The organism is Herbiconiux sp. L3-i23, assembly GCF_023734115.1.
Lineage (GTDB): Bacteria > Actinomycetota > Actinomycetes > Actinomycetales > Microbacteriaceae > Naasia.
Genome location: NZ_AP025737.1, coordinates 2,233,477 through 2,461,026 on the forward strand (window position 1 = coordinate 2,233,477; position 227,550 = coordinate 2,461,026).

Sequence of the window (227,550 nt, forward strand, 5' to 3'; positions counted from 1 at the left end):
AGGTGAGCGAGATGAAGGTCACCAGCACGACGGAGACGACCATCGACAGGTTGCGGCGCAGACCCTGCGAGACCTCGGACCAGATCAGGGCGAATCTCATGAGGTCGGTCCCACTTCCTGCGAGCCGGTCGATTCGGGAGCCGCGCCGGGGCGGCGCAGACCGAGGCGGACGGCGAGCGCCAACGGGTCGTCGTGATCGGGTGCCGCCTGCGCTGCAGCGGCCGGCGGCGCCGCTTGGGGCGCAGGAGCGGCGACCGACTCCGGCCTGGAGGCCGGGGTGAGGAGGTGGCGGAGCGGATCCTCGGCCGTTGGTGCGGGCGCCGACGTCTGGGCGGCCGGGTGCGGCGCGGTCGGGGCCGGCTGCGGGGTGGGCGTCGTCTGCGGATGGACGGTGCTCGGAAGCGGAGCGGCTTCGACCGGAGCCGCGGGCGCACTCGGGGTCGCCGGCGCGAGCGGCGCCGCGGTCGCAATCGGAGCACCGAAACGCGGGATCGCCCCGGTGGTGGTGGGCACTGCGAGGGGCGCGGTCATGGGGTGCGCGTCGTAGTCGGGCAGGTCGGCGTACCGGTTGGGGGTTCCTTCGACGACCGTCCGCGGCGAGCTGGGCAGCTCGACGGGTCCCGCCTCTTCTGCGACCGCGGCCGCGAAGGCTGCCGCTCCGGTCACGACGGGCACCGATTGCGTCGCGGGACGTTGGACGGGAATCGAGGTCGTGTAGCCGCCCTCGACCTCGTCGCGGACGATGTTGCCGCCGACGAGCTCGATGACGCGTCGCTTCATCGAGTCGACGATGCCGACGTCGTGGGTGGCCATGACGACGGTCGTGCCGCCCGCGTTGATCAGTTCGAGAACCTGCATGATGCCGGCGCTGGTCGCGGGGTCGAGGTTTCCGGTCGGCTCGTCGGCGAGCAGGATGGCGGGCTTGTTGACCACGGCGCGGGCGATCGCGACGCGCTGCTGCTCGCCGCCCGACAGCTCGTGCGGCAGACGTTCGGCCTTGCCCGCGAGCCCCACCATCTGGAGCACGTCGGGGACGGCCTCCTGGATGAAGCCGCGGGACTTGCCGATGACCTGCAGGGTGAATGCCACGTTCTAATAGACGGTGCGTCCCGGGAGCAGACGGAAGTCCTGGAACACCACGCCGAGCGACCGACGGAAGTAGGGGATCTTGCGGCTCGAGATGCTGCCGAGCCGCTGACCGAGTACGTGGATCTCGCCGGAGGACGGCTTCTCCTCCTTGAGGACGAGCCGCAGGAAGCTGGACTTGCCGCTGCCCGAGGCGCCGACGAGGAAGACGAACTCTCCGGCCTTGATCTCGACGTCGACGCCGTTCAGCGCCGGCTTCGAGTTGCCGGAGTACAGCTTGGTGACGCGATCGAAACGAATCATGGCTGTTCGAGGGTATGCACGAGGTGACGACTACTCCGCAGCGACACCCGAAGTCGAAAGTTATGTATTCGACTTGAAGGTTGTCGCCAGCGGCCCGGAGGGGCTCTACGGTGAGCGCGTGGGATCGGTCCTGTTGGTGCGGCACGCCGAGGCGGATTGGGCGAGCGCCGATGCCGCAGGTCTGGCCGGCCCCGCTCGCGATCTCATCGGTCTCACTCGGGCAGGTGTCCAGCAGGCGCAGGCTCGGGCCGAGCAGCTCGTGGACCTCGGCGCAGAGCGGATCGTGTCCTCGCCCATGACGAGGGCTCTGCAGACGGCGTCGATCATCGCATCGCGGGTGGGGCTCACTCCCGTTGTGGAACACGACCTGCGCGAGTGGGGCCCCGTGGGTGACTCCGGCTGGGATCACGCAGCGATGCGCGCGGCCTGGGCGGACCTCGAGCGCTCAGGCGGCGAGTGGCCGCAGGGCGACCGACGGGACTGGGAGCCGCTCAGCTCGGTCTTCACGCGCGTGACGGCGGTCCTGCACCGCCTCCAGGCGTCGGCGGGACGCACGGTCGTCGTCACTCACGGCGTGGTGATCGCGACGGTGACGGGCGTGGATCCCGGGCTCGGCGAGGCGGTCTCCTACCGGCGGATCGACGGCGTCGCCCATTCCGACCTGCGTCGGCATGCTTAGGCCCGGAAGTCGGGTCATTTTGCGACGTGCCTGGCAGCCCTACGGGGTGTGGTGACCTGAAGCCCTGGTCGCTGGGGAGGCCGCCCGCGGCCGTCGCGAAGCGAAGGACCGTGGCATCGCCGCACTGAGGCGACCTGCGACTCACGTCATTGCGCGACGGGCCTGGCGGCCCTCCGGGGTGTCCGGAGGGTGCCGGTCAGTCGACCGGCTTGGACTTGCGCCAGCGGATGCCCGCGTTGATGAAGCCGTCGAGGTCGCCGTCGAACACGTTCGAGGGGTTGTTGACCTCGTGCTCGGTGCGGAGGTCCTTCACCATCTGGTACGGCGCGAGGACGTAGGAGCGGATCTGGTCGCCCCAGCTCGCCGTGATGTTGCCTGCGAGTTCCTTCTTCTTCGCGTTCTCCTCTTCGCGCTTCAGCAGGAGCAGACGCGACTGCAGCACCCGCAGCGCGGCGGCGCGGTTCTGGATCTGGCTCTTCTCGTTCTGCATCGACACGACCGTGCCGGTGGGGATGTGGGTGATGCGCACCGCCGAGTCGGTCGTGTTGACCGATTGGCCGCCGGGGCCCGACGAGCGGAAGACGTCGACGCGGATGTCGTTCTCGGGGATCTCGATCTCGTCGGTCTCCTCCATCAGCGGGATCACCTCGACGGCCGCGAAGCTCGTCTGGCGCTTGCCCGCCGCGCCGAACGGCGACATGCGGACGAGACGGTGCGTGCCGGCCTCGACGGAGAGGTTGCCGAACGCGTACGGGGCGTCGACCTCGAAGGTCGCCGACTTGATGCCCGCTTCTTCGGCATAGGAGGTGTCCATGACGGTCACCGGATACTTGTGCTGCTCGGCCCAGCGCAGATACATGCGCAGGAGCATCTCGGCGAAGTCGGCGGCGTCCACTCCGCCCGCTCCGGCGCGGATCGTGATGACCGCGGGGCGCGGGTCGTACTCGCCGTTCAGCAGGGTCTGGACCTCGAGCTCGCCCATCAGCTTCTGCAGGCTCGCGAGCTCCGCTTCGGCCTCGACGGCCGTTTCGGCGGCGAGCGCGTCGTCGTCCTCTTCGCTGACCATCTCGAGCAGCACCTCGAGGTCGTCGAGGCGCTGCTCGATCGAGTTCAGTTTCGCCAGCTGCGCCTGCGCGTGGCTGAGGCTGCTGGTGACCTTCTGCGCGGCAGCCGGGTCGTCCCACAGGTCGGGAGCGCCCGCCTGCTCCGAGAGCTCGACGACCCGGGCGCGGAGGGCGTCGACGTCGACGACCGCGCGGATGTCACCGAAAGTGGATCGCAGCTCGGCGATCTGCTGCGAGAAGTCCAATTCAGCCATAACCCGCCAAGACTACCGGCCCGCTCACTCCCCGACCTGACCGCTTTCCCCGGCCGTGCGAACCGGATCAAGGAGAACTCGACCTTCAGTCACGCGTTCATGCGGATCCGAGCCGTTTCCGGACGCGTTCTCCTTGATTCGGTCAGTGCCGAGCTCGTCGAGCGCGGACGTAGGGTGGACAACGTCATGACGAATGGAACGACCGCCTTCCGCTGGCGTTCCATCGCCCTCCCCGCCCTGCTGCCGACGCTGCTGTTCTCGATCGGCGAGGGCGCACTGCTGCCGATCATCCCCGCGCTGGCCTCCGATCTCGGCGCCACCCTCGCGGTCGCCGGATTCATCGCGGCGATGCTGACTCTCGGCGAGCTGTTCGGCGACATCCCGAGCGGCTGGATCGTCGCCAAGATCGGCGAGCGCACCGCGATGCTGTACGCCACGGGCGTCGCCATCGCCGGACTGATTACCAGCGCATTCGCGCCGAACCCGGTCGTCCTGGCGGTCGGAATCCTGCTCATCGGACTCGCGAGCGCCGTGTTCGCGCTCGCCCGCCACGCGTTCATGACGAGTTTCGTGCCTCTGTCCCATCGCGCCCGCGCCCTGTCCACACTCGGCGGCACGCACCGACTCGGACTGCTGATCGGTCCGTTCCTCAGCGTCGCCGCGCTGGCGGCGACCGACTCGAACGCGGCGCCGCTCTGGGTCTTCGTCGTCGCGTGCGGAGTGACCGCGCTCACCCTTCTGCTGCTCCCCGACCCCGAGTCGCTCTTCGGCGCCGCGGTGCGAGCGCGCGAGGCGGGCAGGAAGCAGCTCGATGAAGGCGAGCAGCTGATCCGCGATGAGTCCGTCGGACTGTTCGGCACCCTTTCCCGCCATCGCGCCCTGCTGCTGCGGCTGGGGACGGGCTCGGCGATCATCTCCGCGTTGCGCGCGAGCCGTCAGGTGATCCTGCCGCTGTGGGGTGTGAGCCTCGGGCTCGACGAGGCGCACACCGCGACGATCATCGGCGTCGCCGCCGCCATCGATTTCGCGCTCTTCTACACCGGCGGTCAGATCATGGACCGCTTCGGGCGCCTCTTCACCGCGGTGCCGTCGGTGCTCGGACTCGCGGTCGGGCTGATCGGACTGGCGCTCACCCACGACCTGCCCGCCAGCGAGACATGGTTCGTGGTCTTCGCCGTCTTCCTCTCGATCGCCAACGGCATCGGCTCGGGGATCCTGATGACACTCGGCGCCGACCTCGCCCCGCCGTCGAACCCGGCACCGTTCCTCGGCGCGTGGCGATTCTGCAACGACGCGGGCGGCGCCGTCGCCCCGCTGCTTCTCGCCGGCGTCACCGCGGCGCTGTCGTTGCCCGTCGCCGTCGCCGCAGTCGGCGCCCTCGGCTTCGTCGGCGCAGGAGCCCTGCTGCGCTACGTGCCCCGCTACTCCTCCCACCGCTGAACCACAGGGCCACGCTCCCCTAGGCTCGGGCCGTGATGCAACAGCTCTTCGCGCTCGCCTTCTGCCTCGTGCTGCTCGCGTTGGCCGTCTTCCAGGTGGCGCTGATCGCCGGCGCGCCGCTGGGGCATCTCGCCTGGGGCGGGCGCGACCGGGTGCTGCCTCGAGGCAAGCGCATCGGCAGCGTCATCTCAGTGGTGCTCTACGTGCTCTTCGGCCTCGTCGCCCTCGAACGCGCCGAGATCACGGGACTCGTGCCCGACTCGTTCGACGGTGCCCTCTTCATCGCGATGTGGGTGATCGCCGGCTACCTCGCGGTGGGCATCCTGCTGAACGCGGCATCGCGGAGCAAGCAGGAACGCGCCGTCATGACCCTGACCGCGCTCGTGCTCGCCATCCTCGCCGCGCTCGTCGCCCTCGGCTGAGCCGTCCGGCTTCGGGGGCTGCGGGCGCAACGGAGGCTGTGCTTTCCGGAATTACTGCTGCCATGCTCTGGTTACGACAGCAACAACATGCAGGCGCATAGAGATCGGATCTCGTCATGACGGCACACCAGTTCGGGCTCGACACCTTCGGCGACGCGACCAACCACGACGACGGCACCCCGAAGCCGCTGGCTCAGGTCATCCGCGACGTGGTCGAAGAAGGAGTCCTCGCCGATCAGGTCGGAGTCGACGCGTTCGGCGTCGGCGAGCACCACCGCGAGGACTTCGCCGTCTCGGCGCCCGACGTGGTGCTCACCGCCATCGCCGCCCGAACCGAGAAGATCCTCATCGGCTCCGCGGTCACGGTGCTGAGCTCCGACGACCCGATCCGCGTCTACCAGCGCTTCTCGACCCTCGACGCAGTCTCCAACGGCCGCGCCGAGGTCACGCTCGGCCGCGGATCGTTCACCGAGTCGTTCCCGCTATTCGGCTACTCGCTCTCGCAGTACGAGGAGCTCTTCAGCGAGAAGCTCGACCTCTTCGCCGCCCTGCTGCGCGAGGAGCCCGTCACCTGGGAGGGCGGCTTCCGCGCGCCGCTCGCCGACCAGCGGGTCTACCCGCCCACCGAGTCCGGCCGCCTGAAGACCTGGATCGGCGTCGGCGGCAGCCCCGAGTCCGTCGTCCGCGCCGCGCAGTACGGGTTCCCGCTGCTGCTCGCGATCATCGGTGGCGACCCGAAGCGCTTCGCCCCCTACGTCGACCTCTATTATCGTGCGCTCGACCAGCTCGGGGCCAAGGCGCTGCCGATCGGCGTGCACTCCCCCGGTTTCGTCGCGGAGACCGACGGCGAGGCGGTGCGCCGCTTCCTGCCCGGGTTCAAGGCGAACCGCGACCGGATCGGCGCCGAGCGCGGCTGGCCGCCGATGAGCGTCAACGAGTTCCAGCAGGAGCGTGCCCACGGCTCGCTCTACGTCGGCTCACCCGAGACCGTGGCGCGGAAGATCGCCGACACCGTGAAGGCGCTCGGCGTCGACCGCTTCGACCTCAAGTACAGCGCGGGCACCCTTCCGCACGCCCACGCGATGGAGTCGATCGAGCTCTACGGCACCAAGGTCATCCCCATGGTGAGGGACATGCTCGCCTGACGCGTCGCTCGGTTTTCGCGGCGAGCCGACGATCCGGAGGTCACTCCCGCTGACGCAGAGGTGTCCACCCCACAGAGGTGATGCTCGTGAGAGTCGCGTAGCCCGCGCGGAGAAGAGCCGTGTCGCTCTCCGGGTCGACCGACTCGCCCGGATCGGCGACGGCCAGCCGGAGGTCGCCCTCGAAGGGTTCGGTGATCGTCGTCTGCACGATGCCGAACTCCGACAGGTGCGCCTCACGCAGCTCGGGCACGCGCGCGAGGTTGGGGACGTTGAGGTTGACGACGGCGCCGACCTGCTGCGCCAGTACGACCGGGACGACCTGCTCGACCAGCGCCGCCGCGGTCTCCCAGTGCAGTTCATCGGGGTCGATCCCGACGTCCAGGGATACGGCGAGCCCCCGCGCGTCGTTCACTCCCGCGGTGAGCGCCGCGCCGACCGTGCCCGAATGCAGGATCGCCCGCCCGGCGTTCGCTCCCCGGTTGATGCCCGACAGCACGAGCTCCGGCGTCGTCGTGAACGCCCCGTGGGCGGCGAGGAGGGCGATGAGCGCGGGCGCGGCCTCGACGGCGTAGCAGCGGGAGTCGGGGAGCCCGTCGATCGCACGTTCTTCGAAGTGGATGCGGCCGTCGTCGTGCTGCGCCATGATCGACGCGCTGCTGCCGCTCGACTGCGAAGCCGGAGCGGCCACGATGACCTCCAGCCCGGATCGCACCGCCGCCTGCGCGAGGGCGACGAGGCCGGGCGAGTCGATGCCGTCGTCGTTGGTGATCAGCGCCGTCGTCATCCCCGCACCTTCCCCTCGAACTCCTCGAGTCTGTCGATGCGCACGAGCTTCATCATCGAGCGCACCGCCTCGGGCTGACTCGAGCCCAGACCGTGACGGGTCACGTTCAGCGCTCCCGCCGCCGAGCCGACCTCGAGCGCCTCGTCGATGTCGCCGCCGCGGGCGAGCACCGAGGTCACCCCCGCGGTCAGCGAGTCGCCCGCGCCGCGGGTGTCGACGACCTGCATCTCGGGCATGTGCACTTCACGCACACCGTCGGGCGACGCGACGAGCGTCGATTCGTGCGCCCGGGTGACGATGACGTGCTCGGCGCCGTCATCACGGATCCGCTGCATGGCGGCGACGATGTCGGCACGGTCCTCGCCGTCGAGGCGCCCGCTGTCGCGCAGTTCCGAATCGCTGACCTTGACGAGCAGCAGACCGCCGCCGAGCGCCTCCTCGAGTCGGTCGCCCGATAGATCGGCGATGACGCGGCGGCCGGCCGCACGCAGGTCGGCCGCCAGGCGCCGATAGACCTCGGCCGGGATCTCGTCGTCGCTCGTCGGACCGCTCAGGATGATCGCGTCGCACTCGAGACCGGCGTGCAGGGTGAGCCCGTAGAGCTCGTCGAGTTCATGGCGGGACAGCGGGTCGCCCGCGGCTTCGACGATGCTCTCTCGCTCGCCTTCGCGCCGGTCGTGGACGTAGGCGGCGCCGCGTCCGTCGCGCTCGACTCCGAGGACCTCGATGCCCTCGTCGTCGGCGAGGTGTCGGACCAGCCCGCCGACCTCGCCGGTGAGGACCGCGCAGATGGTCGTCTCGACGCCGAGGCGCTCGAGCATGCGCGCCTGCCAGACGCCCTGCCCGCCGGCGTGCACGTGCACGTCAGGACCGGTGGGGTGATCCTCGATGGTCACAGTGAGAACGGGAGACGGGGCGAAGACGGCGACTCGGGTCACCCGACCAGTCTGGCCCGATGGCACCCCGTTCCCCGTTTCCGTTCAGGGCCCTCTCGGTCGATCGTCAGCGCGGCTCGCTCAGCGGAACACGCTGCGAGCGGTCGCGGTCGCGTCGATCGCGACACCGGTGGGAATCAGCATCGAGACGAACGGCGGATTCCACACGGAGGAGAGCGTCACCGTCGCGGTCATCCCGTCCGTCGATTCCGCCTGCGCAACGGCGACATCGTCGGCGATCCCTGAGCGCGACGCCAGATGCGCGGCGACCGCGTCGCGGACTTCGGCCGACGTCAACCGCGGACGCACCGTCAGTCCGTCGACGCGCACGTCGTCGAGGTCGAAGGATTCGGCGGCGGCGAGTTCCGACTCGTCGGCAAGGTCGAGCAGCCGTTTGCGTTCGAGGTAGAGCGAGCTCGCCGCGGCGAGCAGGAGCGCCACCGCGAGCGCGAGTGCCGCGAAGCCGACGATGAGCGGGAGGGTCGACCCGGTGTCGTCACGGAGTGGTCTGCGGTTCACTGCAGCTCTCCGCGGAACGCCGAAACCCGTTGCACTGCGGTCGCCGTGACGGGGATGTGCAGCGGCAGCGAGGAGTCGAGCGCGGACGGTACGAGCGGCAGGGGGACGTCGAGCGTGACCGTCACCGTGACCACCGAATCGCGCTGAAGACAGTCCGCTGTGGCGGGGACGCAGCTGATCTCCGTGGCGGCCGGGGCGTCGTCGAGTGAGAAGTCGGCCGCGGCGAGGCGCACGATCTCGTCGACCGTCGTGCGCCCCTCCGCTGGCTCGAGGGCCTGGACGTACGCCCGGGCTGAGGCGTGCGCCGCGCCCTCGGCCGCGAACGCCGCGCCCTGCACCATCCCCAACGTGAGTACGAGATAGACGACCGGGACCAGCAGGAGTGCGCCGGCGGTGACGAACTCGAGGGACGCCGATCCCGCGTCGGACCTGAACCCGCAGCGCGGAGGTCGCTCAGTCCGCGAGTCGCTCGAGCGGAGCATGGCCGGTCACCTCCAACGCCCGATCGGGCCCGAGCAGGCCGAACACGGGGAGAGCCGAGCGGACGCGGACCTCGACCATCGAGGCGCCTCCGACGGTCACCTCGCGCGCGCTGACGTCCGCGACGTATCCGTCGCTCACGGCGAGGGTGAGCAACGTGCGTGTGCGCTCGGCGCCCGCGTCGAGCGAACTACCCACGAGACCTGCGTGCCGAGCCCCTTCGACCGCCGCGTCGATCGCGGTGTTCCTCACATGGAGCGCGAGCGCCAATTGGACGACACCCAACGCCAGCGCTGTGAGGAGCACGGCGACCATGGCGAATTCGGCCGGGGCGGATCCGCGGTCGTCGGTCAGCCATCGACGGCGCGGTGCGGACATGGGCGACCTCCTCGCCGCGAGTCTGCCGCGAGGGTCTGCACCGGGTCGGATGTCATCCACAGGCGTAGGACGCAGGATCGATGCGGAGGGCGCGTGCGTGATCCGCGTCCATCGACGACGATGGCCCGGAAGGAGGGCGGCAGATGCTCGAAGCGATCGCAGGTACCGGCCTCGCCGCGGCGGCGGGACTCAACGCGTACATCCCGCTGCTCGCGCTCGGGTTGCTGTCCCGCTTCACCGATCTGGTCGTGCTGCCCGGCGGGTGGTCGTGGCTCGAGAACGAGTGGGCGCTCGGAGTCTGCGGGGTGCTGTTCGTGCTCGAGATCGTCGCGGACAAGATCCCTGCGGTCGATTCGGTGAACGACCTGCTGCAGAGCGTCGTTCGCCCGGCGTCGGGCGGCATCGTCTTCGGCTCGGGAACGTCGGCGCAGACGGCGGCGATCGAGGATCCCGGCACGTTCTTCACCTCGGGCAGCTGGGTGCCGGTCGCGATCGGCGTCGGTGTCGCCCTCGCGGTGCATGTCGTGAAGGCCATCGCGCGAGCCGCCGCCAACACTGTGACGGCCGGCGTCGCTGCTCCGGTGCTGTCAGTGGCGGAGGACATCGCGAGCGTCTTCCTGGTGATCGCCGCGATCGTGCTGCCGGTGCTCGTGATTCTCCTGCTGGCCGGTGTGGTGGTCGGCTTCGTCGTGCTGGTGCGACGCACAGCCGCGCGACGGCGGGCGAAGCGTCGGGCTTCGGCGGCCGCGCAGCCGACGTGACGCGCGACTAGAACGAGATGACCCGGTCGATCGCCTGATCGAAGACGTTACTGAGCGCGGGCGCCGCGACTCCCCAGATGACGATGACGAGGCCTGCCGTCATCAGGGTGATGAGCACCCATCCCGGCACGTCGCCCCGGTCGTCGGCGACGCGGACGCGCAGACGGTCGATAGCGCTGCTGATCAGGCGGGATGTCTTCGTGAAGCTGTGCTCGCTCATCGCCTCAGGATTCCCCGGCGACGCGAAGGGCGGCGGGAGTTCTCCACAGGCCGCGCACCGACGCCGAGATGCCCAGTTCGGCGGGTCTGCGCGCTCGAACACCCGCAGAACCGGGCATCTCGCCGAGCGCGGGCGGCGTCAGCGGCGGGGTGCGTAGGCGCGCCAGAGGATGCGGGCGTGCTGCGCCTTCGCTCGGGCGACGCCGCGCTCGTCTCCGCGTAGGGCGCTCACCCACTCGGCGGCGCGACTGTGCATCGCGTTCATCAGCATCGCGAGGTCGGCGTTTCGGGCGGGCGGCAGTTCGGCGGCGTCGGACGACATCCGTCCGCGCTGCCGCAGCTCATCGTCGAGGTGGCGGATGGTCAGCTCGGCGACGCCGATCGCGTGCCCGTTGATGATCGAGTGCGCCGCTCCTTCGATCTCCCACCGCCGAGAGCCGGCCGCCGCCGCGGTGAGCGCGGAATGGAAGCGGCGGGGCGAAGTGCGGTCGTACTCGCCGCGGATGAAGAGGATCTTCGCCTGCACGAGCCGCACCCGGTCGCGAATGCGGTAGCGGAGCATGTGCGGCAGGACGGTGAGGAAGTACACCGCCCCGCAGAGCATGTACGCCGAAAGCGCGGTCAACGCGAGGTGCAGGGATTCGCGGACCGACGACTGGACGAATCGCACGCCCTGCTTCGCCGCGGTGGCCTCGGCTTCGTTGACGACCGGACTCACCAGTACCGCGTGAGTGAGTTCGGGCCGCCGCACGAGCACCTCGGTCACGACCTGGGTGCCCATCGAGTGGCCGATGAGGATGGCGTCGTCGAGGCCGTAGTGGTCGAGCACGGCCTCGACCTGGTCGGCGAAGAACTCTGGCGTCGGCTGCACGTGCGGACGCGGCATCCCGCCGAACCCCGGCAGGTCGAGCGCGTACACGTCACCGCGCAGTGCCAGGGTCGGCGCAAGGAACTCGAAGTAGGTGGCGGCCACCCCCACCCCGGCGACGAGCACGAACGCACGCGACTGCTCGGAGTCGCTCTTGCTCACCCGCGTGACGCGGGTCGTGTTCTCACCCGACCGGACGTGGTCCACCGTCAGCTGGGTGGGCTGGCTCGCGTCGGTCACCGCTCCAGGATGCCAGGTCACGTCCGAGAAGCCGCAGGGCGCCGGATCAGAAGCCGGTCTGCAGCACCATGAGCCCCGGGAACACGGCGATTGCGATCGTGAACGGCAGGATGAAGAAGACGAGCGGCACCAGCATCGCGACCTCCTTCTTGCCCGCGAGTTCGAGGAGCACACGCTTGGCCTCCTCGCGGCAGTCACCCGCCTGCGCCCGGAGCACCTCGGCCAGCGGTGCGCCGCGATCCAGGGCTGCGACGAGCTGATCGACCGCCCGGGTGAGTGCGGGCACCCCGAGCTCCCCGGACAGCCGGAGCAGTGCGGACGCGAGCGGCGTGCCCGCCGCGACGGCGGCGACGACACCGCGCAGCTCGACGGCGATCTCGCCGGTGCCGACGCGGGCCACTCGGCGGAGGGAGTCGTGGATGCCCTCTCCGGCCGCCAGACTCAGCGACAGGAACTCGAGCATCGTCGGCAGCTCCTGAGTTATTCGGGAGGACCGCCGGCGGACGGCCCGAGCCAGAAGTCGATCGCGGACGACGACGCCCGCGACCGCACCGGTCGCGGGAAGCACGAGGGATGGTCCGAGCGCCACCCCCGCCGACGCCGCGGCGACGGCGAGCAGACCGCCCAGCGCGCCACCGGAAGCGAGCGCGATCAGTTGCTGGGTGCGGTAGCGCTCGACCGTCGTCGCGCTCCCCGAACGGCGCAGTTGCTGCACGAGTCGGGAGCGACCGCCGAGCAGCGAGTCGAGCCCGGCGCGTGCTGCGAGCAGTGCCGGCCGCCAGAAGATCCCGAGCACACCGCTCGGGTCGGACGATCGCCGGGCGAGGATGCGCCGCGCCTCCTGCGAGATGTCGACCAGTTGCGGAGCGAGTCGATCAGCGAGTCGAGGCCGTGACAGGCGCGGCGTCGCGGCGATCAGCATCCAGAGGCCGAGGCCGAGCACGCTGCCGAGCAGCGCCGACCAGCCGAGGCTTCCCGCGCTCACTGGAACCACCGCGCCTCGCGGGGAAGCCGCCCGATCGAGATCATGGCGCGGTAGGCGACCACGGACAGTGCGGCACCGCACACGAGCAGCAGGACACCGGCCGACGTGCTGTAGGCAGCGGCCGCCTCGGGTCTGGTGCACAGCAGAAGCAGCACTATCCACGGGGCGGCGACTCCGAGCCGTGCGGCGTTGTGCACCCACGACTGTCGGGCCTCGAGCTCGGCGCGGACGGCGCCGTCGGCGCGGAGATGCTGCGACAGACCGCGCAGCACGGTCGCGAGCTCGGTGCCGCCGACCTCCCGCGCCATGCGGAGCGTCTCGATGATCCGGTCGGCGACGGGGTCGGCGAGCCGCGACTTAAGCTCGTCGACGCTGACACCGAAGTTACCGGTGGCGCCGTAACTGCGTGCGAACTGCCGGAACGCCGGACGCAGCGGCTCGGGCCCGGTGTCGGCGAGCGCCGCGAGCGCGTCGGGCATGGCGATCCCCGAGCGCACGGCTGCGACGAGGTGGTCGAGGACATCGGGCCACGCCTGACGCCCCGTGGCGATCCGGCGGGTGGTGCGCCATCCGACGACGGTCAGCGGAGCGGCTGCGCCCGCGGCCGCCGCGAGAGCCGCGAAGGCCGCGACACCCGTCACACCGAGGATGGCGGCGCCGGCGACGAGACCCAGCAGGACGGAGACGGCGACGAACGCGGCGGTCGACACCGCCGAGAAGCCGCCCGCGTCGAGCCTGGCGCGCAACCTTCCCGCTCGTACAGGCCGCCGTCGCTTCAGGCCGGCGTCGGGCCAAAGCCACGGCGCGGCGACGAGGAGCAGTCCCGTGCCGAGCACGACGCCGAGGAAGACGCCGACGAACATGCTCACGCGACGCGTCCGAGGATCAGGGCGGGGTCCAGCCCGGCCAGCTCGAACTTTCCGAGCTTCTCGGGGAAGCTGCCGGTCGCCCGCAGCCGGATGCCGTCGTGGACGAAGAGGCTCGATGCTTCGATCACTCCCCCGTCGACCCTCCCGGTCGGGGCGAGGATCTCGACCACCTGACGCCGACCGCCGCGCCGCATCGCGCAGTGCACGACCACATCGACCGTGGAGGCGACGGTCGGGATCACGAACGAGGAGTCGATGTTGCGCCCGGCGAGCAGCGGCAGGGTGCTGAGCTTGACCAGCGCTTCACGGGCGCTTCCCGCGTGGATGCTGCAGGCGCCCGGCACGCCGCTGCTGAGGGCGATCAGCAGATCGAGCGCCTCGGCCTCACGGACCTCGCCGATGACGAGGCGGTCGGGGCGCATGCGCAGCGCCTCCTTCACGAGTCGGCGCAACGTCACCTCACCGGTTCCTTCGAGGCTCGGCTGCCGGCACTGCATCGCGACGACGTCTCGGGCGCGGAGGTCGAGTTCGAAGGTCTCCTCGACGGTGACGATGCGCTCCCCCGGTCGCGCTGCGCCGAGCGCTGCCTGCAGGAGGGTGGTCTTGCCCGCGTGGGTGGCGCCCGAGACGAGGATGTTGCATCCCGCGAGCACGCACATCCGCAGGTATTCGGCCGCCTCGCGGGTCAGCGACCCGCTCTCGACGAGCTGCCCGAGGTCGCGGAGCCCGCGCCCGAACTTGCGGACGTTGACCGCCCAGTGCCGTCGCGTGACGTCGGGGATGACGACGTGCAGCCGGGATCCGTCGGGCAATGACGCGTCGACGAAGGGCGACGAGTGGTCGACGCGGCGACCACTGGAGGCGAGCATCCGCTCGACCACGTCGCGCACGTCGTCATCGGTCATGACGATCGTGGTCAACTCGGCGACCCCGCCGCGGGCCGCGAAGACCCGCGCCGGCCCGTTGATCCAGATCTCCTCGACCTCCGGGTCGTCGAGCAGATGTTGCAGCGCACCGAACCCCGTCAGTTCGGCGAGCACGGCGCGTTCGAGGGCGGCGGGATCGACGGAAGTTCCGCGAAGCGCAGCCCCGTCGCGCTCCTGACCGCGGATCACCTCGTCGCGGATGTACCGCGTCGCGGCCGCCGGATCGAGATGCAGGTCGACGCCGTCGCGGCGCACCCTCTCCCGCACCAGCTCCGTGATCGACTGCACCGCTCCCGCCATGCGCAACAGTCTGCGCACGGCGCCCCACCCGTCGCCGGCGTTCTCCACAGTGCGCGCACACGGGCGTACACTCGCCTGTCGTGAACCGTTCCGTTCCCCGCTCTCAGCCCTCCGGGCGTCAGGAGGTCGTCGGCGTCTCCTCCGCCGACGCGAGATAGCCACTGCTCCCTCCGAGCACTTCCGCGCGCCTGCGCACCCCGGCACCCATCTGCCCGTCGTGGCAGACCGTCGGACCCCGAACGGATACGTCCGCCCGCGACCCTTCGCGGCGGTCCTCACACACGAAAGAGCACTCTCATGCATGCCCTGACCGAGAAGCAGCTGCGATCCTGCTTCGTCAACTCCACCCTCCGCGAGCGCAACGCCATGCCGCTCCCCGACCGCTTCGGCGACCTCGACTGGGACTCCCTCGACTTTTTGGGCTGGCGCGACCCGAAGCAGCCGAACCTCGGCTACGTCGTCGCCGAGGTCGACGGCGAACCCGTCGGCCTCATCCTCCGCAAGGCGGAGGGCGGCAGCCGCACCAGGCCGCAGTGCAACTGGTGCGAAGACGTCACCCTGCCGAACGACGTCCTGTTCTTCAGCGTCAAGCGCGCCGGAGCCGCGGGCCGCAAGGGCGACACCGTCGGCACGCTCGTCTGCGCCGAGTTCGAATGCTCGGCCAACGTCCGGCGTCGGCCGACGCTCGCCTATGTCGGATTCGACGTCGAAGCGGCGAAGCAGCAGCGCATCGACTCGCTGCGCGAGCGGGTGCAGAACTTCGCTCGCTCAGTGATGCGCGACAGCTGACGGGAGGCGCGGTTCAGCGGACCGTTCCGGTGAGCCCCGCCAACCACTTCAGCACCGGCGGGCGCGCGGCGAACCAGCCGGCCGCCATCACGGCGACGGAGGCGGCGAAGATCCAGAATCCGATCCAGCTGTCGTCGTCGCGGTTCGCGTACATGTGGTTGAGGTTGCGCAGGATCCCGGTGGTGAAGACGAGGAACACGTGCGTCGCCGTGAAGACGATGAAGTAGACCATCACCCACACGTGCACCAGGCGGGTCGCCTTCAGCGGGATGGTCTTGTCGAAGCGCCGGAACCGTGCGGCGAGGCCGGGCGAGAGCCGTAGCCCGGTGGCGATCGCGAGCGGTGAGGCGATGAACACGGTGATGAAGTACGTGATCAGCTGGAGGCTGTTGTAGTTCACCCAACCGTCTTCGTGCGGCCAGTCGAACGACACGTACTGCAGGCCCGCCGACACCGCGTTGGGGATGACATCCCAGCTGGTGGGCACGATGCGCACCCACTGGCCGGTCGAGAACAGCAGCACGACGTAGACGACGCCGGTGAGCACCCACACGGCGTCGAGCGACAGGTGGAACCACAGCGGCAGCCCGATTCTTACCGGCTGCCCCTTCGTCTTGAGGCGGCCCGTGTTGTCGCGCTTGTAGAAGTGCGCGGGGCGCTGCTTGCGCCGCAGCTCCAGGCCGGTGCGCACGATGAGCAGCAGCATGAACGCGCTGAGGAAGTGGGTCCACGACACCCAGGCCGGGAAGCCGACGGGCGCCCAGTCTGGCAGCGGGGTGGTGCCCGGGTACTCGGCGATGAAGTCCTGCACGCCGGCCGTCTCGCGCAGCGCTCGGGCCACCCAGACGGCGATCGCGGCGACGACGAGGAATGCGACGACGATGATCGTCCGGGTGAGCCAGGTGCGAGCGGCGGGCGTCAGCCGGCGGGGCGCGTCGGGCGCCCCGGACTCGTTGGACAACAGATGCACTCCACAGGACGTCGGTTCCCTCCAACGCTAGTGGGTGCGCGCGGTGGAGATTCCGAGACATTCCTGATGAGTGATGCTCGGTTCCCTTCCAGGCTGCGGGCGGAGGCTGACATACGTCGCTTGCCGGAGGAGGCGCCATGGCGGTCGTGGTCGACATCAGCATCTCGCTCGACGGGTTCGTCACCGGACCGGACAGCGGAGTGCACGCCGGTCTCGGTGAACGCGGAGAAGCGCTGCACGAATGGGCGATGGCGTCCACGGATCCGGTCGACCGCCTCGTCCTCGAAGAGGCGACCGCGCGCACCGGTGCAGTCGTGATGGGTCGGACGCTGTTCGACGTCGTCGACGCACCCGACGGCTGGAGCGACTCGCTCGGCTACGGCGGACGCCGCGATCAAGCAGCGAGGCCGCCGGTGTTCGTGGTGACCCGTGTCGAGCCGGAGCGCGTGCGACTCGTCGATCTCTTCTCGTTCCGATCGTCGCTCGATGACGCGCTCGATGCGGCGCTCGCAGCGGCCGGAGCGAAAGACGTCGTGGTCATGGGTGGAGGGATGGCGGCGCGCGGCGCGCTCCTCTCGGGTCGCGCGGACGAGCTGGTGCTGCATGTCGCACCCGTGGTGCTCGGTCGTGGGACGCCGCTGTTCGAGCCGGGCATGCCGACGGTGCGGTTGGAGTGGCGGGAGACGAGGACCTCTTCTGCCGCCCAGCATCTGCGTTACCGGGTGGGCACCGTGGAGGAATGGCCGACGGCGTGAAGGACCCGCGCTCTACACTTGCTGTCGCGCGGGAGTGGTGAAATTGGCAGACACGCAGGATTTAGGTTCCTGTGCTTTCGAGCGTGGGGGTTCAAGTCCCCTCTCCCGCACAACACGTCGCACGCCCGCTCGTTGAGGAGGCCCGCCAGGCCGTCGCGAAACGAGGGACCTGGTCGGTTCGCCCCTGCTTTCGAAGCACCCGGGCCGACCGAAAGTGTGTCGCATCGCGACGGCCGTGAACGGCCTCATCAGCGTCCAGACACCCTGCTCGTTGAGGAGGCCCGCCAGGGCCGTCGCGAAACGAGGGACCTCATCGTTTCGCCCGAGCTCGAACACCCGACCGACAGAAGTGTGTCGCATCGCGACGGCCGTAAACGGCCTCCTCAGCGACCGGGGGTGCTCAGCCCTGGGCGAGGAGGGAGACGTCGTTCCACTTCTCCCAGGTCTCGATGCGGCTCGCGTAGTCGGCCTTCGCGGTGGCGAGCGGCGACGAACCGAAGAAGACGCGCAGCGGCGGCTCCTCCGCGTCGACGACCTCGAGGATCGCCTTCGCCGACGCGTTCGGGTCGCCCGGGGTGCCGAGACGCTGCTTGCGTGCCTCGGCGATCTTCTCGCGCGTCTCGTCGTAGGCGGCGAGCGGTGCGGCGTGCTTCGCGCTCGAGCCGCCCCAGTCGGTCGAGAACCCGCCCGGCTCGATGAGCGTGACGTGGATGCCGAACCCGGCGACCTCTTGGGCGAGCGCCTGCGAGAAGCCCTCGAGCGCCCACTTCGACGCGTGGTACGCGCCGATGTTCGGGAATGCCGAGATGCCGCCGATCGACGACACCTGGATGATGTGCCCGCTCCCCTGCTCGCGGAGGAACGGCAACGCCGCCTGCGTGATCCAGAACGCCCCGAACACGTTCGTCTCGATCTGGGCGCGGACCTCGTCCTCGCTGAGCTCCTCGATGAAACCGAACTGACCGTAGCCGGCGTTGTTGACGACGACGTCCAGTCGGCCGAACTTCTCGTGCGCGGCCTTCACCGCGGCGAAGTCGGCGGCGCGGTCGGTGACGTCGAGCCCGATCGGCAGGATCGCGTCTCCGTACTTCTCGACCAGATCGTCGAGCGAACCGGTGTCGCGCGCGGTCGCGGCCACCCTGTCCCCTCGTTCGAGCGCGGCGATCGCCCATTCGCGACCGAAACCACGCGACGTGCCGGTGATGAACCAGACCTTCGACGACATGAGCGTCCTCTCGTAGCGGATAGAGGTAGGGACAGCGCGCGGGGCGCCGCTATTCCGATGGTCAGCGCTCTCGCAGCGAGCACATCCCACACACCGGCCGCCGCTCAGAGCCCCAACGTCGCGAGCAGCGCCAAGTGGTCGCTATCGCCCGCCACCATCGTCTCGTTCGACACGACATCCACCCCAGTGGTGAACACGTGGTCGAGCCGGGTGGCGGGGAACCAGGACGGCCAGGTGAAGCCGAGACCACCGCTCGTCTGGTTGGCCTCGCTCAGCTCCGCTTGCAGCGGCGCGAGCGCACGATCATTCGACGCGGCGTTGAAGTCGCCCACGACGACGACCCTGTCGTTCTCGTCGTTGGGCACCGTCGCGGCGAGCTCCGCCAGCATGGTGTCGCGGTCGGCGTGGTCGTCGAGGCGCGCCGAGCCGGCGTGGATGACGTAGATGCTCACCGGCCCGCTGGGGGTCTCGAGGTCGGCGGCGAGCGCACGGTTCCAGCCGAGGCCGAGTTGCAGCGGCTGGGCGTTCGCGATCGGATAGGTGCTCCACAGGCCAACGGTGCCGACCTGATACGAGTAGCCGTAGTCATCGGACAGCTCGTCGGCGATCGCGTTCCTCGCGCCGTAGTCCATCTCCTGTAGAGCGATCACGTCGGCGCCGGTCGCGGCGAGCTCGGTCGCCGACTCCACCCCCGTCGCCGAGTCGGCCTTGATGTTCTGGCTCGCCACGGTGAGGGTCTCGCCCGACGGTGCCGCCGCAGCGAGCGGCAGCAGAGCGGGCACGAACATGACGCACCACACCACGGCGGGCACCAATACGGCGGCGATCGGGCGCCCGCGACGGGCGAGCAGCGCGAGCACGGCGAGACCGATCACGAGCAGACCGAGCCACGGCAGGATCGAGTCGAGGAGCAGCCCCAGACCCAGCACGTCGGGCACGAGAGCATGCCCCGCGAGCAGCGCCGCGAGCACCAGCGAGCCGACGACCACCACGGCGTTGAGACGGCGCCGCGCGGGCCGCCGCGACGCGGTGACGGGGTCGCGAGGATCGGCGATCCGGGGAGCCGTCGCCGTCACCGGCGTCTCCACGTCAGCTCGAGCATTCCCCGATGCTAAGCACAGACGCAGGTCGACGCGCTGAGAACATTCCTGCGGGGGGCTGAGACGATCTCGGCTAATCTGGGCGGGACGTCCAGTCTCGGTGTCGCGCGCGTCCGGCGCGTCTGCTCACCGCCCGACGCTTGGAGCCTCGTGCCTTTCGTGCCTTCCCTTCACGCCACCGCGTTGATCCCGTGGCTCGACCCCGAGACGATCCTGCAGACGGCGGGACCGTGGGCGGTGCTCGTGGTCTGCGCGATCATCTTCGCCGAGACCGGTCTGCTGATCGGTTTCCTGCTCCCCGGCGACACCCTGCTCATCTTCACCGGCCTCTTCGCGCACACCCCCGGCCTCGGCATGAACGTGTGGCTGGTCGCGCTCGCCATCGGCGTCGCCGCGTTCCTCGGCGGGGAGGTCGGCTATCTGATCGGCCATCGCGTGGGCCCGCGGATCTTCGAACGCAAAGAGAGCGGCCTGTTCAGCATCGAGAACGTCAAACGCACGAACGCGTTCTTCGAGCGCTTCGGCGGGCTCGCCGTGATCCTCGCGCGCTTCGTGCCGATCATCCGCACCTTCGCCCCCATCGCGGCGGGCGTCGGTCACATGAATTACAAGAAGTACACGCTCTACAACCTGATCGGCGCGGTCATCTGGGGCGTCGGACTCACCATGCTCGGCTACCTGCTGAGCTTCATCCCCGTCGTCGGCGACATCGTGCGCGAATACATCGACGTGATCCTCATCGCCGCCGTCGTGCTGACGATCATCCCCACTCTGTTCCACTACTTCCAGACAACCCGCAAGGCGAAGAAGGCCCGCGCCGAGCAGGCCGCACCCGAGACGCTTGTGGTCGACGAGAAGTACTTCGACCAGAAGCCCGACTGATCGTCGGATCTGTCGGCGTCACGCCCCGGTGACGACCAGCCAGATCAGCGTCAGGTTGAGAGTCACGAGCAGCACCGCGGCAACGACCGCGGCGGCGGTCGTCCACCACCGGTTGGCGTAGTCGCCGACGACGCCCCGGCGCGCGGTGAGAGCGATGAGCGGGATCAGCGCGAACGGGATCCCGAACGAGAGCACCACCTGGCTGAGCAGCAGCGCCAGCGTCGGCTCGACACCGATCACGAGGATGATCAGCGCCGGGATGAGCGTGACCGCCCGCCGTGCGAGGAGCGGCACCCGCACGCGCAGCAGTCCGTGCATGATCTCGGACCCGGCGTAGGCGCCCACCGACGACGACGCGAGCCCGGAGGCGAGCAGTCCGACCGCGAAGAGCGTGGCGACCGCGGGCCCGAGACCCGCCGCGATCGCCGCGTACGCTCCCTCGAGGGTGTCGGTGCCCGGCACGCCCTGCAGCGACGCGGCGGCGACGAGCAGGATGACGACGTTCACTCCCCCGGCGACGGCGAGAGCGATGGTCACATCCATCCGCGTCGCCCGCAGCAGCACCGGCACCCTCGAAGCGGGCTCGACACCGGCGAACCGATCGCGGGTCAGCGCGGAGTGCGCGTAGATCGCGTGCGGCATGACCGTGGCACCGAGGATCGACGCGGCGAGCAGCACCGAACCGCTGTCCTCGAAGCGCGGGACGAGTCCGGCGATCGCCTGCGCCGGGTCGGGCGGGCCGATGATAATGCCGGCACAGAAGCCGACCACGATCACGAGCACCAGCCCTGCGACGATGCGTTCGAAACTGCGGGCGCCGCGCCGGTTCTGCACGAGGAGGAGCAGCAGCGAGACCGCGCCGGTGATCACGCCGCCGACGACGAGCGGCAGCCCGAACAGCAGGTTGAGGGCGATCGCGCCGCCGAGGATCTCGGCGATGTCGGTGGCCATGGCGACGAGCTCGGCCTGCACCCAGTAGGCGATCCGCGTGGGCCGCGACTTCATGGAGCCGCCGAGGTTCTCGGGCAGGCTCGCACCCGTGACGATGCCGAGCTTCGCCGATAGGTACTGGATGAGCCATGCCATCACGTTGCCCGCGACGACGACCCAGACGAGCAGGTAGCCGTACTCGGCGCCCGCCGTCATGTTGCTGGCGACGTTGCCCGGGTCGAGGTACGCGACGCCTGCGACGATCGCCGGTCCGAGCAGCGGCAGCAGCCGTGCTGATGCGGGCGGCGCGAGGGTCTTCGTCGACACGGGTCCTCCAGGTTTCGGTACACCGAAACCTTACGCCCGCGCTGTCGTCAGGGCAACGCGATCCAGACGGCCTCGGCGGCCTGTCCGAGGTCGCCGCAGACCACTTCTTCTCCGACGTCGACACCCGCCTGGGTCAGTCGGCGCAACAGCTCGGGATCGCGGTCGCTGATGCGCACCACCACCCCGACGGCGTCCGCCGCGAGCGTGTCGGCGCGGTCCGCTCGCGGGACCGTCACCCGCCCGTCGGCGTCCGGGATGGGGTCGCCGTGCGGATCGGCGACGGGATGTCCGAGCGCGGTGTCCATCGCGTCGAGCAGCCGATCGCTCACCGCATGCTCGAGAACCTCGGCCTCGTCGTGCACCTCGTCCCAGCCGTAGCCGAACTGGCGCACGAGCCACGTCTCGACGAGCCGGTGCCGCCGCACGGTGCGCAGCGCCTGCATCCGCCCTTCGGCGGTCAGGGTGATCGCGCCGTACGGCTCGTGCTCGACGAGGCCGCGCGCCACGAGCTTCTTCACCATCTCCGTCACCGTCGACGGCGCGAGAGCGAGACGAGTCGCCAACTGCGACCCGGTGATCGGCTCGGGCTGCCATTCGGTGTGCGCGTAGACGGCCTTGAGGTAGTCCTCGATCACGGTGGCGGAGGGAGCGGCGGCCATGGACGCGACTCTACGGGAGCGCCGCGACGCGTCAGGCGTGGCGGCCGGCGGCGTGCTCGTGCCCGGCGTGGGTGGCGGGCTCGAGCTGGAACGTCGAGTGCTCGACGTCGAAGTGGTGCGAGAGGCAGGAGGTCAGCGAGTCGAGCAGCTCGTCGGTGCGGCCGCTTTCGAAGATCGACGCGTCGACCACGACATGAGCCGTGAAGACCGGCGCGCCGGTCGTGATCGCCCAGACATGCACGTCGTGGACGTCGACGACACCGTCCGATTCGAGGATGTGGGCGCGGATGTCCGCGACGCTGGTGCCGGTCGGCACCGACTGGTTGAGCACCGACATGACGTCGCGCAGCAGCAGGATCGCGCGGGGCAGGATCATCGCGGCGACGGCGAGCGATGCGATCGCGTCGGCGGAGGCGAACCCGGTGGTGAGGATGACGATGGCGGCGATGATCGCGGCGACCGATCCGAGCATGTCGCCGAGCACTTCGAGGTAGGCGCCACGCACGTTGATCGACTCGACGCGGCCGCCGCGGAGCACCCCGAGGGAAACGGCGTTCACCGCGAGACCGAGCACGGCGATGACGAGCATCGGCAGGGCGAGCACCTCGCCGGGCTCCGGCGAGAGGAGCCGGCTGATGCCTTCGACGGCGACGAGCACCGCGATGCCGAGCAGCACGAGCGAGTTGAGCAGGGCGCCGAACACCTCGGCGCGCCGGTACCCGAAGGTGGAGCGGTCGGTGGCGGGCCGGGCGGCGACGACCGACGCGATCACGGCGACGACGAGGCCGATCGAGTCGGAGAGCATGTGGCCCGCATCGGCGAGCAGGGTCAGCGATCCGGTGATCAGGGCCCCGACGACCTCGGCGATCGCAAAGGTCGCGGTGATCGTGAGCGCGACGATGAGCCGGCGGCGGGTACCCCCGCCCCCGGCAGTGCCGTGGTCGTGTGAATGCATGTCGCTACAACGGTAGGTCGCCGGCGGTCAAGACGCCAGTGATCAGGGCTTCTCGGGAACGAGAACCGCTCTCGCGAGCGGAGCGAAAGATACGCGGCTAGGCGCCGAGCTGCGCCGTCAGCCAGGGCAGGAGGGCGGTGAACGCCTGCGTGCGGTGGCTGATCGCGTCCTTCTCGGCCGGCGACAGCTGGGCGGCCGAGCGGTCCTCGCCGTCGGGACGGAAGACGGGGTCGTACCCGAAGCCGCCGTCGCCGGTGGGAGCGTCGAGCACGACGCCCGGCCATGCCGCGACCTCGACGTGCTCGATCGCGTCGCCGCCCTGCTGCGGGATCACCGCGGCGGCCGCGCAGTCGAACTGCGCCGAGCGATCGGCGATCCCGTCGAGGTTCGCGAGCAGCAGTCGCACGTTGTCGCCCGAGTCGCGGGTGCCCGCGTACCGCGCCGAGTGGATGCCCGGCGCGCCGTCCAGGGCACCGACGCTGATCCCCGAGTCGTCGGCGATGGCGGGCAGACCGGTGTGCGCTGCGGCCGCGCGTGCCTTGATGAGCGCATTGGCGGCGAAGGTGTCGCCGTCCTCGACGGGCTCGGGCCCGTCATAACCGATCAGCTCGATCGACCCGAGCGGCGAGCCGAGGATTCGCCGCAGCTCCTCGACCTTGTGCGCGTTGTGGGTCGCGAGGACGACGCGGATGCCCTCCGTCATGCGGAGACCTCGCCGAGGACCTCCCGCTGGATGGCGGCGAGACGGTTGGTGCCCGACACGGCGAGGTCGAGCAGCGAGTCGAGCTCAGGGCGATCGAACGGCGCGCGCTCGGCGGTGCCCTGCACCTCGACGAACAGGCCCCGACCGGTGGCGACGACGTTCATGTCGGTCTCGGCGCGGACATCCTCGGTGTAGGCGAGGTCGAGCATGGGGTCGCCGTCGATGATGCCGACGGACACCGCGGCGACGCTGTCGATGAGCGGCACCGCCTTCTGGCCGATGAACTTGCGCTCGCGCGCCCACTGCATGGCGTCGGCGAGGGCGACGTAGGCGCCGGTGATCGCCGCCGTGCGGGTACCGCCGTCGGCCTGCAGCACGTCGCAGTCGAGCACGACCGTGTTCTCCCCGAGGGCCTTGAGATCGATGACGGCGCGCAGCGAGCGGCCGATGAGGCGCGAGATCTCGTGCGTGCGTCCGCCGATCTTGCCCTTCACCGACTCGCGGTCGTTGCGGGAGTTGGTGGCGCGCGGCAGCATCGCGTACTCGGCGGTGACCCAGCCGGTGCCTTTGCCGGTCAACCAGCGCGGCACGCCGTTCGTGAACGAGGCGGTGCAGAGCACCTTGGTGCCGCCGAACGAGATCAGCGCCGACCCTTCGGCCTGCGCGCTCCATCCGCGCTCGATCGTGACGTCGCGGAGCTGGTCGTTGGTGCGGCCGTCGATGCGGTTCGCCATGAGGTGTCCTTCGGGGGTCTGAATCGGGGCGGAGGGCGGGATCAGGAGATCGGGTCGTGCGGGAGCGGGATCGCACCGGTGAGGACCGACGAGGCGACCGGCGCCTCGAGCCCCAGGAAGCGGCGGGCGAGGCGCGTGAACTCGTCGGCGCTCTCCCCCGTCGCCTCGTAGACGCGGGTCGGAGGGGATCCCGGCGTGCGTAGCAGGTCGTGCTCGACGAGGCGGCGGTACACGTCGTTCGCGGTCTCGCCTGCGCTCGAGACGAGCGTGACGTCGGGGCCGACGACGAACTGGATGGCCGCCGACATGAGCGGGTAGTGGGTGCAGCCGAGCACGAGGGTGTCGATGTCGGCGTCGGCGAGCGGGGCCAGGTACTCGCGGGCGACGGCGAAGAGCTCATCGCCGGTGGTGACACCCGCCTCCACGAACTCGACGAAGCGGGGGCACGCCGCGCTGAAGAGCCGCAGGTCGGGGGCCGCGGCGAACGCGTCCTCGTAGGCGCGCGAGGTGATCGTGGCGACCGTGCCGATGACCCCGACGCGGTTGTTGCGGGTCTGACGCACCGCAGCGCGGGCCGCCGGCTGGATGACCTCCACCACGGGGATCCCGTGGCCCTCGGTGTAGCGCTCGCGGGCGTCGCGCAGCACCGCGGCCGAGGCGGAGTTGCAGGCGATGACGAGCAGCTTGACGCCCTGGTCGACGAGGTCGTCCATCACGGCGAGCGCGTGACGGCGGACCTCGGCGATGGGCTTCGGGCCGTACGGGCCGTTCGCCGTGTCGCCGACGTAGAGGATCGACTCCCCCGGCAGCTGGTCGATGATGGCGCGCGCCACCGTCAGACCCCCGACTCCGGAGTCGAAGACCCCGATCGGCGCGTCGCTCACGGGGGTCGAGTCTATTCGTCCCGCTCCTTGCGGCGGACCGCCGCGACGATGAGTGCAGAGGCGAAGCCGATCAGGACGAGAGCGACCACGATGGCGGGGATGAGGTCCGTGCCGAGAGGGACGGACTGGGCCACGGTCGCGAGCGCGCGCGATCCGGGCAGGGACGGGTGCATTGCAGGGAGCTCCGGGGTGGAGAGGGGTCGGCGAGTGGGGTGGTTCGCCGAATGCGGTGGGTGGCCGCACGGGTGGGTCCGGCAATCGTATTGTCGGTGCGGCGCGGCTGTCAGTCCCCCGTCAAGGGGACACGGCCCGCAAGGCCCGCGGAAGGGCGCTGATTAGGCTGGGCGCGTGACTGCAAGCACGGCGCTTCTGACCGACCGCTACGAGCTGACCATGCTCGACGCCGCCCTCCACGCGGGGACGCACGAGCGCGAGAGCGTGTTCGAGGTGTTCGGCCGGTCGCTGCCCGGCTCCCGCCGCTACGGCGTGTTCGCCGGCGTCGGCCGCCTGCTCGAAGCGATCGAGCAATTCCGCTTCGGGGACGCCGAGCTGGGGTGGCTGAGCGAGAACGCCGTGGTGAGCCCCGAGGCGCTCGACTACCTCGCCGACTACCGGTTCGGCGGCGACATCCGCGGCTACCGCGAGGGCGAGCTCTACTTCCCCGGTTCACCGCTGCTCGTCGTGCAGGGCTCCTTCGCCGAGGCCGTACTTCTCGAGACCCTCGTGCTCAGCGTCCTCAACTACGACAGCGCCGTCGCCACCGCTGCGGCCCGCATGGTGTCCGCGGCGGGCACCCGGCCGCTCGCCGAGATGGGATCGCGCCGCACCGGCGAATGGTCGGCGGTCGCCGCCGCGCGCGCCGCGTGGATCGCCGGCTTCGCTGCGACATCCAACCTCGAAGCCGGTCGTCGCTGGTCGGTGCCGACGATGGGCACGGCGGCGCACGCGTTCACCCTGCTGCACGACGACGAGGAGCAGGCCTTCCGCGCACAGGTCGACCGGCTCGGCCCCGGCACGACGCTGCTGGTCGACACCTTCGATGTGCCCACCGCGGTGCGCCGCGCCGTCGAGGTGGCGGGCACCGGGCTCGGCGCCGTGCGCATCGACTCCGGCGACCTGCCCATCGTCGTCGCCGAGACCCGCGAGCTGCTCGACTCCCTCGGGGCGACGAACACGAGGATCACGGTCACCAACGACCTCGACGAGTACGGCATCGCCATCCTGTCGGCCTCCCCCGTCGACTCGTACGGGGTCGGCACGTCGGTCGTGACCGGATCGGGGCATCCCGCCGCCGGCATGGTCTACAAACTGGTCGCCCACCGCGATGACACCGGCGCCTGGGTCAACGTCGCCAAGAAGTCGACGTCGAAGGCGAGTGTCGCGGGCAGCAAGCACGCGTTCCGGCGACTCGAGGGCGACACGGCGACGGCCGAGCTCATCCGCATCGATCGCGCCGACGCCCGCGAGCAGGCCGACGCCGCCGACGGCGAGCGGGTGCTGCACGTGCCGCTCGTGAGCCGCGGCATCGCCGATCCGCGCTGGCTCGGCGCCGCGGGCACGGCGGCCGCGCGCGAGCATCACGCCGCGGTCGTGCGGGAGCTCCCCCGCGACGGTCTGCGCCTCAGTCAGGGCGACCCGGCGATCCCGACGCTCTACGTCTGAGCGAGGTCGCCGAGGGCCCGATCAGTCGCGGAGGGACTCGTAGATCTCTTTGCAGGTGGGGCAGATCGGGAACTTCGACGGGTCGCGCCCCGGCACCCACTTCTTGCCGCAGAGCGCGCGGACGGGCTTGCCGGTGACCGCCGATTCGACGATCTTGTCCTTCTTGACGTAGTGCGCGAACTTGTCGTGATCGCCGTCGTCGAGCTGCTCCTTCTCGAGCAGCTCCTGGAGCTCGCGGTCGAGGACGTCGGTGCCGCCGGCGGGTGCGTTTGAGTCGAAGAAGCCCACGCCGCGATTCTACCGGCCGATCGCCCGTCGGCGGCGGGAGTCGGGCAGCGGTGAGTCAGGCGTTCAGGAGCGACGACGCCAGCAGTTCGGGGCCGCGCCGGTTGAAGACGCGCGCGCCGATCCAGAGGCCGAGCAGCAGCGCTCCGACGCCGATGCCGACCCCGGTGACGAGAGCCCACCAGAACCAGCTGCTGCCGAGGAAGTAGCCGGCGATCGCGAAGCCGACCGCGGGGGCCGAGAGCAGCAGCGACGCGAGGAACGACACCGACTGGACGGCCGCCATGGTCGCGCCCGTGTTCTGCGGCTGGCTGAACGCGTTGTCGCCGGGCCGGACGACCGGGTACGGGAATCGTGCCGAGGTGATGCTCGAAAGCCCCATGCCGGAGAACAGCAGCGAGAGGCCGACGCCGATGAGCGCCCCGGTGACAGCCCAGTCGCCGTAGAAGCCGGCGGATACGACAGAGCCGATGAGCACGACGGGCACGCCGATGACGATCGCGGGGAACAGCCGTCCGAGCCGGTCGGCCCAGCCGTGGGTGCCGGAGGCGACGTGCAGCCAGATGGCGGTGTTGTCGTAGGCGACGTCGTTGTGCATCGACCAGCCGAGCAGCAGCGCGAACACGGGCACCGGCATGAGGGCGAGCGCTTGGCCCGGCACTCCGACGACGAGGAGCGGGATCAGCAGGATGAACGGCACGATGGGCACCATGACGAGCGAGACGCGGTAGCGCGGGTCGCGGAGCCAGTACGTCGCGCTGCGCGCCGCAATGGCGCCCCCCGGCTTCGCGGGCAGACGGTCGAACCAGCCGAGTCCGCCGTAGTCCTTGCTGCGCGACTCGCGCTGCGGGGCGACGAGCATGTGGGCGACGAGCCGCTCCCAGGCGAGGTAAAGCAGGGCCGCCGTCGCCAGAGCGATGAGCAGGTGCGCGATCGCGATGCCCCACTGACCCGTCGCCGCGTCGGCCGGGAAGGCCCAGGCGGCCCCGAGCGGAGTCCACGCCAGGGTGTCGGCGATGCGCTGCGCGGTGGCAGGACCGTCGGTTCCCCAGTCGACCTCGGTGAGCACGATGATCGCCGGCGAGATCAGCACCAGCGCGACGAGGGCGACGAGCGCCGTCCACTCCTTCGCGCGACGCGTCGACAGCAGCAGCGCGGCGACCGAGGTGGTGACCCGCGCCGCGAGCACGCAGGTGGCGACGATCAACGGGACGCTGATGAGGGCCAGCACGATCGAGCCGAAATCGCGCGTCCAGGTGACGATCGACGACAGGGCGAGCAGCGCGAGCGCGACCGATGGCACGCCGATGCCCGCCGCGGCGAGGAGGCCGAGCGACAGTGTGCGGTTGTCGAGCCCGTACAGGGTGAAACGTCTCGGGTCGAGCGTGTCGTCGACTCCGAAGACGAGCGGGATGAGCGTGAAGCCGAGCACGATCAGCGATCCGCCGATCACGACGGCGCTGCGGGCGATGTCCGCATCGGCGAGGCGGAGTCCGAACAGGGCGATCACGCCGAGCCCGGCGAGCCCGATCCCGTAGATCAGGCCGATGACGAGACCGACGATCTGCCAGGGGCTCCGCCGGAACGAGTTGCCGAGAAGCCGCAGCTTCAGTCGGAGAAACTGTGCAACCACTCCATGCCCTCTGCAGCTTTGCGCCCACCCGCGAGCTCGACGAAACGGTCTTCGAGGGTGCGCCCGGCGCGGACCTCGTCCATGGTCCCCGACGCGAGCACGTGGCCGCCGACGATGACGGCGACGTGATCGCAGACGCGCTGGATGAAGTCCATCCCGTGGCTGGACAGCACGACCGTGCCGCCGCTCGCCACGTACTTCTGCAGGATCTCGATGAGATTCGCAGCGGACACCGGGTCGACCGATTCGAACGGCTCATCGAGCACCAGCAGCCGCGGAGAGTGGATCATCGCCGCGGCAAGGGCGATCTTCTTCGTCATGCCGGCCGAGTAGTCGGTGACGAGTCGATTGACCGCGTCCTCGATGCCGAAGGCGACGACCAGGTCGGCCGAGCGGGCGGCGACCGTCTCGCGGTCGAGGCCGCGGAGCACGCCCGCGTAGTAGAGCAGCTGGGCGCCGGTCAAGCGGTCGAAGAGGCGCAGCGCGTCGGGCAGGACGCCGATGCTGCGCTTCGCCCGCTCTGCCTCGCGCCACACGTCGATGCCGTGCACCTCGACGGTGCCGGAGTCGGGGCGCAGCAGGCCGGTCGCCATGGACAGCGTGGTGGTCTTGCCCGCACCGTTCGGGCCGACGATGCCGTAGAAGGAGCCGACGGGCACCTCGAGGTCGATGGCGTCGACGGCGACCTTGCTGCCGAAGTGCTTGCTGAGTCCGCGGACGGACAGCGCCGAACCCGTCGAGGATCGCGGGCTGTGCTGATCGGGGCCACCGACGGGGTCCGACTCATCCGCGACGGCGGCCGCAGCGGGCGCCGCTTCGGGGACGGGTTCAGGATCGGGGGTCGCGTCTGGTTCCACGACCGACTCCGGCTCGGGGGCGGACGTCGGCTCGGTAACCGGCTCCGGCTCAGGAGTCGGCTCGGCAACCGGCTCCGGCTTGTCAACCGGCGCGGGTGCGGCAACCGGCTCGGGCTCGGGCTCCGGCTCGAGCTCGGGGGACGCTTCGGGCTCCGCCGCTTCGGCGACCGACTGGTCTGTCGCTCCTACGGTCGTGTCGGACGCTGCGGTGACCGTATCCGGGACGGCCGGTGTCGGAGCGACGGGCTCGACGACCTCGACGATGGCGGGCTCCGAGGCGGCGGCAACGACCGGCGCCTCGACTGCGGGGTCGGCCTTCGCCCCGTCGGCGGCCGCCGATGCGGTCGGCTTGCGGGCGCGCGTCGACTTCGCGCCGTTCGGGGACGACGCCGCGGCCTTCGCGGTGGCGCCGTTGGTGGTGCGGGTCCGCGTGCGCGGGGTCCTCTGCGCCGAGACTTCCTTCTCAGCGGGAGCGTCGGCGCCCTGTGCGGCCGACCCGCCGTTGGAGCCCGGAGTCGCTCGAGGTGTCGCGGGGCGCTTCTTCGCCGCGGCAGTGCTCTCGGTGTCCGCCGCGGCGCGCTGGCGCGGCTGACGCGGCGCCGCCGGCTTCGGAGTCCCGTTCGTCGTCGACTTCGATGCGGTGGCACGAGCGCTCGTCGACGGCTTCCGTGCGGCGGGTTTGCGCGCCGTCGTCGGCTTGGTGGTCGCGGGCGTCGGGTCCTCGGCGGGCGACGCCGTCGAGGATGGCGTCGTAGGCGCCTCGGTCGGCGTCGGCGAGTCGATGTCGTTGCTCTCCGGCGCTGCTGTCACGGCCACAACGTTATCAATCGAGAGGCGCTCGAATCCGAGAACCCGGCGGTACTGCGGCCTTCCGCGAACCTGAGAGGTCACTGTGCGAGTGATCACGATCCCACTACGGCATCGCCGTACCCCTGGGCGCAGCGGATGTACCCCTAGTACAGTTCAGAGTCGCACGACGAAGTGTCACAAAGACTTGCAGACAGTGAATTCCAGGAGAACACACGTGACCACGAAGATCGTCATCCTCGCCGCCGGAATGGGCTCGCGCCTCGGCCGCACCCTCCCCAAGCCTCTCACCGAACTGAGCGACGGCCGCACCATCATGGGCCAGCAGTTCGACAACATCCACCACACCTTCGGCACCGGCGCCGACGTCACCATCGTCGTGGGCTACAAGCTCGAGCACATCATCGAGGCGTTCCCGCAGGCCGACTTCGTCTACAACGAGCAGTACGACCAGACCAACACGTCGAAGAGCCTCCTCCGCGCCCTCCAGGCGTCGGGCAACGGCGGCGTGCTGTGGATGAACGGCGACGTCGTCTTCGACGAGGCCGTGCTCGACCGCTGCCTCCCCCTCATCGCTCGCGACCAGTCGTTCGTGACCGTCAACACCTCGTCGGTCTCCGACGAGGAGGTCAAGTACACGACCACCGCCGAGGGCTACATCAAGGAGCTGTCGAAGACCGTCAAGGGCGGGCTCGGCGAGGCCGTCGGCATCAACTACGTGTCGTCGCGCGACAAGGCGACGCTCATCCGCCAGCTGCAGAAGGTCGGCGCGCAGGACTACTTCGAGCGCGGCATCGAGCTCGCCATCGGGAACGACCGCATGCTGGTCGAGCCCCTCGACATCAGCGACCTCTACGCCGTCGAGATCGACTTCGCCGAAGACCTCGAGCGGGCCAACCTCCACGTCTGACCGGTCGGGCGTTCCGGGCAAGCGAGTCCGTTGCGGCGGGCCCCGCCTGCCGGAACGCACTCGCGCACGCAGCGTCGAGGTCGTCTCGGAAGCACTGACTATTAGAGTCTCCCTGTGACGACGACCGCCTCCCCGAACGCCGTCCGCGTTCGGCCGACCGGGGCGCGGCGTTACCGCCAGATCCTCTGGCTGCTCACCTCGCGCGACCTGCGCGTGCGGTACTCGACGTCGGCACTCGGCTACCTGTGGTCGATCCTCGATCCGCTCGTCATGGCTGGCATCTACTGGTTCGTCTTCACGCAGGTCTTCCAGCGCAGCGTCGGCGAAGACCCCTACATCGTCTTCCTGCTCTCGGCGCTGCTGCCGTGGATGTGGTTCAACGGTGCGGTGAGCGACTCGACGCGCGCGTTCCTGCGCGAGGCGAAACTGGTGCGCTCCACCAAGATCCCACGCACCATCTGGGTGAACCGCTTGGTGCTGTCGAAGGGCATCGAGTTCCTCTTCAGCATCCCGGTGCTCGCGGCGTTCGCGATCTTCGGCGGCGCCGAGCTCACACCGTGGGTCGCCCTCTTCCCGCTGGCGATCCTGCTGCAGGCGATCCTCACCGCGGGCATCGGCCTGATCGTCGCCCCGCTCGTCGTGTTCTTCCGCGACCTCGAGCGGGCGACGAAGCTCGCACTGCGCTTCCTCTTCTACGCCTCCCCCATCATCTACAGCACGACGAACCTGCCGGAGAGCCTGCATTTCTGGGCGGCATTCAACCCGCTCAGCGGCATCTTCGCGATGTACCGCGCGGCGTTCTTCCCCGGTGAGCTCGACTGGTTCCTCATCGTCGTCTCCGCGGTGATGAGCGTGGCGTTCCTGCTGATCGGCCTCCTCGTCTTCCGGCGCAGCGAGCGCTCGGTGCTGAAGGAGATCTGATGAGCACCCCGTCCGTGATCGAGGTCCGCGACGTCGGCATCCGCTACCGCCGCAACCGACGGGCCCGCCGCAGCTTCAAGGATCTGTTCTCCAGCAAATCGCGGCGCTCGCGTCCCGGCGAGTTCTGGGCGCTGCGCGGGGTGTCCTTCGATGTCGCGCCGGGCGAGGCGATCGGTGTCGTCGGCCGCAACGGCCAGGGCAAGTCGACCCTGCTGAAGCTCGTCGCCGAGGTGGTGCTGCCCGACGAGGGCGCCGTGTCGGTGCACGGCGGCGTCGCGCCGCTGATCGAGATCACCGGCGGCTTCGTCGACGACCTCTCGGTACGCGACAACGTCTACCTGACCGCCGGCCTGCACGGCATGACGCGCAGTGAGATCGACGAACGGTTCGACGAGATCATCGCCTTCGCCGAGATCGGCGACTTCCTCGACACCCCCTACAAGCACCTGTCGAGCGGGATGAAGGTGCGCATCGCGTTCGCGGTCATCTCCCGTCTCGAGGAGCCCATCCTGCTGGTCGACGAGGTGCTCGCCGTCGGCGACCGTGCGTTCCGAGAGAAGTGCTACGCGCGCATCGAGGAGCTGCTCGCCGGCGGTCGCACGCTGTTCTTCGTCTCGCACAGTGAACGCGACCTGAGACGGTTCTGCACCCGCGGCCTCTACATCGAGGGTGGACGGGTCGTCTACGACGGCGCCATCGACGAGGTGCTCGACCGATACAACGAGGCGACCTCGTCCTGACGCCCGGCGAACTCCCCGACTCCGCTCCGTAGACTCCGGGGCATGAGTGACGAGTTCGAACGCTCCGACAGCGCGGTGCCTCCCGCGCTCGCGAAGTCCTTCGACCGTCTCATGGCCGTGCAGCGACCGGCGGTGCTCGCGAACATCCGCACGCTGCGTCGCCTCCGGCCCGATGCGACGCCTCAACAGCTGCTGAAGACCCTCGAGCGGCAGTACCTCGCCGCCGTGACGACGAGCGGTGCCGCCGTCGGCGCGAGCGCGGTCATCCCCGGCGTCGGAGTGGGCATGTCGCTGGCCCTCAGCGGCGTCGAGACGGCCGGTTTCCTCGAAGCGAGCGCGCTGTTCGCCCAGTCGGTGGCCGAAGTCCACGGCATCTCGGTGACCGAACCGGATCGCGCGCGCGTGCTCGTCATGGCGCTCATGATGGGCGAAGGTGGACAGAGCCTCGTCAAACAGTTCGCCGGGCAACTAGGCGGACGCTCCCCCGGCCGGTCGGTGTTCTGGGGTGAGCTGGTCACCAGCAACCTCCCGCAGGCGGTGGTCGGGCCGCTCACCGACAGCCTCAAGCGCCACTTCATCAAGTCGTTCATCACCCGTCACGGCACGAGCGTCATCGGCCGGGTCGTACCCTTCGGCATCGGCGCCGCCATCGGCGGCACCGGAAACCACCTGCTGGGTCGACGTGTCGTCCGCAGCGCCCGGGACGCCTTCCCTCCGGCGCCGCTCGAGTTCCGTGCCGAGCTGGCACCGCAGCAGGGCGGCGAGCGCAAGCGCTTCAGCCTGAAGCGCCGGTCGGCGTCGCAGCCGTTCGAGATCGGCGCCGCACGCGAGACGTCGGACCGCGCGGACGCCGACGACGACGCCCACGATCCCGCGAACTGAGACTTCGCGATCGCTCGTGCGCGGCTGTGCGAACGGACGTCGACGCCGCAGTGAACATCGCATAGCGCGCCCGGACGTCGCAGACGGCCGTCGATAGCGTCGAGGCGGGCCCCGGCCCACACCCCCCCGCCCCCTATCGATGGGAAGAACTGCATGCGTTCCGTCACCAAGTACGGCATCGCGGCGACCGGCGTCGCCGCCGCGATCGTCGTCGCCCCGCTGCCCGCCATGGCGGCCGAGGACACCGACTCCTCGACCGGCACCGTCACCGTCACCCGCTTCGACGACCGCTACGCCGACGGCGTCTTCGACCAGTCGAAGACCGCGCGCGACGGCTGGACCGACGTCAAGAACACCAACCTCTCCGCCTGGCTGGTCGCCTCGGACAACAGCCGCCACTACGGCTACACCACCGCCTCGAACGACTACATCTTCGAGAACGTGCCCGTCGGACCCGCAAAGGTCTACCTGTACACGCCGAACAACCCGGCCGGCGAGGTGCTCTTCGACGCCACGGGTGCCGAGAGCGCCGACGACATCGTGCGTCTGCCCTTCGGCAGCGACCAGGGCATGGCCTCGGGAGTCCTCTCCGTCGATGTCGACGCGGACGGCGAGCAGCGTCTCGTCGGAATGTCGGCGCTGCGCGTCGCCGCGGACGTCCGCTTCGCCGACGGGTCGATCGCGACCGGCCTCACCGGCGTCGAGTTCGGCTCCGGCGACGACTGGTACAACGCCTCCGAGTACCAGTTCAACGGCGGATACGGCACCTACGAGGCGTTCGAGAGCTTCGGCTACGTGCGCCACATCCCCGACGAGCTGGGCGTCCGCATCGCCGCGCCGGCGGGGTATCGCGTCGCGTCGGTCACCGCCGACGACTACGTCGCCATCCCGGTGACCCAGCACGACGGCGCTTACTGGATCGACGCCGCCGCCGCCTCCTCCTACTTCGCCGCCCCGAAGTTCACCATCACGCTCGAGGCGGCTCCCGACACCACTCGCCCGGAGGCGACCCTCGTCGCGCCGACCACGGCCGGCCCGGCGAAGACCATCGACCTCAAGGTCGACGCGACCGACGACCGCGGCCTGGGCCGCATCGTCGCGAACATCTACAAGGACGGCACCCTGGTCAAGAGCACCCAGACCGCGGTGAACGGCGCGACGAGCGGATCGCACACCGCGACGGTGACCCTGCCCGACGGCAAGTACACCATCCGCTACAACGCGTCGGACCTCGCCGGCAACGTCTCGCAGACCCGCTCGTTCGACGTCACCGTCGACGGCACCGCCCCCACGGTGACCGTCAAGGACGGCGCGAGCTACACCGTCGGTGACGCGAACGCCTACGGCCTCGTGAGCTTCAAGCTCTACGACGCGGGCAAGATCGACAAGGTCACCATCAACGGCAAGGTCAAGGACCTCACCGACAACGCCTGGTCCGACGTGAACTACGTGAAGCCCGGCACCTTCGGAGCCGTCGAAGGCGCGAACACCCTCGTGGTCTACGACGTCGCCGGCAACACCACCACCCTCCGCTTCACGCTCGACGGGACGGGCCCGCAGGTCACCGTCAAGGAAGGCGTGCGCGCGAGCTACGACGTCGTCGGCTTCAAGCTGTACGACGCCGTGAAGGTCGACAAGGTGAGCATCAACGGTGTCGTCAAGGACCTCAGCAACAGCCAGTGGTCCGATGTCAACGGCGTGAAGCCCGGTGTCTTCGGCGCGGTCAAGGGCGAGAACACCCTCGTCGCCTACGACGTGCTCGGCAACACCACCACCGTGGGGTTCACGCTCAACTGATCGGGGACTGACAACGAAGTGCGCCTCCCGCCGAGCGGGGAGGCGCACTTCGTTCTGCGTGGCCGGTGACGGACGGGGCCGCTCAGTCGTCGTCGTCTCGAGCGTCCGGGTCGTCCAGGTCGCGCCAGGGGCCGTCGCCGCCGTGCAGAGCGGCGTGGGTCTCCCACTCCTCGAGGAGATGCTCGATCGCCGCGTGGAAGCGCGAGGTCGCGACTCCCTGAGTCGTGTCGCCGAAGTAGTGCCGGACCCACTTCGTGAGCCGGGCCTCGGCATCCTCGTCGTGGCGCAGGTCGTCGAGCCGCACGGACACGGTGGCCGCGTCCCGCGCGTCGAGCCACTCCGCGTCGGACAGGTAGCCGCCCTCGTCGATCACGGCCTCGTCGCTCACCGGTCGGGTGACGAGCAGCGGCTTTCCCGAGGCCAGCCGGTCGTAGACCATCGCCGAGATGTCGACGATGGCGAAATCGGCGACGGCGAGCTGCCAGCCGATGTCCGCCCCGGTGTCGTGGACGTGGTGGGCGCCGGCGTCTTCGGCGTTCGCGCGATCGAGGATCTGCACGATCTCGCGGTTCGCCGCGCCGTACGCCGGATCGACGACACCGCTGCGCGGGTGCGGGCGGTAGATGACGCGGTGCCGCCCGGTCGCCACCAGCGAGCGCACGAGTTCGACGCCGTGGCTGGCGACGGAGCCGTACGCGGCCGCGGGGCGGTCGCCCTCCCAGGTCGGGGCGTACAGCACGACGGTGCGATCGTCGGGCACGAACGGCAGGTCGCCCGAATAGTGGTCGGCCTGCGGGCGTCCGATCGGGATGGCCCTCTTGTCGAAGTCGTAGTCCCACAGCACGCGGCCGAGCCGCTCGCGTGCGGCGTCGCCGGCGATGAGGCTGTAGTCGTACGCCTTGAACTGGTTCGTCGTCATGTACATCTTGTCGCTCTCGCCGTGATTGACGAAGACGTGCCAGCGGCGCCCGTACCGCATCATCTGGAAGTTCCGGGCGTTCTGGTTGACGTACAGGATGATCTTGAGCGGCTGCTCGTCGACGACCCGTTCGAGGTCGGCCACGCGGCGCACGAAGGCGACCGGCAGGGGCGACTCGTCGAGGATCGACAGCGCCGCCGAGGCCGACCGGCTGAGGATCAGCACGCGGTGCGTCTTGTCGAGCTCCATCAGCGGCTTGTACCACTGACGGATCTGGTACATGTTCACGCGCCCGTCGGCGAAGTAGACACCGATCTCGTACTCGCCCTTCGGCAGGGGGGCCAGCGCTCGGAGCCGCCGCTGAAGGCGACGCTGGTTGAGCCGCGACGTGACCATCCGTCGGAAGACCTTGACGGCGAGGCGGGCGTCGTTCAGGAGCGGCATTCGACCAGGCTATCCGCTCACCCTCGGCGGGCTCAGACGATCGGGGGGCGCCCCGCAGCGGCCATGCGCAGAACCGTGCGCCAGCGCATGGCGCGGCGGCCGCCGGGGTCGACGCGCCACCCTTCCCGCCAGCCGGCGAACCACGCCGCCCTCCCCTTACCAGACCGGGCGAAGCGCAGCAGCTGGATGAGCAGCCACGACCCGGTGTAGAGCGGGATGAGCGCGACGGGCAGGTTGCGCCGGGCGAGCCACACGCGGTTGCGCGCGGTTAGGCGGTAGAAGTCGTCGTGCCGGGTCGGCTGGATGACGGGGTGGGCGGCCTCGAGATCGCCCGCGTACCAGGCGCGGCGGCCGGTGTCCCACACCCGCCAGGCGAGCTCGATGCCCTCGTGCGCGTACCAGTACGGCGCACCCCAGCCGCCCGTCCGGTCGAACACCGCCCGCGGAAGCAGCACGGCGCCCTCCCACGCGGTCATCATCGTGCTGGGGCGGGAGGGGTCGCCTTTTCGAATGCGCGGAATCCACCGGCGGGGCGTCGTCACCCCGGTCGGGTCGACGACGCGGGGCTGGATCATGCCGATCGTCGGATCGGCGCGGATCTTCGCGACCGCATCGGCGAGGAAGCGCGGCGACGGGAGGCTCGCGTCGTCGTCGAGGAAGAATAACCACTCCCCCGTGACCTCGGGGACTCCCGCGTTGCGTCCGGCGGGGATGCCGAGGTTCTCGGGAAGCGCCAGCGAAGTGACGCTCGCGGGCAGGTCGGCCTCGGCCGGGTCCCACCCGTTGCCGACGACCACGATGTCGGCGTCGACATCGTGCTGGGCCAGGACGCTGTCGATCGCGGCGCGAAGCTCGGCGGGGCGGGTGCCCTGGGTCAGGATGACGACGCCGACGCGCGGGATCGTCGACGGGTCAGGATCGGACACGCTTCGACGCCATGATCGCGACGAAGTGCCCGGCGAGCGCGAGCACCGACAGCGGCAGCAGCAGCCCGATCAGCCAACGGTCGACGACCAGCTCGGCGTCGGCGACGCCGGTCGCCGCGAGGATCAGCCCCAGCACGGCCGCCGCGAACGCCATCATGGTCAGTTCGACCGAGTGGTAGAGGCGGTGGAACGGCACGAAGCGCGCGGCGCGCCGCAGGCGTGCGACGAGGCTCTGCGTGGGAACCGATTCGTGCTTGCGGTCGGCGAGCTTGGTGAGTCCCGCGTTGGCGCGGGCGACGTGCACCATGTCGTTCAGCGCCTTGTTGAGCACGATGACGAGTGCGAGGGCGAATCCGATCGTCGTCCAGAGGAAGTCGTCGGGGCTCTCGAACGGGTAGCCCGCCGCCCGGATGCCGAGGACGATGGGGATCAGCGCCTCGGTCGTGTAGTGGCCGACCTTGTCGAGGAAGACGCCGGCCGGTGACGACTGGCCGCGCCACCGCGCGACCTCGCCGTCGGAGCAGTCGACCAGCATCTGCAGCTGCCCGAGGATCAGGGCGAGCGCCGCCCCCGCGATGCCCGGGATGAGCAGGGCTGCGGCGGTCGACCAGCCGACCAGGATCATGAGGCCGGTCACGCCGTTCGCCGAGATCGACGTGCGCAGCAGCATCCAGGTCAGGTACGGCGAGAGGCGGCGCAGATACAGCGACGCGGTCCAGTGCTCGGCGTTCGCGCGCTGACGCACCTCCGGCGGCTGGGTGACCGCGATCTGCTCAGCGATGGAGGAGGGACGCGTCGACCGCGACGCGCCAGTGGTGGCGTCGGACACGCGTCACCTTCCGGTGTAGGCCTGGATGTTCCGGGTGAGCTTCGCGATACCGAAGAAGAACCCGACGCCCCAGCAGAAATGGATGCAGGGCAAGACTAGGAGAAACCAGAGTGCCGTGCGTAGCCCATGACCGCGCGCGAACACGACGGTCGCCGCGACGTCGAAGAGCACGTAGACCGCGGGGGCGACGAAGCCGATGAGGGCCCACGGCACCGCGCCCATCGCGGCCTGGACGATGCCGGCGATGCCGAGCAGGATCCCGAGGGCGACCCCGATCACCATGACGGGCGGCACGAAGTAACGCAGGCCGTTCGCCGACGGTTCGCGCCGCGCCAGTTCGCCCCGCCACAGGCCGGTGCTGAGGAACTGCCGGGCGAGGCGCCGATAGCTCGAGCGCGGGCGGTACACGACGCGCAGGGCGGGGTTGAACCAGACGACGTCGCCCGCTTTGCGCAGGCGGCGGTTGAGCTCCCAGTCCTGGCCGCGACGGATGTCCTCGTCGAAGAGGCCCGCCGCCTCGAGGCGGTCGCGCTGGAAGACGCCGAGGTAGACCGTCTCGGCCGGCCCCTCTTCTCCCCCGAGGTGCAGCCGGGTGCCGCCGAGCCCGACCGGTGAGCCATACGCGATGGCGACGGCCTGCTCGAACGGCGTGTGACCGCGGGCGTCCATGACGCCGCCCACGTTGGCCGCGCCGGTGCGCTGCAGCGTCTCCACCGCGATGCGGGTGTAGTCGGGCGGCAGCACCGAGTGCGCGTCGACGCGCACCACGATGGGGTTCGACGTGGCCCGGATGGCGATGTTGAGCCCCTCGGGCGTCGTGCCGAGTTCGTTGACCGCCGAGCGGATGCGCGGGTCGGCCGCGCTCATGCGTTCGACGAGTTCGCTGGTGCCGTCGGTGCTCGGACCGAGGGCAAGCATCACGTCGAACGGGCCCTCGTAGTCCTGCCCGACGAGGCTGGCGACGGCGGCCTCGATGTGGTCCGCCTCGTTCAGGACGGGCATGACGTAGGACACGGCCGGGAGGCCGGCCCGGGCAGGGTTCACCGCGTGCTCAGCCATCGTTCCGGAGTGTATCAACGCGGATGACGGCGCGACAGGACGCGACTCGCCACCGGAGCACGGGCCTTCCGCGCCGGACACGGTGACGGCCGGCACCCCACGCGGGGGCGCCGGCCGTCGCCGGGAGGAGCACGCTCAGAGGCTCAGCGTTCCGAGCGTCACGTCGGCCTCGTAGCTCTGACCGTTGCGGACGTAGACGAGCGTCGCGTCGGCGCCGGCGGCCAGGTAGCGGACCTGGGCGGTGAGGTCGGTCGAGGAGGCGATCGCGACCCCGTTGAACTCGGTGACGATGTCGCCGCTGCGCAGTCCGGCTGCCTCGGCGGCGCCGCCGCTCGTGACCTCCTGGATGTAGGCGCCCGCCACTGAGGCGTCGGGGTCGGCGGAGGTGGCGTCGGCGACGCTGGCGCCGAGCAGACCGTGGGTGGCGGATCCGCCCTCGATGATCTCGTCGGCGACGCGCTTGGCGAGGTTCGCGGGGATCGCGAATCCGACGCCGATGCTGCCGGCGCTCGACGAGGACGAGCTGCCCGCGCTCGCGATGGCGACGTTCACGCCGATCAGCTCGCCGTCGGAGTTGAGCAGCGCACCGCCCGAGTTGCCGGGGTTGATGGCGGCGTCGGTCTGGATGACCGGCACCGAGATCGTGCCCGTGCTCTGCTGCTGCTGGCTCTCCTCCTGGCCGGGGATGTCGAAGTTCCAGAAGTCGTACGGTGACTGGCCGCCCTGGTCGGGCGTGGCTTCGTCCTCGGTCGAGTCCGGCACGGCAGACGAGGCGACCGTGATGCTGCGGTTCAGCGAGCTGATGATGCCGTCGGTGACGGTTCCGCTGAGTCCGAGGGGCGCGCCGATCGCGACGGCGGAGTCGCCGACGTTGAGGTCGTCGGAGTCGGCCCACTCCATGGGGGTGAGTCGGCTGGCATCGTCGAGCTTGATGACGGCGAGGTCGACGACGGGGTCGGTGCCCACGATGGTGGCGGTGAAGATGCGGCCGTCGTCCGTGGTGACCGTGACGTCGGCGTCGGCGACGGAGCCGTCGAGGGTGACGACGTGCGTGTTGGTCAGGATGTAGCCGTCTTCGCTGAGGATGATGCCCGAACCGGTGCCGGCGGAGTTGCTGCCGCTGACCGAGATGGTGACGACCGACGGCGAGGCCTTCGCGGCAACCGCGGTCACCTGGGTGGCGTCGTCGGCGCGGTTCACCGTGACGTTCGTCGATCCGCCCGTCTCGCTGACCACGCGGGGGTTCTGCTGACCGACGAGGACGGCGATCCCGGCGCCGGAGGCTCCTCCGAGGAGGGCGCCGACGGCCAGGGCTGCGACGACGGGGACGACGATGCGGTTGCGTCCCGAGCGGCGGCTGCGGCCGTCCTGCTCGCCGGTCGCCCCGGCACCGAACGCCGCGCCCGCGGGGGCGGCCGTGTGGTGGGCGGAGGGGATGTCGTAGATGGAGGCGGCGGGCGCCTGCTGCTGCGGCGCGCCGTACTGCGGCGCCTGCTGCTGCGGTGCCGTGTGCTGCGGTGCCGCATGCTGACCGGCCGGCTGCTGCGGGGCGGAGTTCTGGGGAGCCGCGTTCTGCGGGGCGGCGTTTTGGGGAGCGGCCGGCGGGAACTGCTCAGTCGGCGCCGTGTAAGCGGCGGTCTCGCTCGTGGGAGTCGCCGCGGTCTCGGGCTGGGTGGCCTCGGACTGGGCGGGGCTGGCGGGCGGGGTCACCGACGATGCGTCGGGTGCGGTCGGTGCGGTCTCGGGGTTGGTCGAAGAATGCTGCGCGGGCACGGCGCCGGCGGCGTCGCCCTGCTGCTCGTCACGGGAGTCGTGCTCCGGGTTCTGGGTCATGGTCTTGCTCCTCTCGGTGTGATCAGCATTCCGATGCACACTATGGGGCTCATTGGCTGCACCCTTGGGCCGCCTGGCGCTTTCCTATGAAAGCTCTAGCAGCCGACCATCGTCTGAGAGCGGCATTCGCCGTCAACCAGCACGGTGGAGGCGGTGGTGACGATCAGCGGCGTCGACGGCGCGGCGACGATGAGGGTGCCCTGGACGGTTCCCCACCCCGAACCCTGGAAACGATACTCCGCCGCGTACTCCACCCCGACGCTCACGTCCACCTCTCCCCGCTGGCGGTACACGTGACTGGTGGGCGTCGGTGCGAACCGCTCGACGCCGAGTTCCGCCCACGTGGCGCCCCCGGTCGAGGTGACCCGCGAGGTGCCGTCGCCGTACTCCCAGTGCCAGGCGATCGGCGTGAAGCGGACTTCCGCCGGCGCCCCGAGCAGCTGCCCGGCGACGACGTGGGCGGTCGCGGATCCGACGAAGTTGGCGTGCAGTCCGCGTAGCGCCCACCCGCTCGGCTGACCGCGGAACTGCGGCTGCTGCGGCGTGAAGCTCGCGATGTCCGCGATGGTGAGGGGACGCCACGGGATGTCGGTGCCCGCGAAGGTGACGCTGATGTCGTTGCGGCAGATGACGCCGGTGATCTGCCCCGCGCCGGAGTCGCAGGAGGCCGCGTTCTCGTAGACGAAGGGAAGCTCTGCGCCGCCGCCGGCACCGCCCGCTCCCCCACCGCTACCGGGCACGTTCACCTCGCCGCGGACGTCCACCCCGCCGTTGTTGATGCCCGCAGAGGTGGACGGGGTGCTTCCGCACGCGCCGACCAGTACGTTCCCAGCGTCACAACTCGCAGCGGCCGCCTGGCTCGTTGAGACCAAAGCGGCTGCCACCGACGCGACTGCCGCGATCAACAGAAGTTTGTTCCGCCCCACGCCTGGTTCCTCTCAACTAAGAGCTTTCCGTCGCTGATGGCAAGAGTTGCTTCGAACGGCTGATGGTTGCCCCTCGTATTGGGCGTCACGTCCACCCCGTTTTCGTCGATCAACCTCATCTCGGCGATGTCCAGGCAGACATATAGATGCACCTCGCCAGATACGAGGTCCGACTCGGCAAGTAGGAAGTTGTACGGTTTGGTCGAACCTTGGAGGCTCTGTCCACTGGCACGGATGCCCTCGAATGTCTCGACGTCGGAGGCGGCCGCTTCTCGAGTTGCAAACAGCAAAATCTCCTCCTCTGCCCCCTCATCGTCGTTGGCGAGCAAGTCGATAGATCGCGCGTAACCCTCATAGGTCGCCGTTGCCGCAGCGAGCGCCTCGTCCTCCGATTGGAAGACCGGTGCCGAAGAGGGCAGTGGTGAAACGAGAACGGTGGGATATGCCTCGCATCCGACCAACGCGGTTGCGGTGAGAAATCCGCCGGCCAGAGCCAGGCACACACGCCAACGCGTAGTCATGAGCCCCACGGTAAATGTGGGTGGATAGTCCGGCGAAGATCCATCCACAGGCCGCGGCGGTAGCGTTGTCGCTCGTGACGGTGCACGGATCTTGGGAGCGAGCCGCTCGCGGCGCCCTGCTGCTCGACCCGGACGGGTCGGCGCGGACGACGATCTTCGCCGAGATGAGCGCACTCGCGGCGCGCACCGGGGCGATCAACCTGGGGCAGGGGTTTCCCGACTACCCGGGTCCGGCGGAGGTTCTCGAGGTCGCGCAGCGCGAGATCGCGGCCGGCAACAACCAGTACCCGCCGGGGCGCGGCATCGCGTCGTTGCGCGAGGCGATCAGCGAGCACCAGCGGCGCTTCTACGGGCTCGAGTTCGATGCCGATCGGGAGGTCCTCGTCACGGCGGGGGCGACGGAGGCCTTGGCGGCGACGATCCTCGCCCTCATCGACGACGGCGACGAGGTCGTCACCTTCGAGCCATTCTACGACGAGTACGGCGCCTGCATCGGGCTCGCGCGCGGCGTGCACAAGACGGTGCCGCTGGCGGCGCCGGACTTCCAGCCCGACCTCGACCGACTCCGGGCCACAGTGACGGATAAGACGCGCCTGATCGTGGTGAACACTCCGCACAATCCCACGGGGGCGGTCTTCAGCCGCGAGGTGCTCGAGACCATCGTTGACCTCGCCGAGCGACATGACGCGTACATCGTCACCGACGAGGTGTACGAGCACCTGCACTACGACGGCTCCGTCCACGTGCCGATCGCAACCCTGCCGGGCGCACGCGAGCGCACGATCACGATCTCGTCGGGTGGGAAGACCTTCAACACGACGGGGTGGAAGATCGGCTGGCTCACCGCCCCGGCGCCGCTCGTCGACGCGGTGCTCGCCGTGAAGCAGTTCCTCACGTACGTCAACGGCAGCCCGTTCCAGCCGGCGATCGCGGCGGGACTCTCGCTGCCCGACGAATTCTTCGCCTCGCTCGCCAGCGACCTCGCCGGCAAGCGCGACCTCCTCGCCGGCGGACTCCGCGCCGCCGGGTTCGGGGTGACGCTCCCCCGCGCCGGCTACTTCATCGTCGCCGACGCCCGCCCGCTCGGCTTCACCGACGGCGCCGACCTGTGCCGCCGACTGCCGGAACTAGCGGGCGTCGTAGGCGTGCCGATCTCGGCCTTCTGCCTCCCCGAGAACGCGGACCAGTACTCGCCCCTGGTCCGCTTCGCCTTCTGCAAACGCCTCGACGTCCTGGAAGAAGCCTCCCAACGCTTGGCCTCCCTCACCCCCTGACCCGACACTCCGGGTACACGGATCAGGAGAATGTGCACGGATCAGGAGAAACGGCGCGAATAGTCCTGATCCGTGTGCGAGTTGCCCACTTTCCCGCCGGATCTCCTGATCGGTGCACAAACTCCTGATCCGTGCACCCACGGTTGAGACGGCCGGGTGCGAGGAAACAGGAGCAGGCGGCCGGGGCAGGCGGGGGTGTGCACGGATCAGGATGACGCCCGCGACACGCCGAATCGAGACCCCGATCCAGTCCTGAACGGCGGGCATTCTCCTGATCCGCGCGCAATCTCCTGATCCGTGTACCCACGGGTCGCAATGGGCGGGTGCGGCGGGCGGGCCGGGGTTCCGGTGGGGTGGGTCAGGCGGGTTCGACGCGGTAGCGGCGCAGGTCAAGGGCCGGATTCTTGGCCCGGACCTGGGCGAGGCGCTCCGTCGAGATCCACGCGACCGCGACATCGGTCGCCTCGCCGATCTCGACCATGTGCACGCCCATCGGCCCCACGATGAGACTGTTGCCGACACCCACCGGCGGAGCGTGGTCGGCCGCCGCGACGTAGATCGTGTTCTCGATCGCCCGCGCCGTCACCAGGGTGCGCCAGTGATGCTCCTTCAGCGGACCCCGCACCCATTCCGCAGGGATCAGCACCAGATCGGCCCCGGCATCCACGAGCCGGCGCGTGACCTCGGGGAAGCGCACGTCGTAACAGGTCTGCATACCGACCTTGATGCCGCCCACCTCGAAGATCTCGGGAGCCGCGCTCGGGTCGCCGGGCACCACCCAGTCGCTCTCGCGCTGCCCGAACGCGTCGTACAGGTGCAGCTTGCGGTACCGGGCGACGACGCCCGAGGCGTCGACGGCGACGAGGGTGTTCGAGAACTTGCCGGACGGCTCCATCTTCTCGACGACGCCCGCCACGATCGTCACGGACAGACGCGTGGCGAGGGTGCGCAGCGCCTCCACGAATCGTCCGTCGAGGGTCTGGGCGTTGCGCGCGAAGCTGCCGTCCATCGGATCGGCGAAGTAGGACGAGTACTCGGGGAAGACGACCAGTTGAGCGCCGCGCTCGGCGGCGAGGGTGGCGAGTCCGGTGATCCGGTCGAGATTCTCGACGGCGTCGCGGCCCGGCGCGAACTGCGCCACTGCCACCCCGAGCTGCGCGTCGCTCACCATGGCGTCAGCCTAGCCGCGGAACCGTCTTCGCGGTCAGGCGAATCTTCGCTCCGTGCGTCGGCGGCGTCGGCCGAGAGGCAGGTGCAAACTCGGCTGAGCGCTCTCGGCGACGGTCACGGGCAGAACTGATCGGAGGCGACGCCGGGGTCCGCGGTCGGTCCGGCGGTCGGCGATGCGCCCGGGATCTCGGAGGGGATCGATTCGAGCACCTCACCCTCGAACACCTCGCCCTGCAGTTCGCCGGGAGGCAGTTGGCTGAGGCAGGTCGCGAACGGGTCGGCGAGCTCGATCTTCGCCACCGGAAGGAGGTTCTCATCGACCATCTCGAGTCCCGCGATCGCCGCGGAGACTCCCAACTTGGTCTTTCCGCAGGAGTCGGTCGGCCACGCCGCGCGCACCGCCTGGCCGTCCTCGGCGACGAGCCACAGCTCGGGAACGATCTCGTAGTCGGCGGTGCACGGGCCCGGCCCGACCGCGTCGCTCGGCTCCTCGAGGGCCGTCAGCAGGGGCGGAAGATCGCCGTCGTAACGGGTCTCCCGCACGGCCTGCCATTGCTCGCCATCAATCTCGACGCCGAACTCGCCCGAGCACACGACCGCCTGCACCGCCTCGAAGCCGTCGGGCACCGACCCGGCGGCGGGGGCCGCCTCGTGCTCGCCGTCGACCGCATCGGACTCGTCGAAGCCGAAGTCGGTGAAGTATCGGAGCCCCGACGCGAGGCAGTCGGCCGAGTCGGCCACGACCGCGGGCGCTGCGGGGCCGCCCGGCTCTCCGGGCTGCGCGGGACCGGCGCATCCGGCGAGCGCCACCGCGGCGGCGACCGCGAGAAGGAGTCCGGCGGGCTTCGTTCGGATGCGCATGCTCCGATGCAAACAGGCTCCGGCAACGGATCGGTGACGACTTCGTCACGATTGCCTATCGATGGCGGCGAGCGCCGCAACCCTCGCCGCGCGCCGCACCACAGCCCGCACCACGCGCCGGAAACTTAGACTGGCCTGGACATGCAGTGCTCGTACTACGACGCCGGCCTCTGCCGGTCCTGCACCCTCCTCGAGCAGCCGTACCCCGACCAGCTCGCCGACAAGGACGCCCGCTCCCGTTCGCTGCTCGACGATCCGACGATCGCCTGGCTGCCGCCCGTGGCGAGCGCCCCGTCCGGCTACCGCAACAAGGCGAAGATGGTGGTGGGCGGCACGGTCGATGCCCCGACCCTCGGCATCCTCGATGGCCGTGGCCGCGGAGTCGACCTCAGAGGATGCGCGCTCTGCACCCCCGGCATCCAGGCGGCGATGCCCGCGCTCGCTGCCTTCGTCACCCTGGCGGGCCTCGCCCCCTACGACGTGCCGGCACGGTCGGGCGAACTCAAGTACGTGCTCGTCACCGAGGCCCCGAACGGCGAGCTGATGCTGCGCTTCGTGCTGCGCTCGGAAGCGTCGATCCCCGTGATCCGGGCGAACCTCGACGCCCTCCACCGGGCGCTGCCCCGGGTCGCCGTCGTGACCGCCAACCTCCTCCCCGAGCACAAGGCCGTCGTCGAAGGCGACCGCGAGGTCGTACTCACCACGCGCGACACCCTCACCATGACGCTCGGCGGCATCGACCTGCACCTTCGGCCGCAGAGCTTCTTCCAGACCAACACCGACATCGCCGAGCGGCTCTACGCCCAGGCCCGCGAGTGGGCGGACGAGATCGGCCCGCGGTCGGTGTGGGACCTGTACTGCGGCGTCGGCGGGTTCGCGTTGCATCTCGCCGCGCCCGGACGCAGTGTCATCGGAGTCGAGGCGAGCGTCGAGGCGATCGAGAGCGCTCGCCGCAGTGCCGGCGACCTCGGGCTGACGGAGGTGCGCTTCGAATCCGGCGACGCCACCCGTTTCGCGATGAGCGCGGGCGACGCACCCGACCTCGTCGTCGTAAACCCACCCCGCCGCGGCATCGGCGCCGAACTCGCCGGACACTTCGAACGCTCCGGGCCACGGCACATCGTCTACTCGAGCTGCAACCCCGTGAGCCTCGCGAAGGACCTCGCGATGATGCCCTCCTACGCCGTGCGTCGCGCCCGCGTGCTCGACATGTTCCCGCAGACCTTGCACCTCGAAGTGATCACGCTGCTCGAACGGCGTTAGACGCGCTTGGCGGTGACGGTATGCGACATGCTTCGCACGATGCTGCGCACCCCGTGACACTCTGAAGGGGTGAGCGACTGTCCCGACTCCCACCCGTTCGATCGCCTGACCCGCGAATCGCTCGACACCCCGTGGAGTCGCAAGTGGAGTCTCTCCCCCGGCACCATCGGCGCCTGGGTCGCCGAGATGGACTTCGGCACCGCTCCCGCAGTCAGCGAGGCGCTCACCCGCGCGGTGTCGGACGGCAACCTCGGCTACCTCGCGCCCTCGACCGCCGCCGACCTCGCCGATGCGACCGCCGCGTGGATGGCGGGCGAGTACGGCTGGACCGTGTCACCGGACGACGTGCATTCCGTTTCGGATGTGATGGCGGCATTGCGCGTCGCCGTCGAGGAGTACTCCCCCGCCGGATCGGCCGTGATCGTGCCGACGCCCGCCTACATGCCCTTCCTGACCTACCTGCCGACGCTCGGCCGTGAGGTCGTCGAGGTCCCCGGCCGCGTCGTCGACGGGCGCTGGGAGCACGACCTCGACGCGATCGACCTCGCGTTCGAGCGCGGGGCCTCGACGCTCGTGCTGTGCAGCCCGCACAACCCGACCGGCACGGTGCTCACCCGCTACGAGCTGCTCGCGATCAGCGAGGTCGTCGAGCGGCACGGCGGCCGTGTCTTCGCCGACGAGATCCACGCCCCGCTGCGGTACGACGGCGTCGTCCACGTGCCGTACGCGTCGGTGTCGGCGGCCGCCGCCGCCCACACGATCACGGGTACCAGCGCGTCGAAGGCCTGGAACATCCCTGGTCTCAAGGCCGCCCAACTGATCACTTCGAACGAGGACGATCGCCGTCGGTACGGCCGCTTCGGCTTCGCCGCGGTGCATGGGGCCTCCACCCTCGGAGTGCTGGCGTCGACCGCCGCGTACCGCGAGGGGGCGTCCTGGCTGCGCGACGTCGTCGGCTACCTGCAGGGCAACCGGGACCTGCTCACCGAGCTCGTCGCCCGAGAGCTACCGGGCGTCGGATACGTCGCGCCGCAGGCGACCTACCTGGCGTGGCTCGACTTCGGCGGCGTCGCTCTCGACCGGAGCCCGGCCGACGTCCTCCGGGAACGCGGCGGCGTCACGCTCACCGACGGCGGGCTGTGCGGGCGCGGATCCGAGGGGCACGCCCGCTTCGTGTTCGCGATGCCCCGCCCGCTGCTGGAGGAGAGCGTCGGGGCGATGGCTGCCGCGCTCGTCGCCGCCCGCTAGTCGCATCAGCGGTCATTGAGGAGGCCGTCTACGGCCGTCGCGAAATGACGGAACCACCGAATCGTAAGACCGGCCGACCGGAGAGTGATGTCGCATCGCGACGGCCGTGGACGGCCTCCTCAGCGACCAGACCCGGGTCGCATCGCGACGGCCGTGAACGGCCTTCTCAGCGAGCAGACTCGGGTCGCATCGCGACGGCCGTGAACGGCCTCCTCAGCGACCAGCACGATGCCGAACGGCTCAGGCGCTGAGTCGGTGGTCTGCACGGAGGGTGCGGCGGGCCGCCACTACGCCCGCGCCGATCGCGATGCCGATGACCGCTCCCACCGTGTTCGCTACGAGGTCTCGAGGGTCGGACACCCGGTCGAGCGGGATCTGCAGCGCCTCGATGGCCACCGTGATCGACGCGGCCGCCGCGAACACGGCCACTCCCGCGGCGCGGGCGAAGACCAGGCGCAGCAGCAGGCCGATCGGGACGAACATCACGATGTTCGCCACGAATTCGATCGGACTGCCCGTCGTCCACGTCGACGGGTCGGTCCAGAGGCTCGGCGTGAAGGCTCCGAACCGGGCCTCATCGGTCGGTGTCCGCCACGGCAGCGGCGCCATGGTGAAAAGGGCGACGAGCGCGAGATACCCGACGGTCGCCATGGCGAGAACGGCACGGCCGGCGGTCCCGGATCGTGTCGATCGAGTCATCGGCGTCCTCCTCGCCTCGGTGGTCCCGACGACGATACGGGGCACCGCAGCGCATGGACGCGCCCCATAGGAATCGCATCGGGGCCTCGCAGCCACCGCGGTGCTACAGCGAAACGCGCTCCACAGCGAGAGCGATTCGCTCACGGAGGGTGGGCGTCGGCTCCTTCTTGTCGATGAACTCGGCGTCGGATGCCGGCACACCGACGGGGAGGATGCGCGCCTGGAAAAAGGCGAACAGCGCCCGCAGGTGGTGCTCGACGAGGGCCGCATCGCCCGGCGCTCCGGCCGTCGAGGCGAGCAGCACCGGACGGTCGGTGATGGCATGCTGCCCGACCTGGTCGAAGAAGGTCTTGTACAGACCCGTGTAGGTCGCGCGATAGGCGGGCGACCCGACGATCAGGACATCCGCCGCCTCGACGGCGTCGAGCGCCACCCGCGCGGGCTCGCCGAGTTCGGCTCGCCACACGCCCGCGGCGAGATCCTGACGCAGTGCTGACAGCTCGATCACCTCGACCTCGGCTCCCCCGCCGGCCTTCGCGGCGAGCGCGTCGGCGATCTCGCGCACGAGAACGGTGGTCTTCGACGGCGTTGTGGGGCTGCCGCTCACGGCGACGATCCTGATCGGGCGCTTGTCGGTCACGGTCCGATTCTCCCGGGCACTACACGATCGCCGCATCGGGCGACGTAACACTACTTAGCGTCGGTTCGCGCGGAAGCGTCTGCGGTGCGAACCTACCGGGATGACGAGCACCCCTCCGGACGAGACGGAACCCGCCTTCGCGACCCGACAGGTCCACGCCGGTCAGTCGGTCGAGGGGGCGCACGGCGCCAGGATCACACCGATCTACCTGTCGGCGGGGTTCGCGTTCGACGACTTCGATGAGGCCGCCGACCGGTTCAACGGCGGCGAGGGTTACAGCTACACGCGTCTCGGGAACCCGACGACGACCGCCGTCGAGCGCAAGCTCGCCGCCCTCGAGGGCGGCGTCGAAGCGATCGCGACGAGTAGCGGTCAGGCGGCCGTCAGCCTCGCCCTGCTGGGACTGCTCAAGGCCGGCGACCACTTCCTGTCGTCCCGGAGTATCTACGAGGGGTCGCGCGGGCTGTTCCGCGACGTGTTCCCCCGTTTCGGCATCGAGGTCGACTTCGTCGACGACCAGAACGACCCGCAGGCGTGGCGGCGGCTCTCGAAGCCGACGACCCGGGCGTACTTCGCCGAGACCATCGCGAATCCGCGCAACGAGATCCTCGACATCGAGGCCATCGCGGATGCCGCCCACGAGCAGGGTGTGCCGCTCGTCATCGACAGCACCTTCACAACGCCCTACCTCGCAAGGCCGATCGAGCACGGCGCCGACATCGTGGTGCACTCGACGAGTAAGTTCCTCGCCGGGCACGGCTCCTCGCTCGGCGGCGTCATCGTCGACGGCGGCCGCTTCCCGTGGGCGGACTTCGCGGACGGCTTCCCGCACCTCGCGACGCCGACGGCATCGGGCGAGGCGAGCTTCGTCGATCGCTTCGGCTCCCGGGCCTACGCGGTATTCACCCGCGACGTGCTCGCCTCCCGGCTCGGGCCCACCCCGTCGCCGTTCAACACCTTCCTCTTGCAGCAGGGCATCGAGACGCTCTCGCTGCGGCTCGACCGGCACTCCTCCAACGCGCTCGCTCTCGCCACCTGGCTCGAATCACGTCCCGAGGTCGCGTCGGTCGACTACTCCGGGCTCGAGTCGAGCCCGTACGCCGAGCTGTCGCGCCGCTACCTGCCGCGCGGTGCCGGATCGGTGTTCTCGTTCACCCTGCACGGCGGCGAGCAGGCGGCCCGCATCGTGCACGACAACGTCGCTCTCTTCACCCGCATGACCCACCTCGGCGACGTCCGATCGCTCGTTCTGCACCCGGGCACCACCAGCCACGCGCACGCGACCCCCGCCGAGCTCGCGGCCGCGGGCATCGACCCCGGTCTGCTGCGCATCTCCGTCGGAGTGGAGGACCCGCGCGACCTCATCGCCGATCTCACGCAGGCGCTCGAGAAACTGCCGGCCGGCGAACCGGCCGACCACCACCCCCGCGGCAACCACACCGCCCGCGACCACTCCACGCACCGCGCCGCGGTGACCCAGGTCTGAGGAGACGCCACGATGGCACGACTGCAGCACTTCGGCTGGTTCTTCGCCCGCGGCTTCGGGCCGCAGGGATGGGGTCACCCCTACTGGGAGTGGAACTACGACTGGCGCACCCCCAAGCTCTACCAGCAAGCGGTGCGTGAGCTCGAGCAGGCGGGGCTCGACCTCGTCATCCCCGAGGACGCCATCTCACTCGGCACCGACGAGACTCTCGACCTGCGCATCCGGTCGGCGTACGGCGGCCCCAAGCACGACCCGCTGATGCTCGTGCCCTACCTGCTCGACGCGACGGAGAAGATCGGCTTCGCACCCACAGTCAACGCGGGCGCGACCCCGCCGTACCTCGCGGCGCGCCAATTCGCGACGCTGCAGCATCTGAGCGGCGGACGCGCGGGCATCAACCTCGTGACGGACGTGAAGAGCGCCCGCCACTTCGGTCTCGACGAGCTCTCGCACGACGCCGCCTATGACCGCGCCGAGGAGTGGATCGACGTCGCCCGCAAGCTCTGGCACAGCTGGGACGGCGGCGCGCACGTCGCCGACCGCGCCACCAACCGGTTCGCCGACGCGTCCAAGCTCGATCGGTTCTCGCACGAAGGCGAGTACTTCCGGGTCGACGGGCCTCTGAACGCTGTGCCCTTCGGGCCGGAGGGCGACCCGGTCATCGTCTCCCCTGGAGGCTCCGGACCAGGACTCGCTTTCGCCGGGCGCAACTCCGACGTCCAGCTCGCCCTCGCCCGCCTCACCGTCGAGGACGTCGTCGCCTACCGTCGCAAGATCCACGACGCCGCGATCGCGCAGGGCCGCTCCGCGCAGGACATCAAGGTGCTCTTCGTCTTCAAGCCCGAGATCGTATCGAGCCGCGAAGAGGCCGACCGGATCGTCGCCGCATCGCAGACCCCGTCCGACGAGGTGATCCGCGCGATCCTCGAAGGCCAGTCGAGCGACCTCGAGACCGACCTCACCGTGCTCGACCTCGACAAGCCGGTCGACCCCGCGATCTTCGGCCAGCACGTGTCGCGCGGCACCATCAAGGGACTGCTCGGAAAGCACGAATCGTTCGAGGAGGCGACGCTGCGTCAGCTCGCCGTCGCGAAGGCGCGCAAGGGGCGCATCACCGACGGCAGCGGCTTCGTCGGCACCGCCGACGAGATCGCGGACTTCGTCGAAGCCCTCGGCGACGACGCCGACAACGACGGCTTCATCTTCTCGGGAGACCTGCACCCGGTGACGATCCACCGCACGCTCGACGAACTCGTGCCGATCCTCCGCCGTCGCGGAGTGCTGCGCACCGAGTTCGGCGACGGCGGCCTGCGTGGCAACCTCACCGATTTCTGACGCACAGCTTCGCGTGCACCACGAGTCGTAGAGTCCCGAACTGTCCGTGAACGACGCGACCCGAAGGAGAACGAGATGAGCGTGGCCGACAAGGCGACCGAACTTCAGCGACTGCACCAGGCCCCCGAGATCCTGCGGGTGGTCAATGTGTGGGACGCCGTCACCGCGAAGACAATCGCGGCACTGCCCGAGACCAAGGCGATCGCAACCGCCGGCCACTCCATCGCCGCGATGTACGGATACGAGGACGGCGGCATGCCCCTCGACCTCGCCCTCCAGGGCGCCAAGACGGTCGCCGAGGCGGTGGACCTGCCGGTCACCGCAGACCTCGACGACGGCTACGACGAGCCGGGCGAGACCATCCGCCGCGCGATCGGCTTCGGGATCGTCGGCGCCAACGTCGAAGACCGCCTCCGACCGCTCGCCGAATCGGTCGCGCGCGTCGAACAGATCGTCCGGGCCGCCGAGAGCGAAGGGGTGGCCTTCCAGCTGAACGCCCGCACCGACGCGATCGTCCGTGGCGGGGACAAGCCGCTGGACGACAAGATCGCCGACGCCATCGAGCGGGGTCGCGCCTACCTCGACGCCGGAGCTCCGCTCGTCTTCGTTCCCGGTGCCATCGACCGCGCCGTCGTCGAGCGCCTCGTCGAGGGACTCGGAGCCGGCAACCTTTCGGTTATCGGCCTGCCCGGCGCGCTGACGGCCGCCGAGTACGAGAGCCTCGGCGTGGCCCGCATCTCATACGGGCCGCTGACGCAGCGCGTCGCGCTGCGGGCCCTCCGCGACCTCGCGACCGACCTGTACGCCGATGGGGTCATCCCCGAGGACACGCCCGCCCTCAACTGACGGTCATCGAGTGTAAAGGGGCGCTGGTCGAATGGCCGGCGCCCCTTTTCGCGGTCTCGACTCGGCAGTGCCGCGCGTCCTTTTGCACCATGGCCGCCAGAGTGCAATACTGCACGATGTGATCGATAGTGCAAAAAGCGTCCGAGATCGCCGGATGGCGGCGACCGAGGAACGCCTCACCGCACTCACCCGCGAGATGAGCGCCGAGCACGGCTTCTCGGGCTTCACCGTCGAGGAGCTCTGCGACCGGGCCGACATCTCCCGCCGCACGTTCTTCAACTACTTCGCCTCGAAGGAGGACGCGCTGCTCGGTCGTTCGCTCCGGCGCGATGACTCCGACCTCGTCGACCGATTCGTCGCAGGCGGAGACCCCGACTCCGACGCCCTCTCCCCCACCCTCATCAGCGACTATGCGACCCTCATCGTCGAGCGATTCCTCCGCGCCGAGATCACCCGCGATCACCTGGAGGTCATGAAGGCCGTGTTCGAACGCGAGCCGCGGCTGCTGCAGCGCATGATCGAACGCTCCATCGAGGAGGAGAAGGCCGACGCCGAGCTCATCGAGCGGCGCGAAGGCCTACCGTCCGGCGATCTCCGTGCGGCTGCGGCGGTCCAGATCCTCGGCGCCCTCACTCGTTCGAGCGCCGGCGAATACCTCTCGTCCGACACCGCCGACTTCTTCGAACTCTTCGATCGCAGGCTCTCGGCCGCGCGCGACGTCTTCGCCTCCTGACTTCTTCCGACCCTTCATCACCCTTCTTCGAACGGACCCCATGACCACCACGGAATCCGCGCCCTTCCTGCTCACGAAGCGGCGCATCTGGATCATCTTCAGCGCGCTCATCGCCGGCATGCTGCTCTCGAGCCTCGACCAGACCATCGTCTCGACCGCCATGCCGACGATCGTCGGCGAGCTCGGCGGCGTCGAACACCAGGTGTGGATCACCACCGCCTACCTGCTCGCCACCACCATCGTCATGCCGGTCTACGGCAAGTTCGGTGACGTACTGGGGCGGCGCAACCTGTTCCTCATCGCCATCGCGATCTTCACCCTCGCCTCCATCGGATGCGCGTTCGCGGGCGACTTCTGGAGCTTCGTCGTCTTCCGCGCCATGCAGGGCCTCGGCGGCGGCGGCCTGATGATCCTGTCGCAGGCGATCATCGCCGACATCGTGCCCGCCTCGGAGCGCGGCAAGTACCTCGGACCGCTCGGCGGCATCTTCGGTCTCTCCGCCGTCGGCGGCCCCCTGCTCGGCGGCTTCTTCGTCGACCACCTGACCTGGCAGTGGGCGTTCTACATCAACATCCCGATCGGCATCGCCGCCTTCCTCGTCGCGGTGTTCGCGCTCAAACTGCCGAGCAAGAAGGCGACCCAGCCGATCGACCTCCTCGGCGTCGTCTTCCTCTCCGCCGCCACCACGTCGCTGATCTTCTTCACCGACTTCGGGGGCGACAAGGACTACGGCTGGGACTCGATGGTCACCTGGGGCTGGGGTCTCGGCCTGCTCGTCGCCGCGGCACTGTTCGTCTTCGTCGAGTCGCGCGCGAAGGACCCGATCATCCCGCTGTCGCTGTTCCGCAGCCCGATCTTCGTCAATGCGACCGCGATCGGACTCACCCTCGGCATCGGCATGTTCGCCGCGATCGGCTTCGTCCCGACGTTCCTCCAGATGTCGTCGGGCACCTCGGCGGCCGAGTCGGGCTTGCTGATGCTGCCGATGATGGTCGGACTGCTCGGCACGTCGATCGCGTCCGGCATCCTGATCACCCGCACCGGCAAGTACAAGCTGTTCCCGATCCTCGGCACGCTCATCACCGCCGGCGCGATGATCGCGATGACGACCCTGTCGGCGGACACCCCCGTGTGGCTCATCTGCGTGTACCTGTTCGTCTTCGGCGCGGGGCTCGGCCTCATCATGCAGGTCGTCGTCCTCGTCGTGCAGAACGCAGTCCCGGCCGCGCAGATCGGAACCGCGACGAGCACGAACAACTACTTCCGCGAGGTCGGGGCCGCGCTCGGCACCGCGGTGTTCGGCACGATCTTCACCACCCGCCTCACCGAGAACCTGACCAGCGTGTTCACCGGCGCCGGCGCCTCGGCGGCCGACGCGTCGAACGCGACGGCGACCCTCGACCCGGCGACCCTCAACGCGCTGCCCGACGAGGTGCGCGACGGCATCGTCACCGCGTACGCCGACGCGCTCGCCCCGGTGTTCTGGTACCTGGTGCCGTTCATCGCGGTCGCGTTCCTGCTGTCGTTGTTCCTCAAGCAGATCCCGCTCTCGGACGTGGCCGGCCTGGTCGCCCGCGGCGAGGCGGTCGGCGGCGAGGAGGCCGAGCGCCTCGAGGCCGAGCAGCGCGCCGCGGCGGCGTCGAAGTCCGCCCCGTCGGCGCCCTCGACTGACGCCGAGCGTGAGGACGCCCGCCGCTAACCCCGAGCCGTACCGACGAGGTGCCCAGTTCTGCGGGTGTGAGCGCTCACACACCGACAGAACTGGGCACCTCGTCGTCTCCGCTGCGTCGACTCGCCCGCTTCACCCCGTGTTCTGCGCCCCGGACGGGGTGAAGTGGGCGAGTCAGCCCCAGCTCAGGTGAGTGGCGATCTCTGCGGCGATGTCCTGCAGGGAGCGGCCGTCGGTGGGCACCCGGATGGCACCCTGCACCTGCGCGAGGCGATTCGCCGGTCTCGCGGTGGCTCAGCCGTTCGGCGACGGTGTCGTCGGATGCGTCGAGTACGATCTTGGTCACGTTCGGCTCGCCGCCCATCGCCGCCGCGAGCGTGGCTGCTTCGAGCACGGCGACGGTGTTGACGTAGATGAGCCGCGTGTATCCGCTCTCTCGGTAGTTGGCCCACACGGCGGCGAGGTTGCGTTCGGCCATGCGGGTGGCCCATGGGGTGGGATGCGCGAGGTCGAGGAAGTCGCCGTCGAGGTAGGCGTGCTGCACGTCCCGCTCCACGAGCAGGTCGTGCACCGCGAACCCGACACTCGTCTTCCCGGCCCCGGACCGCCCGGAGACCAACAGCAGCTCCTCGCCCACGGGTCCACGCTACCGACCGGCCGTCGCACGAGCGGAAGGGTCCCCACCGGTCGTCGAGTAGCGACGGAGGAGCGTATCGAGTCCCCCCGCGCAAACGTGCGCGGTGGGCCCAGGGTCGAGTAAGCGAAGCGCATCGAGACCACAGCGCCAACGTCTGGCACGTCTGCTCTCGATGCGCTCGTTCCTCGCTTACTCGAGCCGTCTCGATACGGGCCTGGCGGCCCTACTCGACGACCGGGGCTGCGACACGCGCCCTTCGTATCGCTTCGCGGGGCGGGCGGGGACTTCCTCCGGTCGTTGAGTAGCGACGAAGGAGCGTATCGAAACGGGTCGAGTAAGCGAAGCACATCGAGACAGCGGCACCCACTCGACGACCGGAACAGGATTCCGGCCGTCGAGAGGGCGCTCAGGGTCAGACCGTCGTGGTCGGGGTCTCCGGGGTGTGGTGGCGGCGCTCCAGGGCGGCGCCCTCGACGTCGACGTTCGGGACGATCCGGTCCAGCCACTTCGGCAGCCACCACGCGGAGCGGCCCAGCAGGTGCATGAGCGCCGGCATCAGCAGCAGACGGACGACGAACGCGTCGAGGAGAACACCGAACGCGAGACCGAACCCGATCGAGCGGATGATCGTCGACTCCGAGAACACGAATCCGCCGAACACCGACACCATGATCAGGGCCGCGGCGATGACGACGGCACGTCCCGCCTTGAATCCCTGCATGACCGCCTCGCGCGCGCTCGCACCGTGCACGTACGCCTCGCGCATGCCGGAGGCGAGGAACAGCTGGTAGTCCATCGCGAGTCCGAACAGGATGCCGACGAGGATCACGGGCAGGAAGCTCAGGATCGGCCCGGTGCTGTGCAGCCCGATGATCTCGGCACCCCACCCCCATTGGAACACGGCGACGGTGGCGCCATAGGTCGCGAACAGCGACAACACGAACCCGCCGGTCGCGATCAGCGGCACGAGCAGTGACCGGAACACGACGATCATGATGAGCAGCGACAGACCGACGACGACTGTCAGGTAGAGCGGCAGCACGTTGGCGAGGCTCTCCGAGATGTCGATGTTGATCGCCGCCTGACCGGCGACGCCGAGCTCGATGTCGTCGCCGACGGTCAGCCCGCGCAGGTCGCGCACGAGCTGCTCCGTCGAGACGCTGTTCGGCCCTTCGGCGGGTACGACCTGGAACGCGGCGAGCAGGTTGTCGTCGGAGGTGGCGACCGGCGCGACGGCGACGACATCGCCCTCGTCGTAGATCGCCTGACCGATCTCGGCCTGCAGTGCGAGCAGCTCGTCGTCGTCGGTGCCCTCGGGCAGATCGGCGGTGACGAGGAGAGGACCGTTGGTGCCCTCACCGAACTTCTCGTTCGTGATGGTGAACGCCTGGTACGACGACGACCCCTCGGGCTCGGATCCGCCGTCGGGCAGTCCGAGTCGCATGGACAGCGCGGGGATGGCGACGACGAGCAGGGCGACGACGCTGAGCAGCACGGTCGCGACGGCGCGCACCGTCGGCATCGGACGCACCGCGTCGACGTGCTTGTGCTCGTCGTGGCCGATGCGGGCGCGGGCACGCTTGCTGAGCACACGCTCCCCCGCCATGCCGAGGATCGCGGGGGTCAACGAGATGGCGATGAGGACCGCGATCGCGACGCACGCGGCGCCGACGGTGCCCATCAGGCCGAGGAACGGAACCCCGGTCACGTTGAGCGCGAGCAGTGCGACGACGACGGTAGCTCCGGCGAAGACGACTGCGTTGCCGGCCGTGCCGTTCGCGAGTCCGATCGACTCACGCACCTCGGCCCCGTGAAGGAGCTGCTTGCGGTGCCGGTTGATGATGAACAGCGAGTAGTCGATACCCACAGCGAGACCCAGCATGACTCCGAGCACCGGAGTCACCGAGGCCATCTGCACGACGCCCGAGAAGGCGAGCGAGCCGACCACACCGACGGCGACGCCGACGAGCGCGGTGATGATCGGGAACGAGGCGGCGAGCAGCGATCCGAGCATGACGAGCAGCACGACGGCCGCGACGACCAGGCCAACGGCCTCGCCGACTCCGAAGATCTGCGGGACGCCCTGGGCGATCTCGGTCGAGAAGCCGACCTCGACACCGTCGATCGGCTCGGACTCGAAGTGGTCGATGACGCCCTGCTTCGCATCCTCCGAGAGCTCGAGGCGGGGCTCGGTGAACGATACGTTGACGATGGCGGTCGAGCCGTCGTCGGACACGATCCGGATGTCGGATGCGAGGTCGGCGAGCTGGGCACCGAGCTCGAGCTGAGTCGTCTGCGCTTCGATCTCGGCCCGGCCGCTGTCGATCTGCGCCTGCTGCTCGGTGATGACCGCCCGCTGGGCGTCGAGCGTCTGCTGCTGCGCGTCGAGCTGGGTGGTCGGCAGGCCCGCGCCCTCGAGCTGCGCTCGCGCCGCGTCCAGCTGAGCCTGACCGGCCTCGAGCTGCTGCAGCCCGGCGTCGAGCTGCGTCTGCCCCTGTTCGAGCTGATCGACGGCGGCGGCGATCTGCGCCTGCCCGTCCGTGAGCTGCTGCGTTTGCTCCGCCTGCTGGGCGGCTGCCTCGAAGGGGTCGATGATGTCGGCGACGTCGTCGAGGTCGCGCCCGTCGGCGACGAGGGCGCTGATGGCGGCGCGCTGCTCGTCGGAGAGTTCGGACCCGTCCTCGGTGCTGAAGACGACCGTGCCGGAGGCGCCGCTGAAGTCGGGCAGCTTCTCGGAGAGCTCGTCGGTCACCTCACCGGACGCGGTGCCCGGGATGTCGAAGCTGTTGGTGAGCGACTTGAAGCCGATGAGGAAGCCACCGACCGCGACCGCGAGGACGACGATCCACGCGACGATCACCACCCACGCCCGTTGCGCCGCAAATGTGCCCAACCGGTAGAGCAGTTCCGCCATCTCGTGTCCTCTCGTGGAAGCAAACGGTTAATGATACGCACCGTCTCATCTAGCGAAGATGAACGTAGGATATGAACATGTCCGAGCACCGCCAGGGTCCGGTCCGCAGCGAGGCGGCACGGCGCGCGATCCTCGAAGCGACCGCCCGCCAGTTCGAGGCGAAGGGCTACGACCACCTCACCATGGAGGGCATCGCCGCCGCTGCGGGGGTCGGAAAGCAGACCATCTACCGCTGGTGGCCTTCCCGCGGCGCGCTTGTCGCGGAATGCCTGATCTCAGGCCAGTTGCTGCCCGATCGTTTCGGCTTGCCGGACACCGGGGATCTGCGCGCGGACCTCGTCGCCTGGCTGGGAACGATCTTCGAGTTCGCCGCCGACCCGAGCGGGGAGGCGGTCGTCCGCTCGCTGGTCGCGGCGGCGGCCGAGAACGTCGACGTCGGCCGGCGACTGCACGAGAGCCTCGGCGCCACGCAGTCCCTCGTCGCCCGTCTCCAGTCCGCGGTCGATTCGGGCGAGTTGCGGACGGATGCCCCGCTCCCGGATATCGGCGACGCGTTGGTCGGCGCCATGCTGCTGCGTGCCCTCAGCCGCACGACGGCGGAACCGGGAGTCGCGGAACGCCTGGTCGACGTCGTCCTGGTCGGCCTCATCGCCCCCCGCTGAGCGGTACTGGTCGCTGAGGCGCCGCGAAGCGGCCCACGCGAAGCGACGGGTCGCAGATTCGCCGCTACCTGCACCCTGCAACTCGCGTCATTTCGCGACGGGCCTAGCGGCCCTCCTCAATGACCAGGTGCCCAGTTCTGCGGGTGTCTTGCGGCTGGAACCCGCAGAACTGGGCATCTCAGCGGTCGAGGCTGGCGAGGACTCGGCGGGCTGATTCGCCGAGGCCCCAGCGCTCCGTCAACGCCGCGAACTTCTCGCGGCCCTCGTCGGTCAGGCCGATGGTCGCGTCGAACTCCGGCAGGTCGAGGTCGCGTGCCACCGCCACCACCGCGGGAGCTCGGGTGAGATAGTCGGACGCCGCGCGGATCTTCGCCTTCACTCCCGGGGCCATCGACGACGACGCCCCACCGTCGGCGGCAGCGACGATGCCGTCGAGGTCGCCGTACTGCGCGAGCAGCGTCGCCGCCGTCTTCTCTCCCACCCCGGCGACACCCGGAAGCCCGTCCGAGGTGTCGCCGCGCATCGCGGCGAAATCGGCGTATTGCGCCGCGGAGACGCCGTACTTGGACTTCAGCACGTCATCGGTGACGATCTCGAGCTTGCTCATACCGCGCGCCGTGTAGATGACGCGTACGTCGCGGGAGTCGTCGACGACCTGGAACAGGTCGCGGTCCCCCGTGACCACATCGGTCGGCATCGTCGCCGTGGCGGCGAGCGTGCCGATGATGTCGTCGGCCTCGTACTCGGCCTTGCCGACGATCGGGATGCCGAGCGCCGTGAGCGTCTCGACGATGATCGGCACCTGCACCGTCAGCGGGTCCGGCACGACCTCGATATCCGACCCCGCCTCGACGACCTCGGCGACCCGATGGGTCTTGTAGGTCGGGATCAGGTCGACCCGCCACTGCGGGCGCCAGTCGACATCCCAGCAGGCGACGAGCTCGGTGGCCCGGAACTCGGGCACGAGCTTCGCGATCATGTCGAGCAGCCCGCGCACCGCGTTCACCGGCGTCCCGTCCGGAGCCTTCACCGTGTCGGGCACGCCGTAGAAGGCGCGGAAGTAGAGGGCTGCGGTGTCGAGCAGCATCCGGCGGCCGTCGGTCATTGCACCAGTGTGGCGCAGAAGAGGCGGCGAGCGCTCAAGCCCTTCGTATCGCTTCGCGCGGCGGGCGGTCAGTCGGCGGCGGCGAGTTGGCCGCAGGCGCCGTCGATCTCCTTGCCGCGGGTGTCGCGGAGCGTCGTCGGGATGCCGGCGGCGTTCAGGCGGCGTACGAACTCGTCCTGCACGTGCTCCTCCGACGACGTCCAGATCGACCCCGGCGTCGGGTTCAGCGGGATCGGGTTGACGTGCACCCAGCCGCGACCGCGCGCGTTGAGCTTCTCGGCGAGCAGGTCCGCACGCCAGGCGTGGTCGTTCATGTCCTTGATCAGCGCGTACTCGATCGAGACGCGGCGCCCGGTCTTCTCGAAGTAGTTGCGGGCGGCGTCGAGCGCCTCGTCGACCTTCCACCGGGAGTTCACGGGGATGAGCTCGTCGCGCAGCTCGTCGTCGGGTGCGTGCAGCGACAGCGCGAAGGTGACGGGGATGTCCTCGTCGGCGAGCTTGCGGATCGCCGGCACAAGTCCGACGGTCGACACGGTGATGTGGCGGGCGCTCATGCCGAGCCCCTCGGGCTGCGGAGCGACCATGGTGCGCACCGCGTGCATGACGCGGGCGTAGTTCGCGAGCGGCTCCCCCATGCCCATGAACACGATGTTGCTGACACGGTCGGGTCGTTCGAACTCGGTCGTTGAGCGAGCGGAGCGAGTCGAAACGCGCCGGCCGCCGAGCTCGCCGTTCGCGAGCGCCGCGTTCGCGCGGACGATCTGGTCGATGATCTCGGCCGCCGACAGGTTGCGGGTGAGGCCCGCCTGCCCGGTGGCGCAGAAGGGGCAGTTCATCCCGCAGCCCGCTTGCGACGAGATGCAGAGCGTGATGCGGCCCGGGTAGCGCATCAGCACCGACTCGACGAGGGCGCCATCGTGCAGCTTCCAGAGGAACTTGATCGTGTCGCCCCGGTCGGTCTTCAGGCGTCGCACCTCGGTGAGCAGCGGCGGGAGGAGTCCGGCGATCAGTTCTTCGCGCCCCGCCGCGGGGAGGTCGGTCATCTTCGCGGGGTCGCTCGTGTAGTGCGCGAAGTAGTGGGTGGCGACCTGCTTCGCGCGGAACGCCGGGAGACCGAGCTCGACGAGACGCGCCTTGCGGCCTTCGACGGTGAGGTCGGCGAAGTGGTCGGGCGCCTTGCCGCGCTTCGGCGAGGCGAACTGCAGCAACGGCTTGCCGCTGTCGTCCTTCTGCTGGGTCCACCCCTCGGTGGCCGGGCGCACCTGGCGCGAGGGCATGGGGAGGGACTGCGAAGGCATGGGGTCAAGGGTACGGGCACCGCGCGGGGTGCCGGCGCCTCACGCGATCGAGTCGAGCAGCAGCGTCAGATCATGACGCACGAGGTCGAGCCTCAGGTCGCGGTCGCGGTGGTAGCGACGGTCGAGCTTCATGGGCACGAACTGGAGGAGCCGGTTCTGCAACATCTCGTCCAACGCCGAATCCCGGGACTCGGCGAGGATGCCGCGCAGGTACGCCTCGTCCTGGTGTCGGGCGCGCAGCAGGACGAGCAGGCGGCGGGCGACCGCCTCGCGCAGCCGCAGCGTCGGCACGTCTTTCTTGCGGTAGTCGTCGTGCTTCGTCGCCCAGCCGAGTCGGCGCCCGGCGCGGGTGCGCTCCTGCTGCAGGCGCGCCAGTTCGCGCCGCTTCTCCTCGATCAGGTCGTTGATCTCGGCGCGGAGCGCGTCGAGGAGGACCTGTTCGTCATGGTCGGCGCCGTCGCGGAGGGTGCGCAGGATGATGAGGTTCTTCGCCGACAGCCGAAGGGCCGCCGAGACGAGGAGCATGCCTTCGTCGGCGAGGTCGCGCACCGAGGCCTGGCGTCGTTGGTCGCGTCGGGCGAGCTGCAGGGCGAACCGACGCCGCCAGCTCACTCCTGCGCTCCGAACGGATCGGGGGCGGGGGCGGCAGGCCCGCTGTCGTCGCCGCGCGACGCACGACCGCGCCGAGTACTCGCCCCGGCGGGGCGGCGGGCGGGCAACGACAGACCGCGTCGCGCCAGCCAGGGTGCGGTGGGGCGGTCGGTCTGCTCGAGGTCGAGCTGAGCGAGGATCTGGTCCAGGGCGGTGAGCACGGAGCCGCGCAGCATCCAGAGGCCATGCTGCCCGCGGACATCGACCTCGAAGAGCATGAACTCGGTCAGCACCGCCCGGCTCTCGCGCACCGCTTCGAGGGTGCGCTCGAGAGCGGCGTCGGCCGCGGCGACCCGGCCCCCGCCGAACTCGGCACCGATGAGATCGCCGAAGGCCCGCAGGCCCTGGGCGACGTCGTCGAGCACCACCGCGAACGCGCGACGCAGCTCGATCTCGGCCGGATCAGCCTCGCCCTCGGGACTGGACACCGCGTCGCGTCCGATCATCACGATGACCGCCCGCTCGGCGACGTAGCACCGCTCGAGCCGGTCGAGCGCGGCGCGCAAGCCCGTGTGCACGGTGGGCGCGGCGAGCGCCCGGGGATTGAACCGCCTACTCTCGCGTGCCGCCTCGACAGCGGTGACCGCGTCGCGGGTCTCGTCGCCGATGCTGCCGAGCCACTGCGACCACGCCCCCACCTCTTCGGGGTCGGGTGCGCGGTTGCCGAGCGTGGAGGCGATCTCGTCCATCAGCGCCGCCTGCGACCGCGCCAGTCTGCGCACCGCGTCGCTTGCTTGGGCGTTGGGGATCGCGACGGGCACCAGGAGGGTGAACGCGACGCCGACGAGGGTGCCGATGAGGGTGTTCGCAACGCGTACCTCGGCGGCGACCTCGGGTGACGACACGGCGAGGATCAGCATCGCGCTGATCGGCGCCTCGAGCGTCTGGTCGCCGAGGCGCAGCAGCTTCGCGAGGATCAGCGATGCGGCGATGACGGCAGCGAGACTCCACCAGGACAGGCCGATGTAGCTGGTGACGACGACGGCGACGAGCACCCCGCTCAGCACGGCGCCGACGCGCACCAGCCCCATCTGCAGGGTGCCGACGGTCGACGCCTGCACCACGAGCAGTGCCGTGAGCGGCGCGGTGAGGTCGAGGATGCCGGGATAGAGCCAGTCGGCCACGAGGTACGAGATGACGGCGGCCACGGTGAGGCGCGCGATCTGGGTCGCGTTCGGCCGCAGCACCGATGCCGCCTCGGACCAACTCGTCGGCAGGCCGGGTGAGAACCGCCAGGCGAGGCGACGCAGGCTGCGGAGCAGCGCTGTGATCCGGCCCCATCCCGACGACACCGCTCGCCCTCGCTCCACTCGTTCCCGTTCGACTCGAAAGACTACCGTCGCGTGCTCCGCCGCCCCCGGGGTCCGCCGCGCGACGGACGCGGGATCAGCGTTCGTCTCAGTAGGTTGAGGGGATGACCTCGACGCTTCCGCGCCCGGCCGAGCGGGGCGCGTTCCGCACCGACGCCGCGCTGGCCGCCGGCTTCTTCGTCGCCTACATGCTGAGCTGCGCCCTCTATTCGATGACGGGCATCCTCGGCGATCTCGCGCCCGGATGGACATGGCCGGTGCTCGGCGCGGCCACGACGCTTCCGCTGGCCTGGCGCCGCCGTTACCCGAACGGCGTCGCGCTGGTCGTCGCGGCCGGCTTCATCGTCGGGCAGCTGATCGTCGTGCCCGACCTGATCATCAACAACATCGCCCTCTTCCTCGCCATCTACACGGTCGGGGCGTGGACGGCCGACCGGCGCCGCGCGAACCTGTCCCGCACCCTGATCGTGACAGCGATGGCGGCCTGGCTGTTCATCGCAATGTTCATCTCGGCGACCGATCCCGACTCGCTCGAGGAGTTCGGCTTCGGCGGCGCACTGACGCCGCTCGTCGCGTACTCGCTCATCAACATCCTCATCAACGTCCTCTACTTCGCCGCCGCGTGGATGTTCGGCGAGCGATCGTGGAACGCGGCCCTCGCCTCGGAGCTGCTGAGGGCGCGCACGAGGGAGCTCGAAGAGGAGCGCGAGCTGACCGCCGCGCAGGCGGTCGCACTCGACCGGGTGCGCATCGCCCGCGAACTGCACGATGTCGTCGCGCATCACGTGTCGGTGATGGGAGTGCAGGCCGGCGCCGCGCGGGTGGTGCTCGACTCCGACCCGGTCGCCGCGCGGCGGGCACTCGAGTCGGTCGAGGAGAGCGCCCGTACCGCGATCCAGGAGCTGCGCGGCCTGCTCACCACGCTCCGCTCGCACGACCTCGACGATGACGTCGACACCAGTTCCGCGTCGCTCGACCGCCTCCCCGAGTTGGCCGAGCTGTCGAGCGCGTCGGGGATGCCGACGAGCGTCAATGTCATCGGCGAGCCGCGTCCGCTGCCGGCGGTGACGTCGGTCAACCTCTACCGGATCGCGCAGGAGGCGCTCACCAACGCGCGCCGCCATGGTCCGGTCGGCACCGAGGCCGACGTGCGGCTCCGCTACGAGGACGACGGCGTCGAACTCGAGATCACGAATTCCGGGGCGCGCTCGCTGCGCGCCTTCCGGCCGGGACTCGGCCAGCTCGGCATGCGCGAGCGGGCGACGGCGTCGGGCGGCAGCATCGAGATCGGGCCGCGGGACCGCGGCGGCTGGCTCGTGCGAGTGCGGGTCCCCGATCTGCGCACCGCGGCCGCCCAGCCGGTGCCGGTCCGATGAGCGACGGCGAGCGCCGCATCCGGGTCGCGATCGTCGACGACCAACCGCTCGTGCGGTCCGGATTCCGCATGATCCTCGGCACGATGCCCGACGTCGAGATCGTCGGCGAGGCGGGCACCGGAGCCCAGGCGGTCGCGCTCGCGGCGACGGCGCGCCCCGACGTGATGACCATGGACGTGCAGATGCCCGACATGGACGGCCTCGAGGCGACGAGGCGCATCCTCGGCAGCTCCGAAGCACCCGCGATCATCATGGTCACCACCTTCGACCGCGACGACTATCTCTTCGCCGCGCTCGAGGCGGGAGCGAGCGGCTTCCTTCTGAAGAACGCGTCGCCGGAGCAGCTGGCCGGCGCGGTCCGTGCTGTCGCGTCGGGTGAGGCGCTGCTCTCCCCCGAGGTGACGCGGCGCGTGATCAGCCGCTTCGCGCGCGGCGACGCACCCACGGAAGCGGCCGTCGCCCCGTCCGCGTCCGAACCGGCCCCCACCGCGACGGGCAGCATCACCATCCCCGAGACCGGAGAGACCCTCACCGATCGCGAGGCCGAGGTGCTGCGGTTGATGGCCGATGGGCGCTCGAACGCCGAGATCGGCGCGACCCTCTACATCGGCGAGGCGACCGTCAAGACGCACGTGTCGCGCATCCTGCAGAAGATCGCCGTGCGCGACCGCATCCACGCCGTCGTGTACGCCCACCGGGTGGGTCTCGTCGAATAGCGGCCCGGCCCACCGCCGGCCCGACCGCCGCAGGGCGGATGCCCATCACCCGCAGGGCGGATGTCCGTGCGGATCGCGCTTCCTAGCCTTGAGTACAACGCGACCAGAACAACGCGACCCAAGGAGGCACGATGCTCGAACTGCGAGGCATCACCAAGCGCTTCGGCACGAGACAGGTTCTCGACGATGTGAGCTTCACCGTCCAGCCCGGCAAGCTGACCGGCTTCGTCGGCGGCAACGGAGCAGGAAAGACGACCACGATGCGCATCGCGCTCGGTCTGCTCTCCTCCGACGGCGGCACGGTCGAGTTCGACGGCCGGCCGATCACCGCCGGCGACCGTCGACTGTTCGGCTACATGCCCGAGGAGCGCGGCCTGTACCCGAAGATGCGGGTGCGCGAACAACTCGTCTACCTCGCCCGACTGCGCGGTTTCTCGACGGCGGACGCCGGCGCGAACGCCGATGCGCTGCTCGAGTCGCTCGGACTCACCGAGCGGGCGAATGACAACGTCGAGGCGCTGTCGCTCGGAAACCAGCAGCGCGCGCAGATCGCCGCGGCGCTCGTGCACGACCCGCGCATCCTGATCCTCGATGAGCCGTTCTCGGGTCTCGACCCGCTCGCCGTCGACGTCGTCGTCGGGGTGCTCAAGGAGCGCGCCGATTCGGGGATCCCCGTGCTCTTCTCAAGTCACCAGCTCGACATCGTCGAACGGCTCTGCGACGACCTCGTCATCATCGCGGGCGGCGCCATCCGTGCCGCCGGACCTCGCGAGGAGCTGCGCCGCCAGCACGGCACCACCCGCTACGAGCTGATCTCCGCGGGCGATCTCGGCTGGCTCCGCGCCGAACCCGGTGTCACCGTCACCCAGTTCGACGGCGGGTACGCCCTCTTCGAGGTCGACGACGAGACGAGTGCGCAGCGCATCCTGCAGCGCGCCGTCGAGGGCGGTGCCGTCTCCGCCTTCTCCCCCATCAAGCCCCGGCTGGCCGAGATCTTCCGAGAGGTCGTGCGATGAGCAACCCCCGCAACACCAAGTCCGGCGCGAACCCGGCGAGCACCGTGTGGCTCGTCGCCGAGCGCGAGATCCGAGTGCGCCTGCGCACCAAGTCGTTCGTCATCTCGACCGGCATCCTGCTCGCCATGGTGCTCGCCGCCGTCATCTTCGGAGGCTTCCAGGCACGGCAGGCGGCCGAGGAGGCGGGCCAGGACATCCCGGTCGCCGTCGTCGGCACCGCGGCGGACGCACTGCCCGGCGGAGGCGGCTTCGAGGCGGTCGACGCCGCCGATCAGGCCGCCGCCGAAGAGCTGGTGCGCGACGGCGACGTCGACGCCGCGCTCGTGCCCAGCACCGGTGGGGCGAGCGAGGTCACCATCATCGCCGACGAGGAGGCACCCGCGTCGCTCGTCGCCGCCCTGAGCTCCGCCCCCGAGGTGCAGCTGCTCGACCCCGAAGACCCGAACTACTGGCTCAACTACCTCGTCGCCTACGCCTTCGGTCTCGTCTTCTTCCTCGCGGCACTCACCTTCGGCTCGACCATCGCCACGAGCGTCGTCGAGGAGAAGTCGACCCGTGTGGTCGAGATCCTGATGTCGGCGATCCCGGTGCGAACCCTGCTCGCCGGCAAGGTGCTCGGCAACAGCCTGCTCGCGTTCGGACAGACCGCGGCCACGGTGGCGCTCGCCCTGATCGGCTTGACGGTCACCGACCAGACCGAGCTGCTGTCGCTCCTCGGCGCCCCCGTCGTGTGGTTCGTCGCGTTCTTCGTGATCGGCTTCACCCTCATCGCGGCGCTCTTCGCGGCGACCGGCGCGATGGTGTCGCGTCAGGAGGACATCGGCTCCACGACGACGCCCGTCACGATGCTCGTGATGCTGCCGTTCTTCGCGGTCATCTTCCTGTTCGACAACCAGCTATGGATGACGGTGCTCTCGTACTTCCCGTTCTCCTCGCCGGTGGCGATGCCGGTGCGCCTGTTCCAGGGCACCGCGCTCTGGTGGGAGCCGATCCTCTCGCTCGTGGTCCTCGCCCTGTCGACCTTCGCGGCGATCGTCGTCGGGTCGAAGATCTACGAGAACTCGCTGCTGCGCATGGGTGCCCGCGTCACCCTCCGCGAGGCGCTCAAGGGCTGAGCTGCATCCCATGAACGGTCCGTCCTCCGCAACTTCGGGAGGGCGGGCCGTTCGCAGGTTCCGCCGCGGACGGTCTGATAGCTCTGTCAGCATGCGCCGCCACGACGCCACCGATCTGCCCGACGACTCCTTCCTTCCCGACGACTCCTGGAGCCTGACCCGCTCGGGCTTCGACGAGGAGTCCCGTGACGGGGACGGCTCGCTCTTCGCCGTCTCGAACGGACACCTCGGGTGGCGTGCCACCCTCGACGAGGGCGACCCGTCCGGCACTGCCGGCGTCTACCTCAACGGTTTCTTCGAGCAGTACGAGATGCCGTACGCCGAAGAGGGCTTCGGCTACCCGGAGCACGGGCAGACCGTGCTCGACGCTCCCGACGGCCGGATCATCCGCCTCCTCGCCGATGACGAACCGCTCGACCTGCGCACCGGCACCGTGCACGAGCACGAGCGCCGGCTCGACTTCCGGCGCGGCACCCTCGAACGACGCACCGAATGGACCTCGCCCGCCGGTGCACGCATCCGGGTCGAGTCCACCCGCCTCGTCTCGCTGGCACTGCGGTCGGTGGCGGCGATCCGCTATCGGGTGAGCGCCGTCGACGCCACGGTGCGCATCACGCTGCAGTCGGAGATCGTCGCGAACGGACATCCCTCGCCGCACAGTCCGAACCCCGCGATCTCGGCCGCGCTCGACACGGCGCTCGCGCCACGACTCCACACCCACGATGACGCGCACGCGACGCTCGTCCACCGCACCCGCTCGAGCGCCCTGACGGTGGCGGTGACGATGCGGCACGAGGTCGAGGGACCGTCCGGCACCGGTTCTTCGATGGAGATGGCTCCCGATCTCGCCCGCGAGACGGTGACCACGGTGCTGCGTCCCGGCGACCCGCTCACCGTCGTGAAGTTCGTCGGACACGACTTCGGCGCCGATCCGTCGCCGGAGCGCGCCCGCGATGCGGCGGAGGCGGCCGCAGCGGATGCGGCGCACGTCGGGTGGGACGGGCTGCTCGAGAAGCAACGCGAACTGCTCGACGCGTTCTGGGACGGCGCCGACGTCGAGATCGGAGACCCGGTCTTACAGCAGTCGGTGCGCTTCGCGCTCTTCCAGCTGTTCCAAGCCACCGCCCGCGCCGAAGACCGTCCCGTTCCCGGCAAGGGGCTGACGGGACGCGGCTACGACGGGCACGCCTTCTGGGACGACGACGCGTTCATCGTGCCGGTGCTCGGCTACATCGCCCCGCACTGCGCGAAGTCGAGCCTGCTGTGGCGCCATTCGACGCTCGACCACGCCCGCGCGAGGGCGAAGCAGCTGAGTCTCGCGGGCGCATCGTTCCCGTGGCGCACGATCGACGGCCGTGAGGCGTCCGGATACTGGCCTGCAGCCACGGCGGCGTTCCATGTGAACGCCGACATCGCCGTCGCCATCGCCCACTACGTGCGCACGACCGGTGACCGCGAGTTCGAGCGGAAGATCGCGGTTGAGCTGCTCGTCGAGACCGCGCGGCTGTGGATGGCGCTCGGCCACTACACCGACGATGGCCGGTTTCATCTCGCCGGCCTCACCGGCCCGGATGAGTACTCGGCCGTCGCCGACGACAACGTCTACACGAACGTCATGGCGCAACTGAATCTCGAGGAGGCGGCGCGCGTCGCGCACGAGCATCCGGGTGCCGCGGGCACGCTCGGCGTCGACGAGACCGAGATCGAGTCGTGGCTCCGTGCGGCGGAGGCGATGACGATCCTCTACGACGAGCGGCTCGGGGTGCACCCGCAGGCGTTCGGCTTCACCGAACAGGCGCCCTGGGATTTCGAGGCGATGACGCCCGACAGCTACCCGTTGCAGGCGAACTTCCACTACGTCGAGCTGTATCGCAAGCAGGTCGTCAAGCAGGCCGACCTCGTGCTCGCGCTCTACTTCCGCTCCGAGCTGTTCACTCCTGAGCAGAAGGCCCGCGACTTCGCCTATTACGAGGCGATCACGGTGCGCGACTCGTCGCTCTCGAGCGCGGCGCAGGCGGTTCTCGCCGCCGAGGTCGGCCATCTCGATCTCGCCCTCGACTATGTGCGGGAAGCCGCCCACATCGACCTCGACGACCTGCAGGGCGACACCGGTCAGGGGCTGCACCTCGCCTCGCTCGCCGGGGTGTGGACCTCCCTTGTCGGTGGCTTCGGCGGGATGCGCCACACCCGCGACGGCCTGTCCTTCGCACCGCGCCTCCCGCCGGGGACCGACCATCTGCGCTTCCGACTGCGCGTGCGCGATGCGACCCTGCTCGTCGAGGTCGGCGCCGACGCGGCCTCCTACTCACTGCTCGACGGCGAGCGTTGCGAGTTCACCCACTTCGGAGAGGCCGTCGTCGTGACCGCCGGCAATCCGGTTCAGCTCGACATCCCGGCTCTTCCGCCGGTGGGCGACCCCCCTCGCCAACCGCGGCTCCGCGAGCCGCGGGTCTGACCGTCGAGACGCGCGGGAAGGCCCGATGCGCCAACCGGCACCGGGCCTCCTGCACCGCGCGCGGTCAGTCGACCGGTCGACCCGCGACGAGCTTCGCTCCGGCGATGAAGACGGGCGCGTAGAGGAGCGTGCCGAGCACCGCTCCGAAAGGACCGAGGTTCAACGCCAGAACGACGAACGGCAGCGCCGCCAGCGGGGCGATCCACCAGGAGAGCACGCGGGCGCGAGCCAAGCCGAGAGTGAGAGCGGGGACCGCCAGCAGTGTGCCAACCTGCGCGGTGATCAGCCAGACGAGCGCCGACGACTCCTTCGCCGCGGTGTCCACGGCGACGGCCTGGTCGATGGGCAGCGCGTTCCCGGCGCCGATCAGGAACCAGTCGGAGAGCAGCAGGCCCGACATCTGGATCGCTCCGAAGGCGAGCACGACGGCCGCGATCCTCACCCACACCCGTCCGCGCCGTCCGGTCACGAGGGCGATCGTCGCGAGGGCGCCGAGCGCGAACGCGACCCAGCCGTAGTGGAAGAGGTTGGCGGAGAGGAGGCTGACCGCCGGGTCCGCGGCGAGCGATTCGATGTAACCGGCCTGGCCTGGAGCGGTCTGCGGCGGCGAGGTCAGAGCGCCGCCCATCAGCAGCAGCGGTGCCGCGATCAGGGCGACACCGCCCAGTCGCGCGAGCAGGGTGGGGGCGGACGTTCGCGCGGCGGGAATCGCCGGAGCAGGAGTCTTCACGGCGAAGTCGAAGATGTTGCGGTCCATGGTCGTGGTGCCTTTCGGAAAGAGGAGTGGAAGTGATCTGTTGCTTCGACTCTTCCGACGGCGCGACCCGGGCCGGCAGGGACCGGCATCCCGCGCAGGTCCCGTGAACGTCCCGCGGGTCAGGGGTGGCCGAGGCCGGCGTCGCGGGCGCGGATGATCGCCTCGGCGCGGTCGGCGACCTGCAGTTTCGCGAAGATGTTCGACACGTTGTTGCGCACCGTCTTCGGCGACAGGTAGAGCGTCTGCGCGATCTGGGGGTTCGACCGCCCGGCGGCCAGCAGGTCGAGGATCTCGCGCTCGCGTGCGGTGAGCTGCGGGAAGATCTCCGCGACCTTCTGCGAGGTCGGCGGCGCCGCGAAGTACTCTGCCACCCGGCGGGCGATGGCGGCACCGAAGACCGCCTCGCCGCTCGCGACCGAACGGATGGCGCGCAGGATCTCGTCCTGGCCGGCGCCCTTCAGGAGGTATCCGCGAGCCCCTGCCCGCATCGCGCTGAACACGGTCTCGTCGTCCTCGGACATGGTGAGCACCACGACGCCGATGTGCGGGTTCACCGACACGATCTCGCGGGTCGCGGCGATGCCGTCGAGACGCGGCATCTGCACATCCATGACGACGACGTCGGGCTGTTGGGCGGCGACCACGTCGAGCGCTTCGTTGCCGTCGCCCGCGGTGGCGACCACGTCGACGCCGTCGGTCGACGAGAGCAGAGCCGACAGGCCCTCGCGATAGACGGGGTGGTCGTCGACGAGCACCAGGCGGATCACATCATCGGACACGGGCGATCTCCTCATCGACGTCGGGAGCCGGTGCCGTCGGTTCGGCGGGCAGCGGCAGGCGCGCGCGGACGGTGGTGCCGCCACCCTCGGGGACGGTGATCTCGAGCGATCCGCCGAGCTCGGTCGCCCGCTCGCGCATCGATCGCAGTCCGACGCCGCGCACGGCGTCGTCGTCGATGCCGGTTCCGTCGTCGGTGACGGTGGCGACGAGCGCCGCCGCACCGGCGTCGAGCACCACGGACGCCGAACGGGCACGCGAGTGCCGCGACACGTTGTTGAGCGCCTCGGACACGATCCGGTAGGCGGCGACCTCGACGGCCGCGGGCAGAGAGCGGCCGATCTCGCCCGATACCTCGATCGCGAGCGACGGCCCGCGCAACCGCTCGGCCTGCTGCTCGACCGCGCGACGCAGCCCCAGGTCGTCGAGCGCCGGCGGCCGCAGGTCCTGAACCAGGCGGCGGATTTCGAGGATCACCTCGGCGGAGTCCGCGATCGCCTTGTCGAGGAACTCGACCGATCGCCCCGGGTCCTTGCCGACGAAGTTGCGGGCGGTCTCGAGGCGCAGCTTGACGCCGCCGAGCAGCGGGCCGAGCCCATCGTGCAGTTCGCGTCGGATGCGGGAACGCTCCTCCTCGCGGGCGGAAACGAGGTTCTCGCGGATCGCCTGCAACTCGGCCGACAGCTCGGCGTTGAGCATCGCGGCGGCGGCGAGACGCACCAGATCGCCGAGCAGCTTCTGGTCTCGGGCGCTGAGTCGAGGGCGGCGGCCCGGCTTCATCACGATGCGGCCGATGCGACGCCCGCGGTACTCGAGCGGCAGGTCGACCGTGTCGCGGTGGCGGGTGCCGTGCTCGGCGCGGATGAGGTCGCCGTCGGGGCGTTCCAGTTCGACGGCGACGTAGGTCGAGGCGAACGCGTCGGCGATGGCGTCCGCGACCGCACCCAATTGGGTTGGAGTGTCGAGGCTGTCCTCGAGCTCCCCGGCGAGCGCCGAGACGACGCCGTACGGGTCGCTGCGGCGGCCGTTCACCACGCGGTTGACCACGCCGAACAGACGGTCACGCAGCGGCGCGTAGACGAGGGTGACCAGCACGACGGCGACGAGCATCAGCACGCCGTCGTCGATGACGGCGCCGAGCGTGAGCACGAGTGCCCCGTCGACGGCCACGATCGATCCGACGAGCAGACCGTAGAGCAGCGTCCAGCTGAGCAGCCGGTCGATCTCGTAGAGGCGGTATCGGGCGACGGCGACGACAACCGATGCGGAGACGAGCGCGATCGCGAGGGTGAGGATGCCGTCGCTGATGCCGAGCGGGAACAGCTGCTGCGACGCCATCAGCACGATGAACAGGGCGCCCGCCCAGACGAACCAGCGCAGCTGCGACTTCTCGACCGGGCTCGCCCCGAAGCTTCGGCCGATGGCGACGGCGAGCGCCAGCAGGAGCGACAGGACCGTCGCCGGCACCGCCACGGTGAAGAGGCCGAGCCACATCTCGGTCGGTAGCGGCAGGGTGATCAGCGGGTGGTCGTAGATCGCGGTGGACTGGGTCGCCGCGTCCGGGTCGATGCCGCCCGACGGGGCACGAGCCATCATGGCGGCGCGCGGCGCGAGGATGAACGCGATCGGCATGATGACGGCGAGCACCAGCGCGGTGATGCCGATCCCCCGCCACACCGGCGGTCGCGGCAGCCGGCCGGTCGGGAACAGCACGAGCAGCAGTTGGATCGGCAGGATCAGCACCGAACCGAAGCGCGCGTAGTACCAGAACGCGACGCCGGTGAACGGGGCGTCGCGGTCGTAGAGCCACGAGTAGTTCACGGCCGCGGCGGCGAGGCCATCGACGCACCAGAGCACGCCGAAGACGACGAGGATCGTGGCGATCGGATGCCAGGGAAGGCGCCACAGCAGCAGCGCGCCGGGCAGCACCATCGCGAGGCCGGGCAACGCACCCGACCACCCGGTCGACATGGGAACCGCGGACGGCGCGTAGTCGGCGAGGATGGCGATGTCGAGGGCGATCGCGCCGATGCTCGAGAGGCCGGCGATGACGAGCGCGGCGACCGTCGCGATGCGCGCCGAGGCGGTCGCACGCGGGAAGCGCCGTGTCGATTCGGCCGTCATGCGCATCATGGTGCCAGTGCGGGTGTCCCGCTGTCACGGGACACCGGTCCCGGATCGCACCCCGGTCGCTGAGCCGCCGCAAAAGCGGCCCAGCGATGCGACCCGCCGACGAATCGCGCCCGAGCTTCGACCCGAGTGCGAATCCCGTCACTTCGCGACGGGCCTAGCGGCCCTCCTCACTGACCAGAAGTCAGCCCCTTCGCCCCCGACGCGATACGGGCGGCGGCCCCACACCCTGGTCGCTGAGGAGGGCCGCCAGGCCCGTCGCGATGCGACACGCTTCAGCGCGCGAGCCTCCGTATCGCTTCGCTCAACGAGCGGCGTCATTTCGCGACGGGCCTGGCGGCCCTCCGGGGTGACCAGGAACCGCCGGTCGCTGAGCCGCCGCGAAGCGGCCCAGCGATGCGACCAGCCGACAAATCGCGCTCGGCCGTCGGCGCAAGTACGAGTCCCGTCATTTCGCGACGGGCCTAGCGGCCCTCCTCAATGACCAGAGAGGCCCCTGCGAGATGGTTCCGTGTTGGCTGATAGAAAGCCGGGGCCGCGGGGTTTTCCAGGCGTCTCGCGCTGAAGTGGTGCAATGGCCGACATCGCAGGCACCTCGAACGCCGCCACCGACGCCGACTCGCGCCCGGGCGGCCTCAAACGCGTCATCACCGCTCCGCTGCTGTTCGCCTTCATCGTCGGCGACACCCTGGGCGCCGGCATCTACACCCTCGTCGGCTCGATGGCGAACGACGTGGGCGGAGTGATCTGGCTGCCGCTGCTGATCGCCCTCGTCGTCGCGCTGCTCACCGCCGGCACCTACGCCGAACTGATCACGAAATACCCGCACGCGGGCGGCGCCGCCCGGTACGTCGATCGCGCGTTCGGCATCCCCTACCTGTCGTTCGTCGTCGGATTCCTGATGATGGCCTCCGGCATCACGACCGCCGCCTCGCTCGCGAACGCGTTCGCCGGCGACTATCTGGCGGCGCTGATCGACGTGCCGCCCGTCCCGACCGCGATCGCGTTCATCGCGATCCTGACCCTCATCAACCTGCGCGGCGTGCGCGAGTCGCTCACCGCGAACCTCGTCGCCTCGGTGATCGAGGTCAGCGGACTCGTCATCGTCATCTTCTGCGCCGCCCTCTTCTTCGGCGGCGGAGACGGCGACCCCGCCCGCCTGCTCGAGTTCAACCCGGACGTGGCGCCGTTGCAGGGGGCGTTCGCGGCGTCGGTCATCGCGTTCTTCTCGTTCCTCGGCTTCGAGGCCGCCGCGAACATGGCCGAAGAGGTGAAGAACCCGTCGAAGGCGTACCCGCGGGCTCTCTTCGGCGCTCTGGCGACGGCGGCGGTCGTGTACCTCCTCATCGCCCTCGGCGCCGTCATCACCCTGCCGATCGATGAGCTCGCCCAGTCGTCCGGCCCCCTTCTCGATGTCGTCGAGGCCAGCGGGGCGGCGGTGCCGTCGTGGCTGTTCGGTCTCATCGCCCTCGTCGCCATTGCGAACGGGGCGCTCCTGTTCATGGTGATGGCGAGCCGGGTGGGATACGGGCTCGCCGAATCGGGGCTGCTGCCGTCGGTGTTCGGGCGGGTGCTGCCGAACCGTCGGACCCCGTGGGTGTCGATCGTGTTCGTGGGGGCGCTGACGATCGGGCTCAGCTTCCTCGGCGACGTCAGCACGCTCGCGGAGACCACCGTCCTTCTCCTGCTGCTGGTCTTCCTGTCGGCCAACGTGAGCGTGCTCGTGCTGAAGAAGGACAAGGTCGAGCACGACCACTTCTCGGTTCCGAAGGTGGTGCCCGTGCTCGCCATCATCGCGAGCATCGTGCTGCTCACCCAGCAGACCGGCATCGTCTGGCTCGGGGCCCTCGGCTATCTCGTCGTCGGATCGCTGCTCTTCCTCGCGGCCCGTTTCGGCAAGAAGCGCGAGCGGGTCTGATCCGATCCGCCCAGCACTACTCTGACGCCATGATCGGCCGTTCCTCCGCCCGCCCCGTCCTCGTTCGCGCGGCGGTCGCCGTGGTCGGCACGATGATCGGGCTGCTGCTCCTCGCGTCGGTGCGCGGACTTCCCTCCCTCTGCCCCGCGATCTTCCCGGCGCCGCCGAGCTGCGCTCCCGACGTGCGCGCCCTTCCCGCCGAGATCGGAACGGTCGGCCTGCTGGTGCTGCTGGCTGCCTTCATTGCATCCGCCGGTCTGGCGCTGGTCGGCAGCCGGCCGCTCCGCGGGATCGGCGTCGCGTCCACCCGGATCATCGGCGTCCTTCTCGGCCTCGTCGTGATCGCCTCGATCGTCTGGACCCTCAGTGCATCCGGGTTCGCGGTCGACGTGTCGCTCGCGCCCGCAGTGATCGGGGTCGCGCTCGGCGTCGCACTCGCGGTCGTCTTGAGCAGACCCTTTCAACGCACGGGCGCGATCGCCCGCGCGGGCCTGGAAGACTGAGCAGTCCGTCCCGGTTCCCGCTGAGGAGAGCCGCCCCGACGGACACATCAGAAGTGGAAGGACCTCCGCGATCAACGCCCCGAAAGCCGTCTTCATCGATTTCGACGGCACCTTCGCCGACCACGGCAGCGTGCCGCTCGGTCACGTCGAGGCCGTCCGCCTCGCCCGCGAGAACGGACACCGCGTCTTCCTCTGCACGGGCCGCGCGCGCTCGATGATCAGCCCGAGCGTTCTCGAGATCGGATTCGACGGGCTGGTCGCGTCGGCGGGCGGCTATGTCGAGATCGACGGCGAGGTACTGCACGATCGCCGCTTCCCCGCCGAGCTCGCGGCTCGCACCCTCTCGGTGCTCGACGAGCACGACATCGCCTACGTGCTCGAGGCCTCCGAGGCGATCTACGGACGCGATGGCGTCGACGAGCGACTGCTGTCGATCCTGCCGCCGCGTCGGCAGTCGCAGACGGTCGGCGGCCCCGTCAGCACCGGGATCTTCGACCTGCTCGTCACGCCCGGCGATCTCAGCAACAGGTCGTTCGGCAAGGTCACCTTCTTCGACTCCCCCATTCCATTGCGCCACCTCGCCGAGAAGATCGGCGACGAGATCGACGTGCTCCCGAGCTCGATCATCGGCGTCACCGGCGCGTCCGGTGAGCTGTTCATGAAGGGCATCGACAAGGCCGTCGGAATCGCCACCGTCATCGACCGGCTGGGCGTCGCGCAGGAGGACGTCGTCGCCATCGGCGACAGCTACAACGATCTCGAGATGCTCGCATTCGCGGGTACGGCCGTCGGTATCGAGGGCTCGCCGCCCGAGGTCCTCGACCTCGCCGACCTCGTCGTCCCGCGCCCGGCCGAGGAGGGCGTCGCCGTCGCGTTCCGTGAACTCGGGCTCACCGACGACGAGGTGCCCGCGGAGGCCGCCGCCTCTTAATCGCGTCGGCGTTCGCTGTTGTCTCGCTTTCGCGGAACAATCGATCCATGCGCCCAATTCAGGCCGAGATCGTGGCCGCCCTGAACGTGAAGTCCGACATCGTCCCCGCCGAGGAGGTGGCCGAGCGGGTCGCGTTCCTCGAGGACTATCTGCTGCGCTCCGGCGCGAAAGGCCTCATCCTCGCCATCTCGGGCGGTCAGGACTCGTCGCTCGCCGGCCGGCTCTGCCAGCTCGCCATCGAGTCGCTGCGGAACAAGGGCCACGAGCGCAGCTTCGTCACCGTGCGCATGCCGTACGGCGTGCAGGCCGACGAGGACGACGCCCAGCTGGCGCTGCGTTTCATCGCGGCGGAGCCGGGCGTCACCGTCAACATCAAGCACGGTGTCGATGGCGTCGTCCAGGATGTCGCCGAGGCGACCGGCGAGACGCTAAGCGACTTCGTGAAGGGCAACGTGAAGGCGCGGATGCGGATGGTCGCGCAGTACGCCATCGCCGGCGAGCGCGGCCTGCTCGTCGTCGGCACCGACCACGCCGCCGAGGCGGTCACGGGCTTCTTCACGAAGTACGGCGACGGTGGTGTCGACCTCACCCCGCTCACCGGACTGACGAAGCGGCAGGGTCGTGCTCTGCTCGAGCACCTCGGTGCCCCCGCTCGTCTGTACGAGAAGGCGCCGACCGCCGACCTGCTCGACCACACGCCCGGGCAGACCGACGAGGCGAACCTCGGCATGACGTACCGCGACATCGACACCTACCTGGAAGGCGGCGAGGTCGACGACGCGGTCGCCGAGGCCATTGAAGCGCGGTACCGCGCGACCGAGCACAAGCGGCAGGTGCCGGCGTCGCGGTTCGACGCCTGGTGGCGCGACTGACGCACCGAGATCTACTCCTTCCCCGACGCTTGACCGCGCCGCGAGAAGCGAGCACGATGCGAGGACCGAACGTCACCGTCGACGGAGGTCCTTCATCATGAGCGATCTGAGTCTCGCCAGCCGTGTCGTCGTCGAGATGTCGATGTCTCTCGACGGCTTCGTGGCCCGCACTGACCACAGCACGGACGAGGTGCACGCCTGGTACGACGGCGGCGACGTCGAAGTGCCGATGCCGAACAACGCGCTCACCTTCCACGTCGACGCCGCGAGCGCCCCGATCGTTCGAGCAGCGTTCGATATCGGCGCCAACGTGACGGGACGCAAGACCTTCGACGACGCGGAGGCGTGGGGCGGCGACGACCCGATGGGCATCCCCAGCTTCATCGTCACGCACGAGGTGCCCGCTGAGTGGGCCGACCGCTCGGGCCCCTTCACCTTCGTGACGGGCGGGGTGCAGAGCGCGATCGAGCAGGCGAAGGCCGCCGCGGGCGGCAAGCACGTCGGCGTCGCCGGCGGCGACATCGCCATGCAGTGCCTGCGACTCGGGCTCCTCGACGACCTCTGGATCCACCTCGTCCCCGTTCTGCTGGGCTCGGGCATCCGTCTATTCGACGAGCTCGACGGAGCGCCGGTGAAGCTCGAGCAGGAACGCGTCGTCGCCGGCGTCGGAGTGACGCACCTGTTCTACCGGGTACTCGACCGCCTTCCGCGCTGAGCGCGGACTCGCGCGGTCGGCACCTCAGCTACCGGATCGCAGCTCGTGCGCCCATGGAAGGTCGGCCCCTGCTCTGCCGACGGTGATCGCGGCAGCGTGCGCAGCGGCCTCGGCCATGGCCTCGAGGTCCGCCAGGGTCGCGTCGAGTGAGGGGGTGCTCGTCAGGGACGTGATCAGCGACGCCATGAAGGTGTCGCCAGCGCCGATCGTGTCGACCACTCGACTCCGCACGGCGGCGACCACGGCCGATCCGTAACGCCCGGCGATGATCGCGCCGTCCCCACCCATCGTCATCGCGGCGGCCCGCGGGCCGAGAGCGAGGACGTGCGCCAGGACCTCGCTCGAGTCTCGTCCCGGATACAGCCAATGGGCATCTTCATCGCTCAGCTTGACGACCGTGCACAGTGCCGCCACCGCTTCGAACCGCCTCCGCTCGTCGACCGGGTCGCCGAGCAGAGCGGGCCGGATGTTCGGATCGAAGGTGACTTCGCGCGCGTTCACCCGGCTCAGATATTCGAGCACCTCCTCGCCTCCTGGGGCGAGGAAAGCGGCGATCGAACCGGTGTGCACGACATCGGCCGACGACGGCAGATCCTTCGTGCTCACGTTCCACAGCACGTCGAAGCGGTACTCGGCGCTTCCGCCAGAATCGATAGAGGCCACTGCGGTCGAAGTCCGTGGAGCCTCGAATGACCCCGGGAGCACGGCGACATTCGACTCTCGAAGGTGCGACGCGATCTTCTCACCACGCGTATCGCGGCCCAGATACGTGAGCAGGCTTACGGGTACACCCGCCCTGCCGACCCCCAGGGCGACGTTGGCAGGGCTGCCGCCCACCAGCTCGCGCCGCCCAGACGGGCCGTCCACGATGTCGATCAGCGCCTCGCCGATGACGAGGACCTCGGCGCGAGCCGGCTCCGTGCGGATCACCGGGCCAGAGGGCGAACGACCGCGCCGGACGCGTCGACGGAGTACCGGTCGGCCTTTGATTGGAGTGCGACCCCGAGTACACCTTCGGGGGTCGACACCTCCACTGCCTGCGCGTCGAGGATCAGCCGCACCTCCCCGCCCGTGAACGGCAGCCCCCAACTGCCGGCGGCGGTGCGGACGTCGACCCGCCCCTCCTCCGCAATCAATTGGAGGGCCTCGTCGGAACCGGCTCGCACGATGAGCCGGTCGCCTTCCCGAGCCGCCCACGTCACGTCGCCGGCCAGTCCGGGCAGACCACCGTCGACGACTGCCTCGGTCCGGTACTTCTCGACATCGGGGTGCGGCGTCGCCACGAGAGCATCCCCTCGCAGGCTGAGGAGATGTGGAACGCTGTGCGCGCTGGCCCACCCTGCCTCGAGGTCCGACACGCCTCGCATCCAGAAGGTCAGACAGGGCCGCCCGTCCGCGTCCCGGAAGAACGACGGAGCGTAGTAGCTCGGCCCGAAGGTGAGCTGGCCCCACGACTCGGCGGTGAAGCGACCGTCGGCGTAGCGACCGACTGCGTATCCGGCGTAATAGAGCACGTCATCGTCCCACACGGAAGAGACCATGACGTGGCGCCCATCCACTTCGATGATCTGCGGGCACTCCCACAGCGCACCCATCCAGACCGGGTCGCGGTCGTTCGTCGAGCGCTCCAGCGCGACCCCGTCGTAGGTCCAATCATGCAGATCGGGCGAGGTGTAGGTGAGGGCCATCGCGGTGCCGTCGGGCGCACCGGCGCCGACGAACATGCGCCATCTTTCCCCTTCCTTCACCACGAAAGGATCCCTGTAGGCGACCAGGTCGACGCCCGCGGGGGCGTCGGCGACGAAGTCGCCCTTACGCCACTCGACCCAGTCTTCTTCCGCGGGTTCAGCGATCCGGATGCGACCTGCGCCGAGATCCGGTTCGGAGGTCGAGGTGTAGAGGATGCGGGCGCCCTCTTCGGCGGTAACCAGGGAACCGGTCCAGATGCCGCCGTCGCCGTCCCCGGGGTAGATCGCCACAGGAAGTTCGGTCAACGAAAGGAGGTCGGGTCCCTTCGCGTGGCCCCAGTGACAGTTCGGCGCCCACACCGTGCTGCCGGGGACGTACTGGAAGAAGGAGTGGTATTCGCCGTCCTTCACGGTCGTGCCGTGCGGGTCGTTGATCCAGCCGCTGCGAGCGGTGAAGTGGAACTCCGGTCTCATCGCTCGCTCATCTCGCCGTTGAAGCGGGCTCGTACGTCACGCGCGATGCGAGCGTTTCCGCTCTCCCATTCGTCGATCTGTGCCCGACGCTCGGCGCGCATGGCGTCGCGGAGGGCGACGAACTTCTCCATCCTTTCCGCAGCTGCGGCGCGAGCCGCCTTCTGCTCGTCGTTCAGCTCGGGCAGCGGTGCCTCGATGACCCGATCCATCGGACGCAGCGGCAGGCGCTGCTCGACATCGGGGATGCTCAACTCCGGCGACGGCAGCGTCTGGTACCAGTAGGCCGTCGAGGACCAGTCGTCCGACAGGTGATTTCCGTGTCCGTGCTCGAAGGTCACCTTGATGCGCTTCTCGAATCGGATCGGGTCGACCATGTGGAAGCGGTAGCTGTGGTGGAATCCCGGCACGTTCTCCTCGTGGACCATCGTGCCGTTGAACTGATAGGCGTTGTGCTGCATGCCCCAGGCGTGACCGAAGTAGTCCTCCATGCCGGTTCCATGCAGGCTGGGCGGCCAGGTGTCGTCGTCGATGAAGATCATGTCGTCGCCCTCGCCCCACCAGGAGCCCTGGAAGTGGCGAACCGCGAGGTTGCATCCCACGTAATGGCCGCGGCCCTCGGTCTCGAGCGCGACGTAGTTGTCCTTGCCGTCGAGGTTCGCCACGGTCGTCTCGATGCTGTTCGACTGCAGATCCGGTCCCCAGCCCTGATTCGGCAGCGCGCGACGCCAGTGCGCGTGGAAGTAGACGGTGTCCTCGGGAAGCGGTTCTTTGACCAGCTCGTAGTCGATATAGAAGTACTGGAGGTAGGGGATGTCGTTCTGGTTCTCGACCACGATGCGCGCCCGCTTGCCGAAGGGCATTCGGAAGTAGCTGTTGAACGCGGCCGACCCTCCGAAGGTGTGCAGCTCCGGTTCCTTCGCCGACACGGATAGCGGCAAGGAGTCGTACGACCCGGACAGCGAATTCATAAGGCCGAAGAAGTCTCCGAGCGGCGCGATCACGCTCGGAGTCTCCTGGTCGTCCCAGTACATCTTCAACACGATCTTCCGGTAGTAGTCAGGGTCGACCACTTCCCAGCTGACGCCGAGCGCGTTGTGGATCTCGAGCATGGGAACGCCGACGACGTTCGGGTCGATCTGCCCCGGCCCGGGCTGGATGCGGCACGACTGGGTCATCCAGATGTGGGTGATGAAGCCGGGGCCCTCGATGTCGGCGAGCGTGCGCTCCTCGCCCGGCATGACGATCCAGTTGTCGCGGTTGCGTCCGGTCTGATCGAAGCTCGATGCCCGAGCAGTTCGCGCGGAGCGGGCGATCGTGAGGTCGCCGAGCAAGCCGCCGGGCGTAAGGGAGTCGGTCACCATTGTCCTTCCTTCGGTCCATCGCGACACCGCGAGGACCTTGACGAGCGCATCGAAACGTTTGCGTGCCTGGGAGACTAATCCCCAAGTCGCAACCGACGCAAATGAGCACCGACTTGCCCGAAATTGCGGGGCAGAAGCGCTTCTGGCTAGGCTTTGCGCAAATCGCTCGCCACAGGTGGGCGGGAGGGAGACGGACGATGGCGACCATGGTGGATGTCGCGCGTCACGCGCAGGTGTCGATATCGACGGTGTCGCACGTGCTGAACGGAACTCGCAAGGTCGAACCACACACGCGCAAGCGAGTCATCGACGCGATCGAAGCCACGGGTTACCGTCAAGACGCCCTCGCTCGGGCCATGCGCAGATCACAGACCGACAGCATCGGTCTCGTCGTGTCGGACGCCGGCGAACCCGCCTTTGCCGAGATGGTGCACGGAGTCGAACATGCGGCCGCCGAGAACGGTCTCACCCTCCTCCTCGCCAACTCCGCAGAAGACGCCGACCGCGAAGGCCGCGCCGTCCGCGCACTGCTCAATCGACGCGTCGATGGCGTGATCCTCGCGCGCGCGGCGGCGTCCTCCGATGCCCTCGTCGACGAGCTCGCAAAGGAGAAGACGCCGACGATCCTGCTCGACCGCGTATTCCCCGAACTCGCCCTCGATCAGGTTGGCGCCGACAATCGAGATTCAATGCGCCGGATGGTGCTTCACCTTGCACAGGCAGGCCATCGCCGCTTCTGCCTCGTTGCTGGGGATATGCGAGTTCCGACTCTCCGCGAGCGCCGCGACGGGTTCTTCGACGCGCTGCACGAGATGTCGATTCCGACCGACTCCGGCGGCGTCGAGATCCTCCTCGGAGACGACGCCGCCCTCGGCCGGCGGCTTGACGCAGCACTCAGCCACGACGCACGCCCGACCGCCATCATCGCCAGCAGCACCCCGCTCGCCGCTCTCGCACTGCAGCACCTCAAGGACAACGGGCTCCGCGTGCCGACCGACATCGCTTTCGCGACCTTCGACGGCTTCAACCACCCCGACCTCTTCGAGCCTCGTCTGACGACCATCCGGCAGCCCGCGTTCGATATGGGCGCGAGCGCGGTGCGTCTTCTGGTCGACCGGCTTGCGAACGATCCGGGCAGCCCGCGCACGGTACGGCTGCAGCAGCGCCTGGAGCTGCGCTCGTCGACTGAGGGCTTCGAATTCGCATGAACGGGACTCGACTTGACACCGCCGGACACCCGCTCTAGTTTCAGACAAACGTTTCCCGCAAACGTTTCGATGAATGCTCCGATTAGCTCGACGAGACCGAGCGCCCGATGCATCAGACAACAGCGGCTGGACAGCGACCGCCGCTCATCAAAGGAGATGAAATGCCCTTGAATCACCCCCTCGCCCGAACAATCACTCGCACTGCACTCGGCATCGCATCGGTGGGTGCCGTGACCATCGCGCTCGTCGGCTGCAGCACCGCGAGCGGTGGGGCCGCCAGCGGCGACACCATCACGCTGTCGATGCAGAACCCCGACGTCCAGACCGCCGACCCGGCGACGTGGGCCATCGTCGAGGCCTTCGAAGAGGCCAATCCCGACATCGACGTCCAGGTGACGGGCGAAGCGGTCGCCGAGCACCTGCAGAAGCTCTCGATTGCGGCTCAAAGCGACACGCTCCCCGACATCTTCTGGGTCTACAAGTCGACCGCCGAGGAAATGCTCGAAGCCGACAAGCTGCTCGACCTCGCCCCGATGCTCGACGAGCTCGGCATCACCGAGCGACTGCCCGAGAGCACGGTCACCAACTTCTCATCCGGCGACGTGATCTACGGCGTCCCCTACCAGGGACTGCTGACGGGCCTCTGGTACAACGAGCAGATCCTGGCGGAGAACGGTCTCGAGCTTCCCACCACCTTCGACGAGCTCCTCACCGTGGCAGAGACTCTGAGCGCGAAGGGCATCACCACCATCTCGAACGGCGCCAACCAGTCGTCGTTCAGCGTGTGGAGCTTCCTCGTCGATCTCGAGCGCTTCGGCTTCTCCGAGAAGATCGACGCCATCCTCGACGGCTCCGAGAGCTACAACAACGAGGACTTCTTGCGTCTTTACGAGCACATCGCCGAGCTCCGCGATGCCGGCGCGTTCGCTTCGAACGTCTCCACCCAGACCTACCAGCAGGCGGTCGACCAGTTCACCAGCGGCAACGCGGCGATGCTCGACGCGGGCGTCTGGGCGTCGAGCGCGATCCAGGAATCGGAAGTCGGGCCCAATGCAGGCTTCTGGGTCGGCCCCCAGTTCGATGACGGCGTCGGCGAGCAGAACATCGTCATGAACGTCGCGTCGGCACCATTCGCAGTGAGCGCGAAGGTCGGCGACAACGAGGAGAAGCTCGACGCCGTCACGAAATTCATCGAGTTCTACTACAGCGACGAAGCACAGCAGCTGCTCGTCGACAACGGTCAGCCTCCCGTCACCGACTACACGCCTCAGCTCGACGCTGAGTCCCAGTCGGTGTTGGAGGCGGCGCTCGACGCGTCCGTCGCGAACGGTGTCACCAGCCCCGAGTCGCAGCCCGACCTGTTGGTATCGACGCCCGTCGCCAACGCGATGTACGACAGCATCTACGGCGTCATCCAGAACCAGCTGACGCCCGAGGAGGCGCTGAACCTGGTGCAGACCGCGATCGACGCAGAGTAGGCGGATGGCGGCCTCGGCACTCGCCGGGGCCGCCATCCCCTCGGCCACACATTCAATTCGAAAGTCGGTAGTCCGTGATCTGGATCAGCTCGCGCTGGAAGATCCTCCTGATGCTCGCCCCGGCGCTCATCTTCTTCTCGTTGTTCATCGTCTACCCGGTGCTGTATTCGCTCGGGTTCAGCTTCACCAAGTTCCAGGGCTTCGGCACTCCGGAGTTCATCGGGCTCGACAACTACGCGGCTCTCGGCGCCGATCCTTTCTTCTGGCAGTCGCTGCAGAACACCATCGTCATCCTCGTGGTCAGCATCGCCCTACTGGTGCCCGCTTCGTTCGCGCTGGCACTGCTACTCAGAAGGAAGATCGCGGGCGGAGGCGCGCTGCGTGCCCTCGTGTTCGGGCCGGCGATCATCGCGCCGATCCTCGTCGGCCTCATCTGGGTCTTTATCCTCGACCCCAAGATCGGTTTGTTGAACCGAGTGCTCGGCTTCATGGGAGTCGCTCCCATTCAGTGGATCGGTGGCGACACGCTCACCCCCTACGCGGTCTCGCTCGTGTTCATCTGGAGCAGCATCGGCTTCGCGATGACGATCTTCTATGCCGGTTTGCAGCAGCTCCCCCACGACGTGATGGAGGCCAGCGCCCTCGATGGGGCGAGCGGCTGGCAGCAGCTGCGGTTCGTCACCATCCCGATGATGAAGGAGACTTTCGCCATCGTGACGATCCTCATGATCACCAACGTCTTCAAGATCTTCGAGCTGGTGTTCGTACTCACTGGCGGCGGTCCGGTGCACCGCTCCGAGACTCTCGTCAGCTACATGTACTTCGTCACCTTCACCAATCAGCAGTACGGGCTCGGCATGGCGATCGCCGTGGTCGTCACCCTCCTCGGCGCGGCCGTCTCGATCGGCTACCTCGCGCTTTCCCGCGGACGGAGAACAGCATGACCTCGACCAGCATCGACGCAGAACTGCGACCCCTCTCCGAGGTCGCACAGAAGCCTCCCCGCTCCACTCCGGGACGCCGCCCGCGGAGGACGGTCGCGATCGTCCTCGGGATTCTGGCCTACCTCGTCACGTTCCTCATCGTGCTCCCCCTCTTCTGGATCGTTCTGCTGTCGTTCCAGCCGAGCGGCAACATCCTGGGCAACCCGTTCTCGTTCACCGAGCTCACCTTCGACAACTACATCAACGCGATCGGGTCGCTGCCGCTCGTCCAGATGTACTCGAACACCATCTTCATCGCGCTCGTGTCGGTAACGGTCGGAGCGGCGATCTCGTTCATGGCAGCCTTCGCACTGACCCGGATGATCTTCCGCCGACGCCGGCTGCAGTCCGCACTGCGCTTCTACCTTCTCGCGGGCCTCGCGGTGCCGGTCTACATTCTGCTGTTCCCCGTCTACCGCCTCGACCTCTCACTCGGGGTGTTCGGCACGTACGCGGCGCTGATCCTGCCCTACATCGCGGTCAGCATCCCCTTCAACACCCTGCTGCTGACGGGCTTCCTGCGCGAGTTCCCCAGCGAGATCGAGGAAGCGGCCATCATCGACGGCGCAGGGTTGTGGCGCTTGTGCTGGTCGGTGGTCCTGCCTCTCATGAGGCCGGTCATCGCGACCGTGCTCATCTTCAATGTGGTGTACGTCTTCAACGAGTTTCCGTTCGCATCGATCCTCATCAACAACCCGGACATGAGCACGATCTCGCTCGCCGTCTCGCGGTTCAAGGGGCAGTACACGGTGGATTACGGCGCGATGATGGCGTCCGCCACCCTCGTGCTCCTCCCCCAGCTGATCATCTACGCCCTGTTCCAGCGTCATGTCATCGCCGGTATGACCGTCGGGGCCGTCAAGGGCTGAGCCGAACCCGCAGAGGCGTACGCTCGAGTGAGCCGTCGGGGTGCCGATGAGGCACCGCAGCCGTCGCGCTGCTCGATGGAGGACCCGCGAATGACGTTCCAGAGAACCGCCGAATGGGACGCGTTCGGCCCGTGGATCCTGCCCGTCACGAACGCCGACGATGTGCCACGCGCCTTCCGCGCGCATCCGTTCCGATTCGACGGCGGCGACACCATCGTCAAGGTGCCGCGCAACGTCGCTCGGCGCGATGCCGACCCGACGATGCACCTCTACGACAACGTTCTCACCGTGAACGCCGACGGCCTCGAGGTGCTCACGCGCGACGGCGACAGCTACTCGACCCGGACGATTCCCGCCACATCGATCGCGGCGATCGAGCACGGCAGCGATCTCCTCGACGGCTGGTTCACCGTCTACCCCACCGAGGGTGCTCGGGTCGAGATCCGGGTGAGCGGCGCCGCCGGCGACACGGTGGCCGGGTTGACCGACCGGCTTCTCGACGCCGCGGCCCCTTCGGACACCGACGGGACGCCGTCCGAGGAGCTGCGTCGCGAGGCGCTTCCCGAGCGGGACGTTGCGCTCGTCAACGCCTACCGTCCGATTGCCCGCCGCACGTCGGGCCTCACTGTTTCGGCGGTGTTCAGCGCAGCGGCGGTGGCGTCGACGGAGTCGCTGCTGCGACGGCTGAGGAAGGGGCAGGCGACGAGGTCGGGTGCCGTCATCGCGACGGGCCGGAGCCGGCTCGTCGTCGTCACTCGCCACCACCCCGTCAGCTACGGCCCGAAACCCGATCTGTCGCTTCGACACATCGTCGTGCTGCGATCCGCGCTCACCGGGGCGTCGATCGTCCCGCATCCTTCGGTGCGGGACACCGACCTTCTCGAGCTCGCCGTCGGCGCCGACCGCATAGTGATCGGTCTACCTCGGGATCCGACGAAGATCGATACCCTGCTCGCCGACCTCCCCCTCCTGGCGACCGGAGAGATGGAGCACAGGTGAAGCTCGACCTGACGCAGGCCCTGCGCCGCCCGGATCTTCTCGCGCCAACGGTCGCGGAAGGCCTCGTCGGGCTCGACCGCGCCGACGAAGTCCGGGTCGCCGCGATCGACGGCTCCCTCGCGGACACCGCCGCGTTCTGCGATGCCCACGACGTCGGCCTCGACATCTCGGCGAACTGCGTCGTCGTGGCGGGGCGTCGCGGCGAAGTCACTCGGTTCGCCGCGTGCATGGTGCTCGCGACCACCCGACTCGACGTGAACGGCACGGTCCGGAAGCTGCTCGACGCCCGCAAGGCGAGCTTCGCGCGGATGGACGAGGCGCTCGCCCTCTCCGGGATGGAATACGGCGGGATCACCCCGATCGGCGTCCCCGCCGACTGGGCGCTCTACGTCGACAGCAGGATCCCCCCGCTCGATCAGGTCGTCGTCGGCGCCGGGATCCGCGCGGCGAAGATCGTCCTCCCCGGCTCGGTGCTCCTCGAACTCCCGAACGCGCAGCTCATCGAGGGGCTCGCGGTCGACATCGTGCCTGCCGAGGCGAGCTGACCGGTCGGATCGATCGAACGTCGACCGATCCGACCGGTCGGGTCAGCAAGCGCCTTGTCGAATACCGCTCAGGAGAGGGCGTTCATCCGCTCGAACTCGGCGTCCGTCAGCTCGATCGCCGCACCGGCAACGTTCTCTTCCAGATGCGCGACCGACTTCGTGCCCGGGATGGGCAGCACGACGGGCGACCGACGCAGCAGCCAGGCGAGCGCGAGCTGGCTCGGCGTCGAGCCGTGCTCCTCGGCGATGGAGCTGAGCACGCTGCCCTCGCCCGTCAGCTTGCCGGTGGCCAGTGGGAACCACGGGATGAAGGCGATGCCGTTCGCCTCCGCGTAGTCGAGCACGTCCTCCGACTTGCGGTAGGTGAGGTTGAACAGGTTCTGCACGCTCACGATCTCGGCGACCGTGCGAGCGCGCTCGATCTCCTCGATCGTGACCTCGGAGAGCCCGATGTGGCGAACCTTGCCCTCGTCCTGCAGCTTCTTCATCTCCCCGACCGTGTCCTCGACCGGCACCTCGGGGTCGATGCGGTGCAGCTGCAGCAGGTCGATCCGGTCGACGCCGAGGTTGCGCAGGTTCAGCTCGGTCTGCTGGCGGATGTAGGACGGACGGCCGAGCGGAGTCCACTCGTTCGGACCCTGGCGGGTGTGCCCGACCTTGGTGGCGATGACGAGACCATCGGCGTACGGGTGCAGCGCTTCTCGGATGAAGGCGTCGGTCACATAGGGGCCGTACACGTCGGCGGTGTCGATGAGGTTGATACCGAGCTCGGTGGCGCGGCGGAGCACACGGACGGCGCCCTCGCGGTCGTCCGGCCAACCCCAGACGCCGTCGCCGGTCAGCTGCATGGTGCCGTAGCCGAGACGGTTGACGGTCAGGTCACCACCGATGGTGAAGGTTCCCGAAGCGGATGCGTTCGTGCTCTCAGTCGTAGGCATGGAGAGGGGAACCCGGCGCCTCGGGCCGCTATTCCGGCTGACGCCTAATCGACTACTCCCCAAGTTCCACTGTCAGATACGACGAGCGACCCGGGCACAAATGCGGTCAGACTCGGTCTGATCTAGGCCTACGGCGGGACTCGCGACGGATGCTCCCCTCGATCGATCGTCATCGGCGGCCTGCGTCCACGGAGACACCCATCCCGCTTAGAGGGCGAGGAAGATGAATGCAAGGTCGGCTAGCCAAACGGTCAAACCGGCGACGAACCACCACCGACCCGGCTGCCAGAACAAATCCGCCTTGCCCCATCCGTGCGCCCGGATGTTCTTGACGCCAGCGACCACAACCAGACCAGCGCCTCCAAGAGCGATGACTGAGCCAATCGTCAGCACCACTCCCGGTTCCATGCCGACAGTCTGGCGGACCAGTGGATCGAGGCGCTATTCGCCTTCAAGAAGGCTCGATGTGGCGCTTGAGAGTCCGCATACGGACATCAGCGCACGTGCATCACTGGGCATCCGCCGTCCTGTTCACCCGCATTGGGCAGCGGCGTCCGTGCCGTCCTGGTCGATGATCGGAGCTCCGCGCGTTGTAGCCCTGAGTTGAGCATCCAGTCGGGCACCGATTGGAGAAACCAAGGGTCGACCGCGGCTCCTCGAGTCATATACCGGGTCAGGACAATGACAGAAGGCCCGGAACCATGCGGTTCCGGGCCTTCTTTTTGTTGCGGGGCGCCCCACCGACTACGCCGAACGCCGCTTCGCGTCGTCCGGGGCCCCTCGTCGGCGTGGGCCCGCCTGACTCCTCACGGAATGACGAAGGCCCCGGACTGCGTCCGGGGCCTTCGTCATTTGTTGCGGGGACAGGATTTGAACCTGCGACCTCTGGGTTATGAGCCCAGCGAGCTACCGAGCTGCTCCACCCCGCGGCACGAGAGTAAAGCCTAGCACCCAAATTGGAGGCCGTCGAATCGAGCGGATTCCCCGCTTTCAAGGCACCAGAACGACGAAGCGCGAGCCCCCAGGAGGACTCGCGCTTCGTCAGTCGAACGACTTCGAGACGATCAGCCGCCCGCGGCGATCGCCCGCTCGAGGGCGGCCTGCAGACGGCCGTCGGCCTCTGCGGCGGCCACCAGGTCGTTGGCGGCGTACGCGGCGGCGCGGTCCTGCAGAGCCTGGTTCGCATCGGCGAGAGCCTGACGCAACTCGGCGGAGACCGCGGTGCCGCCGCCGGTACCCGTGTCGGTTCCGGGGTCGGGCGTATCAGCGCCATCGTCGGTGCCCGGAGTCGTCTCCGGCACATCCGTGTCACCCGCGTCGGCACCCGAGTCGCCGCCGAACAGCACATCGAGCGCGGCGTCGAGCGTGTCCTCGAACGCGACCCGGTCGCCGAACGACACCAGCACGCGACGCAGCAGGGGCAGCTGCGTCTCACCGCTCGACTGCACGTACACCGGCTGCACGTAGAGCAGACCGCCACCGACCGGCAGGGTCAGCAGGTTGCCCTGGACCACATCGGATCCACCCTGGCGGAGCAGGTTCAGCTCGTTCGCGACATTCGTGTCGGAGTTGAACGTGTTCTGCACCTGACCGGGGCCGGGGACGGTGTCGTCCTTCGGGAGCTCGAGCAGGGTGAGCTTGCCGTAGTTCGCGGACTTCTCCCCCGCCGTGCCGCCGGCATCCGAGTCGACCGCGAGATAACCGGTCAGAACGCTCTGACCACCGGCGTTGCCCTGACGCGGAATGTACGTCGAATACAGCGAGTACGACGGCGCCTCCGTGCCCGGCACCTGCATGGTCAGGTAGTACGGCGGCTGCAGCACGTCGGTGGTCGACGGCTGAGTCGGGTCTGCCGGCGTGCGCCAGGCGTCGTCCGCCTGGTACCAGGAGCCAGCGTCGGTCACGTGGTACGTGCCGAGGATGGCGCGCTGCACCTTGAACAGGTCCTGCGGGTAGCGGACGTGGCTCATCAGCTCGGCCGACATCTCCGTCATCGGGGTGAGCGTCGTCGGGAACACCTTCTGCCACGATTGGATGACCGGGTCGTTCTCGTCCCAGACGAACAGCTCGACCGAACCGTCGTACGCGTCGACCGTGGCCTTCACCGAGTTGCGGATGTAGTTCACGTCATCCACCGCGTAGCTCGGCGTCGGGGTGAAGCTGTCTGCGATCGCATCGGACAGGCTCTGCACCCGCGAGTACGGGTACGACGAGGCGGTCGTGTACGCGTCGACGACCCACTTGAGGCGCCCGTCGACAACGGTCGGGTAGGCGTCCGAATCGATCGTCAGGTACGGGGCGACCTTCTGCACGCGCTCACGCGGGTCGCGGTCGTAGAGGATCTGCGAGTCGCTGTTCACCGCGTCCGACAGGAAGATCTGCTCGGACTGGAACTTCAGCGCGTAGATCAGCTTGTTGAACCAGTTGCCGACCGAGGGGCCGCCCTCGCCGTCGAAGGTCGTGTAGACCTGCGAGTCCTCGCCGCCGCCCGACGGGTAGTCGAGCTCGATCGGGTCGTCGCTCGCCGGAGCGCCGACGATCGAGTAGGCGGGCGAGTTCTCGCCGAAGTACACGCGGGGCTCGAACTCGCCGAGCTCACCGGTCGACGGGATGTCCGACTCGAGGAAGACCGGCTGGCCGTCCGACGAGCGCTGGTTGCCGAACGCCGCGACCATGCCGTAGCCGTGCGTGTAGACGACGGTGCGGTTGTACCAGGTCTGCGAGTCACCGAGACCCTCCTGGTTGAGCTCGCGCACCGCGACGACCGCGTCGGTCGTCTGACCGTCGAGCTCGTACCGGTCGACGTCGAGGTCGGCGGGGAAGGCGTAGTACTGGCGGAAACGCTGCAGCTGGTTGAACGACGGCGACACGACCGCGGGGTCGAGAATGCGGATGTTCGCCGTCGTCTCGGCATCGGCGCGCAGGGCGCCGGGCTCGGCGTCGGTGGTCGCCTCGTAAGGCACCGTCTCGATGTCGGCGACACCGTATGCCTCGCGGGTCATGTCGATGTTGCGCTGAATGTAGGGGCGCTCGAGCGAGAGCTCGGACGGCTGCACCTGGAAGCGCTGCACGACCCACGGAGCGAGCGAACCGATCACGAGGCTCGACACGATGAGGAGCGCGGTGCCGATCACGGGGAGACGCCAGCGGCCGATGACGGCGGTGACGACGAACAGCACCGCGACGACGAGGGCGATGCCCGCGATGATCTGGCGACCCGGGATGACGGCGTTGACGTCGGTGTAGCTCGCACCGGTGATGAGATCGCCGGCGGTGGAGAGGGTCACGTACTGGTCGAGCCAGATGCTGACCGCCTGCAGCGCCACGTAGATCGCGGCGGTGATGGCGATCTGGATGCGCGCCGCCTTCGCGAACCGCACCTCACGGCCGGCGACGCGGATCGCGCCGTACAGGTACGAGGTGGCGAGCCCGATCAGGCCGGCGACGAGCACGACGGCCGAGGCGAAGCCCACGACGCCGTGGATGAACGGCAGCTCGAACAGATAGAAGGAGATGTCGAGACCGAACTGCGGGTCGGTCTCCCCTGTCGGCGTGCGGTTGAAGTACAGCAGCGCTGTCTGCCAGCGCGTCGCCGCGGACACGCCCGCGAAGAGGCCGATCACGATCGGAACGCCGAAAGTGGCGAGGCGGCGCAGCGGCTCGATGGCCTGCTGGTAGCGGTCGAGCTGGGCGCCAGGACGGGCATACACCGGCCGGAACCGGTAGGCGAAGAAGATGCTGAGGAAGATCGGCACCGCCATCCCCAGGAAGCCGATCACGAAAAGCGCGACGCCCGAGCCCCATTCGGTGAACAGCACCTGTCGGAAACCGAGCTGGTCGTACCAGAGGACGTCGGCGTAAAGGCCGGCGAAGATGAAGAACCCGACGAGCAGCGCGGCCACGATGGCAGCGGTGATTGCGAGAGCAGAGCGATTACGGCGGCGGGGCGCGGCGGCGGCAGAGGTCGTCACGAGCGGCATCCTACCCGCGCGATCAATGAGCGAAGCTTGGGAGCGGTCCGGGAACGGCCTTCGCGGCCGTAGTTCTCTGACAGCTCAATCGCGCGAGCTATACACGCCTCGGCGGAGCGGGATCCGCGGTCAGCCGGCCGTACAGGTCGGCAGCGTCGACGCGTCCCCGCCCGCGGCGACCAGCTCGATGGCGGCGATGGCGTCGTCGAGGTCGCCGACGGCGACCACATCCATGCCGCTCGGCACGTGACCGACGACCTCGTCGCAGTTGTCCTCGGGGGCCAGGAACAGGCTGGCGCCCGCCCTTTCCGCGCCGTACAGCTTCTGCCGGATGCCGCCGATGGGCCCGACGGTCCCCTCGGCGTCGATGGTCCCGGTGCCCGCGATAGAGAGGCCGCCGGTCAGCTGCCCTTCGGTCAGGGTGTCGTAGATGCCGAGCGCGAACATCATGCCGGCGCTCGGCCCGCCGACGTCGGGGAGCTCGATCTCGACGTCGAACGGGAAGGTGTAGTCGACCTGCACCGACACCCCCAGCGCGACGACGCCGTTGTAATCGGCAGGTGTCACCTCCACCGTCATCGGGTCGCCGTCGCGCAGCACGCCGATCTCGGCAGGACCATCCGTTCCGTGCGCTTCGAGTTTCTCGCGGAGGTCGGTGAGGCCGGACACGGGGTCGCCGTCGAGGCTCGTGATCACGTCGCCGGTCTCGAGCACCCCCTCCGCTGGCGAGTCCTGCAGGAAGGCCGCGACCGACACAGTGCGCGGGATGTCGTATCCGAGCTCGGTGAGCGCCGCCGCGATCGCCTCCTGCTGCGAGTTGCGCATCTGGATCTGGCTCTGCTCCCGCTGCTGCTCCGTCGTGGTGCCCGCGGGGTAGACGGCCTCGAGGGGCTGCACCGACCGGCTGGGGTCGAACCAGGACACCGCGACCTCGAAGAGGTTCGCCGGGCGGCTCGGCGACCCGAGCACCGAGACGGTAAGCAGGTCGAGCGACCCCGAGGTGGGGAAGGTTTCGGCGTCGGGAATGCTGATCAGCGGGGTCTCGTCCTCGCCGACCGTCCCCAACGTGTCGTAGACCGGGCCCGGCGTCTCGATGACGTAGGGCGACGGCGCGAAGGCGAGCGCCAGCACGATGACGAGCGACACGGAGACGAGCAGCCAGCCCAGCCAGCTGCGCCGCTCACGACGGGTGTCGGCCCCGTCGTCGGGCTCGTCCGTCGCGACGGGCTCGATCCGGTCGCCGGTGAAGAAGGTCACGCTCTGTCGTCATTTCCGCCGCGGGTGGGCTTGTCATCGGTGCGACCGCTGACCGGTCGTGTTCGCGGCGGGCAGAAGCCCGGGCCGCCGTTACCGCAGTCTTCTCATCACTGCGCGCATTACCGTAGATTCTGCGGCTTCCGGGCTGGATGTGTCCCGCGCGAACCGCTAGAACACCGCGATTAGCCTCCCGCGCCGCGGGCGGAGCCGCGACGAGGCGAGAGGAACCGCCATGGCAGAGCCGTTCGACAGCTCGGCAGGCCGCGAACCCGACGACGAGCTGCGCGAGATGATCCGCAAGCTGCTCTCGGGCGAAGGCGGCATCGACGCGTCCGCGATCGCCGGCGCCGCAGGGCTGCCCTCCGACCCGGCCGCGATGGCGGGGCTCATCGCGCAACTGCAGAACGCGGTGGCCAGCTCGTCGGGCGGCATCAACTGGAAGTTGGCCGCCGATCAGGCGACCACGCTCGCCCGCAGCACGAGCCTCACCCCCACGGATCAGCAGCGCCACGAGTTCGACAGCGCGCTCGGCGTCGCCGGACTCTGGCTCGACGAGGTCACCGAGATCTCCGAACTGCCGACCACTCCCCGCCTCCTCAGCCGAGCCGAGTGGGTCGAGCAGACGATGCCGTTGTGGAGCCAGCTCGCCGAACCGGTCGCGGTCAGCATCACCGACGCCCTCACCGAGATGACCCGCGATCAGCTGCCCGAAGAGATGTCCGGGATGCTGGGCGGTGACGCCGGCGGGCTGCTCCGCGGCGTCGGCGGCACCCTCTTCGCCGTGCAACTCGGTCAGGTCGTCGCGCAGCTCGGCACCGAGGTCGTCTCGGGCGGGGACATCGGCATTCCTCTTCTCGAGGACCGCGCGGCGCTGCTGCCGCAGAACGTGCAGGCCTTCGCCGAGGGCCTCGACATTCCCGCCGATCAGATCGCCCTGTATCTGTCCGTGCGGGAGCTCGCCCACGCGCGACTGTTCCGTCACGCGCGCTGGCTGCGCGCCGGGCTGATCACCTCGATCACCGAGTTCGCGCACGGCATCAGCATCGACCTCGGCTCGTTCGAGGATGCGCTGTCGGATCTCGACCCGACGAACCCGGAGCAGCTGCGCGAGGCGCTGATGTCCGGCCGATTCATTCCGCCTCGCTCGCCCGAGCAGGAGGTCGCGCTCGGACGCCTCGAGACGATGCTCGCGCTCGTCGAGGGCTGGGTCGACGTGGTGACCGCCGCTGCGACCGCCCGCCTTCCAAAGAGCGATGCCGTGGCCGAGACGGTGCGCCGTCGCCGCGCGGCGGGCGGTCCTGCGGAGTCGGCGTTCGCGTCGCTGGTGGGGCTCGAGCTGCGGCCGCGTCGTCTGCGCGAGGCGGCGGCGATGTGGCAGCTCATCGGCGACCGTCTGGGCGCCGAGAAGCGCGATTCGCTGTGGTCGCACCCCGACCTGCTGCCGACGGCCGCCGACATCGACGACCCCGAGGCCCTCATCGCCCGCCTGTCGGCTCCGTCGACGGAATCGGACGACATCGACAAGGCGTTGGAAGACCTCCTGAACGACGAGGGCGACCGCCCCAAGGAATCCTGACCCCACTTACCCCTGCGAGCGCGGTGTGTTGCTGCAAGCGCGGGTGTTTGAACACCCGCGCTCGTAGCAACACACCGCGCTCGCGGGGGTGATGAGAGTCAGGCGGCGGTGAGGCCCGTCAGCTTGCCGCGCTCGGCTCGCGTCAGGGGCGGGATGCTCGCCAGCAGCGTCTTCGTGTAGTCGTGCTGGGGGCGGTCGAAGATCTGCTCCACGTCGCCCGTCTCGACCGCCTCGCCGTGGTACATCACCAGCACCCGGTGGGCGAGGTTGCGCACCACCGAGAGGTCGTGCGAGATGAAGAGGATGCTGAGCCCCAGCCGGTCCTGGATGTCGACGAGCAGATCGACGACCTGCGCCTGGATGGTCACATCGAGCGCAGAGACGGGCTCGTCGCAGACCAGCACGTCGGGGTCGCGCATCAGCGACCGGGCGATACCGATGCGCTGACGCTGGCCACCCGAGAACTGGTGTGGGAAGCGCTCCATCATGTCGGGCTTCAACCCGACGAGCTCGAGCAGCTCGGCCACCCGGTCGCGACGCGACGCGGCCGTGCCGATGCGGGCCACCGCGTGCGGCTCGGCGATGACATCGCGCACCCGCATCCGCGGGTCGAGCGACGTGTAGGGGTCTTGAAAGACCATCTGCACGCCCGCCTGCGCACCGGGACGACGACCGCGGGTGCGGCGCGTGACGTCCTGACCGCGATACATCACGGTGCCCGCATCAGCGCTCTCGAGGCCCACCACCATGCGGGCGAGAGTCGACTTGCCGCTGCCCGACTCCCCCACGATGCCGAGGGTCTCGCCGCGACGCAGCACGAGGTCGACGTTGTCGACGGCGCGGGTGACGGTGCGGTTGAACGCCGAGCCGGTGGTGAAGGTGCGGGCGAGACCGGTGACGGTGAGCACCGGCTCCTCGGCGGCGATCGCCGGCTCGAGCACGCGCGCGGGCTCGGGGTGCGGCGCCGAACCGAGCAGCTTCTGCGTGTACGGCTCCTCGGCGGTCGCGAAGATGCGGTCGGCGTCGCCCTGCTCGACGACGTGCCCGTTGTGCATGACGACGAGACGGTCGGCGACCTCGGTGACCACGCCGATGTCGTGGGTGATGAGGAGGACGCCCATGTCGAGGCGACCGCGCAGGTCGTGCAGCAGACGCAGGATCTGCGCCTGCACCGTCACATCGAGCGCGGTCGTGGGCTCGTCGGCGATGAGGAGCTTCGGCTCGAGCGCGATCGCCATGGCGATGAGGATGCGCTGACGCATGCCGCCGGAGAACTGGTGCGGGTAGTCGTCCACCCGGGTCTGCGGAGAGGCGATGCCGACGAGGTCGAGCAGCTCGATCGCCTTCGCGCGCGCCGCCTTGCGGCCGAGCCCGCGGTGCACGCGGAAGATCTCGCCGATCTGGTCGCCGATCGAGAGCACCGGGTTCAGCGACGACAGCGCGTCCTGCAGCACCATGCTCATCGACTCGCCGCGCAGCTTGCGGCGCTGCTCCTCGGTGAGCGAGAGCAGCGAGACGCCGTCGAGGTCGAGCGTGTCGGCCTTCACGACGGCGGCCTCGTCCTGGATGCCCATGATGGCGCGGGCGGTCACGGTCTTGCCCGAGCCCGACTCGCCGAGGAGGGCCACCAGCTCGCCCGCACGCACGTCGAGGTCGAGCCCCATCACGGTCGGCGTGTAGCCGGACGCGTTCTGGAAGCCGATGTCGAGCCCGCGCACGCTGAGCACGGGCGAGCCGGTGTCCTTCTTGTTCTGCACGAGTCCATTGTGCACGGGATTCCACGCCGGAATGTTTCAGTTGTGAAACATCTCTGCCGAAATCACCCACTGACATTGACTTCAGCGCCGGTCTTGGAGGACTCTCTCCTAAGCGATGCCGATGACGCCTGCTCGAAACGACGCCCGAGGCCGCTGAACGCACTACGAATGGAGAAACCGTGCTCGAACCAGCAGAGCGCTACACCGGCTACACGGCCTACGACTACCTCGAGAAGGGCGTGGACTTCCGCGCCTTCGAATACGCCAAGCAGCTCGGCCGCGTGCCCGAGTACGCCGGTCTCGAGCTGACCACCGAGCAGGCCGAGCGTTCGAAGCGCCTCCTGCAGAACGAGACGGTCATCTCGCTGCACGAGCACGTGCAGGTCTTCCCCGAGGACATGGGCCAGCTGCGCGACCACATCCGCACCGGCCGCGAACCTACCGGCTACGAGGGCCTGTCCCGCTCCGGCCTCACCGCCGTCTTCGACAACGGCATGGACGGCACCTGCTGCATCTCGAGCGACGCAGGCTGGAAGTACCAGGACGTACTGCACGACCTCGGTATGCGCATGGCCGACATCGCCCACCAGGACTACGTCATCAAGGGTGAGAGCATCAAGGACATCGAGTACGCGAAGGAGACGGGTCGCATCGCCCACATCTTCGCCCTCGAGGCCGCGACCCCGATCGAGAACGAACTCGACCGTCTCGACATCCTCTACGGCTTCGGCGTCCGCCAGATGGGCATCGCCTACTCCGAGGCGAACTACCTCGGCAGCGGCCTCAAGGAGCGCGGCGACGGCGGCCTCACCTACTTCGGTGAGCGTGCGGTTGCCCGCATGAACAAGCTCGGCATCGCGATCGACATCTCCCACTCGGGCGACCGCACCTGCCTCGACGTCATCAAGGCATCGACGAAGCCCGTCTTCATCACCCACGCCGGTGCGCGCGGCCTGTGGCCGACCAACCGCATGAAGACCGACGAGACCATCATCGAGACCGCCAAGCGCGGCGGCGTCATCGGCATCGAGGCGGCCCCGCACACCACGCTGTCGCCCGAGCACCCACTGCACTCGCTCGAGTCGGTCATGGACCACTTCAAGTACTGCGTCGACCTGGTCGGCATCGACCACGTCAGCTTCGGCCCCGACACCCTGTACGGCGACCACGTGGGACTCCACCACGCCTTCGCCGCGCAGCTCTCGATCGGCCAGGCTCACGGTCACGTCGACTACGAAGAGGTTCCCTACGTCGACGGCGTCGAGAACCCGACCGAGGCGATGGCGAACATCATCAGCTGGCTGGTCAAGCACGACTACTCCGACGACGAAATCCGCAAGGTCGTCGGTGGCAACACCATGCGGGTCCTTGAGGAGGTTTGGGTCTAATGCGTCACAGAAGAACAGCAATCGCGGGCATGGCTGCAGCAGCCGTGGTCGCCCTGAGCGCCTGCGCCCCGCAGGCACCGGAATCGACGGGAACGGCCGCCCCGGAGGCGGGCACCGACACCCTGACGATCGCCACGACGACCGACGTCGTCAACTACAACCCGCTGATCGGCAACAGCCGCAGCGACTACTGGATCACCAACCTGATGTATCCGCACCTGCTGAGCATCGGCGACGACGGCTCGAAGGAAGCGGCGCTCGCGACCGACTGGGGTTATGTCGACGACACCACCGGGTACTACGAGATCCGCGACGACATGGAGTGGAGCGACGGCGAGGCCCTCGACGCCGAAGACGTCGCCTACACGATGAACGCGGTCAAGCAGGATGCGCCCTCGGGCACGTTCTACGGCCAGATGGCGAACTTCGAGTCGGCCGAGGCGGTCTCCGACACCCGTGTCGAGATCACCCTCACCCAGCCCGACTCGTCGATCGTGGAAGAGATCGGCTTCTGGGGCAACGTCGTCCCGCAGCACGTGTTCGAGCCCGCCGGCTCGGTCGCGGAGTTCGCGAACGACGGATCCGACGGCGGCTGGGTCAGCGCCGGTCCGTTCAAGCTGACGAACGTCCAGGTCGGACAGTCGTACACGCTCGAGCGCATGGAGAACTACCCGCTGGTCGAGGGTGGCACCCCCATCCCCGCCGAGGTCGTCTACCGCGTCTTCCCCGACGTGAACACCGAGATCCTCGCGCTGCAGAGCGGCGAGGTCGACGCCATCGCGAACTCGCTGCCGCCGGCACAGGTCCAGCAGCTGCAGAACACCGAGGGCATCGAGGTCGTCGAGGTCACGGGTCTCGGCTACGCGCACATGACCTACAACATGAACAACCCGGATCTCGCCAAGCTCGAGGTGCGCCAGGCTCTGTCCCAGGCCGCCGACTACGAGGCGATCCGCAACGTCGTGCTGCAGGGTCAGGCCGTCTCGACGGGTTCCAGCCCGCTCATGCCGGTGCTCTCGGACTACTACGACGACTCGATCACCGAGTACGAGTACGACCCCGAGGCCGCGCGCGAGCTGATGGAGGAGGCGGGCTACACCGCCGGCTCCGACGGCATGTTCCCGGTGTCGTTCCGCCTCATCTACTCGTTGCAGGACCCGGTGACGAGCCAGTGGGCTCAGCTGGTGAAGGACGGCGCCGCCGAGGCCGGCATCAACATCGAGCTGCAGGGCACCGAGCGCAACACCTACCTCGCGATGACCAACGAAGGCGACTACGACATCTACGCCGGTAACTTCGCGATCATGGACGACCCGGTGACGAACTTCACCCTGTCGTACCTGCCCGGTGGAGCGATCAACTACACCTACGTCGACGACCCCGAGCTGAACGCTCTCGTCGAGGAGGCCGCGGTCACCTTCGACGAGGACGAGAAGATCGACATCATGCGCGAGGCTGCGGTCATCGTGCGCGACCAGGTCTACGACAACATCATGTACACGCAGAACCTCTACGTGGCGCACAGCTCCGACTGGGCCGGCTTCATCATGAAGCCCAGTGAGCTCCTCTCGATCGTGAACCCCGTTTCGATCGCGAGCGCCTACAAGGTCTCCGAGTAAAGAAGCAAGTAAGGAAGGGCCGCCCGCGTGTCCATCGCTCTGTTCGTTCTCCGACGCCTCGGTAGAGGGGTCTTCACGATCTGGTTCGCCGTGACCGTGACATTCCTCCTGCTGCGGTTGCTGCCGGGAGACCCCGCGCTCGCCGTCGCGAGCCCGAACATGACCGATGAGACCCGGGCGGTCCTTCTCGCTCAGTACGGCCTCGATCAGCCTCTGATCGTGCAGTACGTGCTGTACCTGGGGCAGCTCCTCCAGGGCAACCTGGGCACCTCGTTCACCCAGTCGATCCCCGTGATCGACGTCCTTCTGCAGCGGCTCCCCTGGACCCTGCTGCTCACGATCACGGCGCTCGTCCTGACCGTCGCGATCGGCATCCCGCTCGGTGTCGTCGCCGCCTCGCACAAGAACCGGTTCCTCGACCGCTTCGTGCAGGTGCTCGGCGTCACCGGCCAGTCCCTCTTCGTTCCGAGCGTCGGCATCGTGCTGCTGCTCGTCTTCGGTCTCATGCTCGGCTGGTTCCCCATCGGCGGCGCCTACAGCGACGGGGTCTACGGCGTCGAATGGTACGGATCGGTGCTCTCGCACCTCGTGCTCCCCGCCGTCTCACTGACCCTCATCCAGCTGGGCTCGTACGTGCTCACCATGCGCGGCACTCTCATCGACGCGCTCGGCGACGACTACGTGACCCTCGCGAAGGCGAACGGTCTCCCGTACCGCCGCATCCTCTGGAAGCACGCGCTGCGCAACGCCCTCCTCCCCGCGACCACCCTCATCGGACTCCAGCTCGGCTTCGTCGTCGGCGGCGCCGTGCTCACCGAGACCGTGTTCGCCTACCCGGGCATCGGGCGCGGCATCTACGAGGCCGTCACCCAACTCGACTTCCCCGTCCTGCAGGGCGCGTTCCTGCTGCTCGCCGTGACCGTGGTCGTGGTCAACATGCTGACCGACATCGCCTACGGATTCCTCGACCCGAGAGTGAAGACCTCATGACCGCTCCCCTGCCCGAATCGGAGATCGCCGGACCGATCGTCGAACCGGCCGGCACGGGTGGCCGGCGCGCGAGCCGCGCCACCTGGCACGCGTTCCGCAAGCAGCCGCTCGGCATGATCTCGCTGGTCATCCTCGCCCTGCTCGTGCTGGTCAGCATCTTCGCTCCGCTGCTCGCCGCCTACCCGGCCAGCTACGGCACCGAGGTGCTGAAGCCGCCGAGCCCGACGAACATCTTCGGCACCGACTCGCTCGGCCGCGACGTGTACTCCGAGGTCGTCTACGGAACCCAGCAGTCGGTGCTCGTCGCCGTCGCGGCATCCGCTCTCGCGATCCTCTTCGGCACCCTGCTCGCCGTGATCGGCGCGTACGTGCCGAAGCTCGACACCATCATCAGCGTCATCGTCGACCTCACCCTGTCGCTGCCGGTGCTGCCGCTGATGATCCTCGTCGCCGCCCTCGCCGGGCCCAGCACGACGACGATCATCCTCGTCGTCGCCGCGTTCTCGTGGCCCGAAGTCACCCGCCTGGTGCGCTCGCAGGCGCTGTCGGTGGTCAAGCTCCCCTACATCGACGCCGCCCGACTGATGACCCGCAACCACGCGTGGATCCTCGGCCGGCACGTCATCCCCGCCGTCACCCCGGTGATCGTCGTCTCGGTCGTCGTGACCGCGTCCCGTGCCGTGCTCTCGGCCGCCGGGCTCGCCTTCCTCGGACTCGGCGACCCGACCACCTGGTCGTGGGGCCGCATCCTCTACGAGGCGCAGACCTCGGGCGCCATGGTGTCGGCCTGGTGGCTGACGCTGTTCCCGTCGCTCGCGATCCTCGCCCTGGTGCTGTCCGCGACCCTGCTCTCGATCACCTACAACGACGCGAGGAACCCGCGCAACCATGACCGCTGAGACCGCCACCGCGGCGACGTCCGGATCCGCCGCGTTCAGCCAGCGCCTGCCCGGAGAGGTCTACGAGCGCATTCAGCAGCGCGTCGTCGGCCGGCTCGCCGACGAGGGCCTGCAGGCGATCGTGACCGACGACCCCGAAGACGTCTCATACCTGACCGGCTTCTTCCACCACCCGGGCGAGCGCCCCGTGGCGGTGCTGCAGAAGGACGACGGCACCACGGTGCTGCTGGTGCCGGAGCTGGAGCGTCAGCACGCCGAGGAGCAGAACTCCCGCGCCGAGATCGTCGCGTTCGCCGAGTATCCGGGCATCGAGAACCCGTTCGCTCCCCTCGCCCGCGCCGCCGGTGACCTGCGCGGTCGGGTGGGCGTGACCACTCTCGTCACCCAGCACCGGTTGGCCATGCTGCGCGCCGCATTCCCCGACGTCGAGTGGGTGCCGACCGAGCTCGTCACCCGCGCCCGCTACGTGAAGTTCCCCGAGGAAATCGCCCAGCACCGCGAGGCGGCCCGCATCACCGACGTGATGCTGCAGGCGGGCGTCGACCTCATCACCGAGGCCATCGCGGCGGGCGGCGACCTGCCCTCCGAAGCCGACCTCGCCGGCCACGTCGGCCGCACCGGCACCGGGCTCATGTACCGCGAGCACCGCGACGTCGTCGTCATCTCGTTCATGGCGGGCGGCCTCGTCTACTCGGGTGCGAACTCGGCGATCCCGCACGGCCTGCCCTCCAGCTACCGTCTGCGCGACGGCGATACCTTCATGCTGTCGCTCGGCGCCGCCGTCGGCGGACGCTTCGTCGAAGGCGAGCGCACCTTCGTGCTCGGCGAGCCCACCGCCGACCAGCGCCGCTACCACGACACCATCCGCGACGCGCAGGCCGAAGGGTCGCGCGCGATCGCACCCGGAGTCCGTTGCGCCGACAGCAACGCCCGCTGCCTCGACGTCATCCGCGACGCGGGCCTCGGACAGTACCTGCGCCACCGCCAGGGACACGGCATCGGGCTCGGCATGCACGAGCCGCCGTGGCTCGAGGACGGCGACCCCACGCCGCTCGAGGAAGGGATGATCGTCTCCAACGAACCGGGCATCTACATCCCCGGCCACGCGGGCTACCGCATCAGCGACAGCATGCTCGTCACCGCGACCGGATCCGAGCCGCTCACCTCGTTCCCGCGCTCGCTCGACGACTGCACCATCGCACTCTGACTCTCCACGGCTCCCACGCGATGCCGGCCCGTACCACCGCACCACGCACCACCACTTCGAAAGGAACCACTGATGGCTGAGGACGTCTCCCCCGAATTCGCCAAGGCGACGAGCACCGCGCAGCGGGTCGTCATCAACGGCAACGAGCTCGCCGTCGAGGTGCTCGGCCCCGAGGGCGCACCGGTCATCATCACCCACCACGGCGCACCCGGCCTCGGCTCCCGCGCAGAGCCGCGCGCCAGCTTCGGCCGCCTCGCCGACGAGTACCGCGTCATCGTCTTCGACGCCCGCGGCAGCGGCGAGAGCGAGGGCTCGGGGGTGTTCAGCCACGAGCAGTGGGCGGCCGACATCGACGGCCTCCGCGAGTGGATCGGCGCCGAGAAGATCGCGATGGCCGGCGGCTCGTACGGCGGGTTCATGGCGATGGAGTACGCCACCCGCTACCCCGATCGGGTCAGCGCCATCGTGCTGCGCGACACCTCGGCCGACAACGGCAACGCGCACCTCGCCCGCGAGAACGCCCTCGCCAGCGACCGCGTCACGATCGACATGGAGAAGTTCGACCGCATCGACGAGGGCCGAGTGCGCGACAACGAGGATCTGAAGGACTGCTGGCGCGAGATCCTCCCCCTCTACGACTTCCACTACGACCCCGAAGCGACCGAGCGCAAAGTCCAGGCGACGCCCTACCGCTACGAGGCGCACAACTACGCGTTCTCGGTGAACCTCAAGAACTACGACCTCAAGCCGGTGCTGCCGAACATCACCGTTCCGACACTGATCACGGTGGGCAGGACCGACTGGATCACGCCAGTATCGTGCAGTGAGACGATCGCCGATCTCATCCCGAACTCTCGCCTCGCCATCTTCGAGAAGTCGGGGCACTCCCCGCAGATCGAGGAAGCCGAAGAATGGACGAAGACGGTGCGCGGTTTCCTGCACGAGGTCTACCCGCCGGTAGCGGGCGCCGCGGTGTGAACTCCGCGGCCCTCGATCGGCTCACCGATCTCGACAAGCGCATCGTCGTCGCTCTGCAGCGCGACGGGCGCGCGAGTTGGCGGGCCGTCGCCGACGCGGTGGGCGGCACCGTCACGACCGTCGCCCGCCGCGGCCAGCAGCTGATCGCCGACGGCGTCGTCCGCATCGCGGCGATCCCGGCGCTCGGCGCCGAAGGGCCGTACGACTCGTTCTGGGTGCGCATCAACGCCACCCCGGGACGCCACCTCGAGGTCGCCGCCGAGCTCGCGAAGAACCCCAGCGTGCGTTTCTGCACCCTGGTCACCGGCAGCTACGACGTCATCGCCGAACTCGTGGTGCGGGGTGGGGCGACCCGCTACCCCGAGCTGATCGGCGGGCTGCAGTCGATCGACGGCGTCGCCCGGTGGCGCAGCGACCTCATCATGCACGTCTACAAGGTGAGTCTCGATTGGGGCCGCCAGCTCTACGGCGAGCTCCTCGGCCCGGTGGGCGACGGCGAGCTCGTCACCTCCGCCTCCCTCGAAGATTGCGGCCCGGAGCACTTCGATGCCGCCGACCTCGAGATCCTCGCCGTGCTGCGCGAAGACGGCCGCGAGACCTTCCAGGCGATCGCCGACCGCATCGGCCTCAACGAGTCGAGCGTGCGCCGCCGTTACGAGCGGATGCGCGCCGCCCGCTGCGTCGACGTGCTGACTCTCGTCCCCTCCGCCGCGCTCGGGATGGGCGCCGAGACGATCCTCACCGTGACCGTCGCGCCCGACCGAGTCGACCAGGTCGCCCGCGAACTCGCCCGCTACCCGTTCGTGCGCTATCTCGCGGCCCTGCTCGACGAGAACGCACTCCTCTGCGAGGTCATCGCGCCCTCGGTGCCCGAGCTGTACGCGTTCATCCGCGACTCCCTCGCGCACCTCGACGGCGTCGAGGGCTGGACGGCGAACATGGAGCTGCTGTATCTGAAGCGCGGCTTCATCGAGACGCCGTGGTGGCGCTCCCAGCTGGGCTCGGCGCTCGAACCCGCCTGAGTCCTCGTCCCGCGCCTCGTCGCGGGCACCCTGTGGGTAATTCGAGGCGCTGCGCTCCGACGCGCGACAGCATCGGACTCGTGGTGTTGCGCATCGACCCGAGGGTCGCCCAGGTCTGGAGTTCGCCCTCGACTCTGCGGTTCGGCGCTCAGCGACCTCGGGTCGTCATCGACCCCATCGACCGGTCGCAGGAGATCCTGATCCACGCACTCACCACCGGCACGAGCCGGCTCGCGCTCGACGCCCTCGCCGTGCAGACCGAGGTGTCGGACGCTCGGCTCGAGGAGCTGCTCGACGTCCTCTCCCCCGTTCTCCAGGCCGAACCCGAAGACCTCTCCTTCGGCGTGGCGGTCGAGCGCACCTTGCCGTGGCCCGGCGACTCCGCGGGCATCGACAGCGCGATCGCGCGAGCCGTCGCCGCGGTCGGCGCGTCAGTGGTCACGCGTCAGAACCGTCCGGCCCTCGCCGTCGTGGTGAGCGCGCACCTGGTCGCCCCGCACGTCGCGGGGTATTGGTTGAGCCGCGATGTGCCGCTGCTTCCCGTGGTGCTGGGCGAGGAGACCGTCGACGTGGGGCCGCTCGTGGTGCCTGGAGTGACGGCGTGCCTGCATTGCGTCGGCTGTCACAGGAGCGATGAGGACGCCGCGTGGCCGCTGATCGCAGCCCAACTGCTCGCACCCGAGGTGGCGGAACGGGTCGCCGTCGACCCCGTCGCGGCGCTCGACGCCGCCGCCATGGTCGCACGGGCCGTCAGAGCGGTCCGCCGCGCCGAACCGACGGGCATTGAGGGCATGACCGTCTCCCTGGACGGAGAGGGAGAGGTCAGCCGACGCGCGTGGGCGCCGCATCCTCGATGCTCGTGCCGAGCTCTTCCAGAAAACGTGACCTCGTTCGAGCGACCGCGCGGTGCGGCGCGGTCTGCGCCCAGGAGAGCCGCAGCTGACGTCGCGCGCGGGTGACGCCGACGTAGAGCAGGCGCCGCTCCTCCTCGATCGCCTGCGGCGTCTTCGCGTAGCTGATCGGCAGGTACCCCTCTGTCAGCCCGACGAGGTAGACGGTGTCCCACTCGAGCCCCTTCGCCGAGTGCAGGGTGGCGAGCGTCACCGCGTCGCGGGTCGGTTCGTGCTGGGCCGCCTGCCGCTCGGTCAGCTCATCGACGAACCCGGCGGTGGTGGTGCCGGGCGGGCATTGCTCCGCCATGGTCATGATCGTGTCGAGCGACTCCCACCGGTCGCGGAGCGCACCGCGTGCCTCGGGCGCGTCCTGGGTCCAGCCGAGCGAGCGCAGCACGTCGCTCACCGTCTTGAACAACGGCTCGTTCGACAGCGTGAGAGCCGCGGCCCGCAGCATCATCATCGCCTCCTTGACCTCGCGCAGGTCGAAGAACCGACCGGTTCCGCGGACGGTCGCCGACACTCCCCGCTCGGCGAGAGCGGTCTCGAGGGCGGCGGATTGGGAGTTGATGCGGAACAGCACCGCGATCTCGGACGCCGACTCCCCCGCCTCGATACGGGCGAGGATGTCGTCGGCGACCGACCGCGCCTCGGACAGCTCGTCCGGGTAGGCGGCGATGTCGACCGCGCGCCCCTCGGCGCCCGACCTCGTCGGGGTGAGGGTCAGCGCGCCGGGCCGATCGCGCATCAGGCGGTTCGCGACGGCGAGCACGCCCGGATCGGACCGGTAGTTGCGTTCGAGGCGGATCACCTCGGCGCCCGGATGCTTCTTGCCGAAGTCGAGCAGGTAGTCGGCGTCGGCACCCGCGAAGGTGTAGATGGTCTGACTCGCGTCGCCGACGACGCAGACGTCGCGGCGGTCGCCCAACCACGAGTCGAGGAGCTGCTCCTGCAACGGTGAGACGTCCTGATACTCGTCGACGACGAAGAACCGGTACTGCGCCCGCACCTGCTGGGCGATGCGCTCCTCCTCCTCAATCATCCCGATCGTCGCGAGCAGCACGTCCTCGAAGTCGAGCTGCCTGCGGGAGTCCTTGATCTGCTCGTACGAGCGCTGCACCGCGGTGGCGCGCATGGCGTCAATGCCCTGCGGCAGCGCGCGCTTCTCCGCGGCGTCCTCATAGGCCTCGAGCGAGAGGCCGCTCACCTTGCGCCACTCGATCTCAGCGGCGAGGTCGCGCAGCACCGCCGTGTCGACGGCGACGTGCGCCGCTTCCGCCGCCTGCGCCAGCAGGCGGGCCTTGCTGTCGAGCACCCGCGGCAGCGTGCCGCCGACGGTCTGCGGCCAGAAGTAGCTGAGCTGCGCGAGCGCCGCCGAGTGGAAGGTGCGCGCGCTGACGCCCGCCGCCCCGAGGGTCCGAAGACGGCTGCGCAGTTCCCCCGCCGCCCGCGTGGTGAAGGTGAGCGCCATCACCCGGTTCGGCGGGTACGCGCCGGTCGCGACGCCGTAGGCGATGCGGTGCGTGATCGCCCGAGTCTTGCCGGTACCCGCGCCGGCGAGCAGGCAGACCGGGCCGAGCAGCGAACCGGCGGCGCGACGCTGATCCTCGTCGAGCCCCTCGAGGAGCGCCTCCGGATTCACGGGGCGTCCAGCGGGCCGCCGAACCAGTCCTCGATGATCGACCGCGCGATCGACGAGCGGCTCGGGATGCCGAACGCGCGAGCGCCGTCGCGCATCTCGTCGCGAGTAACCCAGCGGAGTTCGGCGATCTCGACCCCGTCCGGCACCGGCTCGGTCGGCGAGTCGGCGGCGAGCCTCGCACGGAAGCCGACCATCACCGACGCCGGGAACGGCCACGGCTGCGAGCCGAGGTAGACCGGATCGGTGACCCGCAGGCCCGCTTCCTCGAACACCTCCCGCTGCACGGTGGCCTCGAATGACTCCCCCGGCTCGACGAACCCCGCGAGCACCGAGAAGAACGCGCCTCCCCAGCGCCGGTTGGCGCCGAGCAGCAGCCGGTCCTCGTGGTCGACGACGCCGACGATCACCGCGGGATCGGTGCGCGGGAAGATGTGATGCCCCGACGCCTCGTCGACGTGACCCGCAGGGTAACGGACCCACCCCGCGAGCCCGGGCACGGTCGGCTCCCCGGTGCGTGGCGAGAAGCCGTGCGAGTCGTGCCAGTTCGCGATCGCGAGCGCCTCAGTGAACAGGCCCGCGTCGAGGGCGTCGAGGTCGGCGCCGATCAGGCGAAGATCGCCCCAGCGCTCCGGGTCGACATCCACCAAATCGGTGACGTGCGGGGCGAGCACTGCGGCGAGCACCGGTGTGCCGGCCGGGAGGTCGTCGGCGCGATCCGCTCCCTCGGTCACGCGGCCGAGGTAGACGGTGAGGTCCGCCTCGGGAACCGCGGCGCCGGGCAGCAGGGCGAGGCGCGGCGTCGCCGTGTCGGGCTGCAGCAGGGCGCGTCCGCGTGACAGTACGACCACCCGGGTCGCCGCATCCGCGCGCAGGATGTCGAGCGCGTCGGGAGCGACGCGGGTGAGATGGTCGCGATCGATGCCCGAGCGGGACAGCGGAAGATCGTCGAAGAGTCGCCGCTCAGCGGGGTACGCCTCTGCGCCGGACCGGTTCTCGGACGGACTGTCGGACACGCTCTCGGGCACGTCGATCCACCTCCATGCCGGCCGCGGGACACCCGCTGGCCGGGAACGATTCGCCCCCTCGGGCATGTGACTTCCCGCGTGGCACACACGCCCCCGGGAAGAGCCAGACCTACCCTGGACGCTATGGCCAGGTCCCATCTCACTCTAGCCGCGCTCGCGACGTCGGCGGTCCCCGGACTCGACGTCGCGGCGGCCCAGCCGTTCACCTCGGGTCGGCAGGGCGATTTCGACAGCGCGCTGCTCACCGCGCGCGACGGACGGCACTTCCTGGTGCGGGTGGCGAACTCGGAGGTCGCCGCGAAGGCGCAGTCGGCGGAGCTCGCCGCTCTCGGTGCGCTGAGCTCCGGGGTGCGCACCCGCCTGCCGTTCTCGCTGTCCTCGCTGGTCGGGCAGGTTCCGATCAAGCCGCGCGAGGGACGCCCCGGCGGTCGCGCGATCGTGTCGGAGTTCGTCTACGGCCGCCGCACTTCGCTCGACCTGATGCAGCCGACCACGCCGCTGCCCGAATCGGTGGCCCACGCCCTCGCCGCGGTGCATTCGCTGCCGACGAGCGTGATCATCGACGCGGGCCTCCCCGTCGTGACCGCGATGGACAGCTTGCGCTCCGTGGTCGGACTCATGGACCGCGCCGCGTCGACCTCGATGGTGCCCGCCTCGCTGCTGTCGCGGTGGGAGAGCGCCACCGACGACACCGCCCTGTGGCAGTTCCAGCCCACCGTCATCCACGGCGCGATGAGCGCCGATGTGCTTCTGCACGACCAGGACGGCGCGATCTCGGGGGTGATCGGCTGGTCCGATCTCCGAGTCGGCGATCCCGCCCGCGACCTGTCGTGGGCGCTGTCCGCTCCCAGCCCCGACGCGGTCGACACCGTGTTCGCCACCTACTCCGCGGCCCGCCAGGGTGCCGCCGATCGTGAGATCCGTCGCCGCGCGATGCTGTACGCCGAGCTGGAGCTCGCCCGCTGGCTGCTTTACGGCCTTGAGGCGAAGGATCGCGCCATCGTCGAGGACGCCGTGCAGATGCTCGACATCCTCGTCGACAGCGTCCGCGGCGACCAGCAGGGTTCCCTCACTCACGAGACGGGCCCCATCCTCGATGTCGACGAGGTGCGCCAGATGCTCGCGGAACGCCCCCAGGTCGCCGGCCAGTCCGGCCCCCGCGGCACCCTCGCCGAGTAACCCGGGCGCTCCCACCCGCCGGTCGTCGAGTAGGCGCGCCAGCGCCGTATCGAGTCCCCCGCGCAAGCGCGCGCGGTGGGCCCAGGCTCGAGTAAGCGAGGAACGAGCGCACCGAGAGCATGCGCACTGTGGTCTCGATGCGCTTCGCTTACTCGACCCGTCTCGATACGCTCCTTCGTCGCTACTCGACGACCGGGCTAGGGTCCGCCCGCCCCGCGAAGCGATACGAAGGGCATCAGTCGCACCCACTGTGGTCTCGGTGCGCTTCGCTTTACTCGACCCGTCTCGGTACGCTCCTCCGTCGCTACTCGACGACCGGGCTAGGGTCCGCCTCTCACTCGGTCGTCGAGTAGGCGCGCCAGCGCCGTATCGAGACGGCTCGAGTAAGCGAGGAACGAGCGCATCGAGAGCGCAGCGCCGTTGTCCCGAAGCGTCAACCGCCCGGGTGGGTCTCCCTCCAGCGGGTGAGGAGGTCGTCGTAGGACGGGAAGGTGTCCGGGCGGATGACGCGATCGTCGGCGACGAAGTAGAACGCGGCATCGACCTCGGACGGGTCGACGCCCTTCCACTGCGCGAACGCGAGACGGTACAACGCCAACTGGTACGTCTTCTGCTCCAGATCGGCCGCGTCCTTCGGCGGGCGGCCCGTCTTCCAGTCGACGACCTCGTACCGTCCGTCACGGCGGTACACGGCGTCGAGCTTGCAGATCACGATGCGATCGTCGAACGGAAGATGCACCTCGAGCTCGACCGCCTCGGGCGCGAGCCCCGCCCATTCGGACGCCTCGAACGACGCCTGCAGCACCGCGAGCTGCGACCGGTCGAGGTCGCCGTCGGCGAGGTCGATGTCGAGCTCGTCGGCGAAGGCGTCCACCAGGTCACCGGACCCCGCGACGCCGGACCGGTGCTCGACCCACGAGTGGAACAGCGTCCCGAGGCGGGTCTGCCGGTACGGCCGCTGCGGCATCGGTCGTCGGAGCGCCCGTGCGACGCCGTCGGGGTCGGTAACGTGGTCCTTGAACGCCGACGCCGAGATGCGCACCGGCAGTGGCGGCGCCGGAGCGGCACGCAGGGCGTCCCGCTCGGCGAGAAGCAGATCGAGCTGACGAGTCCATCTCGTCGTCGCCGACGGGTCGGCGACGCGGACGGCTTCGGCGGCGGCCTCGACCCGGTCGCGGCGTGCGCCGAGCGGGTCCGTCGGCCACGGCACGTGGTCGGTCATCGCGTCGAGGGGGTTCTCCTCGTTCTCGGGCGCGTCGGGGAGGGCGTCCGCCGCGATCAGACCGGCGTCACGGAGGTCGAGGAGGAACCGGCCAGGCCCCCGCGGTTTGCGCTGCGTGCTCCAGAACGATCCCGTCAGCAGCAGGGCTTCCCGCGCTCGCGTGACCGCCACATAGGCGAGGCGCCGTTGCTCGTCGGCGTCGCGGCGCACCACCTCGTCGGTGTAGCGCTTGTGCGCCTCATCGAAGTCGCGCTGCGTCTCGCACGACGACCAGGCGAGGCTCGGCAGGTCGAGACGGTCGCCGCGGAAGTCGTAGGGCAGCTCGCCGAAGCTCAACCAGCCGCGCTTGCTGCGCGGCGGTGACGGCAGCTCGCCCTCGACCATGCGCGGCACGACGACGAAGTCCCATTCGAGACCCTTCGATCCGTGGATCGTGAGAACCTGCACGGTGCCGGGCTCGGGGTCGGCGGCGCGGGCGCCGAGGTTCTCGCGCTGCTCGGCCAGCTGGAGCCATCCGAGGAACGACCGCAGCGACGCTGCGGGATCGGTCGACACGAAGTCCTCGACGACTTCGAGGAACGAGTCGAGCGCGGCGCGTCCGAGCGTCGCCGACTCGTTCGCGCTCGACTCGATGTCGAGTCCGCTCTGCTCGATGACGAGGGAGACCAGGTCGATGAGGGCGAGCCCGCTGCGTCGGCGCAGCTCGGCGAGTTCCGCGGCGAGCGCGCGCATCCGAATCAGGCCGTCAGGGCTGATCTCCCGCAGCGCGATGTGCCCCTCGGGAGCGATGGCCACGAAGTCGAGCGCGTCGATGAGCGAGACGCCCTCGTCGCCACCGATGGCGTCGCGGAGTGCCTGGCGCACGTCGTCGGCGAGGGGCCGGTGACCGATGTCGCGGCGGGCGAGCCACCCGCCGACGTCGCGCAGCGCCTTCACGTCGCGCACGCCGATGCGGTGCCGGGCTCCGGTGAGAACGCGGATGAGGTACCGACCGGAGGTCGGGTCGTCGAGGGCGTGCAGCACACTCACGAGGTCCGCCACCGCGGGCTCCTCGAGCAGCCCGCCGATGCCGAGCACCCGGTACCGCACACCGCGGGCGGCGAGCGCCTTGGTGAACACGGCGACCTTCTTCAACGAGCGGCAGAGGATCGCCGCCGACGGCAGGGTCCTGTCCCGTCGCGGACGCACGCGGGTCGCCAGCCAGTCGGCGACGCGGGCCGCCTCGTCGAGGACGGTCTCGTCGAAGCCGACGTCGAGGCTCCCCTCGCCCGCGCCCTCTCGGGGGTGCAGTTCGTCGACCTCGACGACCGATGCGGCGGACAGCGGGCGCACGAGCTCGTTCGCGGCGGCCAGCACCCGCGGCGGGTTGCGCCAGCTCGTCGACAGCGCGTAGGAGCCGGTGGGTTCACCGCCGCCGAAGTCCCCGGCGAAACGACCCAGGTTGCTGGCGCTCGCGCCGCGCCAGCCGTAGATCGACTGGTGCGGGTCTCCGACCGCCATCACCGCACCAGGGGCGAACAGCGTCGACAGGAGCCGCGTCTGCACGACGCTCGTGTCCTGATACTCGTCGAGGAGCACGACGGGGAAGCGTTCGCGGTAGGACGCGGCGACCTCGGGCAGGCTCGTGCAGACCTCGAGCGCGAGGGCGACCTGGTCGGAGAACTCGATGAGCCCCCGGCGGATCTTCTCGTCGGAGTAGGTTCGCGCGAGCCGCACCAGCACCGGCAGCGATCCGACCGCGGCGACCGCGTCGGCGACGGACTTGTAGACCGACTTCACCCGGTTGCTGCCGACCGGCAGGTTCGCGAGGGCTTCAAAACGACCGGTCATGCGCAGCAGCTCGTCGTCGACGACCACGTTCTCGGCCATCGCGGCGCTGAGCGCGAGCACCGACTCGGTGATGGTGTCGACCGACTTGCCGAGCGGCAGCAGTTCGGGGTCCTCGGATGCGGCGACGACGCGCCTCGCCAACTGCCAGGCAGCGGCCTCACCGAGCACCGTCGCGTCGGGTTCGCGGCCGATGCCGAGGGCGTGCTCGCGGAAGAGGGAGCTCGCGAATGAGTTGTAGGTGGCGATCGTCGGCGCCTCGAACGCGTCGAACGGCTCGTCGATCAGTCCGCTCGCCGACAGCGCGCGGATGCGCTTGCCGACCCGCTCCGCGAGCTCACCGGCCGCTTTGCGGGTGAAGGTCAGCCCGAGGATGTCGTTCGGTCGGGCCAACGAGTTCGCCAGGAGGTAGACCACTCGCGCGGCCATCGTCTCGGTCTTGCCGCTGCCGGCGCCCGCGACGACGAGGCTCGGCACCAGAGGCGCTTCGATGACCGCCGCCTGCTGGTCGGTGGGTCGCGGCTGTCCGAGGGCGTCGGCGATGGTCGCCGCGTCGAGCACGGGGCTCATGCCGACACCGCCGGGATGAGGTGGATGCGGTACGGGTAGGCGCCGAGCGGGTCGCGGTCGTCGAGACCGTCGACCCCCGGGAACATGGTGCCCGCCATGGTTTCGGCCGCGGCTCGGACGCGCTCGCGGAAGCCCTCGAGCTCATCGGGGGTGAGCGGCTCTTGCCTGCTTTCGCGGAACAGGCGCCCCCTCACACCGGATGCGACGAAGAGGAGCTTCGCGCCGCCGCGAGTGGCACCCTCCGGAAGCCCCTCGATGCCGTCGTGCGCGGCGGCGAGCTGGTAGAGCCCGAGCTGGGCGTGCGTCGCGAGCTCGTCGGCCCGGGGAACCGTCGATCCGGTCTTCAGATCGACGATGACGAGCGTGCCGTCGTTCAGGTGCTCGACCCGGTCGATCTTGCCCGTGACGACGGCCTGACCGAGCTCGAAACTGAACGCGGTCTCGGCTCCGGCGAGGACATGGCCGTCGCGCGCGAACCCGGTCAGGTAGTCGGCGAGTCCCTCGGCTCGCGTGCGCGCCCGCGCACGCTGGTACTCGCCCTCCCACGGGGAGTCGAAGCGGAACTCGTGCCAGCGGGCGTCGATGAGGGCCATGACCGCATCGGCGTGCAGCTCGGCGTCGGGGGTCGTCGAGAGCGTCTCCATCGCGGCGTGAACGAGCGTGCCGAGGTCGGCGTGGAAGCCCGACGGGCTCGCCCCCATGGCATCGACGAACCAGCCGAGCGGCGACTTCTCGATCGTCGACAGCCTGGACGGCGACACCGGAACGCGGGCGTCGGGGTCGCTCAGATCGACGAGCGGAGCGTCGGTGCTGAGGGGGCTCATGCCGTACCACTGCGCGGGGTCTGCGCCGGCGACGCCGTCGGCCGCCAGTCGGGCGAGGGCGGATGCCGCGTCGGAGGCAGGGTCGACGGCGAGCTCGCGTCGCAGCCTGCCGACGAGGCCGCGCAGGGTCAACGGTTCGGCGTCATCGGCGACGGGGACGTCGGGCGGGAGCAGTCGCACCAGCGGTGAGGGCTGCTCGTCGCTGCTCGACACCGTGCTCAGGATCACGAGGCTTCGGGCGCGCGAGACGGCGAGGGCGAACATCCGCAGTTCGTCGTGGAGCACCTGCTTGCGGTCGTCGAGCACCGCGAGGGACACGCCTTCGCTGGCCGGGGCCAGTTGATCGGCGTGCAGCAGCGAGCTGCGCAGACGCAGGTTCGGCCAGACGCCGTCCTGCACCGCGGCGACGCAGACCACCTCGAACTCGGCGCCGACCACCGACGCGGGCGGGCAGACGAACACCGCACCGGTGCGGGCTCGCACCGCAAGGGTGTCTTCCGGCAGATCGGCGGCGAGGAACTCGGCGATGAAGGCTCCGGGCGCGAGTTCCGGCGAGCGTTCGACGAATCGGCGCGCCGCGGCGAACAGGGACACGACGGAGTCGAGGTGATGGTTGGCTTCGTCGGCGAGCACTCCGCTTCCCTCCGCCTGCTTCGCCCACACGGCCGCGAGGCCGCTGCGCTCCCAGACGGCCCACAGGAGTTCCTCGATGCTCGCCCCCGCGGCGTGCTGCTCTCGGACCATGCCGAGCGTCGTCGCGAGCCGGTCGGCGCGCCGCGCCGCCGCCATGTCGATGGTTGCGAAGCGTCCGGGCGACGACATGGCCTCGACCATCAGCTCGTCCGCCGATCGGCTCCCGCCGCCCGAGACCTCCTCGTGGCGCAGCGCGAGCCGCAGCCGCCGGAGCGCGAGCACGTCGATGCCGCCGACGGGGCCGAGCAGCAGCTCCTTGAGCGTCTCGGCCACCTGATCGCCCGACGACTCGGCGTCGATGGCGTTCTGCACGGCGAGCACCAGATGCCGCGGCGCCCACTCTTCGCGCAGTGCCCGTGCCGCGACGCTCGTGCGCGTGGGAACGCCGGCCAGCGACAGCATCCGAGCGAACGACGGAACGAGCCGACCCGATCTCAGCACGACCGCCATCGAGTCCCACGGAACACCCTCGAGCACGTGCAGTTCGCGGAGGCGACGGGCGATGCGGCCAGCCTCCTCGGCCCTGGTGGGCGCGTCGACGCGCAGTAGCGCCGTGTCGCCGGCGGCCTCGCCGATGACGGGTCTCCGATGCGCGGTCGCACCGCTCGATCCGATGCGGCTGGTGATCTCGTGCACGAGGGGCGCCACCGCCCCGCCGACCCGATGCGCCTCAGCGAGGGTGAGGACGGGGGCGGCTACTCCGAGTCGACGACCGAGCGACGTCAGCAGGTCGGCTCGCCCACCCCGGAAGCCGGTGACGGCGACATCGGGATCGCCGAACGCGACGACCGCCGCTCCCGCCTGCGCCCAGGCGGCCAGCATCTCGACGGTGCCCAGAGTGAGCTCCTGCGCGTCGTCGACGAGCACGATGGCGGGCATCCGCACCGCGCTCCCCGCTCGGATGGCGGCGACGGCGTGGGCGATCATCTCGGCGGAGTCGAGCGACGCGCCCCGGTAGGAGTCGATCACCGAGTAGTAGGAGTCGAAGAAGTCGGCCGCGGCCACCCACTCGGGGCGGTCGATCTCGGCCGCGAGAGCCCGCAGCCCGTGAGTGGTGATGTTGCCTTCGTGCATGCGCCCGAGCAGCTCGCGCAGTTCGGTGCGGAACGGCGAGAGCCTGCGGATCTCGGGCGTGAGCGCCGCCGGCCAGGCGGGACCCGCGTCGTCGTCGATGTGGCCCTCGATCAGTTCGGCGAGCACGCGGTCCTGCTCGGCACCGGTCAGCAGTCGCGGGACCTCGTCTCCGCGTCGGGTCGCCTCGGCTCGTACGATCTCGGACGCGACCGATGCCGCCGTGCGGGCGAGCGGCCCGGGCAGCGCGACGCCGAGGCGCACCGCGAGGACGTCACGCAGGGCGGTCGCCGCGGCGCGATTCGGCGCCAGCACCAGTACGTCGGCAGGATCGACCCCGTCGATGAGCACGCGGTGCGCGACCAGTTCGACGAGCGTCCAGGTCTTGCCCGTCCCCGGGCCGCCGAGGACGACGGCACTGCCGTCGACGGCCAGATCGAGAACAGCGCGCTGGGACGCGTCGGCCGGAACGGCATCGATCTCCGGTGGGGCTTCGGAGGGACTCTGCTGCACGCCTGCAACCGTAATCGCGACCTCGGACACCGAGGTCCCATGACCCGCGTGCGCCGTGAGTGAACGCCAGCCGGGACGCCCGTCGCTCTGCCATAGGGTGGAAACGGTCGGGAACGAAGCGCCGAGAGGGCGCCGTCCCGCTGAACCCAACGAGGAAGGTCGCCGTGGAGATCCGCATCGGCATCGTCAACAGCCCGCGCGAGCTCGGATTCGAGACCTCGCAAGCCGCCGCAGAGATCGAGCAGTCCGTCGCGAGCGCTCTCGAGAGCGACGCGAAGTACCTGAAGCTCACCGACGAGGCCGGCAAGCTGTACATCGTGCCGACCGCCTCGCTCGCCTACATCGAGCTCGGCACCGAGAAGACCCGCCGCGTCGGCTTCGTGGCCTGACCATGGAGCTGCTCTTCGTCGCGATCGGCGGGGCGCTCCTCGGCCTCCTCGCCCGGTACACGGTGCCCCTGCGTCAGACCAGCGGCGTCGTGCTGATCCCGGCCGTCGGTGCCGCGACGACGGGCGTCGTCTGGGTGCTCCTCACCTGGGCGGGTCTCGCGTGGGACGCGGGCGTCATCTGGTGGGTCACCCTCGCGGTCGGCGCCGCGACCGTGTACGCGTTCGCGCTGCTGGTCGGCCGCGCCCGCGAGCGTCGTGACCACGCCCGCCTGTCGGAGCTCTCCGGCGGACGCCTGAGCTGAACCGCCTCGGCTGCCTGCCGCGAGCCGACCAGCTGGGGCGACCGGTCAGGCCGTGAGGCCGAGTCGGTCCATGCGCCGCGTGTGCTCGGCCATCAGCTCGGTGAGGATCGGTTCGACCCTGGCCTCCCCGGCGTCGGTGCGCACCGTCTCGGGCAGCGCCGATCGCGCGATCAGGAGGGTGTCGCCGACGATGCGGCGCCCCCACAGCGCGAGGCGCGAGCCGAGACGCGGATCGGCGGCGATCGCCTGCTCCAGGATGCCGGTGATCTCCTCGACCCCGCGCGGACCGCGGAGCACGCGTTCGAGATCCGACCCGTCCGGTTCGAAGCTGGCGACCAGGCGTGCGAAGAAGTCGTCGAGCAGCCCCCCGACGAGGTAGTTCGAGGTGAGCGACTCGTACCAGGTGGTGCCGGCCGTGATCTCGAAGTAGCGGTCGGCCGACTCGGCGAACGGTCGCATCGCCTCGGACGCGTCGACGCCGCGGCGTTCGAGCGCGGCGACGAGGGAACGGTGCTTGGCGAGCAGATGACCGGTCGCCGCCGCGAGGGCGCCCTTGCTGTTGAGGTCGGGCGCCGCTGCCGACGCCGTGGTCAGTGCGGTGAAGAGCCCGAGCTGCAGGTAGGCGGCCTGCGCGAGCACCGCGACGGGGTCGAGAGTCACGTCGCCGAGCGCCACCCGATCGACGGGGAGCTCCTTGGAACGCACCCGCGCTCTCGGAGACTCGGCACCACTGCCTCGTCCGAACCACTTCACGCGCCCAAGCTTATGCAGTCGGCACCTCAGCCGACGATTCCTCGCGGCGGGCGCATCATCCGGGCCGTCACATATCGCGGAAATCCGGCCCGGAGCGGGACTTCCGCTAGAATGGCCGCTGACTCCCGACTCTTTCGGGAGGTGACGCGCCGATGAACTGACGGCGCACATCGCATCCCGCGCACCTCGCGCGCATCCAGACAGGCGCAATTCCTTCGTGACTTTCCGTGATCTCGGGGTCGACGGCGACATCGCCGACGCCCTCGCCACCAAGAACATCCTCGAACCGTTCCCCATCCAGGAGCAGACCATCCCCCTGGGCCTCTCGGGCCAGGACATCATCGGTCAGGCCAAGACGGGCACCGGCAAGACCTTCGGCTTCGGTCTCCCCGTCATCCAACGTCTCGGCCTCGAGCCCGGCCCCGGAGTGCAGGCGCTCATCGTCGTGCCGACCCGCGAGCTCGCCGTCCAGGTGACCGAAGACATGGAGCTCGCCACCTCGAACCGCTCCACCACCGTGGTCTCCATCTACGGCGGCAAGGCGTACGAGGGCCAGATCGAGCAGATCAAGGCGGGCGCGCAGATCGTCGTCGGCACCCCGGGACGCCTCCTCGACCTCGCCGGTCAGCGGCTGCTCTCGCTCGCGAACGTGCGCGAGATGGTGCTCGACGAGGCCGACAAGATGCTCGACCTCGGCTTCCTCGCCGACATCGAGAAGCTGTTCTCGCAGACTCCCGCCACCCGCCACACCATGCTGTTCTCGGCGACCATGCCGGGCCCGATCGTCGCCCTCGCGCGCCGCTTCATGAACCGCCCGGTGCACATCCGTGCCAGCGACCCCGATGAGGGCCTGACGCAGGCGAACATCAAGCACGTCATCTACCGCGCTCACGCTCTCGACAAGGACGAGGTCGTCGCCCGCATCCTGCAGGCCGAGGGCCGCGGCAAGACCGTCATCTTCACCCGCACCAAGCGCGCCGCCGCGAAGCTCGTCGAAGAGCTGAACGACCGCGGCTTCAACGCGGCCGCCGTGCACGGCGACCTCAGCCAGGAGCAGCGCGAGCGCGCCATGGCGGCGTTCAAGGCGGGCAAGAAGGACATCCTGATCGCCACCGACGTCGCCGCCCGCGGCATCGACGTCGACGACGTGACCCACGTCATCAACCACACGATCCCCGACGACCCCGACACCTACCTGCACCGTGCCGGTCGCACCGGCCGCGCAGGCAAGACCGGTATCGCCGTGACCTTCGTCGACTGGGACGACCTGCACAAGTGGGCGCTCATCAACCGCGCGCTCGACTTCGGCCAGCCCGAGCCGACCGAGACCTACTCGTCCTCGCCGCACCTCTACACCGACCTGGGCATCCCCGAGGGCACCCGCGGCCGCCTCGCGTCGGCGCGACCGGTGAGCGCCCCGTCGTCACGCGCGAACGAGTCCTCGTCGTCGTCTTCGGGCGCCGGAGCCGAGGGCGGCGACCGTGCGCGCCGGTCGCGCAGCCGTCGCCGTACGGGTGGCAGCGCGGTGTCGACCGGTGCCGAGACCGGGCACGCCCCGGCGGCCGAGGCGCAGCAGGCGCACGCGGAGCACACCCCGGGTTCGGGAACGCACGACGGCACCGGAGCGCCGCGTCCGCGTCGCCGTCGTCGCCGCGGACCGCGCGCGACGCCTCCCACCGCCTGACCCTTCAACGTCGAGGTGCCCGGTTCTGCGGGTGTTGAACACTCAACACCGACAGATCTGGGCACCTGATTCGTCGTGCTCGCGTTCGCGCAGCGCTGCTCGCTGATGCGCGACGGTCGAGGTGCCCACTTCTGCGGGTGTTCGGCGCCTAGGACCCGCAGAACTGGGCACCTCGGCGTCCGGGGCTAGTCGGGCAGGATCGCGGAGGAGCCCGTCGCCTCGGTGAGGATGCGCTCGACGACGTCGGCGTCGGTGCTGTTCTCGCCCAGACGGTTCGGCTTGCCGGTGCCGTGGTAGTCGCTCGAGCCGGTCACGGCGAGTTCAAAGCGGCGCGCGTAGTCGAGCAGGATCCGCTTCCCCGACTCGCTGTTGTCGCGATGCCGCACCTCGAGACCGAAAAGTCCCGCGTCGACGAGCTCGCGCATCTCGTCCTCGGGCATGACCCGCTCGCGGCTGACCGCGGGATGGGCGAGCACCGGAAGACCGCCCGCCGCGCGCACCAGACGCACGCCCTCGAGCGGATCGGGAGCGTAGTGCGGCTGGTAGTAGCCGGCGCGCCAATGCAGGATGCTCTCGAACGCCTCGCCCCGATCGCGCACATGCCCTCGTGCCACGAGCGCGTCGGCGATGTGCGGCCGCCCGATCGTCGCACCGGGTGACGTCTGCGCGAGCACGTCGTCCCACTCGAGCTCGTAGTCGTGCCCGATGCGCTCGACCATGCGCTCCGCGCGAGTGAGCCGGTCGAGGCGGATGCGCTCCGTCTCGGTGCGAAGCGCGTCGTTCATCGGGTCGAAGAGGTAACCGAGCAGATGGACGCTCGCCCATCCGCGCCGGGTGCTGAGCTCCATGCCGGGGATGAGCGCGATGCCGTTCTCGCGGGCCGCGTGCGCCGCCTCCGCCCACCCGGCCGTCGAGTCGTGGTCGGTCAGCGCGACCGCCGCGAGCCCCGCCTCGGCGGCGGAGCGCACGAGCAGGGCGGGCGGCTCGGTGCCGTCGGAGACCGCCGAGTGCGCATGGAGGTCGGCAGGTCCGAGCGCGCGCATCCCCTCATCGTAGATCGACCGGGTCCGAGCATCCGGTGTCGGATCCGATACGAAGGGCGCCGAGCGCCTCACCGCGCGTCATCCATCGCCGAGGACGTCGGCCGTTATGGTGAGCGCGTGGCCCGCCTGCTCGCCGCCGTCCTGGTGGTGGGCGCTGCCGCGATGCTGCTGATCCTGTTCTGGCCGCAGCTGTTCGACCTGCAGCGAGCGCCGCTCGTCGCCCAGGCGGTCACTCTGCGCGGCGGGCTCGCCGCGGGCGCACTCGTGGCAGCGCTGGTGCTCACCGTCCTGGCGCTCATCGCCGTGCCCGCGAGGCGATTCCTGGGGTCGCTCGCGCTGCTGCTGCTCGTCTTCACCGGGGCGAACGTCGTGGTGCTCACCTCGCGTGGCTTCGGCGGCGCCGGCTTCGACATCCGGGGACCCGACGACCTGACCGTGCTGGCCTGGAACACCCTCGGCGACGCCGTTCCCGCCGCTACGATCGCCGACCTCGTGATCGACAATCGGGCGGACATCGTGTCGCTGCCCGAGACGACGGAGGAGGTCGCGAACGAGGTGGCCGCGATCGCACGCGCCTCCGGAGTCCCGCTGACCGTGCACACCGTCGCCTACGACGAGGTCGCGAAGGCGCGCTCCACGTCGCTGCTCATCAGCACGCGACTGGGGCCGTACCTGCTCACCGGCGACGGGACGACCGGGGTGCTGCCGAGCGTCGTCGCGACGTCGACGACCGGCGGACCCACGATCGTCGCCGTGCACGCGGTCGCTCCCCTGCCCTCCGAGATGACGACGTGGCGATCCGACCTCGCGAGTCTCTCCGCCCTCTGCCTCGCCCCGAACACGATCCTCGCGGGCGACTTCAACGCCACCCTCGACGCCTTCGACGGGCTCGGCTCCGACGTGGTCGGCGCGGACGGGCTCGTGGTGAGCCGCGGCGACCTCGGACTCTGCGACGACGCCGCGCAGCAGTGGGGTGCGGGCGCCGTCGGCACCTGGCCGACCGGCGTACCCGCCGCGCTCGGCACTCCGATCGACCACGTGCTCGCGACCACGAACTGGCGGGTCACCGGATTCCGGGTGATCGGCGACCTCGACGGCGCGGGCAGCGACCACCGCCCGGTCCTCGCGCAGCTCTCCCCCGCCGGCTGATCCGCCCGCGGCCGCGACGTGAAGGTCGCGCATGGATCGAGGCGTCGGCCGTCGGGATCCCGTGAGGATTCGGAGCGGTCGCCCCGAACGCGCGTAGGACTGCTCTTCGTGACCCTCACCGAGATCCTTCCGTCGCTGCGACGCAGCATCCCCGATCCGCTCGATTCCGCGGTGTGGCCCGATCACACCATCGCGACGACGACCGACCTTCTCTGCGGCGGCGTCTCGCTCGTGCGCCTCGCCGACCTTTGCGAGACGCCGTGCGTGCACACCGCCGACCGCCGCGTCGCGGGGCCCCGCGCCGACGGACCGCTCAGCCGCGAGCTCTCGGTCGTGGTCGTCACCGTCATCCTCGTCGGCCGTGACCCCGCCGGACACCGCACCCTGCTCGTCGATGCGCTCCTCGACGGCGCCCTTCCGCGGTTCGGGCATGCCCGCCTCATTGGTCGGGCGTCCACCGCGCGGCGGACGCCTGCGGCGCTCCTCCCCCACACCTCCGATGACCGGTGCGGCGATGTCGAGGTCCCGATGCTGCCCGACGATCTCGTCGCGGGCGATCTGCTCGCCCTGCCCTGCCGCGGCGCGCTGCGGCACGGCGACATCGTCGTCGCCGCCCAGGCCGGGACGACGGACACGCCGGGACCCCGCTGCGGGCGATGACGGGAGGAGCGTCCGACTCGCAACCGCGAGACAATGGGGAGATGACGAACGACGCCGAAAGCCCGACCGAGGTCACGACTCCCGAGACCAGCGAGGAGGCGTCCCGCCCGGCGAACTCCAACCGCGCCGCGCCGTGGCCCGCGTCCTTCGCCGGCTACATCGGCAGCGGCTGGGCCGACCGTGTCGACGTCGCCCAGCCCGAGCGCCCCCAGTCGGCGTTCGCGGCCGAGCGTCGACGCCGCCTCTCAGAGGCCTTCCCCGGCCGTCGTCTCGTGATCGCCGCCGGCGACCGCGCAGTGCGCTCGAACGACACCGACTTCCCGTTCCGCGCCGACTCCGCGTTCTCCTGGCTCACCGGCTGGGCCTCCGACGCCGAGCCCGGGTCGCTGCTCGTGCTCGACCCGATCGGCGACGGACACACCGCCACGCTCTACTTCCCGCCCGCGGCGGGACGCGACACCGACGAGTTCTACGCGAATCCCGCCGTCGGCGAGTTCTGGATCGGCGCCCGCCCCACCCTCGAGCAGGTCGCGGCCGACCTCGGCCTCGCCACCGCCGACCTCGCCGGCTTCGAGAGCGGAGCCGACGACCTCGACGCCGCGCACGACGCGATCCTCGCCCGCACCCTCAGCGAGTTCCGCCTCGTCAAGGACTCCTACGAGATCGAGCAGATGCGCATCGCCGTCGAGGCCACCGCGCGCGGATTCGACGACATCGTCGCCGACCTGCCCCGCATCCAACAGCACGCCCGCGGCGAGCGCGTCATCGAGGGCATCTTCAACACCCGCGCCCGCGTCGAGGGCAATTCGGTCGGCTACGAGACCATCGCCGCGTCGGGCCCGCACGCCTGCATCCTGCACTGGACCCGCAACGACGGCCCCGTCGTCGCCGGCGACCTGGTGCTGATCGACGCGGGGGTCGAGCTCGACAGCCTCTACACCGCCGACATCACCCGCACGATCCCCGTCGACGGGCACTTCACCGAGGTGCAGCGGCGCGTCTACGAGGCGGTCCGCGAGTCCGCCGACGCGGCGTTCGCGATCGTCCGCCCCGGCATCCGGTTCGCGGAGGTGCACGACGAGGCCATGAAGGTGATCGCGGCGAAGATCTCGGAGTGGGGCTTCCTCGATGCCTCCGCCGACGAGCTGCTCGACGCCGACGACCAGCGGCATCGCCGCTACATGGTGCACGGCACCAGCCACCACCTGGGCATCGATGTGCACGACTGCGCGAAGGCGCGGCGCGAGCTCTACCGCGAGGGCGTGCTCGAGCCCGGCATGGTGTTCACGATCGAGCCGGGGCTCTACTTCCAGCCCGACGACCTCACCGTGCCCGAGCAGTATCGGGGCATCGGCGTGCGCATCGAGGACGACATCCTCGTCACCGAGGACGGCGCCGAGAACCTCTCGATCGCCATCCCCCGCACGGCCGACGACGTCGAGGCCTGGCTCGCCCGTCGCTGACTCACCCCCGCGAGCGCGGTGTGTTGCTGCGAGTGCGCTTGTATAAACACCCGCGCTGGGAGCAACACACCGCGCTCGCGGGGGTGGCGGACCCTAGAGGGTGGGGGCGGTGCCCAGGAGGTTGCGGGCGCGGCCCGCGCTGTCGGGGTTGACGACCAGGACGTAGCTGCTCGCGAGCACCGTCTGGGTCGAGGTGAAGTCGCGCACCCGCCGGGTGATCGCGTAGCTGCCGATGCCGAACAGCATTCCGAACGCGGCGCCGATCAGCGCCGCCCCGATCGCGGCCGTCAGCGCGCCCGCCGCCTCCGGCGTGAACAGCAGCAGGACGACGCCGAAGAACAGACCGAGCCAGAGTCCCGAGATCGCACCGGCACCGGCGGCGCGCCCCCAGGTCAGCTTGCCGGTGACCCGCTCGACGCTCTTCAGGTCGTTGCCGACGATCGAGACCTCCTTCACCGGGAAGTCCGCCTTCACGAGAGCGTCGACCGCCTGCTGCGCCTCGGCGTAGGTGTCGTAGCTCGCGACCTCCTCGCCCTTCGGCAGCGACGGCTGGAGCGGACGACGGGCGCCCAGGGGTGCGTTCGGCGTGGACATGCCTGACATTCTGCCCGACGCGCGCCGAACCCGACAGGGAGCGGTCCGAGTGAACGCTCTGCGTTCGTCATGCGTCGGCTCGCGCGGTTCGCGACGTCCGTCCGATCCCGGCGAGTAGATTTGACGGTATGAGTGCGGTCAGGATCTTCGTGGCGCGACTGGTCGGCCGCACCGTCTTCGACCCTCAGGGCGACCGGCTCGGCAAAGTCCGCGACCTCGTCGTCGTCTACCGCCGCACCGAGCCGCCGCAGGTCGTGGGGCTCGTCGTCGAGATCCCCGGCAAGCGCCGCGTGTTCCTCTCGATCGGCCGCGTGACGAGCATCAGCTCCGGGCAGATCATCTCCACCGGCCTCATCAACGTCCGCCGCTTCGAGCAGCGCACCAGCGAGGTGCGCATCATCGCCGAGATGCTCGGCCGCCGCGTGGTCCTCACCGACGGCAGCGGCGAGGCCACCATCGAGGACGTCTCGATCGAGGAGTCGGCCCCCGGCGAGTGGGAGGTCGCCCAGCTCTTCGTGCGCAAGCCGAAGACGAGCGCCAGCCCGTTCGCAAAGGGTCAGACGGCGTTCGTCACCTGGAACGAGGTGCGCGAGCGCGCCGCGAAGGGCGAGAACCAGTCCGCGGCGCAGCTGATCGCCACCTACTCGGACATGAAGCCCGCCGACCTCGCGAGCACCCTGCTCGACCTGCCCGACAAGCGCATGGTCGAGGTCGCCCACGAGCTCCCCGACGAGCGTCTCGCCGACGTGCTCGAGGAGATGCCCGAGAGCGAGCAGGTGCGCATCCTCGCCCGGCTCGGCGACGAACGCGCCGCCGACGTCCTCGACGCCATGCAGCCCGACGACGCCGCCGACCTCATCGCGCAGCTGCCCGAGGAGCGCGGTGAGGCGCTGCTCGACCTGATGCAGCCCGAAGAGGCCGATGACGTGCGCAAGCTGCTCGAGTACGCGCCCGACACCGCGGGTGGTCTGATGACCCCCGAGCCGATCATCCTCTCGGCCGACGCGACCGTCGCCGAGGGGCTCGCGCTCATCCGCCGCCACGAGCTCGCCCCCGCCCTCGGCGCCGCGGTGTGCGTGACACTGCCGCCGTACGAGCCGCCGACCGGGCGTTTCCTCGGCATGGTGCACTTCCAGCGGATGCTGCGCTACCCGCCGGCCGAGCGTCTCGGCACGCTCGTCGACCCGTCGCTCGACCCCGTCACCGCCGACGCCCCTGCCTCCGAGGTCACCAGGATCCTCGCGAGCTACAACCTCGTGAGCGTGCCCGTCGTCGACGCGAACAACCGCCTGCTCGGGGTCGTGACGATCGACGACGTGCTCGACCATCTGCTGCCCGACGATTGGCGCGGCGGCAGATCGTCGCGGCAGGTGCGTTCGCGCGCCGCCGCCGCACGCAGAGTCCCGTCCGTCACGACCACGAGGAGGCGCACCGATGGCACGTCCTGAGCAGGCGCCCCGCGCCGATCGCGACTACGCGCTCGACTCCCCCAAGGGCCTCCGCGCGAGCGCCCGCCGCGGCAACCGGATCAGCCGCGACCGATTCGGCCGCTTCACCGAGTTCGTCGCGCGGGCCATGGGCACCCCGGCGTTCCTGCTGTTCCTGTCGCTGTTCGTCATCCTCTGGATGGCGTTCAACAGTTACGCCCCGCAGGGCTGGCGGTTCGACGACGCGGCGATCGGATTCACCGCCCTCACCCTCGTGCTGTCGTTGCAGGCGTCGTACGCGGCGCCGCTGATCCTGCTGGCGCAGAACCGGCAGGACGACCGCGACCGCGTGCAGATCGAGCAGGACCGTCAGCGCGCCGAACGCAACCTCGCCGACACCGAGTACCTCGCACGCGAGGTCGTGGCGCTGCGCCTGCTGGTCCGTGACATGGCGTCGAAGGACTTCATCCGCGCCGAGCTGCGCGCGCTGCTCGAGGAGTTGGACAAGCGCGACGACGCCCTCACCGCGGTCGCCGACGATCCCGCCGACGCCGAGGGTGGCGCACCGGTGCGCCGGGTCGCCGACACCCGACTCGGAGACGCCTGATGAGCATCGACCAGACCGTTCCCGAGGCGCCGCTCGTCACGGCGATCCGCGAGAGGCTGCGCGGGGTCATCGACCCCGAGATCCGCAAGTCGATCGTCGACCTCGGCATGGTCGGCGGCATCGCCGTCGACGACGCCGGCCGCGCCGACGTCGAGGTGCGGCTCACCATCGTCGGCTGCCCCGCCGCCGACCGCATCGAACGCGACGTGCACCAGGCCGTCGCGTCGGTCGACGGGGTCAGCGCGGCGACCGTCGACGTCACCGTGATGACACCGAAGGAGCGCACCGACCTCACGTCGCGGCTCCGTGGCAGCCGGCCCCGCGGTTCGCGGTTCGGGCCCGAATCGTTGACCCGCGTCTTCGCCGTGACCAGCGGCAAGGGCGGCGTCGGCAAGTCGACCCTCACCGCCAACCTGGCGGTCGCGCTCGCCTCGCGCGGCCTCGCCGTCGGGCTGATCGACGCCGACGTCTACGGCTTCTCGATCCCCGGCATCCTGGGCGTCGACCCCGACGCGACGCCGACGAAGGTCGGCGAGCTCATGCTGCCTCCCGTCGCCCATGGGGTGAAGGTCATCTCGATCGGGATGTTCCTCACGCCCGAGCAGCGCGGACAGGCGGTCGCGTGGCGCGGCCCGATGCTGCACCGCACCGTCGCCCAATTCGTCACCGACGTCTTCTTCGGCGACCTCGACGTCCTGCTGCTCGACCTGCCACCGGGCACCGGCGACGTCGCGATCTCCGTCGGCCAGCTGCTTCCGAACGCCGAGGTACTCGTGGTCACGACCCCGCAGAACGCGGCGGCGGATGTGGCAGAACGCTCGGGCACCGTCGCGCGCCAGACCGGCCAGAAGGTCGTCGGCGTCATCGAGAACATGGCGGGGCTGCCTCAGCCCGACGGCTCGATCCTCGAGCTCTTCGGCAGCGGCGGCGGCGCCGAGACGGCACGGCGACTCTCGGCGGGCGGCGAGGACGTTCCCCTGCTCGGTTCGATCCCGCTGAGCGTCGACCTCCGCACCGGCGGCGACACCGGACGGCCGATCGTCCTCACCGATCCGGAGGATCCGGCGGCGAAGGAGATCCTGCGGATCGCCGACTCGCTCGCGGTCAGGAAGTCGAGCCTCGCGGGCAAGGCGCTGCCGCTGTCACCGCGCTGACGCCGACCCGGCGTCAGCGGTTCGCTCGGCGCGACTCAGACGCGGCGGGTGGGGATGCGACGGTAGCCGTCGCGGGCGGTGACCAGCACGGTCGCAACGGCGCCGGTGGCGGCGAGAAGGCCGAACAGAGCGAGAACGACGGATGCGATCATGACGAGGAACCCTCCACGGTCACCCGGAGATGCCGGGCGTCAGCGCCGTTCGAAAGCCGACGCAATCCATAGTGAACCGCTTCTGTCTGTTTAGGACAATCTCATAGTTCTATGCCGACTCATTAGACGCACTTCACCGTTGTAGAGTCGTGCCATGGACGTGCGACGACTGGAACTGCTGCGCGAGTTGGCCGAACGCGGAAGCGTCGGAGCGGTCGCCACGGCGACGCATCGTACCCCCTCCGCCGTGTCCCAGCAGTTGAAGGTGCTGGAGCGGGAGATCGGCACCGCGCTCACCGAACGGCACGGGCGCGGCATCAAGCTCACCGAGGCGGGCCGCGCCCTCGCGCGCACGGCGACCGACATCGCGGTGGCGATGGAGCGGGCCGAGGCGCTGTGGTCGGAGTACATGGGCACCCCGAGCGGTGTCGTGACGCTCGCGACGTTCCCGACGGCCGGTCAGATGTTCCTCCCCGGACTGCTGCGGCGTGTGGTCGAGCACCCCAACGTCCGACTCGTGGTCGCCGACCACGACCCCACCCTCGAAGGCTTCGCGACGCTCGCCCAGGACTTCGACCTCGTCCTCGCGCACTCGCCGACCGGGCCGCGCGCGTGGCGTGGTAGCGGCCTGCAGGTCACCGAGCTGATGTCCGAGCCCCTCGATATCGCGCTCCCGCCCGGACACCGCCTGCTCGAGAAGGACGTCCTGAAGCCCGCCGACCTCGTCGGCGAGCCGTGGATCGGGGTCCCGCTCGACATGCCGTTCCAACAGGTCCTGATCGAGATCGAAGAGATCACGGGCGAACCCCCGCGCGTGCTCCAGCGTTTCGCGGACACCCGCATCGTCGAAGCGCTCGTCGACGCAGGGCACGGAGTCGCGATCCTCCCCCGGTTCACCGCCGGCTCGACGAAGACCGCCATCGGCACCCGGCCGCTGAAGGGCGTCACCGTCGAGCGCCACATCAGCGTGCTGACCCGCCCCGACCGCGCCGAGCGGCCGTCGGTTCAGCTGATCCTTCGGATGCTCGAGGAGGAGGCGTCGATCATCGCCGCGACCAACGGGCTCATCGCGGCGTCGTCACCGAGGCGATGAGCCGCACCAGCAGCCCTTCGACCTGCTCGGGCGGCAGCGCCTCGACGAGGGCGAGCAGCGGCGCGAGCTGATCGGGCAGCGGCCCGTCGAGCGCCGCGGCGACGTCTCCCCCGAGAGCATCCATCGCGTCCGTCGCATCGACCGCGGGCAGACCGCGCACAGAGTCGGCGGCCTGCACGAGCGCGGCAGTCAACTCGGGGAGCACACTCTCGGTCACCGGGGTGACGGTGAGGTGCGTCGTGGCCGGGAGCCGCTCGCCGCCGTCCTGCGCGAACCCGGGCTGCAGCTGCAGCAGCCAGCCGAGTCGTCGCGCGGCATCGGCGAAGCGGTGCGGGTCGACCCGGCGGCCGGAGGGCACCGAAGGGTCGGCGGCGACCGCGAACAGTGGACCGACCGGAGCGCCGACGACTGTAAGACCGTCGATGCCGTCGATGGTCTCGAGCAGGGCGTCGGTCGCTCGTCGGCTGCGCGCTGCCAGCTCGGCGAAGCCGGCCGCGCCGAGCACCTGGATGATCGCCCAGGCCGCGGCGAGCGCAGCGGCGGACTTCGAGCCCAACATCGTCGCGTTGACGACCGGGTAGCCAGGCCACCGGCTGGTCGCGAAGAACTGCGCGTGATGGGTCGACGCGCTCCGGTGCAGCAGCACGCTCGCGCCCTTGGGTGCGTAGCCGTACTTGTGCAGATCGGCCGACAGGCTAGTGACGCCGGGGACCCGCAGGTCCCACGCGGGCAGGGTGTCGTCGAAGGGCAGCGCGAAGCCGCCGATGCACGCGTCGACGTGGCACCCGATGCCGCGCTCCGCGCAGATCGCCGCCACGTCCCCGATCGGGTCGAGGGCGGCGAAGGGATACGAGGGCGCAGAGATGACGACCAGCGCCGCATCGGGACCGAGCCGCTCGACGACCTGCGCGACCTCGACGCTGCCCGTGCGCGCGGACACGGGCACGAGGTCGAGGTGGAGCCCGAAGTAGTGCGCCGCCTTGTGGAAGGCGGCGTGCACGGTGGTCGGAGCCACGATCCGCGGAGTCCCGACCCCGCCGTTCGCCCGCCACATGTCACGTGCGGTCTTGACCGCGAGCAGGCAGCTCTCGGTGCCGCCGCTCGTGACCGATCCGACGGTGCCCTCGTCGCCGCCGAGGAGCCGACGCGCGAAGTCGATCACCTCGCCCTCGAGCACCGCGACCGACCCGAACGTCGTCGGGTCGAGTCCGTTGACGGGCTGCATCAGCCGAGCCGCCGCCGCGGCGAGCTCGTCGATCTCGGCGAGACCCGAGTCGTAGACGTAGCTCAGCACATGACCGCCGTGCGTCGGGGCGTCGTCGTCGCGCAGGCTCCGCAGCCGGGCGAGCACGCTCGCCGCTGTCGTCTCGAACTGCGTCACAGGGTGCCCTCCGATGCGAGTGATCCCCGCCGCAACCGGTAGCGGCTGAGCGCCAGAAGGCTCAGCCCGATCAGCACCGCGGGGACGATGCTGAAGCTCACCACGATGCCGAAGACCGCCTCCGGCGATTGGACCACGCGCTCGCCCGCGACGCTCTCGACGTAGCCGGAGAGTGCGAGGACCAGCGTGAGGGCGGTGGAGCCGAGAGCCATCCCGGTGGTCTCCCCCGCAGTCCAGACACCGCCGAAGGCGCCGGCCCAGCCGGGACCGCTCGCCATCGCGTCGTCGGCGATCACGTCGGGGAGCATCGCCATCGGCAAGGACTGCATGCCCGCGTACGCGGCGCCGGCGATCGCGACCGGCAGGTAGACCCAGGGCCCCGGCGCCCACGCGAGGGCGAGGAGCGAGAGCGCAGCGACGGCGAAGACGATGCTCGCCAGGGCGAACCCGCGCTCCTTGCCCACGCGGCGAGCGACCGCGCCCCACGCGGGTGCGAACAGCAGCGCCGGGGCGATCAGCGCCACGAACAGGAACGTGACCGCGTCTTCGGAGTCGAGCACCCAGGTGGCCACGTACTGCGCACCGGCGAGCATCATGCCCGTCGCCAGCGCCTGCACGGCGAAGACCGCGAGCAGCGCCCGGAATGGGCGGCTGCGGCGCAGCACCGCGAACGACCGACGGTATCCGTCGACCGTGCGAGGGCGGGTCGCGGCGAGCTGCTTCGGCCCGCGGGGCGCCACTCCCGCGGACGCGAGCATGCCCGCCGCCAGGACGGCGCCCGCCACCACCGCCATCACGAGATAACCACTGCGGGCGTCGCCGCCGAGGCCACGGAGCACGGGCCCGCCCGCACCGAAGAGCAGGATCGCGAAGGTGAGCACCACGACCCTCCAAGTGAGCAGCCGGGTGCGGTCGTCGTAGCCGTGCGCGATCTCGGCGGGGAGCGCGATATAGGGCACCTGGAAGACGCTGAACGCGGTGGCGGTGGCGACGAAGGCGATGAGCACCCACACCGCCGCCGCGTCGGGGCCGAGACCGCCGGGCACGGCGAAGGTCGCGACGAACAGGATCGGGATCGCGAGTCCGCCGGTCACGAGGAAGCGCCTCCGAGAGCCGGTGGCGTGCAGGTCGGCGTCGCTCGCCGTGCCGATGATCGGGTCGATGATCACGTCCCACACCTTTGCGAGGCCGACCACGAGCCCGGCGACGAGCGCCGCGACGCCCAGCGTGTCGGTCAGGTAGTAGACGAGCACGAGACCGGGCAGGGTGCCGAACCCGCCCGTCGCAATCGATCCGATCGAGTAGCGCACGATCGTCGCGCGCGAGAGCCGACGGGTGGAGGAGGGCGCATCATCGACGACCATTGCCGCAGTGTATCGACGCGGCCGGTCCACGCCAGCGCATCCGCGGCGGTGGCGGACGCCGGAGGCCGGAAGGCCCGGAGACCGAACAGCGAGGAGAACGGGAGGCTAAGTCGCTTCGGAGTCGAACGCCGCCGCGGCGGGTCTCGATGTCGTCCCCTCGGACGACGACGATGCCGACGCCGGCGGACGCACCGGACGCGGCGCAGACGGGCTCACCCGCTTGACCGGCGCGGGCGCCTCGTCGGTGAGCGCCTCGCGGATGATCCGGCGCGGGTCGTACTGACGCGGGTCGAGCTTCTTCCAGTCGACCTCGTCGAACTCGGGGCCCATCTCGTCGCGCACGCGGGTCTTCGCACCGTCGGCGAACTGCTTCAGCGAGCGCACCATACGACCGAGCGCCGACGCCGCCTGCGGCAGCCGATCGGGCCCGAGGAGCATGACGGCGAGCACTCCGATGAGGAGGAGCTTCTCGAAAGTCAGCCCGAACACTCCTCAACAATAAGGCCGCCGGACCGGGTGCGGACCGCGACGGCCGTTCCCCAGGAGGAACGCGGCCGCGCCCAATAGGCTGGGGGCGATGTCTGAGAAGGAAGTCAACTGGAAGTACGCCGACGACCTCGTCGTCGAGCCCGAGCCGATCGCCGCCGCGCGCCAGCACGCGCTCGAACTCGGCATCGACGCCGTGTCCCCCGCGGTCGGCGCCCAGCTGGCGCTGCTCAGCGCGGCAGCCAAGGCGACTTCCATCATTGAGATCGGCACCGGGACCGGCGTCTCGGGTCTCTGGCTGCTGTGCGGCGCCCCGAAGGCCACGCTCACCTCGATCGACGCGGACCCCGACCACCATGCCGTCGCCCGCACCGCGTTCACCGAGGCCGGTTACGCGACCGGCCGCGTACGCCTCATCGCCGGTAAGGCGCTCGACGTGCTGCCGCGGATGAACGAGGAGTCGTACGACCTCGTGCTCCTCGACGCCGACCCCGAGAACGTCATCGAATACGTCGAGCACGGCCTGCGTCTCGTGCGTCGCGGCGGCCTCGTGCTCGTCGCCGGTGCGCTCGCCGGCGGCGATGTCGCGAACCCCGCGAAGCGCGGTGCGATCGCCACCGGATTCCGCACCCTGCTCGATGAGGTCGCCTCGTCGAGCGCGGTGCTCAGCGCCCTGTCGCCCGCGGGCGGCGGACTGCTGCAGCTCGTCCGACGCTGAGCGTCTCGCGCTGAGCGATCAGCACTGAGCGATCAGCGCTGAGCGGCCGGCACAGCGCCGGTCCATGCAGGGCCGACTGGTACGAGGCGAATCAGCACAGGTCCGGCCGATACAGGGCGCGGGCACGACGAAACGCCCCGAGGCTTACGCACTCGGAGCGTTTCGAGAAGTCAACGGATCAGGCGGAGACGACGGCGGCGAGCGCGTCGTGCAGCTCCTTCGCCTCGGCGTCGTTCACGGACACCACGAGGCGTCCCCCGCCCTCGAGCGGGACGCGCACGATGATGAGGCGCCCCTCTTTCACGGCCTCCATCGGCCCGTCACCCGTCCTCGGCTTCATTGCGGCCATCGAGTTCCCCTTTCGAAAGGATGTGAGCCATTATCCCGTAGACCGCCGACTTCCGCCAAAACACGGGGTAGCGCGCCGGGGTCAGGGCGTCGACCACCAGTGGGACACCGGCCCCCACGTCGCGTAGAGCCAGGCGAATTGCAGGATGAGGCTCGCGACGACGATCCCCACGCGGTAGATCGGGTTGCGCGGCTCGGCGAGCGCGGCGGCGAACGGGAACATCGGCATCAGCAGCCGGAGCAGGCTCGACTGCGGGAAGAACACGGCGAAGAGGTAGAGCCCGTAGGAAGCGAGCCACAGCCGTAGCTCGATGCCGAGTCGCCGCACCGGCGGGAGGAACAGCGCCCCCGCGAACGCGGTCACCACCGCGACGACAACGAACGGGCCGAGCGTCTCCCCCACCCAGAACGGCGCCGCCTGGAACCAGGGCGCGAACGGCAGGAGGTGCTGATGCCCGATCCACGCCGCCCGCCAGGCCAACTCGGTGTCGGTGTAGGCGGTGATCGATCCGGTCACCGCCCAGGCGATCAGCAACCAGGCGAAACCGGTGATCCCGCTGAACACGGTCACCGCGGCGACCACGATCCGCTCGCGCATCGCGAACTCTTCGCGCTCGCGCCGCACGAACCGGTACAGCCAGTAGAGACCGAGGGCCAGCGCGAGCGCGAGCCCCGTCGGGCGGGTCAAGGCGAGCACCGCGATGGTCGGGAAGAGCAGACCCCAGCGGCGCCGCGCCATCAGGTACAGCGCGAGGGCGAGGAAGAACAGCTGCATCGACTCCGCGTACGCCATCTGCAGCATGAACGACAGCGGAGACACCGCGAAGAGGGTCACCCCGAACAGTGCCGTCCTGTGGCTCTGCCGGAGGCGGAACAGACGGTAGATCGTGACGGCCGCGCCGAAGCCGAACCCCATCGACACCAGCCACGCGGCGACCGGCCAGGCCAGCGTCGTCACCAGCGAGACCGCCGAGACGATCGCCGGGTAGAGCGGCATGAACGCCCACTGGTTCTCGGCGACGTATCCGGACGCGTCGAGGGGCAGCTGGCCCGGGTAGCCGTTCGCGGCGATGTACCAGTACCACTGGCCGTCCCAGATCGCGGAGTACTCGAAGAACCCGGGGTTCGCGCCGGCGCGGGACGCCGGCGTCAGCTGCGGGCGGATGAGCAGCATCGCGATCGTCGTGAACGCGCGCGCGGCGAGATAGACGGCGACGACCTGCAGAAGCGGGTGTCGCGCGGCGACGGCGAGCGGCCCGCCCGCGCGCGGCTCTCGCGGGGCTGAGGTCAGCGGGTCGGAGCCGACAGCCATGCGCGCAGTCCGCGTTCGCAGTCGGTGATCTGCGCGAGCGGCACCCGTTCGTCGTCGGCGTGCGCCTTCAGCGGATCTCCGGGGCCGTAGTTCACCGCGGGGACGCCCAGCCGCGAGAAGCGGGCGACATCGGTCCAGCCGTACTTCGGCATCGGCTCGCCGCCCACCGCGGCGACGAACTGCTGCGCGATCGGCGCATCGAGCCCGGGACGGGCGCCGACGGCGAGGTCGACGATCTCGATCTCGTAGTCGCCGAACAGCTCGTGGATGTGCGCGACCGCGTCCTCGCCCGACTTGCTGGGAGCGAAGCGGTAGTTGATGTGCACCATGCACTCGTCGGGGATGACATTGCCGGCGATTCCGCCCGTGATGCCGACCGCGTTGAGGCCTTCGCGGTAGACGAGACCGTCGACCTCGACCTCCTGCGCCTGATAGGCGGCGAGCGTATCGAGGATGGGCGCCGCCTTGTGGATCGCGTTGTCCCCGACCCACGAGCGCGCCGAGTGGGAGCGGAGTCCGCGAGTGCGGATCTCGGCGCGGAGGTTGCCGTTGCAGCCGCCCTCGATCTCGGACCGCGTCGGCTCGCCGAGGATGGCGAAATCACCGGCGAGCAGGTCGGGGTGCGCCTGCGAGAGCCGGTTGAGCCCGTTCTTGGCCTCGGAGACCTCTTCGTGGTCGTACCAGATCCAGGTGATGTCGACGACGGGGTCGACCAGTTCGGCGGCGAGCTTCAGCTGCACGGCGACGCCCGCCTTCATGTCGACGGTGCCGCGACCCCACAGGTAGTCGACCCCGTCGATGGTCTCGAACCGGGTCGGGACGTTGCCGTTGATCGGCACCGTGTCGATGTGACCGGCGATGACGACGCGCTGATCGCGGCCGAGCGAGGTGCGCGCAACGATCGTGTCGCCGTAGCGGATCACGTCGAGGTGCGGGAACTGCCGCACCGTCGCCTCGATCAGATCGGCGAGGGGGCCCTCGCGGTCGCTCACCGAGTCGATGTCGCAGAGGGCGCGCGTGATGTCGATGGACGAGGCGGACAGATCGATGACGCTCACCCGTCAACCCTACTTAGGAAGCTTCACTACCCTTGATGCGTGACCAAGAACGCGCGTCCCGCCTGGGGCTACGGCCTCGCCACCATCGCCTCCGACGGAACCGTCCTCGACACCTGGTTCCCGGAGCCCGCCCTCGGCGAGCTGCCCGCGGGACGCGACCGGTGGATCGTCCCCGCAGCGATCGCGCAGCACGCGGGAACCGATCCGCGACGCGACGTGCGGATCGAGGCGGTCACCGTCGAGATCGACCTCGATCGTGCGCCCGCATCGACCTCCGACGCCTATCTGCGCCTCCACCTGCTCTCGCACACCCTGGTGCGCCCCAACGACCTCAACCTCGACGGCATCTTCGCGCAGCTGCCGAACGTCGCGTGGACGACCGCGGGGCCCATGCATCCCGACACGGCGGCGACGTCGGTTCCCGCCCTGCGTCGGCACGGCATCCAGGTGCAGGGCATCGACAAGTTCCCGCGCCTCAGCGACTACGTCACTCCCCCGCGCGTGCGCATCGCCGACGCGTCCCGTGTGCGGCTCGGGGCCCACCTCGCCCCCGGCACCGTGGTGATGCACGAGGGCTTCGTGAACTTCAACGCCGGCACGCTCGGCAGCTCGATGGTCGAGGGTCGGATCTCGCAGGGCGTCGTCGTCGGCGACGGGTCCGACATCGGCGGTGGGGCCTCGATCATGGGCACCCTGTCGGGCGGCGGCAAGGATCGCGTCCGCATCGGCGAGCGGGCGCTGCTCGGCGCGAACTCCGGCATCGGCATCTCGATCGGCGACGACACCGTCGTCGAGGCGGGCCTCTACGTGACGGCCGGGACGAAGGTCGTGCTCGCAGGCTCGGCCCCGACGGCGGACGGGTCTGCCCAGGTCGTGAAGGCGCGCGAGCTGTCGGGGGTGCCGAACCTGCTGTTCCGACGCAATTCGCTCACGGGCGCCGTCGAGGCCGTGGCCCGTTCCGGCGAGGGCATCGCGCTCAACGCCGCGCTGCACCTCTAGGCTGCCTGCGGCTGACAGGGTGCCGCCCGCGGTCGCACCGGATGTACACCCCGAGGAAGACCACCAGCGACGCCGCGATGACGGCGACGAACAGCGTCGTCGCGGGTCGGCTCCAGTCGAGCGCTCCCCCGCCGACCACGAGGGCGCCCGCCATGAAGCAGAGGCTGACGATCTCGGCCTGCAGGAGCAGGCGGAACGCACTCCACCGTTCATCGACGACGAGCCACAGGTTCACCATGCCGGGCAGGGTGAGCACGGCGCCGATCACCCGGCCGGTCAGCCGCGTGATCGGCCACGCCCACGTCTCGAGGAAGAGGCCCGGGAATGCGTAGAGTGCGAGCCCGGCGAAGAGCGAGCAGGCACCGACCGCGATGAGCAGCGTGCGAACTCCGACGGGGATGCGCATGTCGACATCGTCGGCCCGTCCGTCGTCGCGACCCCAGTTGCGCAGTCCCGCGACGAGCACCAGCACGGGCGTCACGGCGTAGACGCAGGCCCAGGTGATGAACGAGATGTGGCCGTGGTGGAAGCGGTCGAAGTGCACGACGGTGGCGACGGCGAGCAGGGTGGCGAAGACGAGGACGGCGGGGAACCCGTACTTCACCCGGTGCCAGCCGCGCCCGCGGAGCACGACGAGGAAGTACCAGATGCCGCCGAGGTACGCCGACCCCAGCAGCATGGCGGTGAGCGGCGGGTCGATGGTCCACGCGAAGAGCGCCTCCGTCTCACCGGCGAAGACGTAGAGCAGGACGCTTGCGACGGCCAGGAACGGCAGAACGGCGAGCGCTACGAGCCGCGTGAGCAGGCGGATGTCGTCGTGCGTCGGGGTCTCATCCGTCGTGTTCGCCGCCGCGTTCATGCCCGCTGCGCTTCCGTCGCCGCCGGCTCGGACGGTGGGGGCGATCCGCGTCCGAGGGCGAGGTCGACGGCGTCGTCCGCCGTCATCCGCCGCCCCGCGCTTGAGGCGGCATCGAGGGCGTCGCCGCCACCGTTCTCCCGGATCCGATCGATCAGCACGGTGTGGAACATGAACTCGGCAGGGTTGAAGCTGCCGATCTGCTCGCGCAGCAGCTGGGCGGCGCCGAGCAGACGGCCTGCCCGGTCGATGTCGCCCGTCGCGGCGGCGAGCCCGACGAACGCCTCGAGGCCATAGGCCACGCCCTCCATGTGGTGGGAGCGCACCGAGAGCGCGAGGGCCTGCTCCATGGCGACGCGCGCCTCATCGATCCGTCCCGTCGTGAGCAGCACCCAGGAGCGGTGGTTGACGGCGATCGCGATGCCGAGATCGTCGCCGCCCGCCTCGGCGCACTGCTCCGCCTCCTCGAAGGCTCGATTGGCCTCGGCGATCTCGCCGCGGGCGATCTGCACCCTGCCGAGCGTGACGAGCGCCATCGCCTCGCCCCATTCGTCGCCGGAGCTGTGGAACAGGCTGATCCCGGTTCGCAGGATCTGCTCGGCCGCCAGCGGATCGGGCGGGGTCACCGCCAGCTTCGCGAGCGCCAGCGACACGAGGGCGAGCGCCTCATCGGCGGGCGCGCCCTCCCGGTGGAAGAGCTCGGCCGACTCGGTGAGCCCCGCCTCGATCCAGTCGGCCGGGCGCTGCCAGAAGCTGATCGCGCAACTGAAGTAAAGCGCGATCGCGCGCGTCAACGGTGAGATCGCCTCGGCGGCGAGCATGCGCTCCGCCCAGTCGCGCACCTCGCCGAGGTGCCCGGCGAGCCACCAGTAGCTGTACAGCGCCCACGCCAGGGTGGCGGCGCGGTCGGCGTCCCCGGTGTCGAGCAGGAAGAGCACCGCGGCGCGGAGATTGCCGTGCTCGGCGGCCAGCTCGTCGACGGCGTCGCGCTGGGTGACCCCCTCGAGCCGCGTCTCCATCGCGACGGCGTGGGCGAGGTAGTACGCGGCGTGCCGCGCCCGCACGGCGTCGACCGTCCCGTCCTCGCCGAGGCGCTCGAGCCCGAACTCGCGCACCGTGGACAGCAGCACGAAGTGGGTCCGGTCGCCGTCGTCGACCTGACGCAGCAGGCTCGCGTCGACGAGGGCGCCCAGCTGGGCGAGGACGGCGAGCCCAGCGTCGACGACCGCTTCGGCGGCGGCCAGCGAGAACGGTCCGGCGAACACGCCCAGCGTCTCGAGCGCCTGCCGCTCGGCGGGTTCGAGCAGGGCGACGCTCCAGGCGACGGTGCCGCGCAGTGTCCGCTGGCGCTCGGGCAGGTCGCGTCGTCCGCCGCCCTCGACGCCGAGTGGCGACGCCAGCCGCGACCTCAGCTCCCTCGGGGTCAGCAGGCGGGCCTGCGCGGCCGCCAACTCGATGGCGAGAGGCAGACCGTCGAGCGCACGGACGACGGCGTCGATCTCGCCCATCTCCGCGACTCCCGGTTCGAAGTCGGGTTTCACCGCGCGCGCCCGATCGATGAACAGAGCGACCGCGGGCGACATCGCCGCACCGTCGGGGCGGTCGAGCGCGAGGGGGTGGATCTCGACGTTGCGCTCCCCCGCCACGCGCAGCAGGGTCCGACTGGTGACGAGGACGCGCAGGCCAGGCAGCACCTGGAGCAGTTCCGAGATCGACGCGGCCGCGCCGAGGAGCTGCTCCAGGTTGTCGAGCACCAGAAGCATCCGACGACCGGACAGGGCGAGCACCAGCTTGTCGCGCAGCGGCAGATCGCCGGTGTTGCGGACACCGAGCGCGCCCGCCACGACACTGTCGACGAGGCCCGGATCGGTGACCGCACCGAGCGGCACGAACGCGACGCCGCCGGGGAACTCTGAGCGCAGCGTCCGGGCGACCTCGAGCGCGACCCGGGTCTTGCCGACCCCGCCCGGCCCGGTCAGCGTCACCAGGCGAGCGGGCCCCGTCAGCAGGTCGGCGACGGCGGCGATCTCGCGCTCCCGTCCGATCGTCTCGGTGAGCGGGGCCGGCAGCTCGGGAGCGGAGACGAGAGGCGCGTCGTCGGCGCTCACCTGGCGCAGGCGGCTCTCGTCGAACCTTTCCGCGAGAAGCACCGCCAGGTCGGCGGAGAGCAGCTGCGCCAACTCGTCGTCGCCCGAGAAGTACTTGAACGACGCGCGATCGTCGGAACGCACCCGATCGAGCAAGGCGACGAGGCGCGGCTCGCGCTCGGTCGTCTCCTTGACGTAGATCAGTCGCGGCATCTCCGCCGGCACCAGGTTGTACTCGTCCTCGAGCCCCGACACTTCCTCGCCGGGCGCTACCCACCCGTACTTCTGCCAGTAGATCCCGACGAAGACGTCGCTCTGCTCGAGGTAAGCCCGGTACAGGTCCCGCGGCGGATGCGGGCGCGCGCCCAGCTCGAACATCACGGGGGCGGCGCCCAGGCGTTCGAGCGCCGACCGGGCCGAACGGCGTTCCGCGGCGAGCTCTTTGAGCGTCGAACTGACGAAGACCCGCAACCGCCGATCGGGCGTGCGGATGGCGGTCGCCTGGTGCACGGACCGCCCGTCCATGGCACACAGTGTGGCCTCGTGGGAGCGCCGCGTCCACCGTCCGGGGGCAAAAAGGAGGGGCGTTCCGGGCGCGCCGTGCGAGGGAGTACGCTCCGGCTCATCGACGATCCGACCCTGGTCGATGGGAGGCTCCGATGACATCGGACGCCATGGCCGACACCCGAACGGTCATCATGTTCAGCAGCACCGACGACGCCGTGCGCCGCGCGGTGACGGCAGCGCTCGAGCGCCGGTACGGCGGCGAGTACACCGTGACTGCGCTGCCCGATCTCGACGCGGTCACCGGGGCGGTGGACGAGCTCGCCGACGCCGACGACGGGTCTCGGATCGGGTTGCTGATCGTCGCCGTCGAGGATGCCGACGGCGCGGCGGAGTCCGTGCTGCGGCACGCCCGCGACCGGTTCCCCGGGGTGCGTCGCGCGGTGCTCGTCCCCTGGGGCGGGTGGGCTGATCCGGTGTGGACGGAGCGGGTGCTGACGCTCACCGCGGCGGGGCATGCCGACTACTACCTCGTGCGCCCCACCAGCGAACCGGACGAGGGGTTCCACCGATCCGTCACGGAACTGCTGCAGGAGAGCGCGCGAGCCGACGGGACCGTCTCGAGGACGACCGTCATCGGCGATGACCATGTGCCGCGGACCCACGAGCTGGCCGCACTCGTCGCCGGTGTCGGCGCCCGCCCCAAGGCGGTCTCCCCGTCGTCAGAGGAAGCGGCCGCGCTGCTGCAGGCGGCCGGCACCGCCTACGCGGGCGCCCCGCTCGTCGGGCTGGTGGACGGCCGGCTGCTCGACGACCCGAGCGACGCGGAGCTGATGGACGCGTTCGGCCTCTCGACCCGGCTGCCGGAATGGGACGTCGCCGACGTCGCGATCGTCGGGGCGGGGCCGGCCGGGCTCGCCGCCGCGGTGTACGCCGCCTCCGAGGGGCTTCGCACCGTCGTGATCGAGAGCGGTAGCCTCGGCGGGCAGGCCGGTACGAGTTCCCGCATCCGCAACTACCTCGGCTTCCCCCACGGCGTCTCCGGCGCGGAACTGGCCCAGCGCGCCTACCAGCAGGCGTGGATGTTCGGCGCCCGCTTCGCCCTGGCGCGGCGCGCGTCGGCGCTGACGTGGGAGTCGGACTTCCTCGTCTCAGACCAGACCGGCGACGGGGTGCGCGCCCGCGCCGTCGTGATCGCGTCAGGGGTGACGTACCGGCGGCTCGAGCTCGGCGCCTTGGCTCCGTTCGTCGGCAGCTCGATCTTCTACGGCGCCTCCGCATCGGAGGCGGAACGGCAGGCGGGGAAGTGCGTCCACGTGATCGGCGGCGGCAACTCCGCGGGACAGGCCGCCCTGCACCTGGCGCGGTACGCCCGCCAGGTCACCCTCATCGTCCGCGGCGAGCGTCTCGCCGACAGCATGTCCGCGTATCTCGTCGACGAACTCGCGGCGGCCGGCGTGCATGTCGTCACCCGGGCGCGCGTCGTCGGAGGCGGCGCCGGATCGCGGGAAGGCGGACTCGATCACATCGTCATCGGCCACCGGGTCACCGGTGAGCGGGCCACCGTGCCGAGCGACGCGGTGTTCATCACGATCGGGGCGGCACCGCACACCGGCTGGCTGCCCGACGAGGTGCGCCGTGACCGGTGGGGCTCGGTGATGACGGGCATCGACGCGCTCCGCTCCGCGGGCGACGAGTGGGATCTCCCCCGCGATCCGACGCCGTACGAGTCGAGCGTGCCCGGGGTCTTCGCCGTCGGCGACGTGCGCCGCGGTTCCGTGAAGCGGGTCGCCTCCGCGGTCGGCGAGGGCTCGGTCGTGATCTCGTCGGTGCACGCCTACCTCGCGGAACGCCGCTCCCCGGCCCCCGACCTCGCCCCGGTGTGACGGGAGTCGGCGCTGCGCTCTCGATGCGGCGCTGGCGCGCCTACTCGACGACCGGGTCGGGACTCGTGTTCTTCGTATCGCTGCGCTTAACGAGCGGGGTGCGCACACCGGTCGTCGAGTAAGCGGAGCGCACCGAGACGGGTCGAGTAAGCGAAGCGCACCGAGACCACAGCGCTGCGGTGCGACCGGCGCCCTTCGTATCGCTTCGCCCATCGGGCGGGCCCTACCCCGGTCGTCGAGTAGCGACGAAGGAGCGTACCGAGTCCCCCGCGCAAGCGTGCGCCATGGGCCCAGGGTCGAGTAAGCGAAGCGCATCGAGACCACAGCACTGCGGTGCGACCGGCGCCCTTCGTATCGCTTCGCTCAACGAGCGGGCCCACCCCGGTCGTCGAGTAAGCGAAGCGCATCGAGACGGGTCGGGTAAGCGAAGCGCACCGAGACCATGCCGGTGTGCTCTCGATACGCTCGTCCCTCGCTACTCGAGCCGTTTCGATACGGCGCTGGCGCGCCTACTCAACGACCGGGTCGGGAGTCGTGTTCTTCGTATCGCCGCGCTCAACGGGCGGGGTGCGCACACCGGTCGTCGAGTAAGCGGAGCGCATCGAGACGGGTCGAGTAAGCGGAGCGCATCGAGACCACAGCGCCGACGTCCGGGACTGCGCTCTCGATGCGCTCGTTCCTCGCTTACTCGAGCCTGGGCCCACCGCGCACGCTTGCGCGGGGGACTCGATAGGCGCTGGCGGCCCTACTCGACGACCGGGATTGACGCTGTGCCCTTCGTATCGCTGCGCTCAACGGGCGGGGCCCGCAGGTCAGCGGTTCAGGTGGCGCTCCGGGGGGCCCACGTAGAGCTGCTGGGGACGGCCGATCTTCGTGCCCTTGTCGGCGCCCGCCTCACGCCAGTGCGCGATCCACCCGGGGAGGCGTCCGATCGCGAACAGCACGGTGAACATGCGGCTCGGGAAGCCCATCGCCTTGTAGATGACACCCGTGTAGAAGTCGACGTTCGGGTACAGCTTGCGCTCGATGAAGTAGTCGTCGGCGAGCGCGATCTGCTCAAGCTCCTGCGCGAGGTCGAGCAGCTCGTCGTGGATGCCGAGGGAGGCGAGCACCTCGTCGGCGCTCTCTTTCACGAGTTTCGCGCGCGGGTCGTAACTCTTGTAGACACGGTGGCCGAAGCCCATCAGCCGGACGCCTTCCTCCTTCTTCTTGACCCGCTCGACGAACTTCGCGACACCCTCACCGGAGTCGCGGATCTGGCCGAGCATGCCGAGCACCGCCTCGTTGGCGCCGCCGTGCAGCGGGCCGTACAGGGCGTTGATGCCCGCCGAGATGGAGCTGAACATGTTCGCCTCGGTCGACCCGACGAGACGGACCGTCGAGGTGGAGGCGTTCTGCTCGTGGTCCTCGTGGAGGATCAACAGACGCTCGAGCGCCTTCGAGAGCACCGGGTTCACCTCGTACTCCTCGGCCATGGTGCCGAAGTTGAGGCGCAGGAAGTTGTCGACGAAGCTCAGCGAGTTGTCCGGATAGAGGAAGGCCTGTCCCAGCGTCTTCTTGTGCGCGTACGCGGCGATGACCGGCAGCTTCGCGAGCAGACGGATGGTCGACAGCTCGACCGCCTCGGGGTCGCGGGGGTTCAGCGACCCCTCGTAGTAGGTGGAGAGCGCCGACACCGCCGACGAGAGCACCGACATGGGGTGCGCGGTGTGCGGCAAGGCGGCGAAGAAGCGCTTGAGGTCTTCGTGGAGCAGCGTGTGACGGCGGATGCGCTCGTCGAACTCGGCCAGCTCGCTCTCAGTGGGGAGCTCCCCGTAGATCAGCAGCCACGCGGTCTCGAGGTAGGTCGAGTGCGACGCCAGCTCTTCGATCGGGTACCCGCGGTAGCGGAGGATGCCCTGGTCGCCGTCGATGTAGGTGATCGCCGAGCGGGTCGCCGCGGTGTTGACGAAGCCGGGGTCGAACGAGGTGAGCCCCGTCTGCTTCGTCAGCGTCGACAGGTCGATGCTCGATGCGCCGTCGACGCTGCGGAGGATCGGGAACTCCGCGGTTCCGTCCGGGGTGGTCAGACTGACGGTCTCGGTCTCAGTGCTGCGTCCGTCATCGCCCACGGCGCCTCCTCGGGGATCTGCTCGAGTGAAGTGTCGCCGATGACTGTTGGCTCCCTCGGCGACCGTTACAGCCTAGAACGTCGTCCCGGCAATCGTGACATCGGACAACGCTCGGGCCGTTCGCTTGGCCCTCTCCGCCGAACGGGGCGTCTTATTATTCGCCCTGCGGCGGCAGAGCCGAGACCAGCGCGTGGTCCTTCGGGATCACACCGACCTTCGCGGCGCCGCCCGGCGACCCGAGGTCGTCGAAGAACTCGACATTGGCCTTGTAGTAGTCGGCCCACTGGTCGGGCAGGTCGTCCTCGTAGTAGATCGCCTCGACGGGGCAGACGGGTTCGCACGCACCGCAGTCGACGCACTCGTCGGGGTGGATGTAGAGCATCCGGTCACCCTCGTAGATGCAGTCGACGGGACATTCGTCGATGCAGGCCCGGTCTTTGACGTCGACACAGGGCAGAGCGATCACATAGGTCACGAGAGGTACGTCCTTTCCCGTGTTCAGTATTTCACTGTCGGCGCGCCGTTCCTGACCGGACGCCGTGCCCGGCTCACCAGGCGGCGAGCTGCTCGACCTCGGCGACCTCGGGCTGGGCGATGCGGCGGGTGGCGGCGGGGTCGTCGAGGATGCGGTCGAAGACCAGCTCGGCCGCACCGATGAGCAGCATGTCGAATCCGAGGGCCGACGCCTTGATCTCAACGCCGCGGAAGGCGCCCTGCAGCGACTTCGCCGCGAGGGCGTTGTGCAGATGCTCGGGCGCGGCGGCGAACAGCGAGGCGAGGAATCCGCCGAGCACGATCAGCCTGGTGTTGAGGATGTTGACCGCGTTCGACAGCGCGACGGCGAGCCGATCGAGCTGGACCTCCACCACCCGACGCACCCGCGGGTCGGTGGAGCCGAGGAGCGCGGATTCGAGTTCGTCGGGGCCGGCCTCGTGCAGGTCGAGCACCTCGAGCAGCGCCGACCGGGTCACCTCGGCCTCGAGGGTCCCGCTCATGCCGGCCGAGTCGGTGCCGTCGCCCTGATTGGTGCGGACGTGCCCGAAGGCGCCCGCATAGCCGGAGAAGCCGCTGACGGCCGCTCCCCCCGCGATGATCCCGCCGCTGATGCCGTTGGCGCCACCGTGCAAGTAGATGAGGTCGTCGATCCCCCGGCCCACGCCGAACTGGCGCTCGGCGAGGGAGCCGAGGCGGGCGTCGTTGTCGGCGAGCACCGGGTATCCGGTGATCTCGTGCAGTCGACCGGCGATGGGACGCGCCCAGCTGACGTGCGGGGCGAATGTGACGCTGCCGTCGGGGCCGTGCACCATGCCGGGCACGGCGACGCCGATGCCGGCGACGAGGTAGTCACGGTCGAGTTCCGAGCGCATCCCGTCGATGAAGGCACCCGAGAGCTCCACGGCGTGCTCGGCGCTGCGCGTGGGCGGCAGCGAGTAGCGCACCCGCCGGATCACCTCGCCGCCGAGTGTCACGATGCCGATCGCCACGGCGCCCACCTCGGGGTTGACCGCGATGGCGACGACGCGCTTGTTGGGTGCGACGACCCGGCTCGGGCGCCCCGCCTGCGCGTTGCTGTTGGGCACCCGCTCCTCGACGAGCCCGAGGTCGAGCAGCTCCTTGGTGAGCGCGCCGATCGTCGACTTGTTGAGGCTCATCAGCTGCGCGAGACGAGAGCGGGAGGTCGGTCCGTCGCGGTGGACCGTGCGCAACAGGACCGAGAGGTTGTGTCGGCGGATGTCCTCGTGGGTGCTGCCGTGGGAGTGATCGGCGGCGGTGAACGGGATCAGTGGGGCCACAGAACCCTTCCTTCGTTTGCGGTTCGACCGCGGGTCGGCGCGCCGGGGCCGCGATGGGCGCCCGTGGGCGCGTCGACGGCGACGGTCGTATTCCGTGCCGAGAGTCGCCCCAAAGGGACACATCGGCACGATGCGCAACTTATCACAGCGACGCACGCCGGCGATCGGCCGCGCTGACCCGTGTTTCCGGGCCTCCGAGCCAGGAGTCGGAACCAAGGTCGGGCCATCGGCGACACACCATCCGGATCGATTCCGCCGAATTCGTTGCAGCCGACAACGAACGCGGATACTCTCGCCACAACCGAGGCGACCGCCCCCGACGAAGGAGTTTCCGTGAGCCACCCCGCAACGCAGCCCGAGGATCTGAAGCTCACGGTGCGGAAGTGGGTGGTGCAACTCGAGGACGTGCTCCGCGACGGCGAGAAGGACACCGCGCGTCCCATCCGTCGAGCGGTCATCGCCGCCGTCGTCACCAACCCGTACGCCGGCCGCTGGTCGGAGGACCTGTCCGAACTGATCGACGCCGGCGAAGTGCTCGCCCGCGAGTTCATGACCCGCGCCCAGGACCTCCTCGACGGTCAGGTGCAGGCCTACGGCAAGGGCGGCATCGTCGGTGAGAACGGCGAGATCGAGCACGTCGCCGCGCTCCTCCACCCCAAGTTCGGCGGCCCTACCCGCCAGATCGCGAACGGCGTCTCCATCCTGCCGAGCGTGAAGAAGCACGGCGGTCAGGGTGCCGCCCTCGACATCCCCGTGCATCACAAGGACGCGATGATGATCCGCTCGCACTTCGACTCGATCGAGTTCCGTGTGCCGGACGCGCCCCGCGCCAACGAGATCGTCGTCGCCCTCGCCGTGAGCGACGGCCCCCGGCCGCACCACCGCGTCGGCGGCCTCACCGAGGCCGAGGCCAAGGGCGAAGACGGCCTGCGCTGACCCACCACCCGATACGAACAGAGGAAGCACCGATGCCAGAGCTCGACCCGTTCTCCTCCAAGCTCGCGGACGCCCCGCGACCCGTCATCTCGAACGAGCGGACGGCCGTCATCATGGTCGACCTCGTCAACGACTTCATCGAGCCCGACGGCGCGATGCCGATGCCCGACTCCGAGGCGACCCTCGCGAAGGCCAAGGAGTTGAGCGAGCTCGCCCGCGAGTCGGGCGTGACGGTGATCTGGGTGCGCCCTGGTCACACCGAAGACGCCGACGGGCTGTTCCGCAAGCGCACCCCGCACGGGTTCGCCGACACGCACGGGGCGCAGATCCACGGCACCTTCGACGTGCTGCCGGGCGAGCGGGTGATCACCAAGCGGCGCTACTCGGCCTTCTTCCAGACCGACCTCGACATGTACCTCCGCGAGCACCGGATCGAGCGCGTCATCGTCTGCGGCGTCGCCCTCAACATCTGCGTGCGCTCCACGATCCACGACGCGTTCTTCAACGGCTACGACGTGTGGCTCGCAAGCGACGCCTCACAGGCGACGGGTGACCGCGAGGCCGAGTCGACGATCTACGACGTCAGCACCCACTTCGGCGAGGTGCTCACCGTCGACGAGATCCGCGCGGAGCTGATCCCGTGATCACCGTCGTCCACGGCGCCTCCGCCGTGATCGGCGGCCGCCTCGCGGACCCGGTCGCGAACGGAGACGCCGTCCGCATCGACAACGGCGTGATCGACCGGGTCGGCACGTCCGCCGACCTACTGGCGCTCCCTCACGACGAGACGATCGACGCGGCGGGCGGTGTCGTCATCCCGGGGCTGATCGACCCGCACACCCACCCCGTGCTCGGCGATTTCACTCCGCGGCAGAACACGCTCGGCTGGGTCGGTGCGCACCTGAACGGCGGAGTCACCACCCTGATCTCCGCGGGCGAGACGCACTGGCCGGGTCGTCAGCGCACCCCGATCGGTGCGAAGTCCATCGCGATGGCGGCCGCGCAGAGCTCGCTCGCGTTGCGCCCCGGCGGAGCGAAGCTGCACGGCGGCGCCCTGCTGATCGAACCCGGTCTCACCGAGGCCGACTTCGACGAGATGGAGCGCGCCGGGGTGCGCCTCGTCGGCGAGGTGGGTCTCGGCTCGAGCATCGACCCCCGCGACATCCGCGAATCGATCGAACAAGCCCGATCCCGCGGCTGGGTGATCCCCATGCACGTCGGCGGCGCCTCGGTGCCCGGATCGCACGTCGTCGCCGGCTCGCTCGTCGCCGAGCTGCGCCCCGACGTCGTCTCGCATGCCAACGGCGGACCGACGGCGCGCCCGCTGGCCGAGATCGTGTCGGCCATCGAGTCGACCGACGCCGCCATCGAGGTCGTGCAGGCGGGCAACACCCGCGCGCTCGTCGACATCGTGCGCCACCTCGACTCAGAGGGCCTGCTGCACCGTCTACAGTTCGGCACCGACAGCCCATCGGGCACGGGGATCATGCCGCTCGGCATCCTGCGCTCGATCGCCTACTCGGCCGCGTTCGGCGGTGTCGACCCGGTCAGCGCCCTCTGCTGCGCGACCGGAGAGGTGGCGGCGCGCTACCACCTCGACGTCGGCGTGATCGACGCCGGGCGTCCCGCCGACCTCGTGATCCTCGACGTCCCGCTCGGCGGTCAGGGCTCGACCGCGCTCGACTCGTTCACCGGCGGCGACGTGCCCTCCGTCGCCCTCGTGATGGTCGACGGCGAGGTCGTCGCGTTCCCGAGCCGTATGACTCCTCCCCCCACCAATCGCCCCGTCGTCGCCGCCGCTCACTGACGAGCGACTCCCCATCCCCCGCACGCGACTCCCGCGTGCCCGCACGAAGGAACAGCTCCGCACCCATGACGAAGGTCCTGCTCGACTGCGACACCGGGTGCGACGACACCCTCGCCATCCTCTACGCCGCGCTCCATCCCGACATCGACCTGCTGGGCGTCGGTGGGGTGTGGGGAAACGTCTCGGCCGAGATCGCCGCCCGTAACTCGGCGCACACGTTGGCGATGGTCGGCCGCTCCGACATCCCCGTCGCCCGTGGCGCTTCGGGCCCGATCACCGGCGCCCCGGCGGTCTTCGCCTACCACGTGCACGGCGACGACGGTCAGGGCAACGTCGGGGATCCGAGCTTCGAGCCCGAGCTCGTCGACGAGAGCGCCGCCGAGCAGATCGTGCGGCTCGTGCGTGAGAACCCGGGCGAGGTGGAGCTGATCGCGGTGGGCCCGATGACGAACCTCGCCGTCGCCCTCGCCCTCGATCCGGAGCTGCCGACTCTGGTCCGCGGCGTCACGATCATGGGCGGCGCCGCGATGGCTCCCGGCAACGTCACGCCCGTCGCCGAGGCGAACATCTGGTGCGACCCCGAATCGGCCGCGGCCGTGTTCAACGCCCCGTGGCGTCTGCGGATGGTGGGGCTCGACGTCACCATGCGCACCCTGCTCACCGAGCAGCACCGCAGCCGCCTCCTCGAGAGCGACGGGTCGATCAGCCGATACGTCGGTCGGATGCTCGACTTCTACTTCGGCTTCTTCGCCGCCAACGCCTTCGGCGAGCGCTCCTCGTGCATGCACGACGCCCTGGCGGTCGCGATCGGCGCCGACACCCTCGTGCCGACCCTCGCCCCCACCGTCAACGCGCGGGTCGACACGAGCGACGGCCCCGGCCGGGGCCAGACGATCTGCGACCTCCGCGGCCGCTACATGGGCTTCCCCGAGCAGGAGGGCGCGCACTGCGAGGTCGCCCTCGAGAGCGACCCGCTGTTCGCCGACGAGGTCGTCGAGCTGATCCGCACCGCGGGCGACTCGCTGATCAGCGGGGACGTGTCCGCACGATGACCGCGTCGCCGCACGTGCTTCCCGGGTTGGACGGGCTCCGGGCCGTCGTCGTCGGGGGCGCCTCCGGCATCGGAGCGGCGACGGCGCAGCAGTTGCGGGAGGGCGGCGCCTCCGTCGTCGCCGTCGACCTGTCCGAGCCTGCCGAGATCCGCGCCGACATCACCACCACCGACGGCTGCGACCGCGCCATCGCGGAGGCCGTCGGCATCCTCGGCGGCATCGACGCGCTCGTCATCACCGCGGGCGGCGGGCCCTACCTCGACATCGAGCACACGACCGCCGACGTGTGGCAGCGCACCCTGGCCCTCAATCTCGTCGCCGCGGGGCTGCTCACCGCTGCTGCTCTCCCCCACCTGCGTGAATCGGCGCGCGGCTCCATCACCGTCACCGCCTCGGCGGCGGGGCGGCAGGGCTACGCCCTCTTCACTGCATACTCGTCGGCGAAGGCGGGGCTCGTGCACTGGTCGCGGTCCGCCGCGAGGGAGCTCGGCCCGGACGGGATCCGCGTCAACTGCGTGTCCCCCGGCCCCATCGACACTCCGCTGCTGCGTGCCGGCGGGCCCGCGGGCGTCCCGCCGGAGCAGTGGACGGCGAAGCTCGCGGAGCGCACCGCCCTCGGACGCGTCGGCACCGCCGACGAGGTCGCCGGCGTCATCGCCTTCCTGAGCTCGGACACCGCGTCCTTCGTCACCGGCACCGTCGTGGAGGTCGACGGCGGGGAAACGGCCTGATGGCATCCCGACCCCTGCCGCTCGCCGGGCTGCTCGTCGCCGACTTCTCGCGCGTGCTCGCGGGACCCTACGCGTCGATGGCCCTCGCCGACCTCGGCGCCCGGGTCATCAAGGTCGAGCGCACCGGCGCGGGCGACGACACCCGCGCGTGGTCGCCCCCGCCCTCGGAACGCGGGTCGACCTACTTCGACAGCGTGAACCGGAACAAAGAGTCGCTCGAACTCGACCTCGGCTCGCCGGAGGACCGCGCCGTCGCCCTCGAGCTCGCTCGTCGCGCCGACGTGCTCATCGAGAACTTCAAGCCCGGCACCATGGCGAAGTACGGCCTCGGCTACGAGCGGTTGCGGGAACTCAACCCGCGACTGGTCTACGCGTCGATCTCAGGATTCGGCAGCGGCGCGGGCGCCTCGCTCCCCGGCTACGACTTCCTGGTGCAGGCCGTGGGGGGACTGATGAGCATCTCGGGATCCGCGCACGGCGAGCCGACCAAGGTCGGCGTCGCCCTCGTCGACGTGCTGACCGGCAAGGACGTGCAGGTCGGCGTGCTCGCCGCCCTCGTCGAACGCGGCGTCACCGGCACCGGCGCCTCCTTCGAGGTGAACCTGCTGTCGAGCCTGCAGTCGGCGCTCGTCAACCAGGTGCAGAGCTACCTCGGCGCCGGCGTGGTGCCGGGGCGGATGGGCAACGCGCATCCCTCGATCGTCCCGTACCAGCTCTTCGACTGCCGCGACGGCTCGCTCGCCATCGCCTGCGGCAACGACACCCAATTCGCCGCGCTCTGCCGGGTGCTCGGCGCCGACCGGCTCGCCTCCGACGAGCGCTACCGCACCAACCCCGCGCGCGTGCGCCACCGCGACGACCTCGTGCTCGAGCTCGAGAGCCTGCTGAGCACCGAAACCCCCGCGCGGTGGGCCGAACGGATGACCGCCGCCGGCGTGCCCGCGGGCGCGGTTGCCAGCATCGACGAGTCGATCGCATTCGCGGAGTCGTTGGAGCTAGATCCGACCATTGCTCTGAGCACGGCCGACGGTCGCGACGGCGGCCGCCAGGTCAGGGCCCCGCAACGCTGGCTGCCCGCGCGCACGCCGCGCACCAATGCCCCGCCGACCCTCGGTCAGCACAACGACACGGTCCGATCCTGGCTCGCCGAGCCGTATTCGCGCCCCTCCGCAACGAAAGCCACCGGCACCGACGCCGAAACACAGGAAGACGACCTCCGATGACCGCCTCACCCACCCTCCTCGACATCGACTCGCTCCTCACCGCCGAGGAGATCGAACACCGCGATGAGGTGAGGGCGTTCGTCGAGTCGCGCATCACGCCGCGCATCGCCGGCTGGTACAGCGACGGCGTCTTCCCCGTCGAGATCGTGCCCGAGATGGCGCAGCTGGGTCTGCTCGGGATGCACATCAAGGGCTACGGCTGCGCCGGACGGTCGGCGGTCGATTACGGCCTCGCCGCCATGGAGCTCGAGGCCGGCGACTCGGGTCTTCGCACCTTCGTGAGCGTGCAGGGCTCGCTCGCGATGAGCGCGATCGCGAAGCACGGGTCGGAGGAGCAGAAGCAGAAGTGGCTCCCCGGCATGGCCGCGGGAGAGATCATCGGCTGCTTCGGACTCACCGAACCGGGTGCCGGATCCGACCCGGCGAACATGGCCACCACCGCCCGACTCGAGGGCGGCGAATGGGTGCTGAACGGGTCGAAGCGCTGGATCGGACTCGCCTCCATCGCGCAGGTGGCGGTCATCTGGGCCCGCACTGACCAGGGCGTCCGCGGGTTCATCGTGCCCACTGAGACTCCCGGATTCACGGCGACCCCCATCGAGCAGAAGCTGTCGATGCGCGCCTCCGTGCAGTGCGACATCGACCTCCAGGACGTCCGCCTGCCCGAGGATGCGATGCTGCCGAACGCGCTCGGCCTGCGCGGGCCGTTCGAGTGCCTCAACGAGGCCCGCTACGGCATCATCTGGGGAGCCATGGGAGCCGCGCGCGACAGCTACGAGGTGGCGCTGCGGTACGCGAGTGACCGCTCGGTCTTCGACAAGCCGCTCGCCGCGTTCCAGCTGACCCAGCAGAAGCTGGTCGAGATGGCGCTGAAGGTCGAGAAGGGCACGTTGCTGGCCCTGCACCTCGGGCGCCTGAAGGACGCGGGCAGGCTGCAGCCGCACCAGATCTCGGTCGGCAAGCTCGACAACTGCCGTGAGGCCATCGACGTCTGTCAGTCAGCGCGCACCCTGCTCGGCGGCAACGGCATCACCCTCGACTATTCGCCGTTCCGGCACGCCAACAATCTCGAGAGCGTGCGCACCTACGAGGGCACCGACGAGATCCACCTGCTGACCATCGGACGGGCACTCACCGGGATCGCCGCCTTCCGCTGATCCTCCTCCGGACGCGCGCGGAGCCGCTCGGCTCCGCGCGCGTTCCGCCGTCCCCGAGAGGCCACTGAGCCCTTAACCCGCCGACGCGCGCGCACGCCGGCGGTGCCCCGCATGCCCTCGGCGGACGCCGGGGATCGGCGCTTCATCACGCCGAATTCTGCCCGCAACACAGTTTTTACATCCCAAGCGCGAGAAAGGCGATGAATTCGTTGTGTCGCGCAACGATCGTCGTTACTGTGAACCGCAACGCCCCACACCACCCCCCGGTGCGAGGTTCTCGAAGTAGAGAAATCAGTGGCCCCCGGCCAGCGAGCGAAGGATCCAATGACGTTGATCACCCCTGAATCCGAAAATGCTGGACCGGTCGCTCGAGACGCGGAGTACGTGTTCCGCGCCCAGGGACTGACGAAGACCTTCGGCCACGTCAAGGCCATCACCGACGTGGACCTCGACCTGAAGCGCGGCGAGGTGCTCGCGCTCTTCGGCGACAACGGCGCCGGCAAGTCGACGCTCACCAAGATGCTCTGCGGGGTCTACACCCCCGACGCCGGCGGCGTCGAGATCGACGGCGAGACCGTCGCGATGCGCTCGACCCGCGACGCCGAAGACCACGGCATCACGGTGGTGCACCAGGACCTCGCGCTCGCCCCGCACCTCACCGTGCTCGAGAACATGTTCCTCGGCCACGAGATCAAGGCGAAGGGCATCCTCGGCGGCCTCGGGGTGCTCTCGCGCAAGGCGATGGCCTTGAAGACGAACGTCGCGCTCGAGAAGCTCTCGATCCGCCTCCCCTCGCTCTCGGTCGCCGTGCAGGACCTCTCGGGCGGTCAGCGTCAGGCCGTCGCCGTCGCCCGCGCCAGCATGTGGTCCCGCTCCGGAATCCTGATGGACGAGCCCACCGCGGCGCTCGGCACCATCCAGAGCGACATCGTCTGCCAGCTCATCCGCAACACCGCCGACAGCGGCATGGGCGTCATGGTCATCTCGCACGACATCCCGCGCATCCTCGACATCGCCGACCGGGTCGTCGTCCTGCGACACGGGTCGATCGCACTCAACCAACCCATCGGGAACCTGACCCGCAGCGACGTCGTCGCCGCAATGGTCGGACTCGCCGGTGACCCCGCAGACGAGGAGCTGAACAAGTGAGCACGACGACGGGCACCCGCCCCACCGAGACCGCGACACCGCCGAGGGCGAGCACGTTGAAGCGCCTGCTGACCAACAACACGTTCTGGATCTTCGCCGTCGACATCGTCCTGATCGCCTTCTTCTGGGCGGTCTCGATCGACAACTCGTTCCTCGGGCCGAGCAACGTCCGCAACCTCATGAGCGACAGCGCGACCGCCCTGCTGCTCGGCGTCGCGATTGCGTTCCTGCTGGGCGCCGGAGAGTTCGACATCTCGCTCGGCGCGAACCTGATCCTCGCCTCCGTCGTCGCCGGACTCATCGCCGTCGAGCTCGCCCCCTACGGCCTGTTCGTCATCATCGTCGGCTCGCTCGGCGGTGCCATCGTCACCGGCATGATCATCGGCTTCATCAACGGTGTGATCGTCACCCGATTGCACGTGAATTCACTGATCGCGACGCTCGCGAGCATGGGCATCGTCACCGGCGTCGCCTTCATCGTGTCGAACGGCACCGACGTCACCGGCATCCCGCCGGTGCTGCAGGACAGCGTCGGGCTCAACAACATCCTCGGGATCCCGCTGCCGTTCCTCATCTCGATCCTGGTCTGGGGCCTCGCGTGGGCGGCGCTCAAATACACCCGCTTCGGCCTGCACGTCGTCGCCATGGGGTCGTCTCGAGCCGCCGCCGACAGGGCGGGTCTTCGCACCAAGACGAAGATCACGACCCTGTTCACCATCTGCGGTGGCATCGCGGGCCTCGCCGGCTTCATCGACATCACCCGCTTCGCCGCGACGAACATCGCCGGTCACACCCAGGACTCGCTCTCGGCGATCACGGCGGCCGTCATCGGCGGCACCCTGCTCGCGGGCGGTGTCATCTCAATCGTGGGTCTGCTCGGCGGTGTGATCCTCGCCGTCATCCTCGCCAACGGCCTGATCGTCATCGGCGTCTCGTCGTACTACCAGCTCATCATCGTCGGCGCGATCCTCATCGTCGCCGTCTGGCTCGACCACCTGAAGAAGGGCGAGAAGTCGCTCAAGCTCTTCGCCCGGTGAGCCTCCCCGCATCACCTCCGCACCATCCGCAGCACCGTCAGCCCTTCCCTTCCACCGATTCAAGGAGCACGCAGTGAAGCAACTCAAGTCCCTCCTCACCCGCTCGACGAGGCGCAAGGCGGCCACCGCCGCCATCGCGACCGTCGCCCTCACCGGTCTGCTCGCAGGCTGTTCCTCCGGCAACGCCGGCGGCGACAGCGACGGCGGCGGCGGTGACGGCGACCTCCGGTTCATCTACATCGCCGCCCTCATCAACGACTCGTTCTTCGTCACGCAACGGTGCGGCGCGGAGGCGAAGGCGGAGGAGCTCGGCATCGACCTCGCCTTCCAGGGGCCGACGACGAACGACGCGGCGGCCGAGATCAAGGCGTTCGCTGCGGCGGCCGCCACGAACCCCGACGGCATGATCGTCGCCCCGTTCACCAACGCGGGTTGGGGCGGATCGGTGAAGCCGCTCATGCAGGCGGGCGTGCCGGTCATCGCGACCGGTCAGACCCTCGAGCCGGCCGACGCCATGGCGACCTTCATCACCGACTACCTCGAGGCCGCGAAGCCGCTCGTCGACATCATCGGCGAGCTGACCGGCGGTGAGGGCACGGTCGGCCTGATCGCGACCTCGACCGGTAACAAGACCGACAGCGACCGCTACACCGAGCTGGTGCCGGCGCTCGAGGAGGAGTACCCCGACCTCAAGATCCTCGACCCCGAGTTCGCCGAGAACTCGTCGGCGACCGCCTCGACCGTCGCATCGGCGCTCATCACCGGCAACCCCGACCTCAAGGTCATCTACGCGACCAGCGGCCCGCAGGCCGTGGGTGCCGCGTCGGCGATCAAGGCCGCCGGAGTCGGCGACAGGGTGAAGCTCGTCTCGTTCGACTCGAGCCCCGAGCAGATCGAACTGCTGAAGTCCGGCGAGCTCGCCGCGACCGTCGGTCAGTCGCCGTACGAGTCGGCATCGCTCGCGGTGCAGGCGATCTACGACTACCTGCAGGAGAACGAGGGATCGTCCGACCCGGTGCCGGCGTCCGACAAGATCCTGCCGACCCCGTCGCTGCTGCTGACGCCCGACAACGTCGAAAGCGATGAGGCGGCGACCTACCAGTATCTGACCTCCTGCGACGGCGACTGACCCCTCCTTACATCCATCACTCACCACCGCGACGGGATGACTTCGTGACCAATCAGCAGCGCTTCACCTTCGGCTACCACCTCAACACCTGGGATCTCGGCGGGCTTCCGCTCACCGAGGGCCTCGAGGTGATCCGCCGGAACGGCTTCTCCTACGTGGAGGCGCTGGCGCGTGACGAGCTGTCGAACGATTTCGCCCGTCGCTACATGGGGACCGGCTACCAGCCGGTCCCCATGGGCACCACCGACATCGACTTCCTCAGCCGCATCGAGTACTTCAGCAAGGCGCAGGCCGAGGGGCTGCGGCTCAGCTCCCTCTATGTGAACCGCGAGTTCGTCAACCCGCTCAGCTGGGACGCGGAGCGAGCCACGCTCGACGCGATCCTGCATCTGCTGCACGGCTTCGACTCGCCCGGCGTCGTGCTCGGCGGCGGCCCGCCCGCCCGCGGCGAAGACCACTCCCCCGAGCTGTACCGCCGCTTCGCCGCGGCGCTCGGCGAGATCGGCGAGAAGGCGGCCGGCCTCGGCATGTGGGCGGCCTACCACCCGCACATCGACACCTTCATCGAGACCCGCGAGCAGCTCGACCGGCTGATGAACGAGCTCGACGGGTCGCCCGCCGGCCTCTGCATCGACGTCGCCCACCTGACCCTCGCGGGCAGCGACGCCGTCGCCGCGATCCACGACTACTCATCTGCGCTCAAGTACGTCCACTACAAGGACGTCGCCGACCCGTCGCAGTTCAGCGGCGCGGCGCGCTACGACGCGTTCCGGCCGCTCGGCAAGGGGGTCGTCGACATGGCGTCGGTCACCCGCGAACTGCTCGACGCCGAGTACGACGGCATCGTCATCATCGAACTCGACAGCACCGAGCAGGACGCCGAAGAGGCGTTGCAGGACTCGGTCTCGTACCTCGAGGGCCTCGGTCTCTCGCTCCAGCCCTCCTCCTGATTCTCTCCGAACGGACAGCACCTCTCATGCACGACTTCACGGGTAAGACCGCGCTCATCACCGGAGCGGCGCGTGGCATCGGCCGCTCGATCGCCCTCACTCTCGCCGCGGGCGGCGCGTCGGTGATCGTCACCGATCTCGCCGAGCGGATGGCGGACCTCGATTACGACACGGCCGATATGTCGGCGCTTGACGAGACCGTCGCGCTCGTCGAGGCGGCCGGCGGCTCGGTGATCAAGGCGTACGCCGACGTGCGCGACGTCGCGAGCCTCCGCGCCGCGGTCGCCGCCGGCGTCGAAGCCTTCGGCGGGCTCGACATCGTCGTCGCCAACGCCGGCATCGCCGGGTGGCCGAAGAGCACGTGGGAGGCCTCCGAAGAGGAATGGGACCGCATGATCGGCGTCGTCCTGACGGGCACCTGGAACACCGCCCGCGCCGCGATCCCCGCCATGCTCGAGACCGGCAACGGCGGCTCGATCGTCATCGTCTCCTCGACGGCGGCCTTCCGCCCCGTCGCCACGACCGGGCACTATTCGGCCGCGAAGATCGGTCTTGTCGGCTTGATGAAGAGCCTCGCCCTCGAGCTCGCGCCGTCCTCGATCCGGGTCAACACGCTGCACCCGGGCGGCACCTCGACCGAGATGACGCAGAATCCGGCCGCCGAGCACTGGCAGGCGACCACGCCGGGCGTCGGCGAGACCCTCGAACTGCCGTTGCCCATCCACCGGATGGATCCGGAGGACATCGCGAACGCGGTCGCGTTCCTCGCGAGCAACGAAGCCCGATACGTGACGGGCACCTCGATGGTCGTCGACGGCGGGGCGCTGCTGCGATGACCGACGCTCCTATCCGCGTCGGCATCGTCGGCTGCGGCGAGATCACCCAGCTGATGCATCTGCCGTTCCTCGACGAGTCGCCGAACTTCGTCGTCATCGCCCTGTGCGACCTCTCGGAAGGCACCGCCAAGGGGCTTGCTGCGCGCTACCGGGTGCCGAAGGTCTACACCGACAGCGGTGAGCTCGCCGCCGATCCCGACGTCGATGCGGTGTTCGTCTGCTCGTACGATCACGCCGGGGTCGCGCTGCAGGCGATCGCCGCCGGCAAGCACGTGCTCGTCGAGAAGCCGCTCGCCTTCACTCCCGCCGAGGGACGCGAGGTCGCCGCCGCTGCGGCGAGCGCCGGGGTCGTCGCGATGGTCGGCTACATGAAGCTGTTCGACCCCGGCTTCCGTTCGGGGCTCGACCTCATCGCGGCCGGCGGCCCGGTGCGGCGCAAGCAGATGCATAACCTGGCGGGCCGCTTCGACTCCTACCGCTCCTACTACGACCAGCTGCGGGTGCACGACATCCCGGACGGGGTGCTCGAGCGCTCGAAGCAGGAGGTCGACGAGCGCATCGCCGACCACCTCGGCGAGCACGGCGAGTGGACCGAGCTGTACACGATGCTGCTCATGCTCGGAGCCCACGACCTGGCGGTCATCCGCGAGGCCTTCGGCGAGCCGGTCGGGGTGCCGTTCGCGACCAGCCGTGGGCAGAACGAGCTCACCGCGATCGTCGACTACCCCGACGGGGTGCCGCTGGTCTTCGAGATCGGCGTCGGCACTCGCTACGACTGGTGGGACGAGTGGCTCGCCGTCGACTCCGACACCGCGCAGGTGCGGGTCGATTTCTCGCACCCGTACATCAAGTACTCGACGACCGATGTGGCGCTGCGCGAATCGCGCGACGGCAACGAGTCGCGCGCGACCATCATCCCGCCGGCGCTCGACCCGTTCCGCGTCGAGCTCGCCCACTTCGCCGACGCCATCCGCAACGGCACGCCTGTCCGCTCGACCATCGAGGGCGGGCTACAGGATCTCGAGCTGGCGACGGCGCTGATCACGGCGCTCCCCCCGCGTCCGCCGCGCTCAGGATCGGGCGACGAGGAGTCCTGACATGGCGCTCATCGCTGTCACCGGAGCGGCCGGCTTTCTCGGGCGCCAGGTCGTCGCCGAGCTGACGGCCGGTGGGCACGGGGTCCGTGCCCTCGACAGCGTGCGCGGAGACTTCGAGCCTTCCGTCGATGCACGGACGGTCGACCTGCGGGACGCCGACGCCACCCGCGAGGCGCTCCGCGGGGTCGACGGCATCGTCCATCTGGCCGGCTTCCCGCGCGCGGGCTCCCACTCACCCGACGAGGTGTTCACGACCAACACGGCCATCACCTTCGCGGTGGTGCAGGCGGCCCTCGACCTCGGCGTCCCGACCCTCGCCTACGTCTCGTCGGTGAGCGTGATCGGCTACCCCTTTTTCACGCAGCCGATCGTGCCCGAGTCACTGCCGATCGACGAGTCGGCGACCACCACCCCGCAGGACGCGTACGGGCTGTCGAAGGCCGTCGGCGAGCAGATCATCGACGCGGCCGTGGCGCAGGCGGGCGGCGGCCTCGCCGCCGTGAGCCTGCGGATGCCGTGGCTGCAGAGCCCTGAGTCGTTCTGGCGCGACATCCCCGCTTCGCGCCCTGACGGGTCGGACGCGCGCAACCTCTTCGCCTATCTCGACACCCGCGACGCCGCCTCCGCGATCGCCGCAGTGTTCGACGCTCCGCTCGCGGGACATCTGCGCCTCTTCGTGGCGGCCGCCGACACCTTCGATGAGCGACCGAGCGAGGAAATCGCTCTCGAGTACTTCACCGCGGTGCCGCTTCGGCGCGCGTTGAAGGGCACCGAGTCCTTGATCGACACCGCCCGTGCACGGACCGCGCTGGACTGGGCTCCGCGCTACTCGTGGCGCGAGTACCCGCGCGAGGAGCAGCGGTGAGCGCGGGACGTTTCGACGGACGGGTCGCGCTCGTCACGGGTGCCGCGGGCGCCATCGGTTCGGCGGTTGCCGCCCGGCTCGCCGCCGAGGGCGCGCGGCTGGTCCTCACCGATCTCGACGACGACCGGCTGAGCGCCATCGCCCTCGATCTCCGAGGAGCTCGTACGGATGTCGAGACGGTCGCAGCCGACCTGAGCACCGAGGCAGGAGCGAGATCCGTCATCGAGCGTGGCGAGCGGCGATTCGGTCGCCTCGATGTCGCCGCCCTTATCGCCGGGATCTCAGGGCCCCGCGTCCCCGTGGACGAGCTGCCCGCCGATGCGTGGGATGCGGTGATCGGCGCGAACCTGCGCTCGATGTTCCTCTCGCTGCGGTTCTCCGCCGCCGCGATGATCCGCTCCGGTAGCGGAGGCTCGATCGTCACGATGTCGTCGTCGATGGCGCAGTGGGATGTGCTCGACGGCGGCTCCGCGTATGCGGCGAGCAAGGGCGGGGTCCTCGCCTTCACGAGAGCCAGCGCGTTCGATCTCGCTCCGCACGGCATCCGGGTCAACGCGGTCTGCCCGGGCGTCATCGACACCCAGCTCGGAGTGCCGACGAGCGAGGACGGCGACTTCGTCGCCCCCACCAGCGACCAGTTCGCCCACCGCATCCCGCTGCGCAAGATCGGCGCCACGACCGACGTCGCAGCCGCGGTCGCCTACCTCGCCTCCGACGACGCGGGCCACGTCACCGGCTCGGAGCTCCTGATCGACGGCGGCCAGACGCTGCAGAGCTGGGCCAACTCCCCCCGCGAGGGCTGAGCGCGTGTTAGCAAACGGCAGCGAACTTCTCGGGCCTCGTTCCATCGCCGCTCGCGTTCTCTGGTCACGCCACGCACTCCGTGACGGTGGCGAACGATAGAGCCCCGCCCGCGGGAATCCCTTTGGACGGGTCTGTTGGACAATTCTGGGCGTGGAATCGGCGCCTGGCGCCGCTCGCGGGTCGAACGGATGAGGAGCCCGCGGCTGATACCACTGTGGGATGATTCCACCATGGGGCTGGCACTCGAACTCGTCGCGGAACCTGACGTTTCAGCGCCGCGGAATCAGCTCGAGTTCGATCTCGGGCTCCCGCCGAAGTTGCACACGCGCCGCCCGAAGCGAAGCAACGGCGTCAGTCGGGCGATGCAGTCTGTCGCCGAATTTCACATGTCATTCGACCTGCCCCTGGAGCGCACCCCTCAGCAGCAGGTTGACACGGACCTCGGTGCGCTGCGAGTAGAGCTGCTCCGAGAAGAATTTGAAGAGTTCAAAGACGCCGTCGCCCGTAAGGACGTCGTCGCCGTAGCCGACGCGCTTGGAGACATCGTGTACGTCGCTTACGGTGCAGCGCTCACGTACGGCATCGACCTCGACGCTGTACTCCGCGAAGTGCACCGTGCAAACATGAGCAAGCTGGGACCCGACGGCGAACCGATGCTCCGGGAGGACGGGAAAGTGCTCAAATCGCCGTCGTATGTGGCGCCGGATGTCCGCCGCGTCCTTCTTGATCAGCCGCCGCTCTTTCTCGACTGAACACTTGCAAGGCGTGATCGATTTCGTCGTCTCTGACGCGCTGCACTGTTGGGAGCGATATGGGAGTTGCCGGTGTGCTCGACGCGGTCCCCGATCCGACTCGCCGATGCGTTCCGGTCATGGACGTTGGCTAATCCGAAACATGCACAATTTAGGCCCCGCACTAAACCAGCCGTAATGCGGGCAACCGCACAACTGCGATGGCAAGCCGAGGGGTGGAGTCCGGATTCGGCCTCGGCCACACTGAACGGCTTCGCCGAGATGCCCACGATAGGACTCTCAAGCAGCTCCATGTCGCGCCAGACGGGCACATACAGTTGTGCACGTGCCCTGGTTGGGGGTAAGCCGACCCAACGGTCGATGGGACAGAGTGGTGAAGTCGCCCACCGCCAAATGGGTGCAGCAGGGGGTCCCGGTCGTGGTGCACGCCCTCCCCACCGGAACGCTAGGGGTTCGAGTTGAGTGCAGTACTGTCCGAGTCGGACGACGGTGATGTGCGGGTCGAACCACGCATCGTTGCCCTCAGCGGGCCGGTGGGATCTGGGAAGACAACCCTGGCTCGCAGTCTGGCGTCGAAGTTCAACGCCGTTCACATCCGAACGCAGGACTTGATGGCAGATACGGCAGTGGGCCTAGAAATCGTCCTGGAACCCGAGCGTCGCGCGATGCAGAAGTTCGGCGAACAGCTCGACCGGGACACCGACGGGCAGTGGGTCGCTCACCAGATCGCGAAGTTAGTGGCAGGGGGCCGGGTGCGAGGCGAACTTCTCATCGTTGATGCTGTTCGCACCCTCCAGCAGGTTGACGCGTTGCGGGAAGTCTTTCCCGCAAACGTGACCCACATTCACATGTACGCCCCGGAGGCCGTGCTCACCCAGCGGTACCAGGACCGTCACGACAGTGGCTTCGTCGAACTCAGCAGCTATCAGGACGTTGCCGAAGACCCCACCGAAGCGAACGTCGTCACCCTCACGAATGACGCGGATATCACCATTGACACCCACCGGTGTTCCGCACTCGACGTCCTCGCGCGAGCGACTGCGGCGTTGAATCTCTATCCCTCGCTGGCAGACCGACTGGTCGATGTGTTTATTGGCGGTCAGTACGGTAGCGAAGGGAAGGGCAACGTCGCCTACCACCTTGCGAACGAGTACGACCTTCTAATGCGAGTCGGCGGCCCAAACGCTGGACACAGGGTTCCGACGACGCCGCCGTATACTCACCGGCTGTTGCCTTCTGGCACCCTCGCAAACCGGCGCGCCAAGCTTGTCATTGGACCTGGTGCGACCCTGGACCTAACAGTTCTGATGGGGGAAATCGCGGCCTGTTCCGTCGACCCCGAACGGCTGTCGATCGACCCGCAGGCGATGATTATCGAACCTGAAGACCTTGAGAAGGAAGCCGAGCTGGTCAAAACAATCGCTTCGACCGGAAAAGGTGGAGGCGCGGCCTCGGCACGCCGCATCATGGGGCGGCACGGCGGGGCCAGCCCGAAAGTGCGGCTCGCCAGGGAGGTCACAGAACTCACCCCGTACGTCCGTTCCACCGCAGACATACTCGAGACAGCGTTTCGCGACGGCAAGAAGGTAATGCTTGAGGGAACGCAGGGCACGCTCCTAAGCCTTTTCCACGGCTTCTACCCCTGGGTAACCAGCCGAGACACGACAACCGCCGCATGTCTTTCCGAGGCGGGCATCGGACCGCACCGGCTCCGCAAAGTGGTCATGGTTGTGCGCACCTACCCCATCCGGGTCGGTGACCCTCCGGCATCCGCGGCGACATCAGGTGCAATGGGTGCGGAGATCGACTGGGACGAGATAGCTGAGCGCTCCGGTCTCAACAAAGACGAACTGCGTGCCAACGAGCGAGGATCCGTCAGCGGCAGCGAACGACGGGTCGCGGAATTCGACTGGAACCTCCTGCGTCGGGCGTCCGAACTGAACGGCGCTACCGACATTGCGTTGACCTTCGCCGACTACCTCAGCGCTGACAACCTGCACGCGCGACGTTTCGACCAGCTGACTGACGACACCATTCGGTTCGTCGAGGAAGTGTCTCGGGTCGGCGGCGCACCAGTGTCGTTGATCGCGACAGGGTTCGATAACCGCGCCCTGATTGACCGGAGAGAGTGGTAACCGATGGATCTCGAACATCTCGTGAAGCTGCATCCTCAACTGTTCCATATGGCTGTGGCCGGTAGCTGGCCAGCCATAGCGCAGCATGGGCTCCTCCCGACGCGAACCATCGTGGAGACGTCAGACCTTGGCAAGGAGGAGATGTCGGAGCTGCTCGACCAACGGCGCGCAAAGTCGGTTCGCATCCAGCACCCGCAGCTCGGCGACGTTGTCGTCCGCGACCAGGGTCCGCTCAACTTGACGCACCTGGAGCCGAAACTCATCGATGTGACGGTGCAGGGATGGCTGAACATTCTCAATGACCGGGTTTTCTTCTGGTTGCACCCGGACAAGCTCGCCGGGCTCTTGACAGCGCGCCGGTACCGGAGCAGTGTTCAGGACGTTTTGACGGTGGACACGAGGAGTCTGTTGAAGTCGGCGGTGGAGCGTGTTCGACTCTCGCCCATCAACTCAGGGGCTGCCCTGTATCCGAACGCGACACCCCGTGGTTCGGATACGTTCTTATCGATCGCTGACTACGACTACGCGGCTCGGAAACGTGCCCGGGGTTCGGTGGACGCAATCGTCGAACTCGCGGTCATCGGCGGTGTCCCGGATATCGCGGACCATGTTGTCTCAGTTCGCCGAATGCGGGGATTAGAAGAACTCGGTGAATACTCACTGGGCTGACACGGTCAGTTGACCTGATCCGACCGGGCAGCTGTGGGGCAAAGGCTGGCCTGCTATCGAGAGCTGCGCTCGTCCTCCCCGTCTTACTCCTCGAACTGCGTCGTGATGGCGGCGAGTTCCAGTTGTGCGCGTTCGAGCATCGGACGGGCGCACTCAGAGCAATATGTCGTCGTGTCCATAGGCCCCTCGATGACCACGAGGCACAATTCGCCCTTCATGATCACGTGCTTGTTGCTGCGCCAGCACTTCCGCTTCCGACCGGCCGTTTCGGTGCTGACGTGCTTCAGGACGTTTTTCACTGCAGGCATCTACTTCTCCAATTGTTGAGCGATGCGCTCGTTGAGTTCGTCGCCGATCTCGTCGAGTGACGCGTAGGCGGTCTTGAGTTCGTCGAGCGTCCAGTCCGCGCGAGAGTTAGGTGCCCTGCCCACGAACAAGTTGATCTCGCGGTTTATCAACATCGTGATGGCCCTCGCGTTGTCCACGGGATGGAGCTTCATCGCCTTGGCGATGGTGAACGCGGCGCGCGGTTCGGCAAGGTTGACGAGAACCCGGTTCGCAACGGCCCGCGACCTGGACACAACACGCTCGCGCAGTAACTGGCGCTGGACCTGCGGTTGAACGGCGACTTCTGGTGCCGGCGATTCATCCTTGGTAGACCGGTCCGCGTATCGGGCGCGTAGCTGTTCGGCGGTGATGCCAAGCTCACGGAAGGTGAAACCGCCGGGTCCGGGTTGATTGAGCATCTGCTCGATTACGGCATCCTCAGCAGGATCGATGAATGACTTGTTCACGAAGTGACTGAGCTGCTCGTCAGCAGCCACCGGAACGTCGAACCGATGGACGAATGACTCCTCGTCGACGCCGCGGGTCGACGAGGCGCCGGCCCCGCCATCGCCGCCTGTCCAGCCGCGCACCATCTCCTGGTCGGAGCGGTCGAGTTCTCGGAAGTCGTCCCACTGCTGCTCGTTATTCAGCCCAACGTGAGAGACGACAAACCCTTCGTTGTTTCGGCTGCCGGGGGCATTCTGCTCGACGGTGCGCATGATTCGGCCAACGAACTGGATGTACGGCGATAGGGAACGGTATGGACGGAAGATAGCGGCAACGCTCAATGGCGGGTGGTCGAAGCCCTCTCCGAGCATCTGCACCTGCACGATGACGTCGATCTGGTTGTTCCGCAGCTTCGCCAAGACGGCGGCGACCTTTGCGTTGTCCAGTCCGGAGTGGATGACCTCGGCCTGCAGTCCGGCTTCCTGGAAGATGGCACGCACTTGGTCGGCGTGGTCGATGGACATTGCGGAAGCTGCGATCTGATGCGGGAACCCTGTCGCTGACCGAAGCTGCTGGAGCTTCTCGATCGCCTTCGCTGCGATGTGGCGGTTGCATTCATCGGAGAGCGCGACGCCGCGCCGGAACCAAGCTTCTTCGTTGAGTTCGAGGATCTGTTCCAGCGTGTACGTGTCCTCGCTGCCGTTGCTGGTGAACGTAATCTCCGACGGGTAGGCCGACGCTGAGACGATGTGCTTGATGAAGCCGTTCATCATCGCCAGGGAGAAGGGGTACCGGTAGATGACGTCACCGAGGAGGTCCTTGTTGTCCGCTCGGAACGGTGTTGCCGTCAAGCTGACTACTCGGGCGTTCGGGAACGCGCGGATCACACGCTGCCAGCTCTCCGCCGCGTTGTGGTGCCCTTCGTCGACAATCACGAGGTCGAAGAAGTCTTGAGGAAACTGCGACAGCCAGCGGTCGGCGTTGCTGGCGAGCTGCTGGATGTTCGCAACGACAATGTGACTGTTGATGCAGTCGTCGAGGTTTGCCTTGGGTCCATCCACCAGCGCGGTGAACGGTCCCGCGGTGAAGCTGTCCAGGACACCGGCACGCTTCCAGAAGCATGAGGCGTTGGAGATACTGAGGTCTGCGTACAAACCTTCCCGGATGGTACGGTTCGGCGCAATGACGAGCGTCCGCTGCTGGGACAGGCCGAACGGCAGCAACGCTGCGACACCGGTCTTGCCGCACCCCACTGGCAGTTGAATGATCGCCGGCGAGTTCGACGTGGCGAAGTGCTCCATGGCGGCACGGTGCGCTTCGACCTGCGGTTCCCGCAGACGTGGGTTGCCGTTGATGCTCGGTTCAGCGTCATGGAAGAACCCGGCGACGATGTCCTTCCCGGTCGCGGCTGACCCGTACTCGAGCCGGAAGGGTTCCAGGTCCGCGATGCGGTAGTAGCGGTATTTGCTCCCAGGTCGCCGTACCGCCGCCAGCGTCCCTGCCGCATCCCATCGTCGAAGAGTCGCCGCGGAGACTCCCACGTATACCGCAGCTTGAGCGATCGTCATGTAGTCCTCATAGTTGGCCATACGCCTGAGCCTACCGCAAGTCCGTCAACCTTACTCAACTGTGCCGCCGGCATGTCGCCGCAGGTGATATTGGGCAAGGTTTTCATCAGCGGGCGCCGGTCCTTTGGCGCGGCCGCATAAGAATGGTTGGTAAAGTCCGCGAGGCCGTCGCTCTCGGCTTGCCCGAAGGCAGCTGCATCAAGGAACGCGCCACGGAAGAGCGGGTCATTTTCGGGGGCGGCGGGCGCTCATTTCTTCGGTACTCGTCGCCGCGCGAGTCAATCTGGTCGGCCGGAACCCAGATCAGTGGTCTTGCTGGGTCACCACAACGATCACTGCCTGCATGTAGCCGAGATCTTGCACATACGCTGAAGGAATTCAGCGGGGGTGATGGGCAGTGATGGACAGCGAAAGGGCGCAGAGTGCGCACGAGCGGGTGCTCGCCGAGCTGCGCCGTTCGATCGTCAGCGGTGAGCTGGCCGCGGACAGTCAGCACTCCATCTACGGCCTCGCCGACCGCTTCGGTGTCTCGCGCACGCCCGTCCGCGAGGCGGTGTTGAAGCTCGCCGACGCCGGGATGGTGACGATCGACCGCAATCGGGGCATCCGCATCCGAGGGCTCTCGGTGCGCGACATTCGCGAGATCTTCGACCTGCGTCTGCTGCTCGAAGTCCCCGGTGCCGCGCTCGCTGCCCGCCACGGAGATGCCGGTCTCTCCGAACGGCTCCGCGAGCACCTCGCCCGCATGCGCGATGCCATCACCGGTGACGACCTCGCCGCCTTCGCCCAGCACGACCGCGCTCTGCACACCGAGATCGCCGAGGTGGCCGACAACAGCCGGTTGACCCGTCAGCTCGGCGCACTGCGCGACGCGACCCAGGCGATGGGCGCGTCGACGATGAATCAGACCCGCGGACTCGATCAGATCGAGCGCGAGCACGTCCCCATCATCGACGCCATCGAGCGCGGGGACGAGAAGGCTGCGGCCTCGGCAATGCGCGAGCACCTGGTCGAGACGGCACGCATCCTCATGACCCAGATCGCCGCCGTCACCGGCGAGGAACTCCCCGACCCGTGGCCCCGCGAAGGCTAAACGGTTTAGCTGCCCCGATTCAGGGGCGCACGTAGGAAGTCTTGATCTGGGTGAAGAACTGCCGGGCCGCCGTGCCCTGCTCTCGCGGCCCGAAGCTCGAGCCCTTGCGTCCGCCGAACGACACGTGCGGGTCGACACCCGCCGTGGGCAGGTTCACCATCACCATGCCAGTGTCGGCGCGGCGCTGGAAGTCCGTCGCATGGGACAGCGACGTGGTGCAGATACCCGACACGAGACCGAACTCGCTGTCGTTCGTCACGGCGAGGGCTTCCTCGTAGTCGCCGACGCGGATGACGCCCGCGACCGGTCCGAAGATCTCCTCACGGTTGAACGCCGCCTGCGCGTCGCCGCCCACCACGAGCGCCGGTGAGAGGAAGTGCCCATCGGTCGGGCGCTCGAGCAGCTCGCCGCCGATCACCTCGACGCCCGCGCTGCCGCGGGCGAGGTCGAGGTAGCCGAGGTCGATGTCGAGTTGCGATTGGCTGACCACCGGTCCGATCGTCGTCGCCGTGTCGAGAGCGTTGCCGACGACCTCGCGGCGCATCGCCTCGGCCATGCGGGCGACGAACTCGTCGTGCACGGCGTCCTCGACGACGATCCGCGACGACGCGGTGCAGCGCTGACCCGTCTGGTAGTAGGCGCCGTTCACCGCGCAGTCGACCGCGATGTCGAGATCGGCGTCCGCGAGCACGACGAGCGCGTTCTTTCCGCCCATCTCGAGCTGCACGCGCGCGAGACGGTCGGTCGCTCCCTGGGCGACGCGGCGCCCGACGACCTGCGAGCCGGTGAAGGTGACCGCATCGATGCCCGGGTGCTTCACGAGGGCGTCGCCGACGACGGATCCCGAACCGGTGACGACGTTGAAGACGCCGGGCGGGAAGCCGACCCGGTCGAGGATCTCGGCGAGCGCCAGCGCCATGCCTGACACGATCTCGGCGGGCTTCAGCACGACGGTGTTGCCGAAGGCCAGGGCGGGTGCGGCTTTCCAGGTGGGGATCGCGATCGGGAAGTTCCAGGGCGAGATGATACCCACCACACCGACGGGCTCATACCGGGTGCCGACCTCGACGCCGGGGCGCACCGAGTCCTGCAAATCACCGGTGACCCGCAGGGCCTCGCCGCTGAAGAAGCGGAACAGCTGGCTGGCGCGGATCACCTCGGCGCGTGCATCGCCGATGGCCTTGCCCTCCTCGCGGGCGAGCAGGGTCGCGAGGCGGTCGGCTTCTGCCGCGATGGTCGCCGCGACGCCTTCGAGCAAGTCCGCGCGGCGCTGCGGCGACGCGGTACGCCACCCGGGCGCTGCGGCGTGCGCGGCGGAGACGGCCTCGTCGAGGTGCGCCGCCTCGGCCATCGCGAAGCGGCCGATGACGTCGTCGCGGTCGGACGGGCTCCGGCGCTCGCTCCGGTCACCGGTGCTCACCCAGCGGCCGTCGATGTAGAGGTCTGCCTTATCGCCATCGATAGTGTTCACCACAGTCGCGAGAGTAGCATGCTACTCGATGTCGCAAAGTAGCATGTTAGTCGAGTCGGGTACCGACGCCCTGGCCCAGCTGGCCGCCCGCGGAATCGAGTTCGACGCCTCTCGTCGTCGGCTCGCCGAGTACTCGAGCGACGCCTCCAACTACCGGCTGATCCCCACCGCCGTCGTCTTCCCGAGGCACGCCGACGAAGTCGCCGAACTCGTCGACATCGCCCACCGCACCGGCGTCCCCGTCACGCCGCGCGGCGGCGGCACATCGGTCGCCGGCAACGCGGTCGGACGTGGTCTGGTGCTCGACTTCTCGCGACACATGACGGCGATCCACTCCGTCGACGCCGAGTCGGCGACCGCCGTCGTCGACCCGGGAGTCGTGCAGAGCGATCTGCAGCGCGCCGCTGCCGGCCTTGGGCTGCGCTTCGGACCCGACCCCTCGACCGCTGACCGGTGCACCATCGGCGGCATGATCGGCAACAACGCGTGCGGCCCCCGAACCCTGCGCTTCGGGCGCACGGCCGACAACGTCCGCTCGATCGATCTCGTCGACGGACGCGGTCGACTGCGCACCGCGGGCGCCGGACTGCTCGACTCGTCGCTCGAATCGCTCGTGCGATCGAACCTCGCGACCCTGCGCACCGAGTTCGGCGGATTCTCGCGCCAGGTCTCGGGGTACTCGCTCGAACACCTCCTGCCCGAGAACGGCCGCGACCTCGCCAAGGCGTTCGTCGGCACCGAGGGCACGTGGGGCATCACGACCCGGGCCACGGTGAGCCTCGTTCCTCTGCCCGTCGCCCCGATCCTCGTCGTGCTCGGATACTCGGACATGATCGCCGCCGCGGGCGCGGTACAGCGCCTTCTCCCCCACCGGCCCCTCGCCCTCGAGGGCATGGACTCCCGGCTCGTCGACGCTGTTCGCGCGCTGCGGGGACCGAGCGCGGTGCCCGAACTCCCCCGCGGCGGCGGCTGGCTCTTCGTCGAGATGGACGGGGTCGACGCCCGGGCCGACGCCGCGGCGCTGGTCCGCGACGCCGGCGCACTCGACTCCCGCGTGGTCGACGGCGCCGCCGCCCGTGCGCTCTGGCGGGCGCGCGCCGACGGGGTCGGTCTCGCCGGCCGCACCTCGACCGGACGGCAGGCGTGGCCGGGGGTCGAAGACGCCGCCGTGCCGCCGGAGAACCTCGGCGACTACCTGCGAGAGTTCGACGAGCTGGTCGCGTCGTACGGCATGGAGGGCATGCCCTATGGGCACTTCGGCGACGGCTGCATCCACGTGCGTCTCGACATCCCGCTCGAGCACGATGGGCGCGTGCTCGGCGAGTTCATGCACGACGCCGCACGACTGATCACCCGGCACGGCGGCTCCCTGTCGGGCGAGCACGGCGACGGCCGCGCGCGCAGCGAACTGCTGCCGTACATGTACTCCCCCGACGCCCTCGCGCTGATGGCCGCGGTGAAGCACGAGTTCGACCCCGACGACCTGCTGAACCCCGGCGTCGTCGTCGACCCGGAGCCGCTGACCGCGTCGCTGCGTCGCCCGGCGGCGGGGCCGGTGCCCGTCGCTCTCGGTTTCGCGTTCGCGCACGACGCCGGCGACCTCACGATGGCGGCGCACCGCTGCGTCGGAGTGGGACGCTGCCGAGCCGACACATCCTCGGCCGGCGGGTTCATGTGCCCCTCCTACCAGGCGACGAAGGACGAGAAGGACTCCACCCGCGGCCGCGCTCGGGTGCTGCAGGAGGTGATCAACGGCAGTTTCATCGGCGGCTGGGACTCCCCCGAGCTCGCCGAGTCGCTCGACCTCTGCCTCTCGTGCAAGGCCTGCTCGAACGACTGCCCGGCGGGCGTCGACATGGCGGCGATGAAGTCCGAGGTGCTGCACCGTCGGTTCCGCGGCAAGCTGCGGCCGATCTCGCACTACACGCTCGGCTGGATGCCCCGATGGGCTCGGCTCGCCACGTCATTCTCACGGCCGCTCAACGCGCTGCTGTCGATCCGCCCGCTCGAGCGGCTCGTTCTGCGGGCGGGCGGCATGGACTCGCGGCGGAGCATCCCCCGGTTCGCGACGAAGCGGTTCTCCTCCGCGCACCGGCGTCGCGCCGGCGGGGCGGCGACAGGGACGAAGCGGGTGCTGCTCTGGGCCGACACCTTCTCCGACAACTTCTCACCCGAGATCGGGCACGCGGCCGTCCGCGTCCTCGAAGGCGCAGGCTTCCGGGTGGGTGTCCCGTCCTCGTCCGCGTGCTGCGGCCTGACCTGGATCACCACAGGACAGCTCGACGGGGCCAAGCGCCGACTCTCCGACCTGCTCGACCTGTTCTACCCCGCCGCGGCGGACGGCATCCCGATCGTCGGGCTCGAGCCCTCCTGCACAGCGGTGCTCCGCGGTGACCTCCTCGAACTGCTCCCCGACGACCCCCGCGCACCGGTCGTCGCCGCTGCCGCCACGACCCTCGCCGAGCTGCTGACGGCGACCGACGACTGGGAGGGCCCCGACCTCACCGGCGTCGACGTGCTGGCGCAGCCGCACTGCCACCAGCACTCCGTCATGGGCTTCGACACCGACGCCGCGCTGCTGCGCGGGCTCGGCGCCGAACTCGACGTCATCTCGGGCTGCTGCGGCCTCGCCGGCAACTTCGGCATGGAGAAGGGCCACTACGAGACGTCGGTCGCGGTCGCCGAGAATGCGCTGCTTCCGGCGCTGCGGGCCGCGCCGACCACGACAATCGTTCTTGCCGACGGACTCTCGTGCCGAACGCAGGCGTCGCAACTCGGTGGGCGCAGCCCGATGCACCTCGCCGAGCTCCTCGACCCGCAGCGGTCCGCGGGAGGAGCAGGGCGCGCGGCGAAGGTCGGCTGAGCGTCAGCCGCGATCGTTGCGCACGGGCGGGCGGGGCGCCGGGCGAGCACTGAAGTCCGGCCAGGCGAGCACCACCGCGGCGACGAGGGTCGGCCCGATCGTCCAGACGATGCCCGCCGGGTTGTCGGGCAGGACGACCGACCCGTTGGCGCTCGGCAGGGCGAAGACGCCGATGGCGACGACGACGCCGAGCGCTGCGAGCCCCGAATACCAGCGCGACTCGAAGGCGAGTCGGATGCCGCCGAGCAGACAGATGACGGCCGCGAGCCCGGCGACGAGCCCGATCGGCAGCGGGAAGCCGAATTCGGTGAACGTCAGCTGGTGGCCGAAGGTTCCGATGACCCCGACGACGAGCCCGAGCAGCAGCGCGGCACCCCCTTCGAGGATGCGCGATCCGACGCCGACGCGCGGGCTGTCCGTCTGCTCCGACACCGCATAACTGTACCGCCCGCCGGTCGGGCGTTCCGGGCGAGCGCGCACGTTCCGGCGGGCCATTGCTGCCGCAACGCACCCGCAGAATCCGATATTGCGGGCACAGACGCACGTTCCGGCGGGCGCACAAGCCCGGAACGTGCGTTCTCGCAGCGGCGCTGTGTCGAACCCGCGGGCCTACGCAGGGGTGACGACGTAGACCGCCGTCACGACGCCCTCGGCATCGGTCGAGAAGGTCAGCTGCAGGTTGTAGTTGGTGCCGGTGAACGACCCGAAGGCGCTATCGGCGTCGGCGTTCGACGCGTTGGCGGTGAAGCCGGCACCCTCGAGAGCCGTCTGCGCCTCGGCGAAGCGGTCGACGCTGTCGGGCTGGATCACCACGGTCCACCCGGCGCCGCCACCCGCGGCGCCGCCGACGACGGTTCCGTCAACGAGCGGGATCGATTCAGGAAATCCGTCGGGCACCTGACCGTCGGTCGAGATGTCGACATCACCGCCGACCGCCTCCTCGATGGCCCGATCGACCGCGCCGCCGACGATGTTGTCGAGCGGGGTCCCCGAGCATCCGGCGAGCGCGCCGGTGAGAGCCAGCGCCACCGCGCCGGCGGCGACAGAACGACGGATGCGGACCCGGGACAGCGCGAGGGTGCTCATGGCCACGAGGGTAGTCGACGGACCTCTGCGCCGTGCGGACCCTCACCGGGCAGCCGGTCGACGTATGAGCGGCACCGCGGTCTGATCGACGAGCACCATCGCGTTCGCGAACGACATCTACGCGAGAAGCAGGCCCTTCTTCGGCTGAGACGCAGACATGCCGCCCACCTTTCGGTGGACGGCATGCTGGCGAGCCGGTCGGTTCCGACTTCAGAGACTTCTGCGGACGCTACGCGTTCTGCTTCTTGAGACGCGACGTCGCGCGGGCACGGGCGGTCTGGTCGAGTTCGACCTTCCGGATGCGCACGAACTCGGGGGTCACCTCGACGCACTCGTCGTCGCGGGCGAACTCGAGGCTCTCCTCGAGCGTCAGCCGTCGCGACGGCGTCATCTTCTCGAACGAGTCGGCGGTCGACGAACGCATGTTCGTCAGCTGCTTCTCCTTCGTGATGTTCACGTCCATGTCGTCGGCGCGCGAGTTCTCGCCGATGACCATGCCCTCGTAGACCTCCTGCGTCGGCTCCACGAAGAACGACATGCGCTCCTGCAGGTTCACGATCGCGAACGGGGTGACGACTCCGGCACGGTCGGCGACGATCGACCCGTTGACACGGGTCGTGATCTCGCCGGCCCACGGCTCGTAGCCGTGCGAGATCGCGTTCGCGATACCGGTGCCGCGGGTGATGGTGAGGAACTCGGTGCGGAACCCGATGAGGCCGCGCGACGGGACGATGAACTCCATCCGCACCCACCCGGTGCCGTGGTTGCTCATGCCGTCCATGCGACCCTTGCGTGCGGCGAGCAGCTGGGTGATCGCGCCGAGGAACTCCTCGGGGGCGTCGATCGTGAGGTGCTCGTACGGCTCGTGCAGCTTGCCGTCGATGTGCTTGGTGACGACCTGCGGCTTGCCGACGGTCAGCTCGTAGCCCTCACGACGCATCTGCTCGACGAGGATGGCGAGCGCGAGCTCGCCGCGACCCTGCACCTCCCACGCGTCGGGGCGACCGATGTCGACCAGCTTGATGGAGACGTTGCCGATGAGCTCGCGGTCGAGACGGTCCTTGACCATGCGAGCGGTGAGCTTGTGGCCCTTGACCTTGCCGATGAGCGGCGAGGTGTTCGTGCCGATCGTCATCGAGATGGCCGGGTCGTCGACCGTGATGGTCGGCAGCGGACGCACGTCCTCGGGGTCGGCGATCGTCTCGCCGATGGTGATCTCGGGAATGCCCGCGATCGCGACGATGTCACCGGGACCGGCCGAGTCGACCGGGTAGCGGGTGAGCGCCTTGGTGAGCATCAGCTCGGTGAGGCGGACGTTCGCGACGGAGCCGTCGTGCTTCACCCACGCGACCTGCTGGCCCTTCTTGATGCGGCCGTGGAAGATGCGCAGCAGGGCGAGACGGCCGAGGAACGGCGACGAGTCGAGGTTGGTGACGTGCGCCTGCAGGGGGTGCTCGTCGTCGTAGGTCGGCGCGGGGACGTGCTCGAGGATGGCGGCGAACAGCGGCTCGAGGTCGCCGTTGTCGGGGAGCTCGCCGTTCTCGGGCTTGTTCTGGCTCGCGGCGCCGTTGCGGCCCGAGGCGTAGACGACGGGAACGTCGAGGATCGCGTCAAGGTCGAGGTCGGGGTGCTCGTCGGCCATGTCGCTCGCGAGGCCGAGGAGCAGGTCCTGGCTCTCGGCGACGACCTCGTCGATGCGGGCGTCGGGGCGGTCGGTCTTGTTGACCAGCAGGATGACGGGGAGCTTCGCCTCGAGCGCCTTGCGCAGCACGAAGCGGGTCTGCGGCAGCGGACCCTCGGACGCGTCGACGAGCAGGACGACGCCGTCGACCATCGACAGGCCGCGCTCGACCTCGCCGCCGAAGTCGGCGTGGCCGGGGGTGTCGATGACGTTGATGGTGATGGGGCCGTCGGTGGCGTGCTCGCCGTTGTAGAGGATCGCCGTGTTCTTGGCGAGGATCGTGATGCCCTTCTCACGCTCCAGCTCGTTCGAGTCCATCATCCGGTCTTCGCCCTCGAAGTGGGCGTCGAACGAGTTGGTCTGCTTGAGCATGGCGTCGACCAGGGTGGTCTTGCCGTGGTCGACGTGGGCCACGATGGCGACGTTGCGCAGATCCTTACGCGTGGCAATAGCCATGGAGAAACATCCTTGAGAAGAGGGAGTGGGCCGGAATCGACGTCGTCACGGCCGGAAAGTAGGCGCGGCAGAACGCCGCGACCCCAACATCCTACCGTGCCCGCGCCCGCGACGGGCGAGACCGGCGCGTCCCCTCGACGCTGTGAGCGATCACTCCCCCACGATCCGATATTGCGGGCAGGAACGCACGTTCCGGCGGGCCGCTCTGCCCGGAACGTACGTTCTCGCGCGATCAGGTCTCACGGGTGCGGGAACGTGATCCCCGCGGTGCGCCGTTGCTATCCCGAAGAGGATGCGAGAACGCACGTTCCGGGCACATGTGTGCGCCGGAACGTGCGTTTAAGCCCGCAGTATCGGATCTCAGACGCCGAGCTTGATGCCGGCGCCGGGAATCGCGTCGAGGAGTTCGCGCGTGTACTGCTGCTTCGGGTTGTCGAACACCTCATCGGTGGTCGACTGCTCGACGATGCGCCCCTTCTGCATGACCGCCACGTTGTCGGCGATGACGCGCACGACCGCGAGGTCGTGGGTGATGAAGAGATAGGTCAGGTCGAGCTCGCCCTGGAGGTCGGCGAGCAGCTTCAGGATCTGCGCCTGCACCAGCACGTCGAGCGCCGACACCGCCTCGTCGAGCACCACGATGTCGGGCTTCAGGGCGAGAGCACGCGCGATCGCGACGCGCTGACGCTGACCGCCCGACAGCTCGTTCGGGTAGCGACCGGCGAGGACGCGAGGCAGCGCAACCTGGTCGAGCAGCTCGAACACGCGATCGCGACGGGAGCCCCGATCGCCGACGCCGTGCACGCGCATCGGCTCGGCGATGGTGTTGCCGATGTTGAACAGCGGGTCGAGCGAACCGTACGGGTCTTGGAAGACGGGCTGCATCGAACGGCGCAGCGCCATCAGTTCCTTGCCCTGCAGCTTCTCGGTGCGGCGTCCGTCGATCGAGATCGACCCCGACGTCGCCTTCTCGAGCCCCAGCAGCAGCTTGGCGACCGTCGACTTGCCCGATCCGGACTCGCCGACGAGCGCGGTCGTCGTGCCCTTGGCGACCGAGAAGGTCACCTCGTCGACCGCCGTGAAGTCCTCGGCCTTCAGACCGCCGGTGCGGATCTTGAACACCTTGGTGAGCCCGTCGACGGAGATCGCCGGAGCGGCCTCCCCGTGCTTCTCGAGGTGCTCGACGCGCGTCTCGGCCGCCTCGATCAGGTCGAGGCCCTGCGCCGACGCGTCGACGGCGTGCTCGATGTGGCCGAGCGTCGCCGACGCCGACTGGATGCGGCGGGAGGCGAGGCTCGGCGCCGCGGCGATCAGTCGCTGGGTGTACGGGTGGAGCGGGTTCTGCAGGATCTCGAGCGACGGACCCGCCTCGACGATGCGGCCCTTGTACATGACGATCAGCTTCTCGGCGCGCTCGGCGGCGAGACCCAGGTCGTGCGTGATGAACAGCAGCGCGGTGCCGTCGGTCTCGGTGAGCGTGTCGAGGTGGTCGAGGATGCGCCGCTGCACGGTCACGTCGAGCGCCGAGGTGGGCTCGTCCGCGATCAGCAGCTGCGGCTTCGACGACAGGCCGATGCCGATGAGCACGCGCTGACGCATGCCACCCGAGAACTGGTGCGGGTACTGGCGGAGCCGCTTGCCGGCATCCGGCAGACCCGCGTTCTCGAGCACCTCGATGGCCTTCGCCCGAACAGCGCGGCGGCCCTTCGCGAGACCGTTCGCCTTGATCGTCTCCTCGACCTGGAAGCCGACGCTCCACACCGGGTTCAGGTTCGACATCGGGTCCTGGGGCACGTAGCCGATGCGCTTGCCGCGGATCTCCTCGAGCTCACGGCGCGAGGCCTTCGTCAGGTCGACGCCGTCGAAGAGGATCTCGCCCGCGCTGACGTGGCCGGAGCCGGGCAGCAGGTTGATGATCGCCGCGGCGGTCGTCGACTTGCCCGAACCGGACTCCCCCACGATCGCGACGGTCTCGCCGGCGTCGATCGTGAAGTCGACCCCATTGAGCGCCTTGACGACGCCGCCCTGGGTGCGGAACCCGACCTCGAGGCCCTTGACCTCGAGCAGATGCTTCGACGCGGACGCCGACGCCGACGCGGGAGTGGATGCAGTGCCGCTCATCGGAGGGCCCTCGCCTTCGGGTCGAGCGCGTCGCGCAGCGCCTCGCCGAGCAGGATGAAGCTCAGCACGGTGAGGGTCAGAGCGATCGACGGGTAGATGAGCGTCTGCGGGTCGGTGCGCAGGTCGCGCTGCGCCTGGCTGATCTCGTTGCCCCACGACATGAAGTCCTGCGGCGGCAGACCGACACCGAGGAACGACAGGGTTGCTTCCGCGGTGATCGCCGCGCCGAGCGACAGCGTCGTGACGACGATGACGGGCGCGATCGAGTTCGGCAGCACGTGCTTGAACAGGATGCCGAGCCGCGACAGTCCGGTCGCGGTGGCGGCCATCACGAAGTCGGCGTTCTTCACCCGCAGCACCTCGGAGCGCAGCACGCGCGCCGTGGTGGGCCACGCGAAGACACCGATCGCCAGCGCGATCACCACGATGGTGCGGTTGTCCGAGAACACCGACATGATGACGACGGCGGCGAGGATGTAGGGGATCGAGAAGAAGATGTCGCCCGCGCGCATCAGGACCGTGTCGATGAACCCGCCGAAGAAGCCGGACAGCGCGCAGAACACGATGCCCGTGATGGTGGTCAGCAGGATCACGATGAGGCCCACCGACAACGAGGTCGAGGTGCCGTCAATGATGCGCGAGAAGATGTCGCAGCCCTGCTTGGTGTAGCCGAGCGGCGCGCCCGGGCCGGGACCCGCGAGGCTGTTCGCCAGGTCGCACGCGCGCGGGTTGGTCTGGGTGAACAGGCCGGGGAACAGCGCGACGGTGACGATGAGCAGGATCAGCGCGCCCGAGATCCAGAACATCGCGCGGCGGCGCAGGTCGCGCCAGGCGTCGATCCAGAGGTTGCTGGGCTTCTCGTCGAGATTGACGGCGTCGACCGAGGCGATCGGCGTCTCATCGACTGGCGCGACGTAGTGGTTGGCGGAGCGGGTCGGTGTGCCTGCCCCTGGAGTCTCACTTGACATAGCGGATCCTCGGGTCGAGTACGGCGTAGAGCAGGTCAATCAGGATGTTGACGACCAGGTACAGCAGCACCATGACCGTCACGAAGGACACGACCGTCGGCCGCTCCCCTCGGATGACCGCCTGATAGAGCGTGTTGCCCACGCCGGGAACGTTGAAGATGCCCTCGGTGACGGTCGCGCCGACGATGAGCAGACCGAAGTCCGCGCCGAGCTGCGTGGTCACGGGGATGAGCGAGTTGCGCAGGATGTGCACCGGAACGACGCGGCGGCGCGAGAGGCCCTTGCTGTAGGCGGTGCGCACGAAGTCGGCGTTCGCGGTCTCGATCACCGAGGCACGGGTCAGACGGATCGCCGTCGCAACGACGAACAGCGCCAGCACGATCGCGGGCAGCAGCAGTCGTTGCACCGAAGTGTCGGCGCCGACGGTGGGGCTGAACCATCCGAGCTGCACGGCGAAGAAGAACTGGCCGATGAAGCAGAGCACGAAGATCGGCACCGAGATCAGCAGCAGGCTGACGACCAGCGCGCTCGCGTCGAAGATGCCGCCCTTGCGCAGGCCGCTGATGAGGCCGACCGTGAGAGCGACGACCATCTCGATGAAGATCGCCATGAGCGCGAGCTTCAGCGTCACCGGGAAGGTGCGCGCGAGGATGTCGTTGACCGACTGGCCCGAGAACGAGATGCCGAAGTTGCCGGTCAGGACGTTGCCGAGGTAGTTGAGGTACTGGATGATGAACGGCTCGTTGAGCTTGTACTGCTCTTCGAGTCGTGCCAGCAGCGCCGGGTTCGGCGTCCGGTCGCCGAACAGACCCAGCAGCGGGTTGCCCGGCATGGCGAACACCATGAAGTAGATGAGGAACGTCGTGCCGATGAGCACGGGGATGGCCTGTAGCAGGCGGCGCAGGATGTAGTACGCCACCGCTCAGCCGCGATTCGTTGTGAGAAGCGACATGGGTAAAGAAAATACTCCGTAATCGAAGGGAGTCCGCCCATGGGTGTGGGGCGGCAGCAGTGCTGCCGCCCCACACTTGGCGGTTGTGCTCTGTCGGATCAGCCCTTGGTGATCTCGTAGTAGAGCGGAACCGAGTGCCAGTCGAACTCGACGTTGGACACGCCTTCGCTGTATCCACCGGTCACGTTCGAGTACCACAGCGGGATGGCGGGGAGGTCCTTCAGGAGGACTTCCTGCGCCTGCTGGAACAGGGCGTTCGCCTCGTCGGCGTCAGCCGTCGCGGCTCCCTCGCTGAGCAGCGAGTCGAACTCGGCCGACGAGTAGTCGCCGTCGTTCGAGGACGCGTTGGTCGCGTATAGCGGCCCGAGGAAGTTGTACAGACCCGGGTAGTCGGCCTGCCATCCGGTGCGGAAGGCGGTCTCGGTGGTCTTGCCGGTGATCTGCGTGCGCGCCTCGGCGAACGTGGGGATCGGGTTGCCCGAGGCCTGAATGCCGAGCGTGTTCGAGACACTGTTCGCGACCGCGTCGACCCAGCCCTGGTGGCCGCCGTCGGCGTTGTACGAGATCTGGAACGAACCCTCGAACGGCGAGATGGCGTCGGCCTCGGCCCACAGCTCGACCGCGCGCTCGGGGTTGTACTCCAGGACCTCGGCACCCTCGAGGCTGTCGCTCCAGCCGTCGATGGTCGGCGAGGTGAAGTCGCTGGCCGGGGTGCGGGTGCCGTCGAAGATCACGTCGGTGATCTGCTGGCGGTCGATCGCCATGCTCAGCGCCTGGCGACGCAGCTGGCCCTCTTCGCCGATCCAGTGCGAGAACGCAGCCGGGTTCGCGAACTCGGTCGTGTCGCTCGGGATCGTGAACGACTGGAACACGGCGGCCGGCTGGTTGATGGCACGGTCACCGAGGTCGTCCTCGAACGTCGCGAAGTTCGAGTCGGGGATGGCGTCGAGCACGTCGAGGTTGCCCGCGAGCAGGTCGGCGTAGGCGGCGTCCTGAGTGGCGTAGAAGACGATCGTGAGACCGCCGTTCTGCGGCGCACGGGGGCCGTCGTAGTCGGGGTTGGTGACGAGGTCGATCTGGACGTCGTGCTGCCACGCGTCGTCGCCGTCGAGCATGTACGGGCCGTTGCCGACCGGGTTCTCGCCGAACTCGTCGGTCACGCGGCCGTCGGCGTCGAACGCCGAGTCGGGCAGCGGGTAGAACGCCGAGTAGCCGAGACGCAGCGGGAAGTCCGAGCGCGGCTCGTTGAGGGCGACGGTGAAGGTGTAGTCATCCACCTTCTGGAGGCCGGTGAGGTCGGCGTCCTCGTCGTAGCTGAAGCCCTGGATGTCTTCGAAGAAGTAGGAGTTGAGGCGCTCATTGCTGAGCAGGGCGCCGTCCTTCCAGGCGTTGATGAACGAGTCGGCGTCGACGGGCTCGCCGTTGGTGAACTCGTGGCCCTCTTCGACCGTGATGGTGAAGGTCTGCGAGTCCTCGGTCTCGATGGACGCGGCCATGTCGTTCTCGGGGCTGCCATCGGCGCCGTAGCTGACGAGACCCGCGAAGATCGAGTCGAGGATCTTGCCGCCGCCGACCTCGGTGGTGCCGGTCGGGATCAGCGGGTTCTCGGGCTCGGAGCCGTTCGCGGTGATGATCGCGCTCGTGTCTCCGCTGCCGCCGCTGCTGTCGCCGCCGTCGCCGCTCGCGCAACCCGCGAGAGTCAGGGCGCCGGCCGTGACGAGGGCGAGGCCCCCGAGGCTCAGCTTGCTGAGTTTCACTCTTAATTCCTCCTGTGTGCAGACAGAAGACGCCACGATCCCCTAGGGCACCCTGGCGCCGGATAGAGATACCCTAGGTGGGGTACACAGCGAGCCCAAATCGTTGGCGATATCGTTACAACCTGGAAATCAATTCTGGGATTGCTTGCGTGAACGCAACAAAGTTGCCGAGGAGGGCGGGATCGTGGCCGGACGCGCTGCTGTGCGGGACACCGTGCTGGTCTTCGATGGCGAGTGCAGTTTCTGCTCCTCGTGCGTCGACTGGCTCGAGAAGGTCCTGCCCGTCATGCCGCCCGCCGTCCCCTTCCAGTCCGCGGATCTTTCGGGGTACGGACTGAGTGACGCCGAGGCCCGTGAGCGGGTCTGGCTGATCACTCCAGGCAAGCATTTCGGCGGCGCAGGAGCAGTGTCCGCGTTGCTGCGACACCAGCCCGACGCGAGCCTCCGGTTCGCGGGCTGGCTGCTGCAGATCCCGCCGCTGTCATGGCTCGCGGACGGCGCCTACGCCGTCGTCGCGCGTCTGCGCAACATTTTGCCGGGCGGCACCCCCGCCTCCCGCCGCTGACGAGATCGGATATTGCGGGCATGAACGCACGTTTCGGCGGGAACGCAAGCCCGGAACGTGCGGTCTCACCGCCCGCGTCGGGCGTTCCGGGCGAGAGCGCACGTTCCGGCGGGCCCTCGACGCCGGAACGCACTCGCGACCGACGCCGAATCTGGTGGGAGATCGCGATCGTCCTCGGACTATCGCTTGGCGCCTCGGCCGTGTATTCCCTCGTCGCCATAGTCAACCGGCTGACCCGCGAGGAGTCGCTCGGCTCGCAGACGGCGACGCTCAATCAGAGCCTCAGCGACCGGCCCGTCTTCGACCTCGTCTACCAGCTGCTGTCGATCTTTTTCGACCTGGTGCCGGTCGCCCTCGTCATCTACCTGCTGTGGCTGCCCGGACGCTCGGCCTTCCGCCGCATCGGCTTTGACTTCACCCGGCCGGGTCGCGACGCCGTCTCGGGGCTGGCGCTGGCCGCGATCATCGGGATCCCGGGAATCGGGCTCTACCTCGGCGCCCGCGCGCTCGACATCAACGTCGGCATCAACACGTCAGGGCTCGACGCCTACTGGTGGACGATCCCGGTCCTCGTGCTGTCCGCGTTGCGGGCGGCGCTCAGCGAGGAGCTCACCGTCGTCGGCTACCTCTTCACCCGGCTGCGCGAGATCGGCTGGGGCACCTGGCCGATCATCATCGCGAGTGCTCTGCTCCGCGGCAGCTACCACCTGTACCAAGGCTTCGGCGGGTTCATCGGCAACGCGATCATGGGCGTCGTATTCGGCTGGGTGTATGTGAAGTGGGGGCGCACCGCTCCTCTCGTGGTCGCCCACTTGATCCTCGACGTCGTGTCGTTCCTCGGCCTTCCGCTCGCGGTGGCCTGGTTCCCGGACCTTTTCGGCACCGCCTGACCTTCTGAACCACGGTCGCTGACCGAATGCAGGAGATTTTGCTCCGAGGAGGCCGATTCGGGCCCGATGCAGGCCTTCGGCGTTGGAATCTCCTGAATTTGGTCAGCCCTGCGAGACCCGGCGAACTCCCAGGTCGACACGCCGACACCACCACACGCAACATGCGAGCGTCCGCGCGCGATCCGACCGAGGTGCCCAGTTCTGCGGGGGCTCGCGCCCTGCGACCCGCAGAACTGGGCACCTCGAGCGATGCGTCAGGCGAAGGCCTCCGGGGGCGGGCACGCGCAGACCAGGTTGCGATCGCCGTACGCCTGGTCGATGCGACGCACAGGCGGCCAGTACTTGCCGCGAATGCGCGCCGTCGTGGTCGCCGGGTCCACGCTCGCGCCGGCGAACGGGTAGACCGCGTCCTCCCGCGAGTAGGCGTGCGGCCAGTCGGCGACCGCGATGGCCTGAGCCGTGTGCGGGGCGCCGCGCAGCGGGTTGTCGTCGACATCCCACTCCCCCGACCCGACCCGGTCGGCTTCGGCCTTGATCGCGATCATCGCGTCGACGAACCGGTCGATCTCGGCGAGGTCCTCGCTCTCGGTCGGCTCGACCATGAGGGTGCCGGGCACCGGGAACGACATGGTCGGCGCATGGAATCCGTAGTCGATGAGCCGCTTCGCGACGTCGTCGACGCTCACCCCGGTCGCCGCGGTCAGCGGCCGCAGGTCCAGGATGCACTCGTGGGCCACGAGTCCGTCGTCGCCCTTGTACAGCACCGGGAAGTGGTCGGCGAGCCTCGCCGCGATGTAGTTCGCGGCGAGCACCGCGGCACCGGTCGCGTCGCGCAGGCCGTCGGCCCCCATCATCCGGACGTAGGCCCAACTGATCGGCAGGATCGACGGCGACCCGAACGGCGCGGCCGACACCGGACCCCCGGCGAACTCGGCACCCCCGCGCTGCGAGAACGGGTGCCCTGGCAGGAAGGGCGCGAGGTGCGCCTTCGCGGCGACCGGGCCGACGCCGGGTCCGCCTCCGCCGTGCGGGATGCAGAAGGTCTTGTGCAGGTTGAGGTGCGAGACGTCGCCGCCGAAGTCACCGAACCGCGCGTACCCGAGAAGGGCGTTGAGGTTCGCACCGTCGACGTAGACCTGGCCGCCGGCCTCGTGGACGGCGTCGGTGATGGCCTGGACCTCGTGCTCGTACACGCCGTGCGTCGACGGGTAGGTGATCATGAGCGCCGCGAGCGTGGCGGCGTGCTCCTCGATCTTCGCGCGGAGGTCGTCGAGGTCGACGTTGCCGAGGCTGTCGCACGCGACGACGACGACCTTCATCCCCGCGAGCACCGCGGAGGCGGCGTTCGTGCCGTGCGCGCTCGACGGGATGAGGCAGACGACCCGCTCGAAGTCGCCGCGCGACCGGTGGTAGCCGCGGATGGCGAGGAGCCCCGCGAGTTCGCCTTGGCTGCCGGCGTTGGGCTGCAGCGAGACCGAGTCGTAGCCGGTGACCTCGGCCAACCACCCCTCGAGCTGGCCGATGAGGTCGAGGTAGCCGCGGACGTCCTCGGCGGGAGCGAACGGGTGCAGGCCGGCGAACTCGGGCCAGGTGACGGCCTCCATCTCAGCGGCCGCGTTGAGCTTCATGGTGCACGAGCCGAGCGGGATCATGCCGCGGTCGAGTGCGTAGTCGAGGCTCGCGAGGTAGCGCAGGTACCGCATCATGGATGTCTCGGAATGGTGGGTGTTGAACACCGGATGCGTGAGGAAGCGGCTGGTGCGCACGAGATCCGCGGGCAGCTCGCCGTACGCGGAGACGTTCTCGATCACGTCGACGTCGGGGGCGAAGATCTCGAGCAGCGACACCGCGCCGAGCGAGACCTCGCCCGCGGTGACCTCGTCGAAGCTGACGCCCACGGTGGTGTCGTCGACACGGCGGAGCAGGGTGCCGCGCTCGCGGGCCCGCTCGAGCACCACGTCGGCATCGGGGACGCGCACGAGGAAGGTGTCGAAGAAGTCGCCTTCGACCACTTCGACGCCGGCGGAGCGCAGCGACTTCGCCGCGGCGAACGCGCGGTCGTGCACCGTGCGGGCGATGTGGGTGAGGCCACCGGGGCCGTGGTAGACGGCGTACATGCCGGCCATCACGGCGAGCAGCACCTGCGCCGTGCAGATGTTGCTCGTGGCCTTTTCGCGACGGATGTGCTGCTCGCGCGCCTGCAACGACAGGCGGTAGGCGGGCTGACCGGCAGCGTCCTGGCTGACTCCGACGAGGCGACCGGGAAGCTGGCGTTCGAGGCCGGCGCGCACCGCCATGTATCCGGCGTGCGGTCCTCCGAAGCCCATCGGCACCCCGAAGCGCTGCGACGTGCCGACGGCGACATCCGCGCCGAGCTCGCCGGGCGAGGTCACGAGGGTGAGGGCGAGCAGGTCGGCGGCGACGACCGCGACGGCGCCGGCCTCCTTCGCTGCCGCGATGGTCACGGCGGGGTTCCACAGCCGCCCGGAGGCGCCCGGATACTGCACGAACAGTCCGAAGTACTCGCCGTCGACCGCTGCTCCGCCGGCGAGCGCCGCTTCGACGATCTCGATTCCGACGGCCTCGGCACGGTGCCGCAGCAGCGCGAGCGTCTGCGGGAACACATCCGCGTCGACGACGAACCGCGGAGACTTCGACTTCGACGCCCGGCGCGCGAGAAGCATTCCTTCGACCACAGCGGTGGCCTCGTCGAGCATCGACGCATTGGCGGTCGCGAGGCCGGTCAGGTCGGCGACCATGGTCTGGAAATTGATGAGCGCTTCGAGGCGCCCCTGCGAGATCTCGGGCTGGTACGGCGTGTACGCGGTGTACCAGCTGGGGTTCTCGAGCACGTTGCGCTTGATGACGGCCGGGGTCAGCGTGCCGTAGTAGCCGAGGCCGATCATCGAGCGGCGCACGGTGTTGCGGCCGGCGAGCATCCGCAGCTCGCGCAGCGCCTCGGCTTCGGTGGCGGCGTCGGGGATGGATGACACGAGCGACCGGTCGACACGGATGCCGGCGGGCACGGCCGCGTCCATGAGCGCATCGACGCTCGGGTAGCCGACCGAGTCGAGCATGACGCCCTGCGCGTCGGCTCCGGTGCCGATGTGGCGGCGGGTGAACGCGCCGCCCGCGACGGTGGCGACGGACGGGATGGAGAGGGTGTCCGTCACGCTCACGACTCCGAGGTGAGCGCCTGGTACTCGGCGAGCTCGAGCAGGGCGGGCAGGTCGGAGTATTCGATGCGGACGAGCCAGCCGTCGCCCAGCGGGTCGGAGTTGACGAGCTCGGGCGAGGCTTCCACGGCGTCGTTGACGGCGGCGATCGTGCCGCTGACCGGCGCGTAGAGCTCACCGACCGACTTGGTGGACTCGATTTCGCCGATCACCGCTCCGGCCTCGACCGCGGTGCCCGCAGCGGGGAGGTCGACGTAGACGACGTCGCCGAGCTGTCCTGCCGCGTAGCCGGTGATGCCGACGGTGGCGACGCCGTCTGCCGCCTCGACCCACTCGTGCTCGGACGTGTACTTCAGTTCGCTCTCGCGGGTCATGTGTTGCTCTCTCGCTTGTAGAAGGGAAGGGGGACGACGGTGGCGTCGATGCGCGTGCCGCGCACGTCGATGCCGAGGCTCGTGCCGGTCTCGGCGACCGCGGGGTCGACGAACGCCATGGCGATGGGGTGACCGAGGGTCGGAGACAGCGCACCGCTGGTGACGCGGCCGACGACGGCGCCGTCGCCGTTCAGGACGTCGTATCCGGCGCGTCCCGCGCGCTTGCCCTCGGAGGCGAGGCCGACGAGCACGCGACCGGCGAGCAGCGAGTCCGGCTCAGGGGCGTCGCCGCGGAGGACGGCGTCGCGACCGACGAAGTCGTGCCCGTCGGTGACGACCGCGCGCGCGAGGCCTGCCTGGGCGGGGAGGATGTCGACGCCGAGTTCGTGACCGTAAAGCGGCATGCCCGCCTCGAGTCGCAAAGTGTCGCGGCAGGCGAGACCGGCGGGCACGAGCCCGGCACCGGCGCCCGTCTCGAGCAGCGCATCCCACAGCGAGCGCGCCGCGTCGGGCGCGACGAACAGCTCGAAGCCGTCCTCGCCGGTGTAGCCGGTGCGGGTGATGAGGATCGGCAGGCCCGCGTACACGGCGTTGAGCGCGCGGTAGTAGCGCAGAGCGCCCAGCGCGTCGTCGATGTCCTGCTCCTCACCGGTGAGCCCTTCGACGTTCTGCAGGATCTCCTTCGACTTGGGTCCCTGGATCGCGATGAGGGCGACATCGTCGCTCTCGTCCTCGACCAGCGCGTCGTACCCCTCGGCGCGGTCGCGGAGGACCTCGGCGACGACCTCGCGGTTCGAGGCGTTCGCGACGACCAGGTAGCGGTCGTCTCCGGTGCGGTACACGATCAGGTCGTCGATCACTCCCCCGTCGTCGTCGAGCAGCAGCGTGTACTTCGCCTGCCCGACGGTGAGCGCCGACATCCGACCGCTGAGCGCGGCGTCGAGCGCGTCGGCGGCAGCGGGCCCGAGCACGAAGATCTCGCCCATGTGCGACAGGTCGAACAATCCGGCGGCGGTGCGGACGGCGGCGTGCTCGGCGAGGTCGCCCGAATAGCGCACGGGCATCTGCCAGCCGGCGAAGTCGGTGAAGGTCGCGCCCGCGGCGACGTGGGCGTCGTGCAGCGGGCTCTGTCGCTGGGTGGGAAGGGTGTCGGTCATCGCGGAGTTCTCCAGTCGCATAGGGCGGCGGTGGCGGAACTCCCCCTCTGTCATGGTGCCTGAGAGTTTCGCGCCGAGGGCGCCGCCCTCGAAGAGGACGTGTCCGTCGGGCTTTCACCGTGGGCGGGGCCTCTGGCGCGGTATGACCCTCGCCGACCCACTTTTCAGAGTGGCCTTGTCGATGCGGTACTGCTGACCTGAGAGATTGGCGGGGAGCTTGCTCCTTCGGTGCCGGCGTGCTGCACCACGGATGGTGCCCGGCTCTCCCGCATCGCGTAGCGGCCGATGTTCGATTGTCCGGTCAGCCTAGCGCGACCGATGTTTCGCCCGGGTGACGTCCCCACGATTTTTCAGGTGGCGCACGCGGCACCGACTACTTCGTGTCGGAGTCGTTGTCCGCTGCGGGGCGGCCGAAGTCGCCGCGGCGGCGTCCGAAGACGATCGCGAGCACGACGCCGACGACGGCGAGCGCGCCGATGCCGACGGCCGCGCCGATCAGGATCGCGTCGTCGCTCGGTCCATCCGTGTCGGAGGAGGCCTCACCGCAGGCGGGGGCGTCGGCACCCTCGGCGACATCGGTGCCGTCGAGCGGGTCGTAGGTGAACTCGTAGCTGTCGGAGATCGTGTGGCCGTCGGAGGAGACGACCTGCCAGACGACCTCGTACTGCCCCGCCTCGCCGAGCGCCACGTCGACGCTCGCCGTGTTGTCGACCAGGGTCGGGCATCCGGCCTCGAAGTAGCGGCCATCGCGCGTGACCTGGATGGCGGCGGAGCGCTGGTCCTCGCCGATGCTCAGCAGGGTGCCGCTGTACGACAGCTCGACGGACGAGAGCTCGACGACGGTCTCCCCATCCGCCGGCGTCGCGGACTCGAGGCTGTCGTGCGCCGACGCCGCTCCCGCGGGGGCGAGCGCGAGCAGCACCGCGAGGGCGCCGCCCGACAGGACCCCGAGCACTCCCGCTCGTCGTGTCGTGGCCTGCATGGTGCCCCTTCCGTCCCCCGAAAGCCTACGGGGAGCGGACGGGCGAGACCGTCAGATGCCCGACGTGGAGCTCCACGGCGGCCGGACGGTGCGCAGCAGCGAATAGCTCACGATGTCGGGATTGTGCACCTCGATGGCGTGGAACGCGCGGCGCCCGCCGACGGTCATGCCGAGGATGTCGAAGGTCAGTGCGGGCGCGCCCACGGGCAGGCCCATCTGCTCGGCCCTCTGCTCGTCGAGCACGATCACGCCGGGGGTGGCGACCTCCCACACGATCGGTTCGCCCCAGACCCTTTCGACGAGCGCGAACACCGATCCCGCCGAACCGATGTCGCCGTCCCACCCGTCGGGCACGGCGACGGTGTCCTCGGCGACCATCGCCGGCCGCCCGTCGGCGCTCCAGCGCTTCACGATGCGCACCGGTTCGCCGCCGGTCTCGGTGAGGAGTGCAGCGGCGCCGTCCCCGGCCGGGACGCGTCTCACGTCGAGCACCTCGACGGCCGCCTCATAGCCGAGTCGTTCGAGCAGCTCCGAATGCTCGAGCTGCTCTTCGAGGCGCACGTTCATGCGAAGGGCGACGAGGTCGACCGTGGTCGCCGCGCCTTGGCGTCGCTTCACGATTCCCTGGTTCTCAAGCGCGGCGAGGGCGTTGCGCACCTGTTGCCGTGTCGCGTCGAGGCGGCGGGCCAGTTCGACCTCGCCGGGCAGCGGACTCGCCGTCATAGCGGCTTCGCGCGCGTACCGGAGCACACCGCCCCGCACCCTGTCGTCCTCGCGCCGTGCGCCGCGGATGTCGCTCTGGATCGTCATCGTGCGCTCATCGAAGCACGGATGGAGCCGCGCTCACCAGATCCTCTCGCCTGCGACTCCGAGCGGCGCATCAGACGGCGCGGGATCCGGGGATCGCCGCGAGAAGCTCTCGCGTGTATTCCTCGCGGGGGCTCGCCATCACCTCGGCGGCGGTGCCCGACTCGACGAGCCTGCCGAAGCGCATGACGGCGATGTCGTCGGAGATCTGCCGGATGACGCCGAGGTCGTGCGAGATGAAGAGGTAGCTGAGCGCGAACTCCTTCTGCAGGTCGACGAGCAGCTGCAGGATCTGCTCCTGCACCGACACATCGAGCGCCGAGACCGGCTCGTCGAGCACGAGCAGTTCGGGCCCAAGGGTGAGGGCGCGCGCGATGGCGACGCGCTGCCGCTGACCGCCCGAGAGCTGGCGGGGGCGGCGACCGGCGAGCTCGGGTGCGAGACGCACGGCGTCGAGCACCGCGCGCACCGTCTCGCTGCGCTCCGCGCGCGAGCCGATGCGGAAGGCCGCGAGCGGCTCGGCGACGATGCGTTCCACCGTCATCATCGGGTCGAGCGAGCCGAACGGGTTCTGGTAGACGACCTGGATCTTTCGGCGCAGCTGACGCAGGCCTTCGCCGCGCAGCGTCGTGATGTCGTCTCCGTCGAAGCGGATGGTGCCGGCGTCGGCGTCGACGATGCGGGCCGCGATCCGGGCGGTCGTGGTCTTGCCGGAACCCGATTCCCCCACGATCGAGAAGGTCGACCCGCGGCGCACGCGGAACGACACGTCGTCGACGGCGGCGATCGCGTTCTTCGAGCCGAGTCCGCCGCGCACCGAGAAGGTCTTGGCGAGGTTCTCGATGACGAGGATGTCGGCGGGCTTGCCCGAGTCGTCGCGTTCGGTGAACGCGAGGGTCAGCGCCCGCCGGGCGGCCGGATCGTGCACGGTGACGTCCTGCGGCTGCAGGCGTCCGCTCGTCAGTCCGGGAGCCGCGGCGACCAGCTCGCGGGTGTACGCGTGCTGCGGATTTCCGAGGACCTCGGCGACGGTGCCCTGCTCGACGATCTCGCCCCGCTGCATCACCAGGATGCGGTCCGCGCGATCCGCCGCGACGGCGAGGTCGTGAGTGACGAGCAGCACCGAGGTGCCGTGCTCGCGGGCGAGTCCCTCGAGCCGGTCGAGGACGTGACGCTGAACGGTCACGTCGAGCGCGCTCGTGGGTTCGTCCGCGATGACGAGGCGGGGCTCGCACGACCACGCGATGCCGATGAGCACGCGCTGACGCATGCCGCCCGACAGCTCGTGCGGGTACTGTCCCGCGCGGATCTCGGCGTCGGGGATGCCGACCTCGTCGAGGATCTCGACCGCCCGTTTCGCCGCGGCGGCGCGCTTCATGCCCTTGTGCAGACGCAGCGCTTCGGCGATCTGCTCCCCCACCCGCACGAGCGGATTGAGCGAGCTGCTCGGGTCTTGCGGCACGAAGCCGATCTGGGCGCCGCGGATCTTGCGCAGCGCGCTCTCGGGCAGCTGCACCAGGTCGCGTCCGTCGAAGACGACGGAGCCTCCCACTATGCGGCCCCCCTCGGCCACCTGACGGATGAGCGACTGCGAGATGGTGCTCTTCCCCGAGCCCGATTCGCCGACGATGGCGACCACCGAGCCGGCGGGCACGTCGAAGTCGACGCCCCGAACGGCGAGATTCGTGGTCGCCCCGGTCTCGTACTGGACGCGGAGGTCGCGCACCTGCAGCAGAGCGTTGCTCATCGTTCTCCTCCGATCGCCCGAGCCAGGCGGTTGACGGCGAGCACCACGACGAGGATGACCGCACCGGGCAGCACGCTGAGCCACCATCCGGTCGCCAGGAAGTCGCGCCCGGCCGAGACCAGCGCGCCCCACTCGGGCGCGGGCGGCGGGGCACCGAAGCCGAGGAAGCTGAGGGCCGAGACGGCGAGGATCGCGGTACCGATCTCGAGTGCGGCGAGAGCGATCACGGGCCGGGCGGAGTTCGGGAAGACGTGTCGCACGAGGATCGCGGGCCAGCGGACGCCGAGAGTGCGGGCGGCTTCGACGTACTCCTCGCCCCGGACGCGGACGACCTGCGCCCGGGTGACGCGGGCGAAGGATCCGGCGGCGCCGAGGCCGACACCGAGCGCAACGGGTACCGGCCCGAACCCGAGACCCGCGACGACGATGAGCGCGAGCAGCACGCTCGGCACGGCGATGAGGACGTCGACGATGCGCATGAGCACGAAGTCGAGGCGCCCGCCGATGAAGCCCGACAGCAATCCGACGACGGCACCGGCCACGACTCCGACGAGCACGGCGAGGCCGGCGGTGGCGAGCGAGAGGAAGGCGCCGTGCACGACGCGGGAGTAGAGGTCGCGGCCGAGGTTGTCGGTGCCGAACCAGTGCGCGCCCGACGGCGCCTGCAGCTTGTCGCGCGCGGTGCCTTCGAACGGGTCCTGCGAGGCGAACAGGTGCGGGAAGAACACGGCGACCAGCGCGATGAGCACGATGAGGGCCGAGATCAGGAACCCCGGCTGACGGAGCAGTCTCACGCCTCGACCACCGCCTTGTCGCGGGCGTCCTGCACGGCCCGGCGAGCGGCCTTCGGGCGGGTGCGCGGGTCGATGAGGCCGTAGGAGAGGTCGACGAGCAGGTTCACGACCGAGTAGACGACCGAGACGACGATGACGACTCCGAGCACGACGTTCGCGTCGCGCGCGAGGACCGCGTCGACGACGAGGCGGCCGATGCCGTCTCGCGAGAAGACGCTCTCGACGACGGCGGTGCCGCCCGCCAGGTAGCCGATCAGCAGACCGAGGATCGTGACCGAGGGCAGCAGCGCGTTGCGGAAGACGTGGCGCAGGAAGACGACCCGCTCCGAGAGTCCCTTCGCGACGGCGGTGAAGACGTAGGAGCTGGCGCGTGCCTCGAGGACGGCGGCCGAGAAGACCTGGAAGAAGATGGCGCCGACCGGCAGCGACAGGGTGACGGCCGGAAGGACGACGCTCAACGGATTGCGGCTGCCGGAGGAGGGCAGGATGCCGAGGCCGTAGGCGAAGACGCTGACGAGCACGAGTCCGCTGAAGAACGCGGGCACGGCCACACCGAACGGCGGGATCTGCAGGAGGGTGTTGCGGACCCACTTCCACTTCGCGACGTACGCGAAGTAGGTGATGACGATCGAGACGACGACGCCGAGCGCAAGGGCGAGCAGCGCGACGACCGCCGTGTTGGGCAGCGCCCGGCCGATCATGTCGCCGACGTCCTGCCCGGTCGCGATCGAGACGCCGAGATCACCGCGCAGCGCGGCGAGACCGTTCACGGCGTACCGCTCCCAGAGCGACCCGTCGAGGCCGTACTTCGCGCGGAGTTCGCGCAGCGCCTCGGGGTCGGTGGGGGTGGCGTCGCCGCCCTTCACGGAGAGGGCGGCGATGAGGGGGTCGCCCGGGAGCAGGTTGAGCAGCAGGAAGGTCACCGTGTAGGTGGCCCAGATCACGAACGCGAACTGGAACACCTTGGGGGCGAGGAATGCGAGCGCACTCCTCCACCCGGTGAACGGTCTTCTCACTGCTCTCCCTGCTCCCGAACGTCGCCGACTAGGACGTGGCGCGCACGTCGTAGAGGTTGATGCGCGACGCCGAGTCGAAGGTGATGCCCTCGATCGAGGCGCCCGACGCGTGCAGCTGGATCGTCTCGACGAGCGGCACGAAGTCCGCGTTCTCGATGATCAGGGCCTGCGCCTCGGCGATGAGCTCCATGCGAGCGTCGACGTCGCTCGTGGACGCCTGCTCGGTGAGCAGCGCCTCGAGTTCGGCGTCGTCGATGATGGCCCACTTCGACTTCGCGGCCTGCGAGAACAGGGTGCGCAGCGCATCGGGGTCGGTGCGGGTGAGGCCCGCCGACAGGAAGTCGTAGTCGCCCGAGGCGATGGCGCCGAAGAAGCCGCCCGCGTCGGTGATGTTGATCTGCATGTCGACGCCGATGTCCTTCAGCTGCATCTGGGCGACCTCGAGGACGTCCTGCGCGTAGAAGGCGGTGACGGTGAAGGTCAGCTTCTGGCCGTCCTTCTCGCGGACTCCGTCGCTGCCGAGGGTCCAGCCGGCGTCCTCGAGCAGCTCTTCGGCGGCGTCGGGGTCGTAGGCGAGGGCGTCCTCCTGGCTGACGAAGCCGGTCGTGGAGCTGGTGAGCGCGCTGGTCGCGGGGTTCGCCGCGGCGGCCGCGGTGAGCTCCTTGATCTCGTCGCGGTCGGTGCCGAGGATGAGCGCCTTGCGCACCGCCTCGTCGGCGACGACCGGGCTGTGGTCGATGTTCGGGATCAGGCCGGTCGGCACGCCGGTGTTGGCCTTCGAGTAGAGACGGAAGTCGTCGGTGTCGAAGCGAGCCTCGTCGGCGTACGGGAGATCCTGGATAATGTCGTACTCGCCGGACTCGAGACCGCCGGTGCGGTTGCCGTTCTCGGTGATGATCGGGAACTCGATCGTGTCGACGAGCGCCTCGCCCTGGTGGCCGCGCAGCTCGGAAGCGAAGTCGTAGCCGGCGCGCTTGGTGATGACCACCGAGTCGTTCGGCGTGTACGAGTCGAAGACGAACGGACCCGATCCGATGACGCCGACGGTGCAGCGCTCTTCGGCGCTGGCGGCGGTGCTCGCCTCGGAGACGAGGCCGAGCGTCATCGTCGATGCGCCCTGCAGGAACTGCACGTTCGGAGCGCTGAAGTTGACCGTCACGGTCGAGTCGTCGACGACCTCGGTGCTCTCGTAGCCGGCGAGGTACTGCGACGCGAGCGACGCGGTGCTGCTGAGCGCGAAGAGCGCGTCGAAGTTCGCCTTGACGACCTCGGGGGTGAGCGCGGTGTCGTCGCTGAAGGTGACGTCGTCGCGGAGCGTGAAGGTGTAGGAGGTGAGGTCGTCGCTCGAGGTGAACTCGGTCGCGAGCCACGGCACGATCTCACCGGTCTCGGGGTCCTGGTCGACGAGCGAGTCGACGACCTGACGGCCGATGTTGAGCGAGGTGGTGATGGTCGACTGCTGCGGGTCGATGCAGGTCGGGTCCTCCTTGATCGCGAAGATCAGGGTGTCGCGGGCCGACGTCATGTCGCCGGAGTCTGCGGTGTCGCCGCTGTCGCCGCTCGCGCAGGCGGCCAGCATCGAGATGACGCCGACCGCCGCGATCGGCGCGAGCGCCCAGCGCATTCGAGATGAGCTCACTGTGATTCCTTTCGAAGAATCGTGCAGGGGTTGCAGAAGAGGTGCTGCGAGGTGGTGCGTGGGGTGCTGCTACTCCGGCAGTCGGCCGGAGACCACGACGCCGCGGGACACGACGGCGACGATGTTCTCGAGTCGGAGGTCGCCGATGTCGTTCCAGGGGCGCCCCTTGATGACGATGAAGTCGGCCCCGTACCCGGCGGCGAGGGTGCCGACCTTCGAACCGAGCCCGACCACGTCGGCGGCGTCGGACGTCGCGGAGCGCAGCGCGCGGTCGGCGCTCCACCGGAACTTCTCGGCCATCATGCGCACCTCTTCGTGCTGGTCGCCGAACTTGACCATGGCGCCGTTCGCGTCGGTGCCGAGGACGAAGCGCACCCCGGCCTCCCCCGCGGCGGTGAACTCGGCGTCGCGTTCGGCGACGACGGCCTTGGCCTTCTCCTGCGCTTCGGCGGAGACGGGCACGCGCCCTTCCGCGATGGCGTCGTTGATCATCAGCGTCGGCGCGACGGGGATGTTGCCCGCGAGCAGCGCCTCCCACTGCGAGGGCATGATGCCGGTGCCGTGCTCGATCGAGTCGACGCCCTCGTCGAGAGCGATCTGCACGCCCTCGGTGGAGTGGGTGTGCGCGGCGACCGGCATCCCGAGCGCGTGCGCCTCGTCGATGGTGGTGCGGATCTCGGCGAGGGTCTGGTTGCGCCACCCCACCTTGTCGCCCATCGAGAGCACGCCGCCGCTGGTGTAGATCTTGATGCCGTGGGCCCCCTCACGAGCCCAGTGGCGCACGAGCTTGCGGCACTCGTCGGGGCTGTCCGCCGTCGGACCGCGGTGCTTGTAGTGCGGCGGGATGAAGAGGTCGCCGTGTCCCGCGGTCATGCCGACCTGTCCGTGCACGAGAACGCGCGGCCCCTGCAGAACCCCCTCGTCGAACGCGCGGCTCACCGCGAGCTGGATCTCGTCGCCCGCCAGGTCGCGGACGGTGGTGATGCCGGCGGCGGCCGCCTTGCGGGCGTTGGCCGCGACGTGCAGCGAGCGCTCCTCGGGCGGGGTGATCAGCGGCCACGCCGAGAAGTCGGCCTTGCGGTGCCCAGCGTAGGCGCCGAGGTGGGTGTGAGTGTCGATGAGGCCCGGGATGATCGAATAGCCCTCGAGCGCCTGGTCGGCCTCGGCGGTGTCGACGGAGAGGATCTCGTCGCCGTTCCAGCGGATCGCGGCGGTGCCGCGGTCGGCGCCTCCGTCCCAGATCGCGATGCCGCGGATCTCGTGGACGTGGGCATCCGAGGTGGACGGGACGGGGGCCATTGGCTGCCTTTCGAGGCTCGAGGTTCGTGAGGGCAGCGTCGCCGGCGGAGTCACGATCGAGTCTCGACCGTAACGACCTCGCGAACGACTTGTCGACAAGTCGCGCCCTGTGAGTCCGAAATTTACGAGACGGTTACAAAAAAGTGACCGGACCGCGTTCAGGCACCTCGGAGACAAGTTGACAAGTATCCGCGTTCCTCGCGCGAGCCGTCTGAGCAGCGGCATGAAACCGTCTGCGAGCCCCGTGAGCGGAGGCGATGCGCAACCCCTGGCACGCGGTGCGCGGCGGTGCGACCATGGCGCCACCGACGAGCCGGAGGCGAGCATGGCCATCATCGAGACCGTTCCCGAGGGCGAGGCGACCGGCAGGGTGGCCGAGTTCTACGGCGAGGATGTCCGCGACCAGGGCTTCGTCGCCGCTCACACGAGGGTGCTCTCGCTCAATCCGAGCGCGCATGCCGCCTTCGACGAGCTCATCGCCGCGATCCGCGAGCAGATGGATCCGCGACGGTACGAGCTCGTGACGCTCGCGGCGGCCCTCGGCACAGGCTCGGTCCACTGCCGCCTGGCGCACGGGCGCAAGGCACTTCCTCTGTTCGACCACCGGCAACTCGTCCGCATCGCCCGCGACTACCACGACGCGGGACTGAGCGACGCCGAGGTCGCCATGATGGAGTACGCCGAACGTGCCGGCCGCGAGTCCGCGGCGATGACCGAGGACGACTCGGCCCGTCTGCGCGACGCCGGGTTCACGGATCGCGAGATCGTGGACATCACCCTGGCGGCCGCCGCACGCAACTACTACAGCCGGGCGATCCAAGCGCTCGCGATCGAGCTCGACGACTCGCCGGGGCTCGACGACGAGCTGTGGGAAGCGCTCACCGAGCCGCTCGGCGCGGTGCCGTCGCGGCCCTGATCACCGCCGTGCCGTCACGCCATCTGGGACGATCGAGGCGGAGGCGGATGATGCGGGCGATGGTCCAGAACGGATACGGCGGCCCGGAGGTGTTGGGGTTCCGCGAGCTGCCGGACCCCGTCGCGCACGACGGCGAGGTGCTCGTCCGGGTGCACGCGGCGGGAGTCGACCCCGGTGTCCGGCACCTGATGACCGGCACCCCGCTCGCTGCTCGCCTCGCGTTCGGAGTGCGACCGCCCCGCGACCGCATCCCCGGCTTCGATTTCGCCGGAACGGTCGTCGACGGCACCGCCGGCGATGACCGCTTCTCGCCGGGCGACGCCGTGTTCGGCACGTCGACGAGAGCGTTCGCGGACTATGTCGTCGCGCGTCCGGCGCTGCTCGCGACGAAGCCGGCGCACGTCGGATTCGGGGAGGCCGCCGCGGTTCCGACCTCGGGCATGACCGCGTTGCAGGCGGTGCGCGGCGCCGGTCGGGTACGGGAAGGCGATCGGGTGCTGATCCTCGGCGCGGGCGGCGGCGTCGGATCGTTCGCGGTGCAGGTCGCGAAAGAGGCCGGGGCGCACGTCACCGCCGTCTGCGGCACCCGCAACCTGGCCCGGATGGCGACGCTCGGCGCCGACACGGTGCTCGACTACTCCCGTCAGGACGTGCGTGGGTCGGTATCCGACATGGACCTGGTGCTCGCGGTGGCCGGCGACTGGTCACTCGCCTCGCTCCGGCGACTTCTCGCGCCGCGCGGCACTCTCGTGCTCGTGGGCGGCGAGGGAGGCGGACCGCTGCTCGGGGCGCTGAGCCGCGGCATCACGGCTGCGGCGCTCTCGCCGTTCACACGGCAGCGTCTGCTCCCTTTCTTCTCGAGCCCACGGGCGGCGGACCTCCAAGCCCTCCGCGGCATGCTCGACGAGGGCACTCTGACACCGACGATCGACCGCCGGTTCCCACTGTCGCGGGCAGGTGAGGCGCTCGCTTACATCGGCGAGGGCCACACCCGTGGCAAGTCGGTGCTCACGCTCGTCGACGAGTAGACGACGGGCGAGACGGCGGCGTCACTCGACGCCGCCGTCTTGGCTCGACGGCGTCAGGTCAGGCTTCGCGGGTCTTCGGCGAGCTGTCGTTCGTCTTCGCCGGGTCGCGCTCGACGATGTCGCCGAGCACGTCGTCGATGCGCGTCAGCAACTCGGCGGGGATGGTGACTCCCGACGCCTTGACGTTCTCGGCGACCTGTTCGGGCCGGGAGGCGCCGATGATGGCGGCGGCGACGTTGTCGTTCTGGAGCACCCAGGCGACGGCCAGCTGCGCGAGGCTCAGATCGAGCTCCTCGGCGATGGGCTGCAGCTTCTGCACCCGTTCGAGCACCTCGTCGCGCATGTACCGCTTGATCATGTCCGCGCCGCCCTTGTCGTCGGCGGCGCGGCTGCCGCTGGGCAGCTCGCCGCCGGGCTTGTACTTGCCGGTCAGCACGCCCTGGGCGATGGGCGACCAGACGATCTGCGAGATGCCGAGCTCCTTCGAGGTGGGCACGACCTCCTCCTCGATGACCCGCCAGAGCGCCGAGTACTGCGGCTGGTTCGAGATGAGCTGGAAGCCGAGGTCCTTCGCGAGCGCGTGGCCCGCTCGGAGCTGCTCGGCGGTCCACTCGCTGACGCCGACGTACAGCACCTTGCCCTGACGGACGAGGTCGGCGAAGGCCTGCATGGTCTCTTCGAGCGGGGTCTCGTAGTCGAAGCGGTGCGCCTGGTAGAGGTCGACGTAGCCGGTCTGCAGCCGTTCGAGCGAGCCGTCGATCGACTCGAGGATGTGCTTGCGTGAGAGGCCGACGTCGTTGTGCCCCTTCGGCCCGGTCGGTCCGAACACCTTGGTGAAGATCTCGAGCGACTGCCGCCGCTCACCCTTCAGCGCCTCGCCGAGCACGCTCTCGGCGACCGTGTTGGCGTAGACATCCGCGGTGTCGAAGGTGGTGATCCCGTTGTCGAGGGCTGCGCGTACGCACTCGGTCGCCGTGTCGTTCTCGACCTGCGATCCGTGGGTCAGCCAGTTGCCGTAGGTGATCTCAGAGATCTTGAAACCCGAGTTGCCGAGGTAGCGATATTCCATGGGCGCCACGCTACGACCGCGCCCGCCCCGCAGCCTGTGAGTCACGCCCGCCGCCCGCCCGCCCGTTGAGCGAAGCGACACGTAGGACACCTACCCCGGCAGCGCCGCGACGATCTCGCGAACCATCTCCGCTCGTCCGCGCTCGCCCATCCGCGTGGGCAGCAGCGGGAAGTTGTGCAGCTGACCGATCTCCTCGTGAAAGGCGATCTCTCCCCCGGCGTCGACCACTTTCTCGCGCAAGAGGTGCGCATCCGGATTGAGCACGTCGCGGCTTCCCGTGAACACGCTGAGGGGTCCGAGCCCGCGCATGTCGCCGAAGAGCGGACTCACGACGGGGTCGCGGATGTCGCGTTCGCCGCGCCAGTGCTCTGAAAGGACCCGCCCGCCGGGGGTGCCGAGCCACGGATCGGTGGGCTGGACGACGGGGATCCGCGGATTGCTCCAGCTCAGATCGAGGGCGGGGGCGATGAGCGTCGTGAGCGCGGCGGTGACGCCGTGCTGGTCGCGCAGGTGCTGGGCTGCGGAGAGGGCGATCTGGCCACCGGCGGAGTCGCCCGCGAGGATCACGCGTCCGTGTTGCTCACCGGCGTCGAGAGCCAGCGCCGTCGTCAGTGCCAGCGCATCGTCGGCGGTGCCGAAGGGGACGAGCGCGTAGATCGGCACGCTCACGCTGACGTTGCTCTCGGCCGCGAGCTGGGCGACGAGCTGCCAGTGCTGCAGCACGATCTCGCCGACCCAGCCGCCGCCGTGCAGGTAGACCAGTCCGCCTCGAGCCGGTGACTTCGTCGGACCAATGGTGTAGACGGGCCGGCCGAGCCGCTCCCCCACCTCCACGCGGATGTCGGGCCGCAATCTGGCGGGCGGCCCGTAGGAGGCGGGGCGCAGCGCGCGTTCGCGGACGCGACGGCGTGCGCCGTCGGCGGTGATGTAGGTGCGGTTCGCGCGGGTGAGGCGGAGGTAAGCGGGAACGAGCGCTTCGGGGACGGCGACCACAGGGGGCTCAGTCGCCCAGCTGGGAGGGTTCGGGCAGCGAGGTCGGCGGCCGGTCGGTTGCGGCCGCGTATTCGAGGCCGGTGATGATGCCGTCGGTGACCCACAGGAACACGTTGCCGATGACTGCCGCGTCGGTCTTCTCTGCGCCCGGCTGGTACACCTGCTGGGCCCGCACGATCAGCCCCTCGCCCTCGGGTACCGGATCGGCGGCCGCGTAGCGGGGGCCGTCGGCGACGTGAATCTCGAAACTCATGGATCCGGGGAACCAGGGCGCTTTGTACGACGCGGTCGCGAGCTGCGCGCGGAGCCGGTCGAAACCCGACTCCTGCGAATCGAGCAGCGCGTCGAGCAGTGCTCGCTCGTCGCGCCGGAAGCGGCGGTAGCGCGCGGAGGGGAACATGCGCCCACCTTCGCACACCGATCACCCCGGCCGGCTGAGCCGCCGCCCCTGCTCGCTGAGGAGGCGCGCGAAGCCGCCGTCACGAAGCGACGACTCGCATCATCCTGCTCGCTGAGGAGGCGCGCGAAGCCGCCGTCGCGAAGCGAGGACTAATGAAGAAGCGAGGACTAATGAATCAGTGACTCGTATCGACGAGCTTCAGCCCGACCACGCACCCTACGAGCCCGAGTAGCAGCAGCACCTTGACGATCGAGGTCGGCTCGCCACCGAAGATCATCGCGTAGGCGACGGTGAGCGCCGCGCCGATGCCAACCCAGACCGCGTACGCGGTGCCGGTCGAGATGTCCCGCATGGCGAGCGCGAGCCCGCCCATACTCGCGACGAGGGCGACGCCGAGGATGACGGTCGGCCAGAGCTTGGTGAAGCCTTCGCTCTTGCCGAGCGCGGTGGCCCAGACGGCTTCGAGCACACCGGAGACGATGAGGATGACCCATGACATGACTGACTGTTCTCCTGGCCAGTCTTGTCGCGTTCCGGGTACTGATCCGTCGTCCGGGAGCGCGGTCGAGCGCTCGGAGCCGACTCTAGCGATCCTCTCTGTGCAGAGCGTGTGCACCCCGGCGGGTGCTCGGCCGGGTCAGCGGCCGAGCCCGACCTTGTCGACTCGACGGTGGAATCGCATGCCCGCCAGGCCGCCGAGCACGGCGCCGAGGAGGGTGACCACGAGCGCTACGACGAGGGTGATGATGCCGGCCACACCGATCTGCCCTTCGTCGACGGGGATGCGCGGGAAGCTGTTGAGGTTGCCGAGGATGTCGAACTGCGCCCCCGCGATCGCGGTGATGATCGCGACGACGATGGCGATGACGATCGCCCAGATCCAGACGGCGAGGCCTTGCTTCGCGCCGCTGAAACGCGCCATGCGGCCGGCGACGTAGCCGCCGCAGTAGTAGGCGACGAAGAGGATGACTGCGAGTGCGATCGCGCCGATGATGCCGACGGTCGAGGCGTTGTTCGCCGCGTCGTCGGCGGCCTCTTGCGGGGTGCCGCTCACGCCGAGCCCCACCCCGGCGCCGATGGCGCTGACGAGGGCGGTGAGCAGGACGGCCATGCCGGTCGCGGCGAGCCAGCCGAAGAAGGCGGAGCCGAACTTGAACCCGCCGAACTCGGCCTTCTCGCGGGCGACGACCTCGTGCCGGTCGGGGGTCACGAGCGTCGGGTTGTCTGCATCGGCCGCGGAGCCTCGCGCCGCGACGGGCGCGGCCACCGGAGCGGCGGTCGTCGGAGTCGTGTCCGGCGCGGCGGTATGCGCCGACGTGGTGGGCGCGGCTGCCGGGGGAAGCGTCGTCGACCTCTCCGGCGTGGCGGCGGAGGCGGGTGCGTCGCTGTCGCCCGGCAGGTCGGTGCGCTCGGCGGGCGTGGTCCTCTCGTCGTGGCGAGGGTCGACGCGACGGTCGGCGACTGTCGGATCCGGCGAGAGATCGTTCGGGCCGGGGTTCTCCCGTGGAGTGTCGGGGTAGACGGTGTCGCCCGCGGCGGTCGGCGGGGTCGCCTCCGGCAGGTCGGGGTTGTCCTTCGAGTGGCGCGGTTCGGACATGGGTCGCCTTCTTTCGCTGTCACGTCTGGGCTCGTCGCCCGATCCCCGACCTTCTCGCGCCCTCAGGCGAACACCCTGCGTGTTCGCCGAAGTGTTCCTGTGAGCTGCCGATGTCGTCGATCTGCTCTCCCAGGCGCACAGCAGGCGACGCCCATCCGCCGCGGAGGCGTGCGTCGCACCATCGGTCATCCACGACGGAGAGGACGATAAATCATGGCAGGACTCGGAGATCTGGCGGACAAGGGCAAGGACGCCATGAAAGACGAGGGCGCGAGCGACAAGGCCCTCGACGGCGCCGAGGGCGCCGCCGACAAGGCGACCGGCGGCAAGCACAGCGCGGACCTCGACTCAGCCCGAGACAAGGCCGACGACAAGCTCGGCGACTGACACCCGAGGTACACCAATCAGGAGTTTGTGCACGGATCAGGAGTTCGCGCGCCGATCAGGACGACACCCCGCGGTTGTGTCCTGATCAGTGAGCAATCTCCTGATCCGCGCACCCGCGGCACCTGTCGCGTGCGGACCCCGAATGGGGTGTCGTGAGGGGTGGTGGATGCTGGCTAGCTTCGTCCCATGGCAGCGCCACTTCTCGAGGCACCACCTCGCGGGCGGGTGACCGCACTCATCGGGCTCGGTCTCTGGGCCGCGATGGTCTTGCTCATCGTCGCCGCTCTCACCGTCGTGCCGATGATCGCAGCAGCGGAACGCCCTGACCCGGTCGATGCGATGTGGCGCACGGTCTCGCTTCAAGTCGAGTTGTTGCTCTGGGTCGTGCCGCTCTACCTCGCTTCCCTCGGTTTCTCGATCGGTGGCGCGATCCGCGGTCGGAGCCGGATCTCGACGGCTGCCGTAATTGTCACCGGCGCAACAGGCGTGGTGGCGATCGCCGCGTTCGCGAACTTCTTGATCGTCTGACGAGCGCCCGCATCTGTACCTCTCAGATGCGGTACCGCTGCACCTTCTCGGGATGCAGGACGATCCTCACGAGGTCTTCGGTCATCCAGCTGTCGACGAGCTCGCGGTGCGCTTCGTCGTTCTCCCCGTAGTAGCGGTCGGCGAGACGCTGCGCGAGTTCGTGCGCTCCGTCGGTGTGGATGCTGGCCTCCCCCTCGACGGAGACCCAGTGCTCGTCCTCCCCGACCGGCGCCACCACGACGATCGACGCGCGCGGGTTCTCCCGCAGCCGCGACACCCGGGGCGTCCCTGCGAAGGAGAAGATCTGCAGCTCCTCGTCGGCGGTCAGCTCGAACCAGACGGGCCTCGGCGCCGGCCACCTCTCCCCCTTCGGCGCGACCGTGATGTGCGCCTGTAAAGGGCGCGTGAGCAGCGTGCGGTCCGACTCGGTGAACATGACTCGAGCCTAGGCAGCGGGGTTGCCCCGAGCGATGCCCGCCCGCCATCATGACGACGACGGAAGGAAGCCGACCATGGCACGAGGCGATCGCGTGAAGTATGTCAGCGGAGCCGGACAGTTCGGCTTCTTCTTCCTGCTCGCCTACATCGGTGCGGCAATCTACTTCATCTCGGTATCCGACGGAAGCTTCTGGGCGGTAGTCCTCGGCTTGCTGCAGGCGATCGTCTGGCCGGTCTACCTGATCTACCACCTGCTCCTGCTCGTCGGCGCTTGACTAGGCGCAAGGTTCAAGGATTTTTTGTCGGTGGGCCGCATTCGCCAAGAAGATTGATGCTCGGTGCACTCGAAGGGTGCGTCGTCGGACGTAACCGCTGCTCGATATCAGAGTATCTCGGACTAATTCGAGAACTCAGTCACAGAATCTAATCCGTCGTCGGGATGATATGTCCATCGAATGATCAGGTCGCCCCAGCTTGCTTCTTGAGTCCCATCGAGCGCTCGAGTGCCCTGCATTCGAGAAGCCACGGTGGCCGGAGCTCCCAATTCTTTCAGGAGGCATTCCTGATCGGCGAATGTTGCGCCGCCGCCGAAAAAGCCCGCCGCACCGTTCACGTCCAAGCCGGCTCCGCCAGCGAGCACCTCGACACCGTCATCGAGGCTCAAGTCGCAGGACCTCGCCGCATCTCGGAACAAATCCCGCTTGCGTTCTTCGGCCGCCGCGATCGCGGCCTGCTCACTCGCCTTCGCGCTGGCTGCCTCCTCGGCCTGCGCGCTCATCATCGCGAGGACCGGGATACCGACCCCGACCAGCGCCAGAAACAAAACGCCATTCAGGACAAAGGACCCGAGAGATAGCCACCTCGGAAAAACCCGATCAGATGACTTCGGTGTTGGCGTACCGCTTCCGGCGTCGCCACCGGTCGTTTCGACCGAATTGTTATCCGACATGGCTCCCCTTCTCCGAGCGCCAGAATAGAACCGGACAACATACCCTGCTACGCCCCCAACCTAGGGGCGCAAGCAAGCGTGAGTGATTACGAGTGCGGCACCGCAGCTAAACGTTGAAGCGGAACGTCCCGGTGGGTGTCGTCAGGTAGTGCGAGGCACCGCGAGGCCCGGAATGACGGGAAACTCATTGGTGTGAGTGCCAGTCAGTTCGAGCGCTGCGGTGTAGCTCTTGCGGACTCGCTGCGGACTACAGCACACTCGCACCATGGCCACGACCAATCGCGAGTATGACGACGGACCGATCATCGACGAGCTGAAGCAGCGCGGCCTCAACCCGGGCCCTTTCGAGATCGCTCAGGTCGACATCGAGTACAGCGCCGCCGAGGTGAACGCGACGGAGACCGCAGAGGTCACCGTCATGCTCGTGCTGACCCTCGGCGCGAAGGATGCCGATCGTCTGCTCGACCTCGGTCTCAACGGTCGCTAGAACGGCCCTCCTGCCACCACGGGCCTAGGGTGCTTCGTCGTGTGAGGTGCGGGGCAGCGCGTCCGGATGCACGAACCCACCCACCCCGTGCACACGCCAGCACCCCAACTCCGGCCGCCACACCAACGACAGCACGTGCACCTCAACCAACGACCCCGCCACCGACGGCACCACCGCAGCGGCGGCCTCAGGAGCCGTCAGAACGACGTAGGCGACATCCGAGGCCATCGTCGCTCTCCGAGCCCGCGAGAGCGGCCACGCTCCCCCAGCCAGCACCGCCCGGACGCCGAGGATCAGCGCCTCCACCTCCGGCCCGCTGAGTTCGGGGGTTACCCACTGCTGGGCGCGGCCGTCGTCGGCGTCGACGAGTTCGCAGAACACCGCGGCGATCGCCACCGGGTCGCGCAGCAGCCCGTCGACGTCGACCGTCACCGGCCGGCCATCACGTTGTTGAGCTCGCGGCCGACGGCGCGGGCAAGGATTCGGGGATCCTCGTTCTGCATCGTGGTGATGTTCACGTCGATGTCGGCCGGGGAGCCTCCCGGGTTCCGTTCGATCATCCCGCTCGTCAGCTGGATGAGCCGGTTCATGTTGCCGTAGTCGACGACCGACTCACGGCGGCCGCCCTCACCGAGGATCACCGCAGTCCCGCCAGGAGTAGGCAGGACGTCGGCGCCCATCGCCAGCTTCGGAATCTTCGGAATCGCGGGAATGCCGATCGCCCCCGTCACACCGTTCACCGACCCGATGAGGCCGTTGACGATGTCGATGACGCCGTTCAGGGCCCCCTTCGCGATGTTCCCGATCCCGTCCCAGATGCCCGAGAACACCCGCACGATCCCCGCCCACGCCCGATCCCAGTCGCCCGAGAAGACCCCGGTGACGAAGTCGATCAGGCCGCCGAGCACGTTCGTGATCATGTTGATCGCCGGCACCAGCACCGACGCGAGCCCGGACGCGACACCGCTGATCAGGGGGACGAGGAAGCCGATGGTCTTGATGAGCGGATCGATCGCGATGGTCAGCAGCTGCACGATCACCTGCGCGACGAGCCCGAGCAGGGGCGCGAATGCGGTGAAGATCTGCAGCAGCGGAGGCAGCAGCGACGTGACGAGCGGTATCAATGCCGTGATCAGCGGCGCGAACGCCTGCAGCAGTCCGCCGACGAGTGCGATCACCGGCGTCAGTAGGTTTGCGAGGAGCGGCAGGATCAGCTGCACGAGCGGCATCAGCAGCTCGAGCAGCGGTGTGACGAGCCCCACCAGGGGGCCGATCAGCCCGACTACAGCCGACACCAGGATGCCGAAAATCGGCGCGAGTCCCGCGAGGAGCGGCGCGATCGCCTGCACGAGAGTGAGCAGCCCATCACCGAGGACCGGGAGCAGGGGTTGCAGCGCGGTGAGCAGCTCGCCGACGATCGGCGCGAGGGCCGTGATGACTGAACCCAGCACAGGCCCGAGAGTCGCCGCGAGGACGCCCGCGAACTGCGCCACCGACCCCAACAGGCCAGCCAGGGATGGGAGAGCCGGGAGGAGCGCCTGGATGCCCGCCTGCAAGCCGCCGAGGAACACCCCGAACCCAGACGTGAACGCCGGCGACGACAGCGCCGCAGCGAGCTGCCCGCCGAGCAGCCCGCCGAGCAGCCCCGCGAGCTGCCCGAACCCGGCCAACGCCGACGACAGAGTCGGCGCGAGCGCACCAATCAGCTGCCCAATCGGACCGAGCGCCGCCGCCAACCCTGCAGCACCAGCAGCAGCGCCCGCGAACAGGGTCGTGAGGGTGCCCTGAAACGCCGGACCGTTGACGATCTCGGCGACCTCGCCGAGGACGGCGGCGAGCGATGCGAGGCCACCCCCGCCGGCTGCGTCCGCTGCGACGAACAGCCCTTGCAGGATCGAGCCTGTGTTGGCGAGGACGGCGCCGAGTTGCCCGAGGGCGATGATGCCGGCGTCGATGAAGCCGGTGAGCCTGCCCTGGTCGTCGAGGATCGCGAGCCAGTTCTCGAACCCGATCGCGAGGTCCCGCGCCCACGCCGCGAGGCGGGGAAGGTAGGACGACCCGACCGAGCCGAGAATGCCGATCGACCCCGCGAACGCAGCCGTACCGCCGGACGCGATCAGGATCGACTCGTTCAGCCGGTCGATCATCCGCTCGAGGACCCCTCCGCCGAAGGCCTGCTGGAAGCCGCTGCTCAGCGACGTCGTCCACACCCCCAGCGCCGACGCTGTGCGCCCCAGCCCGGCCTCGAGCTGCGGGAGCAACCCGTTCACCAGATCGAGGATGGGCTGCCGCGCCTCCGACCAGAAGTTCTCCTGGATGAGGTTCTTCAGCCCCTCGAACGCCGGCGCGAGATCCGAGAGCTGATCCTTCGCACCGGCGAGCGCGACCGCGAACACCGTCGCCCCGACCGCGGCGCCCGCGAGGATGCCCGGCAGGGCCAGAGCAGCACCGGCAATCGACGCCAGCCCGGCACCGACCGTCAGCAAGCCGCCGATGGACGACAGCAGGACCGAGACGAGTGACGCGATACCCAGGCCAGCGGCCGCGAGCCTCGGCAGTGACCGGTCGAGGTTCTGCAGCGAGCTCGAGAGCCGTTGGACCGCGTCACCGGCGAGACGCGCACCCGACAGGGACGCGAGCACCGTTCCCGCACGCGCGAGCGACGCCTTCGCCACTTCGACGTTCAGCGGCACCACCCGAGGCCGTGCGACCGCCGCGATCCGAGCAGACGCGACACCGGTGTCGACGCCTGCGTTCAGCTCGACCTTCTTCCCGGCGTAGTCCTTCACCAGCCGGTTGAGCGTGACCTTCGCCCGATCGACGTTCGCGTCGACCGGCACCTTCACGCTCATCGTGCGCTCGACCCGGGTCAGCGCCTTCTGAAGGTCCTCACGGAACTTCGAGCTATCCGGGAGCACCCGGATCGAGACGCGGCCGACGGACTTCGCGCCGACGGCCGTCATCAGTCGACCGTCCGAACAGAGACCCCGACGCCGCCTTGCTCAGGGGAGGCGTCGGGAGAGAGAACGTGGTGAGCAGTCACGTGAAAACCTTCCAGATAGGCTTCGCGGACCTGACGAAATTCTACCCGCTCCGGGGGCACGAAAACGGCCCCTGATCAGGCGGGTCCGCGAAGATCCGTTGCCCGATCAGGGGCCAGCTTCTGAGAGGCGTCAGCGGTGCGCGCGCCACCACTCACGTCTGCAGCTCGAGCTGCAGAACACCACCCCAATTCGCGCCGCGGTGAAGAGCTGAGCGCACTGTCGGCACTCCGTCGTCAGACCGGGATCAGCCGACGAGCCGTACCGCTCCCAGAGGTACCGGTGACGAGTGCAGAACCGCCCGTTATGGCTGTTCCTCACCGCGCCGCAGGAATCGACGCTACACACCAGATTCCCGTCCGCGTTTCGGGCTCCATGAGCACCCATCAGGAGGCCCCGAAACGGCGGAATTCCGGCCCAAGCAGGCCTCTGATGGCCCTGAGACGAAAAACCTGGAGAGTCGCGCGCACCGCGAGCAGCAGAACGCGAAGCGAGCCGGAGAACACCCCGGGGAGGGGGTCCCCGGGGGTGGTCAGCAGTCCGGGGTGCTGGGGTGACTTCGGTTTACGTGCTCGGCGTGCGGCGACCGATGCTGTGCCGCCTTCGCGTCCGGACTTCTGGTTGTGGTGCCAGTCGCAGAGCGCCCGAAGGTTTGACGGTCGGTGATCGTTGCCGGGAACGTAATGGTCAACCTGACGCGCGGGTCGTAGGCATCGCTGCCCCGTGTCGGTTCTGACGTGCTGGCATCGGTGGCTGTCACGGTCGAGAATCGCTGCTCGGATCTGCGGCCAGTCCGTGGGTAGCTGAGCCCGTCGGTTGCTGCCTTTCCAGCCGGGCATCAGTGCTCCTCGTCTGAGCCGAATCGCTGCTGCACCTCGTCGCGGAAGCCGTACAGCAGCTGCTCGAGGTCAGCGATGCGTGTCTCGTGGTCCTGGATCACCGGGAGCAGGGCGAGGGCGAGGCGCTCGAACCTGACCCCAACCGGGAGCCCGTCGGCGTCATACGACACGAGCCAGTGCAGGCCGAGGTCGTGGACGTCCTCCGCGATAAGGCCCCATTCGACGTCCGCGTCGTCGCCGAGCTCATCGACCGCGGCGATGTACCGGAACGTCATGAGCTGCAGCGCGAGGACCGCGTCGAGGGGCGCTGACGCCGGCGCGATGTCCTGCTTGAACCGGCGCGAGGACGGTACGTGTCCGAGCTTCCCGTCGACCGTGGTCGCGTAGGTCGCGAAGTACGCCTGCGTCAGGATGGTGACGGGAACCTGCGGGGCCCGCAGCGCTCCACCGACACGGACATCCCCGGACGCGTTCACCGATGCCGGCGAGATCGCTCCCGGGCTCGCGACGAGCGCTTGGATCTGCGCGGTTGTCATTGAGTTGGCGGCGATCGCGGCCTGCACGGTTGAGGTGATGTTCGCGAGCGCCGCCTGCACCTGGGCGTAGAGCGACGCGACCGAGGTACCCGACGGCCGCTCGAGCTCGTCGAGTCGACGACGGGTTTCGCCGATCTCCCGCTGCAGCCACCCGAGACCGTCCCCAGCAGGGCTACGACCGGCCATCGGTCTCCTCCTCATCGTCCTCGTTCTCGTCTTCGACTGGCGGCGCGAGGCGCGCGTAAGCGGCCGCACGGATCAGTTCCCCGCGGGCCCGCCTCCCCTTCTCGTCGAGGGTGCGGGACTGCTGCCGCTCGTCCGCCCTCAATTGCGCCGCGGCTCGTTCCGCGTGGATCTCCGCCACCCTGTCCCTGATCTCGCTCATCGTCGGTACTCCTCCTGCCACGGGCGCGGAACGCCCTGCTCCTCGACCAGGTGACCCGCCCGCCGGCAGTCGTCCGCCGACACGGCACGGGCTGCGGACTGCGGAAAGCGCGGGTTCACGCGCCGCCGCTCTGCCTCGGGGCCATCGGTGCCGGCGACCGCGGTCACGTTGCCGAGCATCTTCTGCCTGATCGCCTCCGCCACCGGGTCCCCCGGCGCCACGACCTGAGTCGCCGGGTTCCGGCCGGGGGACAGCTTCGCCAGGATCCTGTCCCGGGCGGCGTCGAGGCGCTCGCGCTGATCGTCACGGGCGCTCACGACTCGTACTCCTCAGCGAGACCTTCACCGGCGCCGAGCGACACGTCAGCCGCCGGCATCGGGTGATCCGAGTGACCGGTGAACTGCGACTCATACTCGTGGTCGCGCTGCGCCCGCTCGACCGACTCCCCTACCTGCGCTCTCTGCCGTGCGATCGCCGCGGCCACGGGGTCGACCGGCTGCGCGACCGGTTGCGGCGCGCCGCCGAAGTTCGAGGCGAACGCCCGCACCGCGCCCATGTCGATCTCGCCCTCCGGGTTCACGAACGACTGCACGTCGAGATGCTGCGCGACCCCCTCGAACGTGTCGGCGTCCTGCCGCACCTCCGCCCGGATCGTCGCGAGTACCGCGGTCCTGAGCAGATCAGCCACGAGCGGCCTCCTTCGCTGCCCGCTCCGCGCGACGCTGCTCGGCCAGACGCTGCAGCTTTTCAAGCCGCACCGCGAGGTCTTGGCTCGTCGCGGCGACAGTGATTGGGAGCTCGTTCCCCGCGAAGTACCGCAGACGCGCCACCGGGTCATCGAACACGAGCAGATCGCGCTCATCCCGCAGCGTCCACGGCGGCACACTGTCCGGGATCACTGCAACCTGGCGGCCGCCTTCTCCCGTCACGGCGAGCGGCCACTTCGAGAGGTAGAACGTCGGGAACGCGGCCGGGTAATCGCCGAGCAGGTTCAAGGCCGGGAACCGGTCATAGTCGCTGTGAGGCGGCAGAGGGGCGAGCGCGTCCGCGAGCTTCGCGCCGTCCGCGAACTGCTCCGCGAGCTCCGCGAACTCCCCAAACGCGGCCGCGGCTTTCGGATGCTTCGCGAGATCAGCCCCCGACCGGATCGACGCGAGCGGACCCTGCACCAGCGGCGACGCCTTTGCCGCGACCCGGCCGAGCGCCGACGACACTTCAGCGGCGATCCGCGACCGGTGCGAGTCGACCCACCGTTCAGCCCGAGCCGTGAGCTGCCGGCGAGCGGCGCCCAGTAGGTGCGACGCGGTCTCGAGCGCAGCGTTCCGGCCCATCGTCGCGTTGCGCTGCTGCACCATCTCGACTGGGTCCGCGCCATCCACGATGGCGTCAGCCAGAGTGACGTCGTCCACCGGCGACCGATCGAACGCCGGCACCTCGAGCGAGGCCACCCGATCGGCAGCCGCGGTCAGCTCACCCCACCCTTCGATCTTTGGTGCGACCTCGCGGAATAGCGGGTGCTGCCCGATCGCCGCGTAGTTGTAATCCGCCGTCGGTGACGGGAAGAACGGCGACCGCCCCTCCACCACTGTCTGACTCATGCTCACTCCTTCTCGGCGCCCAGCGCCGCATCCTCGACCTGCTCGAGCTCCCCCAGCAGGTCATCCATCGCGTCGACCGAGCGACGCAGCTTCTTCATCAACAGACGCCACCGGCGCTCGTGCTTCCGCGCCTTGTCCTTCCAATACGCCGCCTGCTCCGCATCCGACATGACCCGAACCGGCACACCCACCGGGAACCCCTCACTCACGACGCCCTCCTCGAACCCGGCGCAGCAACAGGAACGTCGGACCAGGCATCACCACTCGCTTCGCTATCCCTGCCTGTCCTTCCTGTCCTGTCCTGTCCTTCCTGTGCTGTCCCCGGGGACATGTCCCGGGGAACGTCCCCCGGGACAGCGTCCTTCTTCGCTGCAGCTCGCTGTCTGCGCTTCTTCTCACGGTCAGCCCGTCGCACGTTGTCGAGCACCTCGAGTTCGTGTCGACTCGACTGATCGCGCCCGAAGTCGACGATCCGCCACGCCTTCCCCTCCTCAGCCCACAGCCCCTCTCTGACGAGAGCAGGAGGGCTATCGGGATTGAACTGCGGGATGAGCAGCAGATCGCCAGGCTCGACTTCGCCGTCGGTCCGGTTTGAGACGGACCAGATCAGCGCCATGACGTAGGACCGGAAATCGACCGGGGAGAGCTTGCGGAGGCGGCGGTCCATGAGCAGTCGTTCTGGAAGTCGCGCATCGGTCACACAGCCCCACCTCGCTTGCGCCGTGCTCGCCACAGCTGCAGCCCGTAGAACGTCCACAGCAGCGCCGACGTCACGACCGCGAACACGGGATCGATGTGCTCGCCCATCAGCAAGGCACCTCCTGCACCGCGGGAGAGTTCAGCCGGCGAGCATCCTCAGCCACCCACCGGATCCGCGACAGCAGCCCCGCGACCTCAAGCTCGGTCAGCGGCCGATCCGGTGCGTAGTCGATCGAGACCTGCCAGGGGCCGTCATCGGTCCGCTGCAGGCCGACCTGCCACGGCGACCCTTCGGGCTCGTCGGCGCCGACTGCGAAGTGACGCACGCTGCCCTCGTCGTCGACGCGGTGCCACTCGCGGAAGTGCTGGCAGCTCTCGACCTTGCAGACCCGCACCTCGGGCCACTCACTCTCCCGCCGAGCCGACGTGCGGACCGCGACCGTCGCCCACTGGGTGCCCGTCTCGCTCGTCTGCCACGGCAGCGCACCCCAGTACCCCGACCGGATCGCAGCGACCGTGCGCTCCATCTGACGCACATCGACGGTGGTCGCGTGCGGGTAGGGGTAGAGCTTGAACAGGCGCGCATCGTGGTCGACGCTGATCTGCCCGATGCGCGAAAACCCGTCCTCGTGGTGGGTAATGCTGCGCCCTCGGATCGGCCGGTACTCGACGGTGTAGTCGCGGAACCGTGCCGCGTGCTCGATCTCGGCCGGGGAAGGCGTGTAGGCGCCCAGACGGTTCAGGCGTCCCCCGGACGGGGCCTGTGCCGCCTCGGGGGCGGCCTGTAGGATGGTGCTCAACGTTCGATCTCCTTGACTGCTGTCTGGGTGTTGCGGACTCGCCCTCGACCGGCTGCAACCGGTTCGGGGGCATTCTTCGTTGCGGACTCCTCACGGTCCGCGGCGCGCTCAATCTGCAGCTGCAGCTGAGCGACGAGCGTCGGCAGCTTTCGCAGAAGCGCCGCCGCAGTGATCGACTTCTGACCCGGTGCCGCTCGCACCGCGAAGCGGGTCATGCCGTCCTTGCCGGCGTCGAGGATCAGCCGGATCTCTCCGGCGCCCGGACCCGCCATCAGGCCGACGCCTCAGCGAACGCCGCCTCGATGAACGCCTCGACGTCGGACCGCCGGAACATGATTCGGCCGCCGATCTTGCCGTGCTTCGGCGCCTGCCCGGACGCGAGCAGGTAGCGCAGCTGCGCGGGCGTCTTCCGGAGGATCTCGGCCGTCTCATCGAGCGTGAGCAGCCTCCCCGCGTTCCCAATTTCGATATCCACTGTGCACGTCCTCTCTTGTCTAACAACAAGCATTTCTTGTCGCTTGCCCCCATATTCGAGTGCACCGCATTCGTTGTCAAGCGACCCGCCGACGACGTACAGTTATTGGCTATGACGAGCGATAAGGACATCGGGGCGCGAGTCGCAGGCACGCGCGGCGGGATGTCTCAGCGCCTGCTCGCGACTCGCATGCGCGATCTCGGGTGGCCCTGGTCGCAAGCGACGGTTTCCAGCGTCGAGAAGGGTGAGCGCCCCCTCCGTCTCGCGGAAGCCGAGGCTCTCGCTGGCCTCTTCGACGTGCCAGTTGCTTCCTTCTTGCCAGGGTGGGGCAAGCTGCTTAGACAGTCGATCGACGAACTCGAGGAAGCCACAGCGTCGGCGCGCACGGCCTGGGAGAAGGTCCGAACAGCAACTGCCAACGGCTCGGATGTCTCCGCCGAAATCTTCGACCTGCACGTCGCGGCGATGACTCGGGTCGACACGGCTCGCGCCGAAGTGTCACGTCTTCAGAACGAGTACCGCCCGGGGTCTTCAGCTTCGGAACCCGATCCGCATACGCCGCTCAGCTGGATCGGCGTTCCCCGAGATCCCGACCGTGGCTAGCATCCAGAAGCGCCCTAACGGGTCCTGGCGGGCCCGCTACCGCGACGAGAACGGCAAAGAGCACTCCCGGCACTTCCCGTACCGGAACGCACCCACGCCCGGCGCCAAGGGGCGCAGGGCAGGCGACAGCGCACAGGAGTGGCTGGACTCCGTCACGGCATCGATCGTCACCGGACGGTACGTCGATCCTGACGCCGGCCGCGTCACCCTGCAGACATTCTTCGACGACTGGTCACAGCGCCAGGTCTGGGCCACCGGCACCGCGACCGCCATGAGCCTCGCCGTCCGCTCCTTCGACCCATCCGTCGAGCTCGCCCGCCTCCGCCGCTCGCACGTCGAGGCCTGGGTGAAGCGCATGACCACCGACGGGCTCGCACCCGGCACCATCAAGACCCGGGTGAACAACGTCCGCGCCGTGCTCCGCGCCGCGGTCCGCGACAAGCTCATCGCCACCGACCCGTCAGACGGCGTGACGCTCCCCCGCCTCCGCAAAGCCGAGCACGCCATGAGCATCCCCACCCCGGAGACCGTGGGCGCCGTTCTCAGCGCCTCAGAACCGTGGATGCACGCCTACGTCACCCTGGCCGCGTTCGCCGGTCTGCGGCTCGGTGAAGCCTCGGCGGTGCAGGTGTCAGACATCGACTTCCTCCGCCGCACCCTCCACGTCCGCCGCCAAGTGCAGCGAGCGCCCGGCGGCACCATCGCCGTCACTCCCCCGAAGTACGGCAGCGAACGCGACGTGTTCCTCGCCGACGAGCTGCTCGAGATCCTCGCCCGCCACATCGAGACCCAAGGCGTCCGAGGCGAGGAGCAGTGGATCTTCGTCGGCGCTCACGGCGAGCCCCCTCACCAGAACACCATCAGCTACCACTGGAGGAAGACCCTCGTCGCGGCCGAGGTCGAGCACTTCAAGCTCCACGACCTCCGACACTTCTACGCATCGGGACTCATCGCCGCCGGCTGCGACGTCGTCACCGTGCAGCGCGCCCTCGGACACGCGAAAGCAACGACCACCCTGTCGACCTACAGCCACCTGTGGCCGACCGCCGCGGACCGCACGAGAGCGGCCGCGAGCGGGCTCATCCGGAGCGCTCTGCCGAGTCTTGCGGACTCCTCGCGGACTGCGGACGCCGGGAACGCCTGACTTCCGCGTCATTCCGGGGCAGCAGCGCCTTCGCTATACGTTGAAGCGGAACTCCACCACGTCGCCGTCCTGCATGACGTAGTCCTTGCCCTCCATGCGGGCCTTGCCCTTCGAGCGGGCCTCGGCGACGGAGCCGGTCTCGACCATGTCGTCGAACGAGATGATCTCGGCCTTGATGAAGCCCTTCTGGAAGTCGGTGTGGATGACGCCGGCCGCCTGAGGAGCGGTCCATCCTTTGCCGATCGTCCAGGCGCGCGACTCCTTCGGGCCCGCCGTCAGGTAGGTCTGCAGGCCGAGGGTGTCGAAGCCGATGCGGGCGAGCTGGTCGAGTCCGCTCTCCTCCTGGCCGGTGCTCGCGAGCAGCTCGGCGGCGTCCTCGGGGTCGAGGTCGATGAGCTCCGACTCGATCTTCGCGTCGAGGAACACCGCCTCCGCCGGGGCGACGAGCGCGGCGAGCTCCGCCTTCTTCGCGGGATCGGTCAGCACGCTCTCGTCGACGTTGAAGACGTAGATGAACGGCTTCGCGGTGAGCAGGCCCAGCTCGCGGATCTCGGTGACGTCGAACCCAGCACCCGACAGCGTCTTGCCGTCGTTGAGCAGCTTCTGCGCGGCGAGCGCCGCATCGAGCACGGCGGGGTCGAGGCGCTTGCCCTTGACCTCCTTCTCGTAGCGAGGAAGGGCCTTCTCGAGAGTCTGCAGGTCGGCGAGGATCAGCTCGGTGTTGATCGTCTCCAGGTCACCGGCCGGGTTGACGCCGCCCTCGACGTGGACGACGTCGGGGTCCTCAAAGCCGCGGACGACCTCGGCGATGGCGTCGGCCTCGCGGATGTTCGCGAGGAACTGGTTGCCGAGCCCCTCACCCTCGCTCGCGCCTTTCACGATGCCGGCGATGTCCACGAACGACACGCTGGCGGGCAGGATCCGCTCGCTTCCGAAGATGCCGGCGAGCACCTCGAGGCGCGGATCGGGCAGGTTCACCACGCCGACGTTCGGCTCGATCGTCGCGAACGGGTAGTTCGCGGCGAGAACCTGGTTCTTGGTCAGGGCGTTGAAGAGGGTCGACTTGCCGACGTTCGGGAGTCCGACGATTCCGATGGTGAGTGCCACGGGGGTCCAGAGTACCGTCCCGCCCTCGGACAGCTGGCCGCGTCTCCTCTGGCGTCGCCTGACCGCTCTATCAGGACGAATCGGACATCTGGACAGCGGACGTCCCGTTCGCCACCCTTGGGGCATGCGGCCCGTCACCCAGCGCTTCACCACCTGGTGGATCGGCGTCTCGGTCGGTCTTCTCGCGACAGCGGCGGGGATCGCCGTCATGGCCGCGACGTCCGGCAACTCGCGCGCCGTCGGGTCGGGACTCCTCCTCCTGCTCGTCGGACTTCTCGGAGCAGGCGTCTCCGGAGGCATGCTCGCGTCGATCCGAGCCGACCGCCGCGAAGAGAGATGGCGGGCCGACGGCCGCCCCAACCGCGACTACCCGCTCGACATCGCTCGCGAACTGCGCCGCGCCATCGCCTTCCGCCGCTGGAGCATCGGCGGGCTGGCGGTCGCCGTCCCCTTCGTCGGCTACTCGATCTTCTCTCGCGCCGACTACCCCGCCGGGTGGCTACTGGCCGCCCAGGCCGGGTTCGGTCTGTGGTGGACGACTACGTCGATCAACGCCCTGCGATCTCAGCTCGCGGCACAGGTCGAGCCCGCAGAGTCGGGGCGGGACGACGACGACGAACGCATCCTCGACGAGGAGCGCATCCTCGACGAAGACGTTGCGGATGCGGCCGACCGCTAAGCCAGCGCGTCGGCCATCCGGTCGACGATTTCGACGAGGATCGCGCGCGACGTCGCGATGTTGAGGCGCACGTGCCCCTCGCCGACCTCACCGAACGCCGGCCCGCTGTTCACGCGCACCTTCGCCTCGGCGAGCAGCACCTCGGAGACGTCGCCGACCACCGGGTAGGCCGTGAGGTCGAGCCAGGTGAGATAGGTGCCCTGCAGCGGGGCGATCGTGGCGAGCGGAAGGCGCTCCGCCAGACGCTGACGCAGGGCGAGGTGGTTGTCCTCGAGGTACCCGACGACCTGGTCGAGCCACGCCTCTCCCCCGCGATACGCGGCGGCACTCGCGCGGATACCGGGAGTGCTGGCGCCGTGACTCGCCATCGGGCCGATCCGCTGCCACACCTCGCGGTCGCGATCGGCCGAAAGGATCAGCTGCGCGCACTTCAGGCCCGGCAGGTTCCAGGCCTTCGAGGTCGACGTGGCGGTGACCGCGACGCGGGCGGCGGCATCGGACACGCTCGCGAACGGGATGTGCCGGTTGCCGAACAGGGTGAGGGGCGCGTGGATCTCGTCGGAGAAGACGCGACCGCCGCGCGCCTCCACCACCTCGGCGAGCGCCGCGAGCTCGTCGCGCGAGTAGACCTTGCCGGTCGGGTTGCCCGGGTTGGCGAGAATCACGAGGTCGGCCCCGGCGTCGAGCTCGGCGCCGATCCGGTCGAGATCGAGCGTGAAGCCGCCGTCGGCAGTGCGATGCATCGGCACCTGCACCACCTCGCGGCCGAGGTCGATGGGCACGAAGAGGAAGGGCATGTAGGCGGGCGTCGGCACGATGACGGGCGCGCCCGGGGCCGAGAACTCGGTGATCGCGAGTTCGAGTCCGCGGATCACGTCGGCGATCGGGGCGACATCGGCGACGTCGATCTCGGTGTCGTAGCGGTGCGCGTACCACTCGGCGGTCGCCTCCGCCATCTCGCGCACCATCGCCGCCGACGGGTAGCCGAACTCGAAGCGCCGCGCCGACTCCTGCCACGCGTCGATCACGGCGGGCGCGGTGCCGAAGTCCATCTCGGCCACCCACGCGCCGAGCACGTCGGGGTGCTCGTGGTCCCACTTCACGCTGCCCCGGCCGCGCAGCTCGTCGGCGGTCAGCGAATCCCAGACCCCGGCGTACTCGTTCATGCGGTCTCCCTGTCGACGACGTTCGGAAGTCAATCCTGACACCGCGATCGACACGCCCGGCGGTCGCCGGGAACGCGGCGAGGCGACCCGGCGGCGTCCGAGGCGCGTGTGAGAGTCGACCCGTGCCGATGGATTTCACCGCGATCGACTTCGAGACCGCCAACCGTTCGAGCGCTTCGGCATGCTCCGTCGGGCTCGTGAAGGTGCGCGACGGTCGCGTCGTCGACACGGCGTCGTGGTTCATCCGCCCGCCGGCTCCGCACGACTGGTTCTCGGAATGGAACACCCGCATCCACGGCATCGAGGAGTGGCAGATCGCCGATGCCCTGCGCTGGGCCGACCAGCTCGACGACCTCGTCGCCTTCGCCGGCGACGACGTATTCGTGGCCCACAACGCCGGATTCGACATGACCGTCATCAAGGCGGCGTGCGAGGCGAGCGGGCTCGTCACCCCCAGCTACTCGTACGTCTGCAGCCTGCAGGTCGCGCGCCGCACCTACCACCTCGACTCGTACAAGCTGCCCGTCGCCGCGATGGCCGCCGGCTTCGAGGACTTCCGCCACCACGACGCCCTCGCCGACTCCGAGGCGTGCGCCGCGATCATGGTGCACGCGGCGAAGCGGCACGGGGTCGACAGCATCCACGACCTGGCGGCGATCACGAAGGCGAAGCTGGGCCGCATCGGCACCCCGATCGTCGAGCCCGTCGTGCCGGTAGCGCCTGTGGCGTCGGCAGTGGAAGTGGCCGCCGTCGCCTGACCCGGCGCATCGCTCGCCGGCCTCCGCTCGACTCCCGTCTGGAGCCCAGGGAGACGGGAATAGGGTGAGCCCGATGGGTGCTGGAATTCCTCGTGACTGAACCGCGAAGCGACCCCGCACCCGCCGAACGGATCTCGCGGGCGTCGGTCGGTCTGCGATCCGATCGCGGACCCATCCTGCTGGCGCTCATGCTGAGCACCGCGCTCGTCGCGCTCGACGCGACCATCCTCGCCACCGCGGTGCCCGCGATCGTCGACGACCTCGGCGGGTTCTCGCAGTTCCCGTGGCTGTTCTCGATCTACCTGCTCGCCCAGGCCGTGTCCACCCCCATCGCGGGCCGCCTCGCCGACGTGCTCGGCCGCAAGCCCGTCATGCTGTTCGGCATCGGACTCTTCCTGCTCGCCTCGGTGCTCTGCGGGTTCGCGTGGAGCATGCCGGCGCTCATCGTCTTCCGCCTGCTGCAAGGGCTCGGCGCCGGCGCGATCCAGCCGATCAGCATCACGATCGCCGGCGACATCTACACGCTGCGCGAGCGGGCCGTCGCGCAGGGATACATCGCGAGCGTGTGGGGCATCTCGTCGGTCGTCGGCCCTGCCCTCGGCGGCGTGTTCGCCGACTTCCTGTCGTGGCGCTGGATCTTCTTCGTCAACATCCCCCTGTGCCTCGTCGCCGGGTTCATCCTGTGGCGCAACTACTCCGAGAAGGTCGAGCGCGGCACGCAGCGCATCGACTACCTCGGCGCGGCGCTGCTCGCCGCCGGCACGTCGCTGCTGATCCTCGGACTGCTCGAGGGAGGCGAGTCGTGGGCGTGGGATGCACCGATCAGCTTCGGGATCTTCGCCGCCTCCGCGCTGCTCCTCGTCGCGTTCGTGCTCGTCGAACGCAAGGTCGAGCACCCGATCCTGCCCCTCTGGATCTTCCGCCGTCGCGTGCTCGTCGCCAGCAGCATCGTCTCGATGGGCGTCGGCGCGATCACCCTCGGTCTCTCGTCGTACATCCCGACCTTCTCGCAGGAGGTGCTGAGCGCCTCCGCGGTCATCGCCGGGTTCTCGCTCGCCGTGCTAACCCTCGGCTGGCCGGTCGCGGCGTCGCTCGCCGGGCGCCTCTACCTGCCGTTCGGCTTCCGCATCACGACCCTGATCGGGTCCGGGTTCGTCGTGGTCGGGACGGCCCTCATGCTGCTGCTCGGCGAAGCGTCGCAGGTGTGGGAGGTGGCGCTGTTCTGCCTCATCGTCGGCCTCGGCATGGGCCTCGTCGCCGCGCCCGCGCTGATCGCCGCGCAGACGAGCGTCGACTGGAGCGCCCGTGGCGTCGTCACCGGTGCGAACATGTTCGCCCGGTCGATCGGCAGCGCTGTCGGCGTGGCGATCTTCGGGGCCATCGTCAACGGCGCCGCCGGTGACGCGACGTCGACGCCGTCGCCCGCGGAGCTGGCGTCCGGCATGCACACGGTCTTCCTTGTGATCACCGCGATCGCCGTCGCCCTGCTCGTCGCCTCGGCGTTCATGCCGAAGCACGTCGCCGAGCCGGCCCCGGCTCCCGCCGGCTGACTCGCCAGTCCACCCCGTGTCCGGCGCTGCGGACGGAGTGAAGTGGGCGAGTCGCCTCAGCGGTTCTCGGGGACGGGTGGCGCGCCGACGGTGCCGATGTCCGAGGCACGGGAGACACTGACGGACATGGAGATCGTCGTCACCCTCATCGTCAGCCTGATCGTCGGCATCGCGCTCGGCGGCCTGGTCGGCTGGATGCTCGCGAACCGCGCGCGCCCTGCGCAGGTCGTGGGTGAAGACCCCGCGGTCGTCGAGCTGCGGCACGGCGCCGAGCTCGCCCAGCTGCGGGCCGAAGAGGCGAGCCTGCGGGCGGCGATCGAGCGCGACCACATCGCACTGCGCAACGACGAGTCGGCTCGCGCGGCCGAGACCCACGCGCGACTCCAGGCGCAGATCGCCGGGCTCCGCTCCGAGGTCGACGGCCTGCAGCGCGAGATCGGCGGACACCACGACCGCTACCGCGACCTGGTCGAGCGTCACCAGCGCGAGCAGACCGAGCAGAAGCAGCGCGACGCCATCGAGAGCAAGGTGCTGCAGGCACTGACGCCGGTGCAGGAGTCGCTGCGCACCATGCAGGCGAAGGTCGCCGATATCGAGACCCAGCGTTCGCTGCAGCACGGCGAGATCGCGCAGCAGCTGCGCACGGCCGCCGAGTCCGAGGAGCGCCTGCGCAGCACCGCCGAGTCGCTCGCCTCCGCACTGCGCTCCAACAGCACCCGCGGAGTGTGGGGCGAGACTCAGCTGCGCAGCGTCGTCGAGGCCGCCGGTCTACTGCACCGCGTCGACTTCGACGTGCAGGCGAGCATCAGCACCGACGCGGGCGCCGGTCGCCCTGACATGGTCATCAACCTGCCGGGCGGCAAGAGCATCGCGGTCGACGCGAAGGTTCCGTTCAACTCCTACCTCGAAGCCGCCGCCATCCCGGCGACCGCGAGCGACGCCGAGCTGGCTCGCAAGGCGACCCTGCTCAAGGCGCACGTGAAGGCGGTCCGCGACCACATCAACACTCTCGGCAGCAAGACCTACTGGGAGGGCCTCGACGCCAGCCCCGAGATGGTCATCGCCTTCATCCCGAGCGAGTCGCTGGTCTCGTCGGCACTCGAGGCAGACCCGACGATCATGGAGTACGCGTTCGCCCGCCGTGTGGCGCTGTCGTCGCCGGTGACGCTGTGGTCGGTGCTCAAGACCGTGGCATTCAGCTGGCAGCAGGACGTCGTCACGCAAGAGGCGAAGAGTCTGTTCGACCTGAGCCGCGAGCTGTACGGCCGCCTGTCGACGATGGCGAACCACATCGCGAAGCTCGGCCGCTCGATCGAGAGCAGTGTCAAGACCTACAACAGCTTCGTGGGCTCGCTCGAGCGCCAGGTGCTGCCGTCGGCCCGCAAGCTGAACGCACTGGACGAGTCGAAGATCCTGCCCGCGCTCGACGGCATCGAGGAGGCTCCGCGCGAGCTGACCGCCTTCGAGCTGACCAGCTCCGGCGACTCCTCCGCAGCAGCCGCCGCGGCCGCGTCGAAGCCGGCGGCGAAGCCCAGCGATCGGGTCGCCCTCGAACTCGACGCGGTCTCCCCGCACCAGCCCGAACTGATCGACTTCTCGGCCGAGGCCATCGACGCCGCGCCGGAGGACGAAGCCAAGTCCGCCTGACGCTCCGCGCCGACCTGCTGACTCGGCTGGCGGCGCTCAGCCGGGCCGAGGTGCCCTGCTGACTCGTCCACTTCGCCCCGTCCACAGACCGCATCACGGGGCGAAGTGGGCAACTCAACCCGGGCGCGAGCGGGACCACTGCGCCTGAGCAGGGACGAGGTGCCCAGATCTGCGGGTGTTCAGCGCGAAACACCCACAGAACTCGGCACCTCGACCGCATTGGCCCCCTGCTGACTCGCCCACTTCGCCCCGTCCACAGACCACAACACGGGGTGAAGTGGGCAACTCAGCCCGGGCACGAGCAGGCTCACGGCGCCTCAGCCCGAACGAGGTACCCAGATCTGCGGGTGTTCAGCGCGAAACACCCGCAGAACTCGGCACCTCAGTCGCCCACTTCGACCCGTGCGCAGGCCGCGGGAAGGGGTGAAGTGGGCGAATCAGATCCACTTCTCGGCGAGGTGGTCGGCGATCACGCGTCGGATCGTGCCCGAGCGCGAGCGCAGGACGATCGATTCGGTGCGGATGATCGGTCCGAGTTTGCGGACACCCTCGACCAGTCCGCCGTCGGTGACTCCCGTCGCCACGAAGAACGTGTTCTCGCTGCGCACCAGCTCGTCGGCCTCGTATACGTGGTCGAACTTCAGCCCGGCGGCGAGTCCGTTCTCGCGTTCGACGTCGTCGCGCGGCGCGAGCCGCCCCTGGATGAATCCGCCGAGAGCCTTGATCGCGCACGCGGTCGCGACGCCCTCGGGGCTGCCACCGGTGCCGACGCAGAGGTCGATGCGCGTCTCGTACCGGGCCGCGTTGATGCCACCCGCGACGTCACCGTCGAGCAGCAGCCGAGTTCCGGCCCCGGCCTCACGGATATCGGCCACGAGCCGCTCGTGCCGCGGCCGGTCGAGCACCGCGACGACGATGTCGCCCACGTCCTTGCCCTTCGCCTTCGCGAGCGCACGGATGTTCTCGCCGATCGGCTTGCGGATATCCACGACGCCGATCCCCTCAGCGCCGCAGACGATTTTGTCCATGTAGAACACGCTGGAGGCGTCGAGCATGGATCCGCGGTCGGACACCGCGATCATCGACAGCGCGTTCGGGCGCCCGGCGGCCGTCAGCGAGGTGCCGTCGATCGGATCGACGGCGATATCGCACGAGGGTCCGCGCCCGTTCCCCACGTGCTCGCCGTTGAAGAGCATCGGCGCCTTGTCCTTCTCGCCCTCGCCGATCACGACGACGCCGTCGAAGTTGACGGTGCCGAGGAACTTGCGCATCGCATCCACCGCGGCCTTGTCGGCGGCGTTCTTGTCACCGCGACCGATGAACGGCACCGCGCGGATGGCGGCGGCCTCGGTGGCGCGCACCAGCTCCATCGCGAGATTCCGATCGGGGTGCGAATACACGAGATTCTTCGGATCGTCCACGGTCGCCCTCCTTCGGGAGCCGGTCGGCATCGACCGCCACGATCACCATAGCTGTGACCATCGTCCCGAGGCAGGGGTGGGGGCGCTCAGTAGACTCGAACGGAACCGCGTCAGCGGCCCCAGGGACACTCAGGAGAGATTCCATGCCCATCGCAACGCCCGACCAGTACGCGGAGATGCTCGACCGCGCCAAGAACGACGGCTTCGCCTACCCCGCGATCAACGTCTCCTCCTCGCAGACGATCAACTCGGTGCTGCAGGGACTCACCGAGGCCGGCTCCGACGGCATCATCCAGGTCACCACCGGTGGCGCCGACTACTTCGCCGGCCACACGGTGAAGAACCGCGCCGCGGGTGCGCTCGCCTTCGCGAAGTTCGCGACCGAGGTCGCGAAGAACTACCCCATCACGGTGGCCCTCCACACCGACCACTGCCCGAAGCCGGCGCTCGAGGGCTTCGTGCTGCCCCTCATCGCCGCCTCCGAGGACGAGGTCAAGGCGGGTCGCAACCCGATCTTCCAGTCGCACATGTGGGACGGATCCGCCGTGCCGCTGCCGGAGAACCTCGAAGTCGCGCAGGACATGATCAAGCGCACCAAGGCGATCGGCGCCATCCTCGAGGTCGAGATCGGCGTCGTCGGCGGCGAAGAGGACGGCGTCAGCCACGAGATCAACGAGCACCTCTACACGACCCTCGACGACGCGATCCAGACCGTCGAGGCGCTCGGGCTCGGCGAGAACGGCCGCTACATGGCAGCCCTCACCTTCGGCAACGTGCACGGCGTCTACAAGCCGGGCAACGTCCGCCTGCGCCCCGAGCTCCTCGGGCAGATCCAGGCCGGGCTCGCCGAGAAGTACGGTCACGGCCCCAAGCCGCTCGACCTCGTCTTCCACGGCGGCTCGGGCTCGACTCAAGAGGAGATCGCCGAGGCCGTCTCGAACGGTGTCGTCAAGATGAACATCGACACCGACACCCAGTACGCCTTCACCCGCTCGATCGCCGACACGATGTTCCGCAATTACGACAGCGTGCTGAAGGTCGACGGCGAGGTCGGCAACAAGAAGGTCTACGACCCGCGCAGCTGGGGCAAGATCGCCGAGACCGCCATGGCGGCCCGCGTCGTCGAGGCGACCCAAGAGCTCGGCTCGTACGGCAAGTCGCAGAGCTGACCAGCAGTCCCCTCTGCTGAAGGCCCGTCCCATTCGTGGGGCGGGCCTTCGTCGTTCAGGGGTCAGGCCACCGCGGGCCCCCTGCGTGCACGGATCAGGACCCACAGGCCGACACGCCGATCAGCAGGGCCGGATCGGTCCTGATCCGCGCGCGATCTCCTGATCCGTGCACACGATCCTGATCCGTGCACACGGCGGGGAGGGCCGGAGCGTCGGCAGGCCTGCCGGACGGGTCGGGTCAGGGCGCTGTGGTGGCGGCGTCCTGCATCTGCTGGTCGACGTAAGCCGCGAAGCCCGGGTCGCCGAAGATCGCGAACGCGAGCAGCACCATCATCACGAGCGTCGCGACCACCCCCGCGCTGAGCGGGATCCAGAACGAGATGCGGCCGCGGCGCAGGTTCGCAAGTGTCAGTGCGACGGCGGCGAGCAGCAGCAGCACCTGGGTGATGTTGATGGCGACGCCGATGCTCGAGGCGAGCGAGTCGGAGGTGTACGCACCCAACCCGGCCGCCGTGTAGGTGCTCTGCAGGGTTCCGGCGAGATCGAGCATCGGGGGGATGCCGGTGATCACATTGAAGGCGGCCAGCACGAGCAGTCCGTAGCTGAGGATGCGATCCCAGCGACGACCGCCCGCGGAGTCGGCGGCAGCATCTTCGGCCGGCGGCTGCGGCGGCACCGTCTCCTGCGGCTCGGGCTTCTCGGGCGCCGGCGGGTCGGGCACCGGCGCGTACTCGCCCCAACGCGGAGCGGGACCGGAGGTCGGTCGATCGCTCACGCGCGCGGCCCGTCCGCCCCGGTCGACGGCAGCGCCTGCGCGCGGCCGCGCCCGCCGAGGGCACGGGAGTCCTGCTTGCCGCTGATGTCGCGGCGCAGCTCCTTGGGCAGCGAGAAGACGAGGTCCTCCTCTGCCGTGGTGACGGTCTCGACGTCGCCG

213 protein-coding genes, 2 tRNA genes and 2 riboswitches (2 of these 217 cut by a window edge) are annotated in these 227,550 nt (G+C 69.4%); of the genes, 97 read left to right on the forward strand and 118 right to left on the reverse strand.

Annotation, left to right across the window (positions count from 1 at the left end; genetic code table 11):
• The 3 genes in view from ftsX to NGH83_RS15350 are tightly spaced (at most 3 nt apart) and all read right to left on the reverse strand, a layout consistent with a single transcriptional unit that may run on beyond the window.
• Nucleotides 1-100, reverse strand: the start of a protein-coding gene (ftsX, locus tag NGH83_RS10655) for a permease-like cell division protein FtsX (protein WP_251856231.1). It extends 815 nt beyond the left edge of the window; the window shows 100 of its 915 coding nt (coding positions 1-100); the start codon lies at nucleotides 98-100; the stop codon falls past the left edge of the window.
• Entirely contained in the window at nucleotides 97-1,089 is a 993-nt protein-coding gene (locus NGH83_RS10660) for a cell division ATP-binding protein FtsE (protein ID WP_371872662.1), read from the reverse strand. The genes ftsX and NGH83_RS10660 overlap by 4 nt, the downstream gene beginning before the upstream one ends.
• A 3-nt stretch (nucleotides 1,090-1,092) precedes the next feature.
• Nucleotides 1,093-1,389, reverse strand: coding sequence for a cell division ATP-binding protein FtsE (locus tag NGH83_RS15350; protein WP_371872663.1), 297 nt, complete (start codon nucleotides 1,387-1,389; stop codon nucleotides 1,093-1,095).
• A gap of 118 nt (nucleotides 1,390-1,507) precedes the next feature.
• On the opposite strand from NGH83_RS15350, the gene NGH83_RS10665 reads away from it, so the two are divergent.
• Nucleotides 1,508-2,068, forward strand: coding sequence for a histidine phosphatase family protein (locus NGH83_RS10665; protein WP_251856232.1), 561 nt, complete (start codon nucleotides 1,508-1,510; stop codon nucleotides 2,066-2,068).
• Between the two features lie 196 nt (nucleotides 2,069-2,264).
• On the opposite strand, the gene prfB is transcribed toward NGH83_RS10665, so the two are convergent.
• Nucleotides 2,265-3,386, reverse strand: coding sequence for a peptide chain release factor 2 (gene prfB / locus NGH83_RS10670; protein WP_251856233.1), 1,122 nt, complete (start codon nucleotides 3,384-3,386; stop codon nucleotides 2,265-2,267).
• 186 nt (nucleotides 3,387-3,572) lie between these two features.
• Between prfB and NGH83_RS10675 the strand changes: the two genes are divergently transcribed.
• The 3 genes from NGH83_RS10675 (at nucleotide 3,573) to NGH83_RS10685 (ending at nucleotide 6,393) form a co-directional block, all read left to right on the forward strand.
• Nucleotides 3,573-4,826, forward strand: coding sequence for an MFS transporter (locus NGH83_RS10675; protein ID WP_251856234.1), 1,254 nt, complete (start codon nucleotides 3,573-3,575; stop codon nucleotides 4,824-4,826).
• Between the two features lie 35 nt (nucleotides 4,827-4,861).
• Nucleotides 4,862-5,248, forward strand: a complete 387-nt coding sequence (locus NGH83_RS10680) for a hypothetical protein (protein ID WP_251858514.1) — start codon at nucleotides 4,862-4,864, stop codon at nucleotides 5,246-5,248.
• 116 nt (nucleotides 5,249-5,364) lie between these two features.
• On the forward strand, nucleotides 5,365-6,393 hold the full coding sequence (locus NGH83_RS10685) for an LLM class flavin-dependent oxidoreductase (RefSeq protein ID WP_251856235.1): 1,029 nt from the start codon (nucleotides 5,365-5,367) through the stop codon (nucleotides 6,391-6,393).
• 40 nt (nucleotides 6,394-6,433) lie between these two features.
• Here the strand turns inward: NGH83_RS10685 and NGH83_RS10690 are convergent, their stop codons facing one another.
• The 5 genes from NGH83_RS10690 to NGH83_RS10710 all read right to left on the reverse strand — a co-directional run bounded on the left by NGH83_RS10690 (nucleotide 6,434) and on the right by NGH83_RS10710 (nucleotide 9,489).
• The gene (locus NGH83_RS10690; protein WP_251856236.1) at nucleotides 6,434-7,177 is read right to left on the reverse strand and encodes a 5'/3'-nucleotidase SurE; all 744 of its coding nucleotides are present in this window, start codon (nucleotides 7,175-7,177) and stop codon (nucleotides 6,434-6,436) included.
• Nucleotides 7,174-8,115, reverse strand: a complete 942-nt coding sequence (locus NGH83_RS10695; protein ID WP_251856237.1) for a 1-phosphofructokinase family hexose kinase — start codon at nucleotides 8,113-8,115, stop codon at nucleotides 7,174-7,176. Before NGH83_RS10695 ends, NGH83_RS10690 begins: the two co-directional genes overlap by 4 nt.
• A 78-nt stretch (nucleotides 8,116-8,193) precedes the next feature.
• A complete protein-coding gene (locus NGH83_RS10700; protein ID WP_251856238.1) occupies nucleotides 8,194-8,631 on the reverse strand; it encodes a pilus assembly protein TadG-related protein in 438 nt (145 codons plus the stop codon).
• Nucleotides 8,628-9,113, reverse strand: coding sequence for a hypothetical protein (locus NGH83_RS10705; RefSeq protein ID WP_251856239.1), 486 nt, complete (start codon nucleotides 9,111-9,113; stop codon nucleotides 8,628-8,630). The genes NGH83_RS10700 and NGH83_RS10705 overlap by 4 nt, the downstream gene beginning before the upstream one ends.
• Nucleotides 9,085-9,489 (reverse strand): TadE family protein, encoded by a 405-nt coding sequence (locus NGH83_RS10710; RefSeq protein ID WP_251856240.1) that lies wholly within the window; start codon nucleotides 9,487-9,489, stop codon nucleotides 9,085-9,087. The genes NGH83_RS10705 and NGH83_RS10710 overlap by 29 nt, the downstream gene beginning before the upstream one ends.
• A 143-nt stretch (nucleotides 9,490-9,632) precedes the next feature.
• On the opposite strand from NGH83_RS10710, the gene NGH83_RS10715 reads away from it, so the two are divergent.
• Nucleotides 9,633-10,250, forward strand: coding sequence for a DUF4126 domain-containing protein (locus NGH83_RS10715; RefSeq protein ID WP_251856241.1), 618 nt, complete (start codon nucleotides 9,633-9,635; stop codon nucleotides 10,248-10,250).
• 7 nt (nucleotides 10,251-10,257) lie between these two features.
• Here NGH83_RS10715 and NGH83_RS10720 read toward each other — a convergent pair whose 3' ends face one another.
• The 5 genes from NGH83_RS10720 to NGH83_RS10740 form a co-directional block, all read right to left on the reverse strand.
• Nucleotides 10,258-10,470 carry a hypothetical protein gene (locus NGH83_RS10720; protein WP_251856242.1) on the reverse strand — a complete coding sequence of 71 codons (213 nt, stop codon included), beginning with the start codon at nucleotides 10,468-10,470 and terminating at the stop codon, nucleotides 10,258-10,260.
• Between the two features lie 138 nt (nucleotides 10,471-10,608).
• Nucleotides 10,609-11,577, reverse strand: a complete 969-nt coding sequence (locus NGH83_RS10725; RefSeq protein ID WP_251856243.1) for an alpha/beta fold hydrolase — start codon at nucleotides 11,575-11,577, stop codon at nucleotides 10,609-10,611.
• Between the two features lie 46 nt (nucleotides 11,578-11,623).
• Nucleotides 11,624-12,562, reverse strand: a complete 939-nt coding sequence (locus tag NGH83_RS10730; RefSeq protein WP_251856244.1) for a type II secretion system F family protein — start codon at nucleotides 12,560-12,562, stop codon at nucleotides 11,624-11,626.
• Entirely contained in the window at nucleotides 12,559-13,425 is an 867-nt protein-coding gene (locus tag NGH83_RS10735) for a type II secretion system F family protein (RefSeq protein WP_251858515.1), read from the reverse strand. The genes NGH83_RS10730 and NGH83_RS10735 overlap by 4 nt, the downstream gene beginning before the upstream one ends.
• A 2-nt stretch (nucleotides 13,426-13,427) precedes the next feature.
• Nucleotides 13,428-14,657, reverse strand: coding sequence for a CpaF family protein (locus NGH83_RS10740; RefSeq protein ID WP_251856245.1), 1,230 nt, complete (start codon nucleotides 14,655-14,657; stop codon nucleotides 13,428-13,430).
• A gap of 297 nt (nucleotides 14,658-14,954) precedes the next feature.
• On the opposite strand from NGH83_RS10740, the gene NGH83_RS10745 reads away from it, so the two are divergent.
• Complete coding sequence (locus NGH83_RS10745) at nucleotides 14,955-15,446, forward strand: FBP domain-containing protein (protein ID WP_251856246.1); 492 nt, start codon at nucleotides 14,955-14,957, stop codon at nucleotides 15,444-15,446.
• A 13-nt stretch (nucleotides 15,447-15,459) separates the two neighbouring features.
• Here NGH83_RS10745 and NGH83_RS10750 read toward each other — a convergent pair whose 3' ends face one another.
• Nucleotides 15,460-16,416, reverse strand: a complete 957-nt coding sequence (locus NGH83_RS10750) for a cytochrome b/b6 domain-containing protein (protein WP_371872664.1) — start codon at nucleotides 16,414-16,416, stop codon at nucleotides 15,460-15,462.
• 137 nt (nucleotides 16,417-16,553) lie between these two features.
• Here NGH83_RS10750 and NGH83_RS10755 point away from each other — a divergent pair, with 137 nt between their 5' ends.
• Both NGH83_RS10755 and NGH83_RS10760 read left to right on the forward strand, forming a co-directional pair.
• The gene (locus tag NGH83_RS10755) at nucleotides 16,554-17,171 is read left to right on the forward strand and encodes a dihydrofolate reductase family protein (RefSeq protein WP_251856248.1); all 618 of its coding nucleotides are present in this window, start codon (nucleotides 16,554-16,556) and stop codon (nucleotides 17,169-17,171) included.
• Nucleotides 17,172-17,199: 28 nt separating this feature from the next.
• Nucleotides 17,200-17,281, forward strand: a tRNA-Leu gene (locus NGH83_RS10760).
• Nucleotides 17,282-17,571: 290 nt separating this feature from the next.
• Here NGH83_RS10760 and NGH83_RS10765 read toward each other — a convergent pair.
• Together NGH83_RS10765 and NGH83_RS10770 are read right to left on the reverse strand one after the other, a co-directional pair.
• Nucleotides 17,572-18,396: an SDR family oxidoreductase gene (locus NGH83_RS10765; protein WP_251856249.1), complete on the reverse strand. Its 825-nt coding sequence runs from the start codon at nucleotides 18,394-18,396 to the stop codon at nucleotides 17,572-17,574.
• 104 nt (nucleotides 18,397-18,500) lie between these two features.
• Complete coding sequence (locus NGH83_RS10770) at nucleotides 18,501-19,472, reverse strand: endonuclease/exonuclease/phosphatase family protein (RefSeq protein WP_251856250.1); 972 nt, start codon at nucleotides 19,470-19,472, stop codon at nucleotides 18,501-18,503.
• Nucleotides 19,473-19,655: 183 nt separating this feature from the next.
• Between NGH83_RS10770 and NGH83_RS10775 the strand changes: the two genes are divergently transcribed.
• Nucleotides 19,656-20,378, forward strand: a complete 723-nt coding sequence (locus NGH83_RS10775) for a DedA family protein (protein ID WP_251856251.1) — start codon at nucleotides 19,656-19,658, stop codon at nucleotides 20,376-20,378.
• A gap of 18 nt (nucleotides 20,379-20,396) precedes the next feature.
• On the opposite strand, the gene NGH83_RS10780 is transcribed toward NGH83_RS10775, so the two are convergent.
• The 7 genes from NGH83_RS10780 to NGH83_RS10810 form a co-directional block, all read right to left on the reverse strand.
• The gene (locus tag NGH83_RS10780) at nucleotides 20,397-21,635 is read right to left on the reverse strand and encodes an Nramp family divalent metal transporter (RefSeq protein WP_251856252.1); all 1,239 of its coding nucleotides are present in this window, start codon (nucleotides 21,633-21,635) and stop codon (nucleotides 20,397-20,399) included.
• Between the two features lie 47 nt (nucleotides 21,636-21,682).
• Nucleotides 21,683-22,294, reverse strand: a complete 612-nt coding sequence (locus NGH83_RS10785; RefSeq protein WP_251856253.1) for a metal-dependent transcriptional regulator — start codon at nucleotides 22,292-22,294, stop codon at nucleotides 21,683-21,685.
• Nucleotides 22,295-22,325: 31 nt separating this feature from the next.
• Nucleotides 22,326-23,249: a cation diffusion facilitator family transporter gene (locus NGH83_RS10790; protein ID WP_251856254.1), complete on the reverse strand. Its 924-nt coding sequence runs from the start codon at nucleotides 23,247-23,249 to the stop codon at nucleotides 22,326-22,328.
• Nucleotides 23,250-23,346: 97 nt separating this feature from the next.
• Nucleotides 23,347-23,952 carry an RdgB/HAM1 family non-canonical purine NTP pyrophosphatase gene (gene rdgB / locus NGH83_RS10795; RefSeq protein WP_251856255.1) on the reverse strand — a complete coding sequence of 202 codons (606 nt, stop codon included), beginning with the start codon at nucleotides 23,950-23,952 and terminating at the stop codon, nucleotides 23,347-23,349.
• Nucleotides 23,949-24,686, reverse strand: coding sequence for a ribonuclease PH (gene rph, locus NGH83_RS10800; RefSeq protein ID WP_251856256.1), 738 nt, complete (start codon nucleotides 24,684-24,686; stop codon nucleotides 23,949-23,951). Before rph ends, rdgB begins: the two co-directional genes overlap by 4 nt.
• A 41-nt stretch (nucleotides 24,687-24,727) precedes the next feature.
• Nucleotides 24,728-25,570, reverse strand: coding sequence for a glutamate racemase (gene murI / locus NGH83_RS10805; RefSeq protein ID WP_251856257.1), 843 nt, complete (start codon nucleotides 25,568-25,570; stop codon nucleotides 24,728-24,730).
• An 11-nt stretch (nucleotides 25,571-25,581) separates the two neighbouring features.
• Nucleotides 25,582-25,743 (reverse strand): hypothetical protein, encoded by a 162-nt coding sequence (locus NGH83_RS10810; RefSeq protein ID WP_251856258.1) that lies wholly within the window; start codon nucleotides 25,741-25,743, stop codon nucleotides 25,582-25,584.
• A gap of 175 nt (nucleotides 25,744-25,918) precedes the next feature.
• Between NGH83_RS10810 and NGH83_RS10815 the strand changes: the two genes are divergently transcribed.
• Complete coding sequence (locus tag NGH83_RS10815; RefSeq protein WP_251856259.1) at nucleotides 25,919-27,232, forward strand: nicotinate phosphoribosyltransferase; 1,314 nt, start codon at nucleotides 25,919-25,921, stop codon at nucleotides 27,230-27,232.
• 21 nt (nucleotides 27,233-27,253) lie between these two features.
• Here NGH83_RS10815 and NGH83_RS10820 read toward each other — a convergent pair whose 3' ends face one another.
• Genes NGH83_RS10820 through NGH83_RS10830 form a run of 3 tightly spaced genes read right to left on the reverse strand, consistent with a single transcriptional unit; the run spans nucleotide 27,254 to nucleotide 30,007 of the window.
• Nucleotides 27,254-27,520: a DUF3039 domain-containing protein gene (locus tag NGH83_RS10820; protein WP_251856260.1), complete on the reverse strand. Its 267-nt coding sequence runs from the start codon at nucleotides 27,518-27,520 to the stop codon at nucleotides 27,254-27,256.
• Nucleotides 27,521-27,575: 55 nt separating this feature from the next.
• Entirely contained in the window at nucleotides 27,576-29,150 is a 1,575-nt protein-coding gene (locus NGH83_RS10825) for a hypothetical protein (RefSeq protein WP_251856261.1), read from the reverse strand.
• Nucleotides 29,126-30,007: an ABC transporter ATP-binding protein gene (locus NGH83_RS10830; RefSeq protein ID WP_251858516.1), complete on the reverse strand. Its 882-nt coding sequence runs from the start codon at nucleotides 30,005-30,007 to the stop codon at nucleotides 29,126-29,128. Before NGH83_RS10830 ends, NGH83_RS10825 begins: the two co-directional genes overlap by 25 nt.
• Nucleotides 30,008-31,031: 1,024 nt before the next feature.
• On the opposite strand from NGH83_RS10830, the gene NGH83_RS10835 reads away from it, so the two are divergent.
• The 5 genes from NGH83_RS10835 to NGH83_RS10855 all read left to right on the forward strand — a co-directional run bounded on the left by NGH83_RS10835 (nucleotide 31,032) and on the right by NGH83_RS10855 (nucleotide 36,064).
• The gene (locus NGH83_RS10835) at nucleotides 31,032-31,724 is read left to right on the forward strand and encodes an NTP transferase domain-containing protein (RefSeq protein WP_251856262.1); all 693 of its coding nucleotides are present in this window, start codon (nucleotides 31,032-31,034) and stop codon (nucleotides 31,722-31,724) included.
• Between the two features lie 114 nt (nucleotides 31,725-31,838).
• Nucleotides 31,839-32,645 carry an ABC transporter permease gene (locus NGH83_RS10840; RefSeq protein WP_251856263.1) on the forward strand — a complete coding sequence of 269 codons (807 nt, stop codon included), beginning with the start codon at nucleotides 31,839-31,841 and terminating at the stop codon, nucleotides 32,643-32,645.
• Complete coding sequence (locus NGH83_RS10845; RefSeq protein WP_251856264.1) at nucleotides 32,645-33,385, forward strand: ABC transporter ATP-binding protein; 741 nt, start codon at nucleotides 32,645-32,647, stop codon at nucleotides 33,383-33,385. The genes NGH83_RS10840 and NGH83_RS10845 overlap by 1 nt, the downstream gene beginning before the upstream one ends.
• A 42-nt stretch (nucleotides 33,386-33,427) precedes the next feature.
• Nucleotides 33,428-34,267, forward strand: coding sequence for a hypothetical protein (locus NGH83_RS10850; protein ID WP_251856265.1), 840 nt, complete (start codon nucleotides 33,428-33,430; stop codon nucleotides 34,265-34,267).
• 153 nt (nucleotides 34,268-34,420) lie between these two features.
• Nucleotides 34,421-36,064, forward strand: a complete 1,644-nt coding sequence (locus NGH83_RS10855; RefSeq protein ID WP_251856266.1) for an Ig-like domain-containing protein — start codon at nucleotides 34,421-34,423, stop codon at nucleotides 36,062-36,064.
• An 82-nt stretch (nucleotides 36,065-36,146) separates the two neighbouring features.
• On the opposite strand, the gene NGH83_RS10860 is transcribed toward NGH83_RS10855, so the two are convergent.
• The 7 genes from NGH83_RS10860 to NGH83_RS10890 all read right to left on the reverse strand — a co-directional run bounded on the left by NGH83_RS10860 (nucleotide 36,147) and on the right by NGH83_RS10890 (nucleotide 43,521).
• Nucleotides 36,147-37,427, reverse strand: coding sequence for a CDP-glycerol glycerophosphotransferase family protein (locus tag NGH83_RS10860; RefSeq protein ID WP_251856267.1), 1,281 nt, complete (start codon nucleotides 37,425-37,427; stop codon nucleotides 36,147-36,149).
• Nucleotides 37,428-37,459: 32 nt separating this feature from the next.
• Nucleotides 37,460-38,353, reverse strand: coding sequence for a glycosyltransferase family 2 protein (locus NGH83_RS10865; protein ID WP_251856268.1), 894 nt, complete (start codon nucleotides 38,351-38,353; stop codon nucleotides 37,460-37,462).
• Entirely contained in the window at nucleotides 38,340-39,182 is an 843-nt protein-coding gene (locus NGH83_RS10870) for a CDP-alcohol phosphatidyltransferase family protein (RefSeq protein ID WP_251856269.1), read from the reverse strand. The genes NGH83_RS10865 and NGH83_RS10870 overlap by 14 nt, the downstream gene beginning before the upstream one ends.
• Nucleotides 39,183-39,185: 3 nt before the next feature.
• Entirely contained in the window at nucleotides 39,186-40,241 is a 1,056-nt protein-coding gene (locus NGH83_RS10875) for a glycosyltransferase family 2 protein (RefSeq protein WP_251856270.1), read from the reverse strand.
• Nucleotides 40,242-40,376: 135 nt separating this feature from the next.
• On the reverse strand, nucleotides 40,377-42,074 hold the full coding sequence (locus NGH83_RS10880; protein ID WP_251856271.1) for a S1C family serine protease: 1,698 nt from the start codon (nucleotides 42,072-42,074) through the stop codon (nucleotides 40,377-40,379).
• A gap of 95 nt (nucleotides 42,075-42,169) precedes the next feature.
• Complete coding sequence (locus tag NGH83_RS10885; protein ID WP_251856272.1) at nucleotides 42,170-42,838, reverse strand: hypothetical protein; 669 nt, start codon at nucleotides 42,836-42,838, stop codon at nucleotides 42,170-42,172.
• A 137-nt stretch (nucleotides 42,839-42,975) separates the two neighbouring features.
• Nucleotides 42,976-43,521, reverse strand: a complete 546-nt coding sequence (locus NGH83_RS10890) for a hypothetical protein (RefSeq protein ID WP_251856273.1) — start codon at nucleotides 43,519-43,521, stop codon at nucleotides 42,976-42,978.
• 74 nt (nucleotides 43,522-43,595) lie between these two features.
• On the opposite strand from NGH83_RS10890, the gene NGH83_RS10895 reads away from it, so the two are divergent.
• Complete coding sequence (locus NGH83_RS10895; RefSeq protein WP_251856274.1) at nucleotides 43,596-44,795, forward strand: aminotransferase class I/II-fold pyridoxal phosphate-dependent enzyme; 1,200 nt, start codon at nucleotides 43,596-43,598, stop codon at nucleotides 44,793-44,795.
• 358 nt (nucleotides 44,796-45,153) lie between these two features.
• On the opposite strand, the gene NGH83_RS10900 is transcribed toward NGH83_RS10895, so the two are convergent.
• Entirely contained in the window at nucleotides 45,154-45,966 is an 813-nt protein-coding gene (locus NGH83_RS10900; protein WP_251856275.1) for a carbon-nitrogen hydrolase family protein, read from the reverse strand.
• A 113-nt stretch (nucleotides 45,967-46,079) separates the two neighbouring features.
• A complete protein-coding gene (locus tag NGH83_RS10905; RefSeq protein ID WP_251856276.1) occupies nucleotides 46,080-46,826 on the reverse strand; it encodes a hypothetical protein in 747 nt (248 codons plus the stop codon).
• 141 nt (nucleotides 46,827-46,967) lie between these two features.
• Here NGH83_RS10905 and rlmC point away from each other — a divergent pair, with 141 nt between their 5' ends.
• Nucleotides 46,968-48,089 carry a 23S rRNA (uracil(747)-C(5))-methyltransferase RlmC gene (gene rlmC / locus NGH83_RS10910; protein ID WP_251856277.1) on the forward strand — a complete coding sequence of 374 codons (1,122 nt, stop codon included), beginning with the start codon at nucleotides 46,968-46,970 and terminating at the stop codon, nucleotides 48,087-48,089.
• 69 nt (nucleotides 48,090-48,158) lie between these two features.
• Nucleotides 48,159-49,337 (forward strand): MalY/PatB family protein, encoded by a 1,179-nt coding sequence (locus tag NGH83_RS10915; RefSeq protein WP_251856278.1) that lies wholly within the window; start codon nucleotides 48,159-48,161, stop codon nucleotides 49,335-49,337.
• Between the two features lie 240 nt (nucleotides 49,338-49,577).
• Here NGH83_RS10915 and NGH83_RS10920 read toward each other — a convergent pair whose 3' ends face one another.
• Nucleotides 49,578-50,036, reverse strand: a complete 459-nt coding sequence (locus NGH83_RS10920) for a VanZ family protein (RefSeq protein WP_251856279.1) — start codon at nucleotides 50,034-50,036, stop codon at nucleotides 49,578-49,580.
• 103 nt (nucleotides 50,037-50,139) lie between these two features.
• Nucleotides 50,140-50,676, reverse strand: a complete 537-nt coding sequence (locus NGH83_RS10925; RefSeq protein ID WP_251856280.1) for an NADPH-dependent FMN reductase — start codon at nucleotides 50,674-50,676, stop codon at nucleotides 50,140-50,142.
• Between the two features lie 100 nt (nucleotides 50,677-50,776).
• On the opposite strand from NGH83_RS10925, the gene NGH83_RS10930 reads away from it, so the two are divergent.
• The 5 genes from NGH83_RS10930 to NGH83_RS10950 all read left to right on the forward strand — a co-directional run bounded on the left by NGH83_RS10930 (nucleotide 50,777) and on the right by NGH83_RS10950 (nucleotide 56,775).
• The gene (locus tag NGH83_RS10930) at nucleotides 50,777-52,162 is read left to right on the forward strand and encodes an O-acetylhomoserine aminocarboxypropyltransferase/cysteine synthase family protein (protein WP_251856281.1); all 1,386 of its coding nucleotides are present in this window, start codon (nucleotides 50,777-50,779) and stop codon (nucleotides 52,160-52,162) included.
• Between the two features lie 12 nt (nucleotides 52,163-52,174).
• Nucleotides 52,175-53,497 carry an NtaA/DmoA family FMN-dependent monooxygenase gene (locus NGH83_RS10935; RefSeq protein ID WP_251856282.1) on the forward strand — a complete coding sequence of 441 codons (1,323 nt, stop codon included), beginning with the start codon at nucleotides 52,175-52,177 and terminating at the stop codon, nucleotides 53,495-53,497.
• Nucleotides 53,498-53,572: 75 nt separating this feature from the next.
• Complete coding sequence (locus tag NGH83_RS10940) at nucleotides 53,573-54,343, forward strand: isocitrate lyase/phosphoenolpyruvate mutase family protein (protein ID WP_251856283.1); 771 nt, start codon at nucleotides 53,573-53,575, stop codon at nucleotides 54,341-54,343.
• A 154-nt stretch (nucleotides 54,344-54,497) separates the two neighbouring features.
• Nucleotides 54,498-55,076 (forward strand): TetR/AcrR family transcriptional regulator, encoded by a 579-nt coding sequence (locus NGH83_RS10945; RefSeq protein WP_251856284.1) that lies wholly within the window; start codon nucleotides 54,498-54,500, stop codon nucleotides 55,074-55,076.
• A 40-nt stretch (nucleotides 55,077-55,116) separates the two neighbouring features.
• On the forward strand, nucleotides 55,117-56,775 hold the full coding sequence (locus NGH83_RS10950; protein ID WP_251856285.1) for an MDR family MFS transporter: 1,659 nt from the start codon (nucleotides 55,117-55,119) through the stop codon (nucleotides 56,773-56,775).
• 46 nt (nucleotides 56,776-56,821) lie between these two features.
• Here NGH83_RS10950 and NGH83_RS10955 read toward each other — a convergent pair whose 3' ends face one another.
• Nucleotides 56,822-57,382 carry a hypothetical protein gene (locus tag NGH83_RS10955; RefSeq protein WP_251856286.1) on the reverse strand — a complete coding sequence of 187 codons (561 nt, stop codon included), beginning with the start codon at nucleotides 57,380-57,382 and terminating at the stop codon, nucleotides 56,822-56,824.
• 412 nt (nucleotides 57,383-57,794) lie between these two features.
• Nucleotides 57,795-60,296 carry an MMPL family transporter gene (locus NGH83_RS10960; protein WP_251856287.1) on the reverse strand — a complete coding sequence of 834 codons (2,502 nt, stop codon included), beginning with the start codon at nucleotides 60,294-60,296 and terminating at the stop codon, nucleotides 57,795-57,797.
• 77 nt (nucleotides 60,297-60,373) lie between these two features.
• On the opposite strand from NGH83_RS10960, the gene NGH83_RS10965 reads away from it, so the two are divergent.
• Nucleotides 60,374-60,958, forward strand: a complete 585-nt coding sequence (locus tag NGH83_RS10965; RefSeq protein ID WP_251856288.1) for a TetR/AcrR family transcriptional regulator — start codon at nucleotides 60,374-60,376, stop codon at nucleotides 60,956-60,958.
• 178 nt (nucleotides 60,959-61,136) lie between these two features.
• On the opposite strand, the gene NGH83_RS10970 is transcribed toward NGH83_RS10965, so the two are convergent.
• The 4 genes from NGH83_RS10970 to NGH83_RS10985 form a co-directional block, all read right to left on the reverse strand.
• Nucleotides 61,137-62,063 (reverse strand): 5'-3' exonuclease, encoded by a 927-nt coding sequence (locus NGH83_RS10970; RefSeq protein WP_251856289.1) that lies wholly within the window; start codon nucleotides 62,061-62,063, stop codon nucleotides 61,137-61,139.
• A gap of 68 nt (nucleotides 62,064-62,131) precedes the next feature.
• Nucleotides 62,132-63,361: a 23S rRNA (adenine(2503)-C(2))-methyltransferase RlmN gene (gene rlmN / locus NGH83_RS10975; protein ID WP_251856290.1), complete on the reverse strand. Its 1,230-nt coding sequence runs from the start codon at nucleotides 63,359-63,361 to the stop codon at nucleotides 62,132-62,134.
• 39 nt (nucleotides 63,362-63,400) lie between these two features.
• A complete protein-coding gene (locus NGH83_RS10980; protein ID WP_251856291.1) occupies nucleotides 63,401-63,973 on the reverse strand; it encodes a hypothetical protein in 573 nt (190 codons plus the stop codon).
• Nucleotides 63,970-65,304, reverse strand: a complete 1,335-nt coding sequence (locus NGH83_RS10985; RefSeq protein ID WP_251856292.1) for an aromatic acid exporter family protein — start codon at nucleotides 65,302-65,304, stop codon at nucleotides 63,970-63,972. Before NGH83_RS10985 ends, NGH83_RS10980 begins: the two co-directional genes overlap by 4 nt.
• 122 nt (nucleotides 65,305-65,426) lie before the next feature.
• Here NGH83_RS10985 and NGH83_RS10990 point away from each other — a divergent pair, with 122 nt between their 5' ends.
• The 5 genes from NGH83_RS10990 to NGH83_RS11010 all read left to right on the forward strand — a co-directional run bounded on the left by NGH83_RS10990 (nucleotide 65,427) and on the right by NGH83_RS11010 (nucleotide 72,000).
• Nucleotides 65,427-66,698, forward strand: coding sequence for a sensor histidine kinase (locus tag NGH83_RS10990; protein WP_251856293.1), 1,272 nt, complete (start codon nucleotides 65,427-65,429; stop codon nucleotides 66,696-66,698).
• On the forward strand, nucleotides 66,695-67,414 hold the full coding sequence (locus NGH83_RS10995) for a response regulator transcription factor (RefSeq protein WP_251856294.1): 720 nt from the start codon (nucleotides 66,695-66,697) through the stop codon (nucleotides 67,412-67,414). Before NGH83_RS10990 ends, NGH83_RS10995 begins: the two co-directional genes overlap by 4 nt.
• A 131-nt stretch (nucleotides 67,415-67,545) precedes the next feature.
• A complete protein-coding gene (locus tag NGH83_RS11000; RefSeq protein ID WP_251856295.1) occupies nucleotides 67,546-68,430 on the forward strand; it encodes an ABC transporter ATP-binding protein in 885 nt (294 codons plus the stop codon).
• Nucleotides 68,427-69,545: an ABC transporter permease gene (locus NGH83_RS11005; RefSeq protein ID WP_251856296.1), complete on the forward strand. Its 1,119-nt coding sequence runs from the start codon at nucleotides 68,427-68,429 to the stop codon at nucleotides 69,543-69,545. The genes NGH83_RS11000 and NGH83_RS11005 overlap by 4 nt, the downstream gene beginning before the upstream one ends.
• 91 nt (nucleotides 69,546-69,636) lie before the next feature.
• Nucleotides 69,637-72,000 (forward strand): glycoside hydrolase family 65 protein, encoded by a 2,364-nt coding sequence (locus NGH83_RS11010; RefSeq protein ID WP_251856297.1) that lies wholly within the window; start codon nucleotides 69,637-69,639, stop codon nucleotides 71,998-72,000.
• A gap of 64 nt (nucleotides 72,001-72,064) precedes the next feature.
• Here the strand turns inward: NGH83_RS11010 and NGH83_RS11015 are convergent, their stop codons facing one another.
• The 3 genes from NGH83_RS11015 to NGH83_RS11025 form a co-directional block, all read right to left on the reverse strand.
• Nucleotides 72,065-72,757, reverse strand: a complete 693-nt coding sequence (locus tag NGH83_RS11015) for a hypothetical protein (protein ID WP_251856298.1) — start codon at nucleotides 72,755-72,757, stop codon at nucleotides 72,065-72,067.
• A 119-nt stretch (nucleotides 72,758-72,876) separates the two neighbouring features.
• Nucleotides 72,877-73,536, reverse strand: a complete 660-nt coding sequence (locus tag NGH83_RS11020) for a response regulator transcription factor (RefSeq protein ID WP_251856299.1) — start codon at nucleotides 73,534-73,536, stop codon at nucleotides 72,877-72,879.
• Nucleotides 73,526-75,658, reverse strand: a complete 2,133-nt coding sequence (locus NGH83_RS11025) for a sensor histidine kinase (protein ID WP_251856300.1) — start codon at nucleotides 75,656-75,658, stop codon at nucleotides 73,526-73,528. The genes NGH83_RS11020 and NGH83_RS11025 overlap by 11 nt, the downstream gene beginning before the upstream one ends.
• Before the next feature lie 580 nt (nucleotides 75,659-76,238).
• Here NGH83_RS11025 and NGH83_RS11030 point away from each other — a divergent pair.
• The 5 genes from NGH83_RS11030 (at nucleotide 76,239) to NGH83_RS11050 (ending at nucleotide 80,603) form a co-directional block, all read left to right on the forward strand.
• Nucleotides 76,239-77,582, forward strand: coding sequence for an APC family permease (locus NGH83_RS11030; protein WP_251856301.1), 1,344 nt, complete (start codon nucleotides 76,239-76,241; stop codon nucleotides 77,580-77,582).
• Between the two features lie 29 nt (nucleotides 77,583-77,611).
• Nucleotides 77,612-78,085 carry a hypothetical protein gene (locus tag NGH83_RS11035; protein ID WP_251856302.1) on the forward strand — a complete coding sequence of 158 codons (474 nt, stop codon included), beginning with the start codon at nucleotides 77,612-77,614 and terminating at the stop codon, nucleotides 78,083-78,085.
• A gap of 94 nt (nucleotides 78,086-78,179) precedes the next feature.
• Nucleotides 78,180-79,016, forward strand: a complete 837-nt coding sequence (locus NGH83_RS11040) for an HAD hydrolase family protein (protein ID WP_256470137.1) — start codon at nucleotides 78,180-78,182, stop codon at nucleotides 79,014-79,016.
• Nucleotides 79,017-79,063: 47 nt separating this feature from the next.
• On the forward strand, nucleotides 79,064-79,888 hold the full coding sequence (gene nadE, locus NGH83_RS11045; RefSeq protein WP_251856304.1) for an ammonia-dependent NAD(+) synthetase: 825 nt from the start codon (nucleotides 79,064-79,066) through the stop codon (nucleotides 79,886-79,888).
• A gap of 97 nt (nucleotides 79,889-79,985) precedes the next feature.
• Nucleotides 79,986-80,603 (forward strand): dihydrofolate reductase family protein, encoded by a 618-nt coding sequence (locus tag NGH83_RS11050; protein WP_251856305.1) that lies wholly within the window; start codon nucleotides 79,986-79,988, stop codon nucleotides 80,601-80,603.
• Between the two features lie 24 nt (nucleotides 80,604-80,627).
• Here NGH83_RS11050 and NGH83_RS11055 read toward each other — a convergent pair whose 3' ends face one another.
• The 3 genes from NGH83_RS11055 to NGH83_RS11065 are packed head-to-tail and all read right to left on the reverse strand — an operon-like array spanning nucleotide 80,628 to nucleotide 84,126.
• Nucleotides 80,628-81,533: a PfkB family carbohydrate kinase gene (locus tag NGH83_RS11055; protein ID WP_251856306.1), complete on the reverse strand. Its 906-nt coding sequence runs from the start codon at nucleotides 81,531-81,533 to the stop codon at nucleotides 80,628-80,630.
• Nucleotides 81,530-82,765: a glycoside hydrolase family 32 protein gene (locus NGH83_RS11060; protein ID WP_251856307.1), complete on the reverse strand. Its 1,236-nt coding sequence runs from the start codon at nucleotides 82,763-82,765 to the stop codon at nucleotides 81,530-81,532. Before NGH83_RS11060 ends, NGH83_RS11055 begins: the two co-directional genes overlap by 4 nt.
• Nucleotides 82,762-84,126 carry a glycoside hydrolase family 172 protein gene (locus tag NGH83_RS11065; protein WP_251856308.1) on the reverse strand — a complete coding sequence of 455 codons (1,365 nt, stop codon included), beginning with the start codon at nucleotides 84,124-84,126 and terminating at the stop codon, nucleotides 82,762-82,764. The genes NGH83_RS11060 and NGH83_RS11065 overlap by 4 nt, the downstream gene beginning before the upstream one ends.
• Before the next feature lie 101 nt (nucleotides 84,127-84,227).
• Between NGH83_RS11065 and NGH83_RS11070 the strand changes: the two genes are divergently transcribed.
• The 6 genes from NGH83_RS11070 to NGH83_RS11095 all read left to right on the forward strand — a co-directional run bounded on the left by NGH83_RS11070 (nucleotide 84,228) and on the right by NGH83_RS11095 (nucleotide 90,208).
• Nucleotides 84,228-85,334 carry a LacI family DNA-binding transcriptional regulator gene (locus NGH83_RS11070; protein WP_251856309.1) on the forward strand — a complete coding sequence of 369 codons (1,107 nt, stop codon included), beginning with the start codon at nucleotides 84,228-84,230 and terminating at the stop codon, nucleotides 85,332-85,334.
• 161 nt (nucleotides 85,335-85,495) lie between these two features.
• Entirely contained in the window at nucleotides 85,496-86,812 is a 1,317-nt protein-coding gene (locus NGH83_RS11075) for an ABC transporter substrate-binding protein (protein WP_251856310.1), read from the forward strand.
• A gap of 74 nt (nucleotides 86,813-86,886) precedes the next feature.
• Entirely contained in the window at nucleotides 86,887-87,756 is an 870-nt protein-coding gene (locus NGH83_RS11080; protein ID WP_251856311.1) for a carbohydrate ABC transporter permease, read from the forward strand.
• On the forward strand, nucleotides 87,753-88,664 hold the full coding sequence (locus tag NGH83_RS11085) for a carbohydrate ABC transporter permease (protein WP_251856312.1): 912 nt from the start codon (nucleotides 87,753-87,755) through the stop codon (nucleotides 88,662-88,664). Before NGH83_RS11080 ends, NGH83_RS11085 begins: the two co-directional genes overlap by 4 nt.
• A 90-nt stretch (nucleotides 88,665-88,754) precedes the next feature.
• Nucleotides 88,755-89,663, forward strand: a complete 909-nt coding sequence (locus NGH83_RS11090) for a hypothetical protein (protein WP_251856313.1) — start codon at nucleotides 88,755-88,757, stop codon at nucleotides 89,661-89,663.
• Nucleotides 89,660-90,208 (forward strand): YbaK/EbsC family protein, encoded by a 549-nt coding sequence (locus NGH83_RS11095; RefSeq protein ID WP_251856314.1) that lies wholly within the window; start codon nucleotides 89,660-89,662, stop codon nucleotides 90,206-90,208. Before NGH83_RS11090 ends, NGH83_RS11095 begins: the two co-directional genes overlap by 4 nt.
• 68 nt (nucleotides 90,209-90,276) lie before the next feature.
• Here NGH83_RS11095 and NGH83_RS11100 read toward each other — a convergent pair whose 3' ends face one another.
• The 5 genes from NGH83_RS11100 to NGH83_RS11120 form a co-directional block, all read right to left on the reverse strand.
• Nucleotides 90,277-91,146, reverse strand: a complete 870-nt coding sequence (locus NGH83_RS11100; protein ID WP_251856315.1) for an aldo/keto reductase — start codon at nucleotides 91,144-91,146, stop codon at nucleotides 90,277-90,279.
• Between the two features lie 207 nt (nucleotides 91,147-91,353).
• Nucleotides 91,354-91,554 (reverse strand): hypothetical protein, encoded by a 201-nt coding sequence (locus tag NGH83_RS11105; protein ID WP_251856316.1) that lies wholly within the window; start codon nucleotides 91,552-91,554, stop codon nucleotides 91,354-91,356.
• Nucleotides 91,555-92,001: 447 nt separating this feature from the next.
• Nucleotides 92,002-92,075: transfer RNA gene (locus tag NGH83_RS11110), tRNA-Met, on the reverse strand.
• A 135-nt stretch (nucleotides 92,076-92,210) separates the two neighbouring features.
• Nucleotides 92,211-95,126 carry a UPF0182 family protein gene (locus NGH83_RS11115; RefSeq protein WP_251856317.1) on the reverse strand — a complete coding sequence of 972 codons (2,916 nt, stop codon included), beginning with the start codon at nucleotides 95,124-95,126 and terminating at the stop codon, nucleotides 92,211-92,213.
• 120 nt (nucleotides 95,127-95,246) lie between these two features.
• Complete coding sequence (locus NGH83_RS11120; RefSeq protein ID WP_251856318.1) at nucleotides 95,247-96,374, reverse strand: PDZ domain-containing protein; 1,128 nt, start codon at nucleotides 96,372-96,374, stop codon at nucleotides 95,247-95,249.
• Between the two features lie 232 nt (nucleotides 96,375-96,606).
• On the opposite strand from NGH83_RS11120, the gene NGH83_RS11125 reads away from it, so the two are divergent.
• Nucleotides 96,607-97,950, forward strand: coding sequence for a zinc-dependent metalloprotease (locus NGH83_RS11125; protein ID WP_251856319.1), 1,344 nt, complete (start codon nucleotides 96,607-96,609; stop codon nucleotides 97,948-97,950).
• Nucleotides 97,951-98,048: 98 nt separating this feature from the next.
• Here NGH83_RS11125 and NGH83_RS11130 read toward each other — a convergent pair whose 3' ends face one another.
• Nucleotides 98,049-99,707 (reverse strand): ABC transporter ATP-binding protein, encoded by a 1,659-nt coding sequence (locus NGH83_RS11130; protein WP_251856320.1) that lies wholly within the window; start codon nucleotides 99,705-99,707, stop codon nucleotides 98,049-98,051.
• A 179-nt stretch (nucleotides 99,708-99,886) separates the two neighbouring features.
• Here NGH83_RS11130 and NGH83_RS11135 point away from each other — a divergent pair, with 179 nt between their 5' ends.
• The 7 genes from NGH83_RS11135 (at nucleotide 99,887) to NGH83_RS11165 (ending at nucleotide 107,810) form a co-directional block, all read left to right on the forward strand.
• Nucleotides 99,887-101,095 carry a dipeptidase gene (locus tag NGH83_RS11135; RefSeq protein ID WP_251856321.1) on the forward strand — a complete coding sequence of 403 codons (1,209 nt, stop codon included), beginning with the start codon at nucleotides 99,887-99,889 and terminating at the stop codon, nucleotides 101,093-101,095.
• 29 nt (nucleotides 101,096-101,124) lie between these two features.
• Nucleotides 101,125-102,714, forward strand: coding sequence for an ABC transporter substrate-binding protein (locus NGH83_RS11140; protein WP_251856322.1), 1,590 nt, complete (start codon nucleotides 101,125-101,127; stop codon nucleotides 102,712-102,714).
• Between the two features lie 27 nt (nucleotides 102,715-102,741).
• Nucleotides 102,742-103,704, forward strand: a complete 963-nt coding sequence (locus NGH83_RS11145) for an ABC transporter permease (protein ID WP_251856323.1) — start codon at nucleotides 102,742-102,744, stop codon at nucleotides 103,702-103,704.
• Nucleotides 103,701-104,603 carry an ABC transporter permease gene (locus NGH83_RS11150; RefSeq protein WP_251856324.1) on the forward strand — a complete coding sequence of 301 codons (903 nt, stop codon included), beginning with the start codon at nucleotides 103,701-103,703 and terminating at the stop codon, nucleotides 104,601-104,603. The genes NGH83_RS11145 and NGH83_RS11150 overlap by 4 nt, the downstream gene beginning before the upstream one ends.
• The gene (locus NGH83_RS11155) at nucleotides 104,593-105,810 is read left to right on the forward strand and encodes a Xaa-Pro peptidase family protein (protein WP_251856325.1); all 1,218 of its coding nucleotides are present in this window, start codon (nucleotides 104,593-104,595) and stop codon (nucleotides 105,808-105,810) included. Before NGH83_RS11150 ends, NGH83_RS11155 begins: the two co-directional genes overlap by 11 nt.
• Before the next feature lie 72 nt (nucleotides 105,811-105,882).
• The gene (locus NGH83_RS11160) at nucleotides 105,883-106,788 is read left to right on the forward strand and encodes an alpha/beta fold hydrolase (RefSeq protein ID WP_251856326.1); all 906 of its coding nucleotides are present in this window, start codon (nucleotides 105,883-105,885) and stop codon (nucleotides 106,786-106,788) included.
• The gene (locus NGH83_RS11165; protein WP_251856327.1) at nucleotides 106,785-107,810 is read left to right on the forward strand and encodes an Lrp/AsnC family transcriptional regulator; all 1,026 of its coding nucleotides are present in this window, start codon (nucleotides 106,785-106,787) and stop codon (nucleotides 107,808-107,810) included. Before NGH83_RS11160 ends, NGH83_RS11165 begins: the two co-directional genes overlap by 4 nt.
• 822 nt (nucleotides 107,811-108,632) lie before the next feature.
• On the opposite strand, the gene NGH83_RS11170 is transcribed toward NGH83_RS11165, so the two are convergent.
• Entirely contained in the window at nucleotides 108,633-110,345 is a 1,713-nt protein-coding gene (locus tag NGH83_RS11170) for an ATP-dependent helicase (RefSeq protein WP_251856328.1), read from the reverse strand.
• Complete coding sequence (gene nudC, locus NGH83_RS11175; RefSeq protein ID WP_251856329.1) at nucleotides 110,342-111,370, reverse strand: NAD(+) diphosphatase; 1,029 nt, start codon at nucleotides 111,368-111,370, stop codon at nucleotides 110,342-110,344. The genes NGH83_RS11170 and nudC overlap by 4 nt, the downstream gene beginning before the upstream one ends.
• A gap of 123 nt (nucleotides 111,371-111,493) precedes the next feature.
• Between nudC and NGH83_RS11180 the strand changes: the two genes are divergently transcribed.
• A complete protein-coding gene (locus NGH83_RS11180; RefSeq protein ID WP_251856330.1) occupies nucleotides 111,494-112,549 on the forward strand; it encodes a phosphotransferase in 1,056 nt (351 codons plus the stop codon).
• A 433-nt stretch (nucleotides 112,550-112,982) separates the two neighbouring features.
• Here NGH83_RS11180 and NGH83_RS11185 read toward each other — a convergent pair whose 3' ends face one another.
• Nucleotides 112,983-116,168, reverse strand: a complete 3,186-nt coding sequence (locus NGH83_RS11185; protein WP_251856331.1) for an ATP-dependent DNA helicase — start codon at nucleotides 116,166-116,168, stop codon at nucleotides 112,983-112,985.
• Complete coding sequence (locus NGH83_RS11190; RefSeq protein WP_251856332.1) at nucleotides 116,165-119,269, reverse strand: UrvD/REP family ATP-dependent DNA helicase; 3,105 nt, start codon at nucleotides 119,267-119,269, stop codon at nucleotides 116,165-116,167. The genes NGH83_RS11185 and NGH83_RS11190 overlap by 4 nt, the downstream gene beginning before the upstream one ends.
• 164 nt (nucleotides 119,270-119,433) lie before the next feature.
• Between NGH83_RS11190 and NGH83_RS11195 the strand changes: the two genes are divergently transcribed.
• Nucleotides 119,434-119,658 (forward strand): DUF3107 domain-containing protein, encoded by a 225-nt coding sequence (locus NGH83_RS11195; RefSeq protein ID WP_251856333.1) that lies wholly within the window; start codon nucleotides 119,434-119,436, stop codon nucleotides 119,656-119,658.
• Between the two features lie 2 nt (nucleotides 119,659-119,660).
• Nucleotides 119,661-119,960, forward strand: coding sequence for a hypothetical protein (locus tag NGH83_RS11200; RefSeq protein ID WP_251856334.1), 300 nt, complete (start codon nucleotides 119,661-119,663; stop codon nucleotides 119,958-119,960).
• 45 nt (nucleotides 119,961-120,005) lie between these two features.
• Here NGH83_RS11200 and NGH83_RS11205 read toward each other — a convergent pair whose 3' ends face one another.
• The gene (locus tag NGH83_RS11205) at nucleotides 120,006-120,665 is read right to left on the reverse strand and encodes a ferritin-like fold-containing protein (RefSeq protein ID WP_251856335.1); all 660 of its coding nucleotides are present in this window, start codon (nucleotides 120,663-120,665) and stop codon (nucleotides 120,006-120,008) included.
• Between the two features lie 265 nt (nucleotides 120,666-120,930).
• Between NGH83_RS11205 and NGH83_RS11210 the strand changes: the two genes are divergently transcribed.
• Entirely contained in the window at nucleotides 120,931-122,397 is a 1,467-nt protein-coding gene (locus NGH83_RS11210; protein ID WP_251856336.1) for a DEAD/DEAH box helicase, read from the forward strand.
• A gap of 185 nt (nucleotides 122,398-122,582) precedes the next feature.
• Here NGH83_RS11210 and NGH83_RS11215 read toward each other — a convergent pair whose 3' ends face one another.
• Complete coding sequence (locus tag NGH83_RS11215; protein WP_251856337.1) at nucleotides 122,583-123,440, reverse strand: PHP domain-containing protein; 858 nt, start codon at nucleotides 123,438-123,440, stop codon at nucleotides 122,583-122,585.
• Nucleotides 123,441-123,557: 117 nt separating this feature from the next.
• Between NGH83_RS11215 and NGH83_RS11220 the strand changes: the two genes are divergently transcribed.
• From NGH83_RS11220 to NGH83_RS11230, 3 genes are all read left to right on the forward strand, one after another.
• A complete protein-coding gene (locus tag NGH83_RS11220; protein WP_251856338.1) occupies nucleotides 123,558-124,589 on the forward strand; it encodes an endonuclease/exonuclease/phosphatase family protein in 1,032 nt (343 codons plus the stop codon).
• Between the two features lie 108 nt (nucleotides 124,590-124,697).
• Nucleotides 124,698-125,249, forward strand: coding sequence for a hypothetical protein (locus NGH83_RS11225; RefSeq protein ID WP_251856339.1), 552 nt, complete (start codon nucleotides 124,698-124,700; stop codon nucleotides 125,247-125,249).
• Nucleotides 125,250-125,290: 41 nt separating this feature from the next.
• Nucleotides 125,291-126,712: an aminopeptidase P family protein gene (locus NGH83_RS11230; RefSeq protein WP_251856340.1), complete on the forward strand. Its 1,422-nt coding sequence runs from the start codon at nucleotides 125,291-125,293 to the stop codon at nucleotides 126,710-126,712.
• Nucleotides 126,713-126,805: 93 nt separating this feature from the next.
• On the opposite strand, the gene NGH83_RS11235 is transcribed toward NGH83_RS11230, so the two are convergent.
• Entirely contained in the window at nucleotides 126,806-127,306 is a 501-nt protein-coding gene (locus NGH83_RS11235) for a general stress protein (RefSeq protein ID WP_251856341.1), read from the reverse strand.
• Between the two features lie 128 nt (nucleotides 127,307-127,434).
• Between NGH83_RS11235 and NGH83_RS11240 the strand changes: the two genes are divergently transcribed.
• The 4 genes from NGH83_RS11240 to NGH83_RS11255 all read left to right on the forward strand — a co-directional run bounded on the left by NGH83_RS11240 (nucleotide 127,435) and on the right by NGH83_RS11255 (nucleotide 131,739).
• Nucleotides 127,435-128,754, forward strand: coding sequence for a magnesium transporter MgtE N-terminal domain-containing protein (locus NGH83_RS11240; RefSeq protein ID WP_251856342.1), 1,320 nt, complete (start codon nucleotides 127,435-127,437; stop codon nucleotides 128,752-128,754).
• The gene (locus NGH83_RS11245; RefSeq protein WP_251856343.1) at nucleotides 128,741-129,340 is read left to right on the forward strand and encodes a DUF1003 domain-containing protein; all 600 of its coding nucleotides are present in this window, start codon (nucleotides 128,741-128,743) and stop codon (nucleotides 129,338-129,340) included. The genes NGH83_RS11240 and NGH83_RS11245 overlap by 14 nt, the downstream gene beginning before the upstream one ends.
• Complete coding sequence (locus tag NGH83_RS11250; RefSeq protein ID WP_251856344.1) at nucleotides 129,340-130,494, forward strand: Mrp/NBP35 family ATP-binding protein; 1,155 nt, start codon at nucleotides 129,340-129,342, stop codon at nucleotides 130,492-130,494. The genes NGH83_RS11245 and NGH83_RS11250 overlap by 1 nt, the downstream gene beginning before the upstream one ends.
• Nucleotides 130,495-130,800: 306 nt before the next feature.
• The gene (locus NGH83_RS11255; RefSeq protein WP_251856345.1) at nucleotides 130,801-131,739 is read left to right on the forward strand and encodes a LysR family transcriptional regulator; all 939 of its coding nucleotides are present in this window, start codon (nucleotides 130,801-130,803) and stop codon (nucleotides 131,737-131,739) included.
• Here NGH83_RS11255 and NGH83_RS11260 read toward each other — a convergent pair.
• The 3 genes from NGH83_RS11260 to NGH83_RS11270 all read right to left on the reverse strand — a co-directional run bounded on the left by NGH83_RS11260 (nucleotide 131,711) and on the right by NGH83_RS11270 (nucleotide 134,973).
• Nucleotides 131,711-133,120 carry an aminotransferase class V-fold PLP-dependent enzyme gene (locus NGH83_RS11260; protein WP_251856346.1) on the reverse strand — a complete coding sequence of 470 codons (1,410 nt, stop codon included), beginning with the start codon at nucleotides 133,118-133,120 and terminating at the stop codon, nucleotides 131,711-131,713. The genes NGH83_RS11255 and NGH83_RS11260 overlap by 29 nt on opposite strands.
• Nucleotides 133,117-134,484 (reverse strand): MFS transporter, encoded by a 1,368-nt coding sequence (locus NGH83_RS11265; RefSeq protein ID WP_251856347.1) that lies wholly within the window; start codon nucleotides 134,482-134,484, stop codon nucleotides 133,117-133,119. Before NGH83_RS11265 ends, NGH83_RS11260 begins: the two co-directional genes overlap by 4 nt.
• A 105-nt stretch (nucleotides 134,485-134,589) precedes the next feature.
• Complete coding sequence (locus tag NGH83_RS11270; RefSeq protein ID WP_251856348.1) at nucleotides 134,590-134,973, reverse strand: twin-arginine translocase TatA/TatE family subunit; 384 nt, start codon at nucleotides 134,971-134,973, stop codon at nucleotides 134,590-134,592.
• 88 nt (nucleotides 134,974-135,061) lie between these two features.
• On the opposite strand from NGH83_RS11270, the gene NGH83_RS11275 reads away from it, so the two are divergent.
• Nucleotides 135,062-135,688: an O-methyltransferase gene (locus NGH83_RS11275; RefSeq protein ID WP_251856349.1), complete on the forward strand. Its 627-nt coding sequence runs from the start codon at nucleotides 135,062-135,064 to the stop codon at nucleotides 135,686-135,688.
• A gap of 178 nt (nucleotides 135,689-135,866) precedes the next feature.
• Here NGH83_RS11275 and NGH83_RS11280 read toward each other — a convergent pair whose 3' ends face one another.
• The 3 genes from NGH83_RS11280 to dapE form a co-directional block, all read right to left on the reverse strand.
• Nucleotides 135,867-136,037, reverse strand: coding sequence for a DUF3117 domain-containing protein (locus NGH83_RS11280; RefSeq protein WP_082474055.1), 171 nt, complete (start codon nucleotides 136,035-136,037; stop codon nucleotides 135,867-135,869).
• A gap of 81 nt (nucleotides 136,038-136,118) precedes the next feature.
• Nucleotides 136,119-137,348, reverse strand: a complete 1,230-nt coding sequence (locus NGH83_RS11285; protein WP_251856350.1) for a hypothetical protein — start codon at nucleotides 137,346-137,348, stop codon at nucleotides 136,119-136,121.
• Nucleotides 137,324-138,406 (reverse strand): succinyl-diaminopimelate desuccinylase, encoded by a 1,083-nt coding sequence (gene dapE, locus NGH83_RS11290; RefSeq protein WP_251856351.1) that lies wholly within the window; start codon nucleotides 138,404-138,406, stop codon nucleotides 137,324-137,326. The genes NGH83_RS11285 and dapE overlap by 25 nt, the downstream gene beginning before the upstream one ends.
• A gap of 39 nt (nucleotides 138,407-138,445) precedes the next feature.
• Between dapE and dapD the strand changes: the two genes are divergently transcribed.
• Nucleotides 138,446-139,405, forward strand: coding sequence for a 2,3,4,5-tetrahydropyridine-2,6-dicarboxylate N-succinyltransferase (dapD, locus tag NGH83_RS11295; protein ID WP_251856352.1), 960 nt, complete (start codon nucleotides 138,446-138,448; stop codon nucleotides 139,403-139,405).
• Here the strand turns inward: dapD and NGH83_RS11300 are convergent.
• Together NGH83_RS11300 and NGH83_RS11305 are read right to left on the reverse strand one after the other, a co-directional pair.
• Nucleotides 139,383-140,264, reverse strand: a complete 882-nt coding sequence (locus NGH83_RS11300; RefSeq protein WP_251856353.1) for a hypothetical protein — start codon at nucleotides 140,262-140,264, stop codon at nucleotides 139,383-139,385. The genes dapD and NGH83_RS11300 overlap by 23 nt on opposite strands.
• A complete protein-coding gene (locus NGH83_RS11305; RefSeq protein ID WP_251856354.1) occupies nucleotides 140,261-142,873 on the reverse strand; it encodes a DUF4062 domain-containing protein in 2,613 nt (870 codons plus the stop codon). Before NGH83_RS11305 ends, NGH83_RS11300 begins: the two co-directional genes overlap by 4 nt.
• A 134-nt stretch (nucleotides 142,874-143,007) precedes the next feature.
• Here NGH83_RS11305 and NGH83_RS11310 point away from each other — a divergent pair, with 134 nt between their 5' ends.
• A complete protein-coding gene (locus NGH83_RS11310) occupies nucleotides 143,008-144,738 on the forward strand; it encodes an FAD-dependent oxidoreductase (protein WP_251856355.1) in 1,731 nt (576 codons plus the stop codon).
• An 812-nt stretch (nucleotides 144,739-145,550) separates the two neighbouring features.
• Here NGH83_RS11310 and NGH83_RS11315 read toward each other — a convergent pair.
• The 3 genes from NGH83_RS11315 to NGH83_RS11325 all read right to left on the reverse strand — a co-directional run bounded on the left by NGH83_RS11315 (nucleotide 145,551) and on the right by NGH83_RS11325 (nucleotide 148,642).
• The gene (locus tag NGH83_RS11315; protein ID WP_251856356.1) at nucleotides 145,551-146,849 is read right to left on the reverse strand and encodes a citrate synthase; all 1,299 of its coding nucleotides are present in this window, start codon (nucleotides 146,847-146,849) and stop codon (nucleotides 145,551-145,553) included.
• Between the two features lie 154 nt (nucleotides 146,850-147,003).
• The gene (gene fdxA / locus NGH83_RS11320) at nucleotides 147,004-147,324 is read right to left on the reverse strand and encodes a ferredoxin (RefSeq protein WP_251856357.1); all 321 of its coding nucleotides are present in this window, start codon (nucleotides 147,322-147,324) and stop codon (nucleotides 147,004-147,006) included.
• 73 nt (nucleotides 147,325-147,397) lie between these two features.
• Nucleotides 147,398-148,642: an ROK family transcriptional regulator gene (locus NGH83_RS11325; protein WP_251856358.1), complete on the reverse strand. Its 1,245-nt coding sequence runs from the start codon at nucleotides 148,640-148,642 to the stop codon at nucleotides 147,398-147,400.
• Between the two features lie 333 nt (nucleotides 148,643-148,975).
• Between NGH83_RS11325 and NGH83_RS11330 the strand changes: the two genes are divergently transcribed.
• From NGH83_RS11330 to NGH83_RS11415, 18 genes are all read left to right on the forward strand, one after another.
• Nucleotides 148,976-149,578 carry an amino acid synthesis family protein gene (locus NGH83_RS11330; protein WP_251856359.1) on the forward strand — a complete coding sequence of 201 codons (603 nt, stop codon included), beginning with the start codon at nucleotides 148,976-148,978 and terminating at the stop codon, nucleotides 149,576-149,578.
• A 32-nt stretch (nucleotides 149,579-149,610) separates the two neighbouring features.
• Complete coding sequence (locus NGH83_RS11335) at nucleotides 149,611-150,222, forward strand: cysteine hydrolase family protein (RefSeq protein ID WP_251856360.1); 612 nt, start codon at nucleotides 149,611-149,613, stop codon at nucleotides 150,220-150,222.
• The gene (locus NGH83_RS11340; RefSeq protein ID WP_251856361.1) at nucleotides 150,219-151,385 is read left to right on the forward strand and encodes an amidohydrolase family protein; all 1,167 of its coding nucleotides are present in this window, start codon (nucleotides 150,219-150,221) and stop codon (nucleotides 151,383-151,385) included. Before NGH83_RS11335 ends, NGH83_RS11340 begins: the two co-directional genes overlap by 4 nt.
• Nucleotides 151,386-151,450: 65 nt before the next feature.
• Complete coding sequence (locus tag NGH83_RS11345) at nucleotides 151,451-152,437, forward strand: nucleoside hydrolase (RefSeq protein WP_251856362.1); 987 nt, start codon at nucleotides 151,451-151,453, stop codon at nucleotides 152,435-152,437.
• Nucleotides 152,434-153,168, forward strand: a complete 735-nt coding sequence (locus NGH83_RS11350) for an SDR family NAD(P)-dependent oxidoreductase (protein ID WP_251856363.1) — start codon at nucleotides 152,434-152,436, stop codon at nucleotides 153,166-153,168. Before NGH83_RS11345 ends, NGH83_RS11350 begins: the two co-directional genes overlap by 4 nt.
• Complete coding sequence (locus tag NGH83_RS11355; RefSeq protein WP_251856364.1) at nucleotides 153,168-154,391, forward strand: CaiB/BaiF CoA-transferase family protein; 1,224 nt, start codon at nucleotides 153,168-153,170, stop codon at nucleotides 154,389-154,391. The genes NGH83_RS11350 and NGH83_RS11355 overlap by 1 nt, the downstream gene beginning before the upstream one ends.
• Complete coding sequence (locus NGH83_RS11360) at nucleotides 154,388-155,548, forward strand: acyl-CoA dehydrogenase family protein (RefSeq protein ID WP_251856365.1); 1,161 nt, start codon at nucleotides 154,388-154,390, stop codon at nucleotides 155,546-155,548. The genes NGH83_RS11355 and NGH83_RS11360 overlap by 4 nt, the downstream gene beginning before the upstream one ends.
• A 384-nt stretch (nucleotides 155,549-155,932) precedes the next feature.
• Nucleotides 155,933-156,697: an ATP-binding cassette domain-containing protein gene (locus NGH83_RS11365; protein WP_251856366.1), complete on the forward strand. Its 765-nt coding sequence runs from the start codon at nucleotides 155,933-155,935 to the stop codon at nucleotides 156,695-156,697.
• A complete protein-coding gene (locus tag NGH83_RS11370) occupies nucleotides 156,694-157,734 on the forward strand; it encodes an ABC transporter permease (protein ID WP_251856367.1) in 1,041 nt (346 codons plus the stop codon). Before NGH83_RS11365 ends, NGH83_RS11370 begins: the two co-directional genes overlap by 4 nt.
• A 73-nt stretch (nucleotides 157,735-157,807) precedes the next feature.
• A complete protein-coding gene (locus tag NGH83_RS11375; RefSeq protein WP_251856368.1) occupies nucleotides 157,808-158,863 on the forward strand; it encodes a substrate-binding domain-containing protein in 1,056 nt (351 codons plus the stop codon).
• A gap of 44 nt (nucleotides 158,864-158,907) precedes the next feature.
• On the forward strand, nucleotides 158,908-159,813 hold the full coding sequence (locus tag NGH83_RS11380; protein ID WP_251856369.1) for a sugar phosphate isomerase/epimerase: 906 nt from the start codon (nucleotides 158,908-158,910) through the stop codon (nucleotides 159,811-159,813).
• Nucleotides 159,814-159,839: 26 nt separating this feature from the next.
• Nucleotides 159,840-160,649 (forward strand): mycofactocin-coupled SDR family oxidoreductase, encoded by an 810-nt coding sequence (locus tag NGH83_RS11385; RefSeq protein ID WP_251856370.1) that lies wholly within the window; start codon nucleotides 159,840-159,842, stop codon nucleotides 160,647-160,649.
• Nucleotides 160,646-161,746 (forward strand): Gfo/Idh/MocA family protein, encoded by a 1,101-nt coding sequence (locus NGH83_RS11390; protein WP_256470101.1) that lies wholly within the window; start codon nucleotides 160,646-160,648, stop codon nucleotides 161,744-161,746. The genes NGH83_RS11385 and NGH83_RS11390 overlap by 4 nt, the downstream gene beginning before the upstream one ends.
• A gap of 1 nt (nucleotide 161,747) precedes the next feature.
• A complete protein-coding gene (locus NGH83_RS11395; RefSeq protein WP_251856371.1) occupies nucleotides 161,748-162,611 on the forward strand; it encodes an NAD(P)-dependent oxidoreductase in 864 nt (287 codons plus the stop codon).
• The gene (locus tag NGH83_RS11400) at nucleotides 162,608-163,414 is read left to right on the forward strand and encodes an SDR family NAD(P)-dependent oxidoreductase (RefSeq protein ID WP_251856372.1); all 807 of its coding nucleotides are present in this window, start codon (nucleotides 162,608-162,610) and stop codon (nucleotides 163,412-163,414) included. Before NGH83_RS11395 ends, NGH83_RS11400 begins: the two co-directional genes overlap by 4 nt.
• 231 nt (nucleotides 163,415-163,645) lie before the next feature.
• Nucleotides 163,646-164,167, forward strand: a complete 522-nt coding sequence (locus NGH83_RS11405; RefSeq protein WP_251856373.1) for a MazG nucleotide pyrophosphohydrolase domain-containing protein — start codon at nucleotides 163,646-163,648, stop codon at nucleotides 164,165-164,167.
• A gap of 458 nt (nucleotides 164,168-164,625) precedes the next feature.
• Nucleotides 164,626-166,302 (forward strand): adenylosuccinate synthetase, encoded by a 1,677-nt coding sequence (locus NGH83_RS11410; protein ID WP_251856374.1) that lies wholly within the window; start codon nucleotides 164,626-164,628, stop codon nucleotides 166,300-166,302.
• A 3-nt stretch (nucleotides 166,303-166,305) separates the two neighbouring features.
• Nucleotides 166,306-166,971 carry a hypothetical protein gene (locus NGH83_RS11415; protein ID WP_251856375.1) on the forward strand — a complete coding sequence of 222 codons (666 nt, stop codon included), beginning with the start codon at nucleotides 166,306-166,308 and terminating at the stop codon, nucleotides 166,969-166,971.
• 83 nt (nucleotides 166,972-167,054) lie between these two features.
• Here the strand turns inward: NGH83_RS11415 and NGH83_RS11420 are convergent, their stop codons facing one another.
• Nucleotides 167,055-167,279, reverse strand: coding sequence for a hypothetical protein (locus NGH83_RS11420; RefSeq protein WP_251856376.1), 225 nt, complete (start codon nucleotides 167,277-167,279; stop codon nucleotides 167,055-167,057).
• Complete coding sequence (locus NGH83_RS11425; RefSeq protein ID WP_251856377.1) at nucleotides 167,280-169,334, reverse strand: DEAD/DEAH box helicase; 2,055 nt, start codon at nucleotides 169,332-169,334, stop codon at nucleotides 167,280-167,282. It lies immediately after the preceding gene.
• A gap of 379 nt (nucleotides 169,335-169,713) precedes the next feature.
• Here NGH83_RS11425 and NGH83_RS11430 point away from each other — a divergent pair, with 379 nt between their 5' ends.
• Nucleotides 169,714-170,406 carry a GntR family transcriptional regulator gene (locus tag NGH83_RS11430; protein ID WP_251856378.1) on the forward strand — a complete coding sequence of 231 codons (693 nt, stop codon included), beginning with the start codon at nucleotides 169,714-169,716 and terminating at the stop codon, nucleotides 170,404-170,406.
• Between the two features lie 19 nt (nucleotides 170,407-170,425).
• Here NGH83_RS11430 and NGH83_RS11435 read toward each other — a convergent pair whose 3' ends face one another.
• Entirely contained in the window at nucleotides 170,426-171,880 is a 1,455-nt protein-coding gene (locus NGH83_RS11435) for an aldehyde dehydrogenase family protein (protein ID WP_251856379.1), read from the reverse strand.
• 40 nt (nucleotides 171,881-171,920) lie between these two features.
• On the opposite strand from NGH83_RS11435, the gene NGH83_RS11440 reads away from it, so the two are divergent.
• Nucleotides 171,921-174,740, forward strand: a complete 2,820-nt coding sequence (locus NGH83_RS11440; RefSeq protein ID WP_251856380.1) for an FAD-binding and (Fe-S)-binding domain-containing protein — start codon at nucleotides 171,921-171,923, stop codon at nucleotides 174,738-174,740.
• Nucleotides 174,741-174,743: 3 nt separating this feature from the next.
• Here the strand turns inward: NGH83_RS11440 and NGH83_RS11445 are convergent, their stop codons facing one another.
• From NGH83_RS11445 to NGH83_RS11475, 7 genes are all read right to left on the reverse strand, one after another.
• The gene (locus tag NGH83_RS11445) at nucleotides 174,744-175,172 is read right to left on the reverse strand and encodes a hypothetical protein (RefSeq protein ID WP_251856381.1); all 429 of its coding nucleotides are present in this window, start codon (nucleotides 175,170-175,172) and stop codon (nucleotides 174,744-174,746) included.
• A 177-nt stretch (nucleotides 175,173-175,349) separates the two neighbouring features.
• On the reverse strand, nucleotides 175,350-175,826 hold the full coding sequence (locus tag NGH83_RS11450; protein ID WP_251856382.1) for a hypothetical protein: 477 nt from the start codon (nucleotides 175,824-175,826) through the stop codon (nucleotides 175,350-175,352).
• 229 nt (nucleotides 175,827-176,055) lie between these two features.
• On the reverse strand, nucleotides 176,056-177,963 hold the full coding sequence (typA, locus tag NGH83_RS11455) for a translational GTPase TypA (RefSeq protein ID WP_251856383.1): 1,908 nt from the start codon (nucleotides 177,961-177,963) through the stop codon (nucleotides 176,056-176,058).
• A gap of 360 nt (nucleotides 177,964-178,323) precedes the next feature.
• Nucleotides 178,324-180,084, reverse strand: a complete 1,761-nt coding sequence (locus NGH83_RS11460; RefSeq protein ID WP_251856384.1) for an ABC transporter ATP-binding protein — start codon at nucleotides 180,082-180,084, stop codon at nucleotides 178,324-178,326.
• The gene (locus NGH83_RS11465) at nucleotides 180,081-181,052 is read right to left on the reverse strand and encodes an ABC transporter permease (protein WP_251856385.1); all 972 of its coding nucleotides are present in this window, start codon (nucleotides 181,050-181,052) and stop codon (nucleotides 180,081-180,083) included. The genes NGH83_RS11460 and NGH83_RS11465 overlap by 4 nt, the downstream gene beginning before the upstream one ends.
• Nucleotides 181,042-181,971, reverse strand: coding sequence for an ABC transporter permease (locus NGH83_RS11470; RefSeq protein ID WP_251856386.1), 930 nt, complete (start codon nucleotides 181,969-181,971; stop codon nucleotides 181,042-181,044). Before NGH83_RS11470 ends, NGH83_RS11465 begins: the two co-directional genes overlap by 11 nt.
• Before the next feature lie 131 nt (nucleotides 181,972-182,102).
• Entirely contained in the window at nucleotides 182,103-183,761 is a 1,659-nt protein-coding gene (locus NGH83_RS11475; RefSeq protein ID WP_251856387.1) for an ABC transporter substrate-binding protein, read from the reverse strand.
• A 184-nt stretch (nucleotides 183,762-183,945) separates the two neighbouring features.
• Here NGH83_RS11475 and NGH83_RS11480 point away from each other — a divergent pair, with 184 nt between their 5' ends.
• Complete coding sequence (locus tag NGH83_RS11480; protein WP_251856388.1) at nucleotides 183,946-184,326, forward strand: thiol-disulfide oxidoreductase DCC family protein; 381 nt, start codon at nucleotides 183,946-183,948, stop codon at nucleotides 184,324-184,326.
• A gap of 200 nt (nucleotides 184,327-184,526) precedes the next feature.
• Nucleotides 184,527-185,216, forward strand: coding sequence for a CPBP family intramembrane glutamic endopeptidase (locus tag NGH83_RS11485; RefSeq protein ID WP_251856389.1), 690 nt, complete (start codon nucleotides 184,527-184,529; stop codon nucleotides 185,214-185,216).
• Nucleotides 185,217-185,470: 254 nt separating this feature from the next.
• Here the strand turns inward: NGH83_RS11485 and gcvP are convergent, their stop codons facing one another.
• The 10 genes from gcvP to NGH83_RS11535 all read right to left on the reverse strand — a co-directional run bounded on the left by gcvP (nucleotide 185,471) and on the right by NGH83_RS11535 (nucleotide 198,207).
• On the reverse strand, nucleotides 185,471-188,293 hold the full coding sequence (gene gcvP, locus NGH83_RS11490) for an aminomethyl-transferring glycine dehydrogenase (protein WP_251858518.1): 2,823 nt from the start codon (nucleotides 188,291-188,293) through the stop codon (nucleotides 185,471-185,473).
• Nucleotides 188,294-188,391: 98 nt separating this feature from the next.
• Nucleotides 188,392-188,766 (reverse strand): glycine cleavage system protein GcvH, encoded by a 375-nt coding sequence (gene gcvH, locus NGH83_RS11495; protein WP_251856390.1) that lies wholly within the window; start codon nucleotides 188,764-188,766, stop codon nucleotides 188,392-188,394.
• A complete protein-coding gene (gene gcvT, locus NGH83_RS11500; protein ID WP_251856391.1) occupies nucleotides 188,763-189,923 on the reverse strand; it encodes a glycine cleavage system aminomethyltransferase GcvT in 1,161 nt (386 codons plus the stop codon). Before gcvT ends, gcvH begins: the two co-directional genes overlap by 4 nt.
• A 174-nt stretch (nucleotides 189,924-190,097) precedes the next feature.
• A riboswitch (glycine riboswitch) is annotated at nucleotides 190,098-190,202 on the reverse strand.
• Between the two features lie 94 nt (nucleotides 190,203-190,296).
• Nucleotides 190,297-190,905, reverse strand: a complete 609-nt coding sequence (locus NGH83_RS11505) for a copper resistance CopC family protein (RefSeq protein WP_251856392.1) — start codon at nucleotides 190,903-190,905, stop codon at nucleotides 190,297-190,299.
• A 51-nt stretch (nucleotides 190,906-190,956) separates the two neighbouring features.
• Nucleotides 190,957-191,715 carry a GntR family transcriptional regulator gene (locus NGH83_RS11510; RefSeq protein ID WP_251856393.1) on the reverse strand — a complete coding sequence of 253 codons (759 nt, stop codon included), beginning with the start codon at nucleotides 191,713-191,715 and terminating at the stop codon, nucleotides 190,957-190,959.
• A gap of 70 nt (nucleotides 191,716-191,785) precedes the next feature.
• On the reverse strand, nucleotides 191,786-193,459 hold the full coding sequence (locus NGH83_RS11515) for an ABC transporter ATP-binding protein (protein WP_251856394.1): 1,674 nt from the start codon (nucleotides 193,457-193,459) through the stop codon (nucleotides 191,786-191,788).
• The gene (locus NGH83_RS11520) at nucleotides 193,456-194,253 is read right to left on the reverse strand and encodes an ABC transporter permease (protein ID WP_251856395.1); all 798 of its coding nucleotides are present in this window, start codon (nucleotides 194,251-194,253) and stop codon (nucleotides 193,456-193,458) included. The genes NGH83_RS11515 and NGH83_RS11520 overlap by 4 nt, the downstream gene beginning before the upstream one ends.
• A complete protein-coding gene (locus tag NGH83_RS11525; RefSeq protein ID WP_251856396.1) occupies nucleotides 194,250-195,269 on the reverse strand; it encodes an ABC transporter permease in 1,020 nt (339 codons plus the stop codon). The genes NGH83_RS11520 and NGH83_RS11525 overlap by 4 nt, the downstream gene beginning before the upstream one ends.
• Nucleotides 195,270-195,297: 28 nt before the next feature.
• Complete coding sequence (locus NGH83_RS11530) at nucleotides 195,298-196,908, reverse strand: ABC transporter substrate-binding protein (protein ID WP_251856397.1); 1,611 nt, start codon at nucleotides 196,906-196,908, stop codon at nucleotides 195,298-195,300.
• A 69-nt stretch (nucleotides 196,909-196,977) separates the two neighbouring features.
• A complete protein-coding gene (locus NGH83_RS11535) occupies nucleotides 196,978-198,207 on the reverse strand; it encodes an amidohydrolase family protein (RefSeq protein ID WP_251856398.1) in 1,230 nt (409 codons plus the stop codon).
• Between the two features lie 325 nt (nucleotides 198,208-198,532).
• Here NGH83_RS11535 and NGH83_RS11540 point away from each other — a divergent pair, with 325 nt between their 5' ends.
• Both NGH83_RS11540 and NGH83_RS11545 read left to right on the forward strand, forming a co-directional pair.
• Nucleotides 198,533-199,123 (forward strand): carboxymuconolactone decarboxylase family protein, encoded by a 591-nt coding sequence (locus NGH83_RS11540; protein WP_251856399.1) that lies wholly within the window; start codon nucleotides 198,533-198,535, stop codon nucleotides 199,121-199,123.
• A 59-nt stretch (nucleotides 199,124-199,182) separates the two neighbouring features.
• Nucleotides 199,183-200,151: an NAD(P)-dependent alcohol dehydrogenase gene (locus tag NGH83_RS11545; protein ID WP_251856400.1), complete on the forward strand. Its 969-nt coding sequence runs from the start codon at nucleotides 199,183-199,185 to the stop codon at nucleotides 200,149-200,151.
• Nucleotides 200,152-200,209: 58 nt separating this feature from the next.
• On the opposite strand, the gene NGH83_RS11550 is transcribed toward NGH83_RS11545, so the two are convergent.
• The 5 genes from NGH83_RS11550 to NGH83_RS11570 form a co-directional block, all read right to left on the reverse strand.
• Nucleotides 200,210-201,220 (reverse strand): aldo/keto reductase family protein, encoded by a 1,011-nt coding sequence (locus tag NGH83_RS11550; RefSeq protein ID WP_251856401.1) that lies wholly within the window; start codon nucleotides 201,218-201,220, stop codon nucleotides 200,210-200,212.
• 90 nt (nucleotides 201,221-201,310) lie between these two features.
• Nucleotides 201,311-202,213 carry an alpha/beta hydrolase fold domain-containing protein gene (locus NGH83_RS11555; protein WP_251856402.1) on the reverse strand — a complete coding sequence of 301 codons (903 nt, stop codon included), beginning with the start codon at nucleotides 202,211-202,213 and terminating at the stop codon, nucleotides 201,311-201,313.
• Between the two features lie 7 nt (nucleotides 202,214-202,220).
• Complete coding sequence (locus NGH83_RS11560) at nucleotides 202,221-202,613, reverse strand: hypothetical protein (protein ID WP_251856403.1); 393 nt, start codon at nucleotides 202,611-202,613, stop codon at nucleotides 202,221-202,223.
• 175 nt (nucleotides 202,614-202,788) lie between these two features.
• Nucleotides 202,789-203,112: a multidrug efflux SMR transporter gene (locus NGH83_RS11565; RefSeq protein ID WP_251856404.1), complete on the reverse strand. Its 324-nt coding sequence runs from the start codon at nucleotides 203,110-203,112 to the stop codon at nucleotides 202,789-202,791.
• A 13-nt stretch (nucleotides 203,113-203,125) separates the two neighbouring features.
• Nucleotides 203,126-203,190, reverse strand: a riboswitch (guanidine-III (ykkC-III) riboswitch).
• Between the two features lie 60 nt (nucleotides 203,191-203,250).
• Nucleotides 203,251-204,210: a hypothetical protein gene (locus NGH83_RS11570; RefSeq protein WP_371872667.1), complete on the reverse strand. Its 960-nt coding sequence runs from the start codon at nucleotides 204,208-204,210 to the stop codon at nucleotides 203,251-203,253.
• Nucleotides 204,211-204,423: 213 nt separating this feature from the next.
• On the opposite strand from NGH83_RS11570, the gene NGH83_RS11575 reads away from it, so the two are divergent.
• Together NGH83_RS11575 and NGH83_RS11580 are read left to right on the forward strand one after the other, a co-directional pair.
• Entirely contained in the window at nucleotides 204,424-204,597 is a 174-nt protein-coding gene (locus NGH83_RS11575; RefSeq protein WP_251856405.1) for an Rv0909 family putative TA system antitoxin, read from the forward strand.
• Between the two features lie 186 nt (nucleotides 204,598-204,783).
• Nucleotides 204,784-205,125 (forward strand): hypothetical protein, encoded by a 342-nt coding sequence (locus tag NGH83_RS11580; protein ID WP_251856406.1) that lies wholly within the window; start codon nucleotides 204,784-204,786, stop codon nucleotides 205,123-205,125.
• A 22-nt stretch (nucleotides 205,126-205,147) separates the two neighbouring features.
• On the opposite strand, the gene NGH83_RS11585 is transcribed toward NGH83_RS11580, so the two are convergent.
• Entirely contained in the window at nucleotides 205,148-205,561 is a 414-nt protein-coding gene (locus tag NGH83_RS11585) for a pyridoxamine 5'-phosphate oxidase family protein (RefSeq protein WP_251856407.1), read from the reverse strand.
• A 76-nt stretch (nucleotides 205,562-205,637) separates the two neighbouring features.
• Here NGH83_RS11585 and NGH83_RS11590 point away from each other — a divergent pair, with 76 nt between their 5' ends.
• Complete coding sequence (locus tag NGH83_RS11590) at nucleotides 205,638-205,838, forward strand: hypothetical protein (protein ID WP_251856408.1); 201 nt, start codon at nucleotides 205,638-205,640, stop codon at nucleotides 205,836-205,838.
• 122 nt (nucleotides 205,839-205,960) lie between these two features.
• Here NGH83_RS11590 and NGH83_RS11595 read toward each other — a convergent pair whose 3' ends face one another.
• Entirely contained in the window at nucleotides 205,961-206,512 is a 552-nt protein-coding gene (locus tag NGH83_RS11595) for a hypothetical protein (RefSeq protein ID WP_251856409.1), read from the reverse strand.
• Between the two features lie 265 nt (nucleotides 206,513-206,777).
• Here NGH83_RS11595 and NGH83_RS11600 point away from each other — a divergent pair, with 265 nt between their 5' ends.
• Nucleotides 206,778-206,999: a hypothetical protein gene (locus tag NGH83_RS11600; RefSeq protein WP_251856410.1), complete on the forward strand. Its 222-nt coding sequence runs from the start codon at nucleotides 206,778-206,780 to the stop codon at nucleotides 206,997-206,999.
• A 24-nt stretch (nucleotides 207,000-207,023) separates the two neighbouring features.
• Here the strand turns inward: NGH83_RS11600 and NGH83_RS11605 are convergent, their stop codons facing one another.
• The 12 genes from NGH83_RS11605 to NGH83_RS11660 all read right to left on the reverse strand — a co-directional run bounded on the left by NGH83_RS11605 (nucleotide 207,024) and on the right by NGH83_RS11660 (nucleotide 215,372).
• Nucleotides 207,024-207,431 (reverse strand): hypothetical protein, encoded by a 408-nt coding sequence (locus NGH83_RS11605; protein WP_251856411.1) that lies wholly within the window; start codon nucleotides 207,429-207,431, stop codon nucleotides 207,024-207,026.
• Nucleotides 207,428-209,962 carry a hypothetical protein gene (locus NGH83_RS11610; RefSeq protein WP_251856412.1) on the reverse strand — a complete coding sequence of 845 codons (2,535 nt, stop codon included), beginning with the start codon at nucleotides 209,960-209,962 and terminating at the stop codon, nucleotides 207,428-207,430. The genes NGH83_RS11605 and NGH83_RS11610 overlap by 4 nt, the downstream gene beginning before the upstream one ends.
• A gap of 916 nt (nucleotides 209,963-210,878) precedes the next feature.
• Nucleotides 210,879-211,601, reverse strand: coding sequence for a tail fiber domain-containing protein (locus NGH83_RS11615; protein WP_251856413.1), 723 nt, complete (start codon nucleotides 211,599-211,601; stop codon nucleotides 210,879-210,881).
• Complete coding sequence (locus NGH83_RS11620) at nucleotides 211,588-211,800, reverse strand: hypothetical protein (RefSeq protein ID WP_251856414.1); 213 nt, start codon at nucleotides 211,798-211,800, stop codon at nucleotides 211,588-211,590. Before NGH83_RS11620 ends, NGH83_RS11615 begins: the two co-directional genes overlap by 14 nt.
• The gene (locus NGH83_RS11625) at nucleotides 211,797-212,117 is read right to left on the reverse strand and encodes a hypothetical protein (RefSeq protein ID WP_251856415.1); all 321 of its coding nucleotides are present in this window, start codon (nucleotides 212,115-212,117) and stop codon (nucleotides 211,797-211,799) included. The genes NGH83_RS11620 and NGH83_RS11625 overlap by 4 nt, the downstream gene beginning before the upstream one ends.
• Nucleotides 212,114-212,488 carry a hypothetical protein gene (locus NGH83_RS11630; RefSeq protein ID WP_251856416.1) on the reverse strand — a complete coding sequence of 125 codons (375 nt, stop codon included), beginning with the start codon at nucleotides 212,486-212,488 and terminating at the stop codon, nucleotides 212,114-212,116. Before NGH83_RS11630 ends, NGH83_RS11625 begins: the two co-directional genes overlap by 4 nt.
• Entirely contained in the window at nucleotides 212,481-213,398 is a 918-nt protein-coding gene (locus NGH83_RS11635; RefSeq protein WP_251856417.1) for a hypothetical protein, read from the reverse strand. Before NGH83_RS11635 ends, NGH83_RS11630 begins: the two co-directional genes overlap by 8 nt.
• 2 nt (nucleotides 213,399-213,400) lie before the next feature.
• Nucleotides 213,401-213,607 carry a hypothetical protein gene (locus NGH83_RS11640; RefSeq protein WP_251856418.1) on the reverse strand — a complete coding sequence of 69 codons (207 nt, stop codon included), beginning with the start codon at nucleotides 213,605-213,607 and terminating at the stop codon, nucleotides 213,401-213,403.
• Complete coding sequence (locus tag NGH83_RS11645) at nucleotides 213,604-214,065, reverse strand: hypothetical protein (RefSeq protein WP_251856419.1); 462 nt, start codon at nucleotides 214,063-214,065, stop codon at nucleotides 213,604-213,606. Before NGH83_RS11645 ends, NGH83_RS11640 begins: the two co-directional genes overlap by 4 nt.
• Nucleotides 214,066-214,204: 139 nt before the next feature.
• Nucleotides 214,205-214,897 carry a hypothetical protein gene (locus NGH83_RS11650; protein WP_251856420.1) on the reverse strand — a complete coding sequence of 231 codons (693 nt, stop codon included), beginning with the start codon at nucleotides 214,895-214,897 and terminating at the stop codon, nucleotides 214,205-214,207.
• Entirely contained in the window at nucleotides 214,894-215,169 is a 276-nt protein-coding gene (locus tag NGH83_RS11655) for a hypothetical protein (protein ID WP_251856421.1), read from the reverse strand. Before NGH83_RS11655 ends, NGH83_RS11650 begins: the two co-directional genes overlap by 4 nt.
• Nucleotides 215,169-215,372 carry a helix-turn-helix domain-containing protein gene (locus tag NGH83_RS11660; protein WP_251856422.1) on the reverse strand — a complete coding sequence of 68 codons (204 nt, stop codon included), beginning with the start codon at nucleotides 215,370-215,372 and terminating at the stop codon, nucleotides 215,169-215,171. The genes NGH83_RS11655 and NGH83_RS11660 overlap by 1 nt, the downstream gene beginning before the upstream one ends.
• A gap of 15 nt (nucleotides 215,373-215,387) precedes the next feature.
• Between NGH83_RS11660 and NGH83_RS11665 the strand changes: the two genes are divergently transcribed.
• Nucleotides 215,388-215,975 carry a helix-turn-helix domain-containing protein gene (locus NGH83_RS11665; protein ID WP_251856423.1) on the forward strand — a complete coding sequence of 196 codons (588 nt, stop codon included), beginning with the start codon at nucleotides 215,388-215,390 and terminating at the stop codon, nucleotides 215,973-215,975.
• Entirely contained in the window at nucleotides 215,968-217,119 is a 1,152-nt protein-coding gene (locus tag NGH83_RS11670) for a site-specific integrase (RefSeq protein ID WP_251856424.1), read from the forward strand. Before NGH83_RS11665 ends, NGH83_RS11670 begins: the two co-directional genes overlap by 8 nt.
• Before the next feature lie 33 nt (nucleotides 217,120-217,152).
• Here NGH83_RS11670 and ychF read toward each other — a convergent pair whose 3' ends face one another.
• Nucleotides 217,153-218,226 carry a redox-regulated ATPase YchF gene (gene ychF, locus NGH83_RS11675; protein ID WP_251856425.1) on the reverse strand — a complete coding sequence of 358 codons (1,074 nt, stop codon included), beginning with the start codon at nucleotides 218,224-218,226 and terminating at the stop codon, nucleotides 217,153-217,155.
• 124 nt (nucleotides 218,227-218,350) lie between these two features.
• Between ychF and NGH83_RS11680 the strand changes: the two genes are divergently transcribed.
• The gene (locus tag NGH83_RS11680) at nucleotides 218,351-218,905 is read left to right on the forward strand and encodes a hypothetical protein (RefSeq protein ID WP_251856426.1); all 555 of its coding nucleotides are present in this window, start codon (nucleotides 218,351-218,353) and stop codon (nucleotides 218,903-218,905) included.
• Here NGH83_RS11680 and NGH83_RS11685 read toward each other — a convergent pair.
• On the reverse strand, nucleotides 218,902-220,071 hold the full coding sequence (locus tag NGH83_RS11685) for a MalY/PatB family protein (protein WP_251856427.1): 1,170 nt from the start codon (nucleotides 220,069-220,071) through the stop codon (nucleotides 218,902-218,904). The genes NGH83_RS11680 and NGH83_RS11685 overlap by 4 nt on opposite strands.
• 122 nt (nucleotides 220,072-220,193) lie before the next feature.
• Between NGH83_RS11685 and NGH83_RS11690 the strand changes: the two genes are divergently transcribed.
• From NGH83_RS11690 to rmuC, 3 genes are all read left to right on the forward strand, one after another.
• Nucleotides 220,194-220,829 carry a 3'-5' exonuclease gene (locus NGH83_RS11690; RefSeq protein WP_251856428.1) on the forward strand — a complete coding sequence of 212 codons (636 nt, stop codon included), beginning with the start codon at nucleotides 220,194-220,196 and terminating at the stop codon, nucleotides 220,827-220,829.
• 188 nt (nucleotides 220,830-221,017) lie between these two features.
• Nucleotides 221,018-222,379 carry an MDR family MFS transporter gene (locus NGH83_RS11695; protein WP_251858520.1) on the forward strand — a complete coding sequence of 454 codons (1,362 nt, stop codon included), beginning with the start codon at nucleotides 221,018-221,020 and terminating at the stop codon, nucleotides 222,377-222,379.
• 126 nt (nucleotides 222,380-222,505) lie between these two features.
• A complete protein-coding gene (gene rmuC / locus NGH83_RS11700; protein ID WP_251856429.1) occupies nucleotides 222,506-224,026 on the forward strand; it encodes a DNA recombination protein RmuC in 1,521 nt (506 codons plus the stop codon).
• 437 nt (nucleotides 224,027-224,463) lie between these two features.
• On the opposite strand, the gene glpX is transcribed toward rmuC, so the two are convergent.
• Nucleotides 224,464-225,396 carry a class II fructose-bisphosphatase gene (gene glpX / locus NGH83_RS11705; protein WP_251858521.1) on the reverse strand — a complete coding sequence of 311 codons (933 nt, stop codon included), beginning with the start codon at nucleotides 225,394-225,396 and terminating at the stop codon, nucleotides 224,464-224,466.
• 194 nt (nucleotides 225,397-225,590) lie between these two features.
• On the opposite strand from glpX, the gene fbaA reads away from it, so the two are divergent.
• On the forward strand, nucleotides 225,591-226,616 hold the full coding sequence (gene fbaA / locus NGH83_RS11710) for a class II fructose-bisphosphate aldolase (RefSeq protein ID WP_251856430.1): 1,026 nt from the start codon (nucleotides 225,591-225,593) through the stop codon (nucleotides 226,614-226,616).
• Between the two features lie 238 nt (nucleotides 226,617-226,854).
• Here fbaA and NGH83_RS11715 read toward each other — a convergent pair whose 3' ends face one another.
• Entirely contained in the window at nucleotides 226,855-227,391 is a 537-nt protein-coding gene (locus tag NGH83_RS11715; RefSeq protein ID WP_251856431.1) for a DUF6264 family protein, read from the reverse strand.
• On the reverse strand, nucleotides 227,388-227,550 hold the 3' end of the coding sequence (locus tag NGH83_RS11720; protein WP_251858522.1) for a 4-hydroxy-3-methylbut-2-enyl diphosphate reductase. The gene runs 950 nt beyond the window's last position; the window shows 163 of its 1,113 coding nt (coding positions 951-1,113); its start codon lies off the right edge, out of view — the gene reads right to left on this strand; it ends in the stop codon at nucleotides 227,388-227,390. Before NGH83_RS11720 ends, NGH83_RS11715 begins: the two co-directional genes overlap by 4 nt.

Bases quoted from the DNA above. Each gene is read 5' to 3' on its own strand.
- NGH83_RS11235 (WP_251856341.1), bottom strand. From the start codon at position 127,306: ATGTCCACGCCGAACGCACCCCTGGGCGCCCGTCGTCCGCTCCAGCCG.
- rdgB (WP_251856255.1), bottom strand. From the start codon at position 23,952: ATGACGGAGGGCATCCGCGTCGTCCTCGCGACCCACAACGCGCACAAG.
- NGH83_RS11600 (WP_251856410.1), top strand. From the start codon at position 206,778: ATGGCCACGACCAATCGCGAGTATGACGACGGACCGATCATCGACGAG.
- NGH83_RS11085 (WP_251856312.1), top strand. From the start codon at position 87,753: ATGACCTCGACCAGCATCGACGCAGAACTGCGACCCCTCTCCGAGGTC.
- gcvT (WP_251856391.1), bottom strand. From the start codon at position 189,923: ATGACCGACACCCTTCCCACCCAGCGACAGAGCCCGCTGCACGACGCC.
- NGH83_RS11010 (WP_251856297.1), top strand. From the start codon at position 69,637: ATGCGCCGCCACGACGCCACCGATCTGCCCGACGACTCCTTCCTTCCC.
- NGH83_RS11075 (WP_251856310.1), top strand. From the start codon at position 85,496: ATGCCCTTGAATCACCCCCTCGCCCGAACAATCACTCGCACTGCACTC.
- NGH83_RS11355 (WP_251856364.1), top strand. From the start codon at position 153,168: ATGGCATCCCGACCCCTGCCGCTCGCCGGGCTGCTCGTCGCCGACTTC.
- rph (WP_251856256.1), bottom strand. From the start codon at position 24,686: ATGGCGAACCGCATCGACGGCCGCACCAACGACCAGCTCCGCGACGTC.
- NGH83_RS11065 (WP_251856308.1), bottom strand. From the start codon at position 84,126: ATGGTGACCGACTCCCTTACGCCCGGCGGCTTGCTCGGCGACCTCACG.
- NGH83_RS11585 (WP_251856407.1), bottom strand. From the start codon at position 205,561: ATGTTCACCGAGTCGGACCGCACGCTGCTCACGCGCCCTTTACAGGCG.
- NGH83_RS11090 (WP_251856313.1), top strand. From the start codon at position 88,755: ATGACGTTCCAGAGAACCGCCGAATGGGACGCGTTCGGCCCGTGGATC.
- NGH83_RS11025 (WP_251856300.1), bottom strand. From the start codon at position 75,658: ATGACGGCCGAATCGACACGGCGCTTCCCGCGTGCGACCGCCTCGGCG.
- NGH83_RS10675 (WP_251856234.1), top strand. From the start codon at position 3,573: ATGACGAATGGAACGACCGCCTTCCGCTGGCGTTCCATCGCCCTCCCC.
- NGH83_RS11285 (WP_251856350.1), bottom strand. From the start codon at position 137,348: ATGGCTGTCGGCTCCGACCCGCTGACCTCAGCCCCGCGAGAGCCGCGC.
- NGH83_RS11300 (WP_251856353.1), bottom strand. From the start codon at position 140,264: ATGAACGCGGCGGCGAACACGACGGATGAGACCCCGACGCACGACGAC.
- NGH83_RS11280 (WP_082474055.1), bottom strand. From the start codon at position 136,037: ATGGCCGCAATGAAGCCGAGGACGGGTGACGGGCCGATGGAGGCCGTG.
- NGH83_RS11100 (WP_251856315.1), bottom strand. From the start codon at position 91,146: ATGCCTACGACTGAGAGCACGAACGCATCCGCTTCGGGAACCTTCACC.
- NGH83_RS11420 (WP_251856376.1), bottom strand. From the start codon at position 167,279: ATGCCTGCAGTGAAAAACGTCCTGAAGCACGTCAGCACCGAAACGGCC.
- NGH83_RS11015 (WP_251856298.1), bottom strand. From the start codon at position 72,757: ATGGACCGCAACATCTTCGACTTCGCCGTGAAGACTCCTGCTCCGGCG.
- NGH83_RS11510 (WP_251856393.1), bottom strand. From the start codon at position 191,715: ATGACGATCCAGAGCGACATCCGCGGCGCACGGCGCGAGGACGACAGG.
- NGH83_RS11060 (WP_251856307.1), bottom strand. From the start codon at position 82,765: ATGAGACCGGAGTTCCACTTCACCGCTCGCAGCGGCTGGATCAACGAC.
- NGH83_RS11255 (WP_251856345.1), top strand. From the start codon at position 130,801: ATGGACGTGCGACGACTGGAACTGCTGCGCGAGTTGGCCGAACGCGGA.
- NGH83_RS11615 (WP_251856413.1), bottom strand. From the start codon at position 211,601: ATGGCCGGTCGTAGCCCTGCTGGGGACGGTCTCGGGTGGCTGCAGCGG.
- rmuC (WP_251856429.1), top strand. From the start codon at position 222,506: ATGGAGATCGTCGTCACCCTCATCGTCAGCCTGATCGTCGGCATCGCG.
- NGH83_RS11240 (WP_251856342.1), top strand. From the start codon at position 127,435: ATGAGTGCGGTCAGGATCTTCGTGGCGCGACTGGTCGGCCGCACCGTC.
- NGH83_RS11635 (WP_251856417.1), bottom strand. From the start codon at position 213,398: ATGAGTCAGACAGTGGTGGAGGGGCGGTCGCCGTTCTTCCCGTCACCG.
- NGH83_RS10950 (WP_251856285.1), top strand. From the start codon at position 55,117: ATGACCACCACGGAATCCGCGCCCTTCCTGCTCACGAAGCGGCGCATC.
- rlmC (WP_251856277.1), top strand. From the start codon at position 46,968: ATGCAGTGCTCGTACTACGACGCCGGCCTCTGCCGGTCCTGCACCCTC.
- NGH83_RS11425 (WP_251856377.1), bottom strand. From the start codon at position 169,334: ATGGCCAACTATGAGGACTACATGACGATCGCTCAAGCTGCGGTATAC.
- NGH83_RS15350 (WP_371872663.1), bottom strand. From the start codon at position 1,389: ATGATTCGTTTCGATCGCGTCACCAAGCTGTACTCCGGCAACTCGAAG.
- NGH83_RS11215 (WP_251856337.1), bottom strand. From the start codon at position 123,440: ATGCGCGCGCTCGGACCTGCCGACCTCCATGCGCACTCGGCGGTCTCC.
- NGH83_RS11620 (WP_251856414.1), bottom strand. From the start codon at position 211,800: ATGAGCGAGATCAGGGACAGGGTGGCGGAGATCCACGCGGAACGAGCC.
- NGH83_RS11385 (WP_251856370.1), top strand. From the start codon at position 159,840: ATGCACGACTTCACGGGTAAGACCGCGCTCATCACCGGAGCGGCGCGT.
- NGH83_RS10960 (WP_251856287.1), bottom strand. From the start codon at position 60,296: ATGGCGGAACTGCTCTACCGGTTGGGCACATTTGCGGCGCAACGGGCG.
- NGH83_RS11050 (WP_251856305.1), top strand. From the start codon at position 79,986: ATGAGCGATCTGAGTCTCGCCAGCCGTGTCGTCGTCGAGATGTCGATG.
- NGH83_RS11405 (WP_251856373.1), top strand. From the start codon at position 163,646: ATGGGGCTGGCACTCGAACTCGTCGCGGAACCTGACGTTTCAGCGCCG.
- NGH83_RS11005 (WP_251856296.1), top strand. From the start codon at position 68,427: ATGAGCAACCCCCGCAACACCAAGTCCGGCGCGAACCCGGCGAGCACC.
- NGH83_RS11230 (WP_251856340.1), top strand. From the start codon at position 125,291: ATGACGAACGACGCCGAAAGCCCGACCGAGGTCACGACTCCCGAGACC.
- NGH83_RS11245 (WP_251856343.1), top strand. From the start codon at position 128,741: ATGGCACGTCCTGAGCAGGCGCCCCGCGCCGATCGCGACTACGCGCTC.
- NGH83_RS11415 (WP_251856375.1), top strand. From the start codon at position 166,306: ATGGATCTCGAACATCTCGTGAAGCTGCATCCTCAACTGTTCCATATG.
- NGH83_RS11680 (WP_251856426.1), top strand. From the start codon at position 218,351: ATGCGGCCCGTCACCCAGCGCTTCACCACCTGGTGGATCGGCGTCTCG.
- NGH83_RS11160 (WP_251856326.1), top strand. From the start codon at position 105,883: ATGGCTGAGGACGTCTCCCCCGAATTCGCCAAGGCGACGAGCACCGCG.
- NGH83_RS10710 (WP_251856240.1), bottom strand. From the start codon at position 9,489: ATGTCCGCACCGCGCCGTCGATGGCTGACCGACGACCGCGGATCCGCC.
- NGH83_RS10785 (WP_251856253.1), bottom strand. From the start codon at position 22,294: ATGGCCGCCGCTCCCTCCGCCACCGTGATCGAGGACTACCTCAAGGCC.
- NGH83_RS11030 (WP_251856301.1), top strand. From the start codon at position 76,239: ATGGCCGACATCGCAGGCACCTCGAACGCCGCCACCGACGCCGACTCG.
- NGH83_RS11275 (WP_251856349.1), top strand. From the start codon at position 135,062: ATGTCTGAGAAGGAAGTCAACTGGAAGTACGCCGACGACCTCGTCGTC.
- NGH83_RS11335 (WP_251856360.1), top strand. From the start codon at position 149,611: ATGCCAGAGCTCGACCCGTTCTCCTCCAAGCTCGCGGACGCCCCGCGA.
- NGH83_RS11185 (WP_251856331.1), bottom strand. From the start codon at position 116,168: ATGAGCCCCGTGCTCGACGCGGCGACCATCGCCGACGCCCTCGGACAG.
- NGH83_RS11035 (WP_251856302.1), top strand. From the start codon at position 77,612: ATGATCGGCCGTTCCTCCGCCCGCCCCGTCCTCGTTCGCGCGGCGGTC.
- typA (WP_251856383.1), bottom strand. From the start codon at position 177,963: ATGGCTATTGCCACGCGTAAGGATCTGCGCAACGTCGCCATCGTGGCC.
- NGH83_RS11105 (WP_251856316.1), bottom strand. From the start codon at position 91,554: ATGGAACCGGGAGTGGTGCTGACGATTGGCTCAGTCATCGCTCTTGGA.
- NGH83_RS11360 (WP_251856365.1), top strand. From the start codon at position 154,388: ATGACCGCCTCACCCACCCTCCTCGACATCGACTCGCTCCTCACCGCC.
- NGH83_RS10930 (WP_251856281.1), top strand. From the start codon at position 50,777: ATGACGAGCACCCCTCCGGACGAGACGGAACCCGCCTTCGCGACCCGA.
- glpX (WP_251858521.1), bottom strand. From the start codon at position 225,396: ATGGAGCTGGTGCGCGCCACCGAGGCCGCCGCCATCCGCGCGGTGCCG.
- NGH83_RS10740 (WP_251856245.1), bottom strand. From the start codon at position 14,657: ATGGCGGGAGCGGTGCAGTCGATCACGGAGCTGGTGCGGGAGAGGGTG.
- NGH83_RS11180 (WP_251856330.1), top strand. From the start codon at position 111,494: ATGGCCAGGTCCCATCTCACTCTAGCCGCGCTCGCGACGTCGGCGGTC.
- NGH83_RS11450 (WP_251856382.1), bottom strand. From the start codon at position 175,826: ATGAGCACCCTCGCGCTGTCCCGGGTCCGCATCCGTCGTTCTGTCGCC.
- NGH83_RS10965 (WP_251856288.1), top strand. From the start codon at position 60,374: ATGTCCGAGCACCGCCAGGGTCCGGTCCGCAGCGAGGCGGCACGGCGC.
- NGH83_RS10860 (WP_251856267.1), bottom strand. From the start codon at position 37,427: ATGCCGCTCCTGAACGACGCCCGCCTCGCCGTCAAGGTCTTCCGACGG.
- NGH83_RS11575 (WP_251856405.1), top strand. From the start codon at position 204,424: ATGGCAGGACTCGGAGATCTGGCGGACAAGGGCAAGGACGCCATGAAA.
- NGH83_RS11570 (WP_371872667.1), bottom strand. From the start codon at position 204,210: ATGTCCGAACCGCGCCACTCGAAGGACAACCCCGACCTGCCGGAGGCG.
- NGH83_RS11610 (WP_251856412.1), bottom strand. From the start codon at position 209,962: ATGACGGCCGTCGGCGCGAAGTCCGTCGGCCGCGTCTCGATCCGGGTG.
- NGH83_RS10810 (WP_251856258.1), bottom strand. From the start codon at position 25,743: ATGCACCCGTCCCTGCCCGGATCGCGCGCGCTCGCGACCGTGGCCCAG.
- NGH83_RS11140 (WP_251856322.1), top strand. From the start codon at position 101,125: ATGGCTGCAGCAGCCGTGGTCGCCCTGAGCGCCTGCGCCCCGCAGGCA.
- NGH83_RS10945 (WP_251856284.1), top strand. From the start codon at position 54,498: ATGGCGGCGACCGAGGAACGCCTCACCGCACTCACCCGCGAGATGAGC.
- NGH83_RS11200 (WP_251856334.1), top strand. From the start codon at position 119,661: ATGGAGCTGCTCTTCGTCGCGATCGGCGGGGCGCTCCTCGGCCTCCTC.
- NGH83_RS11505 (WP_251856392.1), bottom strand. From the start codon at position 190,905: ATGCAGGCCACGACACGACGAGCGGGAGTGCTCGGGGTCCTGTCGGGC.
- NGH83_RS10755 (WP_251856248.1), top strand. From the start codon at position 16,554: ATGGCGGTCGTGGTCGACATCAGCATCTCGCTCGACGGGTTCGTCACC.
- NGH83_RS11070 (WP_251856309.1), top strand. From the start codon at position 84,228: ATGAGCACCGACTTGCCCGAAATTGCGGGGCAGAAGCGCTTCTGGCTA.
- NGH83_RS11465 (WP_251856385.1), bottom strand. From the start codon at position 181,052: ATGTCAAGTGAGACTCCAGGGGCAGGCACACCGACCCGCTCCGCCAAC.
- NGH83_RS10765 (WP_251856249.1), bottom strand. From the start codon at position 18,396: ATGTCGTCGAAGGTCTGGTTCATCACCGGCACGTCGCGTGGTTTCGGT.
- NGH83_RS10745 (WP_251856246.1), top strand. From the start codon at position 14,955: ATGCATGCCCTGACCGAGAAGCAGCTGCGATCCTGCTTCGTCAACTCC.
- NGH83_RS10680 (WP_251858514.1), top strand. From the start codon at position 4,862: ATGCAACAGCTCTTCGCGCTCGCCTTCTGCCTCGTGCTGCTCGCGTTG.
- NGH83_RS10720 (WP_251856242.1), bottom strand. From the start codon at position 10,470: ATGAGCGAGCACAGCTTCACGAAGACATCCCGCCTGATCAGCAGCGCT.
- NGH83_RS11250 (WP_251856344.1), top strand. From the start codon at position 129,340: ATGAGCATCGACCAGACCGTTCCCGAGGCGCCGCTCGTCACGGCGATC.
- NGH83_RS11535 (WP_251856398.1), bottom strand. From the start codon at position 198,207: ATGGCCCCCGTCCCGTCCACCTCGGATGCCCACGTCCACGAGATCCGC.
- NGH83_RS10880 (WP_251856271.1), bottom strand. From the start codon at position 42,074: ATGACCCAGAACCCGGAGCACGACTCCCGTGACGAGCAGCAGGGCGAC.
- NGH83_RS11655 (WP_251856421.1), bottom strand. From the start codon at position 215,169: ATGGCGGGTCCGGGCGCCGGAGAGATCCGGCTGATCCTCGACGCCGGC.
- fbaA (WP_251856430.1), top strand. From the start codon at position 225,591: ATGCCCATCGCAACGCCCGACCAGTACGCGGAGATGCTCGACCGCGCC.
- NGH83_RS11150 (WP_251856324.1), top strand. From the start codon at position 103,701: ATGACCGCTCCCCTGCCCGAATCGGAGATCGCCGGACCGATCGTCGAA.
- NGH83_RS10845 (WP_251856264.1), top strand. From the start codon at position 32,645: ATGAGCACCCCGTCCGTGATCGAGGTCCGCGACGTCGGCATCCGCTAC.
- NGH83_RS10850 (WP_251856265.1), top strand. From the start codon at position 33,428: ATGAGTGACGAGTTCGAACGCTCCGACAGCGCGGTGCCTCCCGCGCTC.
- NGH83_RS10790 (WP_251856254.1), bottom strand. From the start codon at position 23,249: ATGCATTCACACGACCACGGCACTGCCGGGGGCGGGGGTACCCGCCGC.
- NGH83_RS11265 (WP_251856347.1), bottom strand. From the start codon at position 134,484: ATGGTCGTCGATGATGCGCCCTCCTCCACCCGTCGGCTCTCGCGCGCG.
- NGH83_RS11305 (WP_251856354.1), bottom strand. From the start codon at position 142,873: ATGGACGGGCGGTCCGTGCACCAGGCGACCGCCATCCGCACGCCCGAT.
- rlmN (WP_251856290.1), bottom strand. From the start codon at position 63,361: ATGCCTTCGCAGTCCCTCCCCATGCCCTCGCGCCAGGTGCGCCCGGCC.
- NGH83_RS11515 (WP_251856394.1), bottom strand. From the start codon at position 193,459: ATGAGCAACGCTCTGCTGCAGGTGCGCGACCTCCGCGTCCAGTACGAG.
- NGH83_RS10705 (WP_251856239.1), bottom strand. From the start codon at position 9,113: ATGCTCCGCTCGAGCGACTCGCGGACTGAGCGACCTCCGCGCTGCGGG.
- NGH83_RS10890 (WP_251856273.1), bottom strand. From the start codon at position 43,521: ATGACTACGCGTTGGCGTGTGTGCCTGGCTCTGGCCGGCGGATTTCTC.
- NGH83_RS10935 (WP_251856282.1), top strand. From the start codon at position 52,175: ATGGCACGACTGCAGCACTTCGGCTGGTTCTTCGCCCGCGGCTTCGGG.
- NGH83_RS11550 (WP_251856401.1), bottom strand. From the start codon at position 201,220: ATGGAATATCGCTACCTCGGCAACTCGGGTTTCAAGATCTCTGAGATC.
- NGH83_RS10715 (WP_251856241.1), top strand. From the start codon at position 9,633: ATGCTCGAAGCGATCGCAGGTACCGGCCTCGCCGCGGCGGCGGGACTC.
- NGH83_RS11115 (WP_251856317.1), bottom strand. From the start codon at position 95,126: ATGCCGCTCGTGACGACCTCTGCCGCCGCCGCGCCCCGCCGCCGTAAT.
- NGH83_RS11580 (WP_251856406.1), top strand. From the start codon at position 204,784: ATGGCAGCGCCACTTCTCGAGGCACCACCTCGCGGGCGGGTGACCGCA.
- NGH83_RS11350 (WP_251856363.1), top strand. From the start codon at position 152,434: ATGACCGCGTCGCCGCACGTGCTTCCCGGGTTGGACGGGCTCCGGGCC.
- prfB (WP_251856233.1), bottom strand. From the start codon at position 3,386: ATGGCTGAATTGGACTTCTCGCAGCAGATCGCCGAGCTGCGATCCACT.
- NGH83_RS10970 (WP_251856289.1), bottom strand. From the start codon at position 62,063: ATGACCGACGGCCGCCGGATGCTGCTCGACACCGCAGCCCTCTACTTC.
- NGH83_RS11590 (WP_251856408.1), top strand. From the start codon at position 205,638: ATGGCACGAGGCGATCGCGTGAAGTATGTCAGCGGAGCCGGACAGTTC.
- NGH83_RS11595 (WP_251856409.1), bottom strand. From the start codon at position 206,512: ATGTCGGATAACAATTCGGTCGAAACGACCGGTGGCGACGCCGGAAGC.
- NGH83_RS10685 (WP_251856235.1), top strand. From the start codon at position 5,365: ATGACGGCACACCAGTTCGGGCTCGACACCTTCGGCGACGCGACCAAC.
- NGH83_RS11310 (WP_251856355.1), top strand. From the start codon at position 143,008: ATGACATCGGACGCCATGGCCGACACCCGAACGGTCATCATGTTCAGC.
- nadE (WP_251856304.1), top strand. From the start codon at position 79,064: ATGCGCCCAATTCAGGCCGAGATCGTGGCCGCCCTGAACGTGAAGTCC.
- NGH83_RS10875 (WP_251856270.1), bottom strand. From the start codon at position 40,241: ATGGCTGAGCACGCGGTGAACCCTGCCCGGGCCGGCCTCCCGGCCGTG.
- NGH83_RS10900 (WP_251856275.1), bottom strand. From the start codon at position 45,966: ATGGTGAGCGACGCGCAGCTCGGGGTGGCAGTGGCGCAGTTCGCGCCG.
- NGH83_RS11440 (WP_251856380.1), top strand. From the start codon at position 171,921: ATGTTAGTCGAGTCGGGTACCGACGCCCTGGCCCAGCTGGCCGCCCGC.
- NGH83_RS11565 (WP_251856404.1), bottom strand. From the start codon at position 203,112: ATGTCATGGGTCATCCTCATCGTCTCCGGTGTGCTCGAAGCCGTCTGG.
- NGH83_RS10920 (WP_251856279.1), bottom strand. From the start codon at position 50,036: ATGACTCGATCGACACGATCCGGGACCGCCGGCCGTGCCGTTCTCGCC.
- gcvH (WP_251856390.1), bottom strand. From the start codon at position 188,766: ATGACCCGCGAGAGCGAACTGAAGTACACGTCCGAGCACGAGTGGGTC.
- gcvP (WP_251858518.1), bottom strand. From the start codon at position 188,293: ATGCTCGACTCGGTCGGCTACCCGAGCGTCGATGCGCTCATGGACGCG.
- NGH83_RS11645 (WP_251856419.1), bottom strand. From the start codon at position 214,065: ATGGACCGCCGCCTCCGCAAGCTCTCCCCGGTCGATTTCCGGTCCTAC.
- NGH83_RS11430 (WP_251856378.1), top strand. From the start codon at position 169,714: ATGGACAGCGAAAGGGCGCAGAGTGCGCACGAGCGGGTGCTCGCCGAG.
- NGH83_RS11390 (WP_256470101.1), top strand. From the start codon at position 160,646: ATGACCGACGCTCCTATCCGCGTCGGCATCGTCGGCTGCGGCGAGATC.
- NGH83_RS11685 (WP_251856427.1), bottom strand. From the start codon at position 220,071: ATGAACGAGTACGCCGGGGTCTGGGATTCGCTGACCGCCGACGAGCTG.
- NGH83_RS10990 (WP_251856293.1), top strand. From the start codon at position 65,427: ATGACCTCGACGCTTCCGCGCCCGGCCGAGCGGGGCGCGTTCCGCACC.
- NGH83_RS11155 (WP_251856325.1), top strand. From the start codon at position 104,593: ATGACCGCTGAGACCGCCACCGCGGCGACGTCCGGATCCGCCGCGTTC.
- NGH83_RS11345 (WP_251856362.1), top strand. From the start codon at position 151,451: ATGACGAAGGTCCTGCTCGACTGCGACACCGGGTGCGACGACACCCTC.
- NGH83_RS11125 (WP_251856319.1), top strand. From the start codon at position 96,607: ATGGCAGAGCCGTTCGACAGCTCGGCAGGCCGCGAACCCGACGACGAG.
- NGH83_RS10690 (WP_251856236.1), bottom strand. From the start codon at position 7,177: ATGACGACGGCGCTGATCACCAACGACGACGGCATCGACTCGCCCGGC.
- NGH83_RS10735 (WP_251858515.1), bottom strand. From the start codon at position 13,425: ATGTTCGTCGGCGTCTTCCTCGGCGTCGTGCTCGGCACGGGACTGCTC.
- NGH83_RS11560 (WP_251856403.1), bottom strand. From the start codon at position 202,613: ATGTTCCCCTCCGCGCGCTACCGCCGCTTCCGGCGCGACGAGCGAGCA.
- NGH83_RS10940 (WP_251856283.1), top strand. From the start codon at position 53,573: ATGAGCGTGGCCGACAAGGCGACCGAACTTCAGCGACTGCACCAGGCC.
- NGH83_RS11695 (WP_251858520.1), top strand. From the start codon at position 221,018: ATGCTGAGCACCGCGCTCGTCGCGCTCGACGCGACCATCCTCGCCACC.
- NGH83_RS11460 (WP_251856384.1), bottom strand. From the start codon at position 180,084: ATGAGCGGCACTGCATCCACTCCCGCGTCGGCGTCGGCGTCCGCGTCG.
- NGH83_RS10995 (WP_251856294.1), top strand. From the start codon at position 66,695: ATGAGCGACGGCGAGCGCCGCATCCGGGTCGCGATCGTCGACGACCAA.
- NGH83_RS11000 (WP_251856295.1), top strand. From the start codon at position 67,546: ATGCTCGAACTGCGAGGCATCACCAAGCGCTTCGGCACGAGACAGGTT.
- NGH83_RS10855 (WP_251856266.1), top strand. From the start codon at position 34,421: ATGCGTTCCGTCACCAAGTACGGCATCGCGGCGACCGGCGTCGCCGCC.
- NGH83_RS11540 (WP_251856399.1), top strand. From the start codon at position 198,533: ATGGCCATCATCGAGACCGTTCCCGAGGGCGAGGCGACCGGCAGGGTG.
- NGH83_RS11545 (WP_251856400.1), top strand. From the start codon at position 199,183: ATGGTCCAGAACGGATACGGCGGCCCGGAGGTGTTGGGGTTCCGCGAG.
- NGH83_RS10905 (WP_251856276.1), bottom strand. From the start codon at position 46,826: ATGCGCATCCGAACGAAGCCCGCCGGACTCCTTCTCGCGGTCGCCGCC.
- NGH83_RS11395 (WP_251856371.1), top strand. From the start codon at position 161,748: ATGGCGCTCATCGCTGTCACCGGAGCGGCCGGCTTTCTCGGGCGCCAG.